Below are 189236 nucleotides of genomic sequence, written 5' to 3' on the forward strand. Positions count from 1 at the left end.
CGCCAGTTGTCCCGGGGCGCGAAGGGCGGTTTGGGGGGCGAGGACTCCCCCCTTCCTTTTGTCCGGGGAGCGGGGGGGGGCCCCCATCCCGGCACGGGGGGGGGCCCCTCCCCTCGTCGTCATCTCTCTGTACTACTCCGGGAGCGTGGCCCGGATCGCGGAGATGTCGAACTGCAGCCGGACCTTCTCGCTCACCATGGCGCCACCCGTCTCGAGGCGCTGGTTGTAGACCAGGCCCCAATCGGTGCGGTCGATGGTGGTGGTCCCGTCGAAACCGGCCCTCTCGAAGCCGAACGGGTCCACGACCGAGCCGAGGTAGTCGAGTTGCAGCTCGACGGGCCGGGTGACACCCCGGATGGTCAGCTCCCCGGCCATGCGGAAGGTCTCGCCGCCCTCATGGACCGTGGAGGTGCTGCGGAACGTCATCTCCGGGTGGCGGCGCGCGTCGAAGAAATCGGCGCCTATGAGGTGCGTGTCCCGCTGTTCCACACCGGAGTCGACGCTGGCGACCTTGATGACGATCTCGGCCCGCGATGCGGAGGGCCGGGCACCGTCGAAGTACAGCGAGCTGTCGTAGTCGGCGAAGGCACCTCGCACCGTCGTGACCATCGCGTGCCGTACGGAGAACCCGATGCGACTGTGCGGGCGGTCGATGGTCCACTGCCCGGTCAGCGCACGGAGCGCCGGATCGAGCGCGGCATCGCCCGCCGCTGGGAGAGGCGAACCGGGGCCCATTGACGGCGTCGGCTCGAGGGTCGCGGTCTGGCGACGGCTGAAGATACCCATGATGCGTCGTCTCCTTGGATTTGATCACTCCGTGTTATCACGCTGTTGACAGATGCCGCTCAGCAAGATGGGAGGTCTCGTCCGGGTTCCATGGCACTGACTGCAAAGATGCACAAGATCGGCACGGATGTGGAGGCACGAGTGGATCACCTGGTGTCACTGAGGGTCACAGCGGCGCCGGTCCGCATGCGGACGGCTGTGCCGGGTACCAGGCTGAGCTCGATGACCTGCTGATCGGAATGGAGTCGCTGCATGACCGGCGAGGGCGGAGGGCAGGGTGTGGAAGCCGCGGCCCAGGGGCGGTTCGAGCGTGCGCGGCGATGGTGGCAGCGGGCGCGGGGGATCCCCGGCTACGAGCGGCACACGCTGCTCCTGGTCCTCAAGAGCACGTTGGCCGCGACCTTGTCCTGGGTGGTCTCCTACTACCTGCTCGACGCACCGTCCCCGGCGTTCGCCCCGTTCTCCGCGGTGCTGATCATGCAGGTGACGGTGTACCAGTCCCTGCTGCAGTCGCTGCGCTACCTGGCGGCGGTGATGGTCGGCGTGGCCATGGTCGCGGTCCTGGGGTTCCTGGGCGGACCCGATCTGCTGACGTTCGTCCTTGTCGCGCTGGTGGGCCTGTCCATCGGGCGCTGGCCCGCGCTCGGCGCGCAGAGGGCGCAGGTCCCCACCGCGGCGTTCTTCGCCTTCGCCACCTATGCCTCCGCCACGTCCACGACCGAAAAGGCCACCCAGCTCGGGCAGATCATCCTGCTGGTCCTCATCGGCTGCGCCATCGGCGTCGTCGTCAATGTCACGGTGGCCCCACCGATGCGCTACCGCAGCGCCGAGCACGGGATCCGCTCGCTGTCCACCGCTCTGGGCGAGCTGGTGAGCGACATGTATCCGGTGCTGCGCGAGGGGAAGTTGGACGAGGAGAACTGTCGGCAGTGGCGCTGGAGAGCCGAGCAGACCGGAGGGCTGATCACACAGGCGCGGGACGGTCTCCGTACCGCGCAGGAGAGCCTCTACTTCAATCCGCGCCGCCTGCTGCGCAGATATCGGGGCCGGACTTCCTTCGAGGGGTACGGAGCGGTCCTCGGAGCCCTCGAACGTTCGCTGTACCAAGTGGGGTCGCTGACGCGCAGCCTGCACCGGTGGCACGAGGAGGAAGGGGACCGGCACGACGACCTGGCCTTCCTCAAGGGCTACGCCGACTTCCTTGAGACCCTCACGAAGATCGCCCAGGTGCTCGGCGAGCTGGACGAGGACTCCCTCACCGAGCAGGCCCGACAGATGTGCCGTCTGGCCGACGAGGCCCAGGGCTGCTGTCGGAACGTGGCCGACGGAGCGAGCCGGGCGGGACTACCGCTGACCGACCCTGCTCGCCCGTACGGAGTGCTCGTCGTCGAGTCCAGCCGCCTCATGGAGGAGTTCCAGCACGTCTGCGACGCGCTTCAACGGCACGTCGATCAGAACGTGTGCCCCGGTTAGGGCTGATCCAAGTGGGAACCCCTCAGCACGGGATCACCACGAGCAGAGGTACAGGTGCCGGCAGATGGAAGTGACAGCCGCGGACGTCGGGTACGCCTGCGTGGGGATCGGCGCCCTGCTCGCCGCGGTCCTGCCCAGACTGGTGGCGCGGCAGCCGATGTCCATGCCGATGGTCTTTCTGGCCGTGGGGTTCTTCGTCTACCTGCTGCCGACCGGACTGCCCGATCTGGACCCCTACCAGCACCGGGCGTGGGTGGAGCACCTCACCGAGGTGATCGTGATCGTGGCCCTGATGGGGGCCGGTCTCGCGATCAACAGACCGTTCGGCCGCCGGTCCTGGTCCACCGCCTGGCGCCTCCTTGGCATCACCATGCCTCTGACCGTGGTGGCCACCGCCCTGGTCGCCTGGGGTCTTGTGGGCTGGCCGCCGGCCGTCGCCCTGCTCCTCGGCGCCGTTCTCGCACCGACCGACCCCGTGCTCGCCGCGGAGGTACGTGTCGGTGAGCCGACGGACGCCGAGAACGACGAGGACGAGGTGCGCTTCGCCCTCACCGGTGAAGCGGGCCTCAACGACGGTCTCGCTTTCCCGTTGGTCCTCGCGGCCCTCGCGATGTTCGCGGCGTCCGAAACGGGCTGGTCCGGCGAGTGGGTGGGCCACTGGCTGTGGAGCGACGTGGCGGTACGCGTCACGGTGGGCGTGGCGGTCGGCCTGCTGGTCGGCCGACTTCTCGGCTGGATGTTCTTCCGGGCGGGCTGGAAAGCGCTCCGTCTCTCCGAGCACAGGGAGGGTTTCGTCGCGCTCGCGGCGACCTTCATCTCGTACGGCCTCACGGAAGTGCTGCACGGTTACGGGTTCCTCGCCGTGTTCACGACGGCCTGCGCGATCCGGTCCGCCGAGCGCGCCCACGGGTACCAGGTGGTGATGCACACCTTCATGGAACAGGTGGAGCGGCTGCTCACGGCCGGTGTGCTGTTCCTCATCGGGGGGTTCATCGCCGGCGGCGGTCTTTCCGCCCTCACCCTGGGCAGCGCGATGACGGCCGTCCTCGTGCTGCTCGTGATCCGTCCGCTGACGGGCTGGCTGGCCCAGCTGCGGGGGAGGACCACCCTGAGGGAACGCGCGATGACCTCCTTCTTCGGCGTCCGGGGCATCGGGTCCGTCTTCTACCTGGCGTATGCGCTGGGGGAGGGGGAACTTCAGTCGTACGACGAGGAGTTGTGGGCGGTGGTGACGTTCATCGTCCTGCTGTCGGTGATCCTGCACGGGGCCGCGGCTTCGCCCGTGCTCAGGCGCCTGGACAGATCACCGCTGACGGCCGGGGAGCGGTGACGGGTCCTGTCCGTCCGGCGGGCACGGACGGCGTCGACCGGATCGAATGGCTCATCCAGATCGGCCTCGCGGCGCCGGCCGTCGCCGCGCTGAGCAGGGTGAAGCCACGCTCCTGATGGCAGTGCTCCGCCCCGGTCAGGCAGCGGCACCCGCATCCTCCCAGGGGCTGGGCCCGGTGCCGTCGAGCCAGGCATCCAGGTCCTCGCCGTTCACGCACACGATGCCGCACCGCTGCGCGTACTCAAGGGCGGGAGCGGTGAAGTCACTCGTCGTGACGAGCACCGCGATGTCGGCCTCGTGGACGGTGAAACAGGTCCCACCGAAGCGTTGCAGGTCCTGAGATCCGACCTTGTTGGCGTCACCGTAGCGCTTGCACTGGATGACGATGCGGAGCCCGTCGGACGTGATCGCCGTGACGTCCGCGCCCAAGTCGCCTGCGCCTCCGGCCACTTCGACCTCTTGGCAGTCGTCACGCGCGCACAGGTCGGCTATGGCGCGCTCGAAGCCGTCGGGATCGAGTTCGGCGTAGTCGGCCTGCTCGACGGGAGGATCGAGAACGCCGGTCGCTTCCTCCAGCGTCTGGGCGGCACGGCGCGCGTATCTCGCGGCGGAGACGCGGCGCCACCTGGACCGGCACAGGTACGCGGCAGTGATGCCCACCACGGCGAGAGAGCCGACCCACAGCGGGCGGCTCTCGACGACGCTCGCCGCGGTGCGGACCAGGAACACCAGAACGCACAGGACGATCGCGAGCAGAGCGAAGAACAGGGCAGTCCGGCGCAGATCGAAGCGCCGCTCACGGTCCATACGCTGAACCGGGCGCGAGGGTAAGGTCATTGCACTCCCTGCGGAGATCGACAACGAAGATCACTTGCCTCCGTGTGCCCAAGATCAACGCGCTTAAGAGCGGAGTACGTCAGCGCAGCAGACGCAGGAAGACATCGGCCGCGCCGTTGGTGTCGTCGGGTACGAGGTTTCCGGCGGGGGAGTCGAACACCACCGCGCCGCCGTCTTCGCTGACGCCGGTCCGCGGCCCTGGTGCGGTGTCCTCGGACACCGGCTCGCTCTCGTCGCTGATGAGGTGTACGTCGCCGGTCACCATGTCCCGCAGGAAGACGTCCGCACTGCTGTCGCCGTCCTCCTCGGGGGCGAGGTTGGAGGCGGCAGAGGTGAAGGCCGCGTAGCGCCCGTCCCGGCTCAGTGAGACGTCGTCGCTCTCGCCATTGGCCGGAGTGCCGTCCGGGGCGGCGCTGACAAGGCGTACACGCTTCGACTCGCGGTCGTAGAGGAAGACGTTGTGCGAGGCGGTCGGGGCCGGTCCCTCCGGGCTGAGTGCCCTGGAGGTCGAGGTGAACGCCACATAGCGGGCGTCACCGCTGAGGGCGGGGTCCCAGGACGGGGTCTTGCGGTTGTACTTGTGCGGGACGCTGATGAGTTCCGTGGTGCTCTTCTCCCGGTCGCGCAGGAAGATGTCCGTCGCGAGGGAGTGGTCCTCCACCCCGGCCAGGTCGGCGGTGTTGGAGGTGAAGGCGAGATACCGGCCACCGGAGTCGCCCGCGAACGCCGGGGCGAACGCGTCCCCTTCGCCCTGCTTGCCCTCGTTGGTGAGCTGCGCGAGCTCCGTGGTCTTCTTCTTGCGGTCGTAGAGGAAGACGTCGTCCCGCTTGTTGGCGTCCCCCGCGACGAGATCCTCGGCGCCCGAAGCGTAGGCGACGTAGCGGCCGTCGCCGCTGACCACGGGGTCGTACGTCAGGTGGCTGCGCAGCCCGTCGTAGGACGCGCCCGTGGGGCTGATCCGTGTGGTCCTACCGGTGTTCCGATCGTGCAGGAAGACGTCGTCGAGGTCGTTCGGGTCGCCGCCCACGAGATCGTCGGCGGTGGAGGTGAAGACCACATACCGCCCGTCGGGGCTGAGCGAGACCTCCCGTACGACACCGTGGCTCGCTTTTCCGCTGCTCTTGACGCTGACGCGCTCCGTCTTGCCGGTGCGCAGATCGCGGACGAAGGCGTCGGGAGTGCCGTTGGTGTCGTTCTCGACCAGGTTTCTGGACGCCGACACGAACGCGACGTAGTGACCGTCGGCGCTGATGGAGGGGTTCGTGGAAGCGGCGTTGCCCTGAACGCCTCCCGGACCGACGCTCAGCCGCTCGGTGCTCGGCGCGGCGGTGTCGGCGGACGCGCCCGCGGGTGCCAGGACGGTCACGGCGCAGAGGGCGGCGAGCACGGCGCTCGCGGCCGTCACGCGCTGATGAACGGTCATCGGTTCCTCCTGTGTCGAGCCCCGGCCGGTGCGAGCAGGCCGACCGGGGAAGGGGGCAGGCTCGCACCGGAGACCCCGGTCAGCAGTCTCTGCGGTGATCGGTCGTGACCAGGTGCACCGTAGGCGAGCGAACACCGAGAGACCCCGGGGGTCAATGCGTCGCGTGCCCTCCACGATGCGGATGCGTCGGTTGCATCAGTGGGGGCAGGTCGCTACGGCGGACTTTTGTGCCGTACTCGCGCGCGACGGGCAACCATCGGCGCGGGTGCGACATGCCTCAGACCAGCTCGGGTTGTGGTTCCGGCTTCGGTGCCGGTGCGGCTTTCGGCTCCCACAGCTTGGTGGTCCGCACGTATCCGTGGACCACTGAAATCATCGCCAGAATGAGAAGTGGACCGAAGACCCACGGGTGTTCGGCCATCTGCGTCGGCAGATAGCGATACGACACCAGGAGCAGAGCGAAGACCGTCGTGCCATAGGCGACCAGCTGGATTCCTGCCCGGTCCCAGCCACGGTCAAGGGCGCGCAGCGCCGCGTCGATCGTGAACGCGAACACCACACCGGCGATGAGGTCCACGCCGTAGTGGTAGCCGAATCCCAGCGTCGCGGAGAGCGTGGCGATCAGCCAGAACACCCCCGCGTATCGCAGAAGGCGTGGGCCCTTGCGGGAATGAATGAAGATCGTGGTGGCCCACGCCGTGTGCAGACTGGGCATACAGTTGCGCGGAGTGATCTCGTCGAAGGGTATGGCGTGTGGATTCGCGATCGGCGGTGGTGTGTGCGGCCACAGGTTGGCGAGGGCCCACTGCTCGCCACCGGTTCCGAAGGCGCCGGTGCCATAGGTGAAGATCGGCCCGACCACCGGGAAGATCATGTAGATGGCGGGACCGAGCAGGCCGATGACCAGAAAGGTGCGCACGAGATGGTGGCCCGGGAAGCGGCGCTCGACCGCCACGTTGCGCAGTTGGTAGAGCGCGACGATGACCGCGGCCACCGCGAGCTGGATGTAGACGTAGTCCAGGACATGGGCGCCGATCGAGCCGGTGGACGCGACCACCCGGCCCGCCAGCCATGACGGGTTGCCCAGCGCGTGGTCGGCGGTCGCCACGTACTGGTCGAGTACGGTCGGGCGGGTTTTCGACGTGATGAGCAGCCAGGTGTCACCGGTCTTGCGGCCGGCCACGAGCAGCAGGCTCAGCCCGACGCCCTTCAGGAGCAGGACGCGTTCCTGGCCGGTGCGGCGGGTGAGAGCGATGACCGCACAGGCCAAGATCACCCACAACGCGCCGTTGCCGAACATCATTTTGGCGTCGACAGCCCACCGCACCAGGAAGAAGACGATGTCGATCCCGACCGCGACACCGAGCGCGATGAATCGCTGCCGCCAGGTGAGCGCCACCATCATCAACGCCATACCGGCGTACAGCAGTGGCCCGGATTTGGGCGCGAAGATCACCTCTTGCGCCTGATTGGTGATCGGCCCCGCCACGCCGTAGTGGCGCGCCGCGATCTCCAGAGCGATGAGGAACCCGAGGGCCACCACGCTCACCGCGGTCCACAGCATCGCCCGTGGTTGACGCCACGCGACGAGCATTGTTCTGAAGTTTTCCCGCGAAAACATTCGAGATGCTATAGATATCAATGCTTCAGCCGATTTGTTAGGTGTCAGTTAAATAGCTCACTCTTCGTGCTAGATGGCATGGTTTTCTGGTGAAGGACGGCGATCACGGCACTCGTTGTGAGTTCGATCATGTTAGCGGAGTGATGCGGATGGGTTTCGCGGGTTACGTGTAAGTGACACCGCTCCTTGCCGGTCGGCTCTGCGATGGTGAAGTGATCGTTGAGACCTCACACTGGTGTTCTCGGGGCTGTCACGGAGGTAGCGCATGCCCCGCCCCGTCTGGTCCGGTGCGATCTCGTTCGGCCTGGTAACGATCCCGATCAAGGTTCTGCCCGCCACCGAGAACCACTCGATCTCGTTTCACCAGTACCACCTCGAGGACATGAGCCGGGTCCGCACGCGGAAGGTATGCGAGATCGACGGCAAGCAGCTGACGAGCGCCGAGATCGGCAAGGGTTACGAGGTCAGCAAGGACACGATCGTCGCGGTCACCGACGCCGAGCTCTACGCGATGCCGCTCCCGACCGCGAAGGCCATCGAGATCGCCGCGTTCGTGCCGTACGAGAGCGTGGACCCGATCCGCATCGGGGAGGGGTACTACCTCCAGGCCGACGGGCAGGTCGCCGCCAAGCCCTACACGCTCCTGCGCAAAGCCCTCGAACGGAACAGCAAGGCCGCCGTCGCCAAGTTCGCGTGGCACGGCAGGGAACGCCTCGGCCTGCTCCGGGTGCAGAGCGGTGTGATCCTGCTGCACGCCATGAAATGGGACGACGAGGTCAGGGATCCGCAGCAGCTGGCGCCCAAGGCGGTCGACGTGAGCGACGAGGAGATCGACAGGGCCGTACTCCTCATCGACTCCATGACCGCCGACGGCATCGCCGGTCAGGACTGGGCCACCGACCGCTACACAGAGGCCCTCGAGCAGCTCATCAACACAAAGGCAGGAGGAAAGAAGCCGCCCAAGCCGGACGAGGAGGAAGCACCGGCCGGTGGGCAGGTCCTGGACCTGATGGCGGCGCTCCAGGAGTCCGTGTCCAAGGCGCAGGCCGCCCGCGGCGAGAGCGGGGACAGCGGGGACAGCGGAAAAGATGCGACCGTCCACGAGATGCCGAAGAAGAGGGCCGCCAAGAAGACAACCGCGAAGAAGACCGCCGCCAAGAAGTCCACGGCGAAGAAGACGGCAGCCGGAAGAAAGACGGCACCGAAGAAGCGCGGGGCCTAAAGGGTTGTCCCGTCATGGTCTTCGAGTGGGTGCGCCCGTGACCGCCTCCGTGACCGCCTGCTGTCCGATCTGCTCGCCTATCCAGAGAGGGCGAGGTTGTGCAGGCGGGCGACTCCACTCATCGCGTGATGGAGGCCGTCGCCCCTCAAGCGGCAGTCGCGGAGGATCTTCCAGCTCTTCATGCGGGCGAAGGCGTGCTCGACGCGGGCACGGACCTGGCGATGGGAAGTGTTGTGCTCTTCCTTCCAGGCGGTCAGTTCGCCCTGCCCGCGCTCTCGGCGGTGCGGGATGACCAGGCCGGTGCCCCGGTAGCCGCCGTCGGCGATCACGGTGGTGCGGCCGACGGTCTCCCTGGTTCCGGCGCCACCTCGGCGAACGGGGCCGACGTCTCCACGATCAGGCGCCAGCCCGAACCGGTCGTGACGTGCGTGGCGACCGCCTCGCTGTCGATCATCCACACGTCCAGCGGGCCAGATGAAGCCCCCGCGCCGTGCGGGTGCCAAGAAGCGACCACGTGCTCAAGACGCCGCCCGACCAGGTACCCAGGACGTACACCAACCCCGTACAACGGGCACTCGCTCAGCCTTTTCGGCTGTACCGATGACCGTACCGTGAGGCAAACGCCCAGCTCGCGCCCACATACGGGGCGAGCCTCAGGGAGTGTCTTCCGGATCTCGCCAGCCGGCGCCGGCCGGACGGACGTCCAGCGGGACGCCGCCGACGCGGTAGCCGCGTTCGTCGAGCAGATGGCCGCTGAGCTTCATTGGCCAGAGGGCCACGGCCCGGTCGGTGATGTCCAGGCCGGGGGCGCGCTGGGCGAGTCGTATCTCGAAGCGCTGGGTGTCGGCGAGGGACTTCACCCAGGCCACGACGAGGACGTTGTTCCGGCCGGTGAGACCGGCGCACAGCCGTACCTCGCGGGCGCCGGTGAGGGAGCGGGAGACGCTCTCCAACTCCCCTGCGGCCACTCTCCCCCAGAGGATCACCGTGACGGGCCACTCCGACAGCGGGCGGGCGACCTCGCAACGGGGCTGGAGCATGCCGGCGGTGAAGAGCCGGCCGAGTCGGCGACGGACCGTGTCCGGGCTCGTTCCGCAGGCGTCGGCCAGGGCGCGGTAGGTGGCGCGGCCGTTCATGGACAGGGCGCCGACGAGGGCGTGGTCCAGGTCGGTGAGGGGGAAGACGGGGGTGTCGGCGCGAGGAGCGCCGGTTCCGGCGAGGCGGGCGATCTGGGTGCGGTCGAGGGCGCGCAGCCGCCAGCGGCTGCCCTCGGTGTAGACAGTGCTCGCGAGGTGGGTGCGGGTGGCGACGATGCCCTGCATCGCGCCGATGCCGCGGGTCACCCAGTGGGTGAGCGCGGCGAGGTCTGTGGCCATCACCGTGAGGAGGAGGTCGCGGTCTCCGCTGACGTGTTCGACGGCGGTGACGTGGGGCAGTTCGGCGAGGGCACGGGCGACGGTCAGCAGGCTGCCGCTGGCGCAGTCCACTTCGATGACGGCGAGCAGTCCCTGTCCCGTCGCGGCGAGGGCGGGCGACGGGGAGCAGCTGATCCAGGCGGCGCCGGTTTCGGTGAGCCGCTGCCAACGGCGGGCCACGGTGACGGCGTCGAGTCCGAGTACCGCGCCGATCTCGTTCCACCCGGCGCGTGGGGCGATCTGCAGCGCGTGCACCAAGGCCTGGTCCACGTCGTCGAGCGTCCGTACCGGCTCGTGCCCGGAATGCTGCGTCATTCGAAGCCTCTTGCGTGTTTCCTGCGATTCGGGCCGGTCGGACGGGCCAGGACTTCAGTCTTGCCGCACCGATGGCCGGAACCGTATCAGGAGGTTGACGCAGCATGTCCGTACTGGAACGCGCCAGGGAACTCCAGCCCGATCTCGTGCGGCTCCGCCGCTCGCTGCACCGTAAGCCGGAGCTCGGCCTCCGGCTGCCGCGTACACAGGAGAAGGTCCTCGCCGCGCTCGACGGTCTCCCTCTGGAGATCACGCTGGGCCGGGAGCTGACCTCGGTCACGGCCGTGCTGCGCGGTGGCCGCCCCGGCGGGGCGGTGCTGCTGCGGGGTGACATGGACGCGCTGCCGGTGGACGAGCTGACGGGGGTGGAGTACGCCTCCGAGACGCCGGGCCGGATGCACGGCTGCGGGCACGATCTGCACACCGCGGGGCTCGTCGGTGCGGCGACGCTGCTCGCGGACCGCCGGGAGAGCCTCCAGGGCGATGTGGTGTTCATGTTCCAGCCGGGCGAGGAGGGGTACAACGGCGCCGGTGCGATGATCGACGAGGGTGTCCTGGGTGCGGCGGGCAAGCCGCTCGACGCGGCCTTCGCCCTGCACGTCTCGGCCAACCGGCTGCCCGGCGGCTGGGTCGCGTCCCGGCCCGGCACGGTCATGACGGCGTCCGACGTCCTGCGGGTGACGGTGCGCGGCGAGGGCGGGCACGGTGCGGCTCCGCACCACGCCAAGGACCCGGTGCCGGCCGTCTGCGAGATGGTGACCGCGCTGCAGAACTGGGTGACGCGCACCTTCGACATCTTCGACCCGGTGGTGGTGACCGTCGGGCGGCTGCACGCCGGTACGCAGCACAACGTCATCCCGGACACGGCCGAGTTCGAGGCGACCGTACGCAGTTACTCCGAGGCCAACCACGAGCGGCTGGCCGAAGGGCTGCCGCGTCTGGTGCGCGGGATCGCGGCCGCGCACGGCCTGGAGGCGGAGGTGTCGTACGAGATGCAGTATCCGGTCACCGTCAACGAGCCGGGCGCGACGGCGTTCGCGCTGGACACGGCGCGCGAGTTGTTCGGCACGGGCGAGGTGTGGGAGGCACCGCGGCCCGCCAGCGGTTCGGAGGACTTCTCCCTCGTACTGAACAAGGTGCCCGGCGCGATGCTGCTGGTCGGCGCGGCGCCCGAAGGCGTGGACGTGGAGAAGGCGCCGCAGAACCACTCCCCGCGGGCGGTCTTCGACGACCGGGTGCTCCATCGCCAGGCGGCGCTGCTCAGCGAGCTCGCGGAGCAGCGGCTCGCCGCGGGGGCGTCGGCATGACGGCCTTGGGCGGGACGGAGGAAGTGGCCGCGCCCCGGGTGACCGCCGTGGTCGGCCTGCTCGTCGTCTTCGAGCTGGTCAGCGGATTCCTCCAGGGTTCCGCCCCGGCGCTGGTGCCGGCCGTGCAGGACTGGCGCTCCATCAGCGCGTCCCAGGCGCAGTGGTACATGGCGGTGCAGTTCCTCGCGGCCGCGGTCGCCGTGCCCGTGTTCGGGCGGCTCGGAGATCTGTACGGTCACCGTCGGCTGACCCGGATCGCGCTGGTCTGCGTCGCGGCGGGCACCGTCCTGGTGGCCCTCGCACCGAATCTGACGGTGCTCCTTGTGGGCCGTGCCCTGATGGGTCCGCTGGCGGCGCTGCTGCCGCTGGAGATCGGCCTCGTACGGGACCGGCTCGACCTGGAGGGCGGCCGGCAGGCGGTGGGACTTCTCGTGGGCGCGCTCACCCTCGGCTCGCTCCTCGGCCACGGCCTGGTGGGCCCCCTGCTCGAACTCACCGGCGGCGTCCGGGCCACGCTCGCGGTCCTCGCCGCGCTCGCGTGTGCCTGCCTTGCCCTGTCGTACTGCGCGATCCCGGAGTCACGGACCCGTGCGCCGGGCCGGATGGACTGGACGGGGGCGCTGCTGCTCGGGCTCTCGCTGCTGCTGTTCCTCGGTACGACGGCGCGCGGAGCGACCTGGGGCTGGACCTCTCCGCTCACCCTGGGCGGCCTCGTGCTCTCCCTGGCCCTGCTCACCTGGTGGGTCCGGCTCGAACGGGACCGGCCGCACGCCCTGGTCGACGTCCGGGCGGTGGCCCGCCGCCAGTCCGCGCCCTACTACGTCTCCGGCTTCCTCTTCGGCACGGTGATGCTGGGCGGGCAGGCGGTCGGCATCTCGTATCTGGCCGCGTCAACGGCCGACGAGGGCTACGGCTTCGGGCTCACCACCTGGGAGATCAGCGCGTGGGGCGCGGTGCCGCATGTGCTGGCCTTCGCCGGGGCGAGCCTCGTGGCCCGGGTCGCGGCCCGCACCGGGTACCGCCGTGTGCTGCTGCTCTCCTTCGCGCTGATGGCGGCAGGGAACGTGGGGCTGATCGCCGCACACACCGCTCTGCCCCTGTTCGCCCTGGCGTCCGCCGTCTCCGGCTTCGGCATGGGCCTGGCCCTGGGCGGCCTGCCCACGCTGATCGTGGAACGCAGCGCCACGGACCGGACGGCGAGTGCGACCGCCGTCTACAACAACCTGAAGACCCTGGGCGGCAGTGTCGCGGGCGCGGGTTCGGCTGTCGTCCTCGGCTCCCTCGTCGTCGAGGGCACGGAGGTCCCGGCGCTCTCCGCGTATCTGACGATCTGGGGGCTGAGCGCACTGCTGTGCGTGGGCGCTCTGGTCCTCCAGATACTGACGGGACGTGACGTGCAGGCTCCGGGTACGACGGGGGACCTCGCCTCCGGCGCGCGCACGACGGGCGGTACGGCCACGCCGGGCCCCACTCGGGCGGCTTGAACGCGACACTCCGCCGCGGTCCCTCGCCGCCCCGAAGACCACACACGCCAGTTCACCCCGAGCTGGTGGAGAGGGCGGGGCCCGGCGCCGAGGAGCACGCGGGCCGCGTGGCGAGGCCGCGTACCTGCTCGCTGACGCAGCGAGCGGGACCGCCAGGGGCCGACGCCCTGCCCTGGCCGGTGGCCAGCCGGCCGCGTTCGCCTGCCTCACCCTGGCCCCGCACCATCGCCCGCCTTGGCGCGACGATCCCTGAGACGTCGAAGATCTTTACGGGACAACCCTTCAGCCAGGACTCGGGCCCCCGGTGCAGATGCTGTGAAACTCGTGGACCCCAAGGGGCTGGAGCAGGGCGGCCGGAGTGCCTGGGATAACGTCCCTCTGACTTTGGGCAAGTGAGAGGGATGTAGTGCGGGTTCGGGTGCGTGGGTGGGGTGCCGGTCGGTGGGTCACGTTCGGGGTGATCACGGTCGGTACGTTGTTGATGGTCGGTGGGTTGATCGCGGTGGGGGTGTCGGTCTCCTTCCTGTCGGACGCCGAGCGTGCCCCGGGCACGGTGGTGTCGCTGGAGTGGCGGAACGACATCCACGGCGTATCCCGTAAGCAGCGGGCGAACGACGGGCCGACGGCGTACCCGGTCGTCGAGTTCACCTCGGCGGACGGCACGCCGAGGACGTTCCGGGGCTCGGCGGGCTCCAATCCGCCGTCGTACGAGAGGGGGGAGCGGGTCGAGGTGCTGTACCTCGCCGATTCGCCCGAGGACGCGCGGATCAACGGGTTCGCCTCACTGTGGCTGCTGCCGGTCGTCTTGGGTGGGATCGGCTTTGTGATGGCGGGAATCGGGACGGCCATTGAGGTGGTCAGGCGCAGGCGTTCTTAGGCGTCCCGTCCCCACGGTCGCGGCTTCTCCGGATTGCGGACCGCCCGGATCAGGGTGACGCGGACGGCACAGCGCCGCTTCTTGTTTCTGCGGATCGCGATCACCCTGCGGACCCTGACCATTTTCCTTCAAGCGGTCTCCGCCGGAGTGGTGTTGACCGCGTCTACGGAGAGGCGCTGCGCAGTGCGTCGGTCCATCTCCCCCTGGCCGTCCTGATGTTCGGACTGAGCGTGCCGGCGCCGGCGCGACGCTGAGGTCCGATACAGGGGCAGCGGCAACGCGCGCCGCCTCCCATCTCCTGAGCATGTACAGCTACAGTGCCTTGCCCCCACGGCACCATCAACTCCCCCCACGACTGCATCCCGAACTCCCGTACATCCGTACGTGGTTCCACCGGAAAGGGAACGCCAGCCGTGTCTCAACACCACCGTCTCAGACCGGCAGCTGTCGCCTCCGCGGCCGCTGTCGTCGTCCTCGCTCTCGGGTTCACCGGCACCGCGCACGCCGCCGCGCCCACCGCGGCCGCCACCAGCTCGGCAGGCAGCGTCAGCGACGACCCGGATCAGCCGGACAACCCCCTGTACGACGCCCCCGAGAACTTCCATGCCGACTCCGGGCGCGAGGCCGTCTCCCTCTCCTGGAGTTCGCTCTCCGCGGCCACCGCCTACGAGGTCTACCGCGCCGAGGCCGAGGGAACCGAGCCTGACGAGGTCGGCCCGTACACGCTGCTCGACACCGTGTCCACGGGTTCGTACGTGGACAGCGACGCCGACCCCGACGTCGAGTACGCCTACAAGGTCCGCGCCCTGGACGACGCCGGACACGTCTCGCCCTACACCGATCCCCGCCGCGGCACCCGGGACACCGTCGCGCCCTTCGCGCCGCGGGACCTCACCCGCACCGCCGAGGACGAGCGCGGTGTGACGCTGACGTGGCGCACCGGCGATTCGGACGCGGTGAAGTACGTGGTGTACCGCGCCGAGTCTCCCAACGCCCAGCGCGTCAAAGTCGGTTCGACGACGTCGCTGACCCTGCGTGACACGAAGGGTGAGCCAGGCCGCACGTACTCCTACGAGGTGCGGGGTGTCGATGCCGTCGGGAACGAGTCCGTGCCGTCGAACTACGTGATCGGCACCAGAACCGTCACCTCGGGTACAGCGCCCAAGGCCCCCACCCTCAAAAACGCCCAGCTCGTGGGCAAGCGGCTCACCCTGTCGTGGTCGCAGAGCCCGTACGTACCGATCTCCTCGTACACCGTCTACCGTTCCAAGACCTCCCCGGTCGACGTGACCGACCCGGCCAACCGCGTGGCCACCACGACACGTACCGAGTACACCGACACGGTGGGGGAGAGCGAGGGCGAGCGGGACTACTACTACGCCGTCGTCGCCACGTCCCAGCACTCCGTCGCCTCGCCCGCCTCCGCATCGGTGAAGCCGACGTACACGGAGCCGCGCCCGCCGGGCGCCACGCAGATCTACGAGGTCACACCGGGCGCGGGCAGCGTGCGGGTCAGCTGGTTCACTTCCCCGTCCGGCGGCGGCGCATCCGTGGCCGGTTATCGCGTCTACCGCTCCACGAAGCCCCAGGTCACCAAGGAGAACGCCGAGGTCAGTCACACCACGAGCGACTCGGAGTACCTGGACCGCGGCCTGACGGGTGGCACGAAGTACTACTACGCCGTCGCCGCCTACGACGAGGACGGCCTTGAAGCCGCCCTGTCGCCCGAGGTGTCGGCCACGCCGACTTCCTGACGGACGAGGGGCCGGGAGGCTGCCGCCGGCCTCCCGGCCTTGGCCCACTGCTGTCGGGAGAGGTCACGGTCGTGGCCGAGCGCGGGGCTGAAGGGGGTGGTGGCAGAGTGGAGGGGTCTGTTCCATCCCACGGAGGTAGTCCCCGCATGCGCCTGCTGCTCATACGTCACGGTCAGACCCCGTCCAACCTGAAGCACCTCCTGGACACCGGGGCGCCGGGGCCGGGTCTGACGCCGCTGGGGCACGAGCAGGCTGCCGCGCTGCCGGAGGCCCTGGCGGGGGAGAAGATCGAGGCCCTGTACGCCTCCACGCTGCGGCGCACCCAGTTGACCGCCGCGCCGCTGGCCGCCGCGACAGGTCTTGAGGTCCGGATCAGGGACGGGATCCGGGAGCTGATCGCCGGAGACCTGGAGATGCGCGGCGACGACGAGGCCGCCGCCCTCTACCTCGACACGGCCCTCGCCTGGTCCGGGGGCGACACCGAGCGCCGGATGCCCGGTGGCGAGACCGGCGTGGAGGCACTGGCGCGCTTCGATGCCGTCGTCGCCGATGCGGCCGCGACGGGAGTGGAGACGGTGGCCATGGTCAGCCACGGTGCCGCTATCCGGATGTGGGTGGCCGCCAGGGCCGCCAACGTCGACGTGGCGTACTCCGCCGGCCATCCGCTGGCCAACACGGGCGTGGTCATCCTCGAGGGATCACCCGACAAGGGCTGGCATGCCCTGGTGTGGGAGGGCCGCCCGCTGGGCCCGGAAGGAGACTCGCCCGAGGACAGCGGCCCGGCAGGGGAGGCGACGGTTCCGGCCGCCTGAAACTCCTCGGCGTTCAGGTAAGGGCGCGCCAGCCGTTCTCCAGGAGGTCGAAGGCGCGCGTGATGGCCTCGCGGGGGTCGTCGTGGCCGCGAGCGGCGCGCGGGGCTTCGAGTGCGAAGTGAGCCAGGGCGGTACAGGCGGGATCGTCCGCGGGCAGACCGCCCTCCTCGGCGATGACCCCGGCCAGGGCCGCGGTGTGGCGCAGCCACATGTTCTGGACGTAGTCACGCAGGGCCGGCGTGCCGTTGACCAGGTCGAAGAAGGCCGTGAAGCGGGCGTCGGCATCCGCGGCCGCCATGCGATGGAGCAAGGCGTGCCCGCACAGCGCCGCCGGGATGGACTGGCCGCGGGGCCGCTCGCGCACGGCGGCGAGCAGGCGGGCTTCCTGGGCGGCGTCCTCGTCGAGGACGAGGGCCTCCTTGACCGGGAAGTGCTTGAACAACGTCGTGGTGGACACGTCCGCGGCGTCCGCGATCTCCCGGATACCGACATCGTCGTATCCACGCTCCAGGAACAGACGTAGTGCCGCATCCGCGATGGCTTGGCGGGTTGCGGCCTTTTTGCGTTCGCGGCGCCCCACCGGAGCCGACGGGGCTTCGGTCTCGGTGCCGGTCTCGGTGTCGGTCATAACCACACCCTACTCTCCGGTTGCCCAGCTTCAAAAGTTGAGTCGTTGCACTTATTGAGTTGGTGTGGTCTTCTGGAGCAGCGGTCGGCCGTGAGCCACCGTCCGGCCCCGCTCTCCTCCTGTTCTCTTTCTCTTCTTCACCTCCGCTCTCCGAAAGGAGTGATCAGTCATGTCCACGTCTGCGTCCCTCCCCGCCACTGATCCCACCGCCGGCCCCGCGGCTGTGCCGAAGAACGTGCGCTGGGTGTTGCTCGGCGTCATGCTCGCGATGCTTCTGGCGATGCTCGACAACATGGTCGTGGGCACCGCGATGCCCACGATCGTCGGAGACCTGGGCGGGCTCGAGCACATGTCCTGGGTCGTGACCGCGTACACGCTCGTCACCGCCGTGACCACCCCGATCTGGGGCAAGTTCGGCGACCTCTACGGCCGAAAGCCCCTGTATTTGGCCTCGATCGCCGTATTCATCGTCGGCTCCGCGCTGTGCGGCGCCGCGCAGTCCATGACCGGTCTCATCGCCTTCCGCGCCCTGCAGGGCATAGGTGCCGGTGGCATCGGCGCGGGCGCCTTCACCCTGATCGCCGCCCTCGTGCCGCCTCGGGAGCGGGGCAAGTATCAGGGCGTGACCGCCTCGGTCATGGCCATCGGCACCATCGGCGGCCCGCTCCTCGGTGGGTTCATCACCGGGCACTGGGACTGGCGTTGGGCCTTCTACATCAACTTGCCGCTCGGTCTGCTCGCCCTGGTGTGGCTGTGGCTGATGCTCGACGTGCCTGCCCGGCGCATCAAGGCAGAGATCGACTGGGCGGGGATCGCCCTGCTGACGATCTCCATCGGCGCCGTCGTCCTTGCCGCCACCTGGGCGGGCACCACCTACGCCTGGGGCTCCTGGCAGATTCTCGGGCTTGGAGCCGTCGCCGTGATCGGCCTTGCCCTGTTCGTCCGCACGGAGAAGCGGGCCGACGAGCCGCTGTTGCCCCCGTCGGTGTTCACCAACCACCGCAACTATCCGCTCGCGGTGGCCATGATCCTGGCCGCAGGCGTGGTCATGTTCGGTACGGGGCTCTACCTTCCGCTGTTCCAGCAGACCGTCCAGGGCGCGTCGGCCACCAACTCCGGGCTGCTGATGCTGCCCATGATGATCCCGGTGGTGATCGTGTCCACCCTCGCCGGGAAGGTCATGTCCGCCACCGGCAAGTACAAGATCTTTCCGATCCTCGGCACCGCGTTCCTGACCGTGGGCCTGGCGCTCCTCGCCACCATGGACACCGGCACCTCACGGCTGCTGACCGCGCTCTACATGGTCCTGGTCGGCATCGGTATGGGCTTCACCTTGCAGATGGCCGGCACCGTCGCGCAGAACAGCGTCGCCATGCGGGACATGGGTGCGGCGATGAGCTCGGTGAACCTCTTCCGCACCCTGGGCGGCTCGCTCGGCATCGCGGCCTTCGGCTCGCTGTTCACCCGCGCCGTCCAGTCCCACCTGCCAGGCGTCGGCGCCGCGACCGACTCGACTGCCGTGTCGAAGCTGCCCGCAGGTGCCAAGGACGCCTACCTCACCGCGGTCACCGACGGCACCCACCAGATCTTCCTCATCGGGGCGGTCCTGTGTGCTCTCGCCTTCGTCGCCGCGCTCCGCGTCATCGAAGTGCCGTTGAAGAAGGCCGGCCCGCCGCCCACCACCGGCAAGGCCCGGAACGCCCCCGCCCCCACGACCGGCTGACCCCAGCACTCCGCACACCTCGCCGGAGAACACCGCACCGCACCACAGTGCGGCACTGCCGTGCCGCACCAACGGAGGATCACCACCATGAACACCACCCACACACCTCGCATCGCGATCATCGGGGCCGGTCCCGGCGGCCTGACCTGCGCCCGCATCCTGCAGGAGTACGGCATCACCGCCACCGTCCACGACGGCGACGCCTCCCGCACCGCCCGTGACCAGGGCGGCTCCCTCGACATGCATCCGGACTCCGGTCAGCGCGCCCTGCGCGCAGCCGGACTGCTGGACGCATTCCTGGCCGCGGCCCGCCCTGAGGGCCAGCAGATGCGACTGGTCGGCCGGGACGGCCGGATACTGTTCGACGCGGTCCCGCCCGAGGCCGACACCACCGGGGGCAATCCCGAGATCGACCGCGGCCAACTGCGCGACCTCCTCCTCGATTCCCTCAAGCCGGACACCGTACGCTGGGGCCACAAGCTCACCCGCGTCGAGCCCCTGGGCGACGGCACCCATCGCCTCCATTTCGCCGACGACGACACGTTCGCTGATGCCGACCTCGTCATCGGGGCCGACGGAGCCTGGTCGCAGGTCCGCCGCCTGCTGTCCGACGCGAAGCCGGTCTACACCGGCGTCACCTTCGTGGAAACAGGCCTCAGCGATGCCGACCGCCGCCACCCTCGCCTCGCCGAACTCACCGGTGCGGGCACGATGATGGCTCTCGACAACAACCAGGGCTTCGTCGCCCAGCGCAACAGCGGTGGGCACATCCGTATCTACGTCGGCATGCGCACCGACGAGAACTGGCACCGGCAGGCGGGCCTCGACTTCTCCGACACAGACACAGACACAGACGCAGACGCAGACGCAGAGGCAGACGCCGACACCGCCGCCGTATGCGAAGCCCTCCTCGGAGAGTTCACCGGCTGGAGCCCTGCCCTGCTCGGCTTCATCACCGAAACGGACACCGGCTTCACGAACCGTCCCCTGTACGCCCTTCCCGTCCCGCACACCTGGCCCCACACACCCGGCGTCACCCTCCTCGGAGACGCCGCCCACCTCATGTCCCCCTTCTCAGGAATGGGCGCCAACCTCGCCATGCTCGACGGCGCGGACCTCGCCCAGGCCCTCATCGACAGCCCCACCATCGATCAGGCCATCACCGCGTACGAGAAGACCCTCATGCCGCGCTCCGTCGATGCCGCCGAAGGAGCAGCGGAGGGCATCGACAGCGCCTTCGCCCCCGACAGTGCCGAACAGGTCCTCGCCCATATGACGCAGCATCACTGAAGCTCGCGATCGGCGGAGGTGGGGGCGTCCGGGCTGCTGGACGGCGTGTCCTTGGGGGAACCGCCGCCCGCCACGGCGGGGGTGCGGGTGCCGGCGGCAGGGGCGATGGCGATGGCCGCGGCGACGAACACCAGTACCACCACCATGGCGGATCGCAGCCCGTAGTGGTCGCCCAGGAATCCGAGGGCCGGTGGGCCCACCAGGAAGGCGACGTAGCCGATCGTGGCCACCAGGCTCACGCGCGCGGTCTGGTCGGGACCCGAGTCGCCTGCCGCGGACAGAGCGACGGGGAATCCCAGAGACGCCCCAAGTCCCCAGAACAGTACGGCTGCTGCGGCCACGACGGCACTGTCGGAGAAGATGACCAGCACGAGTCCGATGGCACCGGAAACGGCACTGGCGCGTACGACGGTCGCCCTTCCGAAGCGGTTGAGGAAGAACGTGCCGCTGAAACGCCCCACGGTCATCGCGGCGGCGAACCCCACGAAGACGAGCGAACCCAGTGCGGCGTCCAGGCCGTGCCCGTCGACCATGAGGAGGGGGAGCCAGTCGTTGGCGGCGCCCTCGGCCAGTGCCATGGCCAGGACGATGCCACCGATCAGCAGAAGCTTGCGGTCCCTCCACACCGCGGGTCCGGCGTGCTGGGCCGCGCCCGCGGCACGGGGGGTGTCACTGGTCCCGATACCGGCCGGGACGGCGCGCAGGGCGTAGACCAGGATCCCTGCGGAGACCGCGGCGACGGCGATCAGGTGCCAGATGACGGGGAAGTCGGCGGCGGTGGCGACCATGCCGGCAAGGCCGCCGATGACGGTGCCGAGGCTGAAGCAGCCGTGCAGGGTGGGCAGGACGGTCGTTTCGGTGAGGCGTTCCACGTCGGCGCCGTCCACGTTGACGGCCACCTCACCGGCCCCCATTCCTGCCCCGAACAGGCACAGCCCTGCGGCGACCATCGGCGCGGACGGTACGGAACTGCCGCCTCCGATCACAGCCATGCTTGCGATGATCAGGATGGTGCCGAGCGCGATCACGGGCCGGGTCCCGAACCTTGAGACGAGGCGTCCGGAACACAGGATGCCGCTCATGGAGCCGACGGACAGGCCGAACAGGACGAGCCCCATCTGTCCGGTGGACACGCCCAGTTGATCGCGGACGTCAGGGGTGCGCGTGACCCAGGAGGACATGGAGATGCCCGGCAGGAAGAAGAAGAGATACAGAGCCTGACGGCGTCGGCGCACGGCGCGGTCTATCAAGGGGAAGCTCCACGGAATCCGGAAGAATGCTCGGGTCGGCGACAGGGCCGACAGCGGGGTATGTACAAATGTACACACTTGGATACGGGAAAAAGAAGGCAGACGGCAGGGATGACTGGCAGCACCCGCGGCCCCAACGACCCCCGGCGGCGTGAACGCATCCTCGATGCGGCGCTCGACGTCATCGCCGAGCACGGCGCCATCAAAGTGACCTTTCGAAAGATCGCCTCGGCGGCCGGGGTGCCGCTCGGCTCGCTGACCTACTACTTCGACGACATGCAGCATCTGCTCACCGAGGCGTTCACCCGTCTCGCCGAGTCCGTGTCCATGCGCTACGGGGCGCTGCTCGCTGCGGCGCGCACCCCCGAAGAGGCGCAGGAAGCCGTCGTCGAGATCATCTGCGGCAAGGTCTGGGGCACCGACCGCAACCTGCTGCTCAGCTACGAGCTGTACGCGTTCGCCGCCCGCCACCCGGAACTGCTCGAGGTGGTACGCGCCTGGATGCAGGCCAGCCGTCAGTCCCTGGCCCGGCACTTCGACCCCCTGACGGCGCGGGCGCTCGACGCGCTGGTTGAGGGCTTCTCCATCCACAACTCCGTCGACTCCCAGCCCACCGACCGAGCGGGCGTGGCGGCCGTCGTCCGCGCCGTCGCGGTCGGCCGTGCTCCCTAGGAGATCAGGCGCGGCGCGCTGCCCACACGGTGCGTTCGGTGCGTACTGCGACATCGCTGCGGCGCAAGAGACTGAAGGGGCTCTCGGCGTCCAGCAGTTGGTCCAGGGCGCCGAGGTCCCCAGGGGTAAGGGCGTGGGCGGCGCTGCCGCGCAGGCGCTTGAGGCTGCTGAGCGCGTACCGGCCGACCGCCTCGCTGCGTGAGCCGTCGACGTCCACGGTGATCGTGCGCTCGCCCTCGACGGTGAATCCGGCGGCCGTCAGCTTCGGCCCCCAGTCGGCGCCGCGGTGCGGCACGTGCTCGGCGGCGTCGTGCGCGAGGGCGGCGTGGCAGCGTTCCTCCAGGCCGGGCCGCTCCTCCGGAGCGTCGGCGGGCAGGAAACGCGGGAAGTCGGCCAGCTCGACGACGGCGAACAGGCCGCCGGACGCGAGCAGGTCATGGACCTTGCCCAGGGTTCGGTCGGGGTCCGCCATGTGGTGCATCGACGCCGACGCCCACACCAGCTCGGGTTGGCCGAGGTCGGGCCAGACCGCGTCGAGATCGGCCTGCACCGTGCGCACCTGGTCGGCCACCCCGAGCGCCTCGGCCCTTGCCCGCAGGCGGTGGAGGTGACTGGCCGACGTGTCGACGGCGGTCACCCGCGCGTCGGGGAAGCGCGAGAGCAGAGCGAAGGTGCCTGCCCCCGTTCCGCATCCCAGGTCCACGATGTGGCGCGGTTTCTTCTCGAGGGGCAGCCATGCGGTGATGGACGCGATGTGCTCGCCGAGCACTTCCGCGTCCAGATCGAGGATCTCCGCTTGGCCGTCGGCGTCCGGCTCGTGTGAGGAGAGATGGTGGTCGGTGCCGTCGTGGGCCGCGTGTGAGGAAGCGTGGGTCATGACGGCGACGCTAAGTCGACCATGCTGCGGTGGCACCATGAATCCCGGAGTGCGCAAGAAGGTGGCCGACGGCTGTGCCGTACGCGCAACGGGCGGCCGACCGGTGCGTCATGAGCCGGGTCGGCCGCTCTCGCCCTTGTCCTCGCGTTGGTGGCCGCGGCGGGCGTCGCGGTCGAAGATGCCCAGGATCTCGCACGGTCCGCCCTCGGCGCCGATGGCGTGGGGGAGCATCGTGGGGAACTCCGCGGCCTGGTTGGTCTCGACGCGCAGGCGTCGGTTGCCCAGCAGCAGGACCGCGGTGCCGGACAGGACGACGAGCCATTCGCGGCCCGGATGGGCACGCATGCGTGAGGGGTTGTCGGGCGGCGGGTTCGTCATGCGCTGGCGTACGACGCTCATGCCGGGCTCCGCCTTGATCGGCCAGCGCATGAGCCCATGGGTCGCGTCGATCGCCGGGCTGGTGATGACATCGTCGGTGGCGGTCTCGACGAGCTGGTCGAGGGAGGTGTCCAGAGCCCGGGCGAGCGTGACGAGCTGGTCAAGGGCCAGGCGGCGCTGGCCGTTCTCGATGCGGCTGAGCGTGGACTGGCTGACCTTGGCGCGGGCGGCCAGTTCTTCCAGGGACCAGCCCTGCGCCACCCGCAGGGCCCGGATCCGTTTGCGTACCAGGCTGTCCATCTCGCCATTGTCTTGCGTCATAGGCAAGAGTGTATGCCCTATCGGCAAAGCGCGCCTATCGTCACGACAGAAGCCCCCGAACCGCGGGTGCTCGCGTGAAAGGAAGGGTGCGACGCCATGTCTGTGACCACTGCCACGTATGCCACGTATGCCACTGACGAGCTGCCGGACGAGACCGTCGATGCCGTGGTGATCGGCGGCGGCGCCGCGGGCCTGAACGGCGCGCTGATGCTCGCCCGCTCCCGCCGTTCGGTCGTCGTGATCGACAGCGGCACCCCGCGCAACGCACCCGCCGAAGGCGTGCACGGCCTGCTCGGCCTGGAGGGCACCCCGCCCGCCGAACTGCTGCGCCGGGGGCGCGAGGAGGTACGCCGCTACGGCGGTCTTGTCGTGACCGGCGAAGTGACCTCCGCGGCCCCCGCCACCCCCTCGGCCGATGAGGGCGATCCGCGCTTCACGGTCACCCTCGTCGATGGCAGTACTCTGTCGGCGCGCCGCCTGCTCGTCGCCACCGGACTGCGCGACGTCCTGCCCGACGTCCGCGGGCTCGCCGCGCACTGGGGGCACGGCCTGGTGCACTGCCCGTACTGCCACGGCTGGGAGGTGCGCGACGAGCCCATCGGGATCCTCGCCGTGGGCCCGGCCTCCGTCCACCACGCGCTCCTGTTCCGCCAGTTGACCGACGACCTCGTCTACTTCACCCGCGGCACCGAACTCGACGAGGACACCCGTGCGCGCTTCGCCGCTCGCGACATCCGGGTGGTCGACACGCCGGTGACCGAGGTCGTGGCCACCGAGGGCGGCGACATCGCGGGCGTACGCCTGAGCGACGGACAGCTTGTGCCCCGGCGCGTCCTCGCCGTCGCCACCACCATGCAGGCCCGCACCGAGGGCCTGGACGACCTGAAGCTGCCGATGCAGGACCTGCCCGGCGGCATGGGCCGCCACTTCGCCACCGGCATGGCGGGCGCCACCGATGTGCCGGGGGTGTGGGTGGCGGGCAACGCCACCGATCTGTCCGCCCAGGTCGGCGCCTCCGCCGCGGCCGGCGCCCTGGCCGGTGCCCGCATCAACGCCGACCTGGCCGCCGCCGACACCGAGGCGGCCCTGGGCGCCGCACAGCGCGGCGGAGGGTTCGGGGCCGGGAACGGCACGGTGGGAAATCCCAACTGAAGGAGTGATCTATACGCTCGGAGGAGTGACGCTCCTTGCTGGGGCGCCGCCGGTGTTGTGACCATCGCCGGATGGACGGACAGAAGCGGCAGGCCCAGCTGGACGGCGTCGCCGAGACGACGCTATGGACGTTGCACCACCGCGCTCTGGCCGCGAAGGACCCTGGCTCGGCACTGCTCGACCCGAAGGCGATCGAGGTCATCGACACGGTCGACTACCCCTTCGAGCAGCGGTTCGGCACCGGTAACTGGGGCCTGGCACAAGGAATGGCGGTACGGGCGCGCTGTTATGACCGAGAGGTGCGCCGCTTCCTCGACGACCACCCGGACGGCACGGTCGTCTCGCTCGGGGAGGGCCTGGAGACGCAGTTCTGGCGGGTGGACAACGGCAGGGTGCGCTGGCTGGCGGTCGACCTGCCCGAAGTCGCGGCGTTGCGGCAGCGGTTGCTGCCGGACGCGCCACGCCACCGGACGCTGCCCTGCTCGGCCACCGATGCGCGGTGGATGGACGAGGTCGACGCCTCGCGAGGGCTGCTGATCCTCGCCCAGGGAATGCTGATGTATCTCCCGCGGGATGTGGTGCACCGGCTCATCGAAGGGTGCGCCGCCCGCTTCCCCGGAGCGGACCTGGTCTTCGACACCCCGCCTGCCTGGATGGCTGCCCGCACCGTACGGGGCCGGTGGAGCTACCCCGCCGGGTACCGTCCGCCGCCGATGCTCTGGGGGATGACACCGGGCGAGCGGCGGAAGCTGCGCACGGTGCACCCGAACATCGCGGCCGTGCGGGGAGTCCGCGAACCACGGGGCCGCGGGTTCCTCTGCGGCTGGCTCATGCCGCTGGCCAACTTCCTTCCTGCGATCCGCACGCGCAAACCGCTCTGGGTGACGCGCGTGTCGTTCGGCCCGACAGAACATCACCAAGGAGTCAACAGATGACGGATCGCCTGGAAGCCGAGCGGGAGCAAGCCCCCCTGTGGGCTCCGCGAGAGCCGCGCCGGGCGCGGGTCGACGAATGGCCACCGCGAGTGTCGGAAGTGTCGGAGCAGCGTTCGGTCCTCATCGAAGGCACCACGCTGCGCCTGCGGGAGTTCGTGCCCAGCGATGTCGAAGGCGTACTCGACATCTTCGGTGACCCCCGCACGACCCGGGAATTCGGCATGCCGCCCTTTCGGCGCCACGACGCCGTGGCCCTTGTCGAGCAGGCGAGGGCCGGTGCTCGGCGGACTCCGCGCTCGCACTACCGCCTCGGCGTCAGCGAGATCGCCACGGGTGAGTTGATCGGCTCGGCGAAGTTGATCGTCGAGGACCAGTCGTCCGAGGGCGGGATGGTCCGCGTCGGCTACCGCAGCGCGGAGGTGGGTCTTGCTCTGCGCGCCGACCGGGTGAGCGTGGGCCACAGCGTCGAGATCGGCTTCCTGCTCGGCGTCCTGGGGTTCGACCGGCTCGGCCTGCACCGGGTCTGGTCGGGATTCATGCCGTCCAACGTCGCCGCGCAGCGGGCCATCGAGAAGGCCGGCATGGTCCGTGAGGGACGGTTGCGGCACTACGGCCATGTCGACGGCGTGTGGCACGACATCGTGCAGTACTCCATCCTGGAGGACGACTGGAAGGCGCTGCGCGGCCGCTGAGGATCGCGAGCCGTCGCTACAGAGACCGACGTCGAGGCGAGCTCCGGACGCGCCGCTCGGCGGCGCCCGCCCAAGGACTTCGTCCCCCTGGAGTTGCGTCGCCCTGCACAGCTCCCCGGCGCGCCCACCCTATATGTCGGTTACTTGCCGATATGCATGACTCATGACCGTTTTGGTCCTGGCCCACTTCGTCGTGGCGCTCTGCGCCGCCCCGCTCGTCCGCCGTGCCGGTCCGCGCGCCTTCATCGTGCTTGCGCTGCCGCCCGCGGCCGCCCTCGCCTGGGCGCTCTGCCAATGGGGCACGGTGACGGGCGGCGGAGCGCGTACCGAGGCATGGTCGTGGATCGAGGCGTACGACGTCGACGTGGCGTTCCGGCTCGACGCGCTCTCCCTCGTGATGGTGCTGCTCGCCGCCGGGATCGGGGCGCTCGTACTGCTGTACTGCGTGAGCTACTTCGATCCTGGGACGCGCCAGTTGGGGGCGTTCGGCGGGAACCTCCTCGCCTTCGCCGGAGCGATGCTGGGGCTCGTCCTCGCCGACGACCTGATGACCCTGTATCTGTTCTGGGAACTGACGACCGTCCTCTCCTTCCTCCTGATCGGGTACGACAGCGAGAAGCGGGGGAGCCGCCGTTCCGCGCTGCAGGCGCTGACGGTGACCACGGTGGGCGGACTCGCCATGTTCGTGGGATTCCTGATGCTGGGTCACGCGGCGGGCACGTACCGGATCTCCCGGATCCTGGAGTCGCCGCCCCCGGCCGACGCCACGCTCTCGGTCGCGCTCGTGCTGATCCTGGCCGGGGCGCTCGCCAAGTCGGCGGTGTGGCCGCTGAGCCTCTGGCTGCCGAACGCGATGGCCGCTCCCACTCCCGTCAGCGCCTATCTGCACGCGGCGGCGATGGTGAAGGCGGGCGTGTATCTGGTGGCGCGGCTCGCCCCCGCGTTCGCGGACGTCACCCCCTGGCGGCCGGTGCTCCTCACCTTGGGCACCGCGACGATGCTCCTCGGCGGCTGGCGTGCGCTGCGCCTCAACGACCTCAAACTGGTGCTCGCGTACGGGACCGTCAGCCAACTCGGCTTCCTGATCGTGCTCGCGGGGGACGGCTCGTACAACACCGCGCTCGCGGCCGGGGCGATGATCCTCGGGCACGCGCTGTTCAAGGCGCCGCTGTTCCTGGTGACCGGGATCGTCGATCACGCGTCGGGGACACGCGACCTGCGACGTCTGTCCGGTGTCGGGCGGGCGTCGCCATGGGTGGCCGTCGTCGCCGTCGTCGCGGGCGCGTCGATGATCGCGATGGTGCCGCTGCTCGGGTTCGTGGCGAAGGAGGCCGCGTTCGAGGCGCTTGTGCACGGCAGTGTCGCCGAGCGGTGGGTGCTCGCCCTGATCGTGGTCGGCTCCGCGCTCACCACCGCGTACACACTGCGTTTCCTGTGGGGCGCGTTCGCCCGTAAGCCGGGCGTCGCCGACACCGCCGTCCACCGCGTCGGCCCCGCCTTCCTCGCGCCGCCCGCGCTGCTCGCCGCGGGCTCGCTGGTGCTCGGCCCCGGGATCGGGTGGGTGGCGCCTCTCTTCGAGGCGTACGCGGCGCAGTACCCCGTCCCTGCGCACCCCTACCACCTCGCGCTGTGGCACGGATTCGGTCCCGCGCTCGGTCTGTCCGCGCTCGCCTGGGCGGGGGGTGCCGCGCTGTTCGCGGGGCGGGACGGTATGGCCGGGCTGGGGCGGCGGATCGCGTGGCCGAAGGCGGACGAGGGGTTCGGACGGATCGTGCTCGGTCTGGAGCGGACAGCGCTGCAGGTGACGGGCGCGGTGCAGAAGGGGTCACTGCCCGCGTACGTGGCCACCATCCTGGGCGTCGTGCTCGCCGGGCTCATCGCCGTCCTCGTCACCGACCGCCCCTGGCACGGCGCCCCCGCACCCCGCGTCTGGGACACGCCGTGGCAGGCCGCGGTCGCCGCGCTGACCAGCGCGTGCGCCCTGATGTGCCTGGTCGTGCAACGCCGCATGAAGGCGGCCGTGCTCGCGGGCCTGACCGGGTACGGAACGGCACTTCTGTACGTCGTCCAGGGCGCACCCGATCTGGCGCTCACGCAGTTCGGCGTGGAGACCGTCTCGACCGTGGTCCTGATCCTCGTCCTGCGGCGGCTGCCCGTGCACTTCGGGGAGTCGCTGCGGTCCTGGCGCCGCGTGGCCAGCCTGCTGCTCGCGCTCGGCAGCAGCGTCGTGGTCGCCTGCGCCCTATGGCTTGCGGCAGCCGCGCGGACGGCGGTCCCGGCGGGGGCCGCCATGACGGAGGAGACGGCGCACCACGGCCTCAAGGACGTCGTGGCGACGATTCTCGTCGACTTCCGCGCCTGGGACACCATGGGCGAGTCGGCTGTCCTCGCGGTCGCTGTCCTGGGCGTGACGAGCCTGTTGTACGTGCACCGCAGGCAGGGCCCGGCATCCCGTCCGCCGCCCGCGCTGCCCGGCGGGGTGACGGCCTGGTCCCTGGCGACGCCCGCCATCCAGGTGCCGCCCGAGTACCGGCAGGCCGCGCCGGAGCGCAGCTGGCTCATGGCCGGTGACACCCTCGCGCCCGAAAACCGCTCCGTCGTCTTCGAGGTGATCGCCCGTCTTGTCTTCCACCCGATCCTGGTGCTTTCGGTGTATCTGCTGCTGTGCGCGGAGAACCTGCCGGGCGGCGGATTCGTCGGCGGACTCGTCGCGGGTGTGGCCCTGATGATCCGTTACCTCGCGGGCGGTCGCCACGAGTTGGCGGCCGCGGCCCCGGCGCATCCCGGCTTCTTCACCGGGCTCGGTCTGGCCCTGTCGACGGGCGTCGCGCTCCTGGGGCTCGCCGACGGGACGGTGCTGCACGCCTGGACGTGGCACGGGCATCTGCCGCTGATCGGGGACTGGCACATGGGCACCGCCATCCTCTTCGACCTGGGGGTGTATCTGCTGGTCCTCGGTGCGGTCCTCGACATCGTCCGCGCCCTCGGATCGAAGATCGACCAGCAGACGGAAGCCAAGGCCGGGCTCGCGCTCGCCGGAGAGGGGGAACGGTGACCGTCAGCCTGACCCTGCTGGTCTGCGCCGTCGTCCTGACCGCCGTCGGCGCGGTTCTCATCCACACCCGCAGCCTGACCCGGGTGCTCATCGGCGTCATCGTGTGCGGCAACGGCGTCAATCTCCTTGTCCTCGCCACCACCGGGCGGGCCGGGGCTCCGCCGCTCCTGTACCCGGGTGTCGCCTACGCGCGGGTCACCGATCCGCTGCCCCAGGCCATCGCGCTGACCGCCGTCGTCATCACCCTCGCCACCACGGCGTTCCTGCTCGCGATGGTGTACCGCAGCAGCCAGTTGACCGGCTCCGACTTCGTGCCGGACGACGTGGAGGACCGGCGCGTCGTCCTGCGCGCCGAGATCCGCGAGGAGCGTGCCGAGCTGCGCGAACTGCACCGCGACGAGGGGCCGCGCGCCTGGCGCGACGAACGCCGCGAGCAGCGTCACCGGCTGCGCGCCGACCGCGCCTTCCAGGCCCGCGCCCGGGACGCCACGGGCGACCTGTGGGACGACATCCTCGGCGCGGACCCGCCCCGACCGCCCAGCCCCGCACGGCAGGAGAACAACCCCCGGTGAACGCCCTCGTCCCGCTGCCCGTCGTGCTGCCGCTGACCGCGTGCGGCCTGAGTATGTTCATCGGGCCCCGGCTGCGCCTGCTGCACCGCCTGATCGGCATCGGCGTACTCGCCGCCGTCCTCGCCGTCGACATCGTCCTGCTCGTCGAGGCCGACCGCGGCGGCCCGCTCGTCGTCCACCTCGGCGACTTCGCGCCGCCGCTCGGGGTGACCCTGGTCGTCGACCGGCTCGCCGCGCTGATGCTGACCGTGTCGGGTGCCGTCACTCTCATCGTCCTGATCTACGCGCTGGGCCAGGACATGGTCGACCGCGAGGAGCGCGCTCCGATCGCCGTCTTCCACCCCGCCTACCTGGTGCTTGTCTCAGGCGTCTCGCTCACGTTCCTCGCGGGCGACCTCGTGAACCTCTACGTCGGCTTCGAGATCATGCTGATGGCCAGCTTCGTGCTGCTCACGGTGGGCGGCACCGAGCCGCGCCTGCGGGCAGGGTCGACGTACGTCGTCGTCTCCCTCGTCTCGTCGCTGGTGTTCCTCGCGGGCATCGCGGTGGCCTACGCGGCCTGCGGCACCGTCAACTTCGCGCAGCTCTCCGTCCGTATGTCCGAACTGCCCATGGGTGTACGTGGGTTGATCGAGGCGCTGCTGCTCACCGTGTTCGGCGTCAAGGCCGCCGTCTTCCCGGTGGCCGCCTGGCTGCCCGACTCCTATCCGACCGCGCCCGCCCCGGTGACGGCCGTCTTCGCCGGACTGCTCACCAAGGTCGGCGTGTACTCGATACTGCGCTCCGAGACCCTGCTGTTCCCCGGCAACCGGCTCTCACTGCTGTTCATGGCGGTCGCGTTCGCGTCCCTCCTGATCGGCATCCTCGGCGCGGTCGCCCAGACCGACCTCAAACGGCTGCTCTCCTTCACTCTCGTCAGTCACATCGGCTTCATGCTGTACGGAATCGCGCTGGGCAGCAGGGACGGCATCGGTGGCGCCATCGTCTACACGGCGCACCACATCACCGTACAGACGACGCTGTTCCTGGCTGCCGGACTGCTCGAAAGGCGCTACGGCACGACGGAGTTGACGCGACTGGGAGGCGCGGCACGCACCGCGCCGCTGCTGGCGGCGCTGTGGTTCGTGCCCGCCATGAACCTCGCCGGGATCCCGCCCCTGTCCGGCTTCATCGGCAAGCTGGGGCTGATGCGGGCGGGCGCGGCGGACGGCGGCACTGACGCGTACGTCCTGCTCGGTGCCTGCGCCGTCGCCAGCCTTCTGACGCTGTACGTGATGGCAAAGGTGTGGAACCTGGCGTTCTGGCGGGCCGCGCCCTCGCAACTCCCTCTGGAGGGAACCGTGTTGGAGGACGTCGATGACAGCGACGACAGCGACGGAAGTGACGCTGCGGAGAGACCCCGGAGCACCGGCGCGGTGGCCGTCGCCCCCGCGGCCGCCTGTGTCCGCACGACGGCTCGGGTGCCGCGCGTGATGGTCGGTGCGACCATCGCCGCGGTGCTGCTCGGCCTCTCCTACACCGTGCTCGCCGCACCCCTGACGGGCCTCGCCGACCGTTCGGCCGCTGAAATCCTCGCTCGGACCCCGTACATCGCGGCGGTGCTCGGCCCGTGAGTTCCCCTGAATCGAAGAGCCGCCCGCGCCGCCTCGACCTGTCGCTGATCGCCTGGCTCACGGTGATCTGGATGCTGCTGTGGTCGGGGCCGACCTGGGGCAATCTGGTCAGCGGCATCCTCGTCTCCGTCGCGCTGTGCCTGGTCTTCCCGCTGCCCGCCGTCGAACTCGACCTGCGCCTGCGTCCGCTGGGCATCCTGCGCCTCGCCGGTTATCTGGCGTACGACATGGTGGCCTCAAGCGCCACGGTGACCCGCCAGGCGCTGGGCGGCCGCAGGCGCCCCGCCGCGGTGATCGCCGTCCAACTGCGGTGCCGCACCGACCTGATGATCGCGGCGACCGCTGTGGCCGTCTCCTGCGTTCCCGGCGGTGCCCTGGTCGAGGTGAACGGATCCACCGCCACCTTGTACCTGCACATGTCCGACGCCGACGACGGCGACGCGGTACGCCGTACCCGCCGCGACGCGTGGCGCCTTGAGTCACTCGTCGTACGGGCCTTCGGCACCCGCGCCGAGATCGCACGCGTCGCCGTGGACCCCGGACCCGTACCGCCAGTGCCTCCCGCACCTCCCGCATCGCCCGCACGAAAGGACCCCCGGCCGTGACCTCTGTGGACGCCATCCTGCTCGACGCCGCCCTGGCGGTGATCCTGCTCGCGGGCGCACTCCTGTTGATCCGTATCTGGCGCGGCCCGTCCATGCTCGACCGTGCGGTGGGTTTCGATGTCGCGGCGGCGCTGATCGTGGCCGGGATCGGGGTGCAGGCGGCCTCCACCCGTACCCGCTACTACCTGTCGATCATGCTGGTGATCGCCTTCCTCGGGTTCACGAGTTCCGTGGGCATCGCCCGCTTCATCGCCGTACGCGACCGCCCCAAGCTGCCCACCACCCAGCCCAAGGAGGGCCCGTGAGCACCTGGCACCACGCGGCCGACGTCGCAGGGGCGGCCCTGCTGCTCATCGGCGCCCTGGTCTGCCTGACCGGCGTCATCGGCCTGCTGCGCCTGCCCGACGTCCTCGCCCGGAGCAGCGCCGCCACCAACCCGCAGACGCTCGGCATCCTCCTGCTCACCGCGGGCGTCGCACTGCGGCTGCGCTCGTGGGTCGACCTGGGCACGCTCGCCCTTGTCGTGTTCTTCCAACTCCTGACGAGCCCGGTCGCCGCGCACCTGGTGGCGCGCGTCGCCTACCGCACGGGGCAGACCGGCGACTGCGCCCTGCTCTTCGACGAGCTCGCCGGGTCACAGTCGGTCGCGGCGAACCGGGACGACAGGTCGTAGGCCACCGGGCAGCGCGCCTCCGGGGGAGAGGCCGTACTCGGGGAGCACCCACCGCCGTCCGGACGCCGACGGGAGGCAGTCTCTTGACCATGGGGCGTTGCCCGGGAGAGCGTCCTCGTGATCACGGTGCGGGGTTCGCGCGCACCGGGTGTTTGCTCAGAATGGAGACGCGGTTGAAGGCATTGATGGTGATCGCCACCCAGATGACAGCGGAGAGCTCGTCGTCGGTGAGGATCTCGCGTGCCGTGTCGTAGGCGCTCGCTTGCAGGGCGCTGTCCGCCGGTGTGGTGGTCGCCTCGGCCAGGGCGAGGGCCGCGCGTTCCCGCGCCGTGAACAACTCGGTGTCACGCCAGGCCGCCAGCACACCCAGGCGCCGGGTGGTCTCGCCCGCCCGCAGCGCCGCCCGGGTATGGAGGTCGAGGCAGTAGGCGCAGCCGTTGATCTGCGAGACGCGGAGGTTGATCAGTTCCACGAGGACGCGGTCGAGACCGGCCTCGTCGGCGGACGCGCGGACCTCCTTGGCCGTCTCGGCCATTGCCCGGTAGGCCTTCGGGCTCTGCTTGTCGAGGAAGATTCGCTGGCCCGCGGGGACGGTCGCCGTGTCGCTCAACTGGTACCCCTTCATGGAACGCCGCCGTCCCTCTTTCGATCTGCCGTCTTCCGGTCTGCTGTGCGCTTCGGGAGCGCCAGGACTTAGTATCAGGCATAGTTGTTGAATGTAGAACCACTTTTGAGGAGGGGCGTGGGATGAGCGACGTCGAGGTGTTGTCGGCGAGAGATGTGCCCTTGGGCGGGCCGCGGGCAATGACCGTACGGCGCACGCTGCCGCAGCGGGCCCGGACGCTGATCGGGGCCTGGTGCTTCGTCGACCACTACGGTCCCGACGACGTGGCCGTGTCGGGCGGCATGGACGTCGCCCCGCATCCGCACATCGGCCTGCAGACCGTGAGCTGGCTGTTCAGCGGGGAGATCGAACACCGCGACAGCATGGGCAGCCACGCCATGGTGCGGCCCGGAGAGCTCAACCTGATGACGGGCGGGCACGGCATCAGCCACACGGAGGTCTCCACGCCGAGCACCACGATCCTCCACGGCGTCCAACTGTGGGTGGCGCTCCCCGGGCAACACCGGGACACCGGCCGGGACTTCCGGCACCATGTGCCCGCCCCGGTCCGGGTCGAAGGAGCGGACATCCGCGTGTTCCTGGGGTCCCTGGCCGGTGACACCTCGCCGGTGCCGACCTTCACGCCCCTGCTCGGCGCCGAAATCCTCCTCGACCCGGGAGCGACCACGACCCTGGAGACGGACGCCGGCTTCGAGCACGGACTGCTCGTCGACCAGGGGGCGGTCCGCATGGCCGGAACGTCGCTGCACGCCGCCGATCTGGGATACCTCGGCACGGGCCACGACACGCTGACGCTGACGAACGAGACGAACTCCCGCGCCCGGTTGGTCCTGTTGGGCGGAGTGCCGTTCGAGGAGCGGATCGTCATGTGGTGGAACTTCGTCGGCCGCAGCCACCAAGAGATCGTCGACGCCAGAGAAGCGTGGCAGAGCGCCTCCGACCGATTCGGCCGAGTCGACGGCTATGTCGGAGACCGCATCCCCGCGCCCGCCCTTCCCCACGCCACCATCGCCCCGCGCTCCAACCCGACCCGTCCGAAAGGCACACGATGACCCAGCAAACTCCCGCCCCGACCGTCCGGCGAGTGGATCCCCGGCACCGCTACGAAATCCTGGTCGACAGTACGACCGCGGGCCTCACGGCTTACCGCGACCGCGACGGCCAACGCGTCTTCTTCCACACCGAGGTCGACGACGCCTTCGCAGGGCAGGGCCTGGCCTCGATCCTCGTACAGCAGGCACTGACCGACGTCCGAGCGTCGGGCCTGCGGATCGTGCCGGTCTGCCCGTACGTGGCCAAGTTCCTGAAGAAGCATGAGGAGTTCGCCGACATCACCGACCCGGTCACTCCCGAGATCCAGCAGTGGCTGACGACCGTGCTGTCGCGCTGAGCCGCCGCCCGCCGGAGTGACGCTCCGGCGGGCGCATCGCTCACCGTCACTCCTCGAAAGGCGCGGCGAGCAGCAGATCCTCCACGGTGGGCACCGGGAAATCGGGGATGTGGCGGCGGCCGACCTCGGCGAAGGGATGCATGAGCACCGACATGGGCTTTGTGCGGCACAGCGACATCATGTTGTCGAGCGCGTCCTGCTTGAAGCCTTCCCTGGGGAAGGTGGTGAGTATTTCCTCGAGAAGGTCGGACGGGATTTCCTGAAGATCGTTCCCGGCGAAATCCAGTCCGGATCCGACGGATATCATGGCGATCTCCGGCCTCTTCCGAGTCGCGATGCCGACATTGGTGTGCAGGGCGATCGCATCCCAGACGACCGCCACTCGGTCGGCGGACATATCCTGTTCCCGCAGGAACCGCTGTGCGGCGTCGGCGCCGTCGACTTCGAAGCGTTCAGCAGGGGTCTGATACGCCTTGACCAGCCCGAGGTCATGCAGGGCCGCGGCGACGAAGGCAAGTTCGGAGTCGTACTGAACGCCGCGTCGATCGAACAGCAGCGAGCTGAAAACGTACGTCCGCATGACATGGTTGAAGAGCGTCTCGGAGGACACGCTTCGAACGAACGCAGCCGATTTCTGGGCCAGTTCGCTGTTGGGGATGCGGACTCCGGCCACTGTTGTGGGCAGGGTTTTGGCTTTTACCTCAATGCCGTTGCTCTCGTCGAACATGTGAATGGCCTTCTCGTCGGCGGCTGATGCCACGAGCTTATGGATGGCACCGTCGGGCCGACAGCGGCGAAAATGCCGATAAGCCCCGGATTCTCGCCAGCGGGGATTTCACCGTCTGGCCGCCCGCGCCCCGACCGTCCCAGCCGTCGATATCAGGATGGCTGCGGTGCCTGGAGCCCCTGAAGGCGCAGCGCGAGCGGGCGGCGGGTGACCGCACTCTCCTCGCCGTTGCCGTCGACAAGGCGGAACGGCGCCCCACTTGGCAAGCGGAACAGTGTTCCGTATCGTAAGTGGAGCAACGTTCCGATTCAGTCCTGCTGAAGACGGCACTTCCTCCCTGCCTCGCGCGCTCAGACCCATGGGGTCGGCGGCCAAGGCCTCAAAGGGAAAAACGAAGGGAAAGACGCATCGTGAGTGCATCGATTTCTGTGACCGACACCGTCGGCTCGCCCGCCCCTGTGCTCTCGTTCAGCCCGGTGGTGCTTTCCGTGCCCGGACGTCCCGTCGACCTCCGGGTGCGCGTCACCGCACCCGCGACGGGAACCGACCTGCCGGTCATCCTCCTCTCCCACGGGCACGGCCACTCCAACCACCTCTCCTCGCTCCACGGTTACGCCCCGCTCGCCAACCTGTGGGCCGAACACGGCTTCGTCGTCATCCAGCCCACGCACCTCAGCTCCCGGACGCTCAGCCACCTGCTTGCGGACACCCCCGGGGCGCCCCTGTTCTGGCGCTCGCGCGCCGAGGATATGACCCACGTCATCGACCACCTCGACGCGATCGAGTCCACTGTGCCGCAGCTCGCCGGTCGCATGGACCGCGAAAGCATCGCCGTGGCCGGACACTCGTTGGGTGGCTTCACAGCCGCTCTTCTGCTGGGCGCCCGGGTCACCGACCCCGATGACGGACAGGAGGCGGATCACACCGAGCCCCGGATCAAGCAGGGGGTGCTGTTGGCCGCCCCGGGCAGGGGAGGCGACATTCTGACCGGCGTCATGGGCGAGCAGTTCCCGGTCTTCCGGACCATCGACTTCTCCGCCATGACCACACCCGCACTGGTCGTCGCCGGCGACAAGGACGACTCCCGGCACTTCACGGACATGGGCCCGGACTGGCACGCCGACCCGTACCACCTCGCTCCCGGTGCCAAGACGCTGCTCAGCCTGTTCGACGCGGAGCACGGACTCGGCGGGATCAGCGGGTACGACGTCGCCGAGACGACGGACGAGAACCCCGAGCGGGTCGCCGCGCTCGCACGGCTCACGTCGGCCTACCTCCGCACCCAGTTCGGCCTGGGCGGCAACGCGTGGCAAGAGGCGCAGGACGCGTTGACCACCGGCCCCGACGCGTTCGGACGGGTCGAGTCCAAGTAGGCCCGGACGGACGCGGTTTCCTCTTGGGTCCTCCGTAGGGCAGACCGTCCGAGGCGGCGTGCAGGGCCGCGAGAAGACATGCGGTGATCTCTCCGCCGGAAGCCTCGGGATCATCGGCATACCGCTGGGCGAAGCCTCCGCCGCCGCACGTCGCCATCACCGACTACGGGGGCCTCGGCGCCCCAGGGCGACGCCATCTCGTGGTGGCCGACCGGCTCTCCGGCAAGTCGGCCACCTCCAACTGCTGGAAGATGCAGCTCAGCCCTGATCCCCGTCGCTACTGCTGGGAGGCGCGGCCGAGCTGGTGAAGGTCTTCCAGTGCGTCGCGCAGGACGGTGTGCTGGTGCCACTTGATCCAGGTGCCGAGGGCGCGGCTGGTGGTGTGCAGGGCCTGGAGCTGCCTCTGGGTGAAGCCGTTCAGCGGGCGGGCGTGATGGGACGAGATGACGCCGTGGACGGTGTCCTGGTCGTCGACCAGCGGGACGCTGTGGCAGGCGCGGCTACCGGCCGAGAGGATCACCCGGCGCGTGTCGTCGTCGAAGCCGGCCGACGAGGCGACCTCTTTGACGGTGACCTGGTGACTGGCGGAGGCGGCCCGGGCGCATGAGGTGTTCCCGTCGACGAACGCGAAGTAGTCGGTGAACTGCCGGGAAAGACCGGTGTGTTTCGTCATGCGCAGGACACCGCCCTCGACCAGCTGCACGTTTCCCATGTCCGTGCCGGTGACGGACAGGACGCGTCGCAGGGCGGCGCCGAGTACCTCGCCCTGGTTGGCCGCGTCGAGCGTGCCGGACTCGAGCGCGGCCAGGTCGGGTATCGGATGCTGGACCCGGCCGCTGAACCACACCAGGGCTCCCGGCTCCGGCCCCGGTGTCTGGGCCACCGCGGCGGCCAGCTGGTGCAGCTTGATGTTGGCCCGCTGGGACGACTGGCGCAGCAGCGTGAACGCCGCCTCCGCGTTCGCCAGTCGATACCGTTCGACCAGGACACCCTCGGCCAAGGCGATCCTGGTGCGCGCACGCGCCTGGACCTCAAGCTCGGACACCTGCTCGCGCAGCGCGTCGGCGGTGGCCCTCAGCTGTTCCGACTCGTCAGCGGGGGAGGGGAACCGCTGGGACGAGGACCGATCATCGAAGGATGGCACAGATGGCATATTCGCCATGTGTCCCTCCGCGGCGACCTTAACCCGGTGTGTTCGCGGTGTGATGACCGTCATGAAGTTCGCGCCCGGTGAGAACCTGTTCGTCAGCTCACGTGGCACGTGAGCGAGAGGTGTCGCTTGCGCGAGAGGTGGCGCTTGAGAGGGTAGGTGGGGGAGACGACGAACGACGAGGACGGCTCCGGGTCACCTCGTGACGCGACACATGGAGGGCACATGGCGAGGTACGAGTTCACGAGGGAAGCGGGCCATCAGCTCGAGGTCCCCCTGGCGAGCGAGCCGGACAAGGCGGCGGCCCAGCTCAAGGGGCGTCTCGAGGACATGGGTCTGACGCGCGATCACTTCCGGGTCAGCGTCGAGGGATTCAGGGTCGTCGTCGCCGGAGATGCCGCCCTGCAGGAGCAGAAGGAGAAGATCCTGCTCGCTCTCGGGAACGTCGCAGGTGTCGCGGAGGTGGAGGACCAGGTGGCGGCCGGGCAGGAAGGGCTTCTCCCGCGTTTCGTCACCGTCCAGGAGGGCGACACACTCAGCGACGTCGCCCTGAGGGCCTACAACGACCCCACCGCGGGCAAGCGGCTCCTGACCGCGAACCATCCCGTCCTGACCGACGAGAACGCGATGCATCCCGGTCTGGTCCTACGTGCCCCGGAGTAGGACCAGACCGGGACGCTGCTGTCCCGGGCTGCCCGGCGTCAGGACCCTGCCGTGCCGAAGCCCTCACTCGAGCCGCCGATGGGCAGCCTGGCGAGCAGCGCGCGTCGACTGGCCCTGACGTGCTCGCGCATCACTTGCTCGGCGCTGTCGCCGTCCTTCTCGAGGATCAGCTCCAGTACGAGGTGGTGTTCGCGGTCCGATTGAAGGGCGCGGCCGGGCTGGCTCAGCGAGGTGTTCACAAGCCGGGAGTAGGCCAGCTGGTTCATCAGCATCCGGTAGTGGGCCGCCAGCTTGTTGTTGTCGGCACCGGCGATGAGCAGGTCGTGAAACTCCTGGACCAGCTCCGCGTATCGCTCCCGATCGTCACGCGACACCGCTTCATCGGCCTCGCGCAGGTTCCGTTCGAGCATGTCGATCTCCGAGACCCGGCCCCGCTGCGCCAGGAGGCGGACGGCGGCGCCCTCCAGGAGCTCCTTCATCTCGAAGAGCTCGGTGATCTCGCGGCGGGACGGAGTGGTGACGAACGTCCCCACGCGAGGCCGGATTTCGACGAGCCCCTCGGTCTGCAACTGCTTGAGAGCCTCGCGCACCGGCGTACGACTGACACCGAATTCTTCAGCGAGGGCGAGCTCCGAGAGCGGCGCGCCGGGCGCGATGTCGCCCTTGATGATCCGCCGACGCATTTCGGCGATCACCCTGCCCTGCATCGACCCGTTCTTCGGTTCGCTCATTGTGCGATTCACCGAACCCTCCTCCGTATCCCGAGCCGCCCGCCGGTCATCCCAGGGGCGCGAGCGCGCCGCCGTCGAAGAACTTACCCGCGCTGTAGACCATCGGGTGACGTTCGTCGACCGCGGCGTGCACCACACGGCAGATGAAGACGGTGTGGGTGCTGGCCTGGAGCCGCTCGCGGATCTCGACCTCCATCTGCGCGCTGCTCCGCGCGATCAGCGGGCTGCCGAACGGGCCGCCGTGCCAGTCCAGATCCTTGAACTTGTCGTCGGACTTCGTCGCGAACGTGGCGGCGACGTCGAGTTGGTCCGTGGACAGGATGTTGATCGCGAGGTGGCCGGCCCGGAACAGACAGTCGTGGGTGGACGAGGTGCGCTGGACGCACACCATCACGGTGGCGGGGTCGAGCGAGATGCTCGAGAAGGCGTTGACGGCAAGCCCGCGGGGGGTCTCTCCGTCCATCGCGGTCACGACCGTGACACCGGTGACGAACTGCCGGTTGACCTGCTTCATCACGTCGAGGTCGGGCTTGGAGGCGAGCGGGGCCATGAGAGTGCTCCTTGTCATCTTGATCGTCGGTCCTGTTCCTCGTCAGTCCTGTCCCACGCGGATGATGCCGAGGGCCGAGAGCAGGGCCCGCGGATCCCATGTCACGTACTCCTCGACGATCTGGTCCCCCTCGAACCGGGCGAACGTGGCACCGCTGACGTCGACGCGCCGCGTGGTGGCGGGGACCCCGAGGAACGAGTTCGTATGGGTTCCGCTGCTGTGCCAGCGGATCGCCGCCTTGTCGCCGTCGATCAGGATGTCGTCGATGGTCGTGACCAGGTCCGGAAACGCCGCGCGTGTGGAGACGACGGCGGCTTTGAACGCGGTCAGGTCCTGTGGCTCCGGGTCGTTGCCGTGGCGGAGGTAGGCCGGGCTCAGCAGCTCGTCGAGGGCATCGACGTCCCCTTGCCCCCAGGCCGCGGCCCATACCTTCTCCGTGCGTGCGCGACGGGATTCAGCGTGCGACATCAGTCTTCTCCATTCGGTCGGCGCTCAGTTCCTTCCAGAAGGACACCGCCAGGCCGGCGATGATCACGAGGAACGGCAAGGACGTCACGATGACGGTGTTCTGAAGGGCGTCGAGGCCGCCTGCGAGCATGAGGGCGACGGCGGTGACGCCGGTGATGACTCCCCAGAGGATGAGCACCGAACGGCGCGGGGTGAGCGATCCGTTCGAGGTCATCATGCTCAGTACGTAGGTGTTGGCGTCCGCGCCGGAGACGAAGAACATCACCACCAGGAGGATCGCGACCGCCGATGTGACCCCGGCGAGCGGGAAGTGGTCGAGGGTCGCGAAGAACGCGCTGTTGATGTCGGCCGAGGTCTGCTCGGCGATGTCACCGCCCTCGAACAGATCGAGGTGGATCGCCGTACCGCCGAAGACCGTGAACCAGGTGAAGAACACCACGCTGGGTACGACAAGTACTCCGACGATGAAGCCCCGGATGGTGCGGCCCCGCGAGATGCGGGCGAGGAAGACACCGACGAAGGCGCCCCAGGAGACCCACCAGGCCATCATGAAGTAGGTCCACACCTGCATCCATTCGAGCCCGCCGAACGCGGTGCCCTGCAGGCTCATCCGGAAGAAGTCGGTGGCCCACTGGCCCACGGACTCGATGTACAGGTTCGCGATGAAGACGGCGGGGCCGACCACCAGCATGAAGACGAACAGGGCGACCGCGAGCAGCGAGCTGCCCTGGCTCAGGAACTTGATGCCCTTGCTGACGCCGGTCACCGCCGAGAGCGTGAAGACCGCGGTGACGGCGGCGATGATGAGCACCTGGGACACCGAGTTGACCGGGATCCCGAACAACGTCCCCAGGCCGTTGTTGACCTGGAGCGCGCCGAGGCCGAGCGAGGTCGTGGTGCCGAAGAGCGTCGCGAACACGGCGAGTACGTCGATCGCCTTGCCGACGGCCCCGTTGACGCGTTCGCCGAGCAAGGGCACGAACAACTGGCTGACCAGGGCGCGGCGTCCCTTTCGGTGGGTCGAGTACGCGATGGCGAGTCCGAAGATGGCGAAGATCGCCCAGGCGTGCAGGCCCCAGTCGAAGTAGGAGTACTGCAGGGCCCGTACCGCTGCGGCCGGTGTGTTCGGCTCGGCGACGCCGTGGGCAGGCGCCGCGAGGTGCGAGATGGGTTCGGCGACGCCGTACGAGACGAGGCCGATGCCCATGACCGCGCTGAGGATCATGGCGAACCAGGTCAGCGTCGAGAACTCGGGACGATCGGTGTCCTTGCCGAGCCGGATGTCGCCCGCGGGGCTGAAGGCCAGGAACACCAGGAAGACCAGGATGGCGAGTGTGACCACCAGATAGGTCCAGCCGAAGGTGCCCGTGACCCAGTTCAGGGACGCGGTCGTGACCGTGTTCAGGTTCTCCGTGAAGAGCACCGCCCAGGCGACGAAGACGGCGGAGATGCCGAGTGAGGCCCAGAAAACGGAACCGAGCCTGGCGACGGTTCCGCCCCCTTCGCCCGTGTCCTCGAAAGCGCCGTCGGCGGGGCTTTCGCCCCCGCTCGCCGACGGCTCGTCGGGCGTCATTCCCGCACCCGTCCGAAGGGGACTGGACATGAAACTCCTTGAGTCCGCGGGCTCGCCGCTACCGCCATTGGTATACAAGAAGCAGTAAGGCATGCCGTGGATTGAGCGTCAAGGGATCGGTCGAATCGAATCGCCCGAGACCGTGTGGATGCAGTAAGTAGCCAGCTCAGAAGTGATTTGAAGCCCCATGGGGCACCGTCCAGTGGATTCGAGTAAGTCGCCCCGCCTTCCCTCTTGACCGGCACCGGAGGGCATGTCTAACGTCCTGTTGCATGCAAGAGAGCAACCTGGATCGTCCGGACGCGAGCATCGGTCTCCGTAAGCTCGTGCTCTACCGCGACGTCGTCCTCACCGAGGCGGGCGAGGTGCCCGCGCAACCGGCCAGGCGAGCCAGCGTCGCCGCCGTCATCCGGAACCCCTGGACCGGTGTCGGCCCTTCGACCGATCTGTCCCCGGAGCAGGCCCACGTCGCGCCTGTACTGGCGAGGATGCTGACCGACCGGCTCATCGGCGCGCTCGGCGGCGTGGACGAGATCGAATCGTTCGGCAAGGCCGCCATCGTCGGCACGGCGGGCGAGATCGAGCACGCCGGTGCCCTCATCCACACCCCGTACTTCGGGAATCTGGTCCGGGAGTTCCTCCAGGGCGAGTCGATCATCTGCTTCGCCGACACGCGCGCCGAGGCAGGCGAAACGCTGGTCGTCCCCCTCTGGCACAAGACACTTGCCGCGACCCGCAGCCACTACCAGACCATCAGCGCCCGCGTTCCCGACGCCCCGCGTGCCGACGAGATCGTCGTCATCGCGGCCGCGTCGACGGGCCCGCGCCCCCACCCCCGCATCGGGGACCGCATGACCGACCCCGTCGTCACCACCGAAACACTCGTCACCACCGAAACACTGGAGGAAGTCCCCTCATGAACGTCCGCAAGATCGTGACCGTCGTCGAGGAGATCCACACCGAAGGCGGCCGCGCAGTCGGCAGCCCCGCCCGGATCGCCGTCGTCGCAGCGGTGATCGAGAACCCGTGGGCCGGTCAGGGCTTCGTCGAAGACCTCAATCCCGGCATCGACGCACATGCGTCCGACATCGGCGCGCTCCTCGCCCCCGCGGTGCTCGAAGCCCTGGACGCTCCCGCCGAGGCGTACGGGAAGGCCGCCGTCGTCGGCCTGGACGGCGAGGTCGAGCACGGCTCGGCGCTGATCCACACGCTCAAGTTCGGCGACCACTTCCGCAAGGCCGCGGGCGCCACCACCCTGCTGCCGGCGGTCGAGAAGCGCGGACCCGCCGGAGTGGTCTTCGACATTCCGCTGAAGCACATCACCGACGCCACGATCCGCTCGCACCACCAGACCATCGAGATCCGGCTCACCGACGCCCCCCACGCGAACGAGATCGTCATCGCGCTCGCAGCCGCCGCCCAGGGCCGTCCGCAGCAGCGCCTCGCGCCCCTGTCGACCGAGCAGTAGGAACGTATGAGCAAGCCGACCGTGGTGCTGCTGCACGGCGTCGGGCTCGACCACTCCATGTGGGAGCCCACCGCCGCGCTCCTGGCCGACCGTTTCACCGTGATCACCCCCGACCTGCCGGGCCACGGCACGCGCTCGCCCGCGCGCGACGGGGTGACGCTCGGCGACCTGGCCGACGGGGTCGTCGACGAGATTCCCGCAGGCTCCCACCTCGTCGGATTCTCGCTCGGGGCGCTCGTCGCCCAGCACGTGGCGCTGCACCGTCCGGAGCTGGTGGCCACACTGACCTCGGTCAGCTCGGTGTGCGACCGTACGCCCCAGGAGCGGGCGTCCGTCCTCGAACGGCTGCGCACCGCGGAGGCGGACTTCGAGGCGAGTGCCGCCGCTTCCCTGGAGCGCTGGTACGCAGGCACCGACGTGGACCCCGCATGTGTCGCCCGGACCAGGGCCACGCTCCTGGCCAACGACGTCGGGTCCTTCCTCGCCTGCTATCGGGTGTTCGCCACCGCGGACGCCGAACTCGGCCCTGACCTGGGCTCCATCGCCGTACGCGCACTGGCTGTGACCGGTGAGGACGATCCCGGCTCCACCCCCGGGATGACCCACCGGCTCGCCTCGGCGCTCGCGCACTGCCGCGCCGAAGTCATCCCCACAGCACGTCACATGCTGCCCGTCGAGCGCCCCGACGCGTTCGTCGACTGTCTCACCACCTTCATCGGAGAGCGCGCACATGTCTGAACTCATCACGTTGCAGCACTTCATCGGCGGTACGTGGGTGGAGCCCGCGTCGGGGGAGTACTTCGAGAGCACCAACCCGGCCACGCGCCAGGTCCTCTACCGGGCAGCACGCGGGGACGCGGCCGACGTCGACAGGGCCGTGGCCGCCGCACGCAGGGCCTTCGAGGACCCGCGGTGGCGCGACCTCAGCCAGACGCGACGCGGGCACCTCCTGCGTCGCCTCGGAGACCTGATCGCCGAGAACGCCGAAGACCTCGCCCGCATGGAGTCGCTGGACAACGGCAAACTGCTGCGCGAGATGCGCGGGCAACTGGCCACACTGCCTGAGTACTTCCACTATTACGCCGGCCTTGCCGACAAGATCCACGGCGACTTCATCCCCACCTCCGACCGCCAGGTCCTCAACTACACGGCCCGGGAGCCGCTCGGTGTCGTCGGCGCGATCACTCCCTGGAACTCGCCGCTGACCTTGACCAGCAGCAAGCTGGCCCCGGCTCTCTGCGCGGGCAACACCGTCGTGATCAAGCCATCGGAGTACACCTCGTCCACCGTCCTCAAGCTCGCCGAGCTGGCACTCGAAGCGGGGTTCCCGCCGGGCGCGGTCAACGTCGTCACCGGGTTCGGCGCCGAGGCCGGGCAGGCGCTGGTCGACCACCACGACCTCGCGAAGATCTCCTTCACCGGCAGTACCGCCACCGGGGCCCGTATCGCCGCGGCGACCGCGAGCCGGTTCATCGGCTCGACGCTCGAACTCGGCGGCAAGTCGCCCAACATCGTCTTCGACGACGCGCAGATCCCCAACGCCGCGATGGGAGTCGTCGCCGGTATCTTCGCCGCCGCGGGACAGACCTGCATCGCGGGGAGCCGTGTCTTCGCGCACCGTTCCGTCTACGACGAGTTGCTCGAACGCGTCTGTGAGCGCGCCAAGACCATCCGCATCGGCGATCCCATGGACGAGGCGACCGAACTCGGACCGCTGGCCTTCGAGGACCAGCGCGACAAGGTGGCCGGATACGTCGACCTCGGACGCAGCGAAGGCGCCCGGGTGCTGACCGGCGGACGCCCCACCGACGGCGGGCTCGGCGGCTACTTCTACGAGCCCACCATCCTCGTGGACGTCGACAACAGCATGCGCGTCGTCCGCGAGGAGATCTTCGGCCCCGTCCTTGCGGTCATGCCGTTCGACACCGAGGACGAAGTCGTACGCCTGGCCAACGACACCGAGTACGGACTCGCGGCCGGCGTCTGGACGACGAACCTCGCACGGGCACACCGGATGGCGGCACGTCTGGACGCCGGGACCGTCTGGGTCAACACCTACCGGGCCATGTCCCCGATGTCGCCGCGGCAGGGCTTCAAGACCAGCGGGTCCGGCGTCGAACACGGCACCGAGTCCATCAAGGAGTACACCCGCCTCAAGAGCGTCTGGATCAACACGAGCGAGGAGCCCGTGGCCGACCCGTTCACGATGCGGAGCTGAACCACGTGGGACTGAGCCATGTGGGACTGAGCCATGCGGGACTGAACACGCGGGACTGAACCACGCGGGACTGAACCACGCGGAGCTGACATGCCACAGATCGCCATCACGCTCGCCGAGGGCCGCACTCCGGCACAGATCCGGGACCTGATCCACGAGGTGCACGGCGCGGTCCTGCGCACCACGAACACCCGGCCCGAATACATCCGGGTCGTCGTCCACGAAGTCCCCCGCACGCACTGGGCCACCGGGGACGTCACCCTCACCGAGATGGACCACAGTCACCAGGACGCCCCGCTCGCCCTGGGTACCGAAGAAGAGGAGCAGCCATGAGGTTTTCGTTGTTCGTTCACATGGAGCGCTGGGACGAGGAGGACAGCCACCGGCAGCTGTTCGAGAACCTCTCCGAACTGGCCCTCATGGCCGAGGCAGGCGGGTTCTCCACCGTGTGGATCGGGGAGCACCATGCGATGGAGTACACCATTTCCCCCAGCCCCATGCCGCTGCTCGCCCACATCGCCGCGAAGACCTCGACCATCCGCCTGGGCGCGGGAACCATCATCGCCCCGTTCTGGCACCCGATCCGGGCCGCCGGTGAATGTGCCCTGCTCGACGTCATCAGCAACGGTCGCATGGAGGTCGGCCTTGCCCGGGGCGCCTACCAGTTCGAGTTCGACCGGATGACGGACGGCGTCTCGGCCCGCGACGGCGGGAAACACCTGCGTGAGCTCGTGCCCGCAGTCCGTGCGCTCTGGCAGGGCGACTACGCCCACGACGGCGACATCTGGCAGTTCCCCACGTCGACCAGTGTGCCCAAGCCGGTGCAGCAGCCCACCCCGCCCATGTGGATCGCCGCCCGCGACCCCGACTCCCACGACTTCGCGGTGAGCCAGGGCTGCAACGTCATGGTCACCCCGCTGATGAAGGGCGAGGAGGAAGTGGCCGACCTCAAGCGGAAGTTCGACACCGCGGTGGCCAACCACCCCGAGGTGCCGCGCCCCGACCTGATGGTGCTGCGGCACACACACGTCCACTCGCCCGACGAGCCCGAAGGATGGCGCCCCGCCGCGGAGGCGATCAACCGCTTCTACCGGACCTTCGACGCCTGGTTCGGCAACAAGAACACCCCTGACAACGGATTCCTCGCCCCCAGCCCGGAGTCGAAGTTCGAGGACCGTCCCGAGTTCGAACCGGAGTCGCTGCACAAGACCGCGATGATCGGCACCCCGGAAGAAGTGGTCGAGCGGCTGCGCGCCTACGAGGAGCTCGGCATCGACGAGTACAGCTTCTGGATCGACACCGGCCTGTCGCACGAGGAGAAGCGCGAGTCCCTGGAGCTGTTCATCAAGGAAGTCATGCCGGCTTTCCAGTGAGGGCGCCCGCCACCACGCGGGCGGTCTCTCGCCCGAGGTCCGACACGGAGGGCTCGGTCGCCGGCAGACACCGCCCCGTGCCGGGATCGTAGACGCAGCCCAGCACCCCGGCGTGGTCCGTGGCGGGCTCGGACAGTTCGGAGTCCCAGCCGTGCGAGAGCAGGGCTTCGTGCAGTTCGCGCGAGGAATCGCCGGGCACGATCGTGTCCGCGGTGCCGTGCACGAGCCGTACGGGCACCGGTGTCACCGCCGGGCCGATCACGCGGAGGGGAACGGTGCCCGTGGCGCGTGCCGGGAAGCGGTAGCCGCCCGCGATGCCGATCACCGCGGTCGGCCTCCAGCCGTCGAAGAGCTCCGGCTGGAGGGCTGCAGCCATCGCGGCGCCTGCCCCCGCGGACCACCCGGCGAGGATCAACTCCCCTTCTCCGTCGCTGAGTGCGCGGACGTAGTCGCGCCCGAACCGCAAGGAGTCGGTGAGATGCGCCCGGCCCCCGTCGGCCTGGTCCGAACGCCAGTCGGGGACAAGGACGGTGAGGCCCGACCCGGCGATCTCTTGGGCAAGCGGCGCCATCACGTCCCGCTCGTCGGGCCCCATTCCGTGCCACAGCAGCACACACCGATCGTCCTGCTGCTCCGAGGCGTAGATGTCGACGAGTTTGCTGTCGCTGCCGGTGGCGTACCGCACCGTCCGGGTCGTGATCCTCACGTCTGTTCTCCAGTTCACACGGGGTGAGTCTGCTCAGACATGCAGGGTAGGCCGGTAGACGAGTTCTTGGATGTGGCCGTCGAGCGTCCGGTGCTCGATCAGCTCGAGGTCGAAGTCGGCCGCACCCTGGAAGATCGGGTCGAGGCCTGTCCGCCCGGTGATCACAGGGAAGAGCGTGACCTGGACACGGTCGACCAGACCGGCGGCCATCAGCGCCCGGTTCATCGACAGACTGCCGTGCGAACGCAACGGCACCTCGGACTCCTTCTTGAGCAGAGCGACGACGTCGACGGCATCGCCGCTCGCGATGGTCGCGTCCGGCCAGTCGAGGGCCCCTTCCAGCGTGGTCGACACCACCGTCGCGGGCAGGCTCCTCATCCGTGTGACCCATGGGTCGAGTACCTCGAACTCCTCGGTGCCCGAAGCCAGCATCCGCGCGAACGCCCGATAGGTGTTGGCCCCGAAGACCATCCGCTGCTCCTCGCCGTAGAGGGCGAGGCGGTGGTCGAGGAGCTCGGGGCCCTGCTTGCCCCAGTAGCCGGTCCAGCCGCCGCCGGCGGCGCCGAAGCCGTCGAGGCTGGAGAAGACGTCGAAGGTGTAGGTGGCGGTCATGGTGCTCTCCTCGCGTGCGGTTGACGGTGTGTTGTCGTGGATACAGACCGGCGACCACGGCGAGACTCATCGCACCCGCTGTCAGCGGCCGGTGGAGCCGTCGATCTGTTCGCGGATGATGTCCGCGTGGCCCGCGTGTCGGCCGGTCTCCTCGATCATGTGCACCAGGACCCAGCGCATCGACGGTGCCGGGCCCCGGCGCGGGGGTCGCGGGGCGGGCAGAGCCAGATCTGTGCAGGCGTCGATGACCTGGTTCGCGCGCCCGACGGCAGCCCGGTAGTCGGCGAGCACGCTGTCGACGGTGTCCAGCTTGGACGGCCGCATCGTGGCAGGCCAGTTCCCGGCATCCTCACCGAGGAAGTAGAACCGTTCGACGTACGTCAGATGCCTGAGCAGGCCGAGGAGGTTGGTGCCCGAGGGTACGGGCCCTGTCCGGACCTGCGGTTCCGGTACGTCCGTGACCTTGTCCCCGATCGAGTTCCGCAGGTAGTCGAGGAAGCCCCGCAGGGTGGCCTTCTCGTCGGCGCCGGTCGACGGAGGGCCGGTGTCCCGCACCCGAGTGCGGGGGCGCTCCGCTTCGGCCGCTCGTTGGACGAGCAGGACGTTGTCGATGACGGTGGCGATCTCACCGGCGGGGCCCGTGGCCCGGCGGCGGGGCATGTCGGCGCGCACGACGGTCCAGCGTGTGGGGTCGAGGTCGAGCTCGGCGGCGATCTCGGTGGGTGTGGGGTAGTGGATGTCGGGGTCCTGGTCCCATGACCAGGGCGCGGTGGAGCCATGGTCGACGATCAGCAGGCGACCGCCGGGACGGAGGGCGTGTGCGGCGGCTCGCAGGACTTGGTCGCGGGGCAACGCGAACGGGGTCTGGAAGTACTGGGCGGAGATGAGGTCGAACCGGCCCGCCGGGAAGCTGACGGCCAGATCGTGCTGTTCGGCGACGACCCGGTCCAGGACGCCGAGTTCGTGAGCGCGGTCCCGTAGGCGTTCGACGGCGGTGGTGGAGATGTCCACGGCGGTGACCTGCCAGCCCTGCTGCGCGAGCCAGATGGAGTCGCCGCCCGCGCCGCAGCCCAGATCCAGGGCGGAGCCGGGGCGCAGCGGTGCGGCGGTCTCGGCGAGCAGCGGGTTGACACGGGCGCCCGAGCTGTTCTGGGCGCGGTAGTGCCGCTCCCAGAACAGCTCGGCGTCCTCGCCCGCCGAGCCCTGGTCGCTCGCGGTGGCATCGGCGGTGGATCGTTGGCGTCGGATGGGGTCCATCTGAGTTGCCCTTCGTCGGCCGGCGTGCCGAGCGCGATCCGATACGAACGAACCTTCGGCGCCGGTGAGGTACGGACAGCATCGACACCGCCCTTTCACTCCAGCAAGAAAAGTTGCGGATCCGCACAATCGATCCGCATCATCGGGGACATGGACAACCCCACAGGCGATGTTCTGGCCGGAGTCGGGCCGCGTCTGCGTGCTCTGCGCCAGGCGCGGAGCACCACGCTGGCCGCGCTGGCTGACGAAACCGGCCTCACGGCGAGCACGCTGTCCCGCCTGGAGAACGGCAAGCTTCACCCCACCCTTGAGCAGTTGCTGCCCCTGGCCCGGGCGTACGACGTCCCGCTCGACGATCTCGTCGCGGCGCCGCCCACCGGCGACCCGCGCGTCCACCTGCGGCCAGTACGGCGTTCCGGGCTTGTGATGGTGCCTCTGACCAGGCGGCCCGGCGGCATCCAGGCCTACAAGGTGATCTACCCACCCGCCGACCGGTCACCGACCTTGAACCTGCGGACCCACGAGGGTTACGAGTGGTTCTACGTCCTCAACGGGCACGTCAGGTTCGTACTCGGGGAGCGGGAGTTCCGGCTCGGCGTCGGCGAGGCCGCGGAGTTCGACACCCGCGTACCGCACTGGATCGGCAGCGCCGACAGCCAACCGGCGGAGCTGCTCGCCCTGTTCGGCGCGCAGGGCGAGCGTGCACACCTGGCGCCGTCCGGGCAGTGACGCTCTCGGCCGCTGCCACCGCGCGTGCCGACGATCCCCCTCGGGCCCGCGATGGCACCTGGCACCGCGTCCTCGTCGCTTTGCAGGCCCGCGCGGACGCGGATGGCGATCTGGACTGGCTTGTCGGCGTCGGTTCCACGGTCGTCCGCGCTCACCAGCACGCCGCCGGCGCCGCGAAAAGGGGGCTCCGGCCGGTGAGCCGAACGACCACGCTCTCGGCCGATCCCGCGGCGGACCGAGCACCAAAGTCCACCTGGCCGCCGACGGCCGATGCCGCCCGATCGCCTTCGTAGTCACCGCCGGACAAGCAGGTGACGCACCGCAGTTCGAGCGTGTCATGGCCGCTATCCGTGTCCCGCGCCCGGTTGGTCGACCTCGTGTCCGTCCCGACACCGTGCTCGCTGACCGCGCCTACTCATCTCGGGCGATTCGCGCCCACCTACGCAGGCGCGGAATCCGCGCGGTCATCCCCGAACCCGCTGACCAGCAGGCCAACCGGAAGCGCCGCGGACCACGCGGCGGCCGCCCGATCGCGCTCGACCGTGATGCTTACCGCCTCCGCAACGCTGTCGAACGCTGCATCAACCGGCTCAAGCAATGGCGCGGCATTGCCATGCGCACCGACAAACTCGCCACGAACGATCAGGCCGCGCTCCATGTCGCAGCCATCTTCCTCTGGCTCAAACCATGATCCATCAGTCGCCAGCGCCGAGGCCGCCGACGACAACCAGTTCGCGACTGGTGAACTCGCCGGTGAGCATGGGCATGGCGGCAGCGATCGCTTCCTTGGCCTCGGGCAACCGCAGGGATGCGTCGTGGTGGTCCTTCGATTCCCAGACCTCCGTGACCACGATCGTGTCCGGCTCTTCGGCGGCCAGGCCCACCACGTAGCTTCTGCAGCCAAGCTCGCGGAGACTATCGGCTCCGGAGAGCAGGATCGCGACCACGTCGTCGCGCTTGCCGGGCTGGGTCTTCATTGAACCGATGTAGCCATAGGCCATGTCATGCCGCCTTCGTCGGAGTTGCTGTTACTCGGCACCATCATGTCGCCCCTTCAGACGACGCGACCGGCACCCTGCCGCAACCCCGGGGGCGCACGAATCACTGATCTATCAGGAGCCGGGAAAGATCCAGCAGACACGGCCTAGGGGAGGAGGGGTGCCCGACCGGTAGGCGGCCGGTTGCTGCCGCTGGGCGCGCGGCTCAAGTCGACCACGCAGAAGAGGTTGCCGTCCGGGTCGGCGAGAACGACGAAGTCGGGGTCCGGGGGATAGAGGTCCCATTCGACGGCTCGTGCACCCAGTGAGACCAGCCGCCGGACCTCGGCGTGCTGTTCCTCCGTGGTGTCGGTGAACAGGTCCAGATGGAGCCGCGGCCGGGGCTCCACCGGAGACGTGCTGTGCTGCAGGCCGAGGGCCCGGCCGGAGCCGTCGGCGTGGTCGAGCGTTCGCCAGGCCTCGCTCTTCCACTCCGCGGTGGCGACCAGGTCCAGCGCCTGCGTCCAGAAGGCGACCGCGCGCGGAATGTCGCTTACGCCGATGACGGGAACTCCGAGTCTGAGCATGTGCGGGAGCCTAGGCCCCCGTCAGGCCGGTCGGCGTGCCTAGGGCCCGGTCCGCACTGCGCCGGCCCTCGCCGAGCAGGTCGTCGGCCCGGTTGGGGCGCTGGCACAGTGCGTTGGGGTGGTCCTGCTCTCGGCGATGAGCGCGAGGCGCAGTGAGTCGATCTCGTCGGGCGATCGGGCGGTGGAGCGTCGGACAGCAGCCGCAGCCAGCCGTTCTCGTGTGTACCCCTCATGATGCAATGGGGCCCAGGAGCTCACTGTGGATGATCTCTCCGTGGCAGGGGCCGGAGCATGGAGATCCTCTCCGTGCGGATCGCCGCGCCCACATGTTTCGATCGACATCAGCAGCACCGCGCCGACCTGGCGGTACTGCGCCGAGGGGACGGGATACAGGTATGCATGCCACCGAAACGCACGCCCCGGGGCGAACCCACCGAGAGGACACACGATGAGCGCCACGGTCGTTCGAGCGATCCTCGAGCACATCCCTGCCGACCGGGTACTCACCGATCCGGACAGTGTCGAGGCCTTCCGCAGTGACCAAGCGGCATGGGCGCCCAGCGGCCGACCCGCGGCCGTCGTCCGCGCGAGGTGCACCCAAGACGTCGCCGACACGGTGCGTGCCTGTATCCGGCACCGCACTCCGGTCGTCGCCCGCGGCGCGGGCACCGGCCTTTCCGGGGGCGCCAACTCGGGCGAGGGGCACGTGGTCGTGGCGCTCGACGGCATGGACGAGATCGTCGAGGTGAACCCTCTGGAGCGTCTGGCGGTCGTGCAGCCCGGGGTCGTCAACGACCATCTGCGGGCGGCGGTGGCCGAGCACGGTCTCTGGTATCCGCCGGACCCCGCGAGCTCCCCCTGGTCGACCATCGGCGGCAACGTGGCCACCAACGCAGGCGGGGTCTGCTGCGTCAAGTACGGCGTCACCGGTGACTACGTCCTCGCCCTGGAGATGGTCAACGGACTCGGTGAGATCGTGCGGCTCGGCCGGCGCACGGCGAAAGGCGTCGCAGGCTACGACCTGACGGGGCTCGTCGTCGGCTCGGAAGGAACGCTCGGCATCGTCACGGAGGTGACCGTCCGCCTGCGGCCCATGCCGCCGGCCTCGGTCACGGTCGCAGGCCACTTCGGCTCCGTCGTCGACGCCGGAGCCGCCGTACGCGCCGTGGCCGACGCGGGGCTGACTCCGTCGGCGCTTGAACTGATCGACCGGCACTGCCTGCGTGCCGTCGACGCGTGGAAGAACATGGGCCTCTCGCTCGACGCCGATGTAGTACTCCTCGGCCGGATCGACGAGCCGGGCGAGACCGGCGACGCCCAGGCCGAGCGCATGGTCGACTGTTTCCGCGGGGCCGGTGCCTCCTGGGCCGAGCGGTCCACGGACGAGCACGAGGCCGACGCCCTGTTCGCGGCCAGGCGGCTCGCCTATCCCGCCCTCGAACGTCTGGGTCCGGTCCTGACCGAGGACATCTGTGTGCCCAAGGAGCACATCCCGGAGATGCTCGGCCGCATCGAGAAGACCGCCTCCCGGCACGACATCCTCATCGCCAACATCGCGCACGCGGGCGACGGCAACCTGCACCCGCTGCTGATCACCCCGCCCGGCGACGACGCCGCACGCACCCGGGCGCAGGCGGCCTTCGCCGAGATCATCGCCGACGCCATCGCGCTGGGCGGCACGGTCTCCGGCGAGCACGGGGTGGGCCTGCTCAAACGCCCGGGCCTCGCCGCGGAGATCACGCCGGAGGCCATGGCCATGCAGCGCGCCGTGAAGCAGGCTCTGGACCCGCACGGCGTGCTGAACCCCGGCAAGGTGCTGTCCTGAGCGTTGACGGTGCGGTGGAATGAGGGTTCTCTCTTGCTGCGGATGAGGTGCGGGGGAGTCCTGCACCAGGAGGGGAGACAGCACACTCATGCCAAGTGAGCGAGAACTCGGTGTGGCCGTCGTCGGCACCGGGAAGATGGGCGCCGACCATGTACGCCGTCTCCATGACGTCATCAGCGGAGCGCGGGTGACAGCCGTCGTCGACATCGAGGCGGACCGGGCGAAGTCCCTCGCCGCCACGATCGACGGGTGCACGGCCTACACCGAGACGGCGTCCGCCCTCGCGTCGCAAGAAGTGGATGCCGTACTCATCGCCTCTCCCGGCCCCGCGCACGAGTCGGCCCTGGTCGAAGCCCTCGGCCGCGATCTGCCGGTGCTGTGCGAGAAGCCGATGACTCCGGACACGGCTTCCGCCCTGCGGATCCTGGAGGCGGAGCAGCGGCTCGGGCGTCGGCGCATCCAAGTGGGCTTCATGCGGCGCTACGACGCCGAGTACGTCAAGCTCAAAAGGCTCATCGAGAGCGGTGAGCTGGGCGCGGCCCTGATGCTGCACCAACGGCATCGCAATCTGGCGATGCCGCCGGCCTTCACCGACGAGATGCTCATCACCAGCTCGGTCTCCCACGAGGTGGACGCGACGCGCTGGCTGCTCGATCAGGAGATCACGGCTGTCACCGTGCACAAGCCGACGGCGTCGTCGCTCGCCCCGTCCGGCATGAACGACCCGCAGTTCGTTCTCTTCGAGACCACGTCGGGCGCGCTCGTCGACGTGGAGATCTTCGGGCACTGCGGTTACGGCTACCAGGTGCAGGCCGAGGCGGTCTGCGAGCGTGGCACCGTACGCATCGGGGACGAACAAGGGCCCCGAATCAGTGCCGACGGCCGCTGGGGAGGCGGCGTCCCTCCGGACTACGTCGAGCGTTTCGAGGATGCCTACGACCGCGAGGTGCAGGCCTGGGTGGACGCCACCCGCAGGGGCGAGATCACAGGACCGAGCGCCTGGGACGGCTACGCGGCCGCGGCCGTGTGCGAGGCGGGCGTGGTGTCCCAACGGGAGGGCGGGCGCACCGAGGTCGAGCTGGTCGAGCGACCCGCGTTCTACGCGTAGAGGGGGGGGGGGGGGGGGGGGGGGGGGGGGGGGGGGGGGGGGGGGGGGGGGGCCTGGGGGGGGGGGGGGAAGGGGGGTGGGGAGGGGGAGGAGCACCCTTTGGTGCGGGGGGGGGGGGGGGGGGCCGCGGCCCCCCCCCCCCCCCCCCCCCCCCCCCCCCCCCCTGTGCCGTCCCTACGGGCGGACCGTGAGCACCAGCTTCCCCGTGACGCGCCCCGTCTCGCCCTCCGCGTGCGCCTTGGCGGCCTCGGCGAGCGCGTACGTGCCCGAGACGTGGGCCCGGAGTTGTCCGGACTCCACGAGCTCCGCGATCGCGGCCATGCCCGCCTGGTCGTGCTCCACCAGCATGTCGGTGGCCCGCACGTTCAACTCGGCCGCGCGCGCGGTCACGTCATCGAAGTCGCCCGGCAGGATCGACACCAGGATGCCGCCAGGACGCAGCACCTCCAGGGAGCGCAGCCGGTCATCGCCGCCCAGCGGGTCGAGGACCACGTCGATGTCGCGGGCCTCCTGCACGAAGTCGGCGGTGCGGTAGTCGATGACCTCGTCAGCGCCGAGTCCGCGTACGAAGTCGTGCTTGGCGGCAGAGGCCGTGCCGATGACGTACGCGCCGCGCGCCTTGGCGATCTGCACCGCGACATGGCCCACGCCACCGGCCGCCGCGTGCACCAACACTCGCTGTCCGGCCTCGACCTCGGCGTTGTCGACGAGGGCCTGCCAGGCGGTCAGCGCCACCAGCGGAAGCGCGCCCGCCTCGACGTGGCTCAGCCCGGCGGGCCTGGGCACGAAAGCGCGGGTGGGCCCGGTCACGTACTCGGCGTGCGAACCGGCCCCGTAGGGGTAGGGCAGCATCCCGAACACCTCGTCGCCCGGCTTGAACAGCGAGACGCCGATGCCGACCGCCTCGACGACGCCCGACACGTCCCACCCGAGCGTGAACGGCGGCTTGCCGAGGAAGGCGCCGAACCTGCGGTGCTTCCAGTCGGTCGGGTTCACGCCCGCGGCGTGCACGGCGACGAGGATCTGGCCGACGCCGGGCTTCGGGCGCGCGACCTCGACCTCCTCCAGTACGTCGGGGTCGCCCAGGGTGTCCTGGCTGATCGCCTTCATGGTCGGCTCGGTCGGCTCGGTCGGTTCTGCGGGCTGAGAAGTGGTGTCGGTGGTCATGGATCCAGCGTGCGGCAAGGGCCTGACCTCGGCAATGGCAAGATTGCCATTAAGCGATAAGATCGTGCCATGGCCTCGATGGAATTCCTGCCCGACCGCCCGCACCGCGTGGTCGTTCTCGCGCTCGACGGCGTGTACCCCTTCGAGCTCGGCATCCCGAACCGGGTCTTCCCGTTGGTCCCAGGGGCGTACGAGGTGGTGACCTGCTCGGCGACCGACGACCGCACGGTGGCCACCGACGCCGACTTCACCATCACGGTCGGGCATGGCCCCGAGGCGCTGGAGAGCGCGGACACGGTGGTCCTGCCGCCTTACGATCTGCGACGCGTCACCGCCGAACTTCCGGAGCCGGTGCGCGCCGCGCTCGCCCGGATCAGGCCCGGCACGCGACTCGTCTCCATCTGCACGGGGGCCTTCACGCTCGCCGCCGCCGGTCTGCTGGACGGGCGGCCCGCGACGACGCACTGGGCGCTCGCGGACCACTTCCGGCGGATGTTTCCGCACGTCCCCCTGGACCCCGACGTGCTGTTCGTCGACGACGGTGACGTGCTGACCTCCGCGGGCGCGGCCTCCGGGGTCGACGTGTGCCTGCACGTGGTGCGCTCCGACCACGGCAGCGCGGTCGCCAACCGGGTCGCCCGGCACTGTGTCGTGCCGCCGTGGCGGGAGGGCGGCCAGGCCCAGTACATCGAGCAGCCGATCCCGGACGAGGGTGCCACCGGCACCGCCGCCACCCGCGCCTGGGCCCTGGGGCGCCTCGACCGGCCGCTCGCCCTGCGGGAGTTGGCCGCGCACGCCCGGATGAGCCCACGCACGTTCGCGCGCCGCTTCCAGGAGGAGACGGGCGTGAGTCCCGGCCGGTGGCTGATCCAGCAGCGGGTGCACCGGGCACGGCATCTGCTGGAGTCCAGCGATCTGCCGGTCGACCGGGTCGCGGCGGAGGTCGGATTCGCCACCGGGACGTCGCTGCGGCAGCACCTGCAGGCGGCTATCGGGGTGTCGCCGCAGATGTATCGGAAGACGTTCCAGGCGGGTGCGGCGGCCGGTGGCACCTAGGGGCCACCGGCCGAGGGGTTGAGGGGCTGAGGGGTCCGGCAGTACATGTATCGGCCAGCTTTCCCGAGTGGGGGTGCACTGGAATGGTTACCGCACGCAAAGGTGCGTGCACAAAGAGTAAGGAACGATCATGGGTAACCGTCAGTCCCCCCAGGACAAGAGCCGCGCCCGCCGCGAGCAGGAGCGCAACAAGCAGAAGCCCCAGCGGCCGGACGAGCAGGCAGACGTCGAGAGGGGCGAGCGGAACCAGCGCCCGGAGCCCGGTGCCAAGCCGGCCGGCGACATGGACTTCTAGGCCTGACGGGCCTGACAGCGGCGCCTCACCACCTCTGACGGGGCGGTGGGGCGCCGCAGTCGTTCCCAGTGAAGGGCGAGACGTACGAGACGTACGAGACGTACGGGATGCACGAGAAGCACGAAAGAAGCGGAGCGGGTCACGGAGCGTTCACTCGGTCCATGATTTCGACTCGTGGGAGAACCGGTGGCGGTCCGGGCGCACCTACGGGGGCACGATCGCTTGGCCGCCCGGTGCACTGGTCCGAGAGGAGTCAGGTCCGGTCGATATGTACGTTGGTCGACTTCACGCGGGCGGTGGCCTCCATGCCGACTTCAAGGCCCAGCTCTTCCACGGCCTCCCGGGTCAGGAGCGAGACGAGCCGGTGCGGCCCCGCCTGGATCTCGACCTGGGCCGCGATGTCGCCGAGCTTCACGGCGGTCACGATGCCAGGGAAGGCGTTGCGGACCGAGGTGTAGGAACTGTCGTCCTCGCCGTCGTTCTTGGCGAGCTCGACCGAGAAGGCTGCCAGATCCCGCCCGTCGATAAGTCGACGTCCGCCATCATCACGATGGGTGGCCACGCGCCCGGCATCGGCCCACCGGCGTGCGGTGTCCGGACTCACGCCGAGGAGGCGGGCCGCCTGCCCGATTGTGTAACGCTGCATACGCGCAAGGGTAGAGGCGCTTTCCTTGCATATGCAAGGAAATTCGGCCACTTTGCTTCGCAAATGCCATGGGGCAGTGACGTGGGGGATCCTCGCGGCGGCGCGCGGCATCGCTGTCGGAGCCTATCGAACGACCGCTCAACTGCCCGGCCGCTGGGGCGTGCGGCCGGTGCGGTCGTCGAACGATGGCGACCCCGCTGCCGCCGAGGCGAAGGTCCCGAACAGCTCGTGACTTCCGGGTTCGTCCGATCTGCCAGGTGTTCCGGCCGACAGCCTTGTGGATGCGACCACCCTCCGTCGTGGGCCCGTTTCGGGGCATTAACGTGTGAATCACCGCAGGCGAACAGCCTGACAAATCAGCACTAGATCTCCCTGTGAGGCGAGTCTTCATGAGTCTGAGCATCCGCAATCAGATCGCCGGAACCGTCACCGCCGTCACCCCGGGCGAGGTCATGGCGACCGTCAAGGTCCGTCTCGACGGCGGCCAGGACGTCACCGCCGCGATCACCCTTGAGGCCGTCAAGGAGCTCGGTCTCGCTGAGGGCTCCGCGGTCAAGGCCCTCGTGAAGTCCACGGAGGTCTCGCTGGCGACGGGCCCGGTCGCGGGCCTGTCCATCCGTAACCAGATCCCCGGCACCGTCACCGACGTCGCCACCGGTGGTGCCATGGCTGCCGTGAAGGTCTCCGTTCAGGGCGGCGAACTGACCGCTGCCATCACCAAGGACGCCGTCGCCGACCTGAAGCTGACCTCCGGCTCCTCCGTCGTCGCCCTGATCAAGTCGACCGAGATCTCCCTCGCTGTCTGATTCCGATTCCGGCCGGCTGCCTACAGATCGGCGAGGAGACCGTCGAGCGCCTTGTTGAGGGCTTCGGAGTTGGCCGGTCCGAACCACGTGGTGCGGATGCGTTCGTTGTTTCCGTTCGGCGTCTCGTGGTCGGCGGCGAGCTGGTGCAGCGAGCGGGTCTCGTCGCTCAAGGCGCGGCCGACGCCCTGGAAGAGGCTGCGAACGTAGCTGTCCGCGTCGGCGGCGGCCACGCCGTGGCCGATGGCCCACGACGTGAGCGTGGCGAGGTACGAGTAGTGCGTGGTCAGCGTCCCCGTCAGCGCGGAGAAGACGTTGAAGGCCGCCTCGTCCGCCACTGGCTGGACCCCGCCGAGACGCTCGAAGAGCGCGTCCACCACCGGGTGGGAGGGGAACGTCACCGTGACGGAGCGGCGTTCGCGTACGGAGGGAAGCGGGATCGCCCGTACCAACACCGCTTCGGTGGCAAGCAGTTGGCGCAGGTCGTCGTTGGCGACGCCGGCCATTACGTTGACCACGGTCTTGTCGTCGGCCACCTTCAGGCCGGCCAGTGCTTCGTGCCGGTCCGGTGCGCGTACGGCGATGATCACCACCTCGGAGCGGTCCACCACCTCCTGATTGTCGGCGCACACCTGTACGCCCTCGTGGCGCGAGGACAGTTCGGCGGCCGTGCGGGCTCCCCGGGGAGAGAGGAACACCTCTGGCGACTCGCCGCCGCCCCCGTCGCACAGCCCCGTCACGATGGCCCTGCCGATCTCGCCCACTCCGATGACACCGATGCGCTTCACTGCGTCTCCTCCATGATCCGTGCCGGTCGCGTTCGTTTCTGTAGCAGTGTCACCGCTACGAGGGCCAGCGGACAGGGAGTTGTCCCGGCTCAGCCCAGCGTCGCCCAGGTCGTCTCACTCGGTGAGGGAGGCTCGGAGGAACTCCAGGATCTCCGCCCGCGCGGGCTCGGCCTGCTGTTCCATGCCCGGCACGCTGAGGAACGCGTGCCCGGCTCCCGGGTATTCGGAGAGTCGCGCTTGCGTCCCGGCTGCTTGCAGTCGTTCGGCGTAGCGGCGGCCGTGATCGGCTATCGGGTCGAATGTCGGCACCACTACGAGCGCCGGTGCCAGCCCGTTCAGATGGTCGGCGTACAGCGGCGAGAGCGTGCGAGGGTCGGTTTCCGGTGCGACTGCGAGCCGTTGGAACAGTTGCAGCTGCGGCACGGCGAGGGTCGGGGTGCGGGCGTACTCGGCGATGGAGGCGTGGTCGAGCATCGTCTCGGTCACGTCCACAGCGGGGTTGACCAGTACCTGCGCCCGGAGGTGCAGGCCGGACTCCTTGGCGCGGATCGCTGCCAGGGCGTTGATCAACCCGCCGCAGCTCTCGCCGAAAACGGCGGTCCGCGCCGGGTCGATGCCCCACCGCGCGGCATGCTGCACGACGTGCTGGAGCACGTCCCAGCCGTCGTCGACGGCCGCCGACAGCGGAGTCTCCTGGTCGAGGAGGCGGTGCTCGACCGAGACGACGACGGCGGGCAGTTGAGCGGCCAGGTGACTGTTCACCCAGTCGCTCTGCACCGCCGTGCCCGCGAACCCTCCTCCGTGTATGTGCAGCACGAGGGGCAGGTCGGCCCGGTCGGCACCCCGGCCGTCGAGTCCGGGTGAGGGCCGGTACACCCGGACCGGCAGCTCACGGCCGGGCAGCGTCACCTTCCGCCACTGGATCGCGGCGCCGGGATCCGGATCCCCGAGTATCGCCCGCGCCGCGGTGGACGCCCGGAAGCGGTTCTCCGCGTCGCGGTAGGTGCGCAGCTCTTCGGGCGTTATCGCCGACCAGTTCGGCTCCGGCGGCCGCTCCACAGCAGTGACCTCGCTCATGGCTTCTCCTTGTCCAGTGGCCCAGATAGTTTCGCGACCTCAGGTATCGATACTCAAGGTAGCGGAAACAGGTATCGTATGGATATGGCTTCGACCACATCCGCCAGACCGCCCGGTCGTCCGCGAGCCGGCGTCAACACCAAGGTGTTCGCCGCCACGTTGAGCACGGTCGACGATCTCGGCTACGCGCGCGCAACCGTCGAGCGCATCGCTGCCGCGGCCGGCGTCGCGAAGTCGACGGTCTATCGGCGCTGGCCCTCGAAGGGCGCGCTGATCGTGGACTGCCTCCTGGACGCGTTCGGCCCGGCGCCGTTGACGGGCACCAGTCGCGCCGAACTCATGTCCTCAACGATCCGCTGGGTCGCGGCGACGATCGCCGAGCCCGGGGTGGGCGATGCGTTCGCCGGCGTGTTCAGCGACGCCGTGAGCGACCCGGCCCTGCGCGAGATCCTGTCCTCACGGTTGCAGGACCCGTACCGGCTCGCGCTCCAGGACGCGCTCGGAGAGCCGGAGCACCGGATCCTGTTCTTCATCGACGTCGTGGTCGGCGTCTTGCTCCACCGGATGGGCATGACCGGCGAGCCGATGGTCGATGCCGACGTCGACGCACTGGTCGAGATGGTCCTGCCGCACTTCGCCGATGATCCCGGCGGGGCGTAGTTCCGGATCAGGTCATGGTTGCCTGCGCCTGCAGTGCCGACATGGGGTGGTCGGGGTGGGGCAGGTGCGTCGGCAGGGCGGGCCGTGCGGCTGGTACGGGGTACCGGTCGAGCGGACAAACCGTTGGCGCAGGCGTCGTTGCTGTTGCCGGCGGCCGCAGAGCTCCGGAGGAGGCGCCGCCGCGAACCGCTGGGCGCAGTGGGACGGCACTCGCTGGTCCGCGATGCCGAGCCCGCCGCCGGGCAAGGTCGAGGACTTCCGCCGATTCAGTGTTCCCGGCGTCCGGAAGACGAGACCGGCCCCCTTTGACCTGTGATGGTGGTGTAGGAGTGACTTGCTGCTTCTGCATGCTTTCCGTCCGGCAACGGTGAAACCGTGGGCGGGGTACCGCTTCCATTGCCAGGTCCACGGTCCATACTGGTCGGGCCCTGACCACTCACAGAACGACTTTATGGCCAAGAAAAGCACCTCACCGACCACCGTCCCCGACACCGCGTGGCTGGGGCGCGGGCGCCACCTCGGGCCCGAGCCCGAGCAGGACGTCCGACGCAACCTGATCGCCCTCAAGGCGGCCGGGGTGCTCGACGACTTCCTGGACCTCGACCCCGTCGAGGCGGCCCGCTCCACCGTCCTGCACCCGCGGGACGAGTCCGCCGACCCCGGTCCGTCGGCCCGCCGTCTCTTCGAGGCCCGCTGGCGCGTGGCCGACGACGTCACGGTGCGCGCGCAGCTGACGCTGTACGACCCCGAGGCCCGCCGCAAGGAGAGCGAAGGTGTCACCTGGGTCCTCGCCGCCGAGGCGGAGCGGGCGTGGGACGCGCGCTGGCCTTCTCCCGCCCTCATGTTCTGGCCCGACAGTGAACGGGTCCCCTGGGACCACGACACGGTGCCGGGCGTGCGCCTGCGGACGACGAACTACCTGCCGAAGGCCGACGACGAGCTGCGCCACCGGCTGCGGGACGTCACCCGGCAGAGCTGGTCCATCCATATCGTGGTGCACGAGGCGATGACGCCGGACGCGATAGGCCAGAAGCCGATCTCGAGCTTCCTGCCGCCGAGCCTGAGGCACAGGGTGGTCGAGCACCGGGGCACGCCGGAGCAGGCGCAGATCGCCGACTTCGCGATGAAGCGGGAGCTGAGCGTGCGGATGCCGCGCGGCGGCGGTGTCATCCTGCCCACGGCGCCGCAGAGTCCGGATTACGACGCGGAGCGCTTCACGGTACGCAGTGTCTTCCTGGACGGCTCTGAACCGGCCGAATTCCTCGACAGGATCAAGGAGTTCGCCGCACTGCCACGGCCGCTGCCGACGGAGGCCGAGCGGGCCCTGACACAGCTGCGCCAGGGCTGGCACCTGCTGACCCCGGACGAGGAGCTGACCCACGCCCAGTCCATGGTCACCAGATACGCGGAGGCTCTCGAAGCCATGACGAACTCCCGCGATCTGTACCAGCAGGCGGCTGAGGCGGCACAGGCCGCGCTGGCCGAGGTGACCGGTGGTGACGGTGTGCCCAGGCCGGGCACGGCGGGGGCGACCAAGGCGGACGGTTCGCCGCTGAGCGCCCTCACGAAGGCGTTCGGCCGCTTCCGGGACCCGAACAAGTAGGGCGGCCGACGTCTTGCCTCCCTTGGTGAGACGTCGTCGTCCGGACTCCACGACCTGTGCGGTCAGTCCGTCGTCGCCCGGGACGGAGCGAGGTCGGCGCGGTGCCGATCCACGATCCCCTCGACGATCTTCAGTAGCCGGTCACCCACCTGATCGATGCTCCCGTTGTGCGTGCTGACCTGTGCGCCTTCGAGTACGAAGGTGATCTCGGCCGCGGTCTGCTCGGGGTCCGCGAGACCGGCCTCGGTGCACATGCCGACCAGCCTGCGGGTCTGGAGCGCCTTGTGCGCCTCGATCACCTGCCGTGCCGGGTGGGAACGGTCGGGCAGCTCGGCGATGGAGTTGATGAACGGGCAGCCCCGGTGTGAGATCGCGGGCAGCCCCTCGGCGATGAAGCGGGCCAGGCCCAGGATCTGCTCTCTGGGACGGCCTGGGTACTCGGCCTCGACCCGGTCGAACGCCGCCTGATAATCGGCGGCGACGATGCGCAGCCACTCCGCGACGAGCGCGTCCTTGGTCTCGAAGTGCCGGTAGATCGCCATTTTGGTGGTCTCGGCCTTCTCGGCGATCGCCTGGACGCCCACCCGCCGGATCCCCTCGCTCTGAAAGAGCTCTTCCGCCGCGTCGAGAATGCGCTCACGAGGCGGCAGTTTCGCCACCCTGCTCGGCCTGCTTGCAGTCGATGCCATGTCTGCTCCGTGGCGTCCGGTCGATTGTGGGGCTCTCACCACCTGCTACGGTACCAGTCCGTTCCGAACGATACCGATCGGTATCGTTCGGAACTTGACGGTATCTTTTCTTCCTTCGGGAGTGACAGTGAGAATTGCCGAATACGTGAGCTTCGACGCGGTCGGGCTCGCGGATCTTGTGGCCAGAGGCGAAGTGACCCCCGCCGAACTGGAAGCAGCCGCACGCGAGGCCGCGCAGGTGGTCAACCCGCGGATCAACGCCATCGTGGAGACATGGCCGGCCGATGACGAGCCCCGCCCCGGCAGCACACCGCTGGCCGGGGTCCCTTTCCTGATCAAGGACATCGCGGTCGCCATGGCGGGGAAGCGGATGGAGCTGGGCAGCCGCCTCGCGGTCGGCAACGTCTCCGGCGCCGACTCTTCGCTCATGGTGCGCTTCCGCCGTGCCGGACTCGTGACGTTCGGGCGTACGACGACACCGGAGATGGCCTACAGCACCACGACGGAACCAGAGCTGTACGGCGCGACCCGCAACCCGTGGGACCTGACACGCAGCGCGGGCGGATCCAGCGGAGGCGCGGGCGCGGCCGTCGCTGCCGGGGTGGTCCCGATCGCGCACGCCACCGACGCGGCGGGCTCGATCCGCATACCCGCCGCCTACAACGGCCTGTTCGGGTTGAAGCCCACCCGTGGCCGGGTCTCCGTGGGCCCCTACTTCGACGAGATCTTCAACGGCCTGGCCGTGCACGGCAGCGTCAGCCGCACGGTCCGCGACAGTGCGGTGCTGCTCGACCAGATCCGCGGCCCGGAACCGGGGGACCCCTACTTCGCCCAGGAGCCGTCCCGGCCGTACGCGGAGGAAGTCACCCGCCACCCGGGCTCACTGCGGATCGGTGTCCTCACCCACGCGTGGGGCGGACACCGCACCGCCGCACCGGTTGTCGACGCGCTCTCCCGCACCATGCGGCTACTCGAATCCCTCGGCCATCGTGTGGAGGAGGTCACGGTCGATCTCGGAGCCGACTGGGAGGAGTTCGTGCTGGCCAACGCCCGCCAGTGGACGGCGAATCTCACGGCCTCGGTCGACGAGCTGGCAGCCGCCTTCGGCCGGCCCGTCGACTCCTCGACCCTCGAGCCGCCCGTCCTTGCCGGTTACCACTACGGACAGCGGGTCAGCGGCGCCCAGTTCGTCGACGCGCTCGCGATCCGGAACCGGGTGGCTCGAAGCCTGGCACGGTACTTCGACGCTCACGACGTGCTGCTCACTCCGACCTTGCCGGAGCTGCCCGTGCCTCTGGGCACACACGCCGAGGGTGTGGAGACACTGGACGGCCTCGGCTGGCTTCGCCGCCTCTTCGACCTCTCGCCGTTCACCGCGGCGTTCAACGTGTCGGGCACGCCCGCCATGTCCGTGCCGGTGACGGCCGACGCCGAGACCGGGCTCCCGATCGGTATGCAGTTCGCCGCCGGATACGGGCTCGAAGACCGCCTCTTCCGCCTCGCCGGGCAACTCGAACAAGCATGCCCGTGGTCGGGCCGAACTCCTGCCGTGTGGGCAGGGAATCACGCGGCCCGCCAGGAGTGAGCCCCTGAGCTCCTTGGTCACCGTACGGTGCCCCAGTCACCGCAAAGTGCGTTCTTCCACGTCAGTGGCCACTTCCCTAGGGTTTCCCAGTAACTCCCGGAGACCACGAGCGTCTTGGCCGGGTGGACGCGCGCCCGCAGGCTCTCAGGACAGCGCGGGCTCTCATGACAAGGAGACGGGCAACATGGCCATCACTCTGGTGAATCCCGACGGGTTGCCGAAAATCGATGCCTACCGGCAGGTGTCCATCGCGACGGGGTCGAAGCTGGTGTTCATCGCCGGACAGGTCGCTTGGGACGCCGAGGGGGTCACGGTCGGCGAAGGTGACCTCGCCGCTCAGGTCGAGCAGTGCTACCTCAATGTCGCCACCGCCCTTGCGGGGGCCGGGGGTTCCTTCGACGAGGTGGCGAAGCTGACCGTGTACGTCGTCGACTGGACCCCCGACAAGATGGCCCTCTTCGGGGAGGGAGTAGCCCGGGCGGCCGCGAAGCTGGGGGTCACTCCGGTACCGCCGGGCACGCTGGTGGGCGTGGCGGCATTGGATGTGCCCGACCATCTGGTGGAGGTCGAGGCCACCGCGGTCATCGACTGAACAAGCGTCCTCCACCTGGAGACCTGGAGACCTGGAGACCTGGAGGCACTGGGGGCACGAGGGCCTTTCTGTTGGTGTAGACGTCGCAATCCACACCGAACCGGAATGCCCTCACCTGTTTCAAGATCCCTCAGCCGAGACCTGCCTCACCCGTCCACAACCTCCCGGGACAGAACAGCTAGGCCTTGACTCACCGCGGCCCAGGAGAAGAGCTGTTGATGACATTCCGACTGCACATGGGAAAGGCGGCGCTTCGTACCCTCGCCGAGTTCCCCGACGAGCTGACCTCCGAGATCTACGCGGTCACGTTCCGGATCGACAGCGTCGACCAGGACCCGAGGTTCCCGTACCTGGCGATCGGCTACAACACCGAGACCGAGGTGGCCCGGGTGCTCGCGGAGGAGAGCGGGTCGGAGCCGTGGGAGGCACGCTGGAACTACGCCTACTTCCCGCCGTCAGGGCTGGAAGGCGTCCGCGCCGTCGGCCACGATCCCGTACGCGATCCGGTCGGCACCGAGCTGCACCGGCGGGAAGCGGTGGCGCAAGGCCTCTGGTACGAGGACGAGGACGACCTCTCCGAGCAGGAGCAGGACGAGCGCGGCGAACAGCTGGCGGAACAGTTCCACGAGCTCTGCGTCGACCTGGCGCGCCGACTCCACACGGACGGCACGCTCGTCAGCGCCCTCGGGCGGCCTCTGCCGGTGATCCTCTACGACATGTTCGACCCCGACGAGATGTTCGCCCTGACCCGCGCCGCCAACCCGCCCGAACTGGTCACGGAGTTCCTGAGCGAGGAGCCCGCGTGACAGCGGGTCCCATCGAGCCGATGTCACCTCACGGCGCCGAGTCCAGGTCCACCTTGAGGTCGTCCGTCTCCGTCCAGAAGCCCTCGTCCGCGTCCTGGAGGCGGGACGCGGCGTGCTTCATGTGGCGGCGTACGGCGCTGCGGGCCGCCTCCGTGTCGCCCGACTCGATGGCCGTCAGGATGGCGTGGTGCTCCACCCGTACCGCCTCGATGAAATCGTTGCGCCGTGCCTCGTTGGCCCGTGTGACGCGGATGCCGCCGCGCATGACCTCGCCCAGATACCGCACGGTCGAGACCATCACCGCGTTGCCGGTCGACTCGGCGATCGACTGATGGAACGCCAGGTCCTCGTCCACGCCGTCACCGCCGGCCGCGACCGCCTCGTCGATCGCGGCCAGGGACCGCCGCATCCGGGTGACGTCGTCCGGTGTGGCCCTGGTGGCCGCAAGGGAGGCCGCCTCGCCCTCCATGGCGCGGCGGACCTCCACGATCTGCAGCACCTTGGACTTGGTGCCGGAGTACTCGGCCTCCAGGTCGAGCGGCCGGGTGCGCCGGGGCATGACGAACACGCCCCGGCCCTGGCGCGGTTCGACCAGGCCCGCGTTGCGCAGCCGGGAGACGGCCTCGCGGATCACGGTGCGGCTGACGCCCAGCTGCTTGACCAACTCGACCTCGGTCGGCAGCTTGTCGCCCTCGGCGAGACGTCCGGACTCGATCTCCTCCGAGAGGATCGCGGCGACCCGGTCCGCTAGCCGAATGGGGCCACTCACCTTGGAGAACATGCTCGTCAGTCTATCCGTCAGGGCCTGATCGCCCCGGCTGAGGGCAGGGGGCCGGCCGTTACGGCTTCGGGGTGCTCATCGGCGTATGCCCGGATGATCGACTCGAAGCTTTCGTCGGGCCGGAGGCCGAGCGCCGTGGCGCGCGCGTTGTCGAAGACCGCGGGCCACGAGCCGACGATGGCCTCGACGGCGGAGTCGGGTGCGACCGTCACCAGGTCGGCGACGGCATCACCGGCCACCCGGCGCAGCGTGTCGAGCATGTCGGCGACCGTCGTCGTCAGCGCCGGCAGATTGACCGGAAGCCCGCCCTGGAGATCGCCGGGTCCGCTGCCGCGCTCGGCCTCGGCGATGCGCAGGATGCCCTCGACGGTGCGCCGCGGCGAGGCAAGGGCGACCCGCAGGTCCGGGCTGACCGGGCAGGTGGCAGGCAGGCCGGCGAGGGGTTCGCGGACGATGCCGGACAGGAAGCCGGAGGCGGCCGCGTTGGGCTTGCCCGGCCGCACCGAGACGGTCATCAGGCGCGCCACGCGGCCGTCGACGAAGCCCCGGCGCGTGTACTCGGCGACCAGCTGTTCGCAGACCCGCTTCTGCGTCCCGTAGCTGGACTGCGGCGCGGGCAGCGTCGACTCGCTGACCACGGGCGGCAGCGGCAGCGCGGGGTCCGAGCCGTAGACCGCGACGCTGCTGGAGAACACCAACCGGGGTATGGGCCCGCCGGTGGCCGCCTGTGCGCGGGCCGCGTCGAGCAGCGCGCGGGTGGTGTCCAGGTTGGCGCTCATGCCGAGGTCGAAGTCGGCCTCGCACTCGGACGAGACCGCGGAGGCCAGGTGGATCAGAACGTCCACCGGCTGCGCGAAGATCTCGTCGAGGCGCTCGCTCAGATCGCCCTGGACGACGTCCACCACGGGGTATCCCCTGCTCGAAGAGCTTGGGGAAGGATCGGCCGTCACCGGCGCCGCGGCGGGCACGAACCGGTCGGCGAGCACCAGCCGGTCGATGGGCGCCCTGCATAGGGTCCGCCGCTTCAGCAAGGCGTCGGCGACCTGCCGTCCCAGGAAGCCGAAGCCACCGGTGATGACGATCCTCATGCGCGTTCTCCTCGGTGGTTCCCCGGCCAGGGGGAGTTCTTGAGCCAGCCGAGCCCCTCGCTCGTACCGGCCCGGGGGATGTACTCGCAGCCGATCCACCCGTCGAAGCCCAGCTCGTCGACGACGTCGAACAGGTGGCGGACGTCGAGTTCGCCCCGATCGGGCTCGTGGCGGTCGGGCACGCCCGCGATCTGCAGATGACCGACGCGACCGGTGGGCAGGTCGCGGCGCAGCGTCGTGGTGAGGTCGCCCTCCACGATCTGGCAGTGGTACAGGTCGAGCTGCACCTTGAGGTTCGATGCGCCCACCTCCCGCACGATCGCGTGCGCCTCGGCCTGCCGGTGCAGGAAGTAGCCCGGCATGTCACGGCCGTTGATCGGCTCGATCAGGAGGTCGACGTCCACGGCTGCGGCCTGTTCGGCGGCCCAGGCCAGGTTGGCCAGGTAGGTGTCGCGGTGCGCGGCCCGCTGGGTGGGTGTCGCGTCCGGCGGCACGATGCCGGCCATCACGTGCACTTGGCCGCAGCCGAGCACCGCGGCGTACTCCAGCGCCCGTTCGATCCCGGAGCGGATCTCGGCTTCGCGGCCGGGGAGCGAGGCGATGCCCCGCTCTCCGGAATCCCAGGCGCCGGGCGGCGCGTTGAACAGCACCTGCCGCAGGCCCTGGTCGTCGAGCCGGCGGCGCAGCTCTTCGGGTTCGTAGGCGTAGGGGAAGAGGTACTCGACGGCCTCGAAGCCGTCCGCCGACGCCGCGGCGAAACGGTCGAGGAAGTCGTGCTCGGTGTACATCATGGACAGGTTCGCGGCGAACCTCGGCATGCTCGCTCCTGCTGTGGTGGGGCCGGTACCGGACCGGGTCATCGGTTGACGACATCCTTCTTGGTGGTCAGCACGGCCGCCGCGCCGACGACTAGACGGTGCTGCTCATGGCCTCGAGCACTGGATCGGCGATCGCGTACGCGGTGGGGGCGCCCGAGGTCATCATGGTGAGCTCACCGCTCGCGGCCCGCGCGGAACCCCCGGATACGGGAGCGTCCAGATAGAGCAGACCGCGCTCGGCCAGACGCCGCTCGAGCTCGGCGGACCAGGTGGGGTCGGCCGTGGAGCACATGACGTAGACGGAGCCCGGGTGAAGGCGCTCGGCCGCGCCGTCGGCGCCGAACAGGACCGACTCGACCTGCGCCGCGTTGACCACGACGCCGACCAGGACGTCGACGGAGGCCGCCAGTTCACCGGCGGAGGCGAAGGCGGTGCCACCGTCGTCGGCGAAGGCGGAGGCCACATCGGGGCGCAGATCATGCACACCCACATCGAAGCCCGCGTCCCGCAGACTTCGCGCCATGCCAAGGCCCATGGCCCCGAGACCCACCACGCCCACGCGCGGCTGCCCCGGCCTGTCCTGGTCGTTCATGCCCATCCTCGTCTCGCTGTGCCGTGCGTCCGGGGTGCGGCCCGGACGGCTCTCCATCCGAGCGGCGATCAGGTCATATGATGACCTGAGGATGTGGCGTGGCGCGCTGTGATGCCGGTCACATGCCGGTCGCATGTCGGTCGCATGTCGGTCACGTGTCGAGAGAGGGGCGTGGGCACCGGCCGCCGCCCCCGCCGTGCGGGAGCGCCGACCGGGGCGCTCAGTGCTGCACGTGCCCCATGCCGGTGAACCACCGGGCCGACACGGCGGCGACCTCGTCCAGTGCTCCCGCGTCCTCGAAGAGATGTGTGGCATCGGGGATCACGCGCAGCCGGCTCAGGACACGCAGCCGGTTGGCCGCTTGCCGGTTGATCCGCAGTGCCTCGATGTCGCGCCCTCCTGCGAGCAGCAGGACCGGCGCGCACACCTGGCCGAGCACCTCGTCACCGGCCAGGTCGAGACGGCCGTCGGGGCAGACGACCGTGTCCACGAGGCCGGGCCTGGCGGCCGCGGCGCCGAGCGCGGCCGCCGCTCCCGTGCTCGCACCGAACAAGCCGAGCGGCAGATCGGCGGCGCGGGCGGCGAGCCAGTCCACGGACGCGATCAGCCGGTGCGTCAGCAGATCGATGTCGCAGCGGTCTCGACCGTTCTCCCTGTCCGCTGCGGCTTCGTCGGCGGTGAACAGGTCGATGAGCAGTGTCCCGAGTTCGGCGTCGTGCAGGACGTCGGCCACGGCCTGGCTGCGGGGGCTGTGCCGGGAACTGTCGCTGCCGTGGGCGAGGACCGCGACGCCGAACGCCGTGTCCGGCACGGTCAGTTCACCGGTGAGCGCCCCCTCGCCGTCGGGCACGGTGATGGTTTCGAACAGCATGGGACCTCCGGGTTCCGGGGACGGGCGCGCGCCGGGTACCCCGCGTGGCCCGCACTACGCGGTGGTGTCATGGAGCGTGCTGACGGGGCGGCAGGAGAGCCTTCCCGCCCCACGGCCGACCTGGTGTCCCGGTGTCCGCATCGGGGGCGCACCGGGCCCGCCGTCCAAGGGCCCGGCCCCCGGCCGCGTACCACTGGTGCCCGAGCAGCACGGCCATGGCGATGCCGATCACGTCCCCGCCGTAGTACATGACGTACGACGCGAGGTGCAGGTCGGCCGTGGCGTAGGAGGTGCCGGGCGGCCCCGTGGCGTACAGCGACTTGGCCAGAATTCCGTGCGCGGCCGACGCGGCGAGGAGGGCGCCGCCCCGCAGCGCGTACCCGGCACGGTGGCGCAGCGGGTCCAGGGCGAGGACGGCGAAGGTGAACAGCACGCCGGAGGCCAGAAGATGCACGCTGATCAGTGTGTGCGGCCACGGCCGGTGGTGCCCGGCGGCAAGGAGCGGCGTGCGGTACACCGCCCACAGGCCCGCGATGTGCACGAGCGCGGCCAGCGGTGGCCACACGAGCAGGGCCGCCGGTCGGGAACGTACACAGGAGAGAAGCCGCCGCCGTGGGCCCACCGGCAGTGCGCGAAGCGCCAGCGTCACGGGTCGGCCGAGCACGAACAGGAGAGGGGCGATCATCCCCGTGCCCAGATGGGCGGCCATGTGCCCGGTGAACGGCGGCCACCCGCCCCACGGAGCGGCGAGCGAGGTGACGAGCACCGCGCCGCCCACGCAGAACGCCGCGTCACGCCGGTGCGGCCACCGATCGCCGCGCCGGCGCAGCCGCCGGGCCGCCATCGCATAGCCGAGACAGGCTGTGGCCAGGATCAGCACCACAGGCGTCATCGGCGGGCCCGCACGAGGAGCAGCGCGCCGGCGAGCAGGAACAGCACGGCGATCACGTTCCAGGTCCAGTCGTACGGTGCGAGATCCACGCCGTAGCGGATCTGGTGCAGCTCGAGCGCCTTGTGCTGGAACGTGCCGTCGTACAGCTGAAAGCCGCCCAGCCCCAGACACAGGCCCGACCACCAGGCGGTGAGCTGCCGGGCACCCCGGCGCCACAGATCCGCGTACAGGAACAGGCCCGCCACCATCGCCAGCCAGCCGAAAGCGTGGAAGATCCCGTCGGAGACCAGGCCGGCGTCGCTCGATGCCTTGTCGTAGAAGTGGTGCCAGTGCAGCAACTGGTGGAACACCATCTCGTCGACGAACGCCGCAAGCCCTACGCCGACCAGTGCACCGGAGAGCAGGGACGGCCCCCTCACCGGTCCTGTCCCCGCTCCAGAGGGAAACGTTGCTGTTCAGGGGGGTGGAACGTCATCCGAGCCTCCTCGGCGTCCAGCGGAAAGCGGGAGAGCGAGGCGCGGGTACCCGCGAAGCGGAATGTCAGTCCGCAGCGTCGCGCGATTGCGCCACACGGCACACGGTGAAGGCCGGGTCAGACTTTCCAGGACCTGAGCTGGTCGGCGACGGCGTAGACATTGACGCGGCTGTCGCGGATCTTCCGGATGAGGTCGGAGAGCGCTCCGTAGGGCGGATCGATGCCCTCGCCGGACTGGTCCATGTACTGGGCGGCCACGAACGCCGCGTACAGGCTGTTGCGGTAAGGCAGTGGCTCCAGGCGCACGATGGTGTGCAGCAGGGCCGCTGCGCGCCAGGCGGCGTCAGGGTCGGCGGACTCCAGGGTCGGCAGCTTCGTCTTGTGACGTGCGACGGCGGCGACCAGCGCGGAGTAGTCCGAAACCGTCATGTCCTCGGGGGCGACGGCGAACTCCTGGACGTCCAGGAGCCAGGAGACGTCTACGTACAGAACCATCAGGCGGCCGCGGACCCCTCGTGACGCGCGGAGGGCGGAATCTCCTCGGGGTTGGCCGCGTCGAACTCGGCCCGCAGCCGGTCGGCCCATGCGGAGGCGCCCGCGACGAACTTCTGGCGCTCCATTTCACGGACTCCAAGGTCGTGCAGGTACTGCTTGAGGCTCTTGCCCTCGGCTGCCGCGGCCGCGCGGACACCCTTGAGCTCCTCGTCGGTGAAAGTCACGTTCAGAGACGGCATGCCTCAACGGTACCAACTAGGTACCTGATGGGGGAGTGCCTTCCGAGTCCGATCACTGTTCGGCCGGGAAGCACCGTGATGTTCACCGGCGATTCGATCACCGACTGCCAACGGCTGGCGAGCGAGGACGGTCTCGGTTTCGGCTTCCCGCTGCGCGTCGCGGCGTTCCTCCTGCCGATCCACGGCGTCATCGAGGCCGGTGCCGCACTCATCGGAGAGAAAGAGCGAAAGGAATGGCGCACCGACCTGGACCCGAAGATCCAGGCTGTGCGCGAGCTCGCCCGCGAGTACGGCGCGCACCTGATCGCCGCGGACGACATGTTCGCCGAACTCGCCGCGAGGACCGGGCCGGAGTACTGGGCCGCGGACGGAGTACACCCGACCCCGGCCGGTCACGCCGCACTCGCGGAGGCCTGGCTGCGCCTGGTCGCGTGACCGGACGTCCTGACCGGCGGCCGAGTGAGGGGGCAACTTTCCCTACGCCGTAACAGAGCGGGAGCGGTGTAGCCCACTTTCCTCACGTGGCGGGAAGGTGCCGCGGTGAGCCTGCGTCTCAGAGCGCGGCGCGGGCTTCGCCGATCGCCTGGTCCAGAATCGTCAGGCCGAGCGAAAGCTCGTCCTCGGTGGCGGTCAGTGGGGGTGCCATCCGCAGGACGCCGCCCATGCCGGGGAGTTGGACGATGTTCATGTGCAGGCCGAGTTCGAGGCAGCGCCTGGTGACCTGCCCACCCAGCTCGGCCGAGCTCTGCTTCGTCTCGCGGTCGACGACGAGTTCGAGCCCGGCCAGCAGGCCCCGGCCACGGATGTCGCCGACGACCGCGTGCCGCGTGGCGATGTCCCTCAGGCCGTGGTGGAGGAACGCGCCGAGCGAACGCGCCCGCTCGTCGAGCCGGTCGCCGATCAGGACGTCGAGGACGGTGTTGCCGACCGCGGCCACCAGCGGGTCGGCGACGTGCGTGGTGAAGAACAGGAACCCGCGCTCGTACGCCTCCTGCTCGATCTCGGCGCTGGTCACCACCGCCGCAAGGGGCAGGCCCGCGCCCAGCGTCTTCGACAGCGTGAGGATGTCGGGAACGACACCGTCGCGCTCGAACGCGTACCAGGTCCCGGTGCGGCACAGGCCGGTCTGGGCCTCGTCGAGGATCAACAGCATGCCGCGCTCCCGGCATTTGGCCTGCAGGGCCGCGAAATACCCGACGGGCGGCTCGATGATTCCGCCGGAGCTGAGGATTGGTTCGACGAGGCACGCGGCCAGGCTGCCGGTCGACTGGGCGTCGATCAGGTCGAAGGCGAAGTCCAGCTGACGGCGCCAGTCCAGCGAACCGTCCTCCGCCGTGAAGTCGGGCCGGTACGTGTTCGGCACGGGGATGGCGAAGTTGCCCGGCGCGCCAGGACCATAACCCTTGCGTCCCGCGCTGTAGGTGGCGGACGCGGCGGCCTGCGTCATGCCGTGCCAGGACCGCGCGAACGAGACGATCTCGTGCTTGCCGGTGACGAGCTTGGCCATCCGGATCGCGGCCTCGTTGGACTCGGCGCCGGTCGTCAGGAGCAGCGCCTTCTCCAGCGGTGCGGGCAACGTGGCGGAGAGCCGTCGGGCGAGGTCGACCACCGGGCGGCTGAGCATGCCGCTGAAGAGATGGTCGAGGGTCGCCACCTGCCGTTGGACGGTCGCGACGATCTCCGGGTGCGAGTGGCCGAGGATCGCGCTCATCTGGCCAGAGGTGAAGTCGAGGATCTTGCGGCCGTCCGCGGTGAACAGGAAACTCCCGGCGGCACGGTCGATGATCTCGCGGGTGAACTCGCCGCCGTAGCGCACGAGATGCTTCTCGCTGTCGGACCAGAAGGTTTCGGCGGACGGAAGGTCGCTGGTCGAAGTGGTCATGTCGCCGACGGTAGGCGGCGGTTGAGCGACACGTCCATCTCACTAATCCGGCTTTCCTGTTCGGCAGAACCGCACAACAATGGGGGGTGTGATGAACCCCTGGAGGCTGCGGCTGCTGAGCCAGCTCGACACGCTGGGCACCGTGCGGGCGGTGGCCCAGGCCGCCAATCTGAGCCCGTCGAGCGTGTCTCAGCAGCTCGCCGTCCTCGAGACGGAGACGCGCACACAACTGCTCGAACGAACGGGCCGCCGCGTGCGGCTGACCCCGGCCGGGCTGATCCTGGCCCGGCGGGCGCGGGCGATCCTCGACCACATGAACAGCGTGGAGGCGGAGCTGCGCGGGTTCGGCGAGGAACCGGCCGGACTGGTGCGCCTCGGGGCGTTCCAGAGTGCGATCCACACGATGGCCGTGCCTGCGGTGAGCCGCCTCGCACGCGAGCATCCGCATCTCGACGTCGAACTCCTCGAACTGGAACCGCACGCGAGCATGCCCGCGCTGCGGGGCGGCGACGCGGACATCATCATCACGACCACGGACTTCGACGAGCTGCCGCTGGGACCGGACCTCGACCTCGTGCCGCTGGCCACGGACCCGGTCCTCCTTGTGGTCCCGCCCGGACATCCCGCGGTCGGGCGCGGTGCCGTGGACCTCGCGGCCTACGCGGACGAGCCATGGGCGTTCGACATACCGCAGTCGTACATGGCCAATCTCGCGCTACGACTCTGCCGTCAATCGAGCTTCGAGCCGCGGGTGGTGTGCCGGTTCAGCAACTACATGATGACCCTGCAACACGTCGAGGCCGGACTGTCGATCGCGCTCCTTCCCGGCCTCGCGATCGACCGCCGCTGCCACGTCGCCACCAGGGAACTCGCCACTCCGGTGACGCGCACGATCACGGCAGCGATCCGCCGCGGCTCACCGCCTCGCGCGGCGGTGCGCGCCGTTCTGGAGGCGCTGCGTCAGCATCCCGAGCTGCCGTTGCCGCTGCCGGGCGGTGAGTGACCTCCTCCCGCCGCGAGCCTGAGCAGGACCGGATTGTCAGTGGTGGCTGCGAGTGTGGGATGCATGGACAGGGATGAGGAGTTGCTGCGCGGCCGGGTCTACGGCCAGGACCATGACGACCCCCGGCAGGGGCCACAGCCGGGACGGGACTATGCCGAGCTGGTCGGCGGTCCACTGGACGGGCTGTTGCTCGACGTCACCGGCTGGACGAAGGGTGAGATCGACACGGGCGTCGCCCTGCCCACGGAGCTCGGGCATTTCGGCGCCGGAGGGCGGGCGATGTACGACCCGCGGCCCGGCGACCGGCGGCGTCTTGACTGGTCCGGGGATACTCCCTGATGGCCGGGCGTGCGGTTTTCTACTGCCGCTGGCCCGGGGAGACGTCGATCTCGTGGTCCACGGCCCAGGTCCAGTACTCGCTGATCGTCCGACCGTCGGATGTGGCGGCCGTGGAGATCGTCCGGGCCGGAGCGTCGAGGTCGGTGACAGGAGCCGGGGTGGTCTCCAGGAGTACGGCATGGCTCTGTCCGTCCGGTACGCGCCCCGTCGCGAAAACGTAGGCGGCGCCCTCGGCCAACGGTTCCTCCCCCTGGTAGTAGCTGACGGTGGTGGTGTCGCGCACGTCCCCCTTGAAGACCTCGCCGACACGAATGGCGTACAGGTCGGAGAAGACGCCGTAGATGTCCCGCTCGCCGGTCCGGCCCACCACCGTGCCGACGAACACGTCGTCGGCGGTTCCCGCGACCTGCCGGGCGTCCTGAGGGTCGTAGAGCGTGACCGCTTCGGTGGGACCGTTGTCCGCCCCGGGGCCGCTGAGGCTGTACGCGCTCCAGGCGACACATCCCAGCACCGTCAGTGCTGCCGAGGCGACCGCCAGGCGGCGGCGAAGCTCGCTCATCGTTCTGCCTTTCAGCCCCACAGTGCGTGGTAGTTCCGCCGGTCTCGTGGCGTCGGCGTTCCATTGGAGGACATGTCGTAGATGTGTGGAGCCATCAACGAGCGGTAGGACGAAGGCTTCTTGTGGCAGAACCCCAGGGCGTGGCCAAGCTCGTGCGCGGCGATCGTCCGCCGGGACCTGGTGTCCCCGTACTGCTTCCCGGCCCCCAGATACGCCTTGTTCGGGCGCAGGCTGTCGGTGCCTTGAAGCCCTTTCCAGAGTCCGAGGATGTTCTTCCACGGAGGTCGGGAGGTGTTGACGTCCGACCATTCCAGATCGGCGTAGCGCGTCGCGTCGTCGGCGGGGAACTTCACCCGATCGAGCCCGGTCCTCGTCCAGGCCTTCTGGGCGTGCCGTCGTGCGCCGGTGAACTGCGTCGCGTCCTCCCACGCGATCTCCCCGCCGTCGACGGACGACCGCCCGCGTGAGTCCTTCTGGCCGTTGACGCATGTGGCAGGGGCCGCGATACGGGCCGATGAGGGCTGTGCGGTGACCATGACCAGAGCCAACACCGTGGCGGACAGCAGGGCGCTCCGAGGCCCTGGCCCCAAGCTCGGCGGGTGCGGATCGCGCATGGCGCGACGGCCGGTTGCAGGATCAGGTGCGGCGACCTGAGCGGTGCGAGCAGGCTGGACAAGGTGTGAGGACACAGGACTGCATTCGCAGGGAACGCTGTGGGATCTTCGTAGCGTGCCGACGGCGGAGGCCGGGCGGGGACAGATTGCGCTCACCCGTACGGGAGTTCAGACGCGGCAGGCGGGGGGGCAGGGCCGTGCGGGGGCAGGGCCCTGCCCGCCCCGCATCTGCTCAACCGCCGACGTATCGAGGAGATGCCCGGCTGAGCTCCCGTCCGGCCGCGGCGGCAGCCGGGGCGGTGGGCGCCTTGGCTAATCTGCACGGGTGACCACCGAACTGACCCTGCTGCCGCGTGTCGCCTATCGCGGGCAGGAGGTCACAGCGCCCCTTCTCCGCGGCCTCCTCGCGCTGCTCGCGGGTGACGTGGGCACGGGCTGCGGCACCGAACGGCTGGTGTCGGGGCTGTGGCCGGACGTGTTGCCGGAGCGGCCGGGGAAGGCGTTGCAGGTCCTCGTGTCCAGGGCGCGGGCGCAGCTGGGCGCCGACGTCATCGCGAGCACGCCGACCGGCTACCGGCTCACCCTCGCCGAGGACCGGATCGACAGTTCCGCCCTGCTGCGGCACGCCGCCGTGAGCGCGGAGCGGGCCAGGGCCGGGGACCACGCGGGGGCGCTGGCGGCGGCCGATGCCGGACTCGCGCTGTGGAAAGGCACCCCTGCCGTGGCAGCCGACCCCGACGACCCCGTAGCCGCGTTGCGCTCCGAACGCGCCCCCGTCCGCGGCGCGCTCGTCCGCGCGCGAGCGCTCGCCCTGGCCCGCCTCGGACGGCACGCGGAGGCGGCCGGGCCGCTGGCCATGGTCGCCTCGGAGCATCCGCGAGACGAGGAAGTCCTCGCCGAGTCGCTGCGCGGCGAGGCGGCGACGGCGGGCCCGTCCTCCGCCCTGACGCGGTACGAGGCGTACCGCCGTGAGCTGCGCGAAGCGCTCGGCACGGAACCGGGCTCCGGGCTCCGGGCCGTACAGGAGGAGTTGCTGCGCGGCGAGGCACCCGTGGTCAGGCACGGTGTGCCGCACGAGCCGAACCCGCTCATCGGCCGTGACGAGGACATCGCGGCGGTGGAGCGGCTGCTGCACGCCTCCCGCGCTGTCACGGTCGTCGGCCCAGGCGGCCTCGGCAAGACCCGGCTCGCGCACACCGTCAGCCGCCGGGCCGAGCAGCGCGTGGTGCACTTCGTGCCGCTCGCCGGAGTCACCGCGGACGAGGACGTGGCCGCGGAGGTGGCCGCCGCGCTCGGCGCGGGCGAGGGGCGTCACGGCGTCGTGAGCGGCCACACCCCGGCCGACCCGGTGTCCGGCATCCTCGGCGTGCTCGGTTCCGGGCCCGCTCTGCTGGTCCTCGACAACTGCGAGCAGATCATCCGGGGCGCCGCCGACCTCGTACGAACTCTTGTCGCGTCCTCGAAGGAGCTGCGGGTGCTCGCCACGAGCCGGGCCCCGCTGGACCTCACGTCGGAGGCGGTGTACGCGCTGCCGGAGCTCGGTCCCGACACCTCGGTCGAGCTGTTCACGCAGCGCGCCCGGGCCGCCAGGAGCGGCGTGCACCTGCCGCCGGACGCGGTGGCCGAGCTGTGCCGTCACCTCGACGGGCTGCCGCTCGCCGTGGAGTTGGCCGCGGCGCGGGTGCGGGTCCTTTCGGTACCGGACATCGCCCGCCGCCTCGGCGACCGGTTCGCACTCCTGCGCGGCGGAGCACGGGACGCCCCGGAGCGGCACCGCACGCTGCACGCGGTCGTGGAGTGGAGCTGGAACCTGCTCGGGCAGGACGCCAGAGCAGCGCTGCGCACCATGTCCGTCTTCCCCGGCGGGTTCTGCGGCGAAGCGGCGGAGCAGGTCCTCGGCGAGGACGCGCTGTTCCTGCTCGAACAGCTGGCCGGTCAGTCGCTGCTCACCGTCGTCGACACCCCGGTCGGCGTGCGGTTCCGGATGCTGGAGACCGTACGGGAGTTCAGTGCGGCCCGCCGCGCGGAAGCCGGGGAGGACCACGAGGCCATCGGCAGGTTCCTCACCTGGGCGCGGGACTTCGGAGTCGCGTACCACGACGCGCTCTTCGGCTCACGGCCACTGGCCGCCCGGGAACGGATCAGGGCCGAGCAGGACAACCTCGTACCGGCACTGCGGCACGCCCTGGCGCGCGCGGACGGCCCGGCCATCGCCGCCCTCACCGCCGTCCTCGCCGCCCTGTGGTCCACCGACTCCAACTACCCGCGCCTCGCGGCCCTCGCAGCGGACACCGGCCCGCCGCTGTCGCACTACCGCCCAGGCCCCGAGTACGTCGAAGTCGCCCGTGCCGCCGCGGTGTTGTGCACGGCGGGCCTGTTCATGAACCACGGCCCGCGTGCCGTACGCCAGCTCATCACCCTGCGGCGGCTTCCCGCTGCCCCGCCGGACACCCTGCCGCGTGCCGTCGCGGCAGTGCTGAGCGCGATCCCCGAGATGCGGCCCCCCGACCACGACGTGCTGCGCACGCTCTGCGCGAGCACGCAGCCGCTGGTCGCCGGTATCGCCGAGTGCGTGGCCACCTACGTCTGGGAGTACGAGCACGACATCGACCGCGCGCTCGCGTCGGCCCGCCGGATGATCGCCGCGCTGGCTCCGGTGGACAACCCGTCGACGCAGCTCATGGGCCACTCCCGGCTGAGCGAGCTGAGCTTGCGGACGGGGCAGGGCACGGCCGCGTACGAGCACCTCAAGGCGGCGCTGGCAGAACTGCCGCGGCTCGGCGACGAACACGACTACATCGGCATCCGCTCGGCCCTCGTCCTCGCCTGTCTACAGCGCGGAGACCCTGAGGAGGCCGAGTACTGGCTGCGGCAGACGGAGGGTGACGACCTGCCGCAGGAGGACGCCTTCTACAGCCCGGACCTCGGGGCCCGCGCCGAGATCGCGCTCGCCCGCGGTCTTACGGATGACGGGCTCGGCCGGTGGCGCAGGGCCCTGGAACGGATGCCCGAGGCCGGTTCGTTGCACGGCGGCGACCCCTGGCTCGACCCGTGGGCGCTGCAGATCCAGTCGGCGGCGGTGACGGCGCACGCACACGCCCGTCGCCTCGAACTCGTGGCGCAGCCGGTCGACCGGCTGCGGGGGCGGCTGGAGACACTGCTCGTCGGCCCGCCCCGCTCGCCCATGGAGCTCCCCGTGCTCGGGACGGTGCTGCACGCGCTCGGCATGGTGGGCCTGGTGTCCGGGGAGATCTCCGGCGTACGGATGATCGCGCTGGCCGAGCGGCTGCGGGTGCCGCGCGAGTTCCAGCCGACGATGTCGGCGGCCCGCGCCCGGCAGGCGGCCGAGGGCGCCGACCGGGCGGCGTACGCCGACGCGGTGTCGCGGTACGCCGCCCTGGAGCGGGACGAGCTGTGGGAGGCGGCCCGCGCGTTTACTCCGGGGCGCGGTTGAACAACGACGTCGACCAGCGGTAGCCGAGCACCGCGAGTCCGACGCACCAGGCGATGGTGATCCAGCCGTTGTCGCCGATCTCGCTGCCGAGGAGCAGCCCGCGCAGGGTCTCGATGGCAGAGGTGAACGGCTGGTGCTCGGCGAGGGGCTGGAACCAGCCCGGCATGGCGTCGACGGGGACGAAGGCGCTGGAGATGAGCGGGAGGATCATCAGCGGCAGCGCGTTGTTGCTGGCCGCCTCCGGATTCGGGCTGGCCATCCCCATCCCGACCGCGATCCAGGTGAACGCCGTGGCGACCAGGACGAGCAGCCCGAAAGCCGCCAGCCACTCCAGGGCCGTGGCGTCGGTCGACCGGAACCCGACGGCCACGGCGACGGCGCCGACGAGGGTCACGCTGATGACCGCCTGCAGCACGCTTCCGACGACGTGCCCGATGAGTACGGAGCTGCGGTGGATGGCCATCGTACGGAAGCGGGTGATGATGCCCTCGGTCATGTCCATGGAGACGGATACCGCGGTCCCGGCCGGGGTGGCGCCGATGGTCATCAGCAGGATGCCGGGGACGAGGTAGGCGACGTAGTCGGAGCGGTCCGCACCGCCACCATTGATGCCCGCGCTCATCACGTCGCCGAAGACGTAGACGAAGAGCAGCAGCAGGACGATCGGCGTCAGCAGGATGTTCAGGGTGAGGGACGGGTAGCGCCGCGTGTGCAGGAGGTTGCGGCGCAGCATCGTGGACGAGTCGCGTACGGCCAGGGGCAGGGAGCTCATCGGACGGCCTCCTTGGGCTGGCTGGTGGGCCGATCGGTGCCGCTGGTCAGGGCGAAGAAGACGTCGTCGAGGTCGGGGGTGTGCACGGTCAGCTCGTCGGCCTCGATGCCCGCGGAGTCCAGCCAGTCGAGGATGGAGCGCAGCTCGCGCTGACTGCCGTCGCTGGGGATGTGCAGCGACAGTGCTTCGTCGTCCCGGGTGACGTCGCGCAGGGCCAAGGCGGCGGACCGGTACGCGACCGGGTCGGTGAAGCGGAGCCGGACGTGCCCGCCCGGGATCAGCCGCTTCAGTTCGTCGGCACTTCCCTCGGCGGCGATCTTGCCGTCGCTCAACACCGCGATGCGGTCGGCGAGGTGGTCGGCCTCCTCCAGGTACTGGGTGGTGAGGAAGACGGTCACGCCGTCGGCGACGAGCTCGCGGATGATGGCCCACATGTTGTGGCGGCTGCGGGGGTCGAGGCCCGTGGTGGGCTCGTCGAGGAAGATGATCCGGGGATTGCCGACCAGCGTCATGGCGAGGTCGAGGCGGCGTTTCATGCCGCCGGAGTAGGTGGCGGCGGGCTTCTTCGCGGCCTCCGCCAGATCGAAGCGCTCCAGCAACTCGGCGGCGACCCGGCGGCCTTCACGGCGGGGGAGATGGTGCAGGTCGGCCATCAGGAGGATGTTCTCCTCGCCGGTGATCAGGCCGTCGACGGCGGAGAACTGCCCGGTGACGCCGATCCCGGACCGCACGGCTTGCGGGTCGACGGCCAGGTCGTGGCCGCCGACGTGCAGGTCGCCCGCATCGGCCGGGACGAGAGTGGAGAGGATCTTGACGGCGGTGGTCTTGCCCGCTCCGTTCGGGCCGAGCAGGGAGAAGATCGTGCCCTCGGGGACGGCCAGGTCGATGCCGTCCAGGACGGTCTTGTCGCCGTAAGCCTTGCGCAGCCCCGTGGCCGCGATGGCTAGCGAGCGAGATGTGGTGGTGGTCATGCCGCAGAGGTTGCGGCAGGGCGCATTCAGCGGGGTTTCACGACGGTTTCAGCGCACTGGAACCGGGGGGGGCGGGAGGAGGAGCGGGCCCGGGTCAGATCACGCGGAAGAGGTCGGCGGCGGCGTGGACGTCGGTGAGGTCCTCGATGGAGCGGAGGTTGTCGCACAGGGACTCCAGGACCGAACCGGCGTCGGCGGCGCGCGGGGCTCCGATGGCCACGCCGAAGACACGGAAGCCCAGCAGGTGCTTGGCGTCGTTCCAGCCGCGCGTCCATTCCTCGGTGACGTCGCACTCGTCGAAGGAGCGCCAGTGCGCACGCCTTGGCCCACGCCTCCCGGGTGATTCCGCCCGGCGCCGCCACGTACATGGGGTGCGACGTGCCCACGCACGCGATGATGGCGCCAGCGTCTCGTTCAGTGCCGCCGTGGAGCACTTGAATATCTCGTCGATGAACGCGACGTGCGCGGTCGTGGCGCGGCCGTCGTAGACCTGGCGGTACTCACCCCGGGCCAGCGCGGCGACGTCGATGGGGCCGAACATCCTCGTCGGCGCGGTGAACTTCGACAGGAGGATCTCCCAGTAGGACGCCCCCTCGACCCGGCCCGTGAGTTCCCGGGCCATCTCGGACTTCGCGGTTCCGGGCGGCCCGAGCACCAACGAATGCTGCCCGGCCAGCAATGTCACCACCAGCGTCCGCACCACGTCGGCCCGTTCATAGAAACGGTCCGACAACTCACCACTGATCGCCCGCAGCCGCTTGGCCGTGTCCTGCGCATCTTGTGCGTCCTGTGCGTCCTGTGCGTCCATCTTCAACTCCCATGCCTTCGCCCGTGCAAGATAAATTGGAGACCGGGCTCGCGATCACTGCTGGGCGGTGTTCCGCTCGCTGCGTTGCCTCTGGCCGATCTCTGCGGAGTAGTGCTCATTGGCGGGAAGTAGAAAGATGGTGGCACGTGCCGACGAGAGGAGACGGCGTGGCATCGGACGACAAGGACGGGGAGGGCTTGCTGGACGGGTTGTCGGTGGACGATGCCCGGCCGGAGCGCCCGGTGCTGCGCGACGGGCAGGGCGGCCCGCTGCGGACCTGGCAGGAGAACTACCCCTACGCGCAGAAGCTGAGGCGGAAGGCCTACGAGCGCCAGAAGCGGATCCTGCAGATCGAGCTCCTGAAGCTGCAGAGGTCGGTGCGCGAGGAGGGCCGGCGCATCGTGATCGTGTGCGAGGGGCGCGATGCCGCGGGCAAGGGCGGCACGATCAAACGCTTCACCGAGCGCCTCAACCCCCGAGGGGCCCGCATCGTGGCGCTGGACAAGCCCACTGAACGGGAAGCGGGCCAGTGGTACTTCCAGCGCTACGTCGCACAACTGCCGGCCGCGGGGGAGATCGTCTTCTTCGACCGCTCCTGGTACAACAGGGCCGGCGTCGAGCCCGTCATGGGCTTCTGCACCCCACAACAGCACGAGGACTTCCTCCAGCAGGCCCCGCTGTTCGAGAAGATGATCACCGATGACGGCATCGTCCTTGTCAAGTTCTGGTTCTCCGTCTCCCGTGCGGAACAACGCACACGCTTCGCGATCCGCCAGGTCGACCCCGTACGCCAGTGGAAGCTCTCGCCCACGGATCTGGCCTCGCTCGATCTGTGGGACGCCTACACCCACGCCAAGGTGGATATGTTCCGCGCCACGGACACCGTCCACGCACCGTGGTCGGTGATCAAGTTCAACGACAAGCGCCGCGGGCGGCTTGAAGCCATCCGGCATCTGCTGCTGCGCGTCGACTACGAGGCCATGGACAAAGACGCGGTGGGAGAGGCGGACCCGCTCATCATCGGCCCGGCCGACACACTCCTTGAAGCGGGTGAGGATCCGACGGACCTCTCACCCAGCAGACTCGCGGGGAACGATCGAGGGCCCGGTCAGCATCCGTGAAGGGAGTGACGGAAGGGAGCGAAGAGGTTCGGCTGCGCGGACACCTCGCCGAACCCCCTCACGTACCGCAGCGACGAGCGGCGGACGGTCAGCGCGCCGCGAGAGCCCCGAGCAACTTGGCTGCGGGCTTCGGGTGGACGAGCCAGCTCAGATGGCTCGACTCGAGGGTCCCGACATCGAAGGGGTTGTCGGGCGTGAGCGCGTCGGCCTCGCGGATCATGCGGTCCTGCACGGCGGGCGGCATGCTGGTGTCATCGGCCAGGCGCACATAGGTCCTGGGAATGCGACCCCACGTCGACGCCTGGGCCCGGTCGGCCGACGTGCCGACATCGAGGTTCTCATCGGGCTGGAAGGTGTTCAGGAACGTACGGAACTCATCATCGGTGAGGTCGGCGGCGAAGGCTTGCTTCATCGCGGCGAGCGTCTCGGGTGCGGCGGTCCGGAAGTTGACCCGGAGCAGACCGAGCTCGGCCGGGTTACCGACCAGTGCCGCAGCGAAGGCACCCGGGTCGACGTCCGCCATCTCCGGCTCGGTGTAGTAGCCGCCCACGTCCAGATCGACGGGGCACCAGGCGGAGACGTAGACGATCCGGTCGATCAGGTCGGGCCGGGCGTTTCCGGCCGCCGTGATCGCGGCGCCACCCCTGCTGTGCCCGACGAGGATGACCGGCCCGTTCTGCTTCGCACGCTCCAGGACCTCGATCACGTGGGCGGCGTTGTCGGCAAGGGTGACCCCCTTGATGCTGCCAGGCTCGGCGGCGAGCGCATCGAGATCCTGAGGCGCCTGGTAGGCCGCGGCGAAGGTCGCCCCGAACCCGTGCCCCGGAAGGTCGAGCGCAACAGAACGGTGTCCGAGCAAGGCGAGCTCGGCCTGCAGCGGCGCGAACGAGAACGAGTTCGCGAAGGCGCCATGAACGAAGACGAATGTCGGCTGATTTTGCATGCCCGTAGCCTCCAATGGAACGATCTTCGGTACAAGCGAAAATCGGATACTTGCATGCTGGCGCAGGCCAGCGCATGCCAACGTGCCGCCCACGGACCGCCCTTGGCTCGCAGGCGTTCGCGTACGTCACGGACCAGGTGAGGCGGGTGGCTGCGCCGACCCGCGTGCGGGCATCCGCGTGCTTAGCATGGCGTCATGACCGTAGACGCCATGACCGTAGACCTGTTCGCGGGCATTCCCGTCCGCGACTACACCGTGGCGGTGGCCTGGTACGAGCGACTGCTTGGCTCGCCGCCGTCCTTCCTGCCCAACGACACCGAGGCGGTGTGGGAGCTCGCCGAGCACCGGTACGTGTTCATCGAGGTGCGGCCCGAGCACGCCGGGCACGCCCTGCACACCCTCTTCGTCGAGGACTTCGATGCCCGCATCTCCCGGATCGCCGAGCGGGGCCTGAAACCGGACGTGCGCGAGACCTACGCCAACGGCGTCCGCAAGGCCACCTTCCGCGACCCGGACGGCAACGAGATCGGACTCGGCGGCGGCCCGGCGGACTGACCACGTGACCAGCGTCAGGTCTTCGGACTCGCCGCCGACACCTTGGCGCAGAGGTACGGACGCGCGAGGAGCAGGCCGGTGGCGGTCAGAGCGATGCCGAAATAGACCGGCGCGAGGTGGATGAGGTCGGTGTAGTGGATCGAGCCGTGCACCACGACGGCCGGCAGGAAACCTGCTGCGGCCGCCGCGGCCAGGGTCCAGAACACCCAGGCTTCACCACGCCGCCAGCCCCATGCGCTGAGCAGCACGATCGCCACCGCGGCGGACATCAAGGCACCGCCGAAACCCGCGCGGTCGTGGGAGAGGAACGGCACGAGCCGGGGATTCAGGGCGTCCAGCGTGTGCGCGTCGGTGCCGAGGAAGGTCAGGTCGGTCGGGACGAAGACATCGGTCAGACCGACCACTGAGATCACCGCTCCGCCGACGAGAAGACCCACTCCCGTGAGAATCATCAGGAGCTGGCCGACCAGGGCCCGTCGGCGCTCGGGCTCCGGCCCCTCGGGCGCCAGGCGCCACCGCGGGCCGTGCGGGGAACGGCGGACCCCCATCACGAACATCGGGAACAGCACGAGAGTGGTCGCCGCGTGCAGGGGTTCCACGAAGCCGGTGGCCAGGAAGTAGAACAAGGTGGGGAAGCCGAGCGCCCCCGAGAGCAGATACACCTCGCGGGCCCAGGGCCAGCCGCGTCTGATGCCGCCCACGGCAAGGCCGGTGTAGAGAGCGCCGATCGACACCATCGTGCCGGCCATGGTGATCCGGTCGTGCTGGAGGAAGTGCACGAGGTGGTGGTTGGCGGCGTGCAGTTCGTCCAGCGTCATGCCGAGATAGTCGCGGTCGTACCAGAGCAGCACAGGGCCCAGCGTGATCGCCGCGGCGCCCAGCCCGGCGCCCGTCATACCGAGCCCGACGAGCAGCGCCCACCACCAGGCGGGCCAGCGGCGGGGATCGCGGCCGACGTCCCGCGGGCCCGGAGGCGGTGCGGTGGGCGTGGCGGCCTCGGTGACTCGCGCGAACCAGCCGGGTCCGGCCGCCACGAGCACCTCCGGCCGGGCGAGGACGACGGCGCCCGGCTCTTCGAGCGCTGCCGCGGCGGCGGTGACCGACGGATCCGAGAGGTGAATGACGTGCGGGTCGTCGCTCTTTGTGAACCCGTCGACATGGAGCTCGAGGGCGGCTTCGGCCTCCGGGTCGCAGGTGCGTACGACCATCGGGATCGAGCGGCCGACGGCAGCCTCGCGGACGGTCCGCGCGTCGGCCGCCGAGACGGGCGCCACCTCGACGACGCCCGCCCCCAGCGGGGACATGGCGCGGACCGTTTCGCGGGCGAGTGAGGGCGGGACGGATATGCCGAGACGGACGGTCACGGGCACCCCGGCGATCTCACCGGCGAGCCGTTCCGGGGGATGCCGGTGGCCGAACCCACGGGCGATCAAGCGCGCGCCCGCGGGACGGGAACCGATCGACGCCAGCAACCGCAGGGCGGTGCGTTGCGAACGGCGCAGGCCGAACACGGCGGCGGCCGCGCCGCGCAGCGGGTGATACGTCCAGTCCGGCATCAGCGGTTCTCGTTCCCGTTCTTGTGCTCGGTCCCGGTCACCGGGTCACCTGGTGGGGTCCAGGCCAGCACCGGAGTCATGGAACGCAGCGTCGCCCGCGCGGGCACCAGCCGGGCGGCCGTGTCACGCAGCAGAACAGCGGGCGGCCACGACAGCTGGCCGACTGCGCCGAGCCGGGCGGAACGGCGCGTGATCAGCTGGGTCCGGGGGCGGCGCAGCAGGTCGTACGAGCGGAGGGCGGCGGGCACGTCCGTGGTGCCGTCGAGGCAGTGGGCCAGGGTGACCGCGTCCTCCAGTGCCTGGCACGCGCCCTGGCCCAGGTTCGGGGTCATGGCATGGGCGGCGTCGCCGAGGAGCGCGACCGGGCCGAGGACGAAGGAGGGCAGCGGAGGCAGGTCGTACAGGTCGTGCCGGAGTACCGCGTCCTCGGGGACGGCGGCCAGCAGGGCCGGGATGGGATCCGGCCAGGCCCCGAACCGGCGCAGCAGTTCGGCGTACTCGCGAGAGCCGGCGGCCGTCGTGCCGACGGCCGTGGGGTCGGCCGCCGATCCCGCGGGCAGGGAGGCGGTCGCGAAGCAGTACATCCGCCCGCCGGGCAGCGCCGTACAACCGAATCGCTCCCCGCGACCCCAGGTCGCCGCACCTTCGGACGGCGGCTCGGGGAGGGGCTCGGTGACCATGCGCCAGGCGGAGTACCCGGCGTACCGGGGGCCGTCCGCATCGGGCCACAGCGCCCCGCGGACCACACTGCGCAGCCCGTCCGCGCCGACCACGAGGTCGGGCCGGGACTCGCCCCCGGCGTGCTCGACGACCGGCGAGCGGCCATCGACGCGTACCGCCGAGACCTCACTGCCCGAGCGCAGAATGTCGGCGGGCAGCGCCTCGATGAGCACCCGCAACAAGTCCGCCCGGTGCAGGACGACCAGCGGATGACCGAATCGGCGGGCCAGTTCCGCATTGTCCGTACGGGAAAGCCAGCGGCCACGGCGATCGCGTACGCCGCCGGTGGCCTCGACGGCGCCGAGCGACCGAACGGTATCGGCCAGACCGAGCGCCTCCAGTGCGCGCAGCGCGTTCGGCCACAGGGAGATGCCCGCGCCGATCTCGGTGAACTCAGGGGCACGCTCGAGCACTTCGACGCGCCAGCCCCGATGGTGCAGGGCGATGGCCGCCGCGAGGCCGCCGATGCCGCCGCCGACGATGGTCGCGGCGCGCTGCGGCATGATTCCTCGCTCTGGGTTCGGGGGCGCCACCCCCGGTCAAGTGGCTGTCGATCCGGCGCCCGAGCGGCATGCGACGTGCACAAGTCCGGCTGAGCTGGGCCTTATAGCAGCATGTCGACAGAAACATGTCAACGTGAGGGGACGCCGACCGGTCGGCACTTCAGGGCTTGATCAGAGACCCTGGTCCTGCGGAATGGGAGTGGGCATCGAAGTTGCCCTCGGCTCCTGCCAAGCCTCACTTCTTGGCGGGCGAGCGGTGGGAGCACGGCAGGGACTTCGCGGGCCCCGCCGCACGACATCCCGGAGATCAGGGGCTACTGGATTCAGGCAGCCCCTGACCTGGACACCCTGCGAGAGCCGTTCATGCGGCATGCGGCGGTACCGACCGGCTGGACACCTGACTTCGAGTCGTTCGCCGAGTTCCTCAAGGGATGGGGCGAGGTGGTCGCGGAAGCCGACCGCCGAGGTCGGGGCATCGTCGGACTTCGCTGCCAGGGAGCCCGCGGAACGGGACGAGCGTGTGGTCAGCCGATGGGCTGGGGGAGAGGTACCACCTCGTAGGCGAGGCGGATCGTGTTGCCGGTGGCGGGGTCGCCCAGCTCCACGCGCCAGCCGTCGGCGAACTGGTCCACGCCGTCGGCCATGGGGATGGTGCCCGAGATCAGGACGGTGCCGGGTGTCAGGCCGCCGCGTTCGCGCAGCACGTCCGTCCAGTAGCCGGGGGTGAGGAGTTCGGCGAGCGTGCCGTGCTGGATCTCGGTCTCCCTGCCGTCGTCGTAGGTGACCCAGGCGCGCAGCGTCAGTTCGTCGATGCGCCCCTCGACGTCGGTCAGGAGCCAGGCCTGCCGGGCCAGGACGTCGGGGGCCGCGTTCTTGCTCCAGGCCACGCCGTGGACCTCGAGGTCGCGGTCGGTGTGATCGCACGCGGCAGTCAGCAGCAGCTCGCCGTCGTCCGCGACGACCAGGGCCCATTCCGCCTCACCCGATGTACGGGCGTGCGGGGCGGCAACCCGGTCGGTCTGCTGGGCCAGGTAGGGGGAGACGGGGTAGAGCGCCGGGGTCACCGACGGTGCGGGCACCCCGAGCAGGGCGAGTTCGGCGACGTGCGCGGCCACGTCGGCCTGCTGACGCCCTGCGTATCCGGCGTTGAGCACCTGCACGACGTCGACATCACGGGTGGAGCCGTCGGGGAGTTCGAAGGTCAGCACGGTCATGGGCACTCCAAAGGGGGCGGGTTTCGACACGGTTAACTTCCGGCGCGGGGGTTGCGCATACGACCTGTATACAAGAAGTATGCCGGAAGGTCGATGTCCAGGTCGATGTCCCCTCGACGCAAGGATCGGGAAGCATGCAGCACACCCCTCAGGGCCCGCCGACGGTCTCGCCGGGCCGCTCCGGCATCCGCCGGGCCTTCTTCGCCAGCCTCACCGGGACCGCTCTGGAGTGGTACGACTTCGCGGTCTACTCCGCCGCCGCGGCACTCGTCTTCGGCGATCTCTTCTTCCCCTCGGAGGACCCCCTCACCGGCACCCTCCTGGCGTTCTCCACCTATGCCGTCGGTTACGTCTCACGCCCGCTGGGCGGCTTCGTCTTCGGCCGGCTCGGCGACGTGATCGGCCGCAAGAAGGTCCTCATCGCCACCCTGGTCCTCATCGGCGTGGCCACGTTCCTCATCGGGGTCCTGCCCACGTACGGCACCGCGGGCGTCACCGCCCCCATCGCCCTGGTCCTCCTCCGGTTCGCGCAGGGCGTCGGCGTCGGCGGCGAATGGGGCGGCGCGGTCCTGCTGTCCAGCGAGTTCGGTGACCCGCGCCGTCGCGGCTTCTACGCCTCCGCCGCGCAGATCGGACCGCCCGCGGGAAACCTCCTGGCCAACGGCGTCCTCGCGGCTCTGGGCGTGCTCCTGACCGAGGAGCAGTTCCTGTCCTGGGGCTGGCGCGTGGCCTTCCTGCTGTCCGGCGTCCTGGTCGCCTTCGGCCTGTGGATCAGGGCGAAGCTGGAGGAGACCCCGGTCTTCAAGGCCATGGAAGCCGAGGAATCCCGGCCCGAGGCGCCGATCCGCGAGGTCTTCACCACCCAGCCCCGCGCCCTGTGCGCCGCGATCCTCAGCCGGGTCGCCCCCGACGTCCTGTACGCCATGTTCACCGTGTTCGTCCTCACCTACGCCACCGACGAACTGGGCATGAGCCGCGGCTCCGCCCTGACGGCCGTCCTGCTCGGCTCCTCCCTGCAGATCTTCCTCATCCCCCTTGCCGGCGCCCTGTCCGACCGGGTCAACCGCCGCCTGCTGTACGGCTGTTCAGCCCTCGCCGCAGGAGTGTGGCCGTTCGTTTTCTTCCTCGTGGTCGACGGCGACAGCTGGATCCTGCTCGTGTGCGGTGTCGTGGTGGCCCTGGCCATCCACTCCTTCATGTACGGCCCGCAAGCGGCCTTCGTCGCCGAGCAGTTCTCACCCCGCCTGCGCTACACCGGCTCCTCGCTCGCCTACACCCTCGCGGGCCTCATCGGCGGAGCCATCGCCCCGCTGCTCTTCACCGCCCTGCTCAGTTCCTACGGCAGCTGGGTCCCGCTGGCGCTCTACCTCGCCGCCGCGGCGGCCGTGACCCTCATCGGGCTCTGCCTCGGCAGGGATTCCGCCCACGCCGAGAAGGAGGACGAGCTGCTCGCCGGTGCCGCTCCAAGGGCCGCGTCTGTCACCCGTGTCCCGTGACCACTGCCCTCATCCACCCCCTACCGACGACGAAAGGCGGACCACCGTGCGCATCGCACTGAGCCAGCTCACCACCGGACCGGAGCCCGGCAAGAACCTCGCCCTCATCGAGGAATGGACCGCGCGGGCGGCCGACGCCGGCGCGGACATCGTCGTGTTCCCCGAAGCGTCGATGGCCTGCTTCGGTACGCCCCTGACTCCGCTCGCCGAACCCCTGGACGGCCCTTGGGCCACTGGAATCCGCGCCATCGCCGAGGCGGCGGGCATCACCGTCGTGGCGGGCATGTTCACCCCGGCTCCCGGCGGCCGGGTGGCCAACACGCTGCTGGCCACGGGACGCGGCGTCGAAGCGTCGTACGACAAGATCCATCTCTACGACGCGTTCGGCTACGCCGAGTCCGACACCGTCGCCGCCGGATCGCGGGTCGTCACCATCGACGTGGACGGCGTACGACTTGGCCTGGCCACGTGCTACGACGTGCGCTTCCCGGAGCTGTTCCGGGCGCATGCCGACGCCGGGGCCACCGCGACCCTCCTGGCTGCCTCCTGGGGCGCAGGACCCGGCAAGGTCGATCAGTGGGAGCTACTGGTGCGCGCCCGCGCCCTGGACGCCACGCTGTGGGTCGCGGCCGTCGACCAGGCCGACCCGGCCACCGGGGGAGTCGAGGCCCGGGGCGCGGCGCCCACCGGAGTGGGGCACAGCATGCTCGTCGGTCCCGACGGGGCCGTACGCCACCGCCTGGAGGCCGGTCCCGAGCTGATGGTGACGGATGTGGACGCCGACGAGGTCGCTGCGGTCCGCGAGAAGATCCCGGTCCTTGCCAATCGCCGTCTGGGGGAGCCGCGTTGAGCTGACCGGAGCCGCAACTCCCTCTCCCCGTCGGGTCGAAGGGCTCGCGCCCGAGACCGGCCCGCGAGACTCACGCGCGAGCCCTCCGGCCCGACACGAATCCCAAGCCGCGCCGCCCGCCTATCCGGCCAGCAGAACCTTGAGCGTGGACTCCAGATGGCTGTCGATCGCGGCGCACGCGGCCTGCGCGTCACCGGCCGCGAGCGCCTCCACGATCGCCCGGTGCTCGTCGAGCACCGCGTCCTGGCGGCCCTGCTGGTTGTAGAGGGCCACGACACCGGCCCGCACCTGACGGCTGCGCAGCCCCTCGTAATGCCGGTCGAGGAGGGTGTTGCCCACGGCCGCCACGAGCGACGAGTGGAAGAGGTGGTCCACGTCGATGAATTCCTTGGCCTGGTCGGGGCCGCTCAGCGTGCGCTGCCGCTCGAGGAACTCGCCCAACTCCCGCACCGGCGCCTGGCCCGTGCCGATGACGTGCTGCGCCGCGTACCGCTCGACGATCCCGCGCAGCTGCATCAGCTCGGTGATCTCACGTCCCGACAACGGTGCCACCCGCGCACCGCGCTTGGGGACCAAATCGACCAGATCCTCGGCGGCCAGGAGAAGCAGCGCCTCGCGGATCGGGGTGCGCGAGACGCCGATCCGATCGGCGATCTCCTGCTCCGAGAGGAACTCGCCCTGCATCGCCGGGTCCGTCAGCACCGTGTCCTTGAGGTACGCGTACGCCTTCTCCCGACCCGACGCCACCACTACCCCCAGAAATCGCATACAGCTTGTATACGGAAGTTACCACGTGGCTCCGGATCCCGGCCTTGCCCGGACATGAAGTGCGTAACACGGTGGGTGTCGGGAGCTCTCGCGGTCAGCTTTCCGAGCGGTCAGCCCTCCGAGCGCTCGGAGTCGGGGTGTTCAGGCACGGGCAGAGGCCCGCGGGCGCACTTCACACAGAGGCGGCGCCCCTTGTTGGTGAAGACGGTCACGGAGGAGGAGGAGGGCCACGACCAAAAACCGATGCCCCGTATAGGTCGCGCCTATGCGTGCTCGGTCCCGGCGGCGGAGTACGCGGGCCCGTCATGGGCTCTCTCGCGGGTAGGCGGCGGGGTGTGGACCGTCCTACGCTGGATCCAACGGTCCACTACCGTCCCGACGCATGCAGGGAGCCGTAATGGCAGTACGTCACCGGCTGATCAGACGGTCACCCGCAGCAGTATGGGAGGTCCTCGCCGACGGGGCCCGGTACGGCGAATGGGTGGTGGGCCCGGACTCGTCCCGGCAGGTCGGGAGCGACTGGCCGGAGCTGGGCTCCGCGATCGAGTACACCGTCCGCCTGGGACCCTGGAAAGGGAACGGGAGGACGACCGTGCGTGACGTCGATCCGCCTCGCCGAATCGAGCTGGAGGCGGACAGCGGAAGACTCGGCACCGCCCGCATCTCCATCGAGGTACGGCCCTGGGGCGGGCAGACCCTGGTCATCGTCGATGAGCACCCGCTGCGGGGACCGGGTGCCGCCCTGCACAACGCCGCACTCGACACGCTCCTCCAGCTACGACACCGCAGCATGCTCGCCCGGCTCGCCGACACCGTCGAGAACGCGTCGTCCGCACCGGCGCAACGCTGAACGCCTGGCGGTGCGAGCTTCATCGCATTGTTTCGGCGGGCTTGGTTGAGAGGTGAGATTGCCTGAAGGCGCGGCGGTGCTCTGTTCCTGCGGCTGTACCGCAACGGCCACGGACACACCTGCGGGCGATCATCGACGAACAGATCCCTCTCGCCGAGGCCCATCGCGCGCACGAGCGTCTCGAATCGACTCCTGTGCCCGGGAAGATCACACTGCATCCCTGATGCGACAGCAGCCACCACGCGCGGTATCACGCTGCGACAGCAGCCACCACGCGCGGTATCGCGCTTGGCGGCCGCCAGCGCTTGCCAACCCATCGTCCCCGGTACGGGCAGCGGGAAGCGGGCGGCCGGATGCGGACTCGTCGCAGTGCGACTCGCGTCCGGCGATCTCGCGCCGCGGACAAGCCGTCAGACATCCTGCAACCAGCGCCCACGCCTCCGCCGCCGGGCGCTCAGTCGGCATGACGCCCGAACTCCCGCGCACGGCCCGCGACATGCTCCACCCTCTACGACCAGGCCTGGCACCTGGCAGGATCGCCTCCCATGAGTTCTGACCGGTGGAGCACCCACTCGATCGAGATGGGTCCCGAGAGCGTGATCAAGCGCTTCCGCGACGTGGATCGCGAGCGGTGCGAGCGCGAGTGGCGTGCCCTGAGGCTGCTCGACACCTACGTTCCCGGGCTCGCACCACGGCCCGAGTCCGCCGATCCCACAGCCACAACGCCCACCGTGGTGATGTCCCGGCTGAGCGGCAGACCTCTGCGCGGCAGCCCCATCGACGAGCGGCAGATCGAGGCTCTGGCGGAAGCCGTCACCGCGCTGCACAGCGCGGTGCCCCCATCAGCACTTGACGAGATCCCCCTCAGACCTGGACGCCAAGGCGAACTCATCGCCCACGTCGACGCCTGGTCCGCGCACCTCCCCGCGAGCACCTACGCTCGCCCCGGCAGCCCTGTGACCCGGGCCATGGCCGTGGGTCTGGCGTGGCTGGCCGAGTCGGGCCTCGACCCTTTGGGCGAGCCGTCGGTGCCCCCGGTCTTCGGCCCTGGCGACGGAAATCTCGCCAACTACCTCTGGGACGGCTCGAAAGTCCGGGTCGTCGACTTCGAGGACTCAGGCCGTAGCGATCGCGCCTTCGAGCTGGCGGAGATCACTGAACATGTGTCGAGCTGGGTGGACCACCCTCTTGATGTCCCGGCGTTCCTGGGGCACTTCGACCTGACCCCCGCTGAAGCTTCCCGGCTCCGAGAGTGCCGACGGCTCCTCGCCCTGGTCTGGCTGTTCCTGCTCACTTTCGACGACCCGGACCATCCCAGGAACCGACCCGGCACCGCGGAACGGCAAGCCGACCGTCTGCTGGAACTCCTTGACTGCGCGGACGCCCCTGCCACCACCCCGACCGTTTCAGGTGAATCTCCGTAGCGGGCATCAAGCGCGACGGGCCGCGCTACGCGCGACCGGTCCGTCGTCCGCACGCTGATCCGGAGAAGATCGCGGTGGACGCCGACGCCCATGGGTAGGGCGCCGGTCGGGCATTCAGCAACGAGAGGACGGAGGCTCTTACGGCCGCGCCTGCTTGGACAGAGTGAGGATTTCAGCTCCGTCGTCGGTGATGGCGATGGTGTGCTCGCTGTGTGCGGTCCGGCAGCCTGTTGCGCTGCGCAGCGTCCAGCCGTCGGCATCGGTGACGAGCCTGGCGGTGTCGGCCATGACCCAGGGCTCCAGGGCCAGCAGCAGTCCAGGGCGCAGCTTGTATCCACGCCCGGGCCGTCCGGTGTTCGCGACGTGCGGGTCCTGGTGCATGGTCGAGCCGATGCCGTGACCGCCGAACTCGGTGTTGATCGGGTAGCCCGCTTCGCCGAGGACTGTGCCGATGGCGTGGGAGAGGTCGCCGATGCGCGCGCCCGGTTTGGCAGCGGCGATCCCCGCGGCGAGCGCGCGCTCGGTTGTCTCGATCATCGCGACGCTGTCCGCGGGCCTGGCCTTCCCCACCAGGAAGCTGATGGCGGCGTCTGCGGCCACTCCGCCCCTGGAGACGGCAAGGTCGAGTGTGAGCAGGTCACCGTCGGCCAGCGTGTAGTTGTGGGGCCGTCCGTGAAGCACGGCGTCGTTGACGGCTGTGCAGATGTAATGACCGAACGGGCCGCGCCCGAAGGAGGGGGCATAGTCGACGTAGCAGGACTGTGCTTCCGCCTCTGTGATCATCTCCTTGGCCCACTGGTCGATGTCCAGGAGGTTCGCGCCGACCGTGCTGCGGCGCTTCAGTGTCTGCAGGATGTCGCCGACCAGCGCGCCGGTATCTTTTGCCCGGTCGAGCAGGGGGCGGCTCAGGATCTCAATCATGGGGGGCCTTTCGCGTGCGTCCAATAACTATACCGGTCTAACTGTACCGGTATTAGAATGGGGTCATGGTCAGGTTGCCGCTCACCCCCGCCGAAGTAGAACGCGGAGAGCGCCTCGGTGCCCTGCTGCGACGGGCGCGGGGCTGTCGCTCCATGCTCGACGTCGCGCTCGCCGCGCACATTTCGCCCGAGACTCTCCGGAAGATCGAATCCGGCCGCGTGGCCACCCCGGCCTTTCCGACCATCGCGGCACTCGCCGACGCTCTGGGCCTGTCCCTCGACGCGGTCTGGGCTGAGATCGGTCGGCCGGAGCGCACTGGTGAGGGTCGATCGGCCCTGCCTGTCGCACGGCATGCGTCCTTGACTTCGTAGCGCGTCGCTCGCGCTGCCCTCCGGACACGGCTGCGACGCTCCGTGTCCGAGACGCCCCTGAACGCGGGCGGGAGTTCCGGCGATGACGACGGAGATCTCGTCACCGACCTCGACGACCTCCGCGGGGTTTTCCACGGGCGTCCATGTGAGTTCTCGAAGGTGATCGTGAAGAACCCGACGCCGGGAAAGACGGGGAGGACGGGGTGGACAGTGGACGGGCCCATGCCGTTCAGCTTGTCGCGGAGGCGAGAGCGCGTCGGAAAGAGAGAGTCGGGATCAGCTGGACCGGCTCAGCTGGATACGGGGACTGCTAGTGGGTCGACCTCGCAGTGATCGACCGAGTCGACCAGGCCCTCGCCGCCGATGTTCACCCGTGCGGTGGCCTTGCCCTTCCCGGACACCTTGACCTTCTCGCTCTCCTCGATGATGGTGACGCCGTCTGCGTCCACGAAGGTGACGGACACCCAGAAGCGGCCTGTCTTCTTGTTGTCGTTCGTCACCCTGACCGTCGCGTACGGCGCCTTCTTGGTCGCGCAGCTCACCAACGTGGCCTTCGCGTCCTCCAGTTGCTCGCCGCCGGGAGAGCTGGAGGGGGTGGAGTGGTGGGTCGGTCGCCGGTGGTATGTGCCACCGCCGGTGCTGCTGCTTGCGTCGCCGCCGCTGCCGTATGAATCGTCATCGTCGTCGTAGCTCGAACCGGATGTCGTCGATCCAGAGGATCCGGAGCTGCTCGACGACGAACTGTCGTGGTCCTGGTTCGAACTGCTGCAGCCGCCTCCGCCGCCACTACCGCTGCTGTGGCGACCGCCACCGCCGTGACCCCGCCCCGTCGTGAAGCCGGTCAGTGCGAGTGCCGACAGCACCAGTGCCGCTGTGATCTTGAGTGTGCGCCCCCGAGATGTCATTCGATCACCCTACCCACAGCCATTGGCGGAAAGTCGATTGACCGGAGATCCCCGAACTCCCGGCGAACGCCCCGCACTTCCGAACCTTCTGGCAGCCCGATTCCCGCGTGGCCGTCTCCGTCACCGGCACGTACGGCGAGTACAGCCCGTCCGCCGGACAATCTGCGGGCAATCTGCGGGTCGGCGGCGACGTGTACAGCATCCAGGCCCCTGTGACCCCTGTGACCCCTGTGGACGCTGAGGAAGTGGAGCGGCGGAGCGTTTCCCTCAGCCGTCGGAGCCGTTCACCGCGTTGAGCCACGTACCGATGGTCGGCAGAGCCTCCGGTCCGCTGTTCTGCTCCACCGCGCCGACCAGATCGGCGATGGAGACCGCCTGCAACGACGCCCGCCAGGCGGCATCGGCCGCGGCCATCACGCGGGCGATGGGGCACGGCTCGGTGCAGTCGTCGGGAGGCGTCCCGAAGGGGCCGCGCTGGCGGATCTCGGTGCACACGAACGCCGGGCTCGCCCCGTCGACGGCGTGCACCACATCCAGGACCGCGATGTCGGCGGCCTCCCTGGTCAGTACGTATCCGCCCGTCTTGCCCTGGACGGACTTCACCAGGTCCGCCCGGGACAGGGCCTGCATCTGCTTGGCCAGGTAGCTGGGCGAGACGTCGTGCAGCTGCGCCAGTCGGGCAGCCGGGACGGGCTCGGTCGCAGCGGTCAGCACCACGCAGCAGTGCAGTGCCCACTCCACGCCGCCGGACAGTTTCATGCGCCCTCCCAGTTGACTCGGATACAGGTTATCCGAGTAACATCTCGGACAACAGATATCCGAGTTTGCTGCGACAGTGGTACTCGGTTCACAGAAGGGTTCGATCATGAACATCACGGTCATCGGCGGTACCGGACTGATCGGCTCCCAGCTCGTCTCACGGCTTCGCGAGGCAGGCCACGAGGTGGTCGCCTCATCCCTGTCGACCGGAGTCGACCTGCTCACCGGCGCGGGCCTCGACCAGGCACTCAAGGGCGCGGACACGGTCGTCAACGTGTCGAACTCACCCACGTTCGACGAAGCGTCCCCCGACTTCTTCCGCACCACCACGGATCAGCTGCTCGCCGCGGGGGAGCGCGCGGGCGTGCGCCACCAGGTCATCCTCTCCATCGTCGGAGTCGACCAGGTGCCGCAGCTCGACTACTACCGTGCGAAGACCCTCCAGGAGGACCTGCTGCGGCAGGGGCCCACCCCGTACTCGATCGTGCGCGCCACCCAGTTCTTCGAGTTCATGGACGCGGTCATGTCCTGGGAGGCCGACGAGCGGACCGTCCGCCTTCCCGCCACGCGCATCCAGCCCATCTCGACGGCCGACGTGGTCCAGGCCCTCGCCGACGTCGCCACCGCCGCGCCGCTCAACGGCACGCTCGACGTCGCCGGACCCGACGTCTTCCGGCTCGACGAGCTCGGCAGTCTCACGCTGGCGGCCCGTAAGGACCCCCGCACCGTCGTCACCGACGCGAAGGCGGGCATGTTCGGCGCCGTCGAAGGCGATGTTCTTGTCGCAGGACCTGACGCGCGCATTGCCTCCACCCGCTATGAGGACTGGCTCGGCGCCGCTCGCTAGATCTCGGCACCGCTCGCTGGATGAGGTGCCCAGCCGCAGACAAGGCCCCCTGCCGCGCTCCGGTCCTCGGCCGAACCGGTGAAGTGGCCCGTCAGACCAAGAGCAGCATCGCGACCGTCACCATGGCCAGCAGTGCGACGTAGGCCCAGGCGTGGGCGCGGTCGGGGATTCGCGGCGGGCGCCGCCGCAGCACAGCGATGACCGGCAGCGCCCCGAGGAGCAGCGCCGACGCGGCGCGCAGGTCGATCAGGCCCACCAGATGCACCTGCGCGTTCGCGGCGGCGGGCACCGCTGCCACCCCCAGGGACACCGCGGTGGCGGGGAGCGCGATCGCGAGGGTGAGCGGGTTGGCCAGCGCGGTCGCCACCCGCATCGTGTGCCCGGCCCGCCGCATCGCGGGAACGGTCATGACGCTGCCGCCCACGCCGAGGAAGGCGGCCACCGCACCGATCGGTGCGCCGAAGAAGGACGGCAGCGGTCGCGGATCCACGGATTCCCTCTCCACCCCCGCGTGCGGGCGCAGGAAACCGGGGCGCAGGAGCAAGTCGGCGATGGTGAGCGCGACGTACGCGATGAAGGCCCAGTGGGCGAGGTCGTCCGAGGCCAGGCGCGCGGCCAGCGCACCGGCCGACGCGCCGACCGCGAGCAGGAGCAGCAGCCTGCCGCTGCCGCGGAGCGCGAAAAGTACCCGCCGCGGCGTGACGACCGTCGCGAACCCCGCGTTCACCACCATCACCAGGGCAGAGGTGGCCGTCGCCACCCGCATTGCGTCCGCGCCGAGTGCGGCGTCCGCCCAGACCACGACCGGCACCGCGACGAACCCTCCACCGAAACCGAACAACACGGTCGTCACCCCGGTGAGGAGCCCGACCCCGACCAACGTCACGAAGTCCATGGGTCCCACCTCACCAGCCGCGACGATCTACTCGCATGCGATGGTCGGCACAGTTCTTTCGCGTGTCGGCCAGTAGCGGCCTCTAGGGTGGGCGGGTGAAGAACGTCCCGCTGGCCGATGTCGACCACGTCGACCGGGCCGTCCTGCCGATCGGTACCGACTACCCGCCCGGGCACATCCTGGACTGGCACGAACACCGGCGCGCGCAGTTCCTCCACGGTGCCACCGGCGTCATGGTCGTCGACACCGCCGAGGGGACCTGGACGGTTCCGCCCGAGCGGGCCGTGCTGATCCCGCCCGCCACACGGCACCGGGTCCGCATGCTGGAGGTCAGCACCCGCAGCCTGTACATCGAGCCGCACGCCGTCCCCTGGTGGCCCGCCACCTGCACGGTCGTGGACGTTCCGCCGCTGCTGCGCGAGCTGCTCCTGGCCGCTGCCGAGTTCGAGGCCGACTACAGCCTCTCCGGGCGCGAGGGAAGCATCGCCACGCTCCTCCTGTACGAGATCGCCGAGCGCGCCCCGCTCCCTTTCCACGTCGGGATCCCCGCCTCCGCCGACCTCGCGCGCCTCTGCCGCGAGTACCTGGCCGCACCCGACGCCGACGCCACCAACGCCGTATGGGCAGCCAGGACGGCCATGAGCGAACGGGCCTTCACGCGACGCTTCCGCTCCGAGACCGGTGAGAGCCCAGCCATCTGGCGGGGGCGCGCCCGCCTGCTCGCTGCCGTACCGCTGCTGCGCACCGCGTCGGTCAGCGAAGTCGGCGCCCGCATCGGCTACGCCTCTCCCGCGGCGTTCACCGCCGCCTTCACCCGTGCCTTCGGCATGCCCCCGTCCCGCTTCACCGCGAGCCGCCGAGGCGGCAGTCAGCTCTGACGCTGTACGCGGACGGCACAGTGAAGGCGTCGACGGCGACCTGACCTGCGTGTTCGCGGAGAATCCCCCGGACGCCAGCTGCGCAGCGACGTCGAGCCGGGGTGCCTACCCCCTGGACCCCGTTTCCAATCTCCGAGGACGCGCCAAACACGGCCGAAGCTGTGAGCCCACCCATAGGAGCCACGTCACATGCTAACGACGGTAGTAGACACCTCAAGGCCCCCGTGGACGGCCGCGGGTCTCCTGTGTGGCCTCTGACCAGGGCGTCCTGCGTACCGGGGTAGTACGTCACATCGTTGCGTCCCGCTCCGGCCACCGCTAACCCTTGCTGAAGTTCCGGCGGGGAATCGGGACCGAACCGAGCGAATCAGCTCGATTCGACCGAGCCCCCCACTCACTTCGCATTGGAGAGTTCCCCCGCATGGCCACGACCCAGACGCAGACCAGCACCGGCCGCACCACCCGCACCGCCCGACTGCGCAAGATCTCCGTCGCCGGCATCGCCACCGCCGGTGCCGCGGCCGCAGCCCTCACGCTGGTCCCCTCGCCCGCCCAGGCCGCAGAGCCGACCGCGGCGAGCACGAAGGCCACCCAGGCCGCCGCGGCCAAGAAGCCCCACGCCGACAACCTCGACGGCTGGATCCGCGAGTCCCTGGACATCATGAAGTCCAAGGGCATCCCCGGCTCCTACGAGGGTCTGCACCGCAACATCATGCGCGAGTCCGCCGGTGACCCGAACGCCCAGAACGGCTGGGACGTCAACGCGCAGGCAGGCACCCCGTCCAAGGGACTGCTCCAGGTCATCCAGCCCACCTTCGACGCGTACCACGTCTCGGGCACCCCCAATAACCTGACCGACCCGGTCGCCAACATCACCGCGGCCGCGAACTACGCCGCCGACAAGTACGGCTCGATCGACAACGTCGACTCCGCGTACTGAGCCACCGGCCGACGCAGCAACTGAGCCACCGGTCAACGAAAAGGGGCAGCGCATGCCGCACGAGAGCGGGAACGAGCAGCAGGCGCACATGGCCGCGGAGCCCGCAGGCCCCGCAGTGCCCGACTACGGGCCCGCGCGGGTACGAGGCTCCCGGCGCAAGCCACGGAAGAAGACCCTGCGATACGTCGCATGGGGCGCCCTGGGAGCAGTCCTGATCGGCGGAGGAGGCGCCGCCTACGCCTGGCAGCACCTCAACGGCAACATCCATGGCACCGACATGAACGCCGCCCTCGGGCACGACCGGCCCGGTCAGCAGAAGGACGGCTCGATGAACATCCTCCTGCTCGGGTCCGACTCCCGGGCGGGAACCCACGGCCAGTACGGCAGTGGTGTCAGCGGAGCCCGCGCCGACACGGCGATGGTCCTGCACGTCGACAAGACCCACAAGAAGGCTTCGGTCGTCAGCATTCCGCGCGACACGATGGTCGAGCGGCCCCAGTGTGCGAAGCCGCAGGGCGGCAAGGCGGCCGGCGCGCAGCAGGCCATGTTCAACTCGTCCTACCAAGTGGGCGGACCGTCGTGCACCGTGAAGACGGTCGAGAAGATGTCGAACCTCCGGATGGACCACTACCTCGAAGTCGACTTCAAGGGATTCCAGAAGCTCATCGACGAGCTCGGCGGCGTGAACATCACCACCCACAAGGCGATCAAGGACCCCAACAGCGGCCTTGCCCTGAACGCGGGCAAGCACACGCTGGGGGGCAAGCAGGCACTGGAGCTCGTCCGCACCCGGCACGGCGTGGGTGACGGCAGCGACCTGGGCCGCATCCAGCTCCAGCAGGCGTTCATCAAGGCGCTGATCCACCGCGCCGACACCGTCGACCCGCTGGGCAGCCCCGCCAAGTCCTACGACCTGGCGGACACCGCGACCAAGAGCATCAGCGCGGACTCCGGCCTGGCCTCGGCGGACAAGCTCCTCGGTCTGGCCAAGGAGCTCAAGGGCATCAGCCCCGACCGCACCAACATGGTCACGATGCCGGTCACCTACGACTCCCAGGACTCGGGCCGGGTCCTGCCGCTGGACAAGGCGTCGCAGCGGGTGTGGACCGCGCTGCGCCAGGACCAGCCCGTACCGAAGTCCGCGACGCGGGACTCCGTGGGCGACAAGACCGAATCGCCGGTCACGGCGGGCACCTGACCCGTACCCGGCCCGGGTCGCTGCGCCTGGCGCGGCTGGCTGTGCCTAGTCGCGTCCCGTACGGCTGAGGGCCCCCGGCCACCACGCTTTCGGGCCGATGTCGCGGACGAGAGCCGGTACCAGGAGCGACCGTACGACCAGGGTGTCCAGCAGGACTCCGAAGGCGACGATGAACGCGATCTGGACGAGGAAGGCCAGCGGGATGATGCCGAGCGCCGCGAAGGTCGCCGCGAGCACGACCCCGGCCGATGTGATGACGCCACCGGTCGCGGTCAGGCCGCGCAGCACCCCTTCGCGCGCCCCGTGGCGCAGTGATTCCTCGCGGACCCGTGACATCAGGAAGATGTTGTAGTCCACGCCGAGGGCGACCAGGAAGACGAAGCCGTAGAGCGGTACGGAAGAGTCCGTCCCGCTGAATCCCAGTACGTGCTGGAAGACGAGGGCGGAGACTCCCAGAGTGGCCACGAAGTTGAGCGCGACCGTCGCGACCAGCAGGACCGGCATGAGCAGCGACCTGAGCAGCCCGATCAGGATGACGAGAATGATTACGAGGACCACCGGAACGATGAGCTTGCGGTCGTGCTCGGCGGTCCGCTGCGTGTCGTACTGCTGCGCGGTGTAGCCGCCGACCAGTCCGTCGGCGCCGTCCACCGTGTGGACGGCGTCGCGCAGCCGGGCCACGGTGTCCTTTGCCGCGTCACTGTCGGCGGAGTCCTCCAGAGTGGCGTCGATACGTACGCGGCCGTCGACGACCAGCGGCTCTTCCGCGCCCGGTCGGCCGGAGGCGCTCACGGCCGAAGCCGATGACACCCCGTCGGTGCGTTCGACCGCCGCCGTGACCTGCTCGAGCCTGTCGGCATCAGCGACCACCACGGCCGGATTGCCCGATCCTCCGGGGAAGTGCTTGCCGAGTGTCTTCTGCGCGGCCACGGAGGGCGCGTCGTTGACGAAGATCTCGTTCAGGGGCACGCCCTTGGACTGGAGGGTCGGGGCGAAGGCGGTGCAGATGAACAGGCCGACCAGGGTGCCGGCCCAGACCTTGCGCGGCGCCCGGTCGACGAGCGAGGCGATCCGCGTCCACACGCCCTGCCCGGCGGACTTCTCCGTGGCCGACCTGGGCTTGGCGGGCCAGTAGGCCGCGCGCCCGAGGAGGATCAGGACCGGGGGCAGGAAGGTGAGCGTGCTCAGTACGGCGCAGGCGATGCCGATGGCCCCGACGGGCCCGAGCGCGCGGTTGTTGGTGAGGTCGCTCAGCAGGAGTGCGAGCAGTCCAAGGGCGACCGTGGCGCCGCTGGCGACGATGGGACCGAGCGAACGGCGCAGCGCCGCCCGCATGGCGGCGACCCTGTCGCGGCTGACGGCCAGTTCCTCACGGAAGCGCGCGGTGAGCAGCAGCGCGTAGTCGGTCGCGGCGCCGATGACCAGGATGGAGAGGATGCCCTGGACCTGGCCGTCGACCCGGACGATGTCGTGGTCGGCGAGCACGTAGACGATTCCGCAGGCGAGCCCCAGGGCGAAGACGGCCCCGAGGATGATGACGAGCGGGAGCAGCACGCTGCGGTAGACGAGCAGCAGGATCACCAGGACGGTGATCAGGGCTACCCCGAGCAGGAGGCCGTCGATGCCCCCGAAGGCGTCGGACAGGTCGGCCTGACTGGCCGCGGGACCGGCCACCTGGGCGTCGGTTCCTGGCACCTTCGCCGCTGCCTGCCTGACCTGCTCCAGGGTTCCTTCCAGCTCGTCGCCGAGGTCGGGCCGCAGTTGTACGACACCTTGCAGCGCTTGGCCGTCCTTGGACAGCACCGCGGGGGACACCTGCCCCGTAACCCCTGACACGTCGCTCAGGGAAGCCAGCGCCCGGGTGGCGGTGTCCTTCTGGGCCTGATCGATCCCGTCGGACTGTGTGCCGCCTGTGTCGCCGTCCGCGGTCCAGACGACGATCGCGGGGAGGGTCTCCTCCTGACGGAACTTCCGCTGGGCGTCGATGACCTGCGTCGACTCGGCGTTCTGCGGCAGAAAGGCGGCTTGATCGTTCGTGGCGACCTCGCCGAGTTTTCCGGCGTAGGGCCCGAGCGTTCCGCCGATGCCGAGCCAGGCGACGAGCAGGACGACGGGGACCAGCCAGCGTGCCAGGCGCGTACCTCTGGACATGGAGCTCCTTCCGGGCTTAATACCTCAACGAATAAGAATCTCAATGATTGAATCATCTTGATCGCCACGAGTGCCCGGCGGGTGTACCACGGAGATGCCCGACCTGGCGGGCGGACCTGTCGCTGCGGGCCTAGCGCTGACGCCCGCGCAGCTCGGAGAGTTCCTCGTTCATCGCGGCCAGGAAGCGCAGCACCACGGCGAGTTCGTCCTCGCTGAACCGCACGCGAGCGCTCTCCGTTGCTGCGGCCAGCGGCTGGAAGAAGGTGCGCGCCGCCGCTTTGGCGCCGGGAGCGTAGTGCAGATGCACCACTCGGCGGTCCTCACTGTCCCGTGTCCGGCGGATGTGCCCGGCGCGTTCAAGACGGTCAAGGCACGCGGTGACGGCGCCCGAGGTCAGCCCCAGATGGTCGCGCAGCCGTCCCGGAGTGAGCGGATCATCCGCGTCCAGAATGGCGGCAAGGGCCTGGACGTCCGTCGCGTGCAGATCGTGGTCGGCGGCGAAACCGTGGATCAGCCGGTTGAGCTCGCCGTTCATGCGCCGCAACTGCACCGCGAACGATTGCAGATCTGTCGGCGCCGAGTCCGATGCCGCAGTGCCGCTGAACGCTGAATCCTCTGTACTGGCCACATGGGCAGCCTATAGATCCCTCACCAGTGCAGTCCCGCCGGTCGCGGGCGGCCTTGGGCACCGAGCGGCTGGTGCTGCGACCGGGAAGGTTCGCTGGGTCGCTGGTCGCGTTGGTGGGTGCTGGGCCGGACTGGTCAGGCCCGCAGCCCGTCCACGGCCGTATCGATCGCAGCCAGCGCCGCGCTCTGATCGAGACCCGCCCTCGATACGAGCGACAGGCCCTGGACGATGTAGAGCAGGAGCTGCGCCTGGGCCTCGGGGGAGGAGTTGGCCGTGACCTCGCCGGCGGCCTGGGCGCGGCGGAGCGCGTCGGTGACGATCTCGATGAACCGGCGGTACGAGCGGGTCACGACCTCCGTGGCCTCACCGTCCTGGGGGACCAGTTCGGCGGTGGTGTTGCCGACCAGGCAGCCCTGCGGCACGCCCATGTCGGAGATCAGTTCGTCCAGCCGCGCCGGGTGGGTCAGGATCTCGCGCAGGGCCGGTAGGAGCGGGGTGGTGTCGAGCGCGGCGGTCAGGTGCCGCTCGTACACCTCCCAGTAGAGCCTGACGGCGTCCAGGTAGAAGCGGCGCTTGTCACCGAACGTTCCGTAAAGACTGCCGCGCTCCACGGCCAGCGCGTCGACCAGGTCTTGGACCGACGTCGCCCCGTACCCCCGGGACCAGAACAGTTCGAGTGCGCGCGCCAGCGTCTGTTCCTTGTCGAACTCGCGGGGCCGTCCGGTTCGTGCCATGCGACCAAGACTACGACTTCTTGACTGTGCGTTCAAGAAGTCGTAGCTTCCGTTGCGTTACTTCTTGAACGAGCGCACAGAAGTCGCTGGCCAATGGCCGGCGTGAAGGGCGAAGAACATGGAATTCGCAGGCAAGACGGCACTCGTCACCGGGTCCGGCGCGATCGGCGGGCTGGGGCACGCGACGGCCAAGGTGCTGGCCGTGGGCGGGGCCGACCTGATCCTCACCGGCAGCGACGCCGAGCGCGGTGCCCAGGTGGTGGCGGACATACGCGCGGCCGGTGGCGGCTCCTTGGCCGGAACGGTGCGGTTCGTCGTCGCCGACCTGTCAGACCCGGCGGCCGTGCGGCAACTGGCCGACGGCGCCGGAACCATCGACATCCTGATCAACAACGCGAGCGTGATGACGTTCGCCCCGACCGCCGGGCAGGACCTCGCGAGCTACGACTCCGCCTTCGCCGTCAACGTGCGCGCACCGTTCCTGCTCACCGCGCTGTTCGCGGAGAAGATGGCCGCGGGCGGCGGCGGCAGCATCGTCAACATCAGCTCCACCGCGGCCGGCCTCGGCATGCCGGGCATGGCCGTCTACGGCGCCACCAAGGCGGCACTCGAATCGCTGACCCGCACCTGGGCGGCGGAGTTCGCCGAGTCGAACGTGCGGGTCAACGCCGTGGCCCCAGGGCCGATGCGCACTTCCAAGGTGGTCGCGGCGATGGGCCCGGACATGGGCGGCATGGGGCGGACCACCGCGCTCAAGCGCACGTCGGACCCGGCCGAAGTGGCTCAGGTGGTCGCCTTCCTCGCCGGTGACCGAGCCAGCTACGTAACCGGAGCGATCGTGGCCGCCGACGGCGGCCGGACCGCGATCTGAGGAGTTCAGAACAGTGAATCGTCTTGCAGGGAAGCACGCACTGATCACCGGAGGGACGAGCGGCATCGGCCTGGAGACGGCCCGCCAGTTCCTCGCCGAAGGCGCGACCGTCGCCATCACCGGCCGCTCCCGGGAAAGGCTGGACGAGGCAGCCCGGCAACTGGAAGGCCCGCTGCTGACCATCGCCAGCGACGCCGGCGACGTACCCGGCCAGGCGGCACTCGCGGCACGGCTGCGGACGGAGTGGCCCAAGCTCGACGTCCTGATGAGCAATGCCGCAGACGTCACCCACCTACCGCTCGACGCATGGACCGAGGAGGCGTTCGACAGGCTCGTCGCGACCAATCTCAAGTCGCCGTTCTTCCTGATCAGAGACCTGCTGCCGCTCTTCTCGCAGCAGTCATCGGTCATCCTCGTCGGTTCGGTCTCCGCGTACATAGGACACGAGAACGCGACGGTCTACGGCGCGGCCAAGGCGGGGTTGCTCTCCTACACGCGCGGCCTGACCTACGAGCTGAAGGACCGGGGCGTCCGCGTCAACGGACTGAGCCCGGGCCCGACCGTCACCAACGCGTTCGCCCCCCTCGGCCCCGAACGCCAGGCCGCCCTCTATGAGGAACTCCGGCAGACCGTACCCCTGCACCGCCTGGGAACCGCCACGGAGCTGGCGAAGGCGGCCGTGTACCTCGCCTCGGACGAGTCCGCCTACACCGCGGGCACGGTGCTGCGGGTTGATGGGGGCATCGGGGAGCTGGCGTATTGAGCAGCCCGCACAGCCCCGGTTCGAGTGATCCCCCGGGCACACTGCCCGGCCTGCGGGGCGGCACGTCGCGCTGCCAGACACTCGCCCCGGTCACAGCACTAGCCGGTCTCACCGCGCTGTGGCTCAGGAGTGAGGAGGGCAGGAGGGGGCGTATAGCTCACCCCGTACACCCGGGCGAAACGGTTGGCGGGTGCCGCCGACCCACCGAGCCGCTCGAGAAAGAACGCCCGTGCCATCGACTCCATCTGCTCACCGCTCACATACACGACCCATCTGTTGGACGCGGCGTTGAACCGCGCCCCTTCCACCGCCGACTCCAGACCCGACGCCGGTCCACGACGCAGTCGCCCGCGCAGAGCGAGGAAACGCCTCAGCGTGTCCAGATCCGCGCGGCGCAGGCCTACCTGCTGCAGTCCGGGCGAGGGAGCCTCGACATGCGGCGGAGCCGCCCGGGCCTGTACGTACAGGAGCGCGTCCCACCCGTCGTCCGTCAGCTGCACCGCCCACGAGATTGCCCGGCCGGCCTTCGCCGAGAGCTCCGCCTGCTCCTCGCGGGGAGCCACTCGGACCAGCCCGAGTTTCACCAGGGGGCCCATGGCGCGTTCATCGAGTCCGGGTCCTGCCGTGGCCCATCCATCGGTTGTGCGCTGCACGTCAGCCACGCGTTGCAGCAGCGTGTAATGCTCAGCCGAGCGCCGCATCCTTTGCCCCTCCCGCCGAACAGTGCGTTGCCGTGACGCTAGCGTGCACCCCCGCCCGAAGGGGTGTTGTTTGAGATGGTCCACGCCCCGAAAACGCGGTCGATGTCGAAGCGCGGCGCCGGTTTCAGAGCGGCGTAGTTGGCTACCCGAGCAAAGCGATAGCACAGCGCTGTGCAACGTAGGCGCCGGTCGGTTGGGACAGACAGCCACCGGCGCCGCCACATGCACGGAGTCAGCAAACTATGGCCATGGATGTGGGGGATCTGCGATGCTCACCTCATCGGCCGCACTGTCGGCCAGACAGGTTCTGCGTAGGTAAATGAGGAGAGGTAGAGCAGGTGGCTTCCTCGTCGGAATCTCTCAACACGTCGGCACTGAATCCTCATCAGAATGCCGATCAGCAGGCCTCCGACGACTGTGCGGATGAGGCCGCCGAGATCAAGGCGCTGCGCACCGAGGTCAATGAACTGCATCGCGCCATGGAGTCTCATCCGTCCATAGACCAGGCGCGGGGCATGCTGATGTCCCTGGGGCCGTGTACCGCGGATGAGGCGTGGGAGGTTCTGGTCGAGGTGTCGCAACGCTCCAACACCAAACTGCGTGCCGTGGCGGAAGAGCTGATCGCCACGACGGAGGGCGAGCCGCTGCCCGGCCCGGTCCGCGCGGCTCTCAGTAAGGCACTGGCCAAACGGTAGAGAGCGGTGGCTGGATCCAGCCCTCCAAGGAGCGCCAGAGCCCTCGTTGGAGGGTCCTCTATGGTGTGACCATGCCACACGCCTCCGTGCTCCTCGTCATCGACATGCAGAACACCCCGGTCGCCATCGCCTACCGGGCTACCGAGACCGTCGCTGTGATCGCCGGGCTGCGCGAACGCGCGAAAGCCGCCGGTGTACCCGTGGTGACGGTCCAGGACCAGGGCGACGGGATGGAGGCGGGTACCCAAGGGTGGCGAGTCGTGCCTGAACTTGCCCCCACCGAGGACGAGTTGCTGGTCCGCAAGACCAGCCCGGACAGCTTCCTCGGCACGGATCTCGACAAGACCTTGAAGATGCTGGGAGCCACCGAGGTGGTCGTCACCGGATTCGCGACGGAGATCTGCGTGGACACGACGGCGCGGCGGGCGCTGAGCCACGGATACGACCTGGTGGTGGCCGCCGACGGGCACACCACGTCCGTCCGGTCGGACGGTGGCGAGTTCGCCTCGCCGGCACAGTCGATCGCCCACCACAACGAGATCTTCCGGAACCTCCGCTTCCCGGGGCGGAGCGTCCGGGTGCTGCCCGCGGCCGAAGTGGACTTCGCCGCTGCCTAGGGCCTCTTGGCGCGGCGCGACGTGCGAGAGCGCCGGCCGGCGGCCTGGCTGCGAGCCGGGAGACCACCGACCGGTGAAGCGCCACGAGGACTGTCAGGCTTTCAGCTCCGCGAGGTCGGCGGCGTCGAGGCGCAGCCCGGCCGCGGCGAGGTTCTCGGCGAGGTGTGCGGGCGAACCGGTGCCGGGGATGGCCAGCATGTTCGGTGAACTCGCGAGCAGCCAGGCGAGGGCGACCTGTGAGGTCGTCGCGTCGTGCCTCTTGGCGACCTGCGCGAGACGGTCGTGCTCGATCGGATCGAAGCCGCCACCGAGCGGAAAGAACGGCACGTAGGCGATGCCGTGTTCCACGCAGCGCGCGAGCACGGCGGCGTCATCGTGACGATGCACGTGGTACTGGTTCTGGACCGCGACGACCGGCGCGATGCCCCGTGCCTCGTCGAGTTGCGCCAGGTCGACGTTGCTGACCCCGAGGTGGCGGATCAGACCCTCCGCACGCAGTTCCGCCAGCGCCGCGAACCGGTCGGCCACGCTCTCGCCACCCGGCTTGTTCACTCCTCCGACCCGCAGATACACAAGGTCGAGTCGGTCGAGACCGAGGGCGCGCAGGTCCTCGGTCACCAGGCCGCGCAGCTGCTCGGGTCCTGCCTGGCCGCTGGGCACGCCGTCCGCCGCGAGCAGCGGGCCGACCTTGGTGGCGATCAACAGTTCGGCCGGGTAGGGCGCGAGCGCCTTGCGGATCAGTTCGTTGGCGCGGACCTCCCCCCGAACGTAGAAGCCGGCCGTGTCGATGTGGTCGACACCCGCGTCGACTGCCTGCCGCAGTACCGCGACGCCGGTCTGCGGGTCGCGTGCGGGACCGGTGAAAGTGCCTGCGGGCAGCCGCATCGCGCCGAAGCCGAGGCGGTTGACGGAGCGGTCGCCACCGAGCATGAACTGGCCGCTCGCTGCGGCCGTGATCTCTGTAGTCATGTCCCCACCCTCAACCCGCTGGGGCCTTCACAGGGCCATATGGCAACGTGTTGCCACCGTCATGAGCGAGACTGGGAGCGTGACCGACCACACCACGCTGACGGTGCACGGCGAGAAGGAGCTGGCCGCGCGGACCGCCGCGCTGTTCGGCGAGACGACGCGGGAGTTCTTCTGCGCCGCGAACGACCTGCACACCTGGGCGCGGCCCGAGGCGAGGAAGGCGATGGTGCGCCGCCTGCGCCCCCGGGCAGCCGAAGGCGTGGCCGTGCGCAAGCTCTACACACCGGCCGTACTGGCCGACGAGGAACAGCGGTTGCACCTGTTCGATGTCGCGGACGCCGGTGGGCAGGTGCGCGTGCGTGCCGCGAGCCTGCCCCACGAGACGATCATCATCGACCGGCGGGTGATGATCCTGGCGGGCCGCAGTGGCGCACGCGGTCGCGAGTTCACGATCACGACCGCACCGGCTCTCGTCGGGGGTGTCCACGCCCTCATGTGTGCCACGTGGGATGCAGGTACCCCTCTCTCGGACTACCTGCGGAGGGAGACCGGGGGCCTGGACGCCGACTCGTTCGCCGTGCTGCAGGCGCTCGCGGCCGGACTCACGGACGCCGCGGGCGCACGCCGCGTCGGTATGTCCGTACGGACCTATCGCAGGCGGGTGGCCGACCTGATGACCGTGCTGGAGGCCGACTCACGGTTCCAGGCGGGTGTGAACGCAAGCCGACTCGGCCTCACCGGCCGCTGATCCCGGTCGCATCCTTCGTCAGCGCGTCCATGAAGAGGTCGACGAGCGGGCGGGCCTGCTCTTCGGTGCCGTGCTGCGCTGAATAGGCGATGCCGCCCATGAGGAGCAGGACATTGTCGGGGGCGACGTCGGTCCGCAGGCTGCCGTCCCGGGCGCCGGCCGCGAGGAGCGTGGCGACGGCGTCGGTGAGCAGCGTGCGGCTGTCGGAGTACGGGTCGATCCCGGAGGCGATGACCGCGTTGAGGGCTTCGGACATACCGCTCTTGGCCGTGGCGTAGCGGATGAAGTGCTCCATCCACATCCGGGTGGCCTCGGCGGCCGGATGACGGGCGATGAGATCGTCCACCTTCTCGCACACCTGGGTGAGCTGGCGCCGGTAGGCGGCGTCGATGAGGACTTCCCGCGTCGGGAAGTGCCGATAGAGGGTGCCCACGCCGACCCCCGCTTGCTTGGCGATGGCGGCAGGCGCGGTGTCAAGACCCTGTTCGGCGAAGGCCTGAGCGGCGACCTCGAGCAGGCGCTCCCGGTTCTGCAGCGCGTCACTCCTGGTGCGGCGAGGTGCGGCGGGCATACGGGTTCCTTCGCTGTGGGTCGCCGGTTGCTTTCCGGAACGTATTCCGCTTAATGTCTAACCGGAATACGTTCCGGTAGCACCCTACTCCAGGAGCATCCCGTGCCCGCTCTCTCCGACAAGGCCGTACGTCACTGGTTCATCACCGGGGCCTCCGGCGGTCTGGGCCGCCACCTCACCGAACTCGCCCTGCGCAACGGCGACCGCGTCACGGCGACGCTCCGCCGACCCGCGGCTCTTGAGGACCTGCGCGAAACGTACGGCGGACGGCTGACCGTCGAGGTCCTCGACCTCACCCGGCCGGCCGACGTCGACAGGGTGGTCGCAAGGACACTTCGGTCCGGTCCGGTGGACATCGTGGTCAACAACGCCGGATACGCGGTCGTGGGCGCCGCCGAGGAGATGACCGCCGAGCAGATACGCGACCAGATCGAGGTCCTCCTGCTCGCCCCGATGATGATCACCCGGGCTTTCCTGCAGCCGATGCGGGAGCAGGGTGGAGGCCGGATCATCCAGATCTCCAGCGTGGGCGGCCAGATCGGCATCCCCACCCACAGCTCCTATCACGCGGGCAAGTGGGGCCTTGAGGGCTTCACCGAGAGCGTCAGCCGCGAGGTCTCCGACTTCGGCATTCACCTCACGCTGGTCGAGCCCGGCGCCACCCGCACCGGCTTCGCCTCGGCCCTGCACTACACCACCGAAACGGCCGCCTACCGTGACAGGGCCGTCGGGCAGACCAGGCGCTACCTGGAATCCGCCGACGAGAGCGCATTCACCGGCGACCCGGCCAAGTTGGCCGCCGCCATCCACGCCACCACCCGCCACCCGAGCCCGCCCCTGCGCCTGTCGCTCGGCTCCGACACCTATGACGCGATCCACGCAGCACTCACCGAACGCCTGACCGCACTCGAGGCCCAGAAGGACCTCGCTGGGTCCGTCGCCTTCAGCCAAGGGAAGCCCGCCCGCACGACCCCGGGAGTCGACGGGAAGGTGGCCGACTGACGTGCGGCTACGAGGGAGACGGGCGCGTGAGCCGGTGCTTCGTACGGATGATCCGCGCAACGCCCTTACGCGTCCCAGTAGTTGAGTGGCGCCGACCCCACGCTGTGCCCCCGGCGGTCGAGGACCCGCCCCGCGTGCTTGATCGTGCGCAGCACCACGGCGCGCTCCGTGATCCGCAGATCCAGGTGCGCGAGGCGGCTGTTGAGCAGCGCTTCGGTGGTGTGGACCTCGGACAGGTCCGGCAGCCAGATGTCGAGCATCAGATTGTGCGCGCCCGCGGTGATGCTGCACATGCGCAGACCGGGCAGGGTACGCAGCGCGCTCACCGTCTCGTCGAGATGCTGGGCGGGCACCGAGCCGAAGTAGACGACCGAGACCGGGAAGCCGGTCAGCGGCCGGGCCAGCGCACAGCGCAGCGAGAGCCGCCCGGTGCCGGTCAGGACGCGCAGCCGGCGCCGGACGGTCGCGGCCGATGCGCCAACGGTCTCGGCGAGGTCCGTCAGGGGCATCCGGCCGTCGGCGCCGAGCGCGAGGGCGATCCTGCGGTCGAGGGGCCGCAGCGGTTCGTCGGGCAGCGCGGGCCGTTCCACGGCGAGCGCGGTCCGCTGCTGCCGGGTGAGGCTGCGCAGCCGCCACGAGGCCCCCTCGAAGGGCGCCGCGGTGATGACATGGCTGCGTACGGCGCGCACGCCGGGCAGCTGCGACACCCGCTCGCCGGAGAGCCGGGCGAGGCCGTCGAGGTCGACGGCGGCGACGATCGCGAGCAGATCACGCTCGCCCGAGGTCTGCTTGAGGCTCAGCACATGGGGGTCACGGGCGAGCTGCCCGACGGTGTCCTCGCTCAGCCGCCCGCCCATGTCGATCTCGACCTGGGCGTAGACGCCCTCGTCGTGGCCGGGGGACAGGTAGCCGTCGACCCAGGCGATGCCCGCGCGCACCATGCGGTCCCAGCGGCGGGCGACCGTCACCGCGTCGACCTCCAGGACCTCGCCCATCCGTACCCAGGGCACCCGGGGCTGGATCTGGAGGGCGTGCACGATGGCCAGATCCAGCTCGTCGAGGTGGTGTGCCGACTGCTGCGTATCCATGAGAGATGCCGAATTCTGCATTGGAGGCGTCTTGGTGAAGGATTCCGGCGATTTTACACACGCGTCATCCCTGATACCGAGGATCGTCGGCCATGAGCCACGCACAGTTTTCCTCCCTGCGCATCATCCGGGCCCGTCTTGTCGACGGCACCGGAGCGGACCCCGTGACGGACGCCGTCATCGACATCGACGAGGACGGCACGATCGTCCACGCGGGACCGGCGGCCACGGCACCGGAGGCCCCCGCCAGGTCCCGGACCGTGGACGCGGCAGGACGCACGGTCCTGCCGGGATTCATCGACACCCACGTCCACCTCGCCATCGAATCGCCCCGGCAGATGGTCCGCCGACACGAGAGCGACCAGACCCTGGAGACGTTCCGCACCGCCGAGCGGCTGCGGATCACCCTGGACGCCGGTATCACCACCGCCCGTGACCTGGGCGGACTGCCGGCCGGCTACCGGGACGCGGTCGCGGTGGGCCTGACCACAGGACCCCGGCTGCACACGGCGGTCCGCATCCTCAGCCACACCGGAGGCCACGCCGACTTCCGCTCGGAGTGCGGCTTCGACCCCAGCGCCGGCGTGGGCGAGATCGCCGACACCCCGGACGAGGTGCGCGTCGCGGTGCGCCGCCTGCTCCGCTCCGGCGCCGACGTCATCAAGGTCTGCGCGACCGGCGGGATGAGCAGTCCCTACGACCAGCCCGACGACGAGGGCCTGACCGTCGAGGAGATCCGTACGGTCGTCGACGAGGTGGCCCGGCACGGCGGCCGCCCGGTCGCCGCCCACGCGCAGGGCACCGCGGGCATCGTCAACGCGATCCGCGGCGGCGTGAGCAGCGTCGAGCACGGCTACGGCCTCACCGCGCAGGCGCGGGAACTGGCGGGCGAGCACGGCACGTTCGTGGTGCCGACCCTGTCGACGGTGTTCGACGGCATCGACCGCTCGACCATGCAGCCCTTCCACTACGAGAAGAAGATCCGCTGGTCCGGCATCACCCGGGAGAACATCGCCGCGGCCATCTCCGACGGCGTACGCATGGCGATGGGCACCGACGCGGCGATGGTGCCGCACGGCCGCAACCTGCGTGAGCTCTCCCACCTCGTGTCACTCGGCATGAGTCCGGCCCGGGCCATCGAGACGGGCACCCGCAGCGCCGCCGAACTCCTGGGCCTGTCCGCGGAGATCGGCACGCTCGAGACCGGCAAGCACGGCGACCTGGTGATGTGCGACGGCGACCCGATCGCGGACATCTCGCTGCTGTCCGACCCGGCGCGCGTCGTGCTCGTCGCCCAGCGCGGCGCCGTACGCAAGGACACGCTCGGCCTGGCACAGGCCACCCCCGCCCCCGCGGCCAACGGCGCACCATCGGAAGGAGCCGCCGGATGAGCACCTCGGTCACCTCCGCGAAGACACCGCCGGGCGGGCCGCCCAAGAAGTCCGTGCTCGACAAGGTCATGAACGGCATCGAGCGTGCGGGCAACAAGCTGCCCCACCCGGTGCTGCTCTTCCTCGGTCTGTTCCTGATCATCGGCACGGTCTCGACGGTCCTCGCCGCCACCGACGCCACCGTCACGGTGCCGGGCGAGGACGAGACACTCGCGGTCAAGGGCCTGTTCAGCGGCGAGGGTGTGCGCTGGCTGCTCGAGAACTTCATCCCGAACTTCACCGGCTTCCCCTCGCTCGGCACCGTCCTGCTGATGATGGCCGCGGTCGGCGTGGCCGAGAAGACGGGCCTCCTCGAGACGGCCGTACGCGCCTCCATCGCACGGGCCCCCAAGCGGCTGCTGCCCTACCTGGTCGCCTTCGTGGCCTGCCAGGCACACCTGATGAGCGACGTGGCGATCCTGGTGATCCCGCCGCTGGCCGCACTCGCCTTCAAGAACGCGGGCCGCAACCCCATCGCTGGCCTCATCGGCGGCTTCGCCTGCACCTGCGCGGGCTACGCCGCGGGCTTCTCGATCGGCGCGCTCGACGCGCTCTACACCGGCATCACGCATCAGGCCGCCGCGGTCGTGCCCAGCGGCGAGGGCGCCCCCACGCACATCCTCATCAACTACTTCTACACGGCCGCTGCCAGCTGCGTGCTCGCCCTGATCGGCGGCTTCCTGATCTCCCGCGTCCTGGAGCCCCGGCTGCCCCAGCCGGACCCGGATGCCGAAGCCGAGGCCGCTGCCGAGGAGGAGCACCAGGCCGCGACCGAGGGCGCGGCAGGCACGGACGCGGCGGCCACCGCACGCCCCTCCGTCGTCGTCACCGCCAGGCAGCGCACGGGCCTGCTGCGCTCAGGTCTCGCCGTGCTGCTCTACGCGGCCGTCGTGGTCACCTGCTGGCTGCTGCCGGGCTCCCCGTTGCGCGGCGAGGGCGGCGCGCTGGTTCCGTCGCCGGTTCTCGACGGCATCGTGCCGCTGCTGTTCGTCGCCTTCGTCCTCGCCGGTGTCGTCTATGGCCGCACCGTCGGCACGCTCAAGCGCGCCGAGGACGCTCCCCGGATGATGGCCGATTCGATCACCGGAATGTCCGGCTACATCGTGCTGATCCTGGTGATCTCCCAGGTCATCGGCGTCTTCGACTGGTCCAACGTCGGTACGCTGCTCGCGGTGAACGGCGCCAACCTCCTGGAGTCCGCGGGCCTCACCGGCTTCACAGGGCTTGTCCTGTTCGTCCTCCTGGTCTGCGTCCTGAACCTGTTCGTCACCTCGGGCTCGGCCTTGTGGTCGTTGGTCGCGCCGGTCTTCGTCCCGGCGTTCCTGCTCCTCGGCATGGAACCCGCCGTCACCCAGGCGGCGTTCCGGATCGGGGACTCCGCGACCCAGATGATCACGCCGCTCAATCCGTACGTCTTCCTGATGCTGACGATCCTGCGCCGCTACGAACCCGGGGCGCAGCTCGGCACGGTCCTGTCCCGCCTCTCGGTGTTCGTGGTCCCGTTCCTGATCGCCTGGCTCGCGGTCCTCGGCCTCTTCTACGGCCTGGACCTGCCGCTCGGCCCCGGCGCGGACATCCACCGGTGATTTACCCGGGGACGGCGTGAATCTGCTTGTCCCACCGAACCGACGAACTCTAAAGTGGAAGCACTTCGACGAGACGCTCCCCAGAAGCACGCCGCAGAGCGAGAGCGTCCCACCTCACTGAGGTGCCGAAGGGGCGGCAGCCTACTTTGTCGACCCTTCCTTCGGAGGTCTCCGTCATGAACGTCGGTATCGGTCTGCCCATCGGCGACCCTGCCACCCTGCTCACCTGGGCCCAGCGCGCCGATGCGGGTCCCTTCAGCACACTCGGCCTGCTCGACCGCCTCGTCTACGACAACCCCGAGCCCCTGGTGGCGCTCGCCCTCCTGGCGGGCGCCACCTCACGGATCCGCGTCCAGACCGAGGTGCTGCTCGCCCCGCTGCGCGACACCGCCCTCCTCGCCAAACAGGCCGCCACCTTGGACCAGATGTCCGGTGGCCGCCTGGTCCTCGGCCTCGGCGTCGGTGGCCGGGACGACGACCACCAGGTCTCAGGCATCGACATACGCACCCGAGGGCGGCGCCTCGACGAGCAGATGGCGGTCATGCGCCGCCTGTGGTCCGGCGAGCCGTACGGGGACGGTGTCGGCCCGATCGGTCCCGCGCCCGCCCGCCCCGGCGGCCCCGAGGTGCTCTTCGGGGGCTTCAAGCCCGCCGCCATCGAACGCGTCGCACGCTGGGGTGACGGCTTCCTCGCCGCAGCTCCGCCCTCCTGGGCGGGCGGACTGTTCGACACCGCCCGCAAGTTCTGGAAGGAGTACGACCGTGACGGCGAACCGCGCATCGTCGCGCAGATCAACGTCGCGCTCGGCCCCCAGGACGTGGTCCATGACGCCCGGACGAACATGCACGCCTATTACGCCTTCACCGGCATGGCCGACCGCATGGTTGCCGGACTGTGCACCACACGGACCGAGATCCGTGATGCCATCGCCGGTTTCACCGACCTCGGCGCCGACGAGGTGATGCTCTACTGCTACGGCCTCGATCCGGACCAGGTGGACCGTCTCGCCGAGCTCCTGTGACGGCGATGAGGTGACAGGTGCCTGACCGGAAGCCGCACCTCAGGCGGGGCCGAAGGGGACCTGACCCAGCGCCTGCGCGCGGAACGCGGCCGGAGTCGTGCCCGTCCGCAGACGGAAGAACTTGTTGAAGTCACTCGCGTCCGCGAACCCCAGCCTCCCGGCGATCTCCTTCGCCGGGAGGCTGCTGTGCTGCAGGAGGCGTTTGGCCTCCAGAAGCACTCGCTCGTCGACGAACTTCTTCGCACTCGCCCCGGTGACGGCCAGCGTCGCCCGGGAAAGGGTGCGCGGGCTGTAGCCAAGGGCGGCCGCGTAGTCCTCCACCCGCCGTGTCACCGCGTGGTCGCGCTCCACCGCGTCGTGAAAACGCCGGAACACCTCGCTCACCGGGCCCTGCGAGGGCGCCGCGCCCCGCACGGCCGCCAGGCGCAGCACCAGGACGGACACCAGGTGCCTCACCACTTCGACATGTGAGTCCAGTGGGAGCGAGGCCATCGCGTCGTACTCGTACGTGAGATGGCCCAGGGCCCGTTGCAGCGCCTGCGCCTGCTCGCCCTCGGGCACAAGGGGCTGCTGCTCGTAGGGGGGATCCATGTGTGCGGCCGCCACGGTCGCGGGCGGCAGGAATCCGGGCTGGAACAGGACGATCACCCCGTCCGCCGCGGCCAGATCCCGGCCGAACCGCTGCACCTGCCCTGCCCGGATCCACAGCCAGGATCCGGGCGGCAGTTCGTGCTCGACGAAATCCACCGCCATCCGCAGTGGCCGCGAGCGGACCGCGATCAGCTGATGGAAGGCGGGGCGCAACGACGCGTACGGGTCGTTGCCGTGCCGCCGCGAGCGTTCGTAGAGGCCCCCGAGATCGACCACCTCGACACCGGTGGGCGCACCCACCGCCGCCGTGTAATCCAGGTCCCTGACATCAGAGTGTCCGTTTTTCCCCATCGCGAGTCCCGAGCGTACCGCCGACCCGGGACATCTGCCTCCTAGCCTGGAGACAACGGGTGCGCAGAAGTAAAAGCGCAGGTCATCGCGGTGTTGGTTCGATGTTGGTTCGGTGCGAGGAGTGGGCGAGTGCGGCTGATCGTGGGAATGACCGGAGCAACGGGAGCGGCCATCGGTATGCGGCTCCTGGAGAATTTGGCCCAGCTGCCGGACGTGGAGACCCATCTCGTCCTGTCCCGCTGGGCCCGCACCACCATCGAGCTCGAAACGGGCCTCTCGGCCGCTGCGGTGAGCGCACTCGCCGACGTCACCCATCACCCCGACGACCAGGGCGCCACCATCTCCTCCGGTTCGTTCCGTACCGACGGCATGGTGATCGTGCCCTGTTCCATGAAGACGCTGGCCGGAATCCGCGCCGGATACGCGGAGGGCCTGGTGGCCCGCGCCGCCGACGTCGTACTCAAGGAGCGTCGCAGGCTCGTCCTCGTACCGCGTGAGACGCCACTGAGCGAGATCCACCTGGAGAACATGCTCGCCCTGGCCCGGCAGGGCGTGCAGATGGTGCCGCCGATGCCCGCCTTCTACAACCACCCGGCGACCGTCGACGACATCGTCGATCACATCGCCGCCCGAGTCCTCGACCAGTTCGACCTGCCCGCGCCCGCCGCCAAGCGCTGGGAAGGCATGCGCGCCGCCCGCGCCGCCGAGCTGCGGACCGCCTCCTGAAGCGGGCAGCCCCCTGAAGTCCTCTTCCCCCTCAAAGGAGTTACCCATGGCCCACGACGACCTGCGCAGCTTTCTCGACATCCTGAACAAGGAGGGCCAGCTCCTGCACCTCACCGAAGAGGTGCTGCCCGAGCCCGACCTGGCCGCGGCCGCCAACGCCACGGGCCGGATCGGCGAGAACGCGCCCGCCCTGTACTTCGACAACGTCAAGGGTTTCACCGACGCCCGCATCGCCATGAACGTGCACGGCTCCTGGGCCAACCACGCCCTGGCCCTCGGCCTGCCCAGGAACACCCCGGTCAAGGAACAGGTGGAGGCCTTCGCCGCACGCTGGGACGCTTTCCCCGTCGCTCCCGAACGCCGCGAGGACGCCCCCTGGCGCGAGAACACCCAGGAGCAAGGGGACGTCGACCTCTTCTCCGTCCTGCCTCTCTTCCGCCTCAACGACGGCGACGGTGGCTTCTACCTAGACAAGGCCGCCGTCGTCTCCCGCGACCCCGAGGACCCGGAGAACTTCGGCAAGCAGAACGTCGGCACGTACCGCATCGAGGTCATCGGCACCGACCGCCTGGCCTTCCAGCCAGTGCCCATGCACGACATCGCCCAACACCTGCGCAAGGCCGAGGAGTCGGGCGAGGACCTGCCCGTAGCCATCACCCTCGGCAACGACCCCGTGATGACGATCGTGGCCGGGATGCCGATGGCGTACGACCAGAGCGAGTACGAGATGGCCGGCGCCCTGCGCGGCGCACCCGCCCCCATCGCCACCGCGCCGCTGACCGGCTTCGACGTGCCGTGGGGGAGCGAGGTCGTCATCGAGGGTGTCATCGAGTCCCGCAAGCGCCAGATCGAGGGCCCCTTCGGCGAATTCACCGGCCATTACTCCGGCGGCCGCCGCATGCCCGTCATCCGCGTCGACCGCGTCTCCTACCGTACGAACCCGGTCTTCGAGTCCCTCTACCTGGGCATGCCGTGGACCGAGGTCGACTACCTGGTGGGCCCCAACACCTGTGTGCCGCTGCTCAAGCAACTGCGCGCCGAATACCCCGAGGTGCAGGCGGTCAACGCCATGTACACGCACGGTCTGATGGTCATCATCTCGACGGCCAAGCGTTACGGCGGCTTCGCCAAGGCCGTCGGCATGCGTGCGATGACCACGCCCCACGGCCTGGGATACGTGGCCCAGGTGATCCTGGTCGACGAGGACGTCGACCCCTTCAACCTGCCGCAGGTCATGTGGGCCATGTCCGCCAAGGTCAATCCCAAGGACGACGTCGTCGTCATCCCCAACCTGTCCGTCCTGGAACTCGCACCCGCGGCCCAACCGGCCGGCATCACCAGCAAGATGATCATCGATGCGACGACCCCGGTCGCTCCCGACGTACGCGGCAACTTCTCCACCCCGGCGAAGGACCTGCCCGAGACGAAGGAGTGGACGACGAAACTCCAGCAGCTCATCGCGGCCCGCCACTGACCCCCTGTCCCTCTTCTGCTCCTCCTCCGGAAGGAAACCCGGCCATGACCGAGTCCGACCACCCGACCACCTGCCCGCGCTGCGCCTTCGAGGCGATCGGCCGGCTCGCGACCTCGCCCGTGCCCGGCGTCTGGGACGTCCTGCAGTGCCGTCAGTGCCTCTACACCTGGCGCACCACCGAGCCCGCCCGCCGCACTCGACGCGACGCCTATCCCGAGCAGTTCAAGATGACCGTCGCCGACATCGAGAACGCCATCGAGGTACCGGCCGTACCGCCGCTGCTGCGGTAACCGGTTGCCGCTCCCGGCCCGGTGCAGCAGGATGCGGGAATGCGCTTCTCGGTCAACATTCCGAACTTCGGCGACTTCGCTGATCCCAGGACCGTGGCGAAGCTGGCGGTGGCGGCGGAACAGGCCGGATGGGACGGGCTGTTCGTCTGGGACCACGTGCTGCATCGCAAACATGCGGGCAGGCCCTTCGGGGACCCCTGGATGCTGCTGACCGCCGCCGCCCTGGCGACCTCCCGGATCAGGCTCGGCACGCTGGTCACCCCGGTGGCCCGGCGGCGCCCGCAACAACTCGCCCGCCAGGTGGCGACCCTGGACGTCCTCAGCGGCGGCCGGGTCACCTTCGGCGCGGGGCTCGGCGGGCCCATCGAGGACGAGTACGCGAGCTTCGGCGACACCTCGGACCCGAAGGTCCTCGCCGAGCGCCTTGACGAGGGCCTGGACCTGCTCCAGCGCTACTGGTCGGGCGAGCCGGTGAACCACGAGGGGCGGCATTACCAGGCGCGGGACGTCACGTTGCTGCCGGCCACGGTGCAGCGCCCTCGGCCCCCGATCTGGGTCGCCGGCTTCTGGCCGAACCGCCCGCCGATGCGCCGGGCGGCCCGCTGGGACGGCGTGGTCCCCCTGTTCACCGACGCCAAGCACGGCCACGTGCCACCCATCGAGCAGGTCCGCGACCTGGTGGCATACGTGCACAAGCAACGCGAGGACCGGTCCGGCGCCCCCTTCGACATCGTCCTCGGCGGTGCCACACCGGGCGACGACGCCGCCAGGACCCGTGACCTGATCGGCCCGGCGGCCGAAGCGGGCGCCACGTGGTGGGACGAGCGGCAGATTCAGACGAGCGACGGCCTCGACCGACTCACACCGGTGCTGCGGCGCGTCGAGCAAGGCCCACCGGTCTTGTAGTCAGGCGGCCGTCCTCAGCGCGGCCACTCCCGGCCCGTCGAGCTCATCCAGCGCTTCGCGCCGCCCGGACACGGCCAGCAGCAGGGAAAGCGCGGTCCCGCGCACCTGGGGACCTTCCCCGATCGACAAGTCGACGTCCGACGGGACGAGCCGGAGACCGGCCACTCGCTCCTTGGCCCCGCCGAAGGACGCCGACGTACGAACCTGTAGACGCAGTGATCTGACCACAGCATCCGGCCGGTAAGTGTGGGTGAGCCCCAAGGGCCGACGGATGTCCTCACCGTGGACGACCTCCTCGACGAGCCTGGTGTCGAGGGGCGCCGGAGGACCCGACCTGCGCGACGCCACCTGACGCAGTCGCTCCAAGGTCTCCTGCGGTGAGCCACCGCGTTCGCGCTCCACCCCGCGCGCGTTCTGACGGTCGAAGTCGAAACGTGCCCGGACCATGGCACTCACGAAACCGAGCCGTGTCGTGCGAGCGGTGTCGACCAGATGGGCCACCACGTCGTGCACCGTCCACGCGCCGCACAGCGACGGGTGATTCCACTGCTCGTCGTCCAGGCGCGTGAGGTCCTCGATCAGCGCCGCGCGCTCCGCATGCACCAGTGACCAGACATCATCGTTCACGGCTGTTCCTTTGCTCGACCCCAGTGTCCGACATCTGACAGGGGAGACCCGAGGCACGGCGGAAACTCATCGCCGGGCGGACGGCGATGCGCAGAACCTGTGACTGGCTTCGCCTCCGCAGCGAATACGACCACAATGGGCCGCACCAGCACCGAGGAGAAACACGATGGCCAAGTACCTGCTCCTGAAGCACTACCGCGGCGCCCCGGCTTCGGTGAACGACGTCCCCATGGACCAGTGGACGCCGGAGGAGATCTCGGCCCACGTGCGGTACATGAGCGACTTCGCGGACCGGCTCGTGGAGACCGGCGAGTTCATCGACAGTCAGGGACTCGCCCCCGAAGGGACATTCGTCCGGTACGACGGTGAGGGGCGCCCGCCGGTGACGGACGGCCCGTTCGCCGAGACCAAGGACCTCATCGCCGGCTGGATGGTGATCGACGTCGACACTTACGAGCGCGCCGTCGAGCTGGCCGGGGAACTCTCGGCCGCCCCAGGGGCGGGCGGCAAGCCGATCCACGAGTGGCTCGAACTGCGCCCGTTCCTTGCGGCGACGCCCACCATCACGGAGTGTGACCTCATCCATGAACGAAGCCCTGCTCCGAAGCCTCACTCCAGAAGTGCTGGGGATCCTCGTCCGCCGCGGAGCTGACTTCGCGGCGGCCGAGGACGCCGTACAGGACGCACTGATCGAGGCGGTCCGCGTCTGGCCGACCGAGCAGCCGCGGGACCCGAAGGGCTGGCTGGTCACCGTGGCCTGGCGCAGGTTCCTCGACGCGACCCGCGCGGAAACCGCCCGTCGCCGACGTGAGGACCGCGTCGAAGAGGAGCCGGCGCCCGGGCCCGCGCCATCGGCGGACGACACGCTCCAGCTCTACTTCCTGTGCACGCACCCTTCGCTGACGCCGTCGTCCGCGGTCGCGCTCACGCTGCGCGCCGTCGGTGGGCTGACCACCCGCCAGATCGCCCAGGCCTACCTGGTCCCCGAGGCGACGATGGCGCAGCGCATCAGCCGGGCCAAGCGCACCGTCTCCGGTGTGCGCTTCGACAAGCCCGGCGACGTCGCCACCGTGCTGCGCGTCCTCTACCTGGTCTTCAACGAGGGCTACTCCGGCGACGTCGACCTCGCCGCCGAGGCCGTCCGGCTCACCCGGCAGCTGGCGGCAGCGACCGACCACCCCGAGGTGGCGGGACTGCTCGCCCTCATGCTGCTCCACCACGCCCGGCGCGCCGCCCGGACCGCGCCCGACGGCAGCCTGGTGCCGCTCGCCGAGCAGGACCGTGGCCGGTGGGACACGGAGACGATCGCCGAGGGTGTCGGAATCCTCCAGGCGGCTCTCGCCCGCGACCGCCTCGGCGAGTTCCAGGCCCAGGCCGCCGTCGCGGCGCTCCACGCCGACGCGCCCACCGCCGAGGAGACCGACTGGGTGCAGATCGTCGAGTGGTACGACGAACTCACCGGCCTCACCGACAGCCCGATCGTCCGGCTCAACCGCGCGGTGGCCGTGGGCGAGGCCGACGGACCGCGCGCCGGTCTCACGGCACTCGCCGCCCTTGACGACTCGCTGCCTCGCTACACCGCTGTGGCGGCGTATCTCCACGAGCGCGACGGCGACCTGGCGACGGCGGCACGGCTGTACGCCGAGGCGGCCCCCAAGGCGCCCAACCTCGCCGAGCGCGACCATCTGACACGCCAGGCCGCCCGGCTCAACACCCGCGGGTCTCGCTGACGGGCCATTTCATGTGCTGTGATCTGTTTCGTGTGCTGTGTTCTGTGAACTAGGGCCTGATCCGAACGAGAGGCCCTAGCCGCGCACCGCGGCCAGGCACTCGTCGTACAGGTCGATGATGTCGCCTTCGCCGCCGTTGCCGACCCACGTCATCGACGCGGCGTCGAGGCACGCGAACGCCGTCGCGATCACCGCGCGGGCCCTCGGATCCGCGCCGCCGGCAGCCGCGCCCATACGCGCCTCGACGAGCGGCAGCAGGTCCTCCTGGAACCGCAGCCGTTTTTCGAGATAGCCGGCACGCAGCGAGGCGGTGTCGTGCAGGAGACGGAACCGCTCCAGGGCCTGTTCGCGGCTGTCGTGCAGGGCCAGTACGGCAACAAGCCCTGCGCGCAGCGCCTCCCAGGCACCGACGTCGGCGGGCTGTTCGCTGATCGTTTCTGTGAGGACTTGCCCGAACCGTTGCTGGTCGCCGCCGAGGAGATCTTCCTTGGTGCCGAAGTAGCGGAACAGGGTGCGCTGGGAGACCCCGGCCTCTCGGGCGATCTGGGCGATGGGCGTCTCGTCGTAGCCCTGCTCGGTGAACAGGCGCAGGGCTGTATCGAGGATCTCCTGGGAGGCCAGCTGCCGTGTCCGGTCCCACAGTGTGGTCGGTGCGGCCGTCGCTGTCTTGGCTTCCTGCTTCATGCCGTCAGGTTAGCGCAGTGCTGCCAGAGTGGCATGCACATGAGGGTTGGCAGTCACTGCCAGGTAGCCTTACGCTGCCAGGAGGTGGTCGTCGCGGTACGGCCGGCCGTCCCACGGCCCGGACTCCGCACCGATCGCCCTGCCCGACTCCCAGAAGCAGCAAAGGAACGCATCATGTCCGCACCAGCAGCTCTGATCACCGGTGGAACCAGCGGTATCGGCAAGGCGACCGCTGAACTGCTCCACTCTCGCGGCTACCGCGTCATGGTCACCGGCCTCGACCATCTCGCCGACACCGGACTTCCCGAAGACGTCATGGTCGTGCGGGCCGACGCACGGTCCCTGCCGGACATCGACCACGCGATGGACCAGGCGCGCCGAGAGTTCGGCTCCCTCGACCTGCTCTTCCTCAACGCGGGCATCTCCCGGCCCGGCCCGATCGAAGCGACCGACGAAGCTGCCTTCGATGCCCTGTTCGACATCAACGTCAAGGGCAACTTCTTCACCCTGCAAAAGGCCCTCCCGCTCCTCAACGAGGGCGCCTCAGTCGTGTTCACCGTGGGCGCCGGAGAAGGCATCGGATCCGCCATGACGGCCGCCAAGGGCGCTCTGGTTCCCCTCATGCGGTCCCTCGCGCTCGAACTCGCCCCCGCCCGCATCCGGGTCAACGCCGTCAGTCCAGGACTGATCAACACCCCCGCGTACAGCAAGATGGGCGTCTCCCCGGAAATGGTCGACTCCTGGGCCGATGACGTCCCGCTCGGCCGCGTCGGCGTTCCCGCCGACATCGCCGAAGCCGTGGCCTTCCTCGCCTCGGACGCCGCCGCCTACATCACCGGCGACAACCTCACCGTCTCCGGAGGCATCGGAGTTCACGCCCGCCCCTGATGGGATGTCACCCGCCGGTACTCGAAGGGGGGTTCAGGAGTCGCGGGCCGACTGCAGGAGCTGATGGATGAGGGGCGCGATGTCCTCGGTCGGGCGTACGAAATCGACCTGGCCGGTCTCGATGGCGGATTTGGGCATCCCGTGGAACGCGGCTGTCGCGGGGTCTTCCACGATGACGATGCCCCCACGGCTCTTGACCGCCTCCACTCCCCGGGCGCCGTCGCCGTCGGAACCGGTGAGTACGCAAGCGATGATCGGCGGTCCATAGGTCTGCGAGGCCGACTCGAAGAGCGGGTCGGCGGCCGGGCGCGCGAAGTTGACCGGGTCCTCCTTGGACAGGGACAACTTGCCGTCCGCGTCCACACACAGATGGTGGTCGGGCGGCGCGATATAAACCCCTCCCGCTCTCGGGCGCTCGCCACCTTCGGCCAGTTTGACGTGAAGGCCGGTGTGGGGCGCCAGGACGGAGACGATGTGCGTCTCGCGGGAGCGGCGCAGATGGTGGGCCACCAGCACGGACGCCGGGAGCTCCGCGTCCAGACCACTCAGCAACGTCCGCAGGCCCCGTACACCCCCGGCGGAGGAGGCCACCATGACGATCGCGCTGCGGCCGGGGGACTCTTGCGGATGCCTGCTGTTCACGCGAAGACCTTAGCCCGGCCGCCCACCCCTTGTGAGTCATCACGGCCGAGGCGGACTTGAGTGTCGGCGACCGATGCCGCACCGGCAAGCACCTGTTCGAGGTGCTCGCCGATGCGGAGGGGTTCAGCTGGTGGAGGGCTCCGGCTGCGGTGCGGCGGCCTGCTCCGGCGAGGCGGCCGTGGTGTAGAAGACGGAGGAGCCCTGCTTGGTGCGGTGGGCGCGGCCCTTGGCGACCAGGCCTTCCACCGTGGTGCGCACGACGGTGGTCTTGATGGTGCGCTCGGGGCGGGCCTCGGTGAGCGCGGTGGTGATCTCGGCGGCTGAGCGCGGTTCGCTCTGCCGGCTGAGGTGGTCGTGGATCAGTTCGACCAGCGACGGCCCGGCTGTCGGCGCGGTCGCCTTCTTCGCGGTGGCCTTGGGCGCACTCTTGGCCGGCTTGTCCTGGGCCTTGCTCTGAGCCGCGTCCTGCGCCTTGACCTTGACCTTGGTCTTGGCCTTGGTGGCCGTGGGCTTCTTTGTTCGGGCGGCACTGGAGTTGTTCGCACTGGTCCGCGGAGCAGGCACAGCACCCTTGCGAGGTGACGCCTTCTTCGCGGTGGCCGCCGCAGCGGTGGGGGAGCCCAGGGCCTGCTGCATGCTCAGCAGCACCGCGTGGTCGCTCTCCAGCGCCTGCAACTGCTCCTGCAGCGCGGCCACATCGACCCCGACGCGTTCTTGTTCCTTACGGTTGGTTTCCAGGTCCGCGGCCACTTGGGCGGCGTACTGGGCCTGCATTCCGGCAGTTTCCGGCTTGGTGTCTGACATCGTGGTGACCTTTTCGTGGGCGCACGCAGTCGTGCGGATGGCGGGGCGTGCTCACGACTGAGCACTTCTGGTGAGGGCACATCTGTTTGCACCCCTGAATGCTGACTGCCCAACCTGCAACAGCAGTAACTCATGTGCGGTTAGCGAAGGTTACGTGCTGGCGTCCATGTGCGGATGCATTGGGTGAAGATTTTGGCTTCCTCAGGAACAGTGACTGTCTCTTGTCGGCCTTCCGGTGACGGCCGATGCCATCCGCCGGACCGCCTCGGTGAGCACCTCGGGCGAGGCGGCCAGGTTGAGACGGACGAAGCCCTCGCCGCCGGTTCCAAAGGCTTTCCCGGAGCTCAGAGCGACGCGGCCGCGATGCAGGAAAGCTTCGGCCGGGTCGTCGCCCAGGCCCAGTTCCCGGCAGTCCAGCCAGGTGAGGAAGGTGCCCTGCGCCGGTGTGCAGCCGATGGCGGGCAGGTGTTCGGCCAGGAGAGCGGCCAACAGCCGACGGTTGTCGTCGAGGCCGCGAAGCAGTGCGTCGAGCCAGTCACCTCCGTCCCGCAGGGCCGCGGTGTGGGCGATGACGCCGAGGTGACTGGGGCCGTGACTGACCTCTTCGGGTATGCGTGCGAGGTCGTCGGCGGCTTCGGGGCCCGCGATGGCGAGGGCCGCCTTGAGCCCGGCCAGGTTCCAGCCCTTCGACGCCGACATCAAGGACAGCCCGTTCTCCGCCCCTGGCACACTCAGGAAAGGCACGAACGATGCGCCCGCCGCCACGATCGGGGCGTGTATCTCGTCCACCACGACACGCACACCATGCTCGCGCGCCAGGTGCGCGACCCGCGTCAACTCGGCGGCGGTGTGCACGGTCCCGGTCGGATTGTGCGGGCTGCACAGCAGATACACCGGCCGGTTCGTACCCTGTGCCGCACTCCGCGCCGCACGCCTGAACGCGTCCTCCAGCGCGGCGAAGTCGATCCGCTGGTCCGCACCCAGGGGCGACTCGACGACGGGCCGGTCCAGGTTCCCGACGAACTGATAGAAGGGCGGGTACACAGGACAGTTGACGATGACGGGGTCACCCGGCGCGGAGACCAGCTTGAGCATCTCGACGACGCCGAGCATCACATCGGGCACGATCGCGGTGCGCTCGACGGCAAGTCCGTCCCAGCCCCACCGCTTGTGGGCGAACTCGGCCAGCGCCTCTGCGTAGGCGCTGCCGGCGGGATAGCCGGTGTCGCCGAGCGCGACAGCATCGGTTATCGCCTCGGCGACAGGTTCCGCGAGCGGGACATCCATCTCGGCCACCCACAGCGGCAGTACGTCGTGCGGATAGGTTCGCCACTTCATGCTCGTACGACATCGCAGTTGTTCCAGCGAGAGCCGGCTCAGCGGGTTCGTGCCGTCCGGCACGACGGGATCGCGCGACACATTCTCCATACGTCAAAAGTAGGCAGGCCCCTGTGGATTCCTGCCTACTTCGACGCGATCAGATGTCGCCCGGGGCGTACGACGTGATCAGCGCAGCGCCTTCGCGAACTCGGGGACGACCTTGTCCAGGGCGTAGGAGACGGAGAGGACCGAGTCGGTGGCGAACGCGGAACTGAGCGTCGACTTCGGGTCGAAGACGACGTCACGTCCGGCCTTGACGGCAGGGATCTCCTTGTAGAGCGGGTCGTTCTCGATCTTCGACTTGGGGATGCCGATCGGCGACATGACCAGCAGGTCGGAGTCGAGCATGTCGAGGCTCTCGCGGGAGACCGTGACGGAGAAGGACTTGCCCGCCTTGGCGTCGACCTTGGGGCTGTTCTTGAAGCCGAGCCGCTCCAGGAAGTTGACGCGGCCGCCGCCCGTCACGTAGGCGCCGTAGCCGACGCTGGTGCGCGCGCCGGAGGTGGCGGTCTTGCCCTTAAACTCGGGGTGCTGCGCGGTGGCGGCCTTGAACTTCTTCTCCGTCTTGGCGACGACGGCGGCGGAGGCACCGGAGTTGACGCCGAGGACGCCCGGATCGGCGAGGGGGTTGCGGGCCACGCCCTGCATCACCGTGCCGGCCAGGCCGAGCGCGACACCGGCCAGGAGACCGGCCGCCGTACGCGGGATCCGTACTTCCTGCAAAATCAACTGACCCTTGTCGGACAGATCCGGGTCGAAGATGCCGGGCAGCAGATCACCGGCGCCGACATCACCGGAACCGACCAGCAGGCTTGCCCACATGATGAGCAGGAGGACCGCGACCAGCAGGACGAGACCGGCGCCGAGGGCGGGACCGCCACGACCACGGCGAGGCGCTGCGGAAACCGTTGCTCCCGTGCTCCTAGTGCCGCCCGAGGGTTCGGCGGTGGCTGCTGCCTTCATGGCCGCCGTCTTCGGGGCAGACGCCTTGTGCGGCTGCTCCCAGCCATGAATCAATTGCTCCTTGTTCAGGCAGGGGCACACTCACCTGCCATTTTATGCTCCAGTAAGGTGAGCCTAACATTACATAATCGCCAGTCTGTTCGCCTTCTTGCCTGTTCGCCGACCTGTGAGGTTCCTCCCCGTGCCCGACGCCGCGATACCCGCAATCGTCCCGCCCCCAGGCGGCAGCGCCACGGCGCCGCACACCTGGCAAGAGCTCCGCTCGGGCGAAGAGCTGACGGAGTTGCTCGGCGCGCCGCACCCGATCGTCATCGACAAGGTCCACGACGAGCTGACCTCGCAAGACCTGGGGATCCTGGCCAGCTCTCCGTTCTGCCTCCTGTCCACATCGGACGCGGCAGGCAACTGCGACACATCCCCGCGAGGTGACGCGCCGGGTTTCATCCACATCCTCGACGCGCGCACCGTCGCCCTCCCCGACCGCCCCGGCAACCGGCGCGGTGACAGCTTCCGCAACATCCTGGAGAACCCGCATGTGGGGCTGCTCCACCTGGTGCCGGGCAGCGCCGAGATCCTGCGCATCAACGGCCGGGCACGGATCCTGACGGACGCTCCGTTCTTCGACTTGATGACCGCCAAGGGCAAGCGGCCCCGCCTGGCGCTCGTCGTCGAGATAGACGAGATCTATCTGCACTGCTCGCAGTCACTGCGGCGCGCCGGAATCTGGCAGCCGGAGACCTGGGCGCAGGACACGCCCAGGCCCTGAGTACGACCGGTGCCGAGCCTCGCTCAGCCTTCCCCGTCGGGCGGTGTGCCGCAGCTGGGACCGCCAGGACCGTCGAATCGCACCGAGCTCAAGAAGTCCCGGTAGGTGGGGAAGAAGTTCCCCTTGCCGGTCGGGCCCGAGGAGGTCACGACCGTACAGCCGCTGTAGTTCGCGTCGGACCAGAGGTAGATGGTCGAGGGCGTTCGGTTCCAGTCCGACTTGGCCCGGTCGCCCATGCCGAGGGCCGCGAGATCCGGAGTGCTCCCCTTGAGTGTGATCATGTCGCCGGTCCCGTCGAGGCCCGAGAACATGCAGTAGGAGCCATCGGGGCACCGGTCGTATCCGTCGGCCGCGTGCGCCGTGGAGAGCGGCACCATGGTGGCGGCAGCGGCAGCCACCGTCACCAGTAGTACGGAGAGTTGCTTTCTCCTTGCGATTGCCCTGCGCATGATTGTCCGCCTTAGTTCTCAGGCTCGTGAGTCGGATAGCCCGTAAACGCGTGAGGCCCGCGCACCGCCACAGCGGTGCGCGGGCTGTTGTCACGTCAGGCTCGTTGCCCTGTCCGGTGGTCGACTATCCCTGGCGTCCCCCGCAGGAGTGACACACATGCGGGAGTGACACCTGGATGATCAGTCCACGGGCTCGATCCATACGTTGCGGAAGCGGACCTTGTTGCCGTGGTCCTGGAGCCGGATTGCGCCCGCCGCCGCGGATTCGGGATCGCCCGCTCCGGTCTGGCCGTCGACGGCCACGTTGTCGTGGACCTTCTTGCCGTTCCACACCACGGTGATCCTCGCATCCGCGGTCTTCTTCCCGTCCGCGTCGAATCGGGCGGCGCGGAAGACGATGTCGTACGTCTGCCACGTCTCCGGCGCGGTCGAGGCGTTCAGATCGGCGGCCTTCTTGGTGTAGATGGCGCCGGCCTCGTTCGCGGCGAGCTTCTCCACTCCGTACGAGTCCAGGATCTGGACCTCGTACCGTTCCTGGAGATAGATCCCGCTGTTCCCGCGATCCTGCCCGGTGACATCGTCCGGCAGCTTCGGTACGCGGAACTCGGCGTGCAGCTTGAAGTCGCCGAAGGCCTGCTTGGTGCGGATGTCCCCGCAGCACACCTCGATCGACTTGTCGGCCGTGTGCGGCCATTCGACGCTGCGGCCGTCGGTGTGCTGCCAGGCGGTGGAAGTGCTGCCGCCGGAGAACAGGTCGATGCGGCTGCCCGGTCTGCGTACCTCGATCATGTCGAGATTGACGTGACCGGTGTCCTCGGGCCGGTAGGAGTAGGAGATGGTGTTGCGGCCTTTGCGCAGGGCGAGTTTCTCGGTCTTGGTCGACCAGCGCTTCCACGTCTCGGTCGACGGGAGCTTTGTCTGGCGTGCCTGCCCGCCGTTCACGCTGACGCCGAGCGTCTTGGTACCGGCGGACGGGTCGGGGCCGTTGGAATAGCGCAGGCCCACGGCGTAGGTGCCCTTGGCCGGAGCCTGGACGTCGAAGGTGGCGGTGGCCCCCGGGTCCTTGAAGCTGTCGACGAAGCCGCCACCGGTGTACCCGGCGTGCTCGGTGTCGATGTCCGCGCCGCCGGAGAGCCGCGCCGACTCGGCGTCGTACGACGTGACCGGATCGTCCTGGCCCGGGCGCGCGTTGAGCGTGTACCAGGCCTCGGTGGACCACAGTTGCTCGTCGTCGGCCGAGGAGAACGGGCGCGGTGAGCGTACGTGGACCACCCGGTCGCTCTTGAGCCCGGGGATGGTCAGTTGGACGGTGCGGCGGTCGCCGGAGATGCCGGCGCCGGTGACGGGCAGGGTCTCCTCGTCGACCTTGGGGCCGCCGTACGCGGGGGTGGGGGCGTAGCGCCACTGCTCGACGGAGTAGGCGCCGCTGGTCAGCTTCTCGATGGTCTTGTCCGACAGCGGCTTGGTGTAGGTGAGCTTGAAGCCGTCGCGGGTGGCGCGCATGGTCTTGATGTCGAAGGCGGTCTTGCCGTTCGGGGTGAGCTTCTGCAGGCCGAAGCGGAGCTTGCCCTCCTGGCCCCAGTTGCCGTCCGCGCCGAGCCCGCCGGTGTAGATCGCCCCGTCAGGACCGGTGGAGATGCGGGTGATGCCGGACTCAAGGCCCTGGGTGTGCCGGAAGACCGCGCCCTGGAACTCGCCGTTGACCTTCTCCAGGTCGGCGCGCTGCAGACCGCCGTAGGTGACGTCGCCGAACATCATCTGTCCGGCGAAGGTCCCCTTCTTCACGGTCATGGGGGTGCTGGGGGAGTTGGCTATCTCGTTCTGCGGAAGCCACAGCACCGGCTTGGTGACACTGTTGTCATCGAACGGGCCTTCGGGGTTCGTGTAGTGGTTGAAGAAGCGGTCCTGCTTGACGTGTACGAGCTTCGACGCGGGCAGCCAGCCGCCCTGGTTGTCGGTGACGAACAGCTCGTTGTCCGGGCCGCGGCCGATGCCGTTGGGAGTGCGCAGACCACCGGCCAGGTAACTGACCTTCCCGCTCGCCTTGTTCACCTTGATCGTGGTGCCGCGGTTCGCGGCGGGCTGTGGATCGGTCGTCGCCCCGCCGTAGTTGATGGCGACGGACAGGTTCAGATAGAAGTTCCCCTTCTCGTAGAGCAGCCCGAAAGCGAACTCGTGGAAGTTGCCGCCGTACGGCCACTCGGCGATCTTCCGGATCTCGCTCGCGTCGTTGTCTCCGTCGATGTCGGCGAGCTCGGTCAGCTGGTGCTTCTGAGAGACATACAGCTTTCCGTCGACGTACTTGATGCCCATCGGCTCCTTGAGCCCGTCGGCGATCTTCTTGTACGTGACCTTGTCGGGGCCGGTGTCGCCGGTGACGTTGTCCAGGACGTACACCTCGCCCTTGGTCTCCTGGCTGCCGCCCCATGTGGTCACCGCGAGTCGGCCGTCAGGCAGCCAGTCCATCGCGGAGACCTGCGGTTCAAATCCCTTGGGCCGCAGGTCGGTCAGCTTGTAGCCGGGGTTGACCGAGGTCAGGGGGAGGCCGTCGCCGGGGGTGTCGTGGCTGCCCTCGCACTCCTTGCGGCCCGGCGCGGTCACCCGCACCACGCCGGCGTCGGTGCTGAGGACGGAGTTGGGCACGAGGGTGAAGGCGTCGGCGCCCGGCGGCTTCCACTGGAGGGTGACCCGCTGGTCGTTGCCGCGGTCGAAGTGGTCGATGCGCAGCGGATGGTAGCCAGGGGCGAGCGTGATCTCGCCGTCCTTGGGCTCGGCGCCGTGCAGTCCGTCGTGGTCGATGACCTTCTTGTCGCCGATGAAGAGGCGGGAGCCGTCGTCGCTGATCAGACGGAAGGTGTACGCCCCGTCGTCGGGCACTTTGATGTTGCCGATGATCTGCGAAACGAAGTTGTCCGTGAAGCCGAAGCCTTCGGTGGAGGACCAGTCGACGGTGGGGATCAGCTTGTCGACGTTGGGGGTCTGGGCGGGCTTGAGGTCACAGAGCTTGCTCAGCGGGGACTGGATGTCGAACACCCGCAGCGTGACGCCTGGCTCCTGCGGCGGAAGATCGGCGAAAGGCTTCTCGTCGGCTCCGGCGGCCGGAGCGGTGAGCCCGCCGGCGAGCAGCAGCCCGAGGAGTATTCCGGTGGTTCTGCCGCCTCTGCGTGGTCTCAGACGCGTGCGTCGGCGGGTGCGGCGTGGGGTCGTGGCGTGCTCGTGTGGCTTCACTCTGTCTCCTGCTGGGCGCTGTGAAGCGGCCCGGGCCGCCTCGGCCCGCGTCCGCGGAGTGGAGTTCATGCACATACCGGTGGTGCGGGCTGCGGCTTTTGGCCGCGCCTGACGCAGACTTCCGTACGAGAGCGACGCCCAGCGTACGAAGCACGCCGCATATCGTCCATACTTTGTCCTCAACAAGGAAAAACTGGCCGGGAGTTGGCGCGGTGACGATGCGGCGGCGCGGGGGATGTCCGATCAACCGGAACCGCGCATGAGCTGCTCGGCGTCTCGGCCACGGGACATGGCTGATCCCCACGGGTGCGGGGGCCCCGGTATGTATAGGGCGAATGGGGCAGGTGGGGAATGGCGTCGCTCGCGGAGCTTCTTCGGGAGCTCAAGGAGCGGTCCGGGCTCAGTTATGGAGTGCTGGCCAAGAGGCTTCACATGAGTACGTCCACGTTGCACCGGTACTGCAACGGGAATGCGGTGCCCGCCGAGTTCGCGCCGGTGGAGAGGCTCGCCCGCCTCTGCAAGGCGAGTCCGGAGGAGCTGGTCGAGGTCCACCGGCGATGGATCCTGGCGGACGCGGATCGAGGGCGGAAGGCGGAGCTCGAGGCTTCCAGCGCCCGGGAGCCCGATCCTGATCCCGATCCCGACCCCGATCCTGATCCTGAGTCCGAGCCTGCGACGCAGCCGGGCCCGGCCCGCGTGACCGCCTCGACGCCGCTGCCCCCTTCGCGCAGACGCCGGACCCTCGTCCTCGCCGCTGCCGTCGCCGCGGTCGTCGGGATCGGCTCCCTCGCTCTTGCCATGAACGGCGGCGGCGACGGTGACAAGCACGAGCAGAGCCTCGGGCCCAGCGCCCCGTCGGATCCGAACGCCTCGCCGTCCGACCGGCCCGGCAAGGCCAGGCCCGATGGCGCGCACGGCGAGGGCTCCGGCATGCCGCTGACGGCGCGCACCAGGCCGTACGCCTACGAAGACGGCTGCATGCAGGAGTTCCTGGTGAACCGGGGGCCCGACGAAGTGCCGGAGCGGCCCACGGCGCGGGACGCCCCCGGCTGGGTCGGCGACCTCGGTGCCGTCTCGGCCCGCAACCAGTACATCGAGGTCACCGTGCAGGGCATGGGCAAGGACACCGTCGTCCTGCAGGGCATGAACGTCCGCGTGCAGAGCACCGGCGCACCGCTGGCCTGGAACAACTTCCAGATGGGAGCCGGCTGCGGCGGCAAGGTGGATACCAAGGCCTTCACCGTCGACCTCGACGCCGCGACGCCGCGTGTCACGCAGAAGGACGACCGGCGCGACTTCCCGTACAAGGTAAGTGAGAACGACTCCGAGGTCTTCCACATCGCGGCCGGCACCGACCTGCACGACGTGCGCTGGTACCTGGAACTGGAGTGGTCAAGCGGCAAGCGGCACGACGTGCTGCGCATCGACGACCAGGGCAAGCCGTTCCGCACCAGTGGCCGGGAGGGACGCCCCTCGTACAGCTGGCGGGGCAAGTGGGAGAGGGAGCCGCAGGACGGCTGAGCTTCCCGAATCACGGTGTCGCTTCCGCTCGGCGACCGGAGGGGGCGGCGGCTTCCAGGACGAGCGAGAGGTTCAAGTGGCGTGCCACCAGGGCGAGGTGGGCCCGCTCCTGATCCTCCGCGGCCACGCCGCTGTCGATGGTGGCAAGCCATGCCCCCTCGGCGAGGAAATTCCGGCGATGCGTTCCCGTGCGGGCGGCTGCCGTCACCGCGGTGAGGTTGAGAGCGATGTTGGCGATGTCCAGGGCCGCGGCGGTAGCGAACGCCTCCCGGCTATCTGGGCGATACGAGTGTGGCCTCCTTGGGCGCAGGGGGATGTGCGGTGACCTTGGGCTGCTCCTGCTCCCGTTCTTGCCCTCGCCCTCGCCCTTGCTCCGTGAGGAGGTAGGCGCGACGCCATCCGAGGAACGGGCGTTCGATGCCGTGGAACGTGACGACGGCCGCAGCCAATGTGATGGGCAGAACTGCCGCTGTCGCAGTGATGAAGGCATCCACCACCGGGCGCCCCGTCAGCTCGATCCACCAGCGGTGGGAGATGATCGCCGTAACGACCATGTAGTGGAGCAGATAGACGGAGAAGCTCATTTCGCCGACTTTGGCGACTGCCCTCGACACGAGCCCCGTTGAGGTGAAGGTGGCCACGTAGGTCAGCACCACCAGGGACCAAAGGGTTCCTTCCACGTCGACCCAGAGCAGACGTGTGGCGTGCCCCTCGTGGAAGGAGTGGGTCTGGTTGAAGGCCCAGACCGCACCTGTGACCAAGGTTGTCGCGATGCCGACCTTCAGGAGTCCCTGGAACCGCTTTCGATGGTGCACGAAGAACCAGGCGGCCACCATGCCCATCAGGAATTGATCGATTCTGCCGGCGAGGCTGTAGTAGAGCATCGAGTTCACGTTGATGCTGCCGTCGGCCGAGGCCCACACCAGCGTTCGGATCACGGCGATGCCGGCCAGAACCTTGAGCAGAGCCGCAGGGCCGTGCTTGGTGAGGAGCCTGCTGAACAGCGGGAACATCAGATAGAACTGCAACTCGACCGCGATGGCCCACCACATGCTCGAAACGGCCCCCAGATTGAGGGATCCGGGCAGGTTTCCGAGGCCGACCAGGGACTGGAGCACGGCCAGCAGGTCCGCACCTTGCTTGTGCGCGCCGACCCCCAGGACGATCAGCGCGATGTAGAGCGGGAAGATCCGCAGAACCCGATTGCCCAGGAACCGGCCGTAGTGCACGTCCTTGCCCAGGGTGCCGATGGTGAAGATGAATCCGGAAAGGACCATGAAGAGGGCCACCCCGGTATGACCTTCCAGCACCATGGCGGCCAGGGGGTTATCCGTATAAAGCCAGCCGTGCGGGTCCCTGTTCGGGGTCTCTCTGAGGTACGGAGAGATCATCTGCGTGCCGTGACAGAGGAGCACCAGCACGGCAGCGTAGGCACGCAAATGATCCACGGACACGAGGTACTGGCGATTGCTGCTGCGCATGAATTGTCCCCGGCCTCTCATCACCAACGTCGCGACGGCCTCGCGACGGCGAACGGATCAGGGACGACAGCACCATGCGCGGCAGTCCAGACAGCGCATATGCGTGGGTTCTCGTCTTCTTGTCAGAAGATTTCACTCGTTCGATGGGCGCCTGCGATATGAAAATGCCGCCAATTGCCTCCGGGTAGTCGACTGTCGACGCTCGCTGGCGCTTCAGTGCGCGATGCGAATACCGGAAGATCTGCTCTACCAAGTCTGTCAACTGATCTACCGCTCACGTACAAGCTCGCAACCTTCAGTCGATCTTGTCGTTGGGACGGTGAGTGGCCCCGTTTCCCGCATTCGCGTCGTGTTGGGCCTCGGCGACTATCCGCATGGACTGCGGTTACTGGAGCGTCGGCATCTTGCATATCTCGTTCCTGATCCATAATTCATTTGGCTTCGGTGGCACGATCCGTGCCACTACCAACCTCGCCAACGCGCTCGTCGAGCAGCATGACGTGGAGATCATGTCGGTCTACCGGCACAAGGATTCGCCTGCGTTTCCCGTTCATCCACGGATCCGGCTTCGACACCTCGTGGACCTGAGGAAGGGGACCCCGGGGTATGAGGGTGACCTGCCCGAATCTCAGAGACGCTCTGCCGTCTTTCCCCGCAATGAGACGCAATACCCGCACTACAGCAGATTGACCGATCAGCGAATTGCTCAGTACTTGAGCACTCTGTCGAGCGACGTCATCGTGGGTACTCGGCCAGGCTTGAACGCACATATCTGCTTGCAGGCCAAGCGAGGGCCGCTGCGCGTAGGGCAAGAGCACCTGACCTTCCGAAATCACGCGCGAGCGCTTCGGCTCTCACTGCGTCGCCTGTATCCACGGCTGGACATGCTGACGACCACGACCTCGGCTGATGCGAACACCTACCGGAGGCACATGATGCTTCCAGGAGTACGCATCGAAGCATTCCCCAACCCCGTCCCGGCGCCACGAAGCGCCCCGTCGGGCGACAGGGGGAAAGTAGTGGTCGCCGCTGGGCGGCTCGTCCCGTCGAAACGGTACGACCTCCTCATCCGGGCCTTCGACAGAGTGCGCTCCGTGCGCCCGGACTGGAGTCTTCGCATCTTCGGTCCGGGGATCGCGGGTGGTCACGGAACGCAACTCCAGCGGCTCATCGAGCAATTGGGGATGCAAAAGCACGCGTTCCTCATGGGAGCGGTTTCGCCCTTGGAATCTGAGTGGCTCAAAGCAGGGTTGGCCGCGAGTGCTTCCGACCACGAGTCGTTCGGCATGACGATCGTTGAAGCGATGCGGTGTGGCGTGCCCGTCGTCTCCACCGACTGCCCACTGGGACCGAGAGAGATCATCTCCGATGGCGTCGACGGGCGTCTCATTCCCATGGGCGATGAGGACTCCCTGGCCCGGAATCTACTGGAGCTCATCAACAGTGATGAGCTCCGTCAGCGGATGGCTGAGGCGGCACGAGCCGCCTCAGCGCGCTACGAACCGTCACTCGTCGCGGACCGCTTCGCCGACACCTGCGCGCGACTGACGGGGCGGCATGGCCCGAGCGGGGCCCTGAGAGCCGTACTCCACCAAACCCGAGGCTCAGTGATCGGCGCGGCCTACGGCATCAAGGACGCCGTCAAGCAGAGACTCAACTGAGTGACGGGGCTATGCAGTTGGAGGGCCGTAGCGGGCGGCGATGTCCTCGGATCCTGCCCATAGGCTGTAGGTGGGTGACTGCGGCCAGCCCTTGGGCGAGTCCTGCCACTCCTCCTGCCGCCCGTACGGCAACAGGTCGATCAGCGGGAAGGTGTGACTGAGCTGCTCGGTGCCCCGGCCGTTGGTGTGCCAGGTGCGGTAGACGGTGTCGCCGTCGCGCAGGAAGACGTTGACCGCGAATCCACCGCCGGGCGGTGCGCCCACATCGGTGCCGAACGGGCTGTTCGCGGTGGAGTACCAGGTCATCTTGTTCCCGACCCGCCGCCTGTAGGCGAGGGCCTCGTCGATGGGCCCTTGCGTGACGACGACGAACCTGGCGTCGTAGGCCTCCAAGAACTCCGGCCGGGTGAACTGCGACGTGAACCCCGTGCAGCCCGGGCACTGCCACTTCTTTCCGGGGAACCACATGTGGTTGTAGACGATCAGCTGAGACTTGTCGCCGAAGATGTCGGTGAGCCGAGCCGGTCCGTCCTCGCCCTCAAGGGTGTAGCCGGGCATCTCGACCATCGGCATCCGGCGGCGTTGCGCGGCGATCGCATCGAGTTCCCGGGTCGCCGCCTTCTCCCGGACGCGCAATTCGTCGAGCTGGCGCTCCCACGTCTTGGCATCGACGACAGGGGGCAGTGCCTTGGGGGTCATGAGTACCTCCGGTTCGCGGTTGTACGTACAGACCGTGCCCGTTCGGAAAACTCATCGGGAGGAGACGCGGGAGCAGCTCTGGTCGCCCTCCCTGACCGGCATGGCGGAACGCCTGCGCGAGCTCCGGAGGAAACCCGGGGGTTGAAGTACGCCCCCTGCCTCTCGCCTCCCGCTCACGCTTCAAGGACCGACGGGGGAGTGCGACGTCTCGACGCGGCCGCGACCGTCTTGCACACTGACCGCCACAGCCAGTCGGGAATCGGTGAGAGATCTTTGGAAGACTCGCTCGCAGGTGAGCCGCAGCAGGTCGGTGGGTCGCCGTCACCGGCGGCTGACGGGGGAGGCGCCCAGATGCCCCGGGCTCGCCGTGGCGCGGAGTCGGGCACGGGGCCCGTACTGGGCCGCGCCCTGCGGATCCTCGGTGCGTTCAGCGCGAAGTATCCGGAGATGACGTTGAGCGAGCTGTCCCGGAGGTCGGGGCTTCCGGTGTCGACCGTGCACCGGATGCTCGGCGAGCTCATCGCCTGGGGAGCGCTGGAGCGCGGTGACAAAGGGTGTTACCGCGTCGGCCTGCGCCTGTGGGAGGTCGCCTCGCTCGCACCGCGCGGACAGGGCCTGCGCGAGCGGGCCCTGCCGTTCCTGGAGGACCTCTCCCAGGTCACCCGCGAGAACGTTCAGCTCGCGGTGCGCGAGGGCACGGAGGTCGTCTTCGTCGAACGCATCGCGGGGTCCGGTGCGGTGCCCGTGCTGACGCGCGTGGGCGGGCGCTTCGCCCTCACGGCCACCGGCGTGGGCCTTGTGCTGCTCGCGCACGCCCCCGCCGAGGTGCAGGGAGAGGCACTCGCGGGGCCCATCGAGCGATTCACGCCGGGCACGGTCACCGACCCGCGTACGTTGCGGCGCATGCTGGCCGATGTGCGGACCAACGGCTACGCGGTCAGCGATCGCCAGGTCACGATGGACGCCCTGTCGGTCGCCGCGCCGGTCCACCGCGGCGGCACGGTGATCGCCTCGGTATCGCTGGTGGTCCGTCATGGCAGCGCCTCCGCGCACGGTTTGGCCCGGCTCGTCTGTACGAGCGCCCGGGCGATCTCCCGCGCTGTGACCACGCCGTAGATCCGAACTGCGCCGTCCCGTCCCGACAGGGGGGGGCCGGGATTACGCAGATGTTTCCCGGCATCCGGAAAGCCCCCTGGTGACCCGCGGGCGCCGAGCCCACGATGGTCCGCACGGCCGACGCACCCTCGCGCCAAGCGGCCGATGAGCCGCTGCCGGACGCAGACCAGGAACGCGCTCGCGCCGTCGGCACCACGCGCACTGAAGCCCTGCGATGCTCCACTCCGAAGGGAACGATCATGACTGCTTTCGTACGCAATCAGTGGTACGTCGCTGCCTATGGCGGCGAGGTCGGGCGCGAGCTGCTCGGACGTACCGTGCTGGGCGAGCCGATCCTCCTGTACCGCACGGAGGACGGCCGGGCGGTGGCGATGTCCGAGCGCTGTGTGCACAGGCGCTTCCCGCTGTCGCAGGCGCCGAGTCGGCTGGACGGGGACAAGGTGGTGTGCGGCTACCACGGATTCACCTACGACACCGACGGCGGCTGCGTCTTCGTACCCGGCCAGCAACGCATTCCGCGCACGGCGCGCCTGAAAACGTACCCGGTGATCGAGCAGGACTCCTTCGTGTGGGTGTGGATCGGCGACAGCGAGCCCGGGGACAGTCTGCCGCCCCGCGCTCCGTGGATGGACTCGCCCGAGTACACAGTGGTCTCGGGCATGGAGCCGATCGACGGCGACTACGGGCTGCTGGTCGACAACCTCATGGACCTGTCGCACGAGACGTACCTGCACGGCGGTTACATCGGCACTCCGGAGGTGGCCGAGACGCCCACCACCACCGAGGTCGACGACAAGGCCGGCATCGTCCGCGTCAGCCGCCACATGGACGACGCGGAATGCCCTCCGTTCTACGCCAAGTCCACGGGGATCGAGGGACGCATCAGCCGCTGGCAGGACATCGAGTACCACGCACCGTGTCTCTACTTGCTCCACTCGCGCATCGCGCCGGTCGGCGCGCCCGGCCCGAACCCGGACGGCAGCGACCCGCACGCCTTCCATGTGGAGGTCGTCTACGGCATCACTCCGTCGACGGAGAAGACGACGTACGACTTCTGGGCCGTGGCGCGCGACTTCGCCCTCGACGACCGGAACGTCACGGATTTCCTGCACGAAAACAACCACACGGTGGTGATGCAGGACGTCGTCGCCCTCAACGTGCTGCAGAAATCCCTGGACACCGAACAGGACGGCTACCAGGAGCTCAGCATCAACATCGACACGGGGGGACTCGCCGCCCGCCGCATCCTCGCCCGTCTGGCCCAGGAGGGGACCGCGACGCGGGCCACGGCGGTGGCCCGATGATCCCGCTGCACCCACCCGTCCTCGCCGGTGAGGACGTCTACCGCATCCACTGGGTGCTCGGCACCGACCGGCTCCTGGCCGTCTGTCACTGCGGTGCGCAGCAGGAGTTCGAGGATCCGGTGGTGCTGTGGGACTGGCTGCTCGGTCACCCCGAGGACCACCGCCCCGGCCCTGCCCCGGAGTCCGCCCCGGAAAGAGAGTCTTCACCATGAACAGCACGAGCCTTCCACGCAGCGGGGGCGAACTCGACCTGACCCTGGTGCACAAGGAGCCCCTCGCCGAAGGCGTCGTCCGCCTCAGCCTGACCCACCCCACCGGCGAGCGGCTGCCCGAGTGGAGTCCGGGCGCCCACATCGATCTGGTGCTGGGTCCCGACCTGGTGAGGCAGTACTCGCTGTGCGGCGATCCGGGGGACACTTCCCTCCTCCAAGTGGCCGTGTTGCACGAGCCGGAGGGCCGGGGCGGCTCCCAGTACGTGCACGACAAGCTGGCCGAGGGCGACACGGTCAGGGTCAGCGTCCCCCGCAACCGCTTCCAACTGATCGACGCCCAGCGCTACTTGTTCATCGCGGGCGGCATCGGCATCACTCCGCTCCTGCCGATGATCGCCGCCGCCGAACGGCGGGGAGCCGACTGGCGACTGGTGTACGGCGGGCGCAACCGCGCCACCATGGCCTTCGCCGAGCAGCTCGCCATGGACCACGCCCACCGCGTGGAACTGTGCCCCCAGGACGAGAGCGGGCTCCTCGACCTGGAGGGGCTGCTCAGCAGCCCCTCCGCTGGCACCCTCGTCTACTGCTGCGGTCCAGGGCCCCTGCTCGACGCGGTGGAACAGCGGTGTGCCGCCTGGCCGGAGGACACGCTGCACATCGAGCGCTTCACGCCCAGGGCGCGGGAGGACGACGTCCCTTCGGCCTCTTTCGAGGTGGAACTCTCCCGCACCGGCATCACGGTGACGGTCCCGCCGGACAAGAGTGTCCTGGAGAGCGTCGAGGAGGCGGGCGTACAAGTGCTGTCCTCATGCCAGGAGGGGACCTGCGGCACCTGCGAGACTGCGGTCCTCGACGGCGCGGTGGAGCACCGAGACTCCCTCCTCACCCCCGCTGAAAAGGCGTGCAATGACACGATGTTCATCTGTGTCTCGCGCGCCGCCTGCCCGCGCCTGGTCCTGGATCTGTGAGCCTCCACTGACGGGAGCGAACCGAGCGGCGGAGCTGCATCAGCGTATGGATCCGCGGTGATCGTCCGCGTCCGACCCCTGGATAGCATCGGGGTGCATGACCTGGACATAGTCGACTTCACCACGTTCGACTCCGAGTGTGTGTCGAGGGCGGGCGGGTACTGCTCGCTCGTCATGTGGCTCCGGAGAGCACGTGCAACTGGACGCTTCCGGGTGGCCTGTTCGACGAGACGGCTCAATCCTGAGTTAGGTGTGGCGGCTGTGGGTGGCCGGGGCGGCCTTGTCGCCCCTGGGCGTGGGGGTCTGGCTGTGTCGGCTCGTCGAAGCGCCAGGCGTCGATGTCGCGGTAGCGGATGGGGCCTGGGCCGCGGCCGGCGTTGCTGGCTACGAGGTGCAGACGCTCGGCCTTCCATGGGCGGCCGGTGAACCCGGCGAGCCCGGCAGCGGCCTGCACCGCACATGACGGGGTGTCGCGGCGGGCGCGGGCCAGAGTCAGGTGCGGGCGGAACGGCCGGTGCGCGTGGGCGATCCCGCAGTTGTCGGCGATGGCGCGCACCTGGGTGGCGAGCTGGTGCAGCTCTTCGAGGTCGCCGTCGATTCCGCTCCACAGGACTCGCTCGTCGAAGTGTCCGCCGCCGTGCAGGGCCAGGGTGAGGGGGCTGCGGGTGGCTGCGAGGTGGGCGAGCGGTGTGCGCAGGAGCGGGACCACCGGTGCGGGTACCTCGCCGAGGAACGCCAGGGTGACGTGCCAGTCCTCGATGCGATTCCACCGCATGCGGGGATGTGCGTGATAGGCGGGCCCAAGTGCCTGTTCCAGTTCCTGCTTCGCGTCGTCGGGCGGGGCGAGAGCGATGAACACACGAACGGTCGCGGGCTGAATCTGTTCGTTCACAGAGGTCTTCGTACCCTATCCGGGTGGGCGGACAGCGACCGGCCCCGCCGTGCGCCTCCGTGCCCGACGACAGGCTCAGGCTCCCGACCGCAGGGCCCGTCCGTCAGGTGTACATCACGCATGACGGGGGTGAGGCGGGGCCCGGATCCGATACCGCACGCCGCCGATCGTGCACCGGGTTGTGCGTATCTCTTGTCGGGAGAGTGCCGCCCTGGATCGGCCTCTGCTACGCAGGAAAAGGCCTCGCACAAGGGCCGAGGGCTGAGGGCCGACGGGTGAGACCGGAGGTCGCGGCCGGTACGCCGCAGGCTGTCAAGGGGGAGGGGATCATGGCCGATTCCGTAGGTGGGGAGGGCCCGCGAGTGCCCGTAACCGATCCCAGGCTGGGGATCGATGTCCCTGCGGGGTGGGCGGGGGATCCTCGTCACCGGCTGGTCGCGGTGGGGGATTCGCTGACGCAGGGATTCCAGAGCGCGGCGATCTTCAACACGTCGTTGTCGTATCCGGCGATCGTCGCGTATGAGCTGGGGTGTCTCCCGCAGTTCCGGTATCCCCTCTACGGGGGCTTGGGCGGGCTGCCCTTCAACCTCGAGTGGTTCCTGCGCGATCTGGAGGACCGCTTTGGGCGGAGTGTGGACTGGTGGGAGGTGCCGCTGGCCTTGTTCCGGGCTCGCCATGTGATGGACCGGGTGGAGGACTACTGGGAGCGAGGGGCCGGCCTGGCTGTGCCGTCGACAACGGCGATCATGCACAACCTTGCCGTGTTCGGGTGGGATCTGCGCGATGCGCTGTCGAAGTCGGCGGACGAGTGCCGTAAGCGGATCGACGTGCCGAGGGACGACCTCGTGAACCAGATCGTGCAGAACGCCGGTGAGCGCGCCGCCCTGAGGGTGCTGCCCACCCAACCCCGGACAGCGGGGGCCCTGACCCAGCTGGGTGCGGCGGCCGAGCTGGGCAAGGACATCGAGGGCACCGATGCGGAGCACGGCATCGAGACACTGGTCGTCTTCCTGGGCGCGAACAATGCCCTGCGGGCGGTGACCGACCTGCGTGTGGTGTGGAGTGAGGACGCCGGCTTCGACGACCTGGACGCCAAGCGCCGCTTCACGGTCTGGCGGCCCAGGCACTTCACGTCCGAACTGCGCGAAGTGGCCGTGGAAGTCGCCGACATCAAGGCACGCCACGTCATCTGGTGCACGGTTCCGCACGTGACCATCGCGCCGATCGCACGCGGCGTGGCGGTCAAGGTCCAGCCCGGTTCGCGGTACTTCCCCTACTACACCCGTCCGTGGATCAGCGACCGGGACTTCGACGTGGGCAGGGACCCGAGCATCACCGCGGAGCAGGCGCGGCAGGTGGACGACGCGATCGACGCGTACAACTACGCGATCACCGATACGGTCCGCGCTGCCCGGACCGAGGGGAAGGACTGGTACCTCCTTGAGACCTGCGGCCTGATGGACCGGCTGGCGTCGCGCCGCTACATCGAGGACCCCCTGGCGCGTCCGGACTGGTGGCGGCCCTATCCGTTGCCGCCGGCACTGCAGGCGCTGTCACCGCCGCCCAACTCGCATTTCCTCGCCGGCAAGGGCGGACGGCGCGCGGACGGCGGCCTGTTCTCGCTCGACGGTGTGCACCCCACGACGGTCGGATACGGGATTCTCGCCCAGGAAGTGATCAACGTGATGCGGCTGGCGGGCGTCCGGTTCTTCCGCCCCGACGCGAGCACCCCTCATCAGGACCCGGTGCTCGTGGACTTCGGTCGGCTCATCCGCCACGACACACTGGTCAACCATCCGCCGGAGAATCTCGGCTCGGCCCTGGGTGTCTTGAGCTGGGCCGATGAGGCCCTGGACCTGTTCCGTCGGGTGTTCTCCACCCTCTGATGGAACGTCAAGTTCGTGTCGGGGCGCGCAGTGGCTCTGGGACTTCCGGTAGTGCCGGGTCGAGTCAGCTCTCAGCGTTCTGGGCCAAGGACGACCGGCAGTTCCCGGTGTCCGTTGGAGATGAATGATTCCGCGGGGCGCAGCTCGGATGCGGGGACGGCGAGGGTGAGGCCGGGGAAGCGGGTGAACAGCGCCCGCAGCGCGATCTGGGCTTCCATCCGGGCCAGAGCCGCGCCGAGGCAGACGTGGACGCCGTGGCCGAAGGCGAGATGGGTCTTGTCGGCCCGGGTGAGGTCGAAGGAGCCGGCGCTGGGGCCGTGGAGGCCGGGGTGGCGGCCTGCTGCGGCGTAGGAGGCGAGGATGGCCTCGCCCTGGCGGATCACGAGTCCTGGTGTCAGGGCGATGTCCTGGACGGCAAAACGCATCGGCAGGTGCGCAACGGGTGCCTCGTAGCGCAGCGTCTCCTCGACGACGTCTGCCCAGGCGCTTGTGCCCTCGCGGACCTGGGCGAGCTGTTGAGGATGGGTGAGCAGCGCGACGATGGCCTGGTCCAGGAGGTTGACAGTGGTCTCGTAGCCCGCGCTGATCACCAGGAGGAGCGTGTCGAGGAGTTCTTGTTCACTCAGCGCGGAGCCGTCATCGTCCCGGGTGGCTATGAGCACGGAGGTCATGTCCTGGCCGGGCGTTTCACGTTTGGCCGCGACCAGGTCGGCCAGGATCGCGTACACCTCCTGGGTGTTCGCGGCGGCCTCATCGGGGCTGAGCGTGGTGTCGAAGACGCCGTCGACGGTACGGCGAAAGCCGGGCCGGGAGTGGTCGGGGATCCCCATGAGTTCGCTGATGACCCGGATCGGGAGCGGATGGGCGAACCGCTCGCGCAGGTCGGTGGGTTGCCCGGCGGGAAGGGTGGCGAGTTCCTTGAGCAGCGTGTCGGTCATCTCCTCGATACGCGGCTGCAGGGCGGCGATACGGCGCGAGGTGAAGGCCGGGCTGACCAGGCGCCGCAGCCGCCGGTGGTCGCCGCCGAAGGCGGTGAACATGTTGTCGACGGCCACCCACAGTGCCAGCGGCCAGGTGCCGAGGATCTGGTCGGGGAACATCGGCCAGTGCCGCCGGGGGTCTTTGGAGACCCGCGGGTCGGTGAGGAGCTGTTTGAGCAGGGCCGGGTCGGTCACCGCCCACGCCTCGACGCCCAGGACGTCGACGCGGGTGGCCGGGCCGCGTGAGCGCAGCTCGGCGTCCTCGGCGTGTCGGTCGCTGCCTGCGGCGTCCAGGACAAGGATCTGCGGCTGGTCCATGCGAGAACTCCTCAGGTAGGGGCGACAAGCGGCGCGGTGCGGGCGGGTGGCGGACAAGGAAGCCAGTTCGCGGTGGCGGAGGGCGGGGACAGCCTGCTCCAACCTGCGAAGTACGTCCAGGAGTTGCGCAGTTGCCCGCTGACAGATCAGGCCGCCGACCGGCCGGGCAGTCCGGCGCGGGGACAATCGCACCGGTACGTTGCACCACCAGGCCGCAGCGGATACCGGCCGCTTTCTCGCCGACCGCGACACATTCCGTCGTCTGTTCCGGCAGCGCGGATCCTTCCGGGGACTGGGGACTGGGGACTGGGGACTGGGGACTGGGGACTGGGGACTGGGGGCCGGGGAGCGGTGACCGGGGCCAGCAACGTCCCGTAACCGCGTCCCGCGCAAGCCCGACCCGTGCACTACGCGAGACGAGTACTACTCGCGCCGAGTGCTACTCGAGACAAGTGTTACGCGAGACACGTGCTGACCCTGTTGATCAGGCTGACCTCGCTGATCAGGAGGAGCCGCCCTGACCGGCACTGCCGATCGGGCCGACCTTCACCGGGGAGCCGGCGCCGTCGGTGACGGGCAGCGTGGCGGCGCCGGGCCACGCCAGGGTGAACGACTTCGTCTCGCCGGGCGGGGTCACCACAAGGCTCGTGACCTTCACGCCGGAGCCGCCCGAGTCGTTCATCGGGTAGCTGACGTTGAAGAACGTCGACTTCCCGTCCTGGAGGGTCATCCGGTCGGCCGGCTCGCCGGTGCGCTCGGCGGACAGATCCCCCTCGCTGGTCTTCAGGTCGAGGCCCGCGAACCCGGACAGCACGCAGCCCCGGCCGCTGCTGTTCTTCATCTCCACCGCGACGGAGCCCTCCGTGTCGCCGTCGATGGTGCTGTCCGATGCAGTGATGTCCAGATCGTCGGTACGGCACTTGTCGGCGGCCGTGCCGTCCTCGTCCGAGCCGGTCCCGGCGTCCGTGCCCTGCCCGCCCGAGTTTTTCCCGGCGGAGTCCTCGCCGCCGCCCTGCTCCGAATCGCCCGAGCCCGAACCGCCGTTCTGCTCCGAACCGCCGCCCGACGAAGACGTACTGGATGCGGACGACGGGTCGCCCTGTCCCGTGACGTCGTCGTCGTTGCAGGCCGTGAGCGAGAGACTCGCGGCAACAGCCAGGGCGGCGAAGGTGAGCTTGTGAACGCGCATCGTGTCTTCCTCAGAATCGGATGGGGTGCTGACGGTGCTCGCTACGAGCGAGCACTTCTGACCACCAGGACCCGCCCGGCCGGGCTTCCCGTTCCGATCAATCACCGCCTAATGCATCCCTGTTACACACACCTCCAGGCACCACTCGCACCACGATCGGTCACACCCCGCCTCACAACCGGCCTCTCCCACACCCCTGCCGTGGCCCGCCGCAGGCGCTGTACAGGCGCTGTACGGCAGGGGATTCAGGGGTTCTGTCACGGCGCGCCGCAGAGCGCCGGTGTACGTCACCGGCCGACCGTAAAGGCGGTTCCCGCCACCGTCGAGGCCTGCTCGCGGCTGCCGCCCGGCTGGGACAGACTCGTAACCCGGCGGACCTTGACCCGATCCGGTGTGTCGAGGGTCGTGCGGGGGAGTGGTGCGGCCAGGCAGCACTCCGCCTTGCCGCCCCCCAATGAATCTCGTCCAGAACGGATCTCGTCCAGGCGGGAGCCGTGCGGGATACCTTGGCGGGCGGTCTTCGCAATGCGCAGGGAAATCGTCGAAGACGGCCGCCTTGATCGCGGCGAAGCCGTCGGCCACGCGATGGCCGCGCCCCAGGCAGCGGATCGGCGGTTCTTGGCCGTCGCCGACGGCCCGACCCTGAGCTTCGTCGAGCTGGCCGATTGGCCGAGTGCCTGCGGGACCTGGGGCTCCTGAAGGCGGGGCTGTGACAGTCACCGAACGGTCTAGTAGGGGCCGTTCACGTTGTCGATCGAGCCGTAGCGGTCGGCCGCGTAGTTGCAGGCGGCGGTGATGTTGGCGACGGGGTCGAAGCTGTCCGTGGAGGTGCCGGGCACGTGGTACGCGGCGAAGGTGGGGTCGATGACCTGCAGGAGCCCCTTGGAGGGCGTTCCGGCGACGGCGTTGGAGTCCCAGTTGTTGGTGATCTGAGGGTTGCCGGACGACTCGCGCATGATGTTGCGGTGGATGCCCTCGTAGGTGCCGGGGATGCCGTGCTGGGCCAGTACGTCGAGTGACTCCCTGATCCAGCCGTCGAGGTCGTCGGTGTACGTCTTCTTCGCCGGGGCTGCGGCGGGCTCGGCGGTGAGGGTGTCCGTGCGCTCGGAGCGGTCCGCCCGCTGAGCGGGGGCGTTTTCGCCGAGGGTGAGTTTGAGACCGGGGTGGATCATCTTGGGGTTGTCGCCGAGCGTGCTGCGGTTGTCCGCGTACAGCTTCTTCCAGCCGCCGCTCAGGGAGTGCTCGCGGGCGATCTTGGCGAGGGAGTCACCGGCGGCGACGACGTACGTCGTGGGGGCCGCGGCGGGCTTGGCCGCTGCGCCGGCCGGCGCAGCGGCTGCGGTGGTCGCACCGAGCACCGGGAGGACGAGCACGGCGCCGCCCGTGCCTGCGGCGGCGAGGTTCCGGGTGAGCGGGCTGGACTTGGGGCGGCGGTGCTTTCCCTTTGCAGGCATGACGATTTCCTCTCCGTCGCCTGCGAGGTGAGCTGTCGGGTTCGGACGGGAGATGTCCGGCCGCACTGTGAATGCGACTTCACCCCGGAGCCGTTCCGGAATCCGGATCGGCGGCTTACCTGGGTCCCCCGCTCCTGCCGTGCGTAAGTGAGTGGGATGGGTTTCCGGACAGCGGCAGGATTCGGCGTTCCATCCGGATTGACGGTGACGTTAGGCGAGGAATGCCAGAAGGAACAAGACACGAATTCGCATAGGCAATGCGCGAGGGCTCGCCTCCAGGCGAACAGGGCCGCTCGCACTCATTGATCAAAAACCCCAAATTTCTTAGTGCGCAACGGAAGTGCGCCCAACGGTTCGCAGTTGTTCCCAGCGGCGCCGCGACCGGAAGCGTGACTCAATTCACTGAAGGGAATGCAGCACGAGGGTGCCCCATATGGCTTTATTCGGCATGAATGGCGCGCAAAATAGACATTGGGCCGCGCGTGACCCTGGCGGCACGGGCGCCGGGGCAGGGGGTGTGGTGGCGGTTCACCGCCCTCGCTTTCGCGAAACAGGCACTCTCCCGTACCCGCAACCAGCAGAACTCGCCGGGAAGCGATCCTGCTGGGTCAGGTCCTGCTGTGTGCGCCCCCTGACGCCGATGCCGCAGGGCCCTGGCCGGAGTCTGCCGCTGCCTCGCCCCGCACCCGGCAGGCGAATCCGGCTGCCGGTCCCGGGCCGCTGCGGTCCCTCAGGGGTAGGGGCTTCTTTGTCTCTGTATCCGTGCGGAGACACGGTGTCGGCGGAGCCGGTACTGTCGACGCCCGCAGGATCGACCCTCGGTGGCTTTCCGTCATTTCGCTTCCCCCCCCCCCGCAAAGCGAGGCTGGCTGTGCGCTGGTTGCATGGGGCCAGAATTCCCGCCTGTGTCCGAAGGAGGTAAGGCCCCGATCTCGGTCCGTCCCGCTGGATGTGACGGCATATCAATCCCCTCTCGAGTGTTGTGCATCATGAATTAACGCCGGAGCTGAGAACTCTTTTCAGCTGACGGTCAGATGACCCGAGAGGGTGCCCTGGAGGAAATTCCCGCAACTCCCGCCCAGGGGAGGGAAATCCCGGGGTCCGCCCGGCTTCAGGAGCGGCCCGAGCCTCCTCTCTTAGCATTCTCCGGGGCTCGGGCCGAAGATCGTGACGCGCCCGGCGGAGTCCGGGGCCCGGGGAGGGTGGAGCTGTACTGTGCCGCCGATTTCGATGCGGGCGGAAGGCGCAGCGGATGCGGTGGCTCGGCGAGGTCGCCAGCTTGCAGGAGAGCCTGCGGCACATCGACGACAAGAACAGGAGAGCCTGCGGCACATCGACGACAAGAACAGGAGAGCCTGCGGCACATCGACGACAAGAAACAGCGGGCCGAACGCCTGCGAGCCCAAGCAGGTCGAGGCGAGGACGGCGTCGCTGCCCTGGACTGACCTCTATGCCAGGACTCTGTCGTCTGGTGCGGCGCTAATCGCCGTCCGGCTCAGTCGGCAGGGTGGGCCGGGAGCCCTCGTCGGGCACAACTACCAGGCGTACGGCCATGTGCCGGGAGTCGGGCGGGTGGTCACCGGGCTCCGTCTGGTATTTGCGTAGAAGCGTCTGGTACTCCTCGACGAACGCGGCGACCTGATCCTTCGTCATCCGCAGTCCGGCGCGGTAGATCTGGTTCCAGCCTGCGGAGGAGTCGTACCCGGCGTATGCGCTCACGACCAGGTTCAGGTCATGGGTCATCTTGAGGGCGCCGATCTTCACCGCGGCCTCGCGCTCGTCGGCCGCCAACTCCAGGCCCGGCGGCGTGAAGATGTCCGTCATGAGTGACTTCCACCAGCGTTCCCGGCCGGTGGACCGCTCCTCGATCTCGGCAATCAGCTTGAGGTCGGCGAGTTTGCGCAGGTGGTAGCTGGTGGTGCCGGTGCTTTCACCGAGGGCCTTGGCGACGCTGGTGGAGTTCGCTTCACCGTGCTCGCCGAGGTAGCTCAGGATGTCGCGGCGCACCGGGTTGGACAGTGCCTTGTAGAAGGCTTTGAGGTCCGGGCCGGTGAGCACTCTCTTCTCGGGGCGCTCGACCATGTCGGCCAGCGTACTGCAGAGACTCTCTGCAGCCATCACAGAGACTATTTGCAGAATATCTCTGCAATAGCTACTTTGACTCAGGAGGGTGCCGGCAGGCGCTGGAACGTGCGGGGGTCGAGATGCGAAAGAACTTGGTCGGCAGGCTGTTACTGGCCGCAGGGCTGGCGCTGATGCCATGGCTCGCAGTGCTGTGGACGACATTGCCGGACCCCTATCAGGCGCAGCACTGGCGGGTCGGCTGGGTCGGCTTCGTCGCGTTGGAGATCGCCGGTCTGCTGACGTCAGCGGTGCTGGTTCGGCGTAGTGACCACCGGGCGCCGCTGGCGTCCATCGCGACAGCCGTGTTGTTGCTGGTCGACGCCTGGTTCGACGTCATGACGGCCGGGCACTACGCCCTCATCTCGCTGACGCTGGCCTGCACGCTGGAACTCCTCCTGGCGGCACTGTGCGCTGTCGTCGTGCTGTGGCCGCCGATGGCGGCTTCCGTTCAGGCAACCGCGGTGCAGCGGGTGGCCGTCCATGCCTGAATCACTGGATGCCCAGATGCGGGACGAGATCGACGATCAGGTCGCGGAGGCATTCGACGCTTACCTGGCCGACAGGTTGGCCGAACCGGGGCCACTGCGCGCGTCACTGGCATTGAGGCGCAGCACCAGGCTAGTGCTGGGCACAGTCGGATTGGGCGTACTCGCCACGGCGCTGGCGCCGGACGGAAGCGCCGTCGTCTGCTGGATCTGGGGAGCGATCGCGGTGATAGACCTCGCCTGGCTGCTGACCGCACGCCGCCGTTGACGGTCCGCGGACCAAGTCCTCGCCTGCCAGTCGATCTCGCTTGGTCCATAGGGTTGGGGACTCATGGCGACCGGCTGAACAAGGTGGAGTTGAGAGCGAAGATGTACGTCGCACACGGGCGCTCGCTCCCGTGTGCGAGCTCATCGGCGGATAAGCCGCTTACCCAACGCTGCTGGTTATTGCAGGGAAGCGTCTTCGCCAACAGCGGGCAGGAGGCGTTCTCGGAGGGGCACGCCCACGCCTTCAGTGTGAGCAGGCCCATGCCGACGCGGTGGTCTTCCTGGGCACCTTGACGGAACGCCAGCGTCGCGTACTTACAGGGATACTTGGCTGTTCCGCCGTGAGTCTCGCTGATGCACTGACTGCTGACTCAATCCTTACGCCGAGCGCAGCACGATCCGTATCCGTATCCGGTGCCACTGCGCGCACGAGTGGGTCGAGGGCGAACTGACCCGCTTCCCCGTGATCCGGTCCTCCCCGCCGCTGAGGACCGCCCCAGCTCGGCACGGGCCATCTGATCTGACACGGGCCGTGGATCTGGCCGTCCCCTTCTATCTCCAACTTGTGTTGTTCCTAGAATGGCGAGGTGAAGGACATCGACGCGATCGCGGTGCTGCAGGATCCTGTGCGGCGCCGCCTGTACGAGTACGTGGCGGGGCAAGGCCGTGAGGTCGGCCGCAACGAGGCCGCCGAGGCGGCAGGGGTGGCGCGCACGCTCGCCGCGCACCATCTGGACAAGCTGACGGAGGCGGGCCTGCTCGAGAGCGGCAGTCGCCGCCTGACCGGCCGTTCGGGGCCGGGGGCGGGCCGCCCCGCCAAGGTGTACACGCGAGCGCGGGCCGAGCACTCGGTGTCGCTGCCCGCCCGCGACTACCGCACAGCCGCTGAACTGCTCGCCGAGGCTGCCGAACAGGCCGGCCTGGACGCCGGGCTCTGTGCGGCCGCGCGCCGCCGGGGCGAGACCCTGCGCGGCTCGGCGGCGCCCTGCGGCGACCTCGACGAGGCGGTGGAGATGTTGTCCGCGCGCGGTTACGAACCACATACGGAAGCCGCCGAAGTGAAGGACATGGAAGGTGCCGAGGTGGCGCCCCGCGTGGTCCGTATGCGCAACTGCCCCTTCCATGCCGTCGCCGAGCGCTTCCCGCCGCTCGTCTGCGGGATGAATCTGGCGCTCCTGGAAGGGCTGCTCGGCGAGGACGGTCCCGTCCGCGCCCGTATGGATGCCAGGCCCGGGGAGTGCTGTGTCGTACTCGAAGCTTCTAAAAACAATATTTATTGACATAGAAAAGTGGGCCGTGCTGGGATGAGGTCATGACCGCATCCGCGCATGCCGCGCACCTCGCCGAGCTCAACATCGCCACGCTCCGCCACCCGTTGGACGACCCGCGCATCGCGCCGTTCGTCGAGATGCTCGCCCCGGTCAACGCCGCAGCTGACGACGCGCCCGGCTTCGTCTGGCGGCTTGTGGAGGAGGGATCGCCCGACGCCACCGGCCTGCGCCCGGCGGGCGAGAACGTCATCGTCAATCTGTCGGTGTGGGAGACCCCGGAGGCGCTGTGGGACTTCACCTACCGCAGCGGGCACTTGGAGGTGATGCGGCAGCGCCGTGAGTGGTTCGAGCGACACGTCGAGGCGCACTTGGTGCTCTGGTGGGTCTCCGCAGGTCACCTCCCGACGGTCGGCGAGGCCCTGGGCCGGCTGGCGGACCTGCAGGCGAATGGACCGTCGCCGCGCGCGTTCACCTTTGCCTCGTCCTACTCGGCGGCCGAGGCCGACGAGCATCTTGAGGTCGTGCCGCCGACGCGGCCCGCGCAGGCCGGAGCAACGATGACGCCAGCGGGGGACGCGAACTGACACATGGTTTCCCGCGTGTCGGCGACCTGTCGGCCCTGGTGAGAGGGCGGCGCATTCAAGCGCCATCCCGGTCCTGCCCGGCACCGGTGCCCTCGATGTTCTGGGCGGATGGTGTGCGTGGACCACGTGGACCACGACTCCGCGGCATCGCGACGCCCGGACATCAAGGCGTGGACGGCCGTCGCCGCGGTCCCCGACGCAGAGGTGCGCTACGAGGCCTGGAGCACTACGGCCGCGGAAGGGACGCCAAGTTCCGCCCGCCCCCCCCGGCACCTGAGCCCAACTCCGAGCATGCGGTATCGAAGCCGCACGAACGGGGCCCCATGAGCCGAGGTGCTGAGCCGCCCGGATTGGCAAACACTGGCGGCCTGACAAGCGGCAGGTGACTCCCGTCAGCCCTCTCGCGCGCCGAGTTCCTCCAGCATCTGTTCCTGGTGGCGGTGCCCGACCGTCTCGTAGCCGATCACGGTGACGAACGGCGCGAGCATGACGACGAGCAGGCACACCGCGGTGGCGACGCCGGCCGCGGCCAGGAGGACTGCCGCGATGAGGACGGCCAGCGTGAGCGAGATCAGAAGCAGGTGGAATCGGTCCGCCGTGGACAGCAGCAGCGTGTGCAGCAGATAGACCATCAGCAGATAGAGGCCGACCGGGAGGGCCAGGGAGAGGACCACGGCCACGTCGCCGAGTTCGGAGTGGTGCTCCAGGTGGAGCCCGGCCACGTGCAGTCCCGCTCCGGCGCTGGCGATACCGATGAACAGGGGGATGTGCCCGTAGCCGAAGAGGTATCCGCGGCTGCGGCGGTGGACGAGGACGTCGCCGAAGGGGGTGGCGAAGTAGACCCACCACATGCCGAAGGTCAGTCCGACGCCGGCGACCACGACGGCGATCGCGTTGCCGCTCCAGTGCGTGCCGTCCGCGCCGCCCAGCAGGTCGCCCGAGGAGGCGACGGTCCCGACGACGCCCTCGCCGAGCACGATGATGGCAAACAGGCCATAGCGCTCGGCGACGTGGTGGGGGTGCCAGGGGGTGCCGTCCGCAGCGCCCTGGGTGAGCATCGGAAGTGCCAGTTCCAACGCCCCGAGGACGATGAACGCGATGAACACGGCGGCCAGCGGGAGGTGGGTGAAGGCGACCGCGATCCAGGCGAGCTGGACGATCACGGTCCAGCGGATGTTGGCCATGCCGACGTCGTGGAAGGCGGGGGAGTCACGGGCGGCGCGCCACCACTGGAGCACCAAGGCGATGCGCATCACGACGTATCCGAGCACCATGACCCGCAGTTCGAGGTGTCCGCCCTCTTCGACGGAGTGGAACATCGCGGGCAGGCCGAGCGAGAAAACTACGACGCCGATCATCTGGACCATCGTCAGGGCCCGGTAGAGCCAGTCATCGGTACCGAAGGCGGAGGCGAACCAGCTGAAGCTGATCCAGGCGACGCTGATCGCGAACATCGCGAGGACGAACGCGGTGACCGCCTGCCCTGCGTGCCCTTCGGCGATCATCTCGGCGAAGTGGGATGAAGCGGTGCCGACGGCGACCACGAAGGTGAGGTCGAACAGGAGCTCCAGCGGCGTGGAGACCCGCCCGTGTTCCTCCGGGTCACGCCCGATCATCGGGACCAGTCGATGTGAGAGGGCGGACCTGCCGGGGGTGTCGGGTTTGTGGGTGTTGCTGGGGTGCTGGGGATCACTCATGTCCAACATCATTTCGCACGTCGTCCGCTACAGCCTCACGCCGCACGGCCCGGTCTGCAGGACGGTCTTGGCCACGCAGGCTCTACGTGGTCCTCTCCAGGGTTCTCGGACTGCTCGTGCGGTCGGGCCGCGCGCAGGGGGCGCGAAGGACGTGGGGCCGCTCGCGTCGCGGCAAGAGAATGAGGTGTTGTTGCGTCAGCTGGACTGACGTCCGCGGTCGGTCTGGCCCGGGCGGGCGGTTCCGGCCACGTTGGTCAGGCGGCTGCCGACCGGTCTGCGCGGTCGAGGCGTCGTACTTGCTCGTGCCGCGCAGGCACGACACGAACAGACGCGCCGTCAGCAACGCCGCGACGCATGCGCGAGCTACCTCAGCGCACTCCATGAGCGCGACATCGCCATGGATGCCATCCTCGCCGCACTGCGTTCCAACGAACCCGACCTAACCGACGCCGACGAGAGGATACGCCGCTTCATCGGACTGGCCCGCGAGGTGCAGGACTTCCGTCTCGCCGTACGTGACACCATCGGCGGCAGAAATTGATACCGATCACTCGCCCTGGTAACGCTCTTATCCACTGATGACAGCCGAGGAATTCCGCTCACCGCCAGACGGACAGCAGTGTGGTGTGGGTGGCAGCGCGAGCCAGGCCGGGTCGGTTGAGGACGTCAGTGCTGTCGATGAACTGGTCGACAGCCCCGACTGTGGGCAGAGCGCGGACTGCGGAGTCGGTAATTCGGTCCGTCAGAGCGGCAGTAAAGCGTTCGGCGTGCAGGACCTGGAAGGGGCGGCTGTGGTAGGGCCTTGTGGTCGGGTCGACCGGGTCGGTGAGGGCGAGCTGGTTGTGCAGGGCGGCGATGGTCTCGTAGGCGCGTGCGAGGTGCTGTTCGCGGACGTGCCAGTCGGGGGCGGCGAGCGCAGCGGTGAGTACCGGGGTGAGGGCGGTGGCTTGGGAGGTGAGGGCGAAGGCGGAGCCGAGCCATTTGCTGTAGGGCGGGTAGCGGCGGTCCATCAGCAGGCAGAGCCGCATCAGATCGCGCACCAGTCGAGCAGTGACCACGGCGGAGCCCAGCTCGTCGCCCACTTCGCCGCAGCGGCCGACGAAGGCTTCTTCCTGGGAAATGCGTTGCCACTGGCAGGCAAGGAGGTAAAGCCAGAGATCATGGGGATACCAGTCGAGATTGGCGCGTGCCGGGGCGAGTTGTTCGAGCCCGTCGTGGAAGACGGCGCCGGTGGTGACCTCCGCAAGGCGCTGGGTGGGGGTGGCCAGCCAGTCCTCCGGGGTGATGTCCAGGCGTGGGTCGAAGCCCAGTTGCGCGGTGAACCAGGCGCCCGGATCGGTGACGTCGACGCGGTGGTGGACCGGCCCGTCAGTCACCTGCATGAACCCGATATCCGCCTCGCCGGTGAGGGCGAAGTGGGTCGGGTAGTCGCAGAAGATCTTAGGCAGACGGTCGGAGAGCAGTTCCCTGATCCTTGCGCCATGGCGGGTGGCGTCCCGCGGACTCAGGAAGATTTGCAGGCGGGGGCCCCACTCGTGGTCAGCGGAGCGGGCGGTGTCGAATCCGAGGACCTCCGAGCCGCTGCCGAGACGGGCGGCGGAGTGCACGATCCCGGGGACTGCCTGATGCAGTACGGGACGTACGGCTTCGAGGTAGAAGCGGCGGGAAAGTTCCAGGCCGGGGATGAAGGCGGGCGTGGTCATGCCGTGGAGGGTGCCTGCCTGGCACATGGTTAGTCGACGGATTTTCCGGCCCGGCGGCCAGCGGTTCAGCGCCTGAACAGCGAACCCCTCAGGTTCAGGACATGCAATGATCCGTGCGCACCGTCGAGTCTTGACCGATGCGCACTGGAAGCGTGCCGCGATCGGCACGGTGCGGCTCTCTGTGAGGTCCTTGGCCTCTTCACCCACCAGATCGTCGCGGGGCGACGGCGTTCTGCCCGGCCGGGCACCGGGTGGGGTCAGCCGTCTTCGACTGCTGGCGTGTCGGACAGACCTGCGATCTCCGTCTCTGTTTCGGTCGTGCCATGTCCTGCGCCACGGGTTCCCGGAACGGCATGGGCTGGTGGCCTGTGCGCTTGTGCGGCTTCAGACGGCAGGGCGGGGAGAAGGGGTGAAGCCTTCTCCCCGCCCTGATGCCCGGGGTGGTTCGTTCTGTGCGGCGGTTGTCAGATGCGGCCATGGGTCAGCCGGGTCAGGGGCCCGCCCCGGGTCTTTGCCGTGCGGCGTCCGGCGGTGAAGGCGACGCCGGCCACACTGACCAGGCCAGCGGCAGCGCCTGTGGCTATGGCCTTGCGGTTCTTCACCAGGGTCCAGCCGGTGACTGCCGTTGAAGCGACCTTGCCGGTGGCCGACACCACGGTCTTGCCGCCGCTTTCGATGCCCGCGGCCGCCGCCTGCTTCGCACGCTGGGTCGCGAGACCGAACGAATGCGCACCGGAACCGGCGGCGTCGGCCGCCTCTGCGGCGGAATCCTTCGCCTTTCCGGCGGCCTCAGCCGATTCCTGCTTTGCCTTCTGTGCAGTGGTGTTCACGTCGCGGGCTCCTGTCCTCGCAGCGGACCGCCCCTTGGCGGCTGTTGCCTTGGCGCTGTGCCGGGTGTCCCCGGCGCTTTCATCAGAGGGTCTTCTCTCTTGAGCCATGTGGTCCGTGTTGCCACGTAACAGTTGGTGAAACTCTGGGCGTTCGATTCTTCGTCGGAAGCGGGCAGGGAATTCGGTGGCCCCAGGTCCGGATCCGGGCCGAGTGTCCGCGGGGCGGGCGATAAAGCTGCAGCCGGGTGCACAACAGGCCCCCGGGATCGGCCACGTATGGTGCAGACGGATACGGCGTGCGAGACATCCTGGAGGGGTGCCATGGTCGGTGTTGAGGACGTGGAGAGCGCGGCGGCGCGGATCGCCGGGCATGTGGTGCGCACTCCCACGCTGCCCAGCCCGGGGTTGACCGCGTTGCTCGGGGTACCGGTCACGGTCAAGCTCGAGCTGCTGCAGCGCACTGGTTCGTTCAAGGCGAGGGGAGCTGTCGCCAAGCTGCTTGCGATGACCGATGAGCAGCGCGCGGCCGGGGTGGTCGCGGTGTCCGGTGGCAACCATGGCGTCGCCGTGGCGGAGATGTCGGCCGCGCTGGGTGTGCACGCCACTGTGGTGATGCCGCGCACCGCACCGGCACGCTCGGTGCGGGCTGCCCGGACCGCCGGAGCCGACGTACGGCTGACCGCGACCATGGCCGAGGCCTTCGCGATGATGGACCGGCTGGAGGCGGACGGGCTCACCCTGCTGCACCCGTTCGCCGACCCGGTGGTCATCGCGGGGCAGGGCACGGTGGGACTCGAACTCGCCGCCGATGCCGGTGAATTGACGGATGTCCTGGTATCCATCGGCGGTGGTGGTCTGATCGCCGGTGTGGCGGCGGCGCTGCGGGCACGCCGGCCGGATGTGCGCGTGTGGGGCGTGGAGACCACCGGGGCCGACGCGATGTCCCGGGCACTGGCTTGCGGTGGGCCGGTTCACGTGGATGTGGATTCACGCATCAGCACGCTGAGTGCGCCCACGGTGTCCCCGCTGACGTACACCATGGTGCGTGACCTGGTCGACGAGGTACTGGTCGTGCCCGAGGCGGAGGCCTACGCGGGCGTGGTCGAGCTGGCCGAGCACGCCAGGGTATGGGCGGAGCCGGCGGCGGGCTGCCTCCTGCCGGCGGCTCGCCGTGTCCTTGCCAAGACCGGCGAGGCGACCAGGCTCGGCCTGGTGATCTGCGGCGGCAACGCGTCGGTGGAGGATGTGACCGCGTACGCGGGAGCGATCCTCTGAGCCGAGCCGGGCCGAGCCGGGCCGGATCGGGTCCGGCGAGGCTCGCGACCCGCGGTGCGGTGAGCGTGACCAAGCGGGCGACCGCGTGCAGTGTCTTACCGCCACTGTAGGGGGGCTTCGTCCGGCCAGTCGTTGACTGAGTCAACGACCAGCGGCCCTGGCTCGCCATCACCCCTTCGAGCTGCCCGCTGGAGGTCTACAGAGCGCAGCCGAGCACACCAAGCCCCGGGAGAGGGCGCGGCGATGAGTGAGACGCCGAAGACCGAGTCTTCGTCGCCCCATCCGCCGGCAAGGACGTCAGCCTTGCCGAGTGCCGCGATATCACTCGCTGCTACGTGATGCCTTAAGCCGCCCGAGACGTCAGCTTTCATCAGTAGTCGATGATTTGCCTCGACCAACTCACGTGCTGTTACCCGCAGTTCACGGGAGAGGTCGCGGGTGCGGGCCAATCGCTCCCGCAGAGCGCTCAATCGCGGGTCCACCACCACGGGGAGCGGCCGGCTGAGACAGCCGCTGTCATGCCAGCCTCCTTAAGGACCAGCCTCCTTAAGGGCCAGCCACCATAAGGAGCTGTTGCTCTGTCGCTCCGCGCAGGGAGGGGCTGTGCACCGGAATCAGACAGACCTTGTCGGGCTTCTGTGCCGACTGGAGGTCTCGATCCGGCTCACTGCCAGCTTGGGGACTCGGGAGCAACTCGCAGTCGGTCAGGGCAGCTTGAAGGTCTGAGTGATGTGTTGCACCTGGTAGTAGTCGGCTATGCAGGAGGCGGGCCACTTCGCGCGCCCGCCGTGGCGGAACGGCTCGGTCATGTGGCTGAGGGGCAGCCGTTTGTACGGCAGTACATGCAGGCCGGTGGCGGCCTGGCTGTGCATCCGGCGATTCTGGCGGTCCCAGTCCTGCGCGCGAGTGATCATGTGGGATTCGAGCCCCATGAGCGACGCCGCGAGTGCCACGCAGGTGACGGCGTACGCCACGGCGGCCCCGGCGGTCAGGACCAGACCGGCCTGCCGGACACGGCTTCCCACAGCGCGACCGGCGAGAGTGCCGACGTGGACGAGGAGCAGGACGTAGAGCAACAGATAGTCGTTCCACAGGCGCGTCGAGGACACTACGGCCTCACCGAAGACGGGGTAGGTGATGACCGTGCACACGTAGCCGGAGGCGAGCAGGGCGCACACGCCCGCCACGGCCACAAGGCCATCCTTCATACCGGGTGCGGTGGGCCGTCCCATGGGGCCGCGCGCCAGCAGGCCAATGATGATGCCCGCCGCGACCGCCCCCAGGTACGGCCAGGTCGTGACCAGCGTGCGGACGATCTCGCCGAATCCGCGCAAGGACGCAAGGAGCGATTCGGGATCGAGCATCGTCGAGGAGTTCTTCCGCTCCCGCCGGCGCCGTGAGCCCGGTGACGTGTAGAGAATCAGGACGCCGATCACGATGCTCACGATCCCGGCGGCGCAGCAGACCCGGAGGAACCTGCGGCGGGCTTCGGGGAAGAGGCGGCCGCTCGTCAGCAGGGCACACGCCAGGACGGTCGCCGCGACAACGCTGGTCTCCTCCGAGAGGAGGCCCAGGGACGCCCCCGTGAGGACGACGGTGAGCAGCGCGAGGACCTTTGCCCGCCGCGATGTCGCCCGTAGTACGGGGATGGCTGCGGCGCAGGCGAACACCGGGGGCAGGGTGTGGGAGACGGAGGCGGCTGGCCAGTAGAACGTCTTGTAGGTGTTGGGCGAGCCGAAGAGGAACAAGGCCGTCACCATGGACGCCACCAGGAGCGGGACGCCTCGCGGGACCGTGAGCCGGGCGGCGTGCACGACGGCGGCGGTGAAGGCCCACACAAGGACGAGTACGAGCGCGCCGCTGACCGGGGTGAACCATTGCTGGCCCGCGTCACCGAACCGCGCGTAGGCCCAGACCAGCACGGCGTTGACGAGACGCCCGTTGTCGTGGAGGTAGAACTTCTCCACCATCGCGGACAACCCGCCGTCGCGGACCACCGGCAGGAAACACCAGTCGTCGCCACCGGGGCGCACCCAGCGAGCGTTCCCTACCGCAAAGACAAAAACGGTGAGTGGCAGGAGTGAAAGAAGCCTCACCCATGCGGATGTTCCACGCACTGTCTTCCATGGATTCGGGTCGCTCCCGGTGTGCTGACCCTGAACAGCCTTTTTCGGCGCCTGCGTCACACGCTGCTCCCTTCCCCATTGGAGCCACGAGGCAAGATTTCTCGACATGAAGATACAGTTTGCAATTTGCTGTCGATCGGCACCCGCCCCCTCAGGGTGACCTGAAAAGAACGCGACGCTGCTCCGTCTATCTGGTTCCATCACGTTCCATCACACCGGACCGTTCTTCCAGCGAGCGTACAGAGATCCCACCTGTCCGGGCTGTTTTCTTACCGTCGTCTTGAAGAGATGCGCCATGATGACGGACGCAGCAGGAAAGGCTGCACTCGCATCGGCTGAGGTGACGAATGGAAGAGTGTCAGATCTCCGTTGTTGTGCCGTGTTTCAACGAGGAGGAGGTGATCAATACTTTTCACTGCGCGCTGATGTCGGTCCTTGGCGATACGCAACAGATTTTCGAGGTCTGTTACGTTGATGACGGCAGTCGCGACACGACCCGTGCCCAACTGCGGGCTTTCGCCGCCGCGGACCCGCGTGTTCGCTACACGTCTTTCAGCCGGAACTTCGGAAAAGAAGCGGCCATGCTCGCGGGGCTGCGCATGTCGCGCGGCGATGCCGTGGCCCTCATGGACGCCGACCTTCAGCACCCGCCGGGTCTGCTGCACCGCATGCTGGAACTGCGGCAACACGGATACGACCAGGTAGTTGCCCGCCGGGACCGCTCCGGCGAGGGACTGCTGCGGAGGACCCTCAGCGCCGCGTACTACCAGGCGGTGGATCGATGCATGGACGTCGATGTCGTCGACGGGGAGGGGGACTTCAGGCTGCTGTCGCGCCGGGCCGTGGACGCGATCCTCGCGCTGCCGGAAGCCAACCGGTTCTCCAAGGGAATCTTCTCCTGGATCGGCTTCGACACCACCGGTTTCACCTACCACAATGTCACCCGTGCAGCAGGACGCTCCAAATGGAGCGGCCAGCACCTTTTCAATTACGGCATCGACGGCCTCATCTCTTTCAACAGCCGCCCGCTGCGCCTGGTCATCTACGCCGGAATAGCCCTCTCGTGTGCAGCTTTCGCGTACGCGCTGTGGATAGGCGCGAATGTCGTCCTGCACGGGGTGGAAGTGCCCGGATTCGCTACCCTGTTGATCGCCGTTGTGGCCCTGGGGGGAATACAGCTCGCCACACTCGGCGTCATCGGCGAATACGTCGGGCGGATCTTCGGCGAGACGAAACGCCGCCCGCCCTACGTGGTGCGCGAAACTGAAAGGGAACTGCACCAGGCCGATGCCGTCCCCGCGTCCGCCGGAATCAGCCATACTCTTGCGGCGAGGGTGAGCGTGCAGCCGGAGGTCTCGATTCCCGGACCCGACAAACTTCGCACCCTACGGCAATTCTTGATCTTCGCGTCGATCGGAATCGTCAATACCGCCGTATATATGGTGGTCTACGCCTCGCTCAACCGATGGATCTCGTACCTGATCGCTCACGTCATCGGCTTCGCGGTCAGTACGGTCGGTTCATTCCTCCTGAACACCTACATCACCTGTCGCGCAAAGCCGACCTGGCAGGCCTTCTTCCGCTTCCCGCTCTCGAGCCTCGTCAACATGGTGTTCAGCGGCGTCCTCCTCTTCTTCGGCGTGTACTCCTTCGGGATGGGCAAGAACGTCACAGCCCTGGGCGCAGGGATCCTCGCCACGCCCCTCTCTTTCCTGGTCGCCCGCTGGGCCATCACTTCCGGCACCGCGCACTCCCGCCGGCAGGAGTCCAACCGGGCCCCTGCGCCCGACAAATCCGGCCACCTCCTGGAGCACGACCACGAGAGCTCGTGACCGCGTGACGGCGTGCGGCGCCGAAGGGCGCCCGCCGTCGGCCCGGGAAGAACTGCCGCGCGGGATACTCCGGGCGGCAATCCGCGACGACGCGAAAAGCGGCAGCACCACGATGGGTCAGGCAGTCGCCGATAGCTGTGTTCCATCCACCCAGAATGAAATGAGAGTGCCGGTCCAGTGCCCGAACAGGAATCAGGGGAATTTTCCGTCGCAGAATCGGCGCATTCCGTGCTCTTGCGCAGCAGTATCCATTTGCGATATGGAACCCGATGGTGCCGTGTACGGGGTCGTGCAGCGTCAATCGGTTGCATTCACGGTGGTCCGGTGGCCCGGCGGTCCTGGGAGGGCGGCTACAGGCCGCGCGGCGGAGCCGTCGACGCGCGCAGTACGGGAGCAGCCGGCAGGCGCGAGGTGACCGTGCGTCGGTTGCCGTCGAGCAGCTCGTGGAGGCGGGTGACGGCAAGTGCCCCGGCTTCTCGGAGCGGCACGTCGAGCGCGGTCACCGGGGGCGTGGTGGCGCTGAGCGTACTGAGGTCGTCGGCTGCGGCCAGGCTCACGTCCTCGGGTACGCGTCGTCCGGCCACGCCGAGGCCGTGCAGCAGCCCGAGTGCCAGATAGCTGTTGTAGGCGAGGACGGCTGTGGCGTCGCCGGGCAGCGTGCGTGAGGCCTCGATCCCGGCGTCGAACGTGGGCGGCAGGGGCCCCAGGACGTGGACGCGGGCGCCTGCCGCCGACGCCTGTGCGGTGAGTGCGGTACGTCGCTGTTGGTCTGCCCAGGAGTCCGCGGGGCCGGAGACGTAGGCGATGTCGCGGTGGCCCTGTGCCAGCAGGTGGTCGAGGAGTTCGGTCAGGCCTGTGGCGGTGTCGGCCACCACGGCGGGCAATCGGCCCACCTGGCGGTCGACGAGTACCAGCGGGCGCCGTCGGAACCGCTCCCGCAGTGCGGCGTCCGTGCCGACCGGCGTCACCATGATCAGGCCGTCGGCCTGCTCGGAGAGCCGGTCGGCGAGGGCGGCCTCACGCTGCGCGTGATACTCCGAGACGGCGATCAGCAGATGGCTCTCGGTCTCCTCCGCCGCCTGCTGTGCGCCCATCACCAGCGGCGCGAAGAACGGGTTCGAGAGCGTCGGCACGATCAGGCCGATCAGGCCCGTACGGCCTGTGGTCAGCGCGCGAGCGGCGGCGTTGGGATGGAAACCGAGCCGGTCGGCCGCCTCCCGGACACGAAGCCGTGTGCTCTCGGCGACCAGTTCGGGGCGCTGCAGTGCCCGCGAGGCGGTGGCCTTGGACACCCCCGCCGCGCGCGCCACGTCCAAGAGCGTCGCCAATGCCGTCCCCTGCCTCATGTGCCCGGCAAGGATCGAAGATCCGTCCGAGGCCCGTGTTCACTTTCGCCTGCCGCCGTGCCATGATACCCGCAACCGGTCTCTGCAACCGGTTTCAGAGACCGGTTGCAGAGACCGGGCCAAGCCGGGTTCTCCGCACGCCCGCACTCTGACCGCGCCGACAACCGCGTGCCCGCCCCTCACCCCGTCGAGGTCTCCATGCCCACCACCGCTCCGCCGCCCGGCGAGCAGACCGACGCCACCACCGCGCCGCCCGCCTCGCTCGTCGAGCGGCACTTCGGCGTCCGCGGTCGCGGCAGCAGCCACCGCACGGAACTCGTGGCAGGCGCCTCGATGTTCATGGCCGCCGCCTACGCCGTCGTCGTGGTCCCCGGTCAGCTGGCCTCCGCCGGTGTGCCGCACGGCGCCGCGACGACCGCCGTCATCATCGCCATCGCCCTCGCGACGCTGGCCATGGGCCTCATCGCCAACCTGCCGTTCGTCGTCGCCCCGGGACTCGGCGGCGTTGCCCTGATCGCGTTCACCATCGTCGGACAGGACCACGTCCCCTGGGACACGGCGCTCGGCATGGTGTTCTGGTCCGGCGTCGCCTTCCTGCTCCTTACCCTCTTCGGCATCCGCGACCTCGTCACGCGGCTCATGCCGATGAACCTCAAGTACGCCATCAGTGGCGGCCTGGGCCTCTACATCGCCCTCATCGGATTCCGCGACGCCGACCTCGTCGTGGGCAACGCCGACAAGGCCGCGCTCGCCATCGGTGACCTGTCCAAGCCCACCGCGCTGCTCGCCCTGGCAGGCCTGCTGCTGCTCACGGCCCTCGCCGCACGCAAGGTACCGGGCGCCTTCCTGATCACCATCGCAGCGGTCACCCTCGTCGGCGTGCCGCTGGGCGTGACCGACATCCCCGACAGTCTCTTCGCGGCCCCCGACTCACCCGGCCCGCTCCTCTTCCACATCGACATCCTCGGCGCCCTCAAGCCCGAATACTTCCCCTACATCTTCGCGTTCTTCGTGTCCGAGTTCTTCTCCATGACCGGAACGCTCCTTGCCGTCTCCGGACGCGCCGGTCTCCTGGACAAGGACGGCAACATCCCCGGCTCCCGCCGTCCCTTCCTCGTCGACTCGGTCTCCGTGATGGGCGGTTCGGCCGTGGGCGCGCCCTCGATGACCGCCTACCTGGAGTCGTCGGCCGCCGCCGACGCGGGCGGCAAGACCGGCCTGGCATCGGTATGGGCCGCGTGCGGCTTCGCGCTGCTGCTGCTCGTCACCCCGTTCGCCACCCTGATCCCCTCCGCCGCCACCGCACCCGTGCTGATGTTCATCGGCCTGAACATGCTCGGCGCGCTCAAGAACGTCGACTTCAAGGACCCCACGAACGCCATCCCGGCCGCCCTGACCGTCGCGACCACGCTGTTCTTCGGCAACTTCGGCACCGGCATCGCGACCGGCCTCGCGGCCCACGTCCTGGTGAAGACCGTCAGCGGCCGGATCCGGGAAGTGCCCTGGCCGCTGTGGATCGTCATGATCCCGTTGGGCTACTACTTCTACACACTCGTCCCCTGACCGCCCCACGGCCCGAGACGACAACCACCCTCCGGGGCGGGGCCGCACCCGCCCGCGCGTGACGACACCCTTCCAAGGAGCACGACCACATGAGTGAGCAGCACGACCTCCGGATCAGCGGCGGGCGCGTGATGTCCACCTTCACCGGTGAGGAGTTCGCCGCGGACGTACTGGTGCGGGGCGATCGGATCATCGCGGTGCTCCCGCCCGGCACCCCGGCCACGGCCGACGAGGAGATCGACGCGACCGGCATGCTGATCGTCCCCGGCTTCGTGGACGCCCACATGCACATCGAGAGCGCGTTCCTGACGCCTCAGGAGTTCGCCGCCGTGACGCTGGCCCGCGGCACGACGACCGTCCTCGCCGACCCGCACGAGATCGTCAACGTCGCAGGCCGGGACGCCATGCGCTGGATGATCGACGCGGGCCGCCAGACCGCCCAGACCCAGCTGTGGGGCGTTCCCTCGTGCGTACCCGCGCTGGAGGGTCTGGAGCACGCCGGAGCAGCGCTCTCCGCCGACGACATCGCGGACATGCTGGCCTGGCCGGGTGTCGTCGCGCTGGGCGAGGTCATGGACTACCGCGCCGTCGTCGCCGGCGACCGCCGCATGCACGAGATCACCGCCGTGGCCCGCGCGCACGACGCGATCCTCGACGGCCACTGCCCGAACCTGACCGGCGCGGAGCTGAGCGCGTACCTGGCCACCGGTGTGGACTCCGACCACACCAAGAACCGCACCGAGGTGGTCCTGGAGAAGGCACGCCTGGGCATGACGATGATGCTCCAGGAGAAGTGCCTCACCCCGGACGTGGCCACAGCCCTGCTGTCCTTGCCCCAACTCCCGCCGCTGTGCCTGGTCACGGACGACCTGGCAGCCGACCACATCGTCGAGCGAGGCCACCTGGACCACATCGCGCGGGTCGCGGTGGCCGCCGGGTTCCCGCCCCATGTCGTGCTCAAGGCCCTGACCTGGACGCCGGCCCAGCGTCTGCGGCTCCACGACCGCGGCGTCGTCTCACCGGGCAAGCGGGCCGACCTCGTCCTGCTGCGGGGCGAACTCGCCGCGTTCGAGCCCGCACTGGTGCTGGCGGGTGGCCACATCGTGGGCCGCGACGGCGCACCGGTACAGGAGACACCCGCCTCGGAGACCCTCGCCGTACCCCCCCTGGACAGTCGCGTGGACGTAGAACCCCAGGACGAGGACGGCTTCCGCTGGCGCGTGGACCTGCCGGACGGCACGCACCGCTTCCGGGCGATGAGCGTCAACCCGCGCGACACCTACACCGAAGCGACCGAGGTCGAACTCCCGGTCTCGGGCGGCGAGGTGCACTGGGAGGGACGGACCACACTGGTCCGCGTACGCAACCGCTATGGACGCCCCGGCATGGTCTTCGCCCCGCTGGTGGGCCGGGATCTGAGTGACGGTGCCGTGGCGTCGACATACGCCCACGACAGCCACAACCTCCTGACGATCGGCACCTCACGTGCGGCGATGGCCGCGGCCGCCGCGACCGTCGTCGCGGACGGGGGAGGGGTGGCCGTCGTCCGGGGCGCCGAGGGCGCAACCGTGGCGGCGCGCATGCCGCTGCCCGTGGGCGGCGTACTGTCCGCCCGCCCGGCCCACGACGTCGCCGACCAGGCCGCCGCGGTGCGCACGGCTCTGGAAACCTGGGGCTGGAACCACCTCAACCCGTTCATGAGCGTGTCGACCCTGACCCTCGCCGTCTCACCCGCCCTCAAAATCACCGACCGCTCACTGGTGGACGTGGCACGCCGCGAACCGGTCACTGCAACGATTACGGACTGACCGGAGACGGCCGTGCAAGCCGCCGGAGCAGCCGGACTTGAGGCGGTTGCTTTGCACAGGTCCGGCCGCTTGTTCACGGCGCGCGCCCCGGGTCGGCTCAGGGGCGTGCCGGTGTGCCCGTGTCGTCTTCGCGCAACCGGCCCTTGATGACTTTTCCCCCGGCATTGCGGGGAAGTTCGGGAACCAGCCTCAGATCCTTGGGCATCTTGAAGGAGGCGAGTTTCCCGTCGAGGAAATCGGTCAGCCGGGTCAGTGACAGCTTTCCCTGCGGCGCCAGGGTGACGAAGGCGACCGGCACTTGGCCCCAGCGCTCGTCCGGCCTGCCGATCACCGCGACGTCACGGACCGCGGGGTGTTCGGCGATGACGTTCTCCAGTTCGGCGCAGTAGATGTTCTCGCCACCGCTGATGATCATGTCTTTCGCGCGGTCGACGACCCAGACGAACCCCTCCGAGTCCTGCTTGACCAGATCTCCGGAGTGGAACCACCCGCCGTGGAAGGCAGCCGCGGTCTCCCGAGGCTTGTTCCAATAGCCCTGCGTCACGGTCGGGCCGCGATAGACGATCTCGCCGACTTCGCCGGACGGGACGTCGTTCATGGCGGCGTCGACGATGCGGTACTGGAGGGTCGGGATCGGCCGGCCGACCGATCCGAGCTTGCGCAGGGCGTCGGCGCCGCGCAGGACACAGGTGATCGGTGAGGTCTCGGTCTGGCCGAAGACCGCCACGTTGAGAGCCCGGGGAAAGCTCTCGCCCATGGCGCGCAGGGTCGCGTCGCTGGCGGGGGCGGCTCCCCAGCTGATGACGCGCAGCTTGAGATCGCGCTGGCGGATGTCCGGCTGGGCGCAGATAAGCTCCCACTGCTGCGGCACGTTGAAGACGATCGTGGCGCCCTCGCGTTCGTAGGCATCCAGTACGGCGGCAGGGTCGAAGGCCCCCAGGGGGTGGATCACCACGGTGCTGCCGACCAGGAAGTTCGCGACGATCGAACCCAGGCCTGCGATGTGGAAGAACGGAGCGGTGAGGAAGCCGACGTCGGAGTCGTCGAAGATGTCCATCGCCCGGACGCAGGTGATCGCCTGTATCTGCAGGTTGCGGTGGGAGAGCATCACGCCCTTGGGGCGGCCGGTGGTCCCCGAGGTGTACATGATCAGCGCGGTCGACTCCTCGCTGATGTCGGGCAGTTCCATCGGTTCGTGCGCCGAGAGGAACTCCTCGTAGGCGACGGGCTCTTGGGCTCCGGCCGCGCTTGCTGCGACGTCGTCCTGTTCGCCGATCACGATGACTGTGGCGGTCGACGCGGCGGTCGACGCGGCGGTCGGCACGGCGCGCAGCAGCGGCAGGAGCCGTGCGTCGACGACGATCGCCGCGGGCGTGCAGTCGGTCAGGATGTAGTCGAGTTCAAGGGGCGCCAGCCGGAAGCTTAGGGGCACGGCCATGGCCCCCAGGGTGTTCGCCGCGAACAGGCTTTCCACGAACCAGGGGTGGTTCAGCGTGAGTATGGCCACGCGGTCACCGGCGCCGACCCCGCGGTCGGCGAGGGCGGCGGCCAGTTGGAGCGAGCGGCGCGACAGCTGGGCCCAGGTCGTGGTCTTGCCGAGGTGGCGCAGGGCGGGCTTGTCGGGTCGCATCGCAGCGTGGGTGGCCGCATGGGCCATCCAGTGGTGGCGAAAAGTCCATGCAGGAGCCGAATCAACGGACATGCCACTCCTCGGGTTCCGGATGGGCGGGGGAGGGGTCGGCGGCCATTATGCCCGCGATACGACTGCTCAAGAAGCTTTTTGTTAATGAGGAATCACATCGTGGTGCGGGAGCGTCCACGCCGGGGGCCGGCGGCGCAGTGGCTTCTGGCCGCGGATCGTCTTGTGATTCACTGACGCTCATGGCCCTGTCTTCCCGTTTGTGTGCCCGCCGGTGAGCGCGGATCCGATCGCGGCCGTGCGACCGCGCAACCGCAGGCAGCTCATCGTCGAGGCGGCCGGCCGGGCGTTCAGCGAGCACGGCTATCACGCGGCGTCCATGGAGGAGATCGCCGCCGCGGTGAGTATCAGTGCGGCGGCCCTGTACCGGCATTTCCCCAACAAATACGCCTTGTTCGCCGAGTGCGCCAACGTCATGGTCGACCGGCTCGTCGCCGTGCTCGACGAGGTGGCGCCCGACGCCGGCCCCGCGGAGGTGCTGGGCGCCATGACCCGGATCGCGGTCAACCACCGCGCCTCGGGCGGCCTCTACCGGTGGGAGGCCCGCTACCTCGAGCACGAGGATCGCCGGCTCCTGCGGGGCAAGTTCGCCCGCGTCGTCGCCCGGGTCGCCGAGAGCGTGCAGCGCGACCGCCCCTCGCCCCGGGCGGAGTTGCGCGCCGCGGCGTCCCTGGGTGCGATCGGGTCCATCACGACCCATCACGTCTCCATCGCCCAGCGCCGGGCCGAGGAAGTGCTGCTGGCCTCCGCCCAGCGCACGGCCGCGACTGATTTGGCGACGGCGGGCGGCCGGGCGCGCCTGGTCGAACTGCCCGCCCAGGCGGTGCCGCGCACCCGGCGTGCGGCGATCCTCGCCGCCGCCATCCCGCTGTTCGCGCGTGACGGGTTCGCCAAGGTGACCAACGGTCGGATCGCCGAGGCGGTGGGCCTGGTCCCCTCCGCCATCTACCGCCACTACCCCAACAAGGTGGACATCCTGGCGGCTGCCTGCCTGCAGGCGGCCGGACTGCTGGCCCAGGCAGTCGACCGCACCCTCGAGGGGGTGAGCGACTCGCAGGACGCCGTGGTCGCACTGGCGGCGACCTATGTGGCCTACAGCTTCGAGCACACCGCGCTCACATGCGTCGCCGAGGCCGAAGTCATTGGTCTTCCGGTCGATCTGCAGCAGCCCCTGATCCGCGCACAGCGGGACCACATCGCCGTATGGGAGCAGCAACTGCGAGCGGTGCGCCCCGAGTTGGACCCGCGACAGGCGCGCGTTCTGGTGCATGCGGGGTTCGGCGTCGTGGTCGAGGCCGGCCGCCGACTGCGCTGGCAGGACACCCCCGAACACCGCAGCGCCGTCACCGCTCTGGTGGTGGCCGCCCTGGGGGTGGGCTGACCGCGCTCTGCGCGGCATCACCGCAGAAACCGAGGGGGCGGATGCTGCGGCCGGTTCCGGGGCGGGCGAGCAACGCCCTGGGCCGGAACGGGTGGCGCAGGACCCCGCGATCCGTTCTGGGCGGTCGCGGGGCGTGACGCGTGGGTGACCGTCGGTTCAGGCGCCGGGCCGGTTCGCGGTGGGCAGGGTGATCGGGGTCTGCGTCGGTGAGGTGCCGTTGTTGAGGAACAGCATGGCGATCCCGCGCACGACCTGGTCGAACAGGTAGAGGCCGTCCGGCACGATGGGGGACAGCCCTTCACGGAACCTGACGTACGTCGGCCAGGCGGCCTTGATCAGGGCCCGCGACACCCAGTCGTGGGGCAGGTCGAGCCAGTCGGCGTACGTGTCGCTGATCAGATAGCGGACCATCTCGCTGACGAATCCGGTGGTCAGGCCCAGGGTGGGGTCCTCGACGTATCCGAGCAGCGTCTTGGCCAGACTGATGCCCTCAGGTGTGGGGGCGACCTTGGGCCACAGTATCTGGTCTGCCTGCGCCTGCGCGTCCGCCCAGGTGGCGGGGATGAACTGGCGCTGCACACCGAGCAGATGAAGGGCGACTTGCCAGGCGTGCAGGTCGGCTGCCTGCTCGCGGGCGGACAGTTTGATGCCCCACTTCTTCAGGTGGTTCTGCGCGACGGTGGCCACGGAATGGAAGGTGACCAGGATGTCGCCGTTGCTGATCGGCTTCGGCTGGTCCGCGCTCTCCATGAAGCGCTTCGAGGTCAGCAGCAGGCTGCGGACCGTCGAGTGCACCAGACGCGTCTTGTTGGCCGAGACCAGGAAATGTCCCGTCGGCTGCCAGGCGGTCGGGCTGTGCAGGTCGTAGCCGAAGGTGAAGGTCTTGGCCGCGCGGTCCTTCATGTCGGCGCCGCCGACGGACCAGTAGACCGCCCTTGCTTCCCGAGGGATCACGGTGCTCAGAATCCCGCTGCCGAGGCTCTCGGACACGAACAGGTAGCTGTTGAGGCGCTTGTAGAGCTTCTCGGACGCGGTCAGCAGCGCGGGGTCGGCCCATGAGGGCAGCCGGTTGACCTGTCGCAGGTAGTCGGTCAGATAGCCCGGCATGCCGGAGGGCAGGGGGTCGCTGTTGTCGACCCACGCTTCCCAGGCCTTGTTGACGGCCGGGATCGAGCCGTCGGCGAGGAGCCGGGCCGCCACGTCGTCCGCGTCCGGGTCCCAGACCGAGAACGGGTCGGTGACCGAGTCGGTTCCGGCGATCGAGCCCTTGGACGACCAGGACCATGCGCCGGGCGCACTCGTCACGCTCGCGAGTCCCAGCACGGCGCCGATCGACAGAGCGCGCCTTCTGGTGAGATTTTCCATTTACTTGTCTGCCTTCCGTGTGTGCGCTAAGGCGTCCTGATTGCTGGCCTGAGATGCAGGCTCCGGATCGGTCATGAGGTTGTTCCATGCTGTGATTTTTGATTAACATAATGATGCGTCAGGTCATCGGCAAGACCTCTGCACGGTCCGGAAACCGCTGCCGTCGCCCCTGCACCACGCGGCAACGGCGTGACCTGGCTCAAGCGCCGCCGCATCCGACCCGCATCCGTCCGGCACCCCGAGGAGCCCCATGAACACGGAGCAGGACCAGACCGAAGCGCCGCCGCCCCCGCCTCCTGCGCCGCCGACGTCACCGTCCGCGGCCGACTCACGACCCGCCTGGGTCTCCGGCGAACTGCTCGAGCAGTGGTGCGCGTGGGTACACCGCGACCAGACCCGCCAGGAGCCGCACGCACCCGGGCAGGTGACCGCGCTCGCGCCGTGGGACCTGACGCCCACCGCGCCCGTCCCCGTCTGCACTCCTCAGGACGTCGAATCCGCGGCCTGCGCGGCCCGGGCCGCGCAGCGCGAGTGGGCGCGCACCCCGCCGGCACACCGGGCAAAGACCGTGCTCGCCTTTCACGACCTGCTCCTTGAGCGGCAGGACCAGGTGCTCGACCTCATCCAGTGGGAGACGGGCAAGGCCCGCTACCACGCCTGGCAGGAGGTGGCGCAGGTGGCAGCCATCGCGAGGCACTACGCCCGCCGCGCCGCCCGCTATCTGGCTCCGCGTCGCGTACGCGGCATGGTCCCCGGCCTGACCAAGGTCAACGAGCTGAGAGTGCCCAAGGGCCTGGTCGGCATCATCTCGCCGTGGAACTACCCCCTGTACCTGGGGGTCGGCGACGTCCTCCCGGCACTCCTGGCCGGCAACGCCGTCGTCTCCAAGGCCGATTCCCAGACCGCACTGACCCTGCTGTGGACACGGGCGCTGCTGCACGAGGCGGGCCTGCCCGCCGACCTGTGGCAGATCGTCGTCGGTGACGGGCCCGTCGTGGGCGCCGCCGTGACCGACGCCGTCGACTTCGTCTCCTTCACCGGCTCGACCGCCACCGGACGCACTGTCGCCCAGCGCGCCGCGCGACGGCTGGTGGGAGCCTCGCTCGAACTCGGCGGCAAGAACCCGCTGATCGTGCGCGAAGACGCAGACATCTCCGCCGCGGCGGCCGGCACGGTCACGGCCGCCTTCGCCAACACCGGGCAGATGTGCATCCACATCGAACGCGTCTACGTGCACGAGAAGGTCTACGACGCCTTCCGTGAACAACTCGTCCGGGGCGCGCGGGCGCTGCGCCTGGGACGGTCCTACGACTACGCGGCCGACCTCGGGCCGCTCGTCTCACCGGCGCAGCTCGCCGCGGTCCGCGCCCACGTCGACGACGCCCTGGCCAAGGGGGCCAAGGCGCTTGCCGGGGGCAGGGCCAGGCCCGACATCGGCCCCCTGTTCTACGAACCCACCATCCTCGAAGGCGTCACCGCCGAGATGCACGCCTGCCGGAGCGAAACCTTCGGCCCGGTCCTCGCGCTGTATCCCTATGCCACCGACGACGAGGCGCTGAGACTGGCCAACCAGGGAACCTACGGCCTGTCGGCCTCCATCTGGTCCAAAGACACCCGCGAGGCCGCCCTCATGGCCGCGCTCATCCGCTGCGGATCGGTCAGCATCAACGACGGTGCCGCCGCCGCAGCCGGCAGCATCGAAGCCGGCATGGGCGGCACGGGCGACAGCGGCCTTGGCCGCCGCCACGGAGCCGAGGGCATCCGCAAGTACACCGAGAGCCGGACCGTCGCCGTGCAGCGCCTCATGCCACTGGGCCCGACACCGAAACAATCGGTCGAAAGCTTCGTCCGCCGCACCAACAGCCAACTGGCCCTGCTGCGTCGGCTGCGTGTCCGGTGACCAACAACATGATCTCTGTACGCGAGCGGTGGCGGGCCCTGCGGACAGCGGCAGGCCCGGTCGACCCGGACGAACTCGACGCCCTGTGGACCGACCTCGAAGTCGTCGACGCCTCTTCAATTCTGGGCTCCTGGAAGGGCTTCGCGTTCTCCACCGGACATCCCATCGAGCAGGTGCTGACCCGAAGCCGCTGGCACGGCAAACGGTTCATCGCCCTGGACGACGCCAAACCGCTGATCTGCCGGGCCCAGGACGGCGGCCTCTACTCCGACACCACCGCGGGCCGAGGCGAGGCCAGCCTCTGGAACATCGAATTCCGAGGCGAAGTGACCGCCACGATGGTCTACGACGGCATGGCGGTGTTCGACCACTTCAAGCGGGTGGACGACACCACCCTCCTGGGCGTGATGAACGGCAAGGCCAGCGCCGTCTCCACCAGCGGGCACCCCTTCTACTTCGGGTTGGAGCGCGAGTGAGAATCACCGCGCTGCTCTCGCGCGGCTCCGCGGCCGGCGAACTCGTCGACGCCGAGCTGGACGACCCTCGCCCCGACGAGGTCATCGTCCGGATCGAAGCCGTCGGGGTGTGCCACACCGACCTGCTCACCCACAGAAGGCTCGGCGAGCAGCCCGCTGTCCTCGGCCACGAAGGCTGCGGCACCGTCGAACGCCTGGGCCCGGCCGCCGACGGGCTCACCCTCGGGGACCGGGTCGTGATCTCCTTCGCCTCATGCGGAGGATGCGCCCAGTGCCGGGCGGGCCTGCCCGGGTACTGCGCCTGGGCCGCCGCGCTCAACGGTTCAGGACGGCGGCTCGACGGATCGCCGACCCTCCGCGTGGGTGACGAGCCGGTCTTCGGGGCCTTCTTCGGCCAGTCGTCCTTCGCCACGGCCGCGCTGGCCGACGTCCGCTCCTGCATCCCCGTCGGCGACGTACCACCGGAGGCCGCCGCACCCCTGGGATGCGGGTTCCTGACGGGCGCGGGCGCGGTGCTCAACGTCCTTCGCCCACGGCCCGGCGACCGCCTGCTGGTCATCGGCGCGGGTGGCGTGGGCGCCGTCGCCGCACTGACAGCCCTCTCCGAAGGCGTCGAAGTCGTCGTGGCGGAGCCCGTCGCGGCACGCCGCACCCTGCCCGCCCAGTACGGCGCCACGACCGTCACCTCACTGAACGAACCGATCCCGACGGTGACCCACGCACTGGACACCACAGGCCGCGCCGAGTCGATCACCCGCGCGCTCACCCTGCTCCAGCCGGGCGGCGTCCTGGCGCTGGTCGGCCTCGGACCTGCCGAAGTCGCTCTGGACGTACGCTCCTTGATGCTGCGCGGGCTGCAGGTGCGAGGCTGCGTCGAGGGCGATGCCAAACCCTCGGCCCTCATCCCGGAACTGATCCAGCGCTTCCGCCGCGGACTCCTGCCCCTCGACCGCCTGGTGACCACCTACGCCCTGGCCGACTTCGACCGGGCGGTGGCCGACCAGCAGGCCGGTCGGACGCTGAAGCCGGTCCTCCTGCCCGGCACCTGACCGCGCCCACCCTCCTCCTTCTCCGATCATGATCTTGAACAGGAGTCCTGATGGCCGATGTGATCTCCGCCGAGCGGTCGCTGTACGAGGACGAGCACGAGCTCCTGCGGAAGACGGCCCGCGCCTTCGCCGACAAGCACGCCGAACCGCACGCCGAGCAATGGCGGGCCGAGGGCAAGGTCGACCGCGAACTCTTCCGCGAAGCCGCCCGAGCGGGAATCCTCGGCTTCAACATCCCCGGGGAATACGGCGGCGCCGGGGCCCGCGACTACCGCTTCAACGCGGTGATCGGCGAAGAGTTCTCCCGCCACCCCGCATCGGACGGGCTCGCCTCGCTGACGCTGTCCAACGACATCGTCGTCCCCTACTTCACCGACCTGACCGACGACGACCAGAAGGACCGCTGGCTGCCGGGCATCGCCGCCGGAGAGCTCGTCGTCGCCGTCGCGATGACAGAACCCGCGACCGGCAGCGACCTGGCCGGCATCGCCACCACCGCCGTCCGCGACGGCCAGGACTACGTGGTCAACGGCAGCAAGGTCTTCATCTCCAACGGCCAGAACGCCGACCTCGTCGTCACCGCCGTACGCACCGGACCCGACCGCCACGGCGGGATCAGCCTGCTGGTCATCGAGGCGGACCGGCCCGGCTTCTCCCGCGGGCGCAACCTGGACAAGGTCGGCCTGCACGCCCAGGACACCAGCGAGCTGTTCTTCCAGGACGTCCGGGTACCGGCGGCCAATCTGCTGGGCCAGGAGGGCACGGGCTTCAAGGCCCTGATGCGCAACCTGCCCCAGGAACGGATCTCGATAGCCGCCAACGCGGTGGCGTCCATCGAAGGCGTACTTGAACGCACCCTGGAATATGTCAGGGAACGCAAGGCGTTCGGCCGCCCGATCGGCTCCTTCCAGAACACCCGCTTCGAACTGGCCGACATGGTGACCACCGCCCGCGTCGGGCGCGCCTACCTGGACGACCTGCTCGCCCGCCACTCGCGCGGCGAACTGAGCGCGGTGGATGCCGCATCGGCGAAGTTCTGGGCCACCGAACGGTACGTCGACATCGTCGGCCGCTGCCTTCAACTGCACGGCGCCTACGGCTACATGCTCGAATACCGCATCGCCCACGACTACCTGGACTCGCGCATCACCACCATCTACGGCGGCACCACCGAGATCATGAAGGAGATCGTGGGCCGGGACCTGGGCCTGTAGAGCTCCGCGGGCCACGTGTTGCTGTCGCGCTGCCGCGTTGGGCTCGGCGAGGAGCATCTCGTGCAGCCACCGCCACACACGGGGCCGCGTTCCCGTCCCGCCGGCGCCTAGGAGGACGGACCGCCACCAGCGCACCCGGCCTGGTCAGGTCAGGCCAGGCCAGCGGCGATACGGCGTGTACTCCTCCTGTCGTAACCGCCGCTGCTACCTGACTTTCGCCGCGATCCGCCGCTGGCTGCGCTCCTGCGTGCCGGGCGCCCCTTACTCGTCGGGACGGCCGTGATGTCCGAGCAGGCCAAGTGCCATCAGCACAGTGACACAGAGCGTCATCCAGCCGATGAACGCGCCGCCGCCGTACAGCACCGCACCAGGCGCCGGTGCCCCGGCCTCATGCGAAAGCACCCCTGCCACCACCGCTACCAGCAGCGACGATACGAAGGACAAGAGTGCGAGAAGTACCTGAACGGGGAAAGTCAGCCTCACCAGTCGATCCCTTCACCAGGGTGATCGACCAGTCGGCGGGCAGCCTCAGCTCGACCACCGCTTGCGGATGGCCTGCTGAGGCTCTGCGACGATTAGAGACTCATCGTGCTCATTGCCTTTCGAGACGGAAGCACTGTCCCCCATCGGACACGTCGCCAGCGCTTGTGGCTCTCGAATGAGCAATGCGAAGCCTAGTGGCGGGCGTTGAAGATCGCCAGTATGCGCTGCTGGCACGGCCCGCCACGGACAAGCTCGATCCCTGCCCCCCCCGCGGCGGTGGCCTTGCCGTGCTGCACGCCTATGGCTGTATTACTGACGGGTCAGTACGGTGCTTCCCAACCCCCCTAGCCCACAGGAGAGTTGGGAGAGCTGCATGATGCCAGCCTCACGCAGACGATCAATGGCCGCGGGTACGGTGCTCGCGGTGACGGTGCTCGGGCTCCCCGGGTCCGCCGCAGCGCAGGGCGAGAACGCCCCGAACGCCACCCGCTCGACCCCCTCCGCGGTGCAGGCCGCCGGGAAATCCCTCGTCGCCGCGCAGCACGGCAAGGGCAAGCACCACGGTCAAGACGGCCAGCATCGCCGCAAGCACCCGGGAAAGAAGAAGACCCCCGGCGCGCTCCTCAGCTCGAAGCCGTCCTCATTCCAGTACACGCCAGGCGTTCCGACCCCCACCAAGGCCTGGAAGATCACCTACCGCTCGACCTCCGCAGACGGACGGCCCAACACGGTCTCCGGCACCGTGATCGTCCCCGACGACGGCAAGACCACCCCGCGCCCGCTGATCACGTACGCCGTCGGCACGGTCGGTCTCGGCGACAAGTGTGCGCCGTCCGCCGGATTCCCGGGCGGCACGACAGCCGAGGCCCCGCTCGTCAACGCCGCGCTGGTACGAGGCTACGCCGTCGTCGTCACCGACTACGAGGGCCTCGGTACCCCCGGCGATCACACCTACATGGTCGCGAAAGCGCAGGGCAGCGCCGTGCTCGACGCGGCACGTGCCGCCCAACGGCACTCCGGGGCGGCGAAGTACGGGGTGGGCGCGAAGGCGCCCGTCGGCATCATGGGCTACTCGCAGGGCGGCGCCGCGAGCGCGAAGGCCGCGGAAATGGCGGCGACCTACGCTCCCGAGTTGAAGGTCAAGGGAACGGCGAGCGGCGGCGTTCCCGCCGATCTCACCAAGGTCGCCGAGTCGCTGGAGGGCGGGGACAGTGCCGGATACCTGTTGATGTCCGCCGTCGGCCAGAACGCCGCCCACCCGCGCCTGGCCCTCGGCAAGTACCTCAACGCCGAAGGCCGCAAGCTTGCCCAAGTAGTGCGGAGCGAATGCGTCGGTACGGTCCTGGAGGCCGGACGCGGCAAGGCGATCGAGGACGTCACGACGTCCAACCCGCTGGAGCGGCCGGACTGGCGGCGGGTCATCGCCAAGCAGTTCATCGGCTCCCAGCGCCCGTCGGCGCCCACGTTCGTGTACCACGGGGATGCGGACGAGACGATTCCCTACGCGGTGGGCCAGAAGCTGCGGGCCGACTGGTGCGCGAAGGGCAACGCCGTGCAGTGGACCTCCTTCGCCGGGCAATCCCACGTGGGAACGGCCATCCAGGGCAACGGCCCGGCACTTGAGTGGCTCGGCCGACGCTTCGCCGGCGAACCCGCATCCGGCAACTGCGGTACCTGAGCCGCACGGGCTCCTGATCGCCTGTCCGGCGCCTTCCACGGACTGCCGCCGAACGGACGCGGGGTCAGGTCGCCATCGAACGTAGGCACACCTCACAAGCGCCACCGGAGCACACTCGCCCCGTGATGTCCCCGCCGGTGACGGGGGCATCACGGGGCTTCGGACTTCACAGACCAGCCGACCCCACCAGGCGCGGAGCGCCGCGTCCTTCCGGCGGAGTCACGGTCACCGCCGTGCCCGACGAATCGCGCGTCACCTGGTAGGCGGCGGCAGGCCGGCCGGTGTGGTCGGGGACGGTGACCGTCACCTGCTCTGCGTCGGGGGTGACGAGCAGGGCGAGGCCGTCGAGCCAGTCCCCGTCGGGTCGTTGGGTGTCGGAGCCCAGCGGCAGGACCGCTCCCGGGCGGACGTACAGGGGCAGGCTGTCGAAGCCGTGCCGCTCGCGGCGCCAGACCGGGCCCTGGACGTGTTCGCCGGTCAGGAGGTGGGTCCAGGTCCCCTGGGGCAGGTAGTACTCGACGTCGCCGTCGGCCGAGAAGACCGGGGCGACGAGCAGGTCGGGGCCGAGCATGTACTGCCGGTCCAGGCCGCGGGCGGTGGGGTCCTCGGGGAACTCGAGGAGCATGGGCCTCATCAGCGGCACGCCGGTGAGGTGTGCTTCGGCCGCGGCGCCGTACAGGTAGGGCATGAGCCGGTGTTTGAGCCGTGTGAACTGCCGTGTCACCTCGACGGCTTCGTCGCCGAACTCCCACGGCACCCGGTAGGAGCTGGAGCCGTGCAGGCGGCTGTGGGAGGAGAGCAGGCCGAAGGCGAGCCAGCGTTTGAAGACCGCCGGGTCCGGAGTGCCCTCGAAGCCGCCGATGTCGTGCGACCAGAAGCCGAAGCCCGACAGCGACAGTGACAGACCACCGCGCAGCGACTCCGCCATCGCACCGAACGAGGACCAGCAGTCGCCGCCCCAGTGCACCGGATACTGCTGGCCGCCCGCCGTCGCCGAACGCGCGAACAGGACGGCCTCGCCCGTGCCGCGTTCCTTTTCCAGGAGCTCGAAGACGGTGCGGTTGTACAGGTGCGTGTAGTAGTTGTGCATACGCTCCGGGTCGGAGTCGTCGTGCCAGAGCACGTCGGTGGGGATGCGCTCGCCGAAGTCGGTCTTGAAGCAGTCGACGCCCTGGTCGAGCAGCACCTTCAGCTTCCCCTGGAACCAGGCGCAGGCCTCGGGGTTCGTGAAGTCGACGAGCGCCATGCCCGCCTGCCAGAGGTCCCACTGCCAGATGTCGCCGTTGGTCCGCTTCACCAGATGTCCCGCTGCGGCGGCCTCGTCGAACAGGGCGGACTTCTGCGCGATGTACGGGTTGATCCATACGGAGATCTTCAGTCCCCGTCCCTTCAGCCGGGCCAGCATGCCCTCGGGGTCGGGGAAGACATCCGGATCCCACTGGAAGTCCGACCACTGGTACTCGCGCATCCAGAAGCAGTCGAAGTGGAAGACGCTCAGCGGGATGTCGCGCTCGGCCATGCCGTCGACGAAGGACGTCACCGTCTCCTCGTCGTACTGCGTGGTGAAAGAGGTGGTGAGCCACAGTCCGAACGACCACGCCGGCGGCAGTGCGGGGCGGCCGGTGAGCGCGGTGTAGCGGCGCAGGACGTCTTTGGGTGTGGGGCCCGCGACGATGAAGTACTCCAGCGTCTGGTCCTGGACGCTGAACTGCATCTGGCCGACCGACTCCGAGCCGATCTCGTAGCTCACCTTGCCGGGGTGGTTGACGAACACGCCGTATGCGCCGGAGGGGGAGAGGTGCAGGCTGAACGGGACGTTCTTGTAGGCCTGTTCGCTGTTCGTGCCGCCGTCGGCCTGCCACATGTCCACGACCTGGCCGTTCTTGACGAACGGCGTGAAGCGTTCGCCCAGACCGTAGACCTGTTCGCCGACGCCGAGCGCCAGCCGCCCGGCCATGTGATGCGCGCCGTCGCCAGTGGTGAAGAAGGCTGTGCCCTTGCGGCCTGCCGATGTCACCTCCCGGCCGTCCGCGTCATGGAACGACAGCGCCCAGGGTGCGGCCTGGTCCAGGCGTGCGGTGAGGGGGCCGCTGGTCAGCTCGGTGATGTCGCCGTCGCGGCGCACTTGGCCGACCCCGGTGTCGGCGCCCGGCAGGCCGAAGTCCGGGCCGAGGCGGCGTTTGCCCGCCAGGTGTGTGGTGCGCACGCCGATGACGCCCTCGGCGGGGGAGAAGCAGTCGACGGTCAGCAGAGGGGAGTTGAGGGTGTCGCCGCGCCGCTCGACGCGCTTGATCGCGGCGTGGGCGGTGAAGCGGTCGGCGTCGGCCCGGACACTGCGGACCTCGGTCGCGTACGAGGCCTCGACCCCGTCGCGCATGAGCCAGAAGCCGTCGGTGAACTTCATGATCTTCCTCAGGGTGGTGCGGGGTGGCAGTTCGGGTCGCAGGAACCGTCGGAGGCAGGGGGCGGCCGACGCCAGGTCCCTGGTCGAGGGGGACGGGGCGGGGTGTGGTCGTGGAGCGGACCGCGGCGAACTCTCTGCCGATGACGACGCTGGTCGGCGGCGTGGAGCCCCTCAACTGGCGTGTGATCTTGAAGGTGAAGTAGCTGCCCTCGCCATTTGATCGTACAGAAAACAAAACGGCAAGGGCCTCTCTTCGATGTGATCGCGGAAGCGCTTCGACTCCTGATAGCGCCAGGTGATGAAGGCTTCTTCGGGACACGAAAGTTGGCTCCGAGGTCTAGCGTCGAAGCGCTTGGTGGCGTATTAGTCATGTCAGAAAACAAACCCGCAGCAAAGGGCCGCACCATGTCCGACCGCTTCACCCCCACCCCCGAAGGCACCTTCACGTTCGGTCTGTGGACCGTCGGTTGGCGGGACAACGACCTTCTCGGCGACACCACCCACCCAGCGCTGAACCTCGTCGAACCCGTACTCCGGCGCGCACCTACGGTGTCGACGGCGTGATGGAGTCCGCGAAGAACCGCATGCGCAACTACCCCATCCACAAGGGGCGATCGGCCGCGTTCCGGCCCGACGCCCAGGTGTGGCAGGCGCCGTACGACTCCCGCCCTGATCAGCTTGTACAGCCCACCGCCGCTGAGGGCCTGGCCGAACTCCCGGCCGACCAGGGCGCGTACGAGAACCACGACGTGAACGCCGCCGCCCAGCGCTCCATGGCCGTCGAGCACCTCGACCGGCTCGCCATGGAGCAGCTGATCGGCGTGCGCTGATCCGTGCACCCCGCGATCGAGCCCGTACGGCACAGGCCGGAGCCGTACCGGGACCTGCGAACACCCCCGGCGGGACACGGGCGTCCCGCCGGGCCGGCCACCCCTCCCAGGCAAGGGCAACCACCGTGACAGCAGCACACATACCGCAGCGCGCGCGTGTCAGGCGCCGCCGTGCCGGTCGGCGGGCGACGGTCCCGCTCACCGTTGTCTCCGCGCTCGTGGCCACCGCGGCGCTCGCCGGCTGCGGCCAGCAACGCGACGACGACGTCTACACCGTCCTCAACTCGTCGACCGACGACTCGTATCACGGCTGGGACGCCGCCACCCTGTCCCGCTGCAGCAAGCGGCTCGGCATCACCATCGAGCAGCAGAGCGTGCCGGCCGCCCAGGTCATGACGAAGTCGCTGCGCATGGCGTCCTCGAAGTCGCTGCCGGACGTCATCCAGTTCGACGCCTCCGAAATGCCGACGTTCGCCGAGGCCGGCGGCCTGATCGACCTGCGCACGCTGGGCCTGTCCACCCGCGACATACCGCGGGGCATCGTCGACTTCGGCTCCTACAAGGGCACCTACTACGGGGCCGCGCGCACGGTGAACACCCTCGCCCTGTTCTACAACAAGGACACCTTGAAGAAGGCGGGTCTCGAAGTGCCCACCACCTGGGACGAGATGCGGCAGACCGCCAAGAAGCTCACCCGGAACAGGCAGTACGGGATCGCCCTGAGCGCGGGCGGCGCGGAGGACGGCGTCTTCCAGTTCACACCGTTCATGTGGTCCAACGGCGGTGACGAGTCGCACCTCGCGAGCAAGCAGGTCGCCCAGGCGCTCGACTACTGGAAGGGCCTCATCAAGGACGGCTCGCTGTCCAAGTCGACCGTCAACTGGACCCAGGCCGACGTCAACGACCAGTTCATGGCGGGCAACGCCGCAATGATGATCAACGGTCCGTGGCAGGTCGAGACCCTCAACACCAAGAAGAAACTGGACTGGGGCATCGCCCGGATCCCCGTGCCGAAAGCGGGTGACGACTCCGTCGGCCCGCTCGGCGGCGCCGTCCTTACCGTGCCAAGGACCGGCGACACCGCGCGCGAGAAGACCGCCGCGAAGATCATCGACTGCATGGCCGGCGAGAAGGAACAGATCACCTACGCGCGCAACAGCTGGATGGTCCCGGCCAACGAGAAGGCCGCCGCCCTCTGGCGCGAGGAAGTGCCCGAACTCGACGCCCTCGCCGACCAGGTGGCCACCGCGCGCTCGCGCACGGCCAAGGTCGGCGCGCGGTGGTCGTCCGTGTCGCTCGCCCTGCAGAGCGCCTTCCAGTCCGCCCTCACCGGGCAGTCCAGCGAGGCCGCGCTGAAGCGCGCCCAGCAGCGCGCCACGAGCGGGAAGTGACGTGACGAACATGTCGGCCACCACAGCCTCCGCGACCGCGCCCGCCGCCGATCACCCGATGACCACCACCAAGAAGCCCGACCCGGCACGCGCCCGGCGCCGCCGCAGGCTCTCCCAATGGGGTTTCATCGCGCCCGCGGTCCTCTTCATGCTGCTCTTCTTCGGCTACCCGCTCGTGCGCAACATCCTGATGAGCTTCCAGGACTACTCGCCCTCCACCTTCTTCGACGGCAAGGCCCCCTTCAACGGCACCGACAACTGGAGCAAGGTCTTCAAGGACGACCTGTTCGGCAAGGCGCTGTGGCACACCGTCGTCTTCACCATCGGTTCCCTGATCGGCCAGTTCGGCATCGGCCTCGCGCTCGCCGTGTTCTTCACCAGGAGATTCCCGCTCAACGGGGTGCTGCGCTCCCTGATCCTGCTGCCCTGGCTCGTCCCGATGGTCGTCTCCGGCATCGTCTGGCGCCGCATCCTGGACCAGGACACCGGCGTCCTGAACTCCTTCCTCGACACCTTCGGCCTGGGCGGCGCCACCCCCTGGCTGACCAGCCCCGGCATGGCCCTGTTCTCCGTCATCCTGGTGAACATCTGGATCGGCATCCCCTTCAACATGGTGATCCTGTACGGAGGCCTCCAGGAGGTGCCCAAGGAGCTGCACGAGGCCGCGTCCCTGGACGGCGCCTCCGCCTGGCGCACGTTCCGCTCGGTCACGCTGCCCCTGCTGAAGCCGGTCATCACCGTCGTGCTGGTTCTCGGCTTCATGTCGACGGTCAAGATCCTCGACCTGATCCTCGCCCTGACCGACGGTGGCCCCGCCGACTCCACCCAGACCCTGGGCACCCTCACCTACCAGAACTCCTTCGTGCAGCTGGACTTCGGCGCGGGTGCCGTCGTCGGCAACGTCCTGATTCTGATCTCCGCCGTCTTCGCGGTGTTCTACCTGCGCGCCAACCGCTCCGAGGGGAAGTGACCGGCATGGCGACCACCACCGCCGCCCAGACACCCGCCACCCAGACACCTGCCGCCCAGGGGCCCGCCGCCAGGGCGAAGCGCCGCTGGGGTGCCACCGCTGTCGGCGTACTCATCCTGTGCGTGATGCTCTTCCCGCTCTACTGGATGCTCAACACGGCCCTCCAGCCCGCGTCCGGCCTCCTTGAGGTCTCGCCCGTCCCGCACGGGGTGGACCTGTCCGGGTTCACCTCCGCGATCCGCGAGCAGGGCGGCCACCTGCTGACCTCGCTCGCGGTCGCCTTCGGCGCCGTCACCATCTGCCTGGCGATCGCCGCCCCCGCCGCCTACGGGCTCGCCCAGTTCCGGCTGCGCGGCACCCGCACCATCGTCTTCGGCACGCTCATCACCCAGATGGTGCCGGGCATCGTCATCGCCAACGCGCTCTACAGCGCGTACGTCGATCTCGGCCTGGTCAACTCCTACTTCGGCCTCATGCTCGCCGACGCCTCGCTCGGTATCCCCTTCGCCATCGTCCTGATGCGCTCCTTCATGGTGGCCATCCCCCAGGAGGTCATCGAGGCCGCCGAGGTCGACGGCGCGGGACGGCTGCGTACCTTCGTGCAGGTCGTGCTCCCGATGAGCCGCAACTCCCTGATCACCGCGGGTCTGTTCTCCTTCCTGTACGCGTGGAGCGACTTCATGTTCGCGCTCACGCTCAACACCACCGACGACGTCAAGCCGGTCACCCTCGGCATCTACCAGTACATCGGCGCGCACGTCGGCGACTGGGGCTCGGTCATGGCCGCATCCGTGCTGTCGGCGATCCCGGCAGCGGTGCTGCTCGTCCTCGCCCAGAAGTACATCGCCGCCGGTATCACCGGCGGATCCGTCAAGTAAGGCGATTTCCGTCAAGTAAGGCCATTCATGAGCGACTTGCCCCTCTTCCCCTCCGACTTCGTCTTCGGCGCGGCCACCGCCTCGTACCAGATCGAGGGCGCCGTGCACGAGGACGGCCGCGGCCCCTCCATCTGGGACACCTACTGCCACACCCCGGGCCGTGTCGACGGCGGCGACACCGGCGACGTGGCCTGCGACCACTACCACCGCTACCCCGAGGACGTGGCCCTGCTGCGCGACCTGGGAGTCGACTCGTACCGCTTCTCCATCGCCTGGCCCCGCATCCAGCCCACCGGGTCCGGCCCCGCCAACGCCAAGGGCCTGGACTTCTACTCCCGGCTCGTCGACGAACTCCTGGCAGCCGGCATCGAACCGGCCGCCACCCTCTACCACTGGGACCTGCCGCAGGCCCTGGAGGACCGAGGCGGCTGGCGCGTGCGCGAGACCGCCGAACGCTTCGGCGAGTACACGCAGATCGTCGCCGAGCACCTCGCCGACCGCGTACCTCGCTGGATCACCCTCAACGAGCCGTGGTGCAGCGCGTTCCTCGGCTACTCCGTCGGCCGCCACGCACCCGGCGCCCAGGAGGGCACCGGCGCCCTGGCCGCCGCGCATCACCTGCTCGTCGGCCACGGCCTGGCGATGAAAGCGCTGCGCGCGGCCGGCGTCCGGGAGGCGGGCATCACCCTCAACCTCGACCGGAACGTGCCCGCGAGCGAGGCGCCCGCCGACCTGTCGGCCGCCCTGCGCGCCGATACCCAGCACAATCTGGTGTGGACGGAGCCGATCCTCGCCGGCCGCTATCCGGCGACCGAGCAGGACACCTGGGGCGAGCTGATCACCCGCCAGGACTTCCGCCGCGAGGGGGACCTCGATCTGATCGCCCAGCCGCTGGACTTCCTGGGCATCAACTACTACCGGCCGATCGTGGTCGCCGACGCCCCCTACCGCGAGCCCGACCCCTCCCACCGCGTCGCCACGGACAACCGCTACCGGGAGATGCCCTACCCGAACGTGCGGCACACGGCCATGAACTGGCCCGTGGTGCCCGAGTCCTTCACCGACCTGCTGACCGCCCTGAAGGACACCTACGGCCAGGCCCTCCCGCCGGTCCACATCACCGAGAACGGCTCGGCCGAGCACGATGCGGTGGATCAGGACGGCGGCGTCCACGACCCGGACCGCGTCGCCTATCTGCACAGTCACCTGACGGCTCTGCGAAGAGCCATGGACGCGGGCGTCGACGTACGCGGCTACTACGTCTGGTCGCTGCTGGACAACTTCGAGTGGGCCCTCGGCTATGCCAAACGGTTCGGGATCGTACATGTCGACTACGACACCCAGCAGCGCATCCCCAAGGACAGCTACCACTGGTACCGGCAGCTGATAGCGGCACACCGGGGCTGACGCCCTCCCGGAGCGGGGGGGGGGGGGGGGGGGGGGGGGGGGAGAGGGGGGGGGGGGGGGGGGGGGGGTGGGTGGGGGGGTGCTTTCTTGACGTGTGTGGGGCGATCC

General features: G+C 69.3%; 185 protein-coding genes, 9 pseudogenes and 1 riboswitch. Of the genes and pseudogenes, 107 read left to right on the forward strand and 87 right to left on the reverse strand.

Annotated features, from left to right (window positions below; genetic code table 11):
* Positions 1–132 precede the first annotated feature (132 nt).
* Positions 133–786 carry a YceI family protein gene (locus ACZ5CR_RS25530; RefSeq protein WP_468861290.1) on the reverse strand — a complete coding sequence of 218 codons (654 nt, stop codon included), beginning with the start codon at positions 784–786 and terminating at the stop codon, positions 133–135.
* A gap of 252 nt (positions 787–1038) precedes the next feature.
* Between ACZ5CR_RS25530 and ACZ5CR_RS25535 the strand changes: the two genes are divergently transcribed.
* From ACZ5CR_RS25535 to ACZ5CR_RS25545, 3 genes and pseudogenes are all read left to right on the forward strand, one after another.
* On the forward strand, positions 1039–2259 hold the full coding sequence (locus ACZ5CR_RS25535; RefSeq protein ID WP_468861292.1) for an FUSC family protein: 1221 nt from the start codon (positions 1039–1041) through the stop codon (positions 2257–2259).
* Between the two features lie 64 nt (positions 2260–2323).
* On the forward strand, positions 2324–3589 hold the full coding sequence (locus ACZ5CR_RS25540) for a cation:proton antiporter (RefSeq protein ID WP_468861294.1): 1266 nt from the start codon (positions 2324–2326) through the stop codon (positions 3587–3589).
* 17 nt (positions 3590–3606) lie between these two features.
* Positions 3607–3705, forward strand: a pseudogene (locus ACZ5CR_RS25545) (GlsB/YeaQ/YmgE family stress response membrane protein); the annotation flags it as partial.
* A 19-nt stretch (positions 3706–3724) separates the two neighbouring features.
* Here ACZ5CR_RS25545 and ACZ5CR_RS25550 read toward each other — a convergent pair.
* The 3 genes from ACZ5CR_RS25550 to ACZ5CR_RS25560 all read right to left on the reverse strand — a co-directional run bounded on the left by ACZ5CR_RS25550 (position 3725) and on the right by ACZ5CR_RS25560 (position 7443).
* Positions 3725–4426: a restriction endonuclease gene (locus ACZ5CR_RS25550; RefSeq protein WP_468861296.1), complete on the reverse strand. Its 702-nt coding sequence runs from the start codon at positions 4424–4426 to the stop codon at positions 3725–3727.
* A gap of 79 nt (positions 4427–4505) precedes the next feature.
* Positions 4506–5849, reverse strand: coding sequence for a hypothetical protein (locus tag ACZ5CR_RS25555; protein WP_468861299.1), 1344 nt, complete (start codon positions 5847–5849; stop codon positions 4506–4508).
* Positions 5850–6126: 277 nt separating this feature from the next.
* Complete coding sequence (locus tag ACZ5CR_RS25560; RefSeq protein WP_468861300.1) at positions 6127–7443, reverse strand: phosphatase PAP2 family protein; 1317 nt, start codon at positions 7441–7443, stop codon at positions 6127–6129.
* Between the two features lie 292 nt (positions 7444–7735).
* Between ACZ5CR_RS25560 and ku the strand changes: the two genes are divergently transcribed.
* Positions 7736–8692, forward strand: coding sequence for a non-homologous end joining protein Ku (gene ku, locus ACZ5CR_RS25565; protein WP_468861303.1), 957 nt, complete (start codon positions 7736–7738; stop codon positions 8690–8692).
* Between the two features lie 77 nt (positions 8693–8769).
* Here the strand turns inward: ku and ACZ5CR_RS25570 are convergent.
* From ACZ5CR_RS25570 to ACZ5CR_RS25580, 3 genes and pseudogenes are all read right to left on the reverse strand, one after another.
* Positions 8770–9036: pseudogene (locus tag ACZ5CR_RS25570) on the reverse strand (transposase); the annotation flags it as partial.
* Positions 9018–9146 carry a hypothetical protein gene (locus ACZ5CR_RS25575; RefSeq protein ID WP_468861773.1) on the reverse strand — a complete coding sequence of 43 codons (129 nt, stop codon included), beginning with the start codon at positions 9144–9146 and terminating at the stop codon, positions 9018–9020. The pseudogene ACZ5CR_RS25570 and the gene ACZ5CR_RS25575, both read right to left, overlap by 19 nt.
* A 199-nt stretch (positions 9147–9345) precedes the next feature.
* The gene (locus ACZ5CR_RS25580) at positions 9346–10422 is read right to left on the reverse strand and encodes an Lrp/AsnC family transcriptional regulator (RefSeq protein ID WP_468861306.1); all 1077 of its coding nucleotides are present in this window, start codon (positions 10420–10422) and stop codon (positions 9346–9348) included.
* Positions 10423–10526: 104 nt separating this feature from the next.
* On the opposite strand from ACZ5CR_RS25580, the gene ACZ5CR_RS25585 reads away from it, so the two are divergent.
* The 6 genes and pseudogenes from ACZ5CR_RS25585 to ACZ5CR_RS25610 all read left to right on the forward strand — a co-directional run bounded on the left by ACZ5CR_RS25585 (position 10527) and on the right by ACZ5CR_RS25610 (position 16656).
* A complete protein-coding gene (locus ACZ5CR_RS25585; RefSeq protein ID WP_468861308.1) occupies positions 10527–11729 on the forward strand; it encodes a M20 metallopeptidase family protein in 1203 nt (400 codons plus the stop codon).
* Positions 11726–13213 (forward strand): MFS transporter, encoded by a 1488-nt coding sequence (locus ACZ5CR_RS25590; protein WP_468861311.1) that lies wholly within the window; start codon positions 11726–11728, stop codon positions 13211–13213. Before ACZ5CR_RS25585 ends, ACZ5CR_RS25590 begins: the two co-directional genes overlap by 4 nt.
* Before the next feature lie 481 nt (positions 13214–13694).
* A complete protein-coding gene (locus ACZ5CR_RS25595) occupies positions 13695–14090 on the forward strand; it encodes a DUF3592 domain-containing protein (protein WP_468861755.1) in 396 nt (131 codons plus the stop codon).
* Positions 14091–14138: 48 nt separating this feature from the next.
* Positions 14139–14344: pseudogene (locus ACZ5CR_RS25600) on the forward strand (hypothetical protein).
* Between the two features lie 159 nt (positions 14345–14503).
* Entirely contained in the window at positions 14504–15844 is a 1341-nt protein-coding gene (locus ACZ5CR_RS25605) for a fibronectin type III domain-containing protein (protein ID WP_468861313.1), read from the forward strand.
* A gap of 146 nt (positions 15845–15990) precedes the next feature.
* Positions 15991–16656 (forward strand): histidine phosphatase family protein, encoded by a 666-nt coding sequence (locus tag ACZ5CR_RS25610; protein WP_468861316.1) that lies wholly within the window; start codon positions 15991–15993, stop codon positions 16654–16656.
* Between the two features lie 13 nt (positions 16657–16669).
* Here the strand turns inward: ACZ5CR_RS25610 and ACZ5CR_RS25615 are convergent, their stop codons facing one another.
* Complete coding sequence (locus ACZ5CR_RS25615; protein ID WP_468861318.1) at positions 16670–17284, reverse strand: TetR/AcrR family transcriptional regulator; 615 nt, start codon at positions 17282–17284, stop codon at positions 16670–16672.
* Positions 17285–17453: 169 nt separating this feature from the next.
* On the opposite strand from ACZ5CR_RS25615, the gene ACZ5CR_RS25620 reads away from it, so the two are divergent.
* Positions 17454–19007, forward strand: coding sequence for an MDR family MFS transporter (locus tag ACZ5CR_RS25620; RefSeq protein ID WP_468861320.1), 1554 nt, complete (start codon positions 17454–17456; stop codon positions 19005–19007).
* 87 nt (positions 19008–19094) lie between these two features.
* On the forward strand, positions 19095–20297 hold the full coding sequence (locus tag ACZ5CR_RS25625; protein ID WP_468861322.1) for an FAD-dependent oxidoreductase: 1203 nt from the start codon (positions 19095–19097) through the stop codon (positions 20295–20297).
* Here ACZ5CR_RS25625 and ACZ5CR_RS25630 read toward each other — a convergent pair.
* Entirely contained in the window at positions 20291–21547 is a 1257-nt protein-coding gene (locus ACZ5CR_RS25630; RefSeq protein ID WP_468861325.1) for an MFS transporter, read from the reverse strand. The genes ACZ5CR_RS25625 and ACZ5CR_RS25630 overlap by 7 nt on opposite strands.
* A 111-nt stretch (positions 21548–21658) precedes the next feature.
* Between ACZ5CR_RS25630 and ACZ5CR_RS25635 the strand changes: the two genes are divergently transcribed.
* Positions 21659–22219, forward strand: a complete 561-nt coding sequence (locus ACZ5CR_RS25635; RefSeq protein WP_468861328.1) for a TetR/AcrR family transcriptional regulator — start codon at positions 21659–21661, stop codon at positions 22217–22219.
* A gap of 4 nt (positions 22220–22223) precedes the next feature.
* On the opposite strand, the gene ACZ5CR_RS25640 is transcribed toward ACZ5CR_RS25635, so the two are convergent.
* Both ACZ5CR_RS25640 and ACZ5CR_RS25645 read right to left on the reverse strand, forming a co-directional pair.
* Positions 22224–23096, reverse strand: a complete 873-nt coding sequence (locus ACZ5CR_RS25640; RefSeq protein ID WP_468861330.1) for a class I SAM-dependent methyltransferase — start codon at positions 23094–23096, stop codon at positions 22224–22226.
* A gap of 108 nt (positions 23097–23204) precedes the next feature.
* On the reverse strand, positions 23205–23795 hold the full coding sequence (locus ACZ5CR_RS25645; RefSeq protein ID WP_468861331.1) for a helix-turn-helix domain-containing protein: 591 nt from the start codon (positions 23793–23795) through the stop codon (positions 23205–23207).
* A gap of 96 nt (positions 23796–23891) precedes the next feature.
* Here ACZ5CR_RS25645 and ACZ5CR_RS25650 point away from each other — a divergent pair, with 96 nt between their 5' ends.
* The 9 genes from ACZ5CR_RS25650 (at position 23892) to mnhG (ending at position 33092) form a co-directional block, all read left to right on the forward strand.
* Complete coding sequence (locus ACZ5CR_RS25650) at positions 23892–24947, forward strand: NAD(P)/FAD-dependent oxidoreductase (protein ID WP_468861333.1); 1056 nt, start codon at positions 23892–23894, stop codon at positions 24945–24947.
* A gap of 71 nt (positions 24948–25018) precedes the next feature.
* Positions 25019–25882 (forward strand): class I SAM-dependent methyltransferase, encoded by an 864-nt coding sequence (locus ACZ5CR_RS25655; RefSeq protein ID WP_468861335.1) that lies wholly within the window; start codon positions 25019–25021, stop codon positions 25880–25882.
* Positions 25879–26574, forward strand: a complete 696-nt coding sequence (locus ACZ5CR_RS25660; protein ID WP_468861336.1) for a GNAT family N-acetyltransferase — start codon at positions 25879–25881, stop codon at positions 26572–26574. The genes ACZ5CR_RS25655 and ACZ5CR_RS25660 overlap by 4 nt, the downstream gene beginning before the upstream one ends.
* Positions 26575–26737: 163 nt before the next feature.
* Positions 26738–29629: a Na+/H+ antiporter subunit A gene (locus ACZ5CR_RS25665; RefSeq protein WP_468861339.1), complete on the forward strand. Its 2892-nt coding sequence runs from the start codon at positions 26738–26740 to the stop codon at positions 29627–29629.
* The gene (locus ACZ5CR_RS25670) at positions 29626–30201 is read left to right on the forward strand and encodes a Na(+)/H(+) antiporter subunit C (protein ID WP_468861341.1); all 576 of its coding nucleotides are present in this window, start codon (positions 29626–29628) and stop codon (positions 30199–30201) included. Before ACZ5CR_RS25665 ends, ACZ5CR_RS25670 begins: the two co-directional genes overlap by 4 nt.
* Positions 30198–31814 carry a Na+/H+ antiporter subunit D gene (locus tag ACZ5CR_RS25675; protein WP_468861343.1) on the forward strand — a complete coding sequence of 539 codons (1617 nt, stop codon included), beginning with the start codon at positions 30198–30200 and terminating at the stop codon, positions 31812–31814. Before ACZ5CR_RS25670 ends, ACZ5CR_RS25675 begins: the two co-directional genes overlap by 4 nt.
* On the forward strand, positions 31811–32419 hold the full coding sequence (locus tag ACZ5CR_RS25680) for a Na+/H+ antiporter subunit E (protein WP_468861346.1): 609 nt from the start codon (positions 31811–31813) through the stop codon (positions 32417–32419). The genes ACZ5CR_RS25675 and ACZ5CR_RS25680 overlap by 4 nt, the downstream gene beginning before the upstream one ends.
* Complete coding sequence (locus ACZ5CR_RS25685; RefSeq protein WP_453543675.1) at positions 32416–32724, forward strand: MrpF/PhaF family protein; 309 nt, start codon at positions 32416–32418, stop codon at positions 32722–32724. The genes ACZ5CR_RS25680 and ACZ5CR_RS25685 overlap by 4 nt, the downstream gene beginning before the upstream one ends.
* On the forward strand, positions 32721–33092 hold the full coding sequence (mnhG, locus tag ACZ5CR_RS25690) for a monovalent cation/H(+) antiporter subunit G (RefSeq protein ID WP_468861348.1): 372 nt from the start codon (positions 32721–32723) through the stop codon (positions 33090–33092). The genes ACZ5CR_RS25685 and mnhG overlap by 4 nt, the downstream gene beginning before the upstream one ends.
* 121 nt (positions 33093–33213) lie before the next feature.
* Here mnhG and ACZ5CR_RS25695 read toward each other — a convergent pair whose 3' ends face one another.
* Positions 33214–33717 (reverse strand): carboxymuconolactone decarboxylase family protein, encoded by a 504-nt coding sequence (locus ACZ5CR_RS25695; RefSeq protein ID WP_468861350.1) that lies wholly within the window; start codon positions 33715–33717, stop codon positions 33214–33216.
* 122 nt (positions 33718–33839) lie between these two features.
* On the opposite strand from ACZ5CR_RS25695, the gene ACZ5CR_RS25700 reads away from it, so the two are divergent.
* Together ACZ5CR_RS25700 and ACZ5CR_RS25705 are read left to right on the forward strand one after the other, a co-directional pair.
* On the forward strand, positions 33840–34769 hold the full coding sequence (locus ACZ5CR_RS25700; protein WP_468861352.1) for a pirin family protein: 930 nt from the start codon (positions 33840–33842) through the stop codon (positions 34767–34769).
* Positions 34766–35107 (forward strand): GNAT family N-acetyltransferase, encoded by a 342-nt coding sequence (locus ACZ5CR_RS25705; protein WP_468861354.1) that lies wholly within the window; start codon positions 34766–34768, stop codon positions 35105–35107. Before ACZ5CR_RS25700 ends, ACZ5CR_RS25705 begins: the two co-directional genes overlap by 4 nt.
* A 46-nt stretch (positions 35108–35153) precedes the next feature.
* Here the strand turns inward: ACZ5CR_RS25705 and ACZ5CR_RS25710 are convergent, their stop codons facing one another.
* Positions 35154–35867, reverse strand: coding sequence for an HD domain-containing protein (locus ACZ5CR_RS25710; RefSeq protein ID WP_468861356.1), 714 nt, complete (start codon positions 35865–35867; stop codon positions 35154–35156).
* 377 nt (positions 35868–36244) lie between these two features.
* Here ACZ5CR_RS25710 and ACZ5CR_RS25715 point away from each other — a divergent pair, with 377 nt between their 5' ends.
* Both ACZ5CR_RS25715 and ACZ5CR_RS25720 read left to right on the forward strand, forming a co-directional pair.
* Complete coding sequence (locus ACZ5CR_RS25715; RefSeq protein WP_468861357.1) at positions 36245–37207, forward strand: alpha/beta hydrolase family protein; 963 nt, start codon at positions 36245–36247, stop codon at positions 37205–37207.
* A gap of 83 nt (positions 37208–37290) precedes the next feature.
* A complete protein-coding gene (locus tag ACZ5CR_RS25720) occupies positions 37291–37515 on the forward strand; it encodes a hypothetical protein (protein ID WP_468861358.1) in 225 nt (74 codons plus the stop codon).
* On the opposite strand, the gene ACZ5CR_RS25725 is transcribed toward ACZ5CR_RS25720, so the two are convergent.
* Positions 37485–38360 carry an ANTAR domain-containing protein gene (locus tag ACZ5CR_RS25725; protein ID WP_468861360.1) on the reverse strand — a complete coding sequence of 292 codons (876 nt, stop codon included), beginning with the start codon at positions 38358–38360 and terminating at the stop codon, positions 37485–37487. The two genes, ACZ5CR_RS25720 and ACZ5CR_RS25725, sit on opposite strands and share 31 nt — an antisense overlap.
* 222 nt (positions 38361–38582) lie before the next feature.
* On the opposite strand from ACZ5CR_RS25725, the gene ACZ5CR_RS25730 reads away from it, so the two are divergent.
* Positions 38583–39020, forward strand: coding sequence for a BON domain-containing protein (locus ACZ5CR_RS25730; RefSeq protein ID WP_468861362.1), 438 nt, complete (start codon positions 38583–38585; stop codon positions 39018–39020).
* Between the two features lie 38 nt (positions 39021–39058).
* Here the strand turns inward: ACZ5CR_RS25730 and ACZ5CR_RS25735 are convergent, their stop codons facing one another.
* The 4 genes from ACZ5CR_RS25735 to ACZ5CR_RS25750 are packed head-to-tail and all read right to left on the reverse strand — an operon-like array spanning position 39059 to position 42372.
* Entirely contained in the window at positions 39059–39763 is a 705-nt protein-coding gene (locus ACZ5CR_RS25735; RefSeq protein WP_468861364.1) for a GntR family transcriptional regulator, read from the reverse strand.
* Between the two features lie 34 nt (positions 39764–39797).
* Positions 39798–40301, reverse strand: coding sequence for a flavin reductase family protein (locus ACZ5CR_RS25740; protein WP_468861366.1), 504 nt, complete (start codon positions 40299–40301; stop codon positions 39798–39800).
* Positions 40302–40343: 42 nt separating this feature from the next.
* On the reverse strand, positions 40344–40769 hold the full coding sequence (locus ACZ5CR_RS25745) for an ester cyclase (RefSeq protein ID WP_468861368.1): 426 nt from the start codon (positions 40767–40769) through the stop codon (positions 40344–40346).
* Positions 40756–42372 (reverse strand): BCCT family transporter, encoded by a 1617-nt coding sequence (locus ACZ5CR_RS25750; protein ID WP_468861370.1) that lies wholly within the window; start codon positions 42370–42372, stop codon positions 40756–40758. The genes ACZ5CR_RS25745 and ACZ5CR_RS25750 overlap by 14 nt, the downstream gene beginning before the upstream one ends.
* 242 nt (positions 42373–42614) lie before the next feature.
* On the opposite strand from ACZ5CR_RS25750, the gene ACZ5CR_RS25755 reads away from it, so the two are divergent.
* The 6 genes and pseudogenes from ACZ5CR_RS25755 (at position 42615) to ACZ5CR_RS25780 (ending at position 47401) form a co-directional block, all read left to right on the forward strand.
* Complete coding sequence (locus tag ACZ5CR_RS25755) at positions 42615–43262, forward strand: amino acid synthesis family protein (RefSeq protein ID WP_468861373.1); 648 nt, start codon at positions 42615–42617, stop codon at positions 43260–43262.
* The gene (locus tag ACZ5CR_RS25760; RefSeq protein ID WP_468861375.1) at positions 43259–43810 is read left to right on the forward strand and encodes an amino acid synthesis family protein; all 552 of its coding nucleotides are present in this window, start codon (positions 43259–43261) and stop codon (positions 43808–43810) included. Before ACZ5CR_RS25755 ends, ACZ5CR_RS25760 begins: the two co-directional genes overlap by 4 nt.
* A 6-nt stretch (positions 43811–43816) precedes the next feature.
* Entirely contained in the window at positions 43817–44548 is a 732-nt protein-coding gene (locus ACZ5CR_RS25765) for an alpha/beta fold hydrolase (RefSeq protein WP_468861377.1), read from the forward strand.
* Positions 44541–46028 carry an aldehyde dehydrogenase gene (locus ACZ5CR_RS25770; protein WP_468861378.1) on the forward strand — a complete coding sequence of 496 codons (1488 nt, stop codon included), beginning with the start codon at positions 44541–44543 and terminating at the stop codon, positions 46026–46028. The genes ACZ5CR_RS25765 and ACZ5CR_RS25770 overlap by 8 nt, the downstream gene beginning before the upstream one ends.
* 87 nt (positions 46029–46115) lie before the next feature.
* A pseudogene (locus tag ACZ5CR_RS25775) lies at positions 46116–46361 on the forward strand (tautomerase family protein); the annotation flags it as partial.
* Positions 46358–47401: an LLM class flavin-dependent oxidoreductase gene (locus ACZ5CR_RS25780; RefSeq protein WP_468861381.1), complete on the forward strand. Its 1044-nt coding sequence runs from the start codon at positions 46358–46360 to the stop codon at positions 47399–47401. The pseudogene ACZ5CR_RS25775 and the gene ACZ5CR_RS25780, both read left to right, overlap by 4 nt.
* On the opposite strand, the gene ACZ5CR_RS25785 is transcribed toward ACZ5CR_RS25780, so the two are convergent.
* From ACZ5CR_RS25785 to ACZ5CR_RS25800, 4 genes and pseudogenes are all read right to left on the reverse strand, one after another.
* Positions 47382–48107: an alpha/beta hydrolase gene (locus ACZ5CR_RS25785; protein WP_468861384.1), complete on the reverse strand. Its 726-nt coding sequence runs from the start codon at positions 48105–48107 to the stop codon at positions 47382–47384. The genes ACZ5CR_RS25780 and ACZ5CR_RS25785 overlap by 20 nt on opposite strands.
* Positions 48108–48140: 33 nt before the next feature.
* Positions 48141–48719: a dihydrofolate reductase family protein gene (locus ACZ5CR_RS25790; protein WP_468861386.1), complete on the reverse strand. Its 579-nt coding sequence runs from the start codon at positions 48717–48719 to the stop codon at positions 48141–48143.
* 81 nt (positions 48720–48800) lie between these two features.
* Complete coding sequence (locus tag ACZ5CR_RS25795) at positions 48801–49319, reverse strand: DinB family protein (RefSeq protein ID WP_468861756.1); 519 nt, start codon at positions 49317–49319, stop codon at positions 48801–48803.
* 135 nt (positions 49320–49454) lie between these two features.
* A pseudogene (locus ACZ5CR_RS25800) lies at positions 49455–49976 on the reverse strand (class I SAM-dependent methyltransferase); the annotation flags it as partial.
* Positions 49977–50126: 150 nt separating this feature from the next.
* Here ACZ5CR_RS25800 and ACZ5CR_RS25805 point away from each other — a divergent pair.
* A complete protein-coding gene (locus ACZ5CR_RS25805; protein ID WP_468861388.1) occupies positions 50127–50705 on the forward strand; it encodes a helix-turn-helix domain-containing protein in 579 nt (192 codons plus the stop codon).
* 50 nt (positions 50706–50755) lie between these two features.
* Positions 50756–51396 (forward strand): annotated as a pseudogene (locus ACZ5CR_RS25810) (IS5 family transposase); the annotation flags it as partial.
* Positions 51397–51400: 4 nt separating this feature from the next.
* On the opposite strand, the gene ACZ5CR_RS25815 reads toward ACZ5CR_RS25810, so the two are convergent.
* A complete protein-coding gene (locus ACZ5CR_RS25815; RefSeq protein ID WP_468861390.1) occupies positions 51401–51706 on the reverse strand; it encodes a putative quinol monooxygenase in 306 nt (101 codons plus the stop codon).
* Between the two features lie 143 nt (positions 51707–51849).
* Positions 51850–52269 carry a VOC family protein gene (locus tag ACZ5CR_RS25820; RefSeq protein ID WP_468861392.1) on the reverse strand — a complete coding sequence of 140 codons (420 nt, stop codon included), beginning with the start codon at positions 52267–52269 and terminating at the stop codon, positions 51850–51852.
* Positions 52270–52717: 448 nt separating this feature from the next.
* Between ACZ5CR_RS25820 and ACZ5CR_RS25825 the strand changes: the two genes are divergently transcribed.
* Complete coding sequence (locus ACZ5CR_RS25825; protein ID WP_468861394.1) at positions 52718–54094, forward strand: FAD-binding oxidoreductase; 1377 nt, start codon at positions 52718–52720, stop codon at positions 54092–54094.
* Positions 54095–54182: 88 nt separating this feature from the next.
* Positions 54183–55202 carry a Gfo/Idh/MocA family protein gene (locus tag ACZ5CR_RS25830; protein WP_468861395.1) on the forward strand — a complete coding sequence of 340 codons (1020 nt, stop codon included), beginning with the start codon at positions 54183–54185 and terminating at the stop codon, positions 55200–55202.
* Between the two features lie 174 nt (positions 55203–55376).
* Here ACZ5CR_RS25830 and ACZ5CR_RS25835 read toward each other — a convergent pair whose 3' ends face one another.
* Positions 55377–56369 (reverse strand): NADP-dependent oxidoreductase, encoded by a 993-nt coding sequence (locus tag ACZ5CR_RS25835; RefSeq protein WP_468861397.1) that lies wholly within the window; start codon positions 56367–56369, stop codon positions 55377–55379.
* Positions 56370–56438: 69 nt separating this feature from the next.
* Here ACZ5CR_RS25835 and ACZ5CR_RS25840 point away from each other — a divergent pair, with 69 nt between their 5' ends.
* Both ACZ5CR_RS25840 and ACZ5CR_RS25845 read left to right on the forward strand, forming a co-directional pair.
* Positions 56439–57425 carry a GlxA family transcriptional regulator gene (locus tag ACZ5CR_RS25840; protein ID WP_468861399.1) on the forward strand — a complete coding sequence of 329 codons (987 nt, stop codon included), beginning with the start codon at positions 56439–56441 and terminating at the stop codon, positions 57423–57425.
* Between the two features lie 130 nt (positions 57426–57555).
* Positions 57556–57720 carry a hypothetical protein gene (locus ACZ5CR_RS25845; protein ID WP_389907530.1) on the forward strand — a complete coding sequence of 55 codons (165 nt, stop codon included), beginning with the start codon at positions 57556–57558 and terminating at the stop codon, positions 57718–57720.
* A gap of 253 nt (positions 57721–57973) precedes the next feature.
* On the opposite strand, the gene ACZ5CR_RS25850 is transcribed toward ACZ5CR_RS25845, so the two are convergent.
* Positions 57974–58366 carry a TOBE domain-containing protein gene (locus tag ACZ5CR_RS25850; RefSeq protein WP_468861400.1) on the reverse strand — a complete coding sequence of 131 codons (393 nt, stop codon included), beginning with the start codon at positions 58364–58366 and terminating at the stop codon, positions 57974–57976.
* A 76-nt stretch (positions 58367–58442) separates the two neighbouring features.
* On the opposite strand from ACZ5CR_RS25850, the gene ACZ5CR_RS25855 reads away from it, so the two are divergent.
* Positions 58443–58598, forward strand: a complete 156-nt coding sequence (locus tag ACZ5CR_RS25855; RefSeq protein ID WP_468861402.1) for a hypothetical protein — start codon at positions 58443–58445, stop codon at positions 58596–58598.
* A 157-nt stretch (positions 58599–58755) separates the two neighbouring features.
* Positions 58756–59172, forward strand: a complete 417-nt coding sequence (locus tag ACZ5CR_RS25860) for a TOBE domain-containing protein (RefSeq protein ID WP_468861403.1) — start codon at positions 58756–58758, stop codon at positions 59170–59172.
* 20 nt (positions 59173–59192) lie between these two features.
* On the opposite strand, the gene ACZ5CR_RS25865 is transcribed toward ACZ5CR_RS25860, so the two are convergent.
* Together ACZ5CR_RS25865 and ACZ5CR_RS25870 are read right to left on the reverse strand one after the other, a co-directional pair.
* On the reverse strand, positions 59193–59957 hold the full coding sequence (locus tag ACZ5CR_RS25865; protein ID WP_468861405.1) for an NAD(P)-binding domain-containing protein: 765 nt from the start codon (positions 59955–59957) through the stop codon (positions 59193–59195).
* Between the two features lie 114 nt (positions 59958–60071).
* Positions 60072–61034 (reverse strand): alpha/beta hydrolase, encoded by a 963-nt coding sequence (locus ACZ5CR_RS25870; RefSeq protein WP_468861407.1) that lies wholly within the window; start codon positions 61032–61034, stop codon positions 60072–60074.
* An 84-nt stretch (positions 61035–61118) separates the two neighbouring features.
* Here ACZ5CR_RS25870 and ACZ5CR_RS25875 point away from each other — a divergent pair, with 84 nt between their 5' ends.
* Together ACZ5CR_RS25875 and ACZ5CR_RS25880 are read left to right on the forward strand one after the other, a co-directional pair.
* Positions 61119–61694, forward strand: coding sequence for a TetR/AcrR family transcriptional regulator (locus ACZ5CR_RS25875; RefSeq protein ID WP_468861408.1), 576 nt, complete (start codon positions 61119–61121; stop codon positions 61692–61694).
* Between the two features lie 451 nt (positions 61695–62145).
* Complete coding sequence (locus tag ACZ5CR_RS25880; RefSeq protein ID WP_468861410.1) at positions 62146–63297, forward strand: hypothetical protein; 1152 nt, start codon at positions 62146–62148, stop codon at positions 63295–63297.
* Between the two features lie 62 nt (positions 63298–63359).
* Here the strand turns inward: ACZ5CR_RS25880 and ACZ5CR_RS25885 are convergent, their stop codons facing one another.
* On the reverse strand, positions 63360–63986 hold the full coding sequence (locus ACZ5CR_RS25885) for a TetR/AcrR family transcriptional regulator (protein ID WP_468861412.1): 627 nt from the start codon (positions 63984–63986) through the stop codon (positions 63360–63362).
* A gap of 127 nt (positions 63987–64113) precedes the next feature.
* Between ACZ5CR_RS25885 and ACZ5CR_RS25890 the strand changes: the two genes are divergently transcribed.
* The 3 genes from ACZ5CR_RS25890 to ACZ5CR_RS25900 all read left to right on the forward strand — a co-directional run bounded on the left by ACZ5CR_RS25890 (position 64114) and on the right by ACZ5CR_RS25900 (position 66969).
* Positions 64114–65571, forward strand: a complete 1458-nt coding sequence (locus ACZ5CR_RS25890; protein ID WP_468861414.1) for an amidase — start codon at positions 64114–64116, stop codon at positions 65569–65571.
* Between the two features lie 184 nt (positions 65572–65755).
* The gene (locus ACZ5CR_RS25895) at positions 65756–66163 is read left to right on the forward strand and encodes a RidA family protein (RefSeq protein ID WP_468861416.1); all 408 of its coding nucleotides are present in this window, start codon (positions 65756–65758) and stop codon (positions 66161–66163) included.
* Positions 66164–66381: 218 nt separating this feature from the next.
* On the forward strand, positions 66382–66969 hold the full coding sequence (locus tag ACZ5CR_RS25900; protein WP_468861418.1) for a hypothetical protein: 588 nt from the start codon (positions 66382–66384) through the stop codon (positions 66967–66969).
* Between the two features lie 28 nt (positions 66970–66997).
* Here ACZ5CR_RS25900 and ACZ5CR_RS25905 read toward each other — a convergent pair whose 3' ends face one another.
* From ACZ5CR_RS25905 to ACZ5CR_RS25945, 9 genes are all read right to left on the reverse strand, one after another.
* Complete coding sequence (locus ACZ5CR_RS25905; RefSeq protein ID WP_468861420.1) at positions 66998–67750, reverse strand: FadR/GntR family transcriptional regulator; 753 nt, start codon at positions 67748–67750, stop codon at positions 66998–67000.
* 17 nt (positions 67751–67767) lie between these two features.
* Positions 67768–68838 (reverse strand): D-erythronate dehydrogenase, encoded by a 1071-nt coding sequence (gene denD / locus ACZ5CR_RS25910; RefSeq protein WP_468861422.1) that lies wholly within the window; start codon positions 68836–68838, stop codon positions 67768–67770.
* Positions 68835–69656, reverse strand: a complete 822-nt coding sequence (otnI, locus tag ACZ5CR_RS25915; RefSeq protein WP_468861423.1) for a 2-oxo-tetronate isomerase — start codon at positions 69654–69656, stop codon at positions 68835–68837. The genes denD and otnI overlap by 4 nt, the downstream gene beginning before the upstream one ends.
* 91 nt (positions 69657–69747) lie before the next feature.
* Positions 69748–70305 (reverse strand): NAD(P)-dependent oxidoreductase, encoded by a 558-nt coding sequence (locus tag ACZ5CR_RS25920; protein WP_468861425.1) that lies wholly within the window; start codon positions 70303–70305, stop codon positions 69748–69750.
* Between the two features lie 163 nt (positions 70306–70468).
* The gene (locus tag ACZ5CR_RS25925; protein ID WP_468861427.1) at positions 70469–71119 is read right to left on the reverse strand and encodes a dienelactone hydrolase family protein; all 651 of its coding nucleotides are present in this window, start codon (positions 71117–71119) and stop codon (positions 70469–70471) included.
* 67 nt (positions 71120–71186) lie between these two features.
* Complete coding sequence (locus ACZ5CR_RS25930; protein WP_468861429.1) at positions 71187–72011, reverse strand: cytochrome c oxidase assembly protein; 825 nt, start codon at positions 72009–72011, stop codon at positions 71187–71189.
* Positions 72008–72430: a DUF2243 domain-containing protein gene (locus ACZ5CR_RS25935; RefSeq protein WP_468861431.1), complete on the reverse strand. Its 423-nt coding sequence runs from the start codon at positions 72428–72430 to the stop codon at positions 72008–72010. The genes ACZ5CR_RS25930 and ACZ5CR_RS25935 overlap by 4 nt, the downstream gene beginning before the upstream one ends.
* 173 nt (positions 72431–72603) lie before the next feature.
* Positions 72604–72981 carry a toxin Doc gene (locus ACZ5CR_RS25940; RefSeq protein WP_453540016.1) on the reverse strand — a complete coding sequence of 126 codons (378 nt, stop codon included), beginning with the start codon at positions 72979–72981 and terminating at the stop codon, positions 72604–72606.
* Positions 72981–73220 carry a hypothetical protein gene (locus tag ACZ5CR_RS25945; RefSeq protein WP_363212908.1) on the reverse strand — a complete coding sequence of 80 codons (240 nt, stop codon included), beginning with the start codon at positions 73218–73220 and terminating at the stop codon, positions 72981–72983. Before ACZ5CR_RS25945 ends, ACZ5CR_RS25940 begins: the two co-directional genes overlap by 1 nt.
* Before the next feature lie 78 nt (positions 73221–73298).
* Between ACZ5CR_RS25945 and ACZ5CR_RS25950 the strand changes: the two genes are divergently transcribed.
* Positions 73299–73655: a hypothetical protein gene (locus tag ACZ5CR_RS25950; RefSeq protein ID WP_468861434.1), complete on the forward strand. Its 357-nt coding sequence runs from the start codon at positions 73299–73301 to the stop codon at positions 73653–73655.
* Between the two features lie 118 nt (positions 73656–73773).
* Here the strand turns inward: ACZ5CR_RS25950 and ACZ5CR_RS25955 are convergent, their stop codons facing one another.
* Complete coding sequence (locus tag ACZ5CR_RS25955) at positions 73774–75102, reverse strand: aspartate aminotransferase family protein (RefSeq protein ID WP_468861437.1); 1329 nt, start codon at positions 75100–75102, stop codon at positions 73774–73776.
* 91 nt (positions 75103–75193) lie between these two features.
* On the opposite strand from ACZ5CR_RS25955, the gene ACZ5CR_RS25960 reads away from it, so the two are divergent.
* Both ACZ5CR_RS25960 and ACZ5CR_RS25965 read left to right on the forward strand, forming a co-directional pair.
* Complete coding sequence (locus ACZ5CR_RS25960) at positions 75194–76105, forward strand: LysR family transcriptional regulator (protein ID WP_468861440.1); 912 nt, start codon at positions 75194–75196, stop codon at positions 76103–76105.
* A 63-nt stretch (positions 76106–76168) separates the two neighbouring features.
* Positions 76169–76444, forward strand: a complete 276-nt coding sequence (locus tag ACZ5CR_RS25965) for a hypothetical protein (RefSeq protein WP_389907573.1) — start codon at positions 76169–76171, stop codon at positions 76442–76444.
* A gap of 19 nt (positions 76445–76463) precedes the next feature.
* On the opposite strand, the gene ACZ5CR_RS25970 is transcribed toward ACZ5CR_RS25965, so the two are convergent.
* A complete protein-coding gene (locus ACZ5CR_RS25970) occupies positions 76464–77003 on the reverse strand; it encodes a hypothetical protein (RefSeq protein ID WP_468861442.1) in 540 nt (179 codons plus the stop codon).
* An 11-nt stretch (positions 77004–77014) separates the two neighbouring features.
* Entirely contained in the window at positions 77015–77617 is a 603-nt protein-coding gene (locus tag ACZ5CR_RS25975; protein ID WP_468861445.1) for a matrixin family metalloprotease, read from the reverse strand.
* A gap of 325 nt (positions 77618–77942) precedes the next feature.
* Between ACZ5CR_RS25975 and ACZ5CR_RS25980 the strand changes: the two genes are divergently transcribed.
* On the forward strand, positions 77943–81071 hold the full coding sequence (locus tag ACZ5CR_RS25980; protein WP_468861447.1) for an ATP-binding protein: 3129 nt from the start codon (positions 77943–77945) through the stop codon (positions 81069–81071).
* Here ACZ5CR_RS25980 and ACZ5CR_RS25985 read toward each other — a convergent pair.
* The 4 genes and pseudogenes from ACZ5CR_RS25985 to ACZ5CR_RS26000 form a co-directional block, all read right to left on the reverse strand.
* Positions 81052–81843 (reverse strand): ABC transporter permease, encoded by a 792-nt coding sequence (locus ACZ5CR_RS25985; RefSeq protein WP_468861449.1) that lies wholly within the window; start codon positions 81841–81843, stop codon positions 81052–81054. The genes ACZ5CR_RS25980 and ACZ5CR_RS25985 overlap by 20 nt on opposite strands.
* Complete coding sequence (locus ACZ5CR_RS25990; RefSeq protein WP_468861451.1) at positions 81840–82814, reverse strand: ATP-binding cassette domain-containing protein; 975 nt, start codon at positions 82812–82814, stop codon at positions 81840–81842. Before ACZ5CR_RS25990 ends, ACZ5CR_RS25985 begins: the two co-directional genes overlap by 4 nt.
* A gap of 94 nt (positions 82815–82908) precedes the next feature.
* Positions 82909–83218: pseudogene (locus ACZ5CR_RS25995) on the reverse strand (hypothetical protein); the annotation flags it as partial.
* Positions 83218–83622, reverse strand: a pseudogene (locus ACZ5CR_RS26000) (AAA family ATPase); the annotation flags it as partial. The pseudogenes ACZ5CR_RS25995 and ACZ5CR_RS26000, both read right to left, overlap by 1 nt.
* A 167-nt stretch (positions 83623–83789) precedes the next feature.
* Between ACZ5CR_RS26000 and ppk2 the strand changes: the two are divergent.
* Positions 83790–84743, forward strand: coding sequence for a polyphosphate kinase 2 (gene ppk2, locus ACZ5CR_RS26005; RefSeq protein WP_468861453.1), 954 nt, complete (start codon positions 83790–83792; stop codon positions 84741–84743).
* 88 nt (positions 84744–84831) lie between these two features.
* Here the strand turns inward: ppk2 and ACZ5CR_RS26010 are convergent, their stop codons facing one another.
* Positions 84832–85686 carry an alpha/beta fold hydrolase gene (locus ACZ5CR_RS26010; protein ID WP_468861456.1) on the reverse strand — a complete coding sequence of 285 codons (855 nt, stop codon included), beginning with the start codon at positions 85684–85686 and terminating at the stop codon, positions 84832–84834.
* Between the two features lie 195 nt (positions 85687–85881).
* Between ACZ5CR_RS26010 and ACZ5CR_RS26015 the strand changes: the two genes are divergently transcribed.
* Positions 85882–86241: a VOC family protein gene (locus ACZ5CR_RS26015; protein WP_468861458.1), complete on the forward strand. Its 360-nt coding sequence runs from the start codon at positions 85882–85884 to the stop codon at positions 86239–86241.
* Positions 86242–86255: 14 nt separating this feature from the next.
* Here the strand turns inward: ACZ5CR_RS26015 and ACZ5CR_RS26020 are convergent, their stop codons facing one another.
* The 3 genes from ACZ5CR_RS26020 to ACZ5CR_RS26030 all read right to left on the reverse strand — a co-directional run bounded on the left by ACZ5CR_RS26020 (position 86256) and on the right by ACZ5CR_RS26030 (position 90234).
* Positions 86256–87797 carry a hypothetical protein gene (locus ACZ5CR_RS26020; protein ID WP_468861461.1) on the reverse strand — a complete coding sequence of 514 codons (1542 nt, stop codon included), beginning with the start codon at positions 87795–87797 and terminating at the stop codon, positions 86256–86258.
* Positions 87797–89020, reverse strand: a complete 1224-nt coding sequence (locus tag ACZ5CR_RS26025) for an FAD-dependent monooxygenase (protein WP_468861463.1) — start codon at positions 89018–89020, stop codon at positions 87797–87799. Before ACZ5CR_RS26025 ends, ACZ5CR_RS26020 begins: the two co-directional genes overlap by 1 nt.
* 524 nt (positions 89021–89544) lie before the next feature.
* Positions 89545–90234, reverse strand: coding sequence for a DUF2848 domain-containing protein (locus ACZ5CR_RS26030; protein ID WP_468861466.1), 690 nt, complete (start codon positions 90232–90234; stop codon positions 89545–89547).
* 134 nt (positions 90235–90368) lie between these two features.
* Here ACZ5CR_RS26030 and ACZ5CR_RS26035 point away from each other — a divergent pair, with 134 nt between their 5' ends.
* Together ACZ5CR_RS26035 and ACZ5CR_RS26040 are read left to right on the forward strand one after the other, a co-directional pair.
* Complete coding sequence (locus ACZ5CR_RS26035) at positions 90369–91730, forward strand: MFS transporter (protein WP_468861468.1); 1362 nt, start codon at positions 90369–90371, stop codon at positions 91728–91730.
* 46 nt (positions 91731–91776) lie between these two features.
* Positions 91777–92580: a carbon-nitrogen hydrolase family protein gene (locus ACZ5CR_RS26040; RefSeq protein WP_468861471.1), complete on the forward strand. Its 804-nt coding sequence runs from the start codon at positions 91777–91779 to the stop codon at positions 92578–92580.
* A 120-nt stretch (positions 92581–92700) separates the two neighbouring features.
* On the opposite strand, the gene ACZ5CR_RS26045 is transcribed toward ACZ5CR_RS26040, so the two are convergent.
* Complete coding sequence (locus ACZ5CR_RS26045) at positions 92701–93348, reverse strand: GntR family transcriptional regulator (protein WP_468861473.1); 648 nt, start codon at positions 93346–93348, stop codon at positions 92701–92703.
* Between the two features lie 397 nt (positions 93349–93745).
* Between ACZ5CR_RS26045 and ACZ5CR_RS26050 the strand changes: the two genes are divergently transcribed.
* Together ACZ5CR_RS26050 and ACZ5CR_RS26055 are read left to right on the forward strand one after the other, a co-directional pair.
* Positions 93746–94198 (forward strand): SRPBCC family protein, encoded by a 453-nt coding sequence (locus ACZ5CR_RS26050; RefSeq protein ID WP_468861476.1) that lies wholly within the window; start codon positions 93746–93748, stop codon positions 94196–94198.
* A gap of 545 nt (positions 94199–94743) precedes the next feature.
* Positions 94744–95622 (forward strand): phosphotransferase family protein, encoded by an 879-nt coding sequence (locus tag ACZ5CR_RS26055; RefSeq protein ID WP_468861478.1) that lies wholly within the window; start codon positions 94744–94746, stop codon positions 95620–95622.
* A 138-nt stretch (positions 95623–95760) separates the two neighbouring features.
* Here ACZ5CR_RS26055 and map read toward each other — a convergent pair whose 3' ends face one another.
* Positions 95761–96543: a type I methionyl aminopeptidase gene (map, locus tag ACZ5CR_RS26060; protein WP_468861481.1), complete on the reverse strand. Its 783-nt coding sequence runs from the start codon at positions 96541–96543 to the stop codon at positions 95761–95763.
* 65 nt (positions 96544–96608) lie between these two features.
* Here map and ACZ5CR_RS26065 point away from each other — a divergent pair, with 65 nt between their 5' ends.
* Positions 96609–96914 (forward strand): helix-turn-helix domain-containing protein, encoded by a 306-nt coding sequence (locus ACZ5CR_RS26065; protein ID WP_468861482.1) that lies wholly within the window; start codon positions 96609–96611, stop codon positions 96912–96914.
* Between the two features lie 290 nt (positions 96915–97204).
* Here ACZ5CR_RS26065 and ACZ5CR_RS26070 read toward each other — a convergent pair whose 3' ends face one another.
* Both ACZ5CR_RS26070 and ACZ5CR_RS26075 read right to left on the reverse strand, forming a co-directional pair.
* The gene (locus ACZ5CR_RS26070) at positions 97205–97819 is read right to left on the reverse strand and encodes a hypothetical protein (RefSeq protein ID WP_468861485.1); all 615 of its coding nucleotides are present in this window, start codon (positions 97817–97819) and stop codon (positions 97205–97207) included.
* 267 nt (positions 97820–98086) lie between these two features.
* Complete coding sequence (locus ACZ5CR_RS26075; protein ID WP_468861487.1) at positions 98087–98578, reverse strand: RrF2 family transcriptional regulator; 492 nt, start codon at positions 98576–98578, stop codon at positions 98087–98089.
* 106 nt (positions 98579–98684) lie between these two features.
* Between ACZ5CR_RS26075 and ACZ5CR_RS26080 the strand changes: the two genes are divergently transcribed.
* Positions 98685–99425 carry an SDR family oxidoreductase gene (locus tag ACZ5CR_RS26080; RefSeq protein ID WP_468861490.1) on the forward strand — a complete coding sequence of 247 codons (741 nt, stop codon included), beginning with the start codon at positions 98685–98687 and terminating at the stop codon, positions 99423–99425.
* Positions 99426–99516: 91 nt separating this feature from the next.
* On the opposite strand, the gene ACZ5CR_RS26085 is transcribed toward ACZ5CR_RS26080, so the two are convergent.
* Complete coding sequence (locus ACZ5CR_RS26085) at positions 99517–100320, reverse strand: sulfite exporter TauE/SafE family protein (protein WP_468861492.1); 804 nt, start codon at positions 100318–100320, stop codon at positions 99517–99519.
* Positions 100321–100415: 95 nt separating this feature from the next.
* Here ACZ5CR_RS26085 and ACZ5CR_RS26090 point away from each other — a divergent pair, with 95 nt between their 5' ends.
* The 3 genes from ACZ5CR_RS26090 (at position 100416) to ACZ5CR_RS26100 (ending at position 103336) form a co-directional block, all read left to right on the forward strand.
* Entirely contained in the window at positions 100416–101198 is a 783-nt protein-coding gene (locus ACZ5CR_RS26090) for an AraC family transcriptional regulator (RefSeq protein WP_468861494.1), read from the forward strand.
* Positions 101199–101619: 421 nt separating this feature from the next.
* Positions 101620–102138: a transglycosylase SLT domain-containing protein gene (locus ACZ5CR_RS26095; RefSeq protein ID WP_468861496.1), complete on the forward strand. Its 519-nt coding sequence runs from the start codon at positions 101620–101622 to the stop codon at positions 102136–102138.
* Between the two features lie 52 nt (positions 102139–102190).
* A complete protein-coding gene (locus ACZ5CR_RS26100) occupies positions 102191–103336 on the forward strand; it encodes an LCP family protein (RefSeq protein ID WP_468861500.1) in 1146 nt (381 codons plus the stop codon).
* A gap of 45 nt (positions 103337–103381) precedes the next feature.
* Here the strand turns inward: ACZ5CR_RS26100 and ACZ5CR_RS26105 are convergent, their stop codons facing one another.
* The 3 genes from ACZ5CR_RS26105 to ACZ5CR_RS26115 all read right to left on the reverse strand — a co-directional run bounded on the left by ACZ5CR_RS26105 (position 103382) and on the right by ACZ5CR_RS26115 (position 106849).
* The gene (locus tag ACZ5CR_RS26105; protein ID WP_468861502.1) at positions 103382–105487 is read right to left on the reverse strand and encodes an MMPL family transporter; all 2106 of its coding nucleotides are present in this window, start codon (positions 105485–105487) and stop codon (positions 103382–103384) included.
* Between the two features lie 130 nt (positions 105488–105617).
* On the reverse strand, positions 105618–106115 hold the full coding sequence (locus ACZ5CR_RS26110; RefSeq protein WP_468861504.1) for a MarR family winged helix-turn-helix transcriptional regulator: 498 nt from the start codon (positions 106113–106115) through the stop codon (positions 105618–105620).
* 134 nt (positions 106116–106249) lie between these two features.
* Entirely contained in the window at positions 106250–106849 is a 600-nt protein-coding gene (locus tag ACZ5CR_RS26115) for a TetR/AcrR family transcriptional regulator (protein WP_468861506.1), read from the reverse strand.
* 118 nt (positions 106850–106967) lie between these two features.
* Here ACZ5CR_RS26115 and ACZ5CR_RS26120 point away from each other — a divergent pair, with 118 nt between their 5' ends.
* Together ACZ5CR_RS26120 and ACZ5CR_RS26125 are read left to right on the forward strand one after the other, a co-directional pair.
* Positions 106968–107720 carry an SDR family NAD(P)-dependent oxidoreductase gene (locus tag ACZ5CR_RS26120; protein ID WP_468861508.1) on the forward strand — a complete coding sequence of 251 codons (753 nt, stop codon included), beginning with the start codon at positions 106968–106970 and terminating at the stop codon, positions 107718–107720.
* A 13-nt stretch (positions 107721–107733) separates the two neighbouring features.
* Entirely contained in the window at positions 107734–108483 is a 750-nt protein-coding gene (locus ACZ5CR_RS26125; protein WP_468861510.1) for an SDR family oxidoreductase, read from the forward strand.
* Positions 108484–108581: 98 nt separating this feature from the next.
* Here ACZ5CR_RS26125 and ACZ5CR_RS26130 read toward each other — a convergent pair whose 3' ends face one another.
* On the reverse strand, positions 108582–109145 hold the full coding sequence (locus ACZ5CR_RS26130; protein ID WP_468861513.1) for a DUF6417 family protein: 564 nt from the start codon (positions 109143–109145) through the stop codon (positions 108582–108584).
* A 377-nt stretch (positions 109146–109522) separates the two neighbouring features.
* Between ACZ5CR_RS26130 and ACZ5CR_RS26135 the strand changes: the two genes are divergently transcribed.
* The gene (locus tag ACZ5CR_RS26135; RefSeq protein ID WP_468861515.1) at positions 109523–109879 is read left to right on the forward strand and encodes an ANTAR domain-containing protein; all 357 of its coding nucleotides are present in this window, start codon (positions 109523–109525) and stop codon (positions 109877–109879) included.
* Positions 109880–109950: 71 nt separating this feature from the next.
* Complete coding sequence (locus tag ACZ5CR_RS26140) at positions 109951–110496, forward strand: isochorismatase family protein (protein WP_468861518.1); 546 nt, start codon at positions 109951–109953, stop codon at positions 110494–110496.
* A gap of 93 nt (positions 110497–110589) precedes the next feature.
* On the opposite strand, the gene ACZ5CR_RS26145 is transcribed toward ACZ5CR_RS26140, so the two are convergent.
* Complete coding sequence (locus tag ACZ5CR_RS26145) at positions 110590–111465, reverse strand: oxidoreductase (RefSeq protein WP_468861521.1); 876 nt, start codon at positions 111463–111465, stop codon at positions 110590–110592.
* Positions 111466–111544: 79 nt separating this feature from the next.
* Here ACZ5CR_RS26145 and ACZ5CR_RS26150 point away from each other — a divergent pair, with 79 nt between their 5' ends.
* Positions 111545–112213 (forward strand): helix-turn-helix transcriptional regulator, encoded by a 669-nt coding sequence (locus tag ACZ5CR_RS26150; protein WP_468861523.1) that lies wholly within the window; start codon positions 111545–111547, stop codon positions 112211–112213.
* Here ACZ5CR_RS26150 and ACZ5CR_RS26155 read toward each other — a convergent pair.
* Positions 112200–112784 carry a TetR/AcrR family transcriptional regulator gene (locus ACZ5CR_RS26155; RefSeq protein ID WP_468861525.1) on the reverse strand — a complete coding sequence of 195 codons (585 nt, stop codon included), beginning with the start codon at positions 112782–112784 and terminating at the stop codon, positions 112200–112202. The genes ACZ5CR_RS26150 and ACZ5CR_RS26155 overlap by 14 nt on opposite strands.
* A 102-nt stretch (positions 112785–112886) precedes the next feature.
* Here ACZ5CR_RS26155 and ACZ5CR_RS26160 point away from each other — a divergent pair, with 102 nt between their 5' ends.
* Positions 112887–113786 (forward strand): SDR family oxidoreductase, encoded by a 900-nt coding sequence (locus ACZ5CR_RS26160; protein WP_468861528.1) that lies wholly within the window; start codon positions 112887–112889, stop codon positions 113784–113786.
* A 65-nt stretch (positions 113787–113851) separates the two neighbouring features.
* Here ACZ5CR_RS26160 and ACZ5CR_RS26165 read toward each other — a convergent pair whose 3' ends face one another.
* Complete coding sequence (locus ACZ5CR_RS26165) at positions 113852–114874, reverse strand: Lrp/AsnC family transcriptional regulator (protein WP_468861530.1); 1023 nt, start codon at positions 114872–114874, stop codon at positions 113852–113854.
* Between the two features lie 92 nt (positions 114875–114966).
* Here ACZ5CR_RS26165 and ACZ5CR_RS26170 point away from each other — a divergent pair, with 92 nt between their 5' ends.
* The 3 genes from ACZ5CR_RS26170 to ACZ5CR_RS26180 all read left to right on the forward strand — a co-directional run bounded on the left by ACZ5CR_RS26170 (position 114967) and on the right by ACZ5CR_RS26180 (position 118912).
* Positions 114967–116265: a metal-dependent hydrolase family protein gene (locus ACZ5CR_RS26170; protein WP_468861532.1), complete on the forward strand. Its 1299-nt coding sequence runs from the start codon at positions 114967–114969 to the stop codon at positions 116263–116265.
* Positions 116262–117890, forward strand: coding sequence for an AbgT family transporter (locus tag ACZ5CR_RS26175; RefSeq protein ID WP_468861534.1), 1629 nt, complete (start codon positions 116262–116264; stop codon positions 117888–117890). Before ACZ5CR_RS26170 ends, ACZ5CR_RS26175 begins: the two co-directional genes overlap by 4 nt.
* Positions 117891–118066: 176 nt before the next feature.
* The gene (locus ACZ5CR_RS26180) at positions 118067–118912 is read left to right on the forward strand and encodes an LLM class flavin-dependent oxidoreductase (protein WP_468861536.1); all 846 of its coding nucleotides are present in this window, start codon (positions 118067–118069) and stop codon (positions 118910–118912) included.
* Positions 118913–118951: 39 nt separating this feature from the next.
* Here ACZ5CR_RS26180 and ACZ5CR_RS26185 read toward each other — a convergent pair whose 3' ends face one another.
* Positions 118952–119854: a helix-turn-helix domain-containing protein gene (locus ACZ5CR_RS26185; protein ID WP_468861539.1), complete on the reverse strand. Its 903-nt coding sequence runs from the start codon at positions 119852–119854 to the stop codon at positions 118952–118954.
* A 129-nt stretch (positions 119855–119983) separates the two neighbouring features.
* On the opposite strand from ACZ5CR_RS26185, the gene ACZ5CR_RS26190 reads away from it, so the two are divergent.
* The 4 genes from ACZ5CR_RS26190 to ACZ5CR_RS26205 are packed head-to-tail and all read left to right on the forward strand — an operon-like array spanning position 119984 to position 123250.
* Positions 119984–120580 carry a non-oxidative hydroxyarylic acid decarboxylases subunit B gene (locus ACZ5CR_RS26190; RefSeq protein ID WP_468861540.1) on the forward strand — a complete coding sequence of 199 codons (597 nt, stop codon included), beginning with the start codon at positions 119984–119986 and terminating at the stop codon, positions 120578–120580.
* Between the two features lie 46 nt (positions 120581–120626).
* Positions 120627–122054, forward strand: a complete 1428-nt coding sequence (locus ACZ5CR_RS26195) for a non-oxidative hydroxyarylic acid decarboxylases subunit C (RefSeq protein WP_468861542.1) — start codon at positions 120627–120629, stop codon at positions 122052–122054.
* 44 nt (positions 122055–122098) lie between these two features.
* Complete coding sequence (locus ACZ5CR_RS26200; RefSeq protein WP_468861544.1) at positions 122099–122344, forward strand: non-oxidative hydroxyarylic acid decarboxylases subunit D; 246 nt, start codon at positions 122099–122101, stop codon at positions 122342–122344.
* A 39-nt stretch (positions 122345–122383) separates the two neighbouring features.
* Positions 122384–123250 carry an LLM class flavin-dependent oxidoreductase gene (locus tag ACZ5CR_RS26205; RefSeq protein ID WP_468861546.1) on the forward strand — a complete coding sequence of 289 codons (867 nt, stop codon included), beginning with the start codon at positions 122384–122386 and terminating at the stop codon, positions 123248–123250.
* Here ACZ5CR_RS26205 and ACZ5CR_RS26210 read toward each other — a convergent pair whose 3' ends face one another.
* On the reverse strand, positions 123251–123877 hold the full coding sequence (locus tag ACZ5CR_RS26210) for a maleylpyruvate isomerase family mycothiol-dependent enzyme (RefSeq protein ID WP_468861549.1): 627 nt from the start codon (positions 123875–123877) through the stop codon (positions 123251–123253).
* 166 nt (positions 123878–124043) lie between these two features.
* Here ACZ5CR_RS26210 and ACZ5CR_RS26215 point away from each other — a divergent pair.
* Positions 124044–124451, forward strand: a pseudogene (locus ACZ5CR_RS26215) (YciI family protein); the annotation flags it as partial.
* 10 nt (positions 124452–124461) lie between these two features.
* On the forward strand, positions 124462–125607 hold the full coding sequence (locus tag ACZ5CR_RS26220) for an RNA polymerase sigma factor (protein WP_468861552.1): 1146 nt from the start codon (positions 124462–124464) through the stop codon (positions 125605–125607).
* A 75-nt stretch (positions 125608–125682) separates the two neighbouring features.
* On the opposite strand, the gene ACZ5CR_RS26225 is transcribed toward ACZ5CR_RS26220, so the two are convergent.
* Positions 125683–126291, reverse strand: a complete 609-nt coding sequence (locus ACZ5CR_RS26225) for a TetR/AcrR family transcriptional regulator (RefSeq protein WP_468861554.1) — start codon at positions 126289–126291, stop codon at positions 125683–125685.
* Between the two features lie 174 nt (positions 126292–126465).
* Between ACZ5CR_RS26225 and ACZ5CR_RS26230 the strand changes: the two genes are divergently transcribed.
* Positions 126466–127179: an SDR family NAD(P)-dependent oxidoreductase gene (locus ACZ5CR_RS26230; protein WP_468861557.1), complete on the forward strand. Its 714-nt coding sequence runs from the start codon at positions 126466–126468 to the stop codon at positions 127177–127179.
* Between the two features lie 33 nt (positions 127180–127212).
* On the opposite strand, the gene ACZ5CR_RS26235 is transcribed toward ACZ5CR_RS26230, so the two are convergent.
* The 4 genes from ACZ5CR_RS26235 to ACZ5CR_RS26250 form a co-directional block, all read right to left on the reverse strand.
* Positions 127213–127821, reverse strand: a complete 609-nt coding sequence (locus ACZ5CR_RS26235) for a chemotaxis protein CheB (RefSeq protein WP_468861559.1) — start codon at positions 127819–127821, stop codon at positions 127213–127215.
* Positions 127822–127944: 123 nt separating this feature from the next.
* Entirely contained in the window at positions 127945–128625 is a 681-nt protein-coding gene (locus tag ACZ5CR_RS26240) for a hypothetical protein (protein WP_468861562.1), read from the reverse strand.
* A gap of 201 nt (positions 128626–128826) precedes the next feature.
* Positions 128827–130053 carry a MalY/PatB family protein gene (locus ACZ5CR_RS26245; RefSeq protein ID WP_468861564.1) on the reverse strand — a complete coding sequence of 409 codons (1227 nt, stop codon included), beginning with the start codon at positions 130051–130053 and terminating at the stop codon, positions 128827–128829.
* 78 nt (positions 130054–130131) lie between these two features.
* On the reverse strand, positions 130132–130968 hold the full coding sequence (locus tag ACZ5CR_RS26250; protein ID WP_468861566.1) for an iron chelate uptake ABC transporter family permease subunit: 837 nt from the start codon (positions 130966–130968) through the stop codon (positions 130132–130134).
* 196 nt (positions 130969–131164) lie between these two features.
* Between ACZ5CR_RS26250 and ACZ5CR_RS26255 the strand changes: the two genes are divergently transcribed.
* The gene (locus ACZ5CR_RS26255; RefSeq protein ID WP_468861758.1) at positions 131165–131734 is read left to right on the forward strand and encodes an MSMEG_1061 family FMN-dependent PPOX-type flavoprotein; all 570 of its coding nucleotides are present in this window, start codon (positions 131165–131167) and stop codon (positions 131732–131734) included.
* 23 nt (positions 131735–131757) lie between these two features.
* Here ACZ5CR_RS26255 and ACZ5CR_RS26260 read toward each other — a convergent pair whose 3' ends face one another.
* Entirely contained in the window at positions 131758–132183 is a 426-nt protein-coding gene (locus ACZ5CR_RS26260; RefSeq protein WP_468861569.1) for a peptidase inhibitor family I36 protein, read from the reverse strand.
* Positions 132184–132363: 180 nt separating this feature from the next.
* Positions 132364–135357, reverse strand: coding sequence for a 3-keto-alpha-glucoside-1,2-lyase-like domain-containing protein (locus ACZ5CR_RS26265; RefSeq protein WP_468861760.1), 2994 nt, complete (start codon positions 135355–135357; stop codon positions 132364–132366).
* Positions 135358–135762: 405 nt separating this feature from the next.
* On the opposite strand from ACZ5CR_RS26265, the gene ACZ5CR_RS26270 reads away from it, so the two are divergent.
* On the forward strand, positions 135763–136932 hold the full coding sequence (locus ACZ5CR_RS26270; RefSeq protein ID WP_468861571.1) for a helix-turn-helix domain-containing protein: 1170 nt from the start codon (positions 135763–135765) through the stop codon (positions 136930–136932).
* A gap of 10 nt (positions 136933–136942) precedes the next feature.
* Here the strand turns inward: ACZ5CR_RS26270 and ACZ5CR_RS26275 are convergent, their stop codons facing one another.
* Complete coding sequence (locus ACZ5CR_RS26275; RefSeq protein ID WP_468861573.1) at positions 136943–137140, reverse strand: hypothetical protein; 198 nt, start codon at positions 137138–137140, stop codon at positions 136943–136945.
* A 64-nt stretch (positions 137141–137204) separates the two neighbouring features.
* Complete coding sequence (locus ACZ5CR_RS26280; protein ID WP_468861576.1) at positions 137205–138413, reverse strand: acyltransferase family protein; 1209 nt, start codon at positions 138411–138413, stop codon at positions 137205–137207.
* Positions 138414–138787: 374 nt separating this feature from the next.
* Between ACZ5CR_RS26280 and ACZ5CR_RS26285 the strand changes: the two genes are divergently transcribed.
* Positions 138788–140074 carry a glycosyltransferase gene (locus tag ACZ5CR_RS26285; protein ID WP_468861578.1) on the forward strand — a complete coding sequence of 429 codons (1287 nt, stop codon included), beginning with the start codon at positions 138788–138790 and terminating at the stop codon, positions 140072–140074.
* 9 nt (positions 140075–140083) lie between these two features.
* On the opposite strand, the gene ACZ5CR_RS26290 is transcribed toward ACZ5CR_RS26285, so the two are convergent.
* Positions 140084–140773 carry a DUF899 domain-containing protein gene (locus ACZ5CR_RS26290; protein WP_468861579.1) on the reverse strand — a complete coding sequence of 230 codons (690 nt, stop codon included), beginning with the start codon at positions 140771–140773 and terminating at the stop codon, positions 140084–140086.
* Between the two features lie 351 nt (positions 140774–141124).
* Here ACZ5CR_RS26290 and ACZ5CR_RS26295 point away from each other — a divergent pair, with 351 nt between their 5' ends.
* From ACZ5CR_RS26295 to ACZ5CR_RS26310, 4 genes are all read left to right on the forward strand, one after another.
* Positions 141125–141889 carry an IclR family transcriptional regulator gene (locus ACZ5CR_RS26295; RefSeq protein ID WP_468861582.1) on the forward strand — a complete coding sequence of 255 codons (765 nt, stop codon included), beginning with the start codon at positions 141125–141127 and terminating at the stop codon, positions 141887–141889.
* A gap of 239 nt (positions 141890–142128) precedes the next feature.
* Entirely contained in the window at positions 142129–143193 is a 1065-nt protein-coding gene (locus tag ACZ5CR_RS26300; protein ID WP_468861583.1) for a Rieske 2Fe-2S domain-containing protein, read from the forward strand.
* Positions 143190–143405 carry a hypothetical protein gene (locus tag ACZ5CR_RS26305; RefSeq protein WP_468861586.1) on the forward strand — a complete coding sequence of 72 codons (216 nt, stop codon included), beginning with the start codon at positions 143190–143192 and terminating at the stop codon, positions 143403–143405. The genes ACZ5CR_RS26300 and ACZ5CR_RS26305 overlap by 4 nt, the downstream gene beginning before the upstream one ends.
* Positions 143402–144373, forward strand: coding sequence for a PDR/VanB family oxidoreductase (locus tag ACZ5CR_RS26310; RefSeq protein ID WP_468861589.1), 972 nt, complete (start codon positions 143402–143404; stop codon positions 144371–144373). Before ACZ5CR_RS26305 ends, ACZ5CR_RS26310 begins: the two co-directional genes overlap by 4 nt.
* Before the next feature lie 235 nt (positions 144374–144608).
* Here the strand turns inward: ACZ5CR_RS26310 and thpR are convergent, their stop codons facing one another.
* Positions 144609–145265: an RNA 2',3'-cyclic phosphodiesterase gene (gene thpR, locus ACZ5CR_RS26315; protein WP_468861592.1), complete on the reverse strand. Its 657-nt coding sequence runs from the start codon at positions 145263–145265 to the stop codon at positions 144609–144611.
* A gap of 440 nt (positions 145266–145705) precedes the next feature.
* Here thpR and ACZ5CR_RS26320 point away from each other — a divergent pair, with 440 nt between their 5' ends.
* Positions 145706–147151 carry a hypothetical protein gene (locus tag ACZ5CR_RS26320; RefSeq protein WP_468861594.1) on the forward strand — a complete coding sequence of 482 codons (1446 nt, stop codon included), beginning with the start codon at positions 145706–145708 and terminating at the stop codon, positions 147149–147151.
* 71 nt (positions 147152–147222) lie between these two features.
* Here the strand turns inward: ACZ5CR_RS26320 and ACZ5CR_RS26325 are convergent, their stop codons facing one another.
* Complete coding sequence (locus ACZ5CR_RS26325) at positions 147223–148449, reverse strand: cytochrome P450 family protein (protein ID WP_468861597.1); 1227 nt, start codon at positions 148447–148449, stop codon at positions 147223–147225.
* A 502-nt stretch (positions 148450–148951) separates the two neighbouring features.
* Positions 148952–149638 carry a DUF4232 domain-containing protein gene (locus ACZ5CR_RS26330; protein WP_468861600.1) on the reverse strand — a complete coding sequence of 229 codons (687 nt, stop codon included), beginning with the start codon at positions 149636–149638 and terminating at the stop codon, positions 148952–148954.
* Between the two features lie 525 nt (positions 149639–150163).
* Between ACZ5CR_RS26330 and ACZ5CR_RS26335 the strand changes: the two genes are divergently transcribed.
* Positions 150164–150337 carry a hypothetical protein gene (locus ACZ5CR_RS26335; RefSeq protein WP_468861602.1) on the forward strand — a complete coding sequence of 58 codons (174 nt, stop codon included), beginning with the start codon at positions 150164–150166 and terminating at the stop codon, positions 150335–150337.
* 29 nt (positions 150338–150366) lie between these two features.
* Here ACZ5CR_RS26335 and ACZ5CR_RS26340 read toward each other — a convergent pair whose 3' ends face one another.
* Both ACZ5CR_RS26340 and ACZ5CR_RS26345 read right to left on the reverse strand, forming a co-directional pair.
* Positions 150367–151092: a transglycosylase SLT domain-containing protein gene (locus ACZ5CR_RS26340; protein ID WP_468861605.1), complete on the reverse strand. Its 726-nt coding sequence runs from the start codon at positions 151090–151092 to the stop codon at positions 150367–150369.
* Between the two features lie 2 nt (positions 151093–151094).
* Positions 151095–151252, reverse strand: a riboswitch (cyclic di-AMP (ydaO/yuaA leader).
* A 1319-nt stretch (positions 151253–152571) separates the two neighbouring features.
* Positions 152572–153210 (reverse strand): ArsR/SmtB family transcription factor, encoded by a 639-nt coding sequence (locus ACZ5CR_RS26345; RefSeq protein ID WP_468861607.1) that lies wholly within the window; start codon positions 153208–153210, stop codon positions 152572–152574.
* An 86-nt stretch (positions 153211–153296) separates the two neighbouring features.
* Here ACZ5CR_RS26345 and ACZ5CR_RS26350 point away from each other — a divergent pair, with 86 nt between their 5' ends.
* The 4 genes from ACZ5CR_RS26350 (at position 153297) to ACZ5CR_RS26365 (ending at position 155823) form a co-directional block, all read left to right on the forward strand.
* Positions 153297–153704, forward strand: coding sequence for a hypothetical protein (locus tag ACZ5CR_RS26350; RefSeq protein ID WP_468861610.1), 408 nt, complete (start codon positions 153297–153299; stop codon positions 153702–153704).
* Positions 153697–153969, forward strand: a complete 273-nt coding sequence (locus ACZ5CR_RS26355; RefSeq protein ID WP_468861612.1) for a hypothetical protein — start codon at positions 153697–153699, stop codon at positions 153967–153969. The genes ACZ5CR_RS26350 and ACZ5CR_RS26355 overlap by 8 nt, the downstream gene beginning before the upstream one ends.
* 586 nt (positions 153970–154555) lie before the next feature.
* Positions 154556–155248, forward strand: coding sequence for a helix-turn-helix transcriptional regulator (locus tag ACZ5CR_RS26360; RefSeq protein WP_468861615.1), 693 nt, complete (start codon positions 154556–154558; stop codon positions 155246–155248).
* Between the two features lie 32 nt (positions 155249–155280).
* A complete protein-coding gene (locus tag ACZ5CR_RS26365) occupies positions 155281–155823 on the forward strand; it encodes a DUF3291 domain-containing protein (protein ID WP_468861616.1) in 543 nt (180 codons plus the stop codon).
* A gap of 392 nt (positions 155824–156215) precedes the next feature.
* Here the strand turns inward: ACZ5CR_RS26365 and ACZ5CR_RS26370 are convergent, their stop codons facing one another.
* Positions 156216–157520, reverse strand: coding sequence for a low temperature requirement protein A (locus ACZ5CR_RS26370; protein WP_468861619.1), 1305 nt, complete (start codon positions 157518–157520; stop codon positions 156216–156218).
* A 397-nt stretch (positions 157521–157917) separates the two neighbouring features.
* On the opposite strand from ACZ5CR_RS26370, the gene ACZ5CR_RS26375 reads away from it, so the two are divergent.
* On the forward strand, positions 157918–158061 hold the full coding sequence (locus ACZ5CR_RS26375) for a hypothetical protein (protein WP_468861620.1): 144 nt from the start codon (positions 157918–157920) through the stop codon (positions 158059–158061).
* 58 nt (positions 158062–158119) lie between these two features.
* On the opposite strand, the gene ACZ5CR_RS26380 is transcribed toward ACZ5CR_RS26375, so the two are convergent.
* Both ACZ5CR_RS26380 and ACZ5CR_RS26385 read right to left on the reverse strand, forming a co-directional pair.
* Positions 158120–159223 carry a DUF4037 domain-containing protein gene (locus ACZ5CR_RS26380; protein WP_468861622.1) on the reverse strand — a complete coding sequence of 368 codons (1104 nt, stop codon included), beginning with the start codon at positions 159221–159223 and terminating at the stop codon, positions 158120–158122.
* A 464-nt stretch (positions 159224–159687) separates the two neighbouring features.
* The gene (locus ACZ5CR_RS26385; protein ID WP_468861624.1) at positions 159688–160053 is read right to left on the reverse strand and encodes a hypothetical protein; all 366 of its coding nucleotides are present in this window, start codon (positions 160051–160053) and stop codon (positions 159688–159690) included.
* A gap of 321 nt (positions 160054–160374) precedes the next feature.
* On the opposite strand from ACZ5CR_RS26385, the gene ACZ5CR_RS26390 reads away from it, so the two are divergent.
* Positions 160375–161328 carry a threonine/serine dehydratase gene (locus tag ACZ5CR_RS26390; protein WP_468861627.1) on the forward strand — a complete coding sequence of 318 codons (954 nt, stop codon included), beginning with the start codon at positions 160375–160377 and terminating at the stop codon, positions 161326–161328.
* 704 nt (positions 161329–162032) lie between these two features.
* On the opposite strand, the gene ACZ5CR_RS26395 is transcribed toward ACZ5CR_RS26390, so the two are convergent.
* Positions 162033–163361 (reverse strand): DUF6056 family protein, encoded by a 1329-nt coding sequence (locus ACZ5CR_RS26395; protein ID WP_468861629.1) that lies wholly within the window; start codon positions 163359–163361, stop codon positions 162033–162035.
* Positions 163362–163801: 440 nt separating this feature from the next.
* Here ACZ5CR_RS26395 and ACZ5CR_RS26400 point away from each other — a divergent pair, with 440 nt between their 5' ends.
* Entirely contained in the window at positions 163802–165286 is a 1485-nt protein-coding gene (locus ACZ5CR_RS26400; protein ID WP_468861630.1) for a glycosyltransferase, read from the forward strand.
* Between the two features lie 350 nt (positions 165287–165636).
* Here ACZ5CR_RS26400 and ACZ5CR_RS26405 read toward each other — a convergent pair whose 3' ends face one another.
* Positions 165637–166614, reverse strand: coding sequence for a LacI family DNA-binding transcriptional regulator (locus ACZ5CR_RS26405; RefSeq protein ID WP_468861633.1), 978 nt, complete (start codon positions 166612–166614; stop codon positions 165637–165639).
* Positions 166615–166830: 216 nt separating this feature from the next.
* Between ACZ5CR_RS26405 and ACZ5CR_RS26410 the strand changes: the two genes are divergently transcribed.
* Positions 166831–168195, forward strand: coding sequence for an NCS2 family permease (locus ACZ5CR_RS26410; protein ID WP_468861635.1), 1365 nt, complete (start codon positions 166831–166833; stop codon positions 168193–168195).
* A gap of 89 nt (positions 168196–168284) precedes the next feature.
* On the forward strand, positions 168285–170003 hold the full coding sequence (locus ACZ5CR_RS26415; protein ID WP_468861637.1) for an adenine deaminase C-terminal domain-containing protein: 1719 nt from the start codon (positions 168285–168287) through the stop codon (positions 170001–170003).
* A gap of 97 nt (positions 170004–170100) precedes the next feature.
* On the opposite strand, the gene ACZ5CR_RS26420 is transcribed toward ACZ5CR_RS26415, so the two are convergent.
* Positions 170101–171705 (reverse strand): long-chain-fatty-acid--CoA ligase, encoded by a 1605-nt coding sequence (locus ACZ5CR_RS26420; protein WP_468861640.1) that lies wholly within the window; start codon positions 171703–171705, stop codon positions 170101–170103.
* Between the two features lie 211 nt (positions 171706–171916).
* Here ACZ5CR_RS26420 and ACZ5CR_RS26425 point away from each other — a divergent pair, with 211 nt between their 5' ends.
* Positions 171917–173083: a TetR/AcrR family transcriptional regulator gene (locus tag ACZ5CR_RS26425; protein ID WP_468861642.1), complete on the forward strand. Its 1167-nt coding sequence runs from the start codon at positions 171917–171919 to the stop codon at positions 173081–173083.
* Positions 173084–173239: 156 nt separating this feature from the next.
* On the opposite strand, the gene ACZ5CR_RS26430 is transcribed toward ACZ5CR_RS26425, so the two are convergent.
* The gene (locus ACZ5CR_RS26430) at positions 173240–174448 is read right to left on the reverse strand and encodes an oxygenase MpaB family protein (protein WP_468861644.1); all 1209 of its coding nucleotides are present in this window, start codon (positions 174446–174448) and stop codon (positions 173240–173242) included.
* A gap of 250 nt (positions 174449–174698) precedes the next feature.
* On the opposite strand from ACZ5CR_RS26430, the gene ACZ5CR_RS26435 reads away from it, so the two are divergent.
* The 4 genes from ACZ5CR_RS26435 to ACZ5CR_RS26450 are packed head-to-tail and all read left to right on the forward strand — an operon-like array spanning position 174699 to position 179087.
* A complete protein-coding gene (locus ACZ5CR_RS26435) occupies positions 174699–176348 on the forward strand; it encodes a succinic semialdehyde dehydrogenase (RefSeq protein WP_468861646.1) in 1650 nt (549 codons plus the stop codon).
* A gap of 8 nt (positions 176349–176356) precedes the next feature.
* A complete protein-coding gene (locus tag ACZ5CR_RS26440) occupies positions 176357–176824 on the forward strand; it encodes a DUF4334 domain-containing protein (protein ID WP_468861649.1) in 468 nt (155 codons plus the stop codon).
* Entirely contained in the window at positions 176821–177873 is a 1053-nt protein-coding gene (locus ACZ5CR_RS26445; protein ID WP_468861651.1) for an alcohol dehydrogenase catalytic domain-containing protein, read from the forward strand. Before ACZ5CR_RS26440 ends, ACZ5CR_RS26445 begins: the two co-directional genes overlap by 4 nt.
* Before the next feature lie 50 nt (positions 177874–177923).
* A complete protein-coding gene (locus ACZ5CR_RS26450; protein WP_468861654.1) occupies positions 177924–179087 on the forward strand; it encodes an acyl-CoA dehydrogenase family protein in 1164 nt (387 codons plus the stop codon).
* A gap of 261 nt (positions 179088–179348) precedes the next feature.
* On the opposite strand, the gene ACZ5CR_RS26455 is transcribed toward ACZ5CR_RS26450, so the two are convergent.
* A complete protein-coding gene (locus ACZ5CR_RS26455; protein WP_468861657.1) occupies positions 179349–179570 on the reverse strand; it encodes a hypothetical protein in 222 nt (73 codons plus the stop codon).
* Positions 179571–179970: 400 nt separating this feature from the next.
* Here ACZ5CR_RS26455 and ACZ5CR_RS26460 point away from each other — a divergent pair, with 400 nt between their 5' ends.
* Complete coding sequence (locus ACZ5CR_RS26460) at positions 179971–181248, forward strand: lipase family protein (RefSeq protein WP_468861659.1); 1278 nt, start codon at positions 179971–179973, stop codon at positions 181246–181248.
* A gap of 166 nt (positions 181249–181414) precedes the next feature.
* Here ACZ5CR_RS26460 and yicI read toward each other — a convergent pair whose 3' ends face one another.
* The gene (gene yicI / locus ACZ5CR_RS26465; protein WP_468861662.1) at positions 181415–183652 is read right to left on the reverse strand and encodes an alpha-xylosidase; all 2238 of its coding nucleotides are present in this window, start codon (positions 183650–183652) and stop codon (positions 181415–181417) included.
* Between the two features lie 369 nt (positions 183653–184021).
* On the opposite strand from yicI, the gene ACZ5CR_RS26470 reads away from it, so the two are divergent.
* The 6 genes from ACZ5CR_RS26470 (at position 184022) to ACZ5CR_RS26495 (ending at position 189128) form a co-directional block, all read left to right on the forward strand.
* Positions 184022–184216 carry a hypothetical protein gene (locus tag ACZ5CR_RS26470; protein ID WP_468861663.1) on the forward strand — a complete coding sequence of 65 codons (195 nt, stop codon included), beginning with the start codon at positions 184022–184024 and terminating at the stop codon, positions 184214–184216.
* On the forward strand, positions 184216–184482 hold the full coding sequence (locus tag ACZ5CR_RS26475; protein ID WP_468861666.1) for a hypothetical protein: 267 nt from the start codon (positions 184216–184218) through the stop codon (positions 184480–184482). Before ACZ5CR_RS26470 ends, ACZ5CR_RS26475 begins: the two co-directional genes overlap by 1 nt.
* A 125-nt stretch (positions 184483–184607) precedes the next feature.
* Positions 184608–185873, forward strand: a complete 1266-nt coding sequence (locus ACZ5CR_RS26480) for an ABC transporter substrate-binding protein (protein WP_468861669.1) — start codon at positions 184608–184610, stop codon at positions 185871–185873.
* Positions 185874–185931: 58 nt separating this feature from the next.
* On the forward strand, positions 185932–186843 hold the full coding sequence (locus ACZ5CR_RS26485; RefSeq protein WP_468861763.1) for a carbohydrate ABC transporter permease: 912 nt from the start codon (positions 185932–185934) through the stop codon (positions 186841–186843).
* 5 nt (positions 186844–186848) lie between these two features.
* Positions 186849–187721, forward strand: a complete 873-nt coding sequence (locus tag ACZ5CR_RS26490; protein WP_468861670.1) for a carbohydrate ABC transporter permease — start codon at positions 186849–186851, stop codon at positions 187719–187721.
* Positions 187722–187748: 27 nt separating this feature from the next.
* Positions 187749–189128: a GH1 family beta-glucosidase gene (locus tag ACZ5CR_RS26495; RefSeq protein WP_468861672.1), complete on the forward strand. Its 1380-nt coding sequence runs from the start codon at positions 187749–187751 to the stop codon at positions 189126–189128.
* Positions 189129–189236 lie beyond the last annotated feature (108 nt).

This window comes from Streptomyces sp. NPDC031274, assembly GCF_055570235.1.

Excerpts from the sequence above, each read along its gene's own strand:
- ACZ5CR_RS25530 (WP_468861290.1), bottom strand. The coding sequence starts at position 786 with ATGGGTATCTTCAGCCGTCGCCAGACCGCGACCCTCGAGCCGACGCCG.
- ACZ5CR_RS25535 (WP_468861292.1), top strand. The coding sequence starts at position 1,039 with ATGACCGGCGAGGGCGGAGGGCAGGGTGTGGAAGCCGCGGCCCAGGGG.
- ACZ5CR_RS25540 (WP_468861294.1), top strand. The coding sequence starts at position 2,324 with ATGGAAGTGACAGCCGCGGACGTCGGGTACGCCTGCGTGGGGATCGGC.
- ACZ5CR_RS25550 (WP_468861296.1), bottom strand. The coding sequence starts at position 4,426 with ATGACCTTACCCTCGCGCCCGGTTCAGCGTATGGACCGTGAGCGGCGC.
- ACZ5CR_RS25555 (WP_468861299.1), bottom strand. The coding sequence starts at position 5,849 with ATGACCGTTCATCAGCGCGTGACGGCCGCGAGCGCCGTGCTCGCCGCC.
- ACZ5CR_RS25560 (WP_468861300.1), bottom strand. The coding sequence starts at position 7,443 with ATGCTCGTCGCGTGGCGTCAACCACGGGCGATGCTGTGGACCGCGGTG.
- ku (WP_468861303.1), top strand. The coding sequence starts at position 7,736 with ATGCCCCGCCCCGTCTGGTCCGGTGCGATCTCGTTCGGCCTGGTAACG.
- ACZ5CR_RS25575 (WP_468861773.1), bottom strand. The coding sequence starts at position 9,146 with ATGATCGACAGCGAGGCGGTCGCCACGCACGTCACGACCGGTTCGGGC.
- ACZ5CR_RS25580 (WP_468861306.1), bottom strand. The coding sequence starts at position 10,422 with ATGACGCAGCATTCCGGGCACGAGCCGGTACGGACGCTCGACGACGTG.
- ACZ5CR_RS25585 (WP_468861308.1), top strand. The coding sequence starts at position 10,527 with ATGTCCGTACTGGAACGCGCCAGGGAACTCCAGCCCGATCTCGTGCGG.
- ACZ5CR_RS25590 (WP_468861311.1), top strand. The coding sequence starts at position 11,726 with ATGACGGCCTTGGGCGGGACGGAGGAAGTGGCCGCGCCCCGGGTGACC.
- ACZ5CR_RS25595 (WP_468861755.1), top strand. The coding sequence starts at position 13,695 with ATGGTCGGTGGGTTGATCGCGGTGGGGGTGTCGGTCTCCTTCCTGTCG.
- ACZ5CR_RS25610 (WP_468861316.1), top strand. The coding sequence starts at position 15,991 with ATGCGCCTGCTGCTCATACGTCACGGTCAGACCCCGTCCAACCTGAAG.
- ACZ5CR_RS25615 (WP_468861318.1), bottom strand. The coding sequence starts at position 17,284 with ATGACCGACACCGAGACCGGCACCGAGACCGAAGCCCCGTCGGCTCCG.
- ACZ5CR_RS25620 (WP_468861320.1), top strand. The coding sequence starts at position 17,454 with ATGTCCACGTCTGCGTCCCTCCCCGCCACTGATCCCACCGCCGGCCCC.
- ACZ5CR_RS25625 (WP_468861322.1), top strand. The coding sequence starts at position 19,095 with ATGAACACCACCCACACACCTCGCATCGCGATCATCGGGGCCGGTCCC.
- ACZ5CR_RS25635 (WP_468861328.1), top strand. The coding sequence starts at position 21,659 with ATGACTGGCAGCACCCGCGGCCCCAACGACCCCCGGCGGCGTGAACGC.
- ACZ5CR_RS25640 (WP_468861330.1), bottom strand. The coding sequence starts at position 23,096 with ATGACCCACGCTTCCTCACACGCGGCCCACGACGGCACCGACCACCAT.
- ACZ5CR_RS25645 (WP_468861331.1), bottom strand. The coding sequence starts at position 23,795 with ATGACGCAAGACAATGGCGAGATGGACAGCCTGGTACGCAAACGGATC.
- ACZ5CR_RS25650 (WP_468861333.1), top strand. The coding sequence starts at position 23,892 with ATGTCTGTGACCACTGCCACGTATGCCACGTATGCCACTGACGAGCTG.
- ACZ5CR_RS25655 (WP_468861335.1), top strand. The coding sequence starts at position 25,019 with ATGGACGGACAGAAGCGGCAGGCCCAGCTGGACGGCGTCGCCGAGACG.
- ACZ5CR_RS25660 (WP_468861336.1), top strand. The coding sequence starts at position 25,879 with ATGACGGATCGCCTGGAAGCCGAGCGGGAGCAAGCCCCCCTGTGGGCT.
- ACZ5CR_RS25665 (WP_468861339.1), top strand. The coding sequence starts at position 26,738 with ATGACCGTTTTGGTCCTGGCCCACTTCGTCGTGGCGCTCTGCGCCGCC.
- ACZ5CR_RS25695 (WP_468861350.1), bottom strand. The coding sequence starts at position 33,717 with ATGAAGGGGTACCAGTTGAGCGACACGGCGACCGTCCCCGCGGGCCAG.
- ACZ5CR_RS25700 (WP_468861352.1), top strand. The coding sequence starts at position 33,840 with ATGAGCGACGTCGAGGTGTTGTCGGCGAGAGATGTGCCCTTGGGCGGG.
- ACZ5CR_RS25705 (WP_468861354.1), top strand. The coding sequence starts at position 34,766 with ATGACCCAGCAAACTCCCGCCCCGACCGTCCGGCGAGTGGATCCCCGG.
- ACZ5CR_RS25725 (WP_468861360.1), bottom strand. The coding sequence starts at position 38,360 with ATGCCATCTGTGCCATCCTTCGATGATCGGTCCTCGTCCCAGCGGTTC.
- ACZ5CR_RS25730 (WP_468861362.1), top strand. The coding sequence starts at position 38,583 with ATGGCGAGGTACGAGTTCACGAGGGAAGCGGGCCATCAGCTCGAGGTC.
- ACZ5CR_RS25740 (WP_468861366.1), bottom strand. The coding sequence starts at position 40,301 with ATGGCCCCGCTCGCCTCCAAGCCCGACCTCGACGTGATGAAGCAGGTC.
- ACZ5CR_RS25745 (WP_468861368.1), bottom strand. The coding sequence starts at position 40,769 with ATGTCGCACGCTGAATCCCGTCGCGCACGCACGGAGAAGGTATGGGCC.
- ACZ5CR_RS25750 (WP_468861370.1), bottom strand. The coding sequence starts at position 42,372 with ATGTCCAGTCCCCTTCGGACGGGTGCGGGAATGACGCCCGACGAGCCG.
- ACZ5CR_RS25755 (WP_468861373.1), top strand. The coding sequence starts at position 42,615 with ATGCAAGAGAGCAACCTGGATCGTCCGGACGCGAGCATCGGTCTCCGT.
- ACZ5CR_RS25760 (WP_468861375.1), top strand. The coding sequence starts at position 43,259 with ATGAACGTCCGCAAGATCGTGACCGTCGTCGAGGAGATCCACACCGAA.
- ACZ5CR_RS25765 (WP_468861377.1), top strand. The coding sequence starts at position 43,817 with ATGAGCAAGCCGACCGTGGTGCTGCTGCACGGCGTCGGGCTCGACCAC.
- ACZ5CR_RS25770 (WP_468861378.1), top strand. The coding sequence starts at position 44,541 with ATGTCTGAACTCATCACGTTGCAGCACTTCATCGGCGGTACGTGGGTG.
- ACZ5CR_RS25780 (WP_468861381.1), top strand. The coding sequence starts at position 46,358 with ATGAGGTTTTCGTTGTTCGTTCACATGGAGCGCTGGGACGAGGAGGAC.
- ACZ5CR_RS25790 (WP_468861386.1), bottom strand. The coding sequence starts at position 48,719 with ATGACCGCCACCTACACCTTCGACGTCTTCTCCAGCCTCGACGGCTTC.
- ACZ5CR_RS25805 (WP_468861388.1), top strand. The coding sequence starts at position 50,127 with ATGGACAACCCCACAGGCGATGTTCTGGCCGGAGTCGGGCCGCGTCTG.
- ACZ5CR_RS25815 (WP_468861390.1), bottom strand. The coding sequence starts at position 51,706 with ATGGCCTATGGCTACATCGGTTCAATGAAGACCCAGCCCGGCAAGCGC.
- ACZ5CR_RS25820 (WP_468861392.1), bottom strand. The coding sequence starts at position 52,269 with ATGCTCAGACTCGGAGTTCCCGTCATCGGCGTAAGCGACATTCCGCGC.
- ACZ5CR_RS25825 (WP_468861394.1), top strand. The coding sequence starts at position 52,718 with ATGAGCGCCACGGTCGTTCGAGCGATCCTCGAGCACATCCCTGCCGAC.
- ACZ5CR_RS25830 (WP_468861395.1), top strand. The coding sequence starts at position 54,183 with ATGCCAAGTGAGCGAGAACTCGGTGTGGCCGTCGTCGGCACCGGGAAG.
- ACZ5CR_RS25835 (WP_468861397.1), bottom strand. The coding sequence starts at position 56,369 with ATGACCACCGACACCACTTCTCAGCCCGCAGAACCGACCGAGCCGACC.
- ACZ5CR_RS25840 (WP_468861399.1), top strand. The coding sequence starts at position 56,439 with ATGGCCTCGATGGAATTCCTGCCCGACCGCCCGCACCGCGTGGTCGTT.
- ACZ5CR_RS25845 (WP_389907530.1), top strand. The coding sequence starts at position 57,556 with ATGGGTAACCGTCAGTCCCCCCAGGACAAGAGCCGCGCCCGCCGCGAG.
- ACZ5CR_RS25850 (WP_468861400.1), bottom strand. The coding sequence starts at position 58,366 with ATGCAGCGTTACACAATCGGGCAGGCGGCCCGCCTCCTCGGCGTGAGT.
- ACZ5CR_RS25860 (WP_468861403.1), top strand. The coding sequence starts at position 58,756 with ATGAGTCTGAGCATCCGCAATCAGATCGCCGGAACCGTCACCGCCGTC.
- ACZ5CR_RS25870 (WP_468861407.1), bottom strand. The coding sequence starts at position 61,034 with ATGAGCGAGGTCACTGCTGTGGAGCGGCCGCCGGAGCCGAACTGGTCG.
- ACZ5CR_RS25875 (WP_468861408.1), top strand. The coding sequence starts at position 61,119 with ATGGCTTCGACCACATCCGCCAGACCGCCCGGTCGTCCGCGAGCCGGC.
- ACZ5CR_RS25880 (WP_468861410.1), top strand. The coding sequence starts at position 62,146 with ATGGCCAAGAAAAGCACCTCACCGACCACCGTCCCCGACACCGCGTGG.
- ACZ5CR_RS25885 (WP_468861412.1), bottom strand. The coding sequence starts at position 63,986 with ATGGCATCGACTGCAAGCAGGCCGAGCAGGGTGGCGAAACTGCCGCCT.
- ACZ5CR_RS25895 (WP_468861416.1), top strand. The coding sequence starts at position 65,756 with ATGGCCATCACTCTGGTGAATCCCGACGGGTTGCCGAAAATCGATGCC.
- ACZ5CR_RS25900 (WP_468861418.1), top strand. The coding sequence starts at position 66,382 with ATGACATTCCGACTGCACATGGGAAAGGCGGCGCTTCGTACCCTCGCC.
- ACZ5CR_RS25905 (WP_468861420.1), bottom strand. The coding sequence starts at position 67,750 with ATGTTCTCCAAGGTGAGTGGCCCCATTCGGCTAGCGGACCGGGTCGCC.
- denD (WP_468861422.1), bottom strand. The coding sequence starts at position 68,838 with ATGAGGATCGTCATCACCGGTGGCTTCGGCTTCCTGGGACGGCAGGTC.
- otnI (WP_468861423.1), bottom strand. The coding sequence starts at position 69,656 with ATGCCGAGGTTCGCCGCGAACCTGTCCATGATGTACACCGAGCACGAC.
- ACZ5CR_RS25920 (WP_468861425.1), bottom strand. The coding sequence starts at position 70,305 with ATGGAGAGCCGTCCGGGCCGCACCCCGGACGCACGGCACAGCGAGACG.
- ACZ5CR_RS25925 (WP_468861427.1), bottom strand. The coding sequence starts at position 71,119 with ATGCTGTTCGAAACCATCACCGTGCCCGACGGCGAGGGGGCGCTCACC.
- ACZ5CR_RS25930 (WP_468861429.1), bottom strand. The coding sequence starts at position 72,011 with ATGACGCCTGTGGTGCTGATCCTGGCCACAGCCTGTCTCGGCTATGCG.
- ACZ5CR_RS25940 (WP_453540016.1), bottom strand. The coding sequence starts at position 72,981 with ATGGTTCTGTACGTAGACGTCTCCTGGCTCCTGGACGTCCAGGAGTTC.
- ACZ5CR_RS25945 (WP_363212908.1), bottom strand. The coding sequence starts at position 73,220 with ATGCCGTCTCTGAACGTGACTTTCACCGACGAGGAGCTCAAGGGTGTC.
- ACZ5CR_RS25950 (WP_468861434.1), top strand. The coding sequence starts at position 73,299 with ATGTTCACCGGCGATTCGATCACCGACTGCCAACGGCTGGCGAGCGAG.
- ACZ5CR_RS25955 (WP_468861437.1), bottom strand. The coding sequence starts at position 75,102 with ATGACCACTTCGACCAGCGACCTTCCGTCCGCCGAAACCTTCTGGTCC.
- ACZ5CR_RS25960 (WP_468861440.1), top strand. The coding sequence starts at position 75,194 with ATGAACCCCTGGAGGCTGCGGCTGCTGAGCCAGCTCGACACGCTGGGC.
- ACZ5CR_RS25965 (WP_389907573.1), top strand. The coding sequence starts at position 76,169 with ATGGACAGGGATGAGGAGTTGCTGCGCGGCCGGGTCTACGGCCAGGAC.
- ACZ5CR_RS25970 (WP_468861442.1), bottom strand. The coding sequence starts at position 77,003 with ATGAGCGAGCTTCGCCGCCGCCTGGCGGTCGCCTCGGCAGCACTGACG.
- ACZ5CR_RS25975 (WP_468861445.1), bottom strand. The coding sequence starts at position 77,617 with ATGCGCGATCCGCACCCGCCGAGCTTGGGGCCAGGGCCTCGGAGCGCC.
- ACZ5CR_RS25985 (WP_468861449.1), bottom strand. The coding sequence starts at position 81,843 with ATGAGCTCCCTGCCCCTGGCCGTACGCGACTCGTCCACGATGCTGCGC.
- ACZ5CR_RS25990 (WP_468861451.1), bottom strand. The coding sequence starts at position 82,814 with ATGACCACCACCACATCTCGCTCGCTAGCCATCGCGGCCACGGGGCTG.
- ACZ5CR_RS26010 (WP_468861456.1), bottom strand. The coding sequence starts at position 85,686 with ATGCAAAATCAGCCGACATTCGTCTTCGTTCATGGCGCCTTCGCGAAC.
- ACZ5CR_RS26015 (WP_468861458.1), top strand. The coding sequence starts at position 85,882 with ATGACCGTAGACGCCATGACCGTAGACCTGTTCGCGGGCATTCCCGTC.
- ACZ5CR_RS26020 (WP_468861461.1), bottom strand. The coding sequence starts at position 87,797 with ATGCCGGACTGGACGTATCACCCGCTGCGCGGCGCGGCCGCCGCCGTG.
- ACZ5CR_RS26025 (WP_468861463.1), bottom strand. The coding sequence starts at position 89,020 with ATGCCGCAGCGCGCCGCGACCATCGTCGGCGGCGGCATCGGCGGCCTC.
- ACZ5CR_RS26030 (WP_468861466.1), bottom strand. The coding sequence starts at position 90,234 with ATGACCGTGCTGACCTTCGAACTCCCCGACGGCTCCACCCGTGATGTC.
- ACZ5CR_RS26035 (WP_468861468.1), top strand. The coding sequence starts at position 90,369 with ATGCAGCACACCCCTCAGGGCCCGCCGACGGTCTCGCCGGGCCGCTCC.
- ACZ5CR_RS26045 (WP_468861473.1), bottom strand. The coding sequence starts at position 93,348 with ATGCGATTTCTGGGGGTAGTGGTGGCGTCGGGTCGGGAGAAGGCGTAC.
- ACZ5CR_RS26050 (WP_468861476.1), top strand. The coding sequence starts at position 93,746 with ATGGCAGTACGTCACCGGCTGATCAGACGGTCACCCGCAGCAGTATGG.
- ACZ5CR_RS26055 (WP_468861478.1), top strand. The coding sequence starts at position 94,744 with ATGAGTTCTGACCGGTGGAGCACCCACTCGATCGAGATGGGTCCCGAG.
- map (WP_468861481.1), bottom strand. The coding sequence starts at position 96,543 with ATGATTGAGATCCTGAGCCGCCCCCTGCTCGACCGGGCAAAAGATACC.
- ACZ5CR_RS26065 (WP_468861482.1), top strand. The coding sequence starts at position 96,609 with ATGGTCAGGTTGCCGCTCACCCCCGCCGAAGTAGAACGCGGAGAGCGC.
- ACZ5CR_RS26070 (WP_468861485.1), bottom strand. The coding sequence starts at position 97,819 with ATGACATCTCGGGGGCGCACACTCAAGATCACAGCGGCACTGGTGCTG.
- ACZ5CR_RS26075 (WP_468861487.1), bottom strand. The coding sequence starts at position 98,578 with ATGAAACTGTCCGGCGGCGTGGAGTGGGCACTGCACTGCTGCGTGGTG.
- ACZ5CR_RS26080 (WP_468861490.1), top strand. The coding sequence starts at position 98,685 with ATGAACATCACGGTCATCGGCGGTACCGGACTGATCGGCTCCCAGCTC.
- ACZ5CR_RS26085 (WP_468861492.1), bottom strand. The coding sequence starts at position 100,320 with ATGGACTTCGTGACGTTGGTCGGGGTCGGGCTCCTCACCGGGGTGACG.
- ACZ5CR_RS26095 (WP_468861496.1), top strand. The coding sequence starts at position 101,620 with ATGGCCACGACCCAGACGCAGACCAGCACCGGCCGCACCACCCGCACC.
- ACZ5CR_RS26100 (WP_468861500.1), top strand. The coding sequence starts at position 102,191 with ATGCCGCACGAGAGCGGGAACGAGCAGCAGGCGCACATGGCCGCGGAG.
- ACZ5CR_RS26105 (WP_468861502.1), bottom strand. The coding sequence starts at position 105,487 with ATGTCCAGAGGTACGCGCCTGGCACGCTGGCTGGTCCCCGTCGTCCTG.
- ACZ5CR_RS26115 (WP_468861506.1), bottom strand. The coding sequence starts at position 106,849 with ATGGCACGAACCGGACGGCCCCGCGAGTTCGACAAGGAACAGACGCTG.
- ACZ5CR_RS26120 (WP_468861508.1), top strand. The coding sequence starts at position 106,968 with ATGGAATTCGCAGGCAAGACGGCACTCGTCACCGGGTCCGGCGCGATC.
- ACZ5CR_RS26140 (WP_468861518.1), top strand. The coding sequence starts at position 109,951 with ATGCCACACGCCTCCGTGCTCCTCGTCATCGACATGCAGAACACCCCG.
- ACZ5CR_RS26145 (WP_468861521.1), bottom strand. The coding sequence starts at position 111,465 with ATGACTACAGAGATCACGGCCGCAGCGAGCGGCCAGTTCATGCTCGGT.
- ACZ5CR_RS26155 (WP_468861525.1), bottom strand. The coding sequence starts at position 112,784 with ATGCCCGCCGCACCTCGCCGCACCAGGAGTGACGCGCTGCAGAACCGG.
- ACZ5CR_RS26165 (WP_468861530.1), bottom strand. The coding sequence starts at position 114,874 with ATGGATACGCAGCAGTCGGCACACCACCTCGACGAGCTGGATCTGGCC.
- ACZ5CR_RS26170 (WP_468861532.1), top strand. The coding sequence starts at position 114,967 with ATGAGCCACGCACAGTTTTCCTCCCTGCGCATCATCCGGGCCCGTCTT.
- ACZ5CR_RS26175 (WP_468861534.1), top strand. The coding sequence starts at position 116,262 with ATGAGCACCTCGGTCACCTCCGCGAAGACACCGCCGGGCGGGCCGCCC.
- ACZ5CR_RS26180 (WP_468861536.1), top strand. The coding sequence starts at position 118,067 with ATGAACGTCGGTATCGGTCTGCCCATCGGCGACCCTGCCACCCTGCTC.
- ACZ5CR_RS26185 (WP_468861539.1), bottom strand. The coding sequence starts at position 119,854 with ATGGGGAAAAACGGACACTCTGATGTCAGGGACCTGGATTACACGGCG.
- ACZ5CR_RS26195 (WP_468861542.1), top strand. The coding sequence starts at position 120,627 with ATGGCCCACGACGACCTGCGCAGCTTTCTCGACATCCTGAACAAGGAG.
- ACZ5CR_RS26200 (WP_468861544.1), top strand. The coding sequence starts at position 122,099 with ATGACCGAGTCCGACCACCCGACCACCTGCCCGCGCTGCGCCTTCGAG.
- ACZ5CR_RS26205 (WP_468861546.1), top strand. The coding sequence starts at position 122,384 with ATGCGCTTCTCGGTCAACATTCCGAACTTCGGCGACTTCGCTGATCCC.
- ACZ5CR_RS26220 (WP_468861552.1), top strand. The coding sequence starts at position 124,462 with ATGAACGAAGCCCTGCTCCGAAGCCTCACTCCAGAAGTGCTGGGGATC.
- ACZ5CR_RS26225 (WP_468861554.1), bottom strand. The coding sequence starts at position 126,291 with ATGAAGCAGGAAGCCAAGACAGCGACGGCCGCACCGACCACACTGTGG.
- ACZ5CR_RS26230 (WP_468861557.1), top strand. The coding sequence starts at position 126,466 with ATGTCCGCACCAGCAGCTCTGATCACCGGTGGAACCAGCGGTATCGGC.
- ACZ5CR_RS26240 (WP_468861562.1), bottom strand. The coding sequence starts at position 128,625 with ATGTCAGACACCAAGCCGGAAACTGCCGGAATGCAGGCCCAGTACGCC.
- ACZ5CR_RS26245 (WP_468861564.1), bottom strand. The coding sequence starts at position 130,053 with ATGGAGAATGTGTCGCGCGATCCCGTCGTGCCGGACGGCACGAACCCG.
- ACZ5CR_RS26250 (WP_468861566.1), bottom strand. The coding sequence starts at position 130,968 with ATGAAGGCAGCAGCCACCGCCGAACCCTCGGGCGGCACTAGGAGCACG.
- ACZ5CR_RS26260 (WP_468861569.1), bottom strand. The coding sequence starts at position 132,183 with ATGCGCAGGGCAATCGCAAGGAGAAAGCAACTCTCCGTACTACTGGTG.
- ACZ5CR_RS26270 (WP_468861571.1), top strand. The coding sequence starts at position 135,763 with ATGGCGTCGCTCGCGGAGCTTCTTCGGGAGCTCAAGGAGCGGTCCGGG.
- ACZ5CR_RS26280 (WP_468861576.1), bottom strand. The coding sequence starts at position 138,413 with ATGCGCAGCAGCAATCGCCAGTACCTCGTGTCCGTGGATCATTTGCGT.
- ACZ5CR_RS26285 (WP_468861578.1), top strand. The coding sequence starts at position 138,788 with ATGGACTGCGGTTACTGGAGCGTCGGCATCTTGCATATCTCGTTCCTG.
- ACZ5CR_RS26290 (WP_468861579.1), bottom strand. The coding sequence starts at position 140,773 with ATGACCCCCAAGGCACTGCCCCCTGTCGTCGATGCCAAGACGTGGGAG.
- ACZ5CR_RS26295 (WP_468861582.1), top strand. The coding sequence starts at position 141,125 with ATGCCCCGGGCTCGCCGTGGCGCGGAGTCGGGCACGGGGCCCGTACTG.
- ACZ5CR_RS26300 (WP_468861583.1), top strand. The coding sequence starts at position 142,129 with ATGACTGCTTTCGTACGCAATCAGTGGTACGTCGCTGCCTATGGCGGC.
- ACZ5CR_RS26305 (WP_468861586.1), top strand. The coding sequence starts at position 143,190 with ATGATCCCGCTGCACCCACCCGTCCTCGCCGGTGAGGACGTCTACCGC.
- ACZ5CR_RS26310 (WP_468861589.1), top strand. The coding sequence starts at position 143,402 with ATGAACAGCACGAGCCTTCCACGCAGCGGGGGCGAACTCGACCTGACC.
- ACZ5CR_RS26325 (WP_468861597.1), bottom strand. The coding sequence starts at position 148,449 with ATGGACCAGCCGCAGATCCTTGTCCTGGACGCCGCAGGCAGCGACCGA.
- ACZ5CR_RS26330 (WP_468861600.1), bottom strand. The coding sequence starts at position 149,638 with ATGCGCGTTCACAAGCTCACCTTCGCCGCCCTGGCTGTTGCCGCGAGT.
- ACZ5CR_RS26335 (WP_468861602.1), top strand. The coding sequence starts at position 150,164 with ATGCGCAGGGAAATCGTCGAAGACGGCCGCCTTGATCGCGGCGAAGCC.
- ACZ5CR_RS26340 (WP_468861605.1), bottom strand. The coding sequence starts at position 151,092 with ATGCCTGCAAAGGGAAAGCACCGCCGCCCCAAGTCCAGCCCGCTCACC.
- ACZ5CR_RS26345 (WP_468861607.1), bottom strand. The coding sequence starts at position 153,210 with ATGGCTGCAGAGAGTCTCTGCAGTACGCTGGCCGACATGGTCGAGCGC.
- ACZ5CR_RS26350 (WP_468861610.1), top strand. The coding sequence starts at position 153,297 with ATGCGAAAGAACTTGGTCGGCAGGCTGTTACTGGCCGCAGGGCTGGCG.
- ACZ5CR_RS26355 (WP_468861612.1), top strand. The coding sequence starts at position 153,697 with ATGCCTGAATCACTGGATGCCCAGATGCGGGACGAGATCGACGATCAG.
- ACZ5CR_RS26365 (WP_468861616.1), top strand. The coding sequence starts at position 155,281 with ATGACCGCATCCGCGCATGCCGCGCACCTCGCCGAGCTCAACATCGCC.
- ACZ5CR_RS26370 (WP_468861619.1), bottom strand. The coding sequence starts at position 157,520 with ATGAGTGATCCCCAGCACCCCAGCAACACCCACAAACCCGACACCCCC.
- ACZ5CR_RS26375 (WP_468861620.1), top strand. The coding sequence starts at position 157,918 with ATGGATGCCATCCTCGCCGCACTGCGTTCCAACGAACCCGACCTAACC.
- ACZ5CR_RS26380 (WP_468861622.1), bottom strand. The coding sequence starts at position 159,223 with ATGACCACGCCCGCCTTCATCCCCGGCCTGGAACTTTCCCGCCGCTTC.
- ACZ5CR_RS26390 (WP_468861627.1), top strand. The coding sequence starts at position 160,375 with ATGGTCGGTGTTGAGGACGTGGAGAGCGCGGCGGCGCGGATCGCCGGG.
- ACZ5CR_RS26400 (WP_468861630.1), top strand. The coding sequence starts at position 163,802 with ATGGAAGAGTGTCAGATCTCCGTTGTTGTGCCGTGTTTCAACGAGGAG.
- ACZ5CR_RS26410 (WP_468861635.1), top strand. The coding sequence starts at position 166,831 with ATGCCCACCACCGCTCCGCCGCCCGGCGAGCAGACCGACGCCACCACC.
- ACZ5CR_RS26415 (WP_468861637.1), top strand. The coding sequence starts at position 168,285 with ATGAGTGAGCAGCACGACCTCCGGATCAGCGGCGGGCGCGTGATGTCC.
- ACZ5CR_RS26420 (WP_468861640.1), bottom strand. The coding sequence starts at position 171,705 with ATGTCCGTTGATTCGGCTCCTGCATGGACTTTTCGCCACCACTGGATG.
- ACZ5CR_RS26430 (WP_468861644.1), bottom strand. The coding sequence starts at position 174,448 with ATGGAAAATCTCACCAGAAGGCGCGCTCTGTCGATCGGCGCCGTGCTG.
- ACZ5CR_RS26435 (WP_468861646.1), top strand. The coding sequence starts at position 174,699 with ATGAACACGGAGCAGGACCAGACCGAAGCGCCGCCGCCCCCGCCTCCT.
- ACZ5CR_RS26440 (WP_468861649.1), top strand. The coding sequence starts at position 176,357 with ATGATCTCTGTACGCGAGCGGTGGCGGGCCCTGCGGACAGCGGCAGGC.
- ACZ5CR_RS26450 (WP_468861654.1), top strand. The coding sequence starts at position 177,924 with ATGGCCGATGTGATCTCCGCCGAGCGGTCGCTGTACGAGGACGAGCAC.
- ACZ5CR_RS26460 (WP_468861659.1), top strand. The coding sequence starts at position 179,971 with ATGGCCGCGGGTACGGTGCTCGCGGTGACGGTGCTCGGGCTCCCCGGG.
- yicI (WP_468861662.1), bottom strand. The coding sequence starts at position 183,652 with ATGAAGTTCACCGACGGCTTCTGGCTCATGCGCGACGGGGTCGAGGCC.
- ACZ5CR_RS26470 (WP_468861663.1), top strand. The coding sequence starts at position 184,022 with ATGTCAGAAAACAAACCCGCAGCAAAGGGCCGCACCATGTCCGACCGC.
- ACZ5CR_RS26475 (WP_468861666.1), top strand. The coding sequence starts at position 184,216 with ATGGAGTCCGCGAAGAACCGCATGCGCAACTACCCCATCCACAAGGGG.
- ACZ5CR_RS26485 (WP_468861763.1), top strand. The coding sequence starts at position 185,932 with ATGACCACCACCAAGAAGCCCGACCCGGCACGCGCCCGGCGCCGCCGC.
- ACZ5CR_RS26490 (WP_468861670.1), top strand. The coding sequence starts at position 186,849 with ATGGCGACCACCACCGCCGCCCAGACACCCGCCACCCAGACACCTGCC.
- ACZ5CR_RS26495 (WP_468861672.1), top strand. The coding sequence starts at position 187,749 with ATGAGCGACTTGCCCCTCTTCCCCTCCGACTTCGTCTTCGGCGCGGCC.